The 230060-nt window shown below is 56.7% G+C and carries 217 protein-coding genes, 4 tRNA genes and 1 other annotated feature (1 of these 222 running past the window's edge); of the genes, 87 read left to right on the forward strand and 134 right to left on the reverse strand.

The genetic code is table 11. The features are described 5' to 3' along the window. The first annotated feature begins 360 nt into the window (after positions 1–360). The 7 genes from DWY95_RS09570 to DWY95_RS09600 all read left to right on the forward strand — a co-directional run bounded on the left by DWY95_RS09570 (position 361) and on the right by DWY95_RS09600 (position 3701). On the forward strand, positions 361–744 hold the full coding sequence (locus DWY95_RS09570; RefSeq protein ID WP_118553350.1) for a hypothetical protein: 384 nt from the start codon (positions 361–363) through the stop codon (positions 742–744). Positions 745–989: 245 nt separating this feature from the next. Continuing rightward, positions 990–1496, forward strand: a complete 507-nt coding sequence (locus DWY95_RS09575) for a hypothetical protein (RefSeq protein ID WP_147365964.1) — start codon at positions 990–992, stop codon at positions 1494–1496. A gap of 14 nt (positions 1497–1510) precedes the next feature. Continuing rightward, positions 1511–1756, forward strand: a complete 246-nt coding sequence (locus DWY95_RS09580) for a hypothetical protein (RefSeq protein ID WP_005943479.1) — start codon at positions 1511–1513, stop codon at positions 1754–1756. Between the two features lie 380 nt (positions 1757–2136). Next, complete coding sequence (locus tag DWY95_RS09585; protein WP_118553519.1) at positions 2137–2571, forward strand: cytidine deaminase; 435 nt, start codon at positions 2137–2139, stop codon at positions 2569–2571. 155 nt (positions 2572–2726) lie between these two features. Then, a complete protein-coding gene (locus DWY95_RS09590; RefSeq protein WP_118553351.1) occupies positions 2727–2930 on the forward strand; it encodes a hypothetical protein in 204 nt (67 codons plus the stop codon). 19 nt (positions 2931–2949) lie between these two features. Beyond that, positions 2950–3195: a hypothetical protein gene (locus DWY95_RS09595; protein ID WP_118553352.1), complete on the forward strand. Its 246-nt coding sequence runs from the start codon at positions 2950–2952 to the stop codon at positions 3193–3195. Between the two features lie 257 nt (positions 3196–3452). Then, on the forward strand, positions 3453–3701 hold the full coding sequence (locus DWY95_RS09600) for a hypothetical protein (RefSeq protein WP_097770686.1): 249 nt from the start codon (positions 3453–3455) through the stop codon (positions 3699–3701). Between the two features lie 160 nt (positions 3702–3861). On the opposite strand, the gene DWY95_RS09605 is transcribed toward DWY95_RS09600, so the two are convergent. Together DWY95_RS09605 and DWY95_RS09610 are read right to left on the reverse strand one after the other, a co-directional pair. Next, positions 3862–6297, reverse strand: a complete 2436-nt coding sequence (locus DWY95_RS09605; protein ID WP_243082698.1) for a homocysteine S-methyltransferase family protein — start codon at positions 6295–6297, stop codon at positions 3862–3864. Then, positions 6284–6973 carry a vitamin B12 dependent-methionine synthase activation domain-containing protein gene (locus DWY95_RS09610; RefSeq protein WP_118553353.1) on the reverse strand — a complete coding sequence of 230 codons (690 nt, stop codon included), beginning with the start codon at positions 6971–6973 and terminating at the stop codon, positions 6284–6286. The genes DWY95_RS09605 and DWY95_RS09610 overlap by 14 nt, the downstream gene beginning before the upstream one ends. A 451-nt stretch (positions 6974–7424) precedes the next feature. Between DWY95_RS09610 and DWY95_RS09615 the strand changes: the two genes are divergently transcribed. From DWY95_RS09615 to ilvA, 8 genes are all read left to right on the forward strand, one after another. Next, on the forward strand, positions 7425–8714 hold the full coding sequence (locus DWY95_RS09615) for an O-acetylhomoserine aminocarboxypropyltransferase/cysteine synthase family protein (RefSeq protein WP_118553354.1): 1290 nt from the start codon (positions 7425–7427) through the stop codon (positions 8712–8714). 240 nt (positions 8715–8954) lie between these two features. After that, entirely contained in the window at positions 8955–10775 is a 1821-nt protein-coding gene (gene ftsH / locus DWY95_RS09620; RefSeq protein ID WP_097791410.1) for an ATP-dependent zinc metalloprotease FtsH, read from the forward strand. Positions 10776–10870: 95 nt separating this feature from the next. Beyond that, positions 10871–11638 (forward strand): transcriptional regulator, IclR family protein, encoded by a 768-nt coding sequence (locus DWY95_RS09625; protein ID WP_243082700.1) that lies wholly within the window; start codon positions 10871–10873, stop codon positions 11636–11638. Positions 11639–11775: 137 nt separating this feature from the next. Beyond that, positions 11776–12034: a binding site (T-box leader), on the forward strand. A gap of 161 nt (positions 12035–12195) precedes the next feature. Further along, positions 12196–13848: a 2-isopropylmalate synthase gene (locus tag DWY95_RS09630; protein WP_118553355.1), complete on the forward strand. Its 1653-nt coding sequence runs from the start codon at positions 12196–12198 to the stop codon at positions 13846–13848. Positions 13849–13924: 76 nt separating this feature from the next. Continuing rightward, a complete protein-coding gene (leuC, locus tag DWY95_RS09635; protein ID WP_118553356.1) occupies positions 13925–15184 on the forward strand; it encodes a 3-isopropylmalate dehydratase large subunit in 1260 nt (419 codons plus the stop codon). A 15-nt stretch (positions 15185–15199) separates the two neighbouring features. Then, complete coding sequence (gene leuD / locus DWY95_RS09640) at positions 15200–15685, forward strand: 3-isopropylmalate dehydratase small subunit (protein WP_097791413.1); 486 nt, start codon at positions 15200–15202, stop codon at positions 15683–15685. A gap of 88 nt (positions 15686–15773) precedes the next feature. Beyond that, positions 15774–16847 (forward strand): 3-isopropylmalate dehydrogenase, encoded by a 1074-nt coding sequence (gene leuB, locus DWY95_RS09645; RefSeq protein WP_097791414.1) that lies wholly within the window; start codon positions 15774–15776, stop codon positions 16845–16847. Positions 16848–17008: 161 nt separating this feature from the next. Continuing rightward, complete coding sequence (gene ilvA / locus DWY95_RS09650) at positions 17009–18214, forward strand: threonine ammonia-lyase (protein WP_097791415.1); 1206 nt, start codon at positions 17009–17011, stop codon at positions 18212–18214. Between the two features lie 52 nt (positions 18215–18266). Here the strand turns inward: ilvA and DWY95_RS09655 are convergent, their stop codons facing one another. Continuing rightward, entirely contained in the window at positions 18267–19484 is a 1218-nt protein-coding gene (locus tag DWY95_RS09655; RefSeq protein ID WP_097791416.1) for an ATP-binding protein, read from the reverse strand. 251 nt (positions 19485–19735) lie between these two features. Between DWY95_RS09655 and ilvB the strand changes: the two genes are divergently transcribed. The 4 genes from ilvB (at position 19736) to ilvD (ending at position 25047) form a co-directional block, all read left to right on the forward strand. Then, on the forward strand, positions 19736–21400 hold the full coding sequence (gene ilvB / locus DWY95_RS09660; RefSeq protein ID WP_118553357.1) for a biosynthetic-type acetolactate synthase large subunit: 1665 nt from the start codon (positions 19736–19738) through the stop codon (positions 21398–21400). Positions 21401–21413: 13 nt separating this feature from the next. Next, positions 21414–21974 carry an acetolactate synthase small subunit gene (gene ilvN / locus DWY95_RS09665; protein ID WP_097791418.1) on the forward strand — a complete coding sequence of 187 codons (561 nt, stop codon included), beginning with the start codon at positions 21414–21416 and terminating at the stop codon, positions 21972–21974. A gap of 112 nt (positions 21975–22086) precedes the next feature. After that, on the forward strand, positions 22087–23106 hold the full coding sequence (ilvC, locus tag DWY95_RS09670) for a ketol-acid reductoisomerase (protein WP_097791419.1): 1020 nt from the start codon (positions 22087–22089) through the stop codon (positions 23104–23106). Between the two features lie 282 nt (positions 23107–23388). Further along, the gene (gene ilvD / locus DWY95_RS09675; protein ID WP_118553358.1) at positions 23389–25047 is read left to right on the forward strand and encodes a dihydroxy-acid dehydratase; all 1659 of its coding nucleotides are present in this window, start codon (positions 23389–23391) and stop codon (positions 25045–25047) included. A 115-nt stretch (positions 25048–25162) separates the two neighbouring features. Here the strand turns inward: ilvD and DWY95_RS09680 are convergent, their stop codons facing one another. Next, positions 25163–26305, reverse strand: coding sequence for a glycoside hydrolase family 88 protein (locus DWY95_RS09680; protein ID WP_118553359.1), 1143 nt, complete (start codon positions 26303–26305; stop codon positions 25163–25165). A 3-nt stretch (positions 26306–26308) separates the two neighbouring features. Next, entirely contained in the window at positions 26309–27865 is a 1557-nt protein-coding gene (locus DWY95_RS09685; RefSeq protein WP_118553360.1) for a glycoside hydrolase family 28 protein, read from the reverse strand. A gap of 92 nt (positions 27866–27957) precedes the next feature. Between DWY95_RS09685 and DWY95_RS09690 the strand changes: the two genes are divergently transcribed. Then, positions 27958–28773, forward strand: coding sequence for an AraC family transcriptional regulator (locus tag DWY95_RS09690; RefSeq protein ID WP_243082702.1), 816 nt, complete (start codon positions 27958–27960; stop codon positions 28771–28773). Between the two features lie 100 nt (positions 28774–28873). On the opposite strand, the gene DWY95_RS09695 is transcribed toward DWY95_RS09690, so the two are convergent. The 5 genes from DWY95_RS09695 to DWY95_RS09720 form a co-directional block, all read right to left on the reverse strand. Next, positions 28874–29731, reverse strand: coding sequence for a carbohydrate ABC transporter permease (locus tag DWY95_RS09695; protein ID WP_118553362.1), 858 nt, complete (start codon positions 29729–29731; stop codon positions 28874–28876). Between the two features lie 11 nt (positions 29732–29742). Further along, entirely contained in the window at positions 29743–30669 is a 927-nt protein-coding gene (locus DWY95_RS09700; protein WP_118553363.1) for a sugar ABC transporter permease, read from the reverse strand. A 166-nt stretch (positions 30670–30835) separates the two neighbouring features. Then, positions 30836–32212 (reverse strand): ABC transporter substrate-binding protein, encoded by a 1377-nt coding sequence (locus tag DWY95_RS09705; RefSeq protein ID WP_118553364.1) that lies wholly within the window; start codon positions 32210–32212, stop codon positions 30836–30838. 561 nt (positions 32213–32773) lie between these two features. Beyond that, on the reverse strand, positions 32774–33379 hold the full coding sequence (locus DWY95_RS09715) for a thymidine kinase (protein WP_118553521.1): 606 nt from the start codon (positions 33377–33379) through the stop codon (positions 32774–32776). A gap of 200 nt (positions 33380–33579) precedes the next feature. Next, positions 33580–34221 (reverse strand): redox-sensing transcriptional repressor Rex, encoded by a 642-nt coding sequence (locus DWY95_RS09720; protein ID WP_097791429.1) that lies wholly within the window; start codon positions 34219–34221, stop codon positions 33580–33582. 246 nt (positions 34222–34467) lie between these two features. On the opposite strand from DWY95_RS09720, the gene DWY95_RS09725 reads away from it, so the two are divergent. The 4 genes from DWY95_RS09725 to DWY95_RS09740 all read left to right on the forward strand — a co-directional run bounded on the left by DWY95_RS09725 (position 34468) and on the right by DWY95_RS09740 (position 41429). Further along, positions 34468–35154 (forward strand): ATP-dependent Clp protease proteolytic subunit, encoded by a 687-nt coding sequence (locus DWY95_RS09725; RefSeq protein WP_097791430.1) that lies wholly within the window; start codon positions 34468–34470, stop codon positions 35152–35154. An 87-nt stretch (positions 35155–35241) separates the two neighbouring features. After that, positions 35242–38166: a DNA translocase FtsK gene (locus DWY95_RS09730; RefSeq protein WP_118553366.1), complete on the forward strand. Its 2925-nt coding sequence runs from the start codon at positions 35242–35244 to the stop codon at positions 38164–38166. A gap of 93 nt (positions 38167–38259) precedes the next feature. Next, positions 38260–40323: a YgiQ family radical SAM protein gene (locus DWY95_RS09735; RefSeq protein WP_118553367.1), complete on the forward strand. Its 2064-nt coding sequence runs from the start codon at positions 38260–38262 to the stop codon at positions 40321–40323. Then, positions 40296–41429 carry an MBL fold metallo-hydrolase gene (locus DWY95_RS09740; RefSeq protein WP_118553368.1) on the forward strand — a complete coding sequence of 378 codons (1134 nt, stop codon included), beginning with the start codon at positions 40296–40298 and terminating at the stop codon, positions 41427–41429. Before DWY95_RS09735 ends, DWY95_RS09740 begins: the two co-directional genes overlap by 28 nt. A gap of 64 nt (positions 41430–41493) precedes the next feature. Here the strand turns inward: DWY95_RS09740 and DWY95_RS09745 are convergent, their stop codons facing one another. From DWY95_RS09745 to DWY95_RS09765, 5 genes are all read right to left on the reverse strand, one after another. Continuing rightward, positions 41494–42195: an ABC transporter ATP-binding protein gene (locus DWY95_RS09745; RefSeq protein ID WP_337995358.1), complete on the reverse strand. Its 702-nt coding sequence runs from the start codon at positions 42193–42195 to the stop codon at positions 41494–41496. 15 nt (positions 42196–42210) lie between these two features. Then, a complete protein-coding gene (locus DWY95_RS09750; protein WP_118553370.1) occupies positions 42211–43050 on the reverse strand; it encodes an ABC transporter ATP-binding protein in 840 nt (279 codons plus the stop codon). After that, the gene (locus DWY95_RS09755; protein ID WP_118553371.1) at positions 43043–44068 is read right to left on the reverse strand and encodes a branched-chain amino acid ABC transporter permease; all 1026 of its coding nucleotides are present in this window, start codon (positions 44066–44068) and stop codon (positions 43043–43045) included. Before DWY95_RS09755 ends, DWY95_RS09750 begins: the two co-directional genes overlap by 8 nt. Positions 44069–44081: 13 nt before the next feature. Next, positions 44082–44960, reverse strand: a complete 879-nt coding sequence (locus DWY95_RS09760; protein WP_118553372.1) for a branched-chain amino acid ABC transporter permease — start codon at positions 44958–44960, stop codon at positions 44082–44084. Between the two features lie 118 nt (positions 44961–45078). Continuing rightward, a complete protein-coding gene (locus tag DWY95_RS09765) occupies positions 45079–46302 on the reverse strand; it encodes an ABC transporter substrate-binding protein (RefSeq protein WP_118553373.1) in 1224 nt (407 codons plus the stop codon). A gap of 477 nt (positions 46303–46779) precedes the next feature. Here DWY95_RS09765 and eno point away from each other — a divergent pair, with 477 nt between their 5' ends. After that, a complete protein-coding gene (eno, locus tag DWY95_RS09770) occupies positions 46780–48078 on the forward strand; it encodes a phosphopyruvate hydratase (protein ID WP_097791441.1) in 1299 nt (432 codons plus the stop codon). A gap of 239 nt (positions 48079–48317) precedes the next feature. Here the strand turns inward: eno and DWY95_RS09775 are convergent, their stop codons facing one another. The 8 genes from DWY95_RS09775 to DWY95_RS09810 all read right to left on the reverse strand — a co-directional run bounded on the left by DWY95_RS09775 (position 48318) and on the right by DWY95_RS09810 (position 56724). Beyond that, the gene (locus DWY95_RS09775) at positions 48318–48818 is read right to left on the reverse strand and encodes a hypothetical protein (RefSeq protein WP_097791442.1); all 501 of its coding nucleotides are present in this window, start codon (positions 48816–48818) and stop codon (positions 48318–48320) included. A 7-nt stretch (positions 48819–48825) separates the two neighbouring features. Further along, complete coding sequence (locus DWY95_RS09780) at positions 48826–49296, reverse strand: DUF4430 domain-containing protein (protein ID WP_118553374.1); 471 nt, start codon at positions 49294–49296, stop codon at positions 48826–48828. A gap of 129 nt (positions 49297–49425) precedes the next feature. Continuing rightward, entirely contained in the window at positions 49426–49734 is a 309-nt protein-coding gene (locus DWY95_RS09785; protein WP_118553375.1) for a hypothetical protein, read from the reverse strand. 94 nt (positions 49735–49828) lie between these two features. After that, positions 49829–50827, reverse strand: a complete 999-nt coding sequence (locus tag DWY95_RS09790; RefSeq protein ID WP_118553376.1) for a beta-methylgalactoside transporter — start codon at positions 50825–50827, stop codon at positions 49829–49831. An 18-nt stretch (positions 50828–50845) separates the two neighbouring features. Further along, entirely contained in the window at positions 50846–52387 is a 1542-nt protein-coding gene (locus DWY95_RS09795) for a sugar ABC transporter ATP-binding protein (RefSeq protein WP_118553377.1), read from the reverse strand. Positions 52388–52542: 155 nt separating this feature from the next. Further along, positions 52543–53589, reverse strand: coding sequence for a substrate-binding domain-containing protein (locus DWY95_RS09800; RefSeq protein WP_243082705.1), 1047 nt, complete (start codon positions 53587–53589; stop codon positions 52543–52545). A gap of 388 nt (positions 53590–53977) precedes the next feature. Further along, positions 53978–55180 (reverse strand): AraC family transcriptional regulator, encoded by a 1203-nt coding sequence (locus tag DWY95_RS09805; RefSeq protein ID WP_118553379.1) that lies wholly within the window; start codon positions 55178–55180, stop codon positions 53978–53980. A gap of 152 nt (positions 55181–55332) precedes the next feature. After that, positions 55333–56724, reverse strand: a complete 1392-nt coding sequence (locus tag DWY95_RS09810) for a glycoside-pentoside-hexuronide (GPH):cation symporter (protein ID WP_118553380.1) — start codon at positions 56722–56724, stop codon at positions 55333–55335. Between the two features lie 585 nt (positions 56725–57309). Here DWY95_RS09810 and uidA point away from each other — a divergent pair. The 3 genes from uidA to argF all read left to right on the forward strand — a co-directional run bounded on the left by uidA (position 57310) and on the right by argF (position 60919). Further along, positions 57310–59136 (forward strand): beta-glucuronidase, encoded by a 1827-nt coding sequence (gene uidA / locus DWY95_RS09815; protein ID WP_118553381.1) that lies wholly within the window; start codon positions 57310–57312, stop codon positions 59134–59136. 208 nt (positions 59137–59344) lie between these two features. Next, positions 59345–59824 carry a dCMP deaminase family protein gene (locus tag DWY95_RS09820; RefSeq protein WP_097791451.1) on the forward strand — a complete coding sequence of 160 codons (480 nt, stop codon included), beginning with the start codon at positions 59345–59347 and terminating at the stop codon, positions 59822–59824. 99 nt (positions 59825–59923) lie between these two features. Then, on the forward strand, positions 59924–60919 hold the full coding sequence (gene argF, locus DWY95_RS09825; protein WP_118553382.1) for an ornithine carbamoyltransferase: 996 nt from the start codon (positions 59924–59926) through the stop codon (positions 60917–60919). A gap of 68 nt (positions 60920–60987) precedes the next feature. Here the strand turns inward: argF and DWY95_RS09830 are convergent, their stop codons facing one another. The 3 genes from DWY95_RS09830 to DWY95_RS09840 all read right to left on the reverse strand — a co-directional run bounded on the left by DWY95_RS09830 (position 60988) and on the right by DWY95_RS09840 (position 63568). Continuing rightward, entirely contained in the window at positions 60988–61587 is a 600-nt protein-coding gene (locus DWY95_RS09830) for a VTT domain-containing protein (RefSeq protein WP_118553383.1), read from the reverse strand. A gap of 143 nt (positions 61588–61730) precedes the next feature. Beyond that, positions 61731–62729: a 3'-5' exonuclease gene (locus DWY95_RS09835; protein ID WP_118553384.1), complete on the reverse strand. Its 999-nt coding sequence runs from the start codon at positions 62727–62729 to the stop codon at positions 61731–61733. A gap of 17 nt (positions 62730–62746) precedes the next feature. After that, positions 62747–63568, reverse strand: a complete 822-nt coding sequence (locus DWY95_RS09840) for a Cof-type HAD-IIB family hydrolase (RefSeq protein ID WP_097791455.1) — start codon at positions 63566–63568, stop codon at positions 62747–62749. A gap of 443 nt (positions 63569–64011) precedes the next feature. On the opposite strand from DWY95_RS09840, the gene DWY95_RS09845 reads away from it, so the two are divergent. Then, positions 64012–64353, forward strand: a complete 342-nt coding sequence (locus tag DWY95_RS09845; protein ID WP_255535661.1) for a CidA/LrgA family protein — start codon at positions 64012–64014, stop codon at positions 64351–64353. Beyond that, positions 64334–65041 carry an LrgB family protein gene (locus tag DWY95_RS09850; RefSeq protein WP_118553385.1) on the forward strand — a complete coding sequence of 236 codons (708 nt, stop codon included), beginning with the start codon at positions 64334–64336 and terminating at the stop codon, positions 65039–65041. Before DWY95_RS09845 ends, DWY95_RS09850 begins: the two co-directional genes overlap by 20 nt. A 59-nt stretch (positions 65042–65100) precedes the next feature. Here the strand turns inward: DWY95_RS09850 and DWY95_RS09855 are convergent, their stop codons facing one another. The 3 genes from DWY95_RS09855 to DWY95_RS09865 form a co-directional block, all read right to left on the reverse strand. Then, a complete protein-coding gene (locus DWY95_RS09855; protein WP_118553386.1) occupies positions 65101–66462 on the reverse strand; it encodes an MATE family efflux transporter in 1362 nt (453 codons plus the stop codon). 152 nt (positions 66463–66614) lie between these two features. Beyond that, positions 66615–67157: a chromate transporter gene (locus DWY95_RS09860; RefSeq protein WP_118553387.1), complete on the reverse strand. Its 543-nt coding sequence runs from the start codon at positions 67155–67157 to the stop codon at positions 66615–66617. Then, positions 67150–67758: a chromate transporter gene (locus DWY95_RS09865; RefSeq protein ID WP_118553388.1), complete on the reverse strand. Its 609-nt coding sequence runs from the start codon at positions 67756–67758 to the stop codon at positions 67150–67152. Before DWY95_RS09865 ends, DWY95_RS09860 begins: the two co-directional genes overlap by 8 nt. A gap of 106 nt (positions 67759–67864) precedes the next feature. Here DWY95_RS09865 and DWY95_RS09870 point away from each other — a divergent pair, with 106 nt between their 5' ends. Beyond that, positions 67865–68773 carry a LysR family transcriptional regulator gene (locus DWY95_RS09870; RefSeq protein ID WP_158577555.1) on the forward strand — a complete coding sequence of 303 codons (909 nt, stop codon included), beginning with the start codon at positions 67865–67867 and terminating at the stop codon, positions 68771–68773. Between the two features lie 56 nt (positions 68774–68829). On the opposite strand, the gene DWY95_RS09875 is transcribed toward DWY95_RS09870, so the two are convergent. The 4 genes from DWY95_RS09875 to DWY95_RS09890 all read right to left on the reverse strand — a co-directional run bounded on the left by DWY95_RS09875 (position 68830) and on the right by DWY95_RS09890 (position 74099). Continuing rightward, positions 68830–69882: a GGDEF domain-containing protein gene (locus tag DWY95_RS09875; protein ID WP_118553390.1), complete on the reverse strand. Its 1053-nt coding sequence runs from the start codon at positions 69880–69882 to the stop codon at positions 68830–68832. A gap of 102 nt (positions 69883–69984) precedes the next feature. Next, a complete protein-coding gene (locus DWY95_RS09880; RefSeq protein ID WP_118553391.1) occupies positions 69985–71823 on the reverse strand; it encodes an HD domain-containing protein in 1839 nt (612 codons plus the stop codon). Positions 71824–71994: 171 nt separating this feature from the next. Beyond that, the gene (locus DWY95_RS09885) at positions 71995–73308 is read right to left on the reverse strand and encodes an MATE family efflux transporter (RefSeq protein WP_118553522.1); all 1314 of its coding nucleotides are present in this window, start codon (positions 73306–73308) and stop codon (positions 71995–71997) included. A 239-nt stretch (positions 73309–73547) separates the two neighbouring features. Further along, the gene (locus DWY95_RS09890; RefSeq protein WP_097791460.1) at positions 73548–74099 is read right to left on the reverse strand and encodes a biotin transporter BioY; all 552 of its coding nucleotides are present in this window, start codon (positions 74097–74099) and stop codon (positions 73548–73550) included. Between the two features lie 182 nt (positions 74100–74281). Between DWY95_RS09890 and DWY95_RS09895 the strand changes: the two genes are divergently transcribed. The 4 genes from DWY95_RS09895 to DWY95_RS09910 all read left to right on the forward strand — a co-directional run bounded on the left by DWY95_RS09895 (position 74282) and on the right by DWY95_RS09910 (position 76827). Beyond that, complete coding sequence (locus DWY95_RS09895; RefSeq protein WP_118553392.1) at positions 74282–74857, forward strand: hypothetical protein; 576 nt, start codon at positions 74282–74284, stop codon at positions 74855–74857. A 136-nt stretch (positions 74858–74993) separates the two neighbouring features. After that, complete coding sequence (locus DWY95_RS09900; RefSeq protein ID WP_097791462.1) at positions 74994–75485, forward strand: sigma-70 family RNA polymerase sigma factor; 492 nt, start codon at positions 74994–74996, stop codon at positions 75483–75485. After that, the gene (locus tag DWY95_RS09905) at positions 75472–76644 is read left to right on the forward strand and encodes a DUF4349 domain-containing protein (protein ID WP_118553393.1); all 1173 of its coding nucleotides are present in this window, start codon (positions 75472–75474) and stop codon (positions 76642–76644) included. Before DWY95_RS09900 ends, DWY95_RS09905 begins: the two co-directional genes overlap by 14 nt. Before the next feature lie 106 nt (positions 76645–76750). Further along, positions 76751–76827: transfer RNA gene (locus DWY95_RS09910), tRNA-Met, on the forward strand. Positions 76828–76921: 94 nt separating this feature from the next. Here the strand turns inward: DWY95_RS09910 and DWY95_RS09915 are convergent. From DWY95_RS09915 to DWY95_RS09965, 11 genes are all read right to left on the reverse strand, one after another. After that, entirely contained in the window at positions 76922–77881 is a 960-nt protein-coding gene (locus DWY95_RS09915; RefSeq protein WP_337995351.1) for an AEC family transporter, read from the reverse strand. 3 nt (positions 77882–77884) lie between these two features. Then, complete coding sequence (locus DWY95_RS09920; RefSeq protein ID WP_118553394.1) at positions 77885–79423, reverse strand: AAA family ATPase; 1539 nt, start codon at positions 79421–79423, stop codon at positions 77885–77887. Positions 79424–79440: 17 nt separating this feature from the next. Further along, a complete protein-coding gene (locus tag DWY95_RS09925) occupies positions 79441–80871 on the reverse strand; it encodes a VWA-like domain-containing protein (RefSeq protein ID WP_118553395.1) in 1431 nt (476 codons plus the stop codon). A gap of 32 nt (positions 80872–80903) precedes the next feature. Beyond that, a complete protein-coding gene (locus DWY95_RS09930; protein WP_118553396.1) occupies positions 80904–81974 on the reverse strand; it encodes a leucine-rich repeat protein in 1071 nt (356 codons plus the stop codon). A gap of 240 nt (positions 81975–82214) precedes the next feature. Next, complete coding sequence (locus DWY95_RS09935) at positions 82215–82607, reverse strand: FMN-binding protein (RefSeq protein WP_118553397.1); 393 nt, start codon at positions 82605–82607, stop codon at positions 82215–82217. 31 nt (positions 82608–82638) lie between these two features. After that, a complete protein-coding gene (locus DWY95_RS09940; RefSeq protein WP_118553398.1) occupies positions 82639–84297 on the reverse strand; it encodes a glutamine--tRNA ligase/YqeY domain fusion protein in 1659 nt (552 codons plus the stop codon). A gap of 133 nt (positions 84298–84430) precedes the next feature. Continuing rightward, a complete protein-coding gene (locus DWY95_RS09945) occupies positions 84431–85363 on the reverse strand; it encodes an ROK family protein (protein WP_118553399.1) in 933 nt (310 codons plus the stop codon). 286 nt (positions 85364–85649) lie between these two features. Further along, positions 85650–87236, reverse strand: coding sequence for a mannitol dehydrogenase family protein (locus DWY95_RS09950; RefSeq protein WP_118553400.1), 1587 nt, complete (start codon positions 87234–87236; stop codon positions 85650–85652). Between the two features lie 8 nt (positions 87237–87244). Next, entirely contained in the window at positions 87245–88345 is a 1101-nt protein-coding gene (uxuA, locus tag DWY95_RS09955) for a mannonate dehydratase (RefSeq protein WP_118553401.1), read from the reverse strand. A gap of 249 nt (positions 88346–88594) precedes the next feature. Further along, complete coding sequence (locus DWY95_RS09960) at positions 88595–89269, reverse strand: GntR family transcriptional regulator (protein WP_118553402.1); 675 nt, start codon at positions 89267–89269, stop codon at positions 88595–88597. Positions 89270–89415: 146 nt separating this feature from the next. Continuing rightward, complete coding sequence (locus DWY95_RS09965; protein ID WP_118553403.1) at positions 89416–90060, reverse strand: phosphatase PAP2 family protein; 645 nt, start codon at positions 90058–90060, stop codon at positions 89416–89418. A gap of 411 nt (positions 90061–90471) precedes the next feature. Here DWY95_RS09965 and DWY95_RS09970 point away from each other — a divergent pair, with 411 nt between their 5' ends. From DWY95_RS09970 to DWY95_RS09990, 5 genes are all read left to right on the forward strand, one after another. Further along, the gene (locus DWY95_RS09970) at positions 90472–91377 is read left to right on the forward strand and encodes an HAD-IIB family hydrolase (protein ID WP_118553404.1); all 906 of its coding nucleotides are present in this window, start codon (positions 90472–90474) and stop codon (positions 91375–91377) included. A gap of 176 nt (positions 91378–91553) precedes the next feature. After that, a complete protein-coding gene (eda, locus tag DWY95_RS09975) occupies positions 91554–92516 on the forward strand; it encodes a bifunctional 4-hydroxy-2-oxoglutarate aldolase/2-dehydro-3-deoxy-phosphogluconate aldolase (RefSeq protein WP_118553405.1) in 963 nt (320 codons plus the stop codon). A gap of 84 nt (positions 92517–92600) precedes the next feature. Beyond that, positions 92601–93626: a sugar kinase gene (locus DWY95_RS09980; protein ID WP_118553406.1), complete on the forward strand. Its 1026-nt coding sequence runs from the start codon at positions 92601–92603 to the stop codon at positions 93624–93626. Between the two features lie 19 nt (positions 93627–93645). Next, the gene (gene kduI, locus DWY95_RS09985) at positions 93646–94494 is read left to right on the forward strand and encodes a 5-dehydro-4-deoxy-D-glucuronate isomerase (protein WP_097791477.1); all 849 of its coding nucleotides are present in this window, start codon (positions 93646–93648) and stop codon (positions 94492–94494) included. A gap of 70 nt (positions 94495–94564) precedes the next feature. Then, positions 94565–95365, forward strand: coding sequence for a gluconate 5-dehydrogenase (locus DWY95_RS09990; RefSeq protein ID WP_118553407.1), 801 nt, complete (start codon positions 94565–94567; stop codon positions 95363–95365). A 101-nt stretch (positions 95366–95466) separates the two neighbouring features. Here the strand turns inward: DWY95_RS09990 and DWY95_RS09995 are convergent, their stop codons facing one another. Continuing rightward, entirely contained in the window at positions 95467–95916 is a 450-nt protein-coding gene (locus DWY95_RS09995) for a hypothetical protein (RefSeq protein ID WP_158577556.1), read from the reverse strand. Between the two features lie 14 nt (positions 95917–95930). Then, complete coding sequence (locus DWY95_RS10000) at positions 95931–96551, reverse strand: hypothetical protein (protein ID WP_118553409.1); 621 nt, start codon at positions 96549–96551, stop codon at positions 95931–95933. A 260-nt stretch (positions 96552–96811) separates the two neighbouring features. Between DWY95_RS10000 and DWY95_RS10005 the strand changes: the two genes are divergently transcribed. Continuing rightward, on the forward strand, positions 96812–97285 hold the full coding sequence (locus DWY95_RS10005; protein ID WP_118553410.1) for a cytochrome C: 474 nt from the start codon (positions 96812–96814) through the stop codon (positions 97283–97285). 63 nt (positions 97286–97348) lie between these two features. On the opposite strand, the gene DWY95_RS10010 is transcribed toward DWY95_RS10005, so the two are convergent. The 4 genes from DWY95_RS10010 to DWY95_RS10020 all read right to left on the reverse strand — a co-directional run bounded on the left by DWY95_RS10010 (position 97349) and on the right by DWY95_RS10020 (position 101515). Further along, positions 97349–98230, reverse strand: a complete 882-nt coding sequence (locus tag DWY95_RS10010) for an aldose epimerase (RefSeq protein WP_118553411.1) — start codon at positions 98228–98230, stop codon at positions 97349–97351. Then, a complete protein-coding gene (locus DWY95_RS17210; protein ID WP_172678628.1) occupies positions 98227–98388 on the reverse strand; it encodes a hypothetical protein in 162 nt (53 codons plus the stop codon). Before DWY95_RS17210 ends, DWY95_RS10010 begins: the two co-directional genes overlap by 4 nt. A gap of 72 nt (positions 98389–98460) precedes the next feature. Further along, positions 98461–99951 carry an altronate dehydratase family protein gene (locus DWY95_RS10015; protein ID WP_118553412.1) on the reverse strand — a complete coding sequence of 497 codons (1491 nt, stop codon included), beginning with the start codon at positions 99949–99951 and terminating at the stop codon, positions 98461–98463. 49 nt (positions 99952–100000) lie between these two features. Beyond that, positions 100001–101515, reverse strand: a complete 1515-nt coding sequence (locus tag DWY95_RS10020) for a tagaturonate reductase (protein ID WP_118553413.1) — start codon at positions 101513–101515, stop codon at positions 100001–100003. A 323-nt stretch (positions 101516–101838) separates the two neighbouring features. Here DWY95_RS10020 and uxaC point away from each other — a divergent pair, with 323 nt between their 5' ends. Together uxaC and DWY95_RS10030 are read left to right on the forward strand one after the other, a co-directional pair. Beyond that, positions 101839–103272 carry a glucuronate isomerase gene (uxaC, locus tag DWY95_RS10025; RefSeq protein ID WP_118553414.1) on the forward strand — a complete coding sequence of 478 codons (1434 nt, stop codon included), beginning with the start codon at positions 101839–101841 and terminating at the stop codon, positions 103270–103272. A 273-nt stretch (positions 103273–103545) separates the two neighbouring features. Then, positions 103546–103621, forward strand: a tRNA-Val gene (locus DWY95_RS10030). 410 nt (positions 103622–104031) lie between these two features. Here DWY95_RS10030 and DWY95_RS16885 read toward each other — a convergent pair. Continuing rightward, on the reverse strand, positions 104032–104421 hold the full coding sequence (locus DWY95_RS16885) for a hypothetical protein (protein ID WP_147365966.1): 390 nt from the start codon (positions 104419–104421) through the stop codon (positions 104032–104034). Positions 104422–104508: 87 nt separating this feature from the next. Here DWY95_RS16885 and DWY95_RS10040 point away from each other — a divergent pair, with 87 nt between their 5' ends. From DWY95_RS10040 to DWY95_RS10050, 3 genes are all read left to right on the forward strand, one after another. Next, positions 104509–105990, forward strand: a complete 1482-nt coding sequence (locus tag DWY95_RS10040; RefSeq protein ID WP_118553415.1) for a recombinase family protein — start codon at positions 104509–104511, stop codon at positions 105988–105990. 304 nt (positions 105991–106294) lie between these two features. After that, on the forward strand, positions 106295–106912 hold the full coding sequence (locus DWY95_RS10045) for a Type 1 glutamine amidotransferase-like domain-containing protein (protein ID WP_005930833.1): 618 nt from the start codon (positions 106295–106297) through the stop codon (positions 106910–106912). Positions 106913–107089: 177 nt separating this feature from the next. Next, a complete protein-coding gene (locus DWY95_RS10050) occupies positions 107090–107854 on the forward strand; it encodes a nucleoside phosphorylase (RefSeq protein WP_118553416.1) in 765 nt (254 codons plus the stop codon). Between the two features lie 228 nt (positions 107855–108082). On the opposite strand, the gene DWY95_RS17085 is transcribed toward DWY95_RS10050, so the two are convergent. The 5 genes from DWY95_RS17085 to DWY95_RS10070 form a co-directional block, all read right to left on the reverse strand. Further along, a tRNA-OTHER gene (locus DWY95_RS17085) sits at positions 108083–108214 on the reverse strand. Positions 108215–108218: 4 nt separating this feature from the next. Next, positions 108219–108674 (reverse strand): hypothetical protein, encoded by a 456-nt coding sequence (locus DWY95_RS10055; protein ID WP_118553417.1) that lies wholly within the window; start codon positions 108672–108674, stop codon positions 108219–108221. 6 nt (positions 108675–108680) lie between these two features. Continuing rightward, on the reverse strand, positions 108681–109553 hold the full coding sequence (locus DWY95_RS10060) for a DUF3990 domain-containing protein (RefSeq protein WP_118553418.1): 873 nt from the start codon (positions 109551–109553) through the stop codon (positions 108681–108683). Positions 109554–109753: 200 nt separating this feature from the next. Next, entirely contained in the window at positions 109754–110299 is a 546-nt protein-coding gene (locus DWY95_RS10065) for a hypothetical protein (protein WP_118553419.1), read from the reverse strand. Positions 110300–110326: 27 nt separating this feature from the next. Then, entirely contained in the window at positions 110327–111202 is an 876-nt protein-coding gene (locus DWY95_RS10070) for a DUF6731 family protein (protein ID WP_118553420.1), read from the reverse strand. Between the two features lie 463 nt (positions 111203–111665). Here DWY95_RS10070 and DWY95_RS10075 point away from each other — a divergent pair, with 463 nt between their 5' ends. From DWY95_RS10075 to DWY95_RS10100, 6 genes are all read left to right on the forward strand, one after another. Continuing rightward, on the forward strand, positions 111666–113423 hold the full coding sequence (locus DWY95_RS10075; protein ID WP_118553421.1) for an N-6 DNA methylase: 1758 nt from the start codon (positions 111666–111668) through the stop codon (positions 113421–113423). Continuing rightward, positions 113416–113943, forward strand: a complete 528-nt coding sequence (locus DWY95_RS10080) for a hypothetical protein (RefSeq protein WP_187116975.1) — start codon at positions 113416–113418, stop codon at positions 113941–113943. The genes DWY95_RS10075 and DWY95_RS10080 overlap by 8 nt, the downstream gene beginning before the upstream one ends. 68 nt (positions 113944–114011) lie before the next feature. Then, positions 114012–115793, forward strand: coding sequence for a class I SAM-dependent DNA methyltransferase (locus DWY95_RS10085; protein WP_118553422.1), 1782 nt, complete (start codon positions 114012–114014; stop codon positions 115791–115793). Beyond that, a complete protein-coding gene (locus DWY95_RS10090) occupies positions 115786–117036 on the forward strand; it encodes a restriction endonuclease subunit S (RefSeq protein WP_118553423.1) in 1251 nt (416 codons plus the stop codon). The genes DWY95_RS10085 and DWY95_RS10090 overlap by 8 nt, the downstream gene beginning before the upstream one ends. Further along, entirely contained in the window at positions 117037–117372 is a 336-nt protein-coding gene (locus tag DWY95_RS10095) for a hypothetical protein (protein ID WP_118553424.1), read from the forward strand. 109 nt (positions 117373–117481) lie between these two features. Further along, positions 117482–120586 carry a DEAD/DEAH box helicase family protein gene (locus DWY95_RS10100; protein WP_118553425.1) on the forward strand — a complete coding sequence of 1035 codons (3105 nt, stop codon included), beginning with the start codon at positions 117482–117484 and terminating at the stop codon, positions 120584–120586. Between the two features lie 271 nt (positions 120587–120857). On the opposite strand, the gene DWY95_RS10105 is transcribed toward DWY95_RS10100, so the two are convergent. Next, positions 120858–121391: an AbrB/MazE/SpoVT family DNA-binding domain-containing protein gene (locus DWY95_RS10105; protein ID WP_118553426.1), complete on the reverse strand. Its 534-nt coding sequence runs from the start codon at positions 121389–121391 to the stop codon at positions 120858–120860. A 400-nt stretch (positions 121392–121791) separates the two neighbouring features. Here DWY95_RS10105 and DWY95_RS10110 point away from each other — a divergent pair, with 400 nt between their 5' ends. The 10 genes from DWY95_RS10110 to DWY95_RS17550 all read left to right on the forward strand — a co-directional run bounded on the left by DWY95_RS10110 (position 121792) and on the right by DWY95_RS17550 (position 129665). Then, complete coding sequence (locus tag DWY95_RS10110) at positions 121792–122727, forward strand: DUF932 domain-containing protein (RefSeq protein WP_118553427.1); 936 nt, start codon at positions 121792–121794, stop codon at positions 122725–122727. Positions 122728–122738: 11 nt separating this feature from the next. Then, complete coding sequence (locus tag DWY95_RS10115) at positions 122739–123077, forward strand: DUF3848 domain-containing protein (RefSeq protein ID WP_097782646.1); 339 nt, start codon at positions 122739–122741, stop codon at positions 123075–123077. Continuing rightward, positions 123074–124006, forward strand: coding sequence for a lambda-exonuclease family protein (locus tag DWY95_RS10120; protein ID WP_118553428.1), 933 nt, complete (start codon positions 123074–123076; stop codon positions 124004–124006). The genes DWY95_RS10115 and DWY95_RS10120 overlap by 4 nt, the downstream gene beginning before the upstream one ends. Positions 124007–124127: 121 nt before the next feature. Then, the gene (locus DWY95_RS10125; RefSeq protein WP_118553429.1) at positions 124128–125327 is read left to right on the forward strand and encodes an ATP-binding protein; all 1200 of its coding nucleotides are present in this window, start codon (positions 124128–124130) and stop codon (positions 125325–125327) included. A gap of 71 nt (positions 125328–125398) precedes the next feature. Further along, a complete protein-coding gene (locus DWY95_RS10130) occupies positions 125399–126109 on the forward strand; it encodes a DUF1071 domain-containing protein (RefSeq protein WP_118553430.1) in 711 nt (236 codons plus the stop codon). A 112-nt stretch (positions 126110–126221) separates the two neighbouring features. Beyond that, positions 126222–127895, forward strand: a complete 1674-nt coding sequence (locus DWY95_RS10135) for an AAA family ATPase (RefSeq protein ID WP_118553431.1) — start codon at positions 126222–126224, stop codon at positions 127893–127895. Positions 127896–127986: 91 nt separating this feature from the next. After that, positions 127987–128325, forward strand: a complete 339-nt coding sequence (locus tag DWY95_RS10140; protein ID WP_118553432.1) for a DUF3846 domain-containing protein — start codon at positions 127987–127989, stop codon at positions 128323–128325. A gap of 12 nt (positions 128326–128337) precedes the next feature. After that, a complete protein-coding gene (locus DWY95_RS10145) occupies positions 128338–128700 on the forward strand; it encodes an LPD28 domain-containing protein (protein ID WP_118553433.1) in 363 nt (120 codons plus the stop codon). 112 nt (positions 128701–128812) lie between these two features. Beyond that, the gene (locus tag DWY95_RS10150) at positions 128813–129553 is read left to right on the forward strand and encodes a recombinase family protein (RefSeq protein ID WP_187116976.1); all 741 of its coding nucleotides are present in this window, start codon (positions 128813–128815) and stop codon (positions 129551–129553) included. Next, on the forward strand, positions 129531–129665 hold the full coding sequence (locus DWY95_RS17550) for a hypothetical protein (protein WP_279220023.1): 135 nt from the start codon (positions 129531–129533) through the stop codon (positions 129663–129665). Before DWY95_RS10150 ends, DWY95_RS17550 begins: the two co-directional genes overlap by 23 nt. Positions 129666–129736: 71 nt before the next feature. Here the strand turns inward: DWY95_RS17550 and DWY95_RS10155 are convergent, their stop codons facing one another. From DWY95_RS10155 to DWY95_RS10175, 5 genes are read right to left on the reverse strand one after another with little or no spacing between them, the layout of a single operon-like run. Further along, on the reverse strand, positions 129737–131335 hold the full coding sequence (locus tag DWY95_RS10155) for a hypothetical protein (RefSeq protein ID WP_118553435.1): 1599 nt from the start codon (positions 131333–131335) through the stop codon (positions 129737–129739). A 20-nt stretch (positions 131336–131355) separates the two neighbouring features. Then, the gene (locus DWY95_RS10160; RefSeq protein WP_243082707.1) at positions 131356–133083 is read right to left on the reverse strand and encodes an AAA family ATPase; all 1728 of its coding nucleotides are present in this window, start codon (positions 133081–133083) and stop codon (positions 131356–131358) included. Between the two features lie 2 nt (positions 133084–133085). Then, entirely contained in the window at positions 133086–133988 is a 903-nt protein-coding gene (locus DWY95_RS10165; protein ID WP_118553436.1) for a hypothetical protein, read from the reverse strand. A 27-nt stretch (positions 133989–134015) separates the two neighbouring features. Beyond that, positions 134016–134267, reverse strand: coding sequence for a hypothetical protein (locus tag DWY95_RS10170; RefSeq protein ID WP_118553437.1), 252 nt, complete (start codon positions 134265–134267; stop codon positions 134016–134018). Positions 134268–134279: 12 nt separating this feature from the next. Then, on the reverse strand, positions 134280–135287 hold the full coding sequence (locus tag DWY95_RS10175; protein WP_118553438.1) for a WYL domain-containing protein: 1008 nt from the start codon (positions 135285–135287) through the stop codon (positions 134280–134282). Positions 135288–135526: 239 nt separating this feature from the next. Here DWY95_RS10175 and DWY95_RS10180 point away from each other — a divergent pair, with 239 nt between their 5' ends. Further along, complete coding sequence (locus DWY95_RS10180; RefSeq protein ID WP_118553439.1) at positions 135527–135868, forward strand: helix-turn-helix domain-containing protein; 342 nt, start codon at positions 135527–135529, stop codon at positions 135866–135868. Between the two features lie 78 nt (positions 135869–135946). Here the strand turns inward: DWY95_RS10180 and DWY95_RS10185 are convergent, their stop codons facing one another. The 5 genes from DWY95_RS10185 to DWY95_RS10200 form a co-directional block, all read right to left on the reverse strand. Continuing rightward, positions 135947–137203, reverse strand: a complete 1257-nt coding sequence (locus DWY95_RS10185; protein ID WP_118553440.1) for an AAA family ATPase — start codon at positions 137201–137203, stop codon at positions 135947–135949. 56 nt (positions 137204–137259) lie between these two features. Continuing rightward, positions 137260–137859, reverse strand: coding sequence for a hypothetical protein (locus DWY95_RS10190; protein WP_147365967.1), 600 nt, complete (start codon positions 137857–137859; stop codon positions 137260–137262). Beyond that, positions 137834–138085, reverse strand: coding sequence for a hypothetical protein (locus tag DWY95_RS16890; protein ID WP_147365968.1), 252 nt, complete (start codon positions 138083–138085; stop codon positions 137834–137836). The genes DWY95_RS10190 and DWY95_RS16890 overlap by 26 nt, the downstream gene beginning before the upstream one ends. Positions 138086–138557: 472 nt before the next feature. Next, complete coding sequence (locus tag DWY95_RS10195; protein WP_098924354.1) at positions 138558–138755, reverse strand: helix-turn-helix domain-containing protein; 198 nt, start codon at positions 138753–138755, stop codon at positions 138558–138560. A 273-nt stretch (positions 138756–139028) separates the two neighbouring features. Then, positions 139029–140888 carry a hypothetical protein gene (locus DWY95_RS10200; RefSeq protein ID WP_147365969.1) on the reverse strand — a complete coding sequence of 620 codons (1860 nt, stop codon included), beginning with the start codon at positions 140886–140888 and terminating at the stop codon, positions 139029–139031. Between the two features lie 66 nt (positions 140889–140954). Here DWY95_RS10200 and DWY95_RS10205 point away from each other — a divergent pair, with 66 nt between their 5' ends. After that, entirely contained in the window at positions 140955–141227 is a 273-nt protein-coding gene (locus DWY95_RS10205) for a hypothetical protein (protein ID WP_118553443.1), read from the forward strand. A 44-nt stretch (positions 141228–141271) separates the two neighbouring features. Here DWY95_RS10205 and DWY95_RS10210 read toward each other — a convergent pair whose 3' ends face one another. The 7 genes from DWY95_RS10210 to DWY95_RS10245 all read right to left on the reverse strand — a co-directional run bounded on the left by DWY95_RS10210 (position 141272) and on the right by DWY95_RS10245 (position 149844). After that, on the reverse strand, positions 141272–142954 hold the full coding sequence (locus DWY95_RS10210) for a recombinase family protein (RefSeq protein ID WP_118553444.1): 1683 nt from the start codon (positions 142952–142954) through the stop codon (positions 141272–141274). Positions 142955–143072: 118 nt separating this feature from the next. Next, positions 143073–143339, reverse strand: a complete 267-nt coding sequence (locus tag DWY95_RS10215; RefSeq protein WP_007884026.1) for a DUF6870 family protein — start codon at positions 143337–143339, stop codon at positions 143073–143075. A gap of 469 nt (positions 143340–143808) precedes the next feature. Continuing rightward, complete coding sequence (locus tag DWY95_RS10220; protein WP_014080198.1) at positions 143809–144219, reverse strand: sigma-70 family RNA polymerase sigma factor; 411 nt, start codon at positions 144217–144219, stop codon at positions 143809–143811. Positions 144220–144799: 580 nt separating this feature from the next. Beyond that, positions 144800–147310: an ABC transporter permease gene (locus DWY95_RS10230; RefSeq protein WP_118553445.1), complete on the reverse strand. Its 2511-nt coding sequence runs from the start codon at positions 147308–147310 to the stop codon at positions 144800–144802. 15 nt (positions 147311–147325) lie between these two features. After that, complete coding sequence (locus DWY95_RS10235; protein ID WP_005335790.1) at positions 147326–147991, reverse strand: ABC transporter ATP-binding protein; 666 nt, start codon at positions 147989–147991, stop codon at positions 147326–147328. Between the two features lie 141 nt (positions 147992–148132). Continuing rightward, positions 148133–149164, reverse strand: a complete 1032-nt coding sequence (locus DWY95_RS10240) for a HAMP domain-containing sensor histidine kinase (protein ID WP_117461331.1) — start codon at positions 149162–149164, stop codon at positions 148133–148135. Then, a complete protein-coding gene (locus DWY95_RS10245; protein WP_117461330.1) occupies positions 149161–149844 on the reverse strand; it encodes a response regulator transcription factor in 684 nt (227 codons plus the stop codon). Before DWY95_RS10245 ends, DWY95_RS10240 begins: the two co-directional genes overlap by 4 nt. 246 nt (positions 149845–150090) lie before the next feature. Here DWY95_RS10245 and DWY95_RS10250 point away from each other — a divergent pair, with 246 nt between their 5' ends. Further along, positions 150091–150450 carry a helix-turn-helix domain-containing protein gene (locus DWY95_RS10250; protein WP_054754179.1) on the forward strand — a complete coding sequence of 120 codons (360 nt, stop codon included), beginning with the start codon at positions 150091–150093 and terminating at the stop codon, positions 150448–150450. Positions 150451–150650: 200 nt separating this feature from the next. Here the strand turns inward: DWY95_RS10250 and DWY95_RS10255 are convergent, their stop codons facing one another. The 22 genes from DWY95_RS10255 to DWY95_RS10350 all read right to left on the reverse strand — a co-directional run bounded on the left by DWY95_RS10255 (position 150651) and on the right by DWY95_RS10350 (position 168780). After that, entirely contained in the window at positions 150651–151997 is a 1347-nt protein-coding gene (locus DWY95_RS10255) for a relaxase/mobilization nuclease domain-containing protein (RefSeq protein ID WP_187116977.1), read from the reverse strand. Between the two features lie 158 nt (positions 151998–152155). After that, positions 152156–152503 carry a plasmid mobilization relaxosome protein MobC gene (locus DWY95_RS10260; RefSeq protein WP_003020363.1) on the reverse strand — a complete coding sequence of 116 codons (348 nt, stop codon included), beginning with the start codon at positions 152501–152503 and terminating at the stop codon, positions 152156–152158. Then, positions 152500–152664 carry a hypothetical protein gene (locus DWY95_RS17215; RefSeq protein WP_014080207.1) on the reverse strand — a complete coding sequence of 55 codons (165 nt, stop codon included), beginning with the start codon at positions 152662–152664 and terminating at the stop codon, positions 152500–152502. The genes DWY95_RS10260 and DWY95_RS17215 overlap by 4 nt, the downstream gene beginning before the upstream one ends. Before the next feature lie 12 nt (positions 152665–152676). Then, on the reverse strand, positions 152677–153261 hold the full coding sequence (locus DWY95_RS10265; RefSeq protein WP_118553447.1) for a hypothetical protein: 585 nt from the start codon (positions 153259–153261) through the stop codon (positions 152677–152679). A gap of 13 nt (positions 153262–153274) precedes the next feature. Continuing rightward, complete coding sequence (locus DWY95_RS10270; RefSeq protein ID WP_117529983.1) at positions 153275–154234, reverse strand: hypothetical protein; 960 nt, start codon at positions 154232–154234, stop codon at positions 153275–153277. A gap of 179 nt (positions 154235–154413) precedes the next feature. After that, positions 154414–154767 (reverse strand): cysteine-rich VLP domain-containing protein, encoded by a 354-nt coding sequence (locus DWY95_RS10275; RefSeq protein ID WP_118553448.1) that lies wholly within the window; start codon positions 154765–154767, stop codon positions 154414–154416. Between the two features lie 4 nt (positions 154768–154771). Beyond that, positions 154772–154948, reverse strand: a complete 177-nt coding sequence (locus DWY95_RS17220; RefSeq protein WP_014080211.1) for a hypothetical protein — start codon at positions 154946–154948, stop codon at positions 154772–154774. Next, positions 154945–155694: a DUF4366 domain-containing protein gene (locus DWY95_RS10280; RefSeq protein WP_118553449.1), complete on the reverse strand. Its 750-nt coding sequence runs from the start codon at positions 155692–155694 to the stop codon at positions 154945–154947. The genes DWY95_RS17220 and DWY95_RS10280 overlap by 4 nt, the downstream gene beginning before the upstream one ends. Positions 155695–155696: 2 nt before the next feature. Continuing rightward, positions 155697–155951: a DUF4315 family protein gene (locus DWY95_RS10285; protein ID WP_014080213.1), complete on the reverse strand. Its 255-nt coding sequence runs from the start codon at positions 155949–155951 to the stop codon at positions 155697–155699. 14 nt (positions 155952–155965) lie between these two features. Beyond that, positions 155966–157684 carry a C40 family peptidase gene (locus DWY95_RS10290; protein WP_118553450.1) on the reverse strand — a complete coding sequence of 573 codons (1719 nt, stop codon included), beginning with the start codon at positions 157682–157684 and terminating at the stop codon, positions 155966–155968. After that, entirely contained in the window at positions 157665–159935 is a 2271-nt protein-coding gene (locus tag DWY95_RS10295) for a VirB4-like conjugal transfer ATPase, CD1110 family (protein ID WP_118553525.1), read from the reverse strand. The genes DWY95_RS10290 and DWY95_RS10295 overlap by 20 nt, the downstream gene beginning before the upstream one ends. 46 nt (positions 159936–159981) lie before the next feature. Then, positions 159982–160371 (reverse strand): PrgI family protein, encoded by a 390-nt coding sequence (locus DWY95_RS10300; RefSeq protein ID WP_015563852.1) that lies wholly within the window; start codon positions 160369–160371, stop codon positions 159982–159984. A gap of 3 nt (positions 160372–160374) precedes the next feature. After that, positions 160375–160929, reverse strand: coding sequence for an MT-A70 family methyltransferase (locus tag DWY95_RS10305; RefSeq protein WP_118553451.1), 555 nt, complete (start codon positions 160927–160929; stop codon positions 160375–160377). 17 nt (positions 160930–160946) lie between these two features. After that, positions 160947–161726: a site-specific DNA-methyltransferase gene (locus DWY95_RS10310; protein ID WP_118553452.1), complete on the reverse strand. Its 780-nt coding sequence runs from the start codon at positions 161724–161726 to the stop codon at positions 160947–160949. Next, positions 161716–162447 (reverse strand): septation protein SpoVG family protein, encoded by a 732-nt coding sequence (locus DWY95_RS10315; protein WP_003020333.1) that lies wholly within the window; start codon positions 162445–162447, stop codon positions 161716–161718. The genes DWY95_RS10310 and DWY95_RS10315 overlap by 11 nt, the downstream gene beginning before the upstream one ends. Positions 162448–162462: 15 nt before the next feature. Continuing rightward, positions 162463–163329, reverse strand: a complete 867-nt coding sequence (locus tag DWY95_RS10320; RefSeq protein ID WP_055228200.1) for a VirB6/TrbL-like conjugal transfer protein, CD1112 family — start codon at positions 163327–163329, stop codon at positions 162463–162465. An 11-nt stretch (positions 163330–163340) separates the two neighbouring features. Next, on the reverse strand, positions 163341–163553 hold the full coding sequence (locus tag DWY95_RS10325) for a Maff2 family mobile element protein (protein ID WP_044963257.1): 213 nt from the start codon (positions 163551–163553) through the stop codon (positions 163341–163343). Between the two features lie 95 nt (positions 163554–163648). Continuing rightward, positions 163649–165484 carry a VirD4-like conjugal transfer protein, CD1115 family gene (locus DWY95_RS10330; RefSeq protein WP_118553453.1) on the reverse strand — a complete coding sequence of 612 codons (1836 nt, stop codon included), beginning with the start codon at positions 165482–165484 and terminating at the stop codon, positions 163649–163651. Next, positions 165471–165869 (reverse strand): PcfB family protein, encoded by a 399-nt coding sequence (locus DWY95_RS10335; protein WP_081445593.1) that lies wholly within the window; start codon positions 165867–165869, stop codon positions 165471–165473. The genes DWY95_RS10330 and DWY95_RS10335 overlap by 14 nt, the downstream gene beginning before the upstream one ends. A 124-nt stretch (positions 165870–165993) precedes the next feature. Further along, positions 165994–166707 carry an antirestriction protein ArdA gene (locus tag DWY95_RS10340; protein WP_118553454.1) on the reverse strand — a complete coding sequence of 238 codons (714 nt, stop codon included), beginning with the start codon at positions 166705–166707 and terminating at the stop codon, positions 165994–165996. Continuing rightward, the gene (locus DWY95_RS10345) at positions 166707–167048 is read right to left on the reverse strand and encodes a hypothetical protein (RefSeq protein ID WP_003020223.1); all 342 of its coding nucleotides are present in this window, start codon (positions 167046–167048) and stop codon (positions 166707–166709) included. Before DWY95_RS10345 ends, DWY95_RS10340 begins: the two co-directional genes overlap by 1 nt. 283 nt (positions 167049–167331) lie before the next feature. Next, complete coding sequence (locus DWY95_RS10350; RefSeq protein WP_118553455.1) at positions 167332–168780, reverse strand: ParB/RepB/Spo0J family partition protein; 1449 nt, start codon at positions 168778–168780, stop codon at positions 167332–167334. Positions 168781–169138: 358 nt separating this feature from the next. Here DWY95_RS10350 and DWY95_RS10355 point away from each other — a divergent pair, with 358 nt between their 5' ends. The 4 genes from DWY95_RS10355 to DWY95_RS10370 all read left to right on the forward strand — a co-directional run bounded on the left by DWY95_RS10355 (position 169139) and on the right by DWY95_RS10370 (position 173639). After that, positions 169139–170476: a hypothetical protein gene (locus DWY95_RS10355; RefSeq protein WP_118553456.1), complete on the forward strand. Its 1338-nt coding sequence runs from the start codon at positions 169139–169141 to the stop codon at positions 170474–170476. Between the two features lie 18 nt (positions 170477–170494). Next, positions 170495–171958: a TraM recognition domain-containing protein gene (locus tag DWY95_RS10360; protein ID WP_118553457.1), complete on the forward strand. Its 1464-nt coding sequence runs from the start codon at positions 170495–170497 to the stop codon at positions 171956–171958. An 84-nt stretch (positions 171959–172042) separates the two neighbouring features. Further along, entirely contained in the window at positions 172043–172279 is a 237-nt protein-coding gene (locus DWY95_RS10365; RefSeq protein ID WP_118553458.1) for a hypothetical protein, read from the forward strand. Between the two features lie 79 nt (positions 172280–172358). Then, on the forward strand, positions 172359–173639 hold the full coding sequence (locus DWY95_RS10370) for a zinc-ribbon domain-containing protein (RefSeq protein ID WP_118553459.1): 1281 nt from the start codon (positions 172359–172361) through the stop codon (positions 173637–173639). A gap of 337 nt (positions 173640–173976) precedes the next feature. Here DWY95_RS10370 and DWY95_RS10375 read toward each other — a convergent pair. Beyond that, positions 173977–174053: transfer RNA gene (locus DWY95_RS10375), tRNA-Val, on the reverse strand. 157 nt (positions 174054–174210) lie between these two features. On the opposite strand from DWY95_RS10375, the gene DWY95_RS10380 reads away from it, so the two are divergent. Then, on the forward strand, positions 174211–174378 hold the full coding sequence (locus DWY95_RS10380; RefSeq protein ID WP_118553460.1) for a FeoB-associated Cys-rich membrane protein: 168 nt from the start codon (positions 174211–174213) through the stop codon (positions 174376–174378). 65 nt (positions 174379–174443) lie between these two features. Here the strand turns inward: DWY95_RS10380 and DWY95_RS10385 are convergent, their stop codons facing one another. Together DWY95_RS10385 and DWY95_RS10390 are read right to left on the reverse strand one after the other, a co-directional pair. After that, a complete protein-coding gene (locus tag DWY95_RS10385) occupies positions 174444–174737 on the reverse strand; it encodes a SqdX protein (protein ID WP_118553461.1) in 294 nt (97 codons plus the stop codon). Between the two features lie 6 nt (positions 174738–174743). Beyond that, positions 174744–174959, reverse strand: coding sequence for a helix-turn-helix transcriptional regulator (locus DWY95_RS10390; RefSeq protein ID WP_097793072.1), 216 nt, complete (start codon positions 174957–174959; stop codon positions 174744–174746). Positions 174960–175077: 118 nt separating this feature from the next. On the opposite strand from DWY95_RS10390, the gene tsaA reads away from it, so the two are divergent. Then, positions 175078–175779, forward strand: a complete 702-nt coding sequence (tsaA, locus tag DWY95_RS10395) for a tRNA (N6-threonylcarbamoyladenosine(37)-N6)-methyltransferase TrmO (RefSeq protein WP_118553462.1) — start codon at positions 175078–175080, stop codon at positions 175777–175779. 15 nt (positions 175780–175794) lie between these two features. After that, positions 175795–176679 (forward strand): LysR family transcriptional regulator, encoded by an 885-nt coding sequence (locus DWY95_RS10400; protein ID WP_118553463.1) that lies wholly within the window; start codon positions 175795–175797, stop codon positions 176677–176679. Positions 176680–176736: 57 nt separating this feature from the next. On the opposite strand, the gene DWY95_RS10405 is transcribed toward DWY95_RS10400, so the two are convergent. The 3 genes from DWY95_RS10405 to DWY95_RS10415 all read right to left on the reverse strand — a co-directional run bounded on the left by DWY95_RS10405 (position 176737) and on the right by DWY95_RS10415 (position 181974). Then, positions 176737–178053 carry a hemolysin family protein gene (locus DWY95_RS10405; protein WP_118553464.1) on the reverse strand — a complete coding sequence of 439 codons (1317 nt, stop codon included), beginning with the start codon at positions 178051–178053 and terminating at the stop codon, positions 176737–176739. Positions 178054–178263: 210 nt separating this feature from the next. After that, complete coding sequence (gene clpB, locus DWY95_RS10410) at positions 178264–180876, reverse strand: ATP-dependent chaperone ClpB (RefSeq protein ID WP_118553465.1); 2613 nt, start codon at positions 180874–180876, stop codon at positions 178264–178266. Between the two features lie 228 nt (positions 180877–181104). Next, complete coding sequence (locus DWY95_RS10415; protein WP_097793079.1) at positions 181105–181974, reverse strand: phosphoribosylaminoimidazolesuccinocarboxamide synthase; 870 nt, start codon at positions 181972–181974, stop codon at positions 181105–181107. 339 nt (positions 181975–182313) lie between these two features. On the opposite strand from DWY95_RS10415, the gene DWY95_RS10425 reads away from it, so the two are divergent. The 5 genes from DWY95_RS10425 to DWY95_RS10445 all read left to right on the forward strand — a co-directional run bounded on the left by DWY95_RS10425 (position 182314) and on the right by DWY95_RS10445 (position 189180). After that, positions 182314–183747 (forward strand): 6-phospho-beta-glucosidase, encoded by a 1434-nt coding sequence (locus DWY95_RS10425; RefSeq protein ID WP_118553467.1) that lies wholly within the window; start codon positions 182314–182316, stop codon positions 183745–183747. Next, positions 183728–184699 carry a glycerophosphodiester phosphodiesterase gene (locus DWY95_RS10430; RefSeq protein ID WP_118553468.1) on the forward strand — a complete coding sequence of 324 codons (972 nt, stop codon included), beginning with the start codon at positions 183728–183730 and terminating at the stop codon, positions 184697–184699. Before DWY95_RS10425 ends, DWY95_RS10430 begins: the two co-directional genes overlap by 20 nt. Positions 184700–184891: 192 nt before the next feature. Then, positions 184892–185371, forward strand: coding sequence for a MarR family winged helix-turn-helix transcriptional regulator (locus DWY95_RS10435; RefSeq protein WP_118553469.1), 480 nt, complete (start codon positions 184892–184894; stop codon positions 185369–185371). A gap of 135 nt (positions 185372–185506) precedes the next feature. Further along, positions 185507–187258 (forward strand): ABC transporter ATP-binding protein, encoded by a 1752-nt coding sequence (locus tag DWY95_RS10440; protein WP_118553470.1) that lies wholly within the window; start codon positions 185507–185509, stop codon positions 187256–187258. Continuing rightward, positions 187258–189180, forward strand: coding sequence for an ABC transporter ATP-binding protein (locus DWY95_RS10445; protein WP_118553471.1), 1923 nt, complete (start codon positions 187258–187260; stop codon positions 189178–189180). The genes DWY95_RS10440 and DWY95_RS10445 overlap by 1 nt, the downstream gene beginning before the upstream one ends. A 54-nt stretch (positions 189181–189234) precedes the next feature. On the opposite strand, the gene DWY95_RS10450 is transcribed toward DWY95_RS10445, so the two are convergent. The 11 genes from DWY95_RS10450 to rsmD form a co-directional block, all read right to left on the reverse strand. Further along, positions 189235–190713 (reverse strand): UDP-N-acetylmuramoyl-L-alanyl-D-glutamate--2,6-diaminopimelate ligase, encoded by a 1479-nt coding sequence (locus DWY95_RS10450; RefSeq protein ID WP_118553472.1) that lies wholly within the window; start codon positions 190711–190713, stop codon positions 189235–189237. 17 nt (positions 190714–190730) lie between these two features. Continuing rightward, the gene (locus DWY95_RS10455; RefSeq protein ID WP_118553473.1) at positions 190731–192296 is read right to left on the reverse strand and encodes an FtsQ-type POTRA domain-containing protein; all 1566 of its coding nucleotides are present in this window, start codon (positions 192294–192296) and stop codon (positions 190731–190733) included. A gap of 37 nt (positions 192297–192333) precedes the next feature. Beyond that, entirely contained in the window at positions 192334–193461 is a 1128-nt protein-coding gene (murG, locus tag DWY95_RS10460) for an undecaprenyldiphospho-muramoylpentapeptide beta-N-acetylglucosaminyltransferase (RefSeq protein ID WP_118553474.1), read from the reverse strand. A 12-nt stretch (positions 193462–193473) separates the two neighbouring features. Beyond that, the gene (locus DWY95_RS10465) at positions 193474–194766 is read right to left on the reverse strand and encodes an FtsW/RodA/SpoVE family cell cycle protein (protein ID WP_118553475.1); all 1293 of its coding nucleotides are present in this window, start codon (positions 194764–194766) and stop codon (positions 193474–193476) included. A gap of 12 nt (positions 194767–194778) precedes the next feature. After that, positions 194779–195831, reverse strand: coding sequence for a glycosyl transferase family 4 (locus DWY95_RS10470; protein WP_118553476.1), 1053 nt, complete (start codon positions 195829–195831; stop codon positions 194779–194781). A 1-nt stretch (position 195832) separates the two neighbouring features. Beyond that, positions 195833–197203: a UDP-N-acetylmuramoyl-tripeptide--D-alanyl-D-alanine ligase gene (gene murF, locus DWY95_RS10475; RefSeq protein WP_118553477.1), complete on the reverse strand. Its 1371-nt coding sequence runs from the start codon at positions 197201–197203 to the stop codon at positions 195833–195835. Between the two features lie 152 nt (positions 197204–197355). Further along, positions 197356–199851 (reverse strand): penicillin-binding protein 2, encoded by a 2496-nt coding sequence (locus DWY95_RS10480; protein ID WP_118553478.1) that lies wholly within the window; start codon positions 199849–199851, stop codon positions 197356–197358. A 62-nt stretch (positions 199852–199913) separates the two neighbouring features. After that, on the reverse strand, positions 199914–200402 hold the full coding sequence (locus DWY95_RS10485; protein ID WP_097793092.1) for a cell division protein FtsL: 489 nt from the start codon (positions 200400–200402) through the stop codon (positions 199914–199916). Positions 200403–200435: 33 nt separating this feature from the next. Further along, positions 200436–201404, reverse strand: coding sequence for a 16S rRNA (cytosine(1402)-N(4))-methyltransferase RsmH (gene rsmH, locus DWY95_RS10490; protein ID WP_118553479.1), 969 nt, complete (start codon positions 201402–201404; stop codon positions 200436–200438). A 263-nt stretch (positions 201405–201667) separates the two neighbouring features. After that, entirely contained in the window at positions 201668–202129 is a 462-nt protein-coding gene (locus DWY95_RS10495) for an ATPase (protein ID WP_118553480.1), read from the reverse strand. Next, positions 202126–202695 carry a 16S rRNA (guanine(966)-N(2))-methyltransferase RsmD gene (gene rsmD, locus DWY95_RS10500; protein ID WP_118553481.1) on the reverse strand — a complete coding sequence of 190 codons (570 nt, stop codon included), beginning with the start codon at positions 202693–202695 and terminating at the stop codon, positions 202126–202128. The genes DWY95_RS10495 and rsmD overlap by 4 nt, the downstream gene beginning before the upstream one ends. 161 nt (positions 202696–202856) lie before the next feature. Here rsmD and DWY95_RS10505 point away from each other — a divergent pair, with 161 nt between their 5' ends. The 5 genes from DWY95_RS10505 to DWY95_RS10525 all read left to right on the forward strand — a co-directional run bounded on the left by DWY95_RS10505 (position 202857) and on the right by DWY95_RS10525 (position 208285). Further along, complete coding sequence (locus tag DWY95_RS10505) at positions 202857–203477, forward strand: flavodoxin family protein (RefSeq protein WP_097793096.1); 621 nt, start codon at positions 202857–202859, stop codon at positions 203475–203477. A 179-nt stretch (positions 203478–203656) separates the two neighbouring features. Next, the gene (locus DWY95_RS10510; RefSeq protein WP_118553482.1) at positions 203657–206044 is read left to right on the forward strand and encodes a glycoside hydrolase family 2 TIM barrel-domain containing protein; all 2388 of its coding nucleotides are present in this window, start codon (positions 203657–203659) and stop codon (positions 206042–206044) included. A 139-nt stretch (positions 206045–206183) separates the two neighbouring features. Beyond that, on the forward strand, positions 206184–206579 hold the full coding sequence (locus DWY95_RS10515; RefSeq protein ID WP_097793098.1) for a hypothetical protein: 396 nt from the start codon (positions 206184–206186) through the stop codon (positions 206577–206579). A gap of 3 nt (positions 206580–206582) precedes the next feature. Further along, positions 206583–207425 carry a DUF5685 family protein gene (locus DWY95_RS10520; protein ID WP_118553483.1) on the forward strand — a complete coding sequence of 281 codons (843 nt, stop codon included), beginning with the start codon at positions 206583–206585 and terminating at the stop codon, positions 207423–207425. Between the two features lie 101 nt (positions 207426–207526). Beyond that, positions 207527–208285: a J domain-containing protein gene (locus tag DWY95_RS10525; protein ID WP_118553484.1), complete on the forward strand. Its 759-nt coding sequence runs from the start codon at positions 207527–207529 to the stop codon at positions 208283–208285. Between the two features lie 74 nt (positions 208286–208359). On the opposite strand, the gene DWY95_RS10530 is transcribed toward DWY95_RS10525, so the two are convergent. Together DWY95_RS10530 and cysS are read right to left on the reverse strand one after the other, a co-directional pair. After that, entirely contained in the window at positions 208360–209301 is a 942-nt protein-coding gene (locus DWY95_RS10530) for a hypothetical protein (RefSeq protein WP_118553485.1), read from the reverse strand. Between the two features lie 190 nt (positions 209302–209491). After that, the gene (cysS, locus tag DWY95_RS10535; protein ID WP_118553486.1) at positions 209492–210889 is read right to left on the reverse strand and encodes a cysteine--tRNA ligase; all 1398 of its coding nucleotides are present in this window, start codon (positions 210887–210889) and stop codon (positions 209492–209494) included. 543 nt (positions 210890–211432) lie between these two features. Here cysS and DWY95_RS17090 point away from each other — a divergent pair. From DWY95_RS17090 to DWY95_RS10555, 5 genes are all read left to right on the forward strand, one after another. Next, positions 211433–211576, forward strand: coding sequence for a hypothetical protein (locus DWY95_RS17090; RefSeq protein ID WP_158577557.1), 144 nt, complete (start codon positions 211433–211435; stop codon positions 211574–211576). A 140-nt stretch (positions 211577–211716) separates the two neighbouring features. Beyond that, on the forward strand, positions 211717–212184 hold the full coding sequence (locus DWY95_RS10540; protein WP_118553487.1) for a GNAT family N-acetyltransferase: 468 nt from the start codon (positions 211717–211719) through the stop codon (positions 212182–212184). Between the two features lie 127 nt (positions 212185–212311). Then, positions 212312–213325 (forward strand): aspartate--ammonia ligase, encoded by a 1014-nt coding sequence (asnA, locus tag DWY95_RS10545; RefSeq protein ID WP_118553488.1) that lies wholly within the window; start codon positions 212312–212314, stop codon positions 213323–213325. 154 nt (positions 213326–213479) lie between these two features. Continuing rightward, complete coding sequence (locus DWY95_RS10550; RefSeq protein ID WP_118553489.1) at positions 213480–214037, forward strand: TetR/AcrR family transcriptional regulator; 558 nt, start codon at positions 213480–213482, stop codon at positions 214035–214037. A gap of 144 nt (positions 214038–214181) precedes the next feature. Continuing rightward, positions 214182–214856 (forward strand): hypothetical protein, encoded by a 675-nt coding sequence (locus DWY95_RS10555; RefSeq protein ID WP_118553490.1) that lies wholly within the window; start codon positions 214182–214184, stop codon positions 214854–214856. Between the two features lie 82 nt (positions 214857–214938). Here the strand turns inward: DWY95_RS10555 and DWY95_RS10560 are convergent, their stop codons facing one another. The 19 genes from DWY95_RS10560 to DWY95_RS10650 all read right to left on the reverse strand — a co-directional run. Beyond that, the gene (locus DWY95_RS10560) at positions 214939–215592 is read right to left on the reverse strand and encodes a hypothetical protein (protein WP_118553491.1); all 654 of its coding nucleotides are present in this window, start codon (positions 215590–215592) and stop codon (positions 214939–214941) included. Between the two features lie 16 nt (positions 215593–215608). Then, complete coding sequence (gene pgsA, locus DWY95_RS10565; protein ID WP_118553492.1) at positions 215609–216199, reverse strand: CDP-diacylglycerol--glycerol-3-phosphate 3-phosphatidyltransferase; 591 nt, start codon at positions 216197–216199, stop codon at positions 215609–215611. 20 nt (positions 216200–216219) lie between these two features. Then, positions 216220–217545 carry a 30S ribosomal protein S12 methylthiotransferase RimO gene (gene rimO, locus DWY95_RS10570; RefSeq protein WP_118553493.1) on the reverse strand — a complete coding sequence of 442 codons (1326 nt, stop codon included), beginning with the start codon at positions 217543–217545 and terminating at the stop codon, positions 216220–216222. 99 nt (positions 217546–217644) lie between these two features. Then, positions 217645–218157, reverse strand: coding sequence for a RecX family transcriptional regulator (locus DWY95_RS10575; RefSeq protein WP_118553494.1), 513 nt, complete (start codon positions 218155–218157; stop codon positions 217645–217647). Further along, positions 218158–219339 carry a recombinase RecA gene (gene recA, locus DWY95_RS10580; protein WP_118553495.1) on the reverse strand — a complete coding sequence of 394 codons (1182 nt, stop codon included), beginning with the start codon at positions 219337–219339 and terminating at the stop codon, positions 218158–218160. A 193-nt stretch (positions 219340–219532) separates the two neighbouring features. Then, on the reverse strand, positions 219533–220390 hold the full coding sequence (gene prmC, locus DWY95_RS10585; protein WP_118553496.1) for a peptide chain release factor N(5)-glutamine methyltransferase: 858 nt from the start codon (positions 220388–220390) through the stop codon (positions 219533–219535). Continuing rightward, positions 220384–221331 (reverse strand): DUF1385 domain-containing protein, encoded by a 948-nt coding sequence (locus tag DWY95_RS10590; protein WP_118553497.1) that lies wholly within the window; start codon positions 221329–221331, stop codon positions 220384–220386. Before DWY95_RS10590 ends, prmC begins: the two co-directional genes overlap by 7 nt. 88 nt (positions 221332–221419) lie before the next feature. Then, entirely contained in the window at positions 221420–222841 is a 1422-nt protein-coding gene (locus DWY95_RS10595; RefSeq protein ID WP_118553498.1) for a HAMP domain-containing sensor histidine kinase, read from the reverse strand. 47 nt (positions 222842–222888) lie between these two features. After that, a complete protein-coding gene (locus DWY95_RS10600) occupies positions 222889–223593 on the reverse strand; it encodes a response regulator transcription factor (protein WP_118553499.1) in 705 nt (234 codons plus the stop codon). Positions 223594–223692: 99 nt separating this feature from the next. Beyond that, the gene (locus tag DWY95_RS10605; protein WP_243082710.1) at positions 223693–224997 is read right to left on the reverse strand and encodes a hypothetical protein; all 1305 of its coding nucleotides are present in this window, start codon (positions 224995–224997) and stop codon (positions 223693–223695) included. Positions 224998–225141: 144 nt separating this feature from the next. Further along, positions 225142–225483: a 50S ribosomal protein L17 gene (rplQ, locus tag DWY95_RS10610; protein WP_005921819.1), complete on the reverse strand. Its 342-nt coding sequence runs from the start codon at positions 225481–225483 to the stop codon at positions 225142–225144. A 26-nt stretch (positions 225484–225509) separates the two neighbouring features. Further along, positions 225510–226466 (reverse strand): DNA-directed RNA polymerase subunit alpha, encoded by a 957-nt coding sequence (locus DWY95_RS10615; protein ID WP_097793115.1) that lies wholly within the window; start codon positions 226464–226466, stop codon positions 225510–225512. Between the two features lie 113 nt (positions 226467–226579). After that, on the reverse strand, positions 226580–227182 hold the full coding sequence (gene rpsD, locus DWY95_RS10620) for a 30S ribosomal protein S4 (RefSeq protein WP_097793116.1): 603 nt from the start codon (positions 227180–227182) through the stop codon (positions 226580–226582). 20 nt (positions 227183–227202) lie between these two features. Beyond that, positions 227203–227613, reverse strand: coding sequence for a 30S ribosomal protein S11 (gene rpsK, locus DWY95_RS10625; protein ID WP_005934894.1), 411 nt, complete (start codon positions 227611–227613; stop codon positions 227203–227205). Between the two features lie 14 nt (positions 227614–227627). Continuing rightward, a complete protein-coding gene (gene rpsM, locus DWY95_RS10630) occupies positions 227628–227999 on the reverse strand; it encodes a 30S ribosomal protein S13 (RefSeq protein WP_005937976.1) in 372 nt (123 codons plus the stop codon). 81 nt (positions 228000–228080) lie between these two features. Continuing rightward, positions 228081–228194, reverse strand: coding sequence for a 50S ribosomal protein L36 (rpmJ, locus tag DWY95_RS10635; protein WP_005921832.1), 114 nt, complete (start codon positions 228192–228194; stop codon positions 228081–228083). 35 nt (positions 228195–228229) lie between these two features. After that, complete coding sequence (gene infA / locus DWY95_RS10640; RefSeq protein WP_005937979.1) at positions 228230–228481, reverse strand: translation initiation factor IF-1; 252 nt, start codon at positions 228479–228481, stop codon at positions 228230–228232. 374 nt (positions 228482–228855) lie between these two features. Further along, complete coding sequence (gene map / locus DWY95_RS10645) at positions 228856–229647, reverse strand: type I methionyl aminopeptidase (RefSeq protein ID WP_097793117.1); 792 nt, start codon at positions 229645–229647, stop codon at positions 228856–228858. A 2-nt stretch (positions 229648–229649) separates the two neighbouring features. Beyond that, positions 229650–230060 carry the 3' portion of an adenylate kinase gene (locus DWY95_RS10650; protein ID WP_118553500.1) on the reverse strand. Its footprint extends 222 nt past the window's final position, so 411 of the gene's 633 nt are visible here — the last part of the coding sequence; the start codon falls outside the window, past its right edge — the gene reads right to left on this strand; the stop codon is at positions 229650–229652.

Below are 230060 nucleotides of genomic sequence, written 5' to 3' on the forward strand. Positions count from 1 at the left end.
TTTGTTTACAGGAAGTTCTGAGAAGGCACTACTCGGAACAGTGGACAGGAACGAGTAAAAGCAGGGCATCACCATGAAGGTGGTGCCCTGCCTTTTGCTTTGCATCAAGTTCGCAGTCTGAGAACTTGATACTGTCTATCCCCCTATCCTGTGCGTTTCGGGTCAATCGCTGCGTACGTCCGTACACAGTCCGTACGCACGTACGCAGGAAAAAGGGCAGGGTCTGATATATAACAGTAGTCTTTTATTGTGTAATATGATATACTCAAGTCAACATGACAATTGTGAACGAGCGCAATTTCAAATGGACATCAATCGTATTTTAAGTGAACGAGCTATCTAAAAAAGGAGGTATTTGCTATGAAAAAAGCATCGAACATTTGGGTTCGCAGAGGTCTTTTGCTTCACCGTTTGCATGGACAGGAATTGGCATTAGCTCTCCTATTAAAGCAAAAACCGATGTCTGCTCCACAAATTTACTCGTCTCTTTTGGAAAAAGAAATACGCTTTGACCGCAAGAAGATTGGAAAACTTTTGGCAGACCTTGAATGGTGGGGAGTTGTCTCTAACGATAGTGGTGTATATAGCTGCCAATGTGCTGTGCTGGATAACTGTCAAGAGAGCTATAACGAGAGCCAGTTGATTGATTTGATTGGGTTGACTCAAAACACTGTGAATGGCAAATCTTTTTATAGTTCTATGCCTCCGATGAGCGTCAGTTCTCGTGGACCCAGTGGTGCATAATTGTGTGATTTCCAAATAGTAAGAAACAGGGTTTGGGGCAGGCACGCCCCAACAAGAGCACTTCAAAAACGCGGGAGCGTTGCAGAAGTGCAGTCCCGGATGGGCAAGAATTTTTCAAGAATTGAAAATTTGTGGCCACGGGACGATTCTTGCTCTCACACTTTCACTCTCTTTGCGATTTTCTTTCTTGAAAGTCTATCGTTCTTTCGTTATAATAAAACTGAAAGAAGGTGGGCATTATGACTTTGCAATATTTTGTCACAGCATCCGATACGGGCAATAGGATTCCGATTGAGGTTGACAAGTCAACTCCCGCTGACCTTGCTGCAACCAAAGAAAGCTGGCAAACCGACTGGACAAGTGAGTTCATCGGTGACCCCGCACTGGAAAAGTACACGGCTAAAACCGAAAACGGCGAAATCGTAGCATTGGGTGCTTACCGCGAAACAGAATCCAGCATGTTCGTTTATATTGAGTACATCGAAAGCCACCCGGAGAGCAACCCAACGCTGACCATTCAAAAAAAATATCTGGGCATCGGGCGTATGATGATCGCGTTCGGCATCCAGCTTTCCATTGATTCCGGTAAAAACGGCGTCGTCACTTTTGAAGCTAAGACGGATGAACTTGCAAAACATTATATCCGGGATTTTGGCGCGATCCGGGTCTTTGCCAAACAATCCGGCGGGCCGATCATGCTGATGCTTGCCGACAATGCGGCGCTTTCGCTCTTCAATACGTATCTTTCCTGAAAGGTGGTGCTCCCATGGATATTGAAGTCAAACGAATGTCCCCTACTGCTATTGAAATGCTTGACCAACTCAGCGCAGTCTGCAAACGGTTCGGCGTTGATTACTATGCAGCTTCCCAAAATCAGCGTGATCTGCTGGACAGCATTGCCCTGCACGAATATCAACTGAAAAAAGCACACGAGCAAGGGCTGAAGCGTTCCGAAGTGCCTCCGTTTCTCGGTTTGAAGCGCTCTGACCGCAGCAACGATATGCCTGCCTAAAGGTTCGACTGCTGCTGACAATGCTCCACCAAACGAAAGCCTCTAACGAAAGTTAGGGGCTTTTTTATTGCGTCTGCCACTGTCTCACGTCAGAGCAGGACGGTACAGGACTCGAACAGGGCGGCTCTGACGACGCCAGTCGGCAGAGTAAGCAATCAGCCCAGTTGGGCTGTTGCTTAGCCCGCGGTTTCTGGACCCCTAGGAACGTCTACCAAGAAAGCACCGCCTGCCGGAGTATCTTCCCCGCCAGCGCAAGTCCGAGCGGTCGCACAATAGTAAAGGAAGGGTATCACTATGGTAGTGGTATCCTGCCTTTTGCTATTCTTCATAGAGTATGGTATACTCAGCTCAACAATTCAGAAGTTGGCATGGTGATTTATATGAGAAACTATGAAATCGAAAACGAAATGTACCGCAGGGCGGTAGAACTGATTGAAACACGGTATCCTGTCGGTTGGGGTGGTGCTGGTGTCGTGCATACATCGAATGGAAGTTATTACACAAGTGTCAGCATTGAGACTGCTAACGCATCTGCTGTTTTGTGCATTGAGACAGGTGCAATGCTTGAAGCACATAAATTCAATGAAAAGGTAACGCATTGCATGTGTCTTGTCCGTAAAGATGAGAAATCCCCCTATCAGATATTGTCTCCGTGCGGTATTTGCCAGGAGAGATTAAGATACTGGGGTGAAGATGTGCAGGTAGCAGTTACCACAGAAGAAGAAAAAATCAAATTCGTACAGCTGAAAGAATTGCAGCCCTATCATTGGACAAAAGCATACCCCGCTGAAGAACTTGAACATTGGAACGAATAAGTTCGCCGCACATCCTCATCGCATCGGGGAACTGCCCATGAGCCTATCGTGTCCGGAAAGGAAGCGTTGCAGTCTACATCGCCTACATCGAGAGTCAGCCAGAAAGCAACCCGACTCTGACGGAACACAAGAAGTATTCGGGAATCGGCAAAGCTATGATTGCATTCGGCATACAGCTTTCGATTGACGCAAGCTGCAATGGCGTCGTGGTGTTTGAAGCAAAGACCGATGATCTGGAACAGCACTATATCCGTGATTTTGGTGCAAGGCCGGTCGCTTCTCTGTATCCGGATGGCCCGAAAACCTTTATGATTGCAGATGAAGCCGCGAAAAACATCTTTTCTTCTTACCTTTTCTGAAATTGAAGGAGGAAGCCGTATGAAAGAATATAGCAAAGATTTGGATATTGTCTTTTCCCCAATGTCCGATGAAACGATGTCGTGGCTGGACGAATTGTTTTCAACCTGCAAACGCTTCGGTGTGGATTATTACAATGCTTCCGAAAAAGACCGTGTCTTTGTGGAAGCTGTCGCTCGAAAGAACTATGGTTTGAAACAGGCATCTGCCACCGGAAAAGCCGCTTCTGCTGTAGAACCGTTCTTTGGGATTCACCGGGCTGTATAAGGCTTTCGGGTTCGAGTGCTATGGACACTATAAAACAGGCAGGGTATCACCAAGCGGTGGTATCCTGCCTTTTGCTTTGCATCCCCCTATATTGCGCTTTTCAGGTCAATCGCTGCGTACGTCCGTACATGACCGGTACGCACGTACGCAGGAAAATGGCAAAATTCCACTATATCGGGGTGTTCTTTCATGGGGGGGAGTGTGGTATACTCGGCTTAGTTCAACAAATCGGGAGTTATATGTGGAGGAGGATTATTATGAATACAGTTAGAATGATTTTATGTGGAAATGTTGAAGATAGCAGAATGAATCCAAGTGAAAAGGTAGGAGTAGTATCAGTGGTTTTTGTTTCTACAGAGGAGGAAAAAATTAGGAATAAACTTAAAAAATTGCAAGATAAAAATCCTGAAAAATTTTATATGGAATACGTTACTCCATTAGATGTTGACTTAACAAGTTTAGAGCACTATCCATCGATTGAAATATCAAAAAATGATTTACAATAACAACTTCCAGTTTGCCGTACTCGTTCCCAGCAGGGTTTGGGGCAGGCACGCCCCAACAAGAAGCATCCGCCTTGCGTCCGTAGTCATTTTGTGATACGGTAGTGAACACTATGAAAGGGACTGCTGCACTGGCTTTTCGCCTTGTGCAGCAGCCCCTTTTTTAGACCCCGAAAAATTCCTTGGCGATATCGGCGCTGCGTTTGGCGTCCTTCGCGTACCAGTCGGCGCCGATCTTTTCGGCGTATTCCGGCGTCAGGACGGCACCGCCGACCATGATCTTGCAGTCCAGTTTGGCTGCATGGAGGGCCGCAATGGTCTCTTCCATGCTCTTGAGGGTGGTCGTCATCAGGGCGGACAGGCCGACCAGATGCACGTTCTTCTCCCGGACGGTGTTCACGACCGTCTCCACCGGCACGTCGCGGCCCAAGTCGATGACCTCAAAGCCGTAGTTTTCGAGGATGACCTTCACGATGTTCTTGCCGATGTCGTGGACGTCCCCCTTGACCGTGGCGATGACGATGCGGCCCTTGCTCTCACTGGTGCCGCCCTTTTTGGCAATGGCCGTCTTGATCTCCTCAAAGGCGCTCTGGGCGGCGCTGGCCGCCTGCAGCAGCTGCGGCAGATAGAGGGTGCCCTTCTCGTACTTGTTGCCCACGATGTCCAGCGCCGGGATGAGGGCTTCGTCCACCAGTTCCAATGCTTCCTTCGTTTCCAGCAGGACGCGGGTCTGGGCGGCGGCTTCGCCCTTCAGGCCCTTTTCCACCGCCTTGATGAGAGGCGCATAGGGGCCGGAGACTTCCGCCGCATCGCCGGGCTGCGCGCCCTGCGCTGCCACGGCGTTCTGGTTCGCCTGCGCCAGCGCCGTGGAGGCAGGCACCCGGTTCGCATACCGCTCAATGTACCGGGTGCTCTGGGGGTCCCGGTTGGTTAGAACGTTGTAGGCGTAGACCGCCGCCATCATCTCCTCGCTGGACGGGTTCATGATGGCGAGGTCCAGCCCCGCATACATGGCCATCGTGAGAAAGGTCGTGTTCAGGTAGGTGCGGCAGGGCAGGCCGAAGCTGATGTTCGACACGCCCAGGATGGTCCGGACGCCGAGTTCCGTCTTGCAGGTGTGCAGGGCCTCCACCGTGGCGAGGACATCCTTCTGCTGGGCGCTGGCCGTCAGGGTCAGGCAGTCGATGTAAAGATCCTCCTGCGGGATGCCCGCTGCCAGCGCCGCTTCCTTGATGCGGCGGGCGATGGCCACACGGTCTTCCGCTCCGGGCTGGATGCCCTTTTTGTCAATGGCCAGACCGACGACGGCGGCACCGTACTTTTTGCAGAGGGGCAGCACCTTTTCCAGCACTTCCGGCTCGCCGTTCACCGAGTTGACGATGGGCTTGCCGTTGTAGACCCGCAGACCGCGTTCCAGTGCATCGGCGTGGGAGGAATCCAGCTGCAGCGGCAGGCTGACCACGCTTTGCAGGGCCTTGACCACCTGTTCCATCAACGCGGGCTCGTCCACACCGGGCGCACCCACATTGACGTCCAGGATCTGCGCCCCGGCCTCGGCCTGGCTGACCGCCTGTTCGAGGATGTAGTTCATATCCCGTTCGCGCAGGGCCTGCTGGAACCGCTTTTTGCCGGTGGGGTTGATCCGCTCGCCCACCACGGTGATGCCGTCCACGTTGACACAGCTGACCGGGGAGCAGATGACCGACTGCATGGGGTGGTCGGGCCGGCCGGGCTGGCAGTCTGCAAACACACCGTTCAGCAGCCGGATGAACTCCGGCGTCGTGCCGCAGCAGCCGCCTGCCGCAAAGAGGTGCAGTTCCCGGTAGGGCTTCATCTGCATGGCGTAGAGCTGCGGGGTGATGTCATAGCCGGAGCCGTCGGCGCGGGGCAGGCCCGCGTTGGGCTTGACGAAGACCGGGAAGCTGCCGGGCACGGCCTCGGCCAGCCGCTTTGCCATCGGGAAGATCTCCCTGGGGCCAAGCGAACAGTTGATGCCGATGGCATCCGCTCCCAGACCACGTGCCGTGGCCGCAAAGCTCTCGACCGTGCAGCCGGTGAAAGTGCGCCCGCCCGCCTCAAAACTCATGCTGGCGAGGATGGGCAGAGTGCTGTTCTCTTTGGCGGCCAGCAGAGCAGCCTTCAGCTCGTACAGGTCGGTGAAGGTCTCAAAGAAGATGAGGTCCGCCCCGGCGGCAGCGCCCGCCCGGACGATGCGGCCAAACTCGGCCACGGCATCTTCAAAGGTCAGTGTACCGTTGGGCTCCAGCAGTTCGCCCAGCGGGCCGACGTCCAGCGCCGCCAACGCGCCGTAGGGCGCACAGGCCCGCTTGCAGTTCGCAATGCCCGCCGCGATGACCTCTTCCAGCGTGTATGCGCTGCCCGCCAGCTTGTGGGCTGACGCGCCGAAGGTGTTTGCATTGATGATGCGGCTGCCTGCGGCGGCATACTGCGCATGGATGCCCTCGATGAGGGCCGGGTCGGTCAGGTTCAGCTCCTCCGGGCGGGCACCCAGCTTCAGGCCGGCCGCCTGCAGCATGGTGCCCATGCCGCCGTCCAGCAGGATGGTATTCGGTTGGGCAAACAGTTCATTCACTTGCACAGGTGATCCCCCTCTTTCGATATTCGCAGCGGGTGCGCAGCACACAGTGGCCGCACCCTGCCAGATGCCCCCGGACCGGATGGTCGCTGACGCCCAGCAGCGCCGTGACGCTCTTACGGGGCGTCATCAGGTTGCTGTCCGTCACGCAGAGGCCCGCCCGGCGGGCGGTGTCCAGTGCTGCGGCCACCAGCGGCTGCACCGTGATGGGCCAGTCGCCGTAGCCGGGCGAATAGCGGCCTGTCAGATACCTTCCCTGCCCTGCGGCCCACTGGCGCAGCTCCGCCTCAGCGGCATCTGCCATCTGCTCGGCCAATGCCGAGCCCAGCGCATCCGACGCCACCCCGGCCGCGATGTCCCCCACCCCGGCCCGGCGGATCTGCGCGTCCACACCGGGGCCGAGGGTCACGGCCAGCAAAACGGCATGGCTGCAGCCGGTCAGGTGGCGGAAGACGTCCTCCCCCAGCAGAAGCCCGGCCTCGGCAAGGCTCTGCACATCCCCTTCCAGCCAGACGGCGCGGGGTGTGGCCGCCGCCAGAATGGGCACGGCACATCGTTCTAATAAAGAAGCCGTCGCTTCATCCGCCGGGCCACGCTGGCCAAAATACCGCGCGGCCTGCTGCAGATCAATGGCGTCCGGCTTTTCCAGCACGAGCGGACAACTTGGCCCGATGGACATCCCGGCTCCCCTCCTTCATAAGACAAAAGAATAGATTCAGTATACAACACGAAGGGCAGACGGTCAACCAAAAATGCCGCTCTGCGCCGCTGCAAAAAATTTTGAAGATTCTTCCATAAACCTATTGACAATCTAGGTAAATGGGGATATAATGCAACCATCCAATCCACCAACTTGGTGGGAAATTCAGAGAAAGGAGGGCACCACGATGTCGCTGATTTGGAAAAACCTGCTTCATGCAAACTTCCGTTGTGGGCGAATGTACACAGACCGGGCAGAATTCTGGACGAACTGCTGTGCTTTGCCCTCCGCCGGACGAATGTGTCCGTGCCGGTAAAGCCCCAAAACACGTCAGGATCTTCTTGCCCGGTGCGCTGTCTTGAGACCGCAGCGACCGGGATTTTTTGTAGATAAAAATAATACTATCTGTACAAAGAGAGAGGCAATCAACATGTCTGACTATAAATTCGAGACCCTTCAGCTGCACGTTGGCCAGGAGCAGGCCGATCCCGCCACCGATTCCCGCGCCGTGCCCATCTACCAGACCACGTCCTATGTCTTCCGCAACAGCCAGCACGCCGCCGACCGCTTCGGTCTGGCTGACGCAGGCAACATCTATGGCCGCCTGACCAACTCCACCCAGGACGTCTTCGAGAAGCGCATCGCCGCGCTGGAAGGCGGCGTGGCTGCGCTGGCCACCGCTTCCGGTGCTGCCGCCATCAGCTACACCATCGAGGCTCTGGCACAGGCCGGTGACCACATCGTGGCCCAGAAGACCATCTACGGCGGCAGTTACAACCTGCTGGAGCACACCCTGACCCAGTTCGGCATCACCACCACCTTCGTGAACGCCCACGACCTGGCCGAGGTGGAGAACGCCATCCAGCCCAACACCAAGGCCGTCTATCTGGAGACCTTGGGCAACCCCAACAGCGACATCCCCGACATCGACGCCATCGCAGCCATCGCCCACAAGCATGGCCTGCCGCTGGTCATTGATAACACCTTTGGCACCCCGTATCTGATCCGCCCCATCGAGCACGGCGCAGACATCGTGGTCCACTCCGCCACCAAGTTCATCGGCGGCCACGGCACCACGCTGGGCGGCATCATCGTGGACAGCGGCAACTTCGACTGGAAAGCCAGCGGCCGTTATCCCAACATCGCCGCCCCCAACCCCAGCTACCACGGCGTCTCCTTTGCCGATGCCGCCGGCCCCGCCGCCTTCGTCACCTACATCCGCGCCATCCTGCTGCGCGATACCGGTGCCACCATCTCTCCGTTCAACGCATTCCTGCTGCTGCAGGGCACCGAGACTTTGAGCCTGCGCATCGAGCGCCACGTCGAGAACACCAAGAAGGTCGTTGCGTTCCTGGCCAACCATCCCCAGGTCGAGAAGGTCAACCATCCTTCCCTGCCCGATCACCCCGACCACGCGCTGTATCAGAAGTATTTTCCCAACGGCGGTGCCTCCATCTTTACCTTTCATATCAAGGGCGGCCGCGAGGAGGCCTTCCAGTTCATCGACAACCTGAAGATCTTCTCCCTGCTGGCCAACGTGGCCGACGTGAAGAGCCTGGTCATCCACCCGGCTTCCACCACCCACAGCCAGCTGAACGACGCCGAACTGGCCGAGCAGCAGATCTACCAGAACACCATCCGCCTGTCCATCGGCACCGAGCACATCGACGACATCCTCGCCGACCTCGAAGCCGGTTTTGCAGCCGTCCGCGGCGAGTGACTCGCCCCTGTTTGCCTGCTCGTGCGATCGAACTCCCCCATTCTCCGAATCCACTCTCCTTTTCTCCTAAAATGTGTGTGTGAACGAAAGGGCTTCTGCTCCCCGTGGGGCGGAGGCCTTTTGTTCTGCACCTTTTGTGAACAAACCGCGAAGTTTTTGCAAAAAGGCGCTGGAAACGCTGGAACTGAACTTCGGTTGTGGTATCATAACAGCAGAGACCCTGAAAAAAGGAGGATCATCATGAAAGAAGTCAAAACGCCGAAAAAGCCGCTGGCCATCTATTACACCGTCGTGCTGCTGGTGCTTCTGCTCCTCAACCTCGTTCTGGTGCCGTGGATGAGCGAGCGCCAGGTCAAAGAGGTGGATTACGGCACCTTTATGAGCATGACCGAAGAAAAGAACATTGGCCGTGTGGACATTGAGAGCAACCAGATCATCTTTACCGACAAAGACGAGACTCAGGTCTACCGGACCGGCCTGATGAACGACCCCAGCCTCACCGAGCGCCTGTATGACGCCGGGGCTGCGTTTTCCAGCGAGATCGTGGAGCAGACCTCGCCCATCCTCAGCTTTTTGCTCTGGTTCGTGCTGCCCATCGTCCTCTTCACCGCGCTGGGCAACTTTATGAACAAAAAGCTCATGGAAAAGATGGGCGGCCCCAACTCGATGATGTTCGGCGGCATGGGAAAATCCAATGCCAAGGTCTACGTCCAGTCCACCGAGGGCATCCATTTTGCGGATGTGGCCGGTGAGGACGAAGCCAAGGAGAACCTGCAGGAGGTCGTCAACTACCTGCACGACCCCAGCAAATACAAGGACATCGGCGCCCAGATGCCCAAGGGCATCCTGCTCGTCGGCCCTCCGGGCACCGGCAAGACCATGCTGGCCAAGGCGGTGGCCGGTGAATCCAACGTGCCCTTCTTCTCCATGTCCGGCTCCGAATTTGTGGAGATGTTCGTGGGCATGGGCGCTTCTAAGGTGCGCGACCTGTTCAAACAGGCCAAGGAGAAAGCCCCCTGCATCGTCTTCATTGACGAGATCGACGCCATCGGCCAGAAGCGCAACAGCGGCCAGTACGGCGGCAACGATGAGCGCGAACAGACCCTGAACCAGCTGCTCACCGAGATGGACGGCTTTGAGGGCAACAACGGCGTCATCATTCTGGCAGCCACCAACCGCCCGGAGTCTCTGGACCCGGCTCTGACCCGCCCCGGCCGCTTTGACCGCCGCGTTCCCGTCGAGCTGCCCGACCTGAAGGGCCGCGAGGAGATTTTGAAAGTCCACGCGAAAAAGATCGCGCTGGCTCCCGGCGTTGATTTCAGCGTCGTGGCCCGGATGGCCTCCGGTGCGTCCGGTGCCGAGCTGGCCAACATCGTCAACGAGGCTGCGCTGCGGGCCGTCCGCGCGGGCCGCAAGAGCGTGACCCAGGCCGACCTCGAAGAGAGCATCGAAGTGGTCATTGCAGGCTACCAGAAGAAGAATTCCATCCTCACCGACAAGGAAAAGTGCATCGTGGCCTACCACGAGATCGGCCACGCGCTGGTCGCCGCCAAGCAGACCCACTCCGCGCCGGTGCAGAAGATCACCATCATCCCCCGCACCTCCGGCGCACTGGGCTTTACCATGCAGGTGGAAGAGGGCAACCACTACCTGATGGATAAGACCGAGCTGGAAAACAAGATCGCCACCCTGACCGGCGGCCGCGCTGCCGAGGAGGTCGCATTCGGTTCCATCACCACCGGTGCTTCCAACGACATTGAACAGGCCACCAAGCTGGCCCGCGCCATGCTCACCCGCTACGGCATGAGCGACGAGTTCGACATGGTGGCGCTGGAGACCGTGAACAATCAGTATCTGGGCGGCGACACCTCGCTGGCCTGCTCGGCCCAGACCCAGCGCGAGATCGACCAGAAGGTCGTGGAGCTGGTCAGGGCCCAGCACCAGAAGGCCATCCAGATCCTGACCGACAACCGCCAGAAGCTGGACGAGCTGGCCAAGTACCTCTACCAGAAAGAGACCATCACCGGCGATGAATTCATGGAGATTCTGGAGCGGGAATAATATTTTTTCCAGCGATGCTGCAATAATCCGTTTCTCCGGTTCGTATACAAGGCAGAACGGGCCGAACGAGCCCCTGAATCAGGAGGATATGATCCATGAAGATTTTGAATACGAAATTTGGCCGTCAGGCCATCGCCGCCGCCCTCATCCTGTCCGCCATGGCGTCCATGAGCCTCGGTGCGTTTGCCGCTGAGCCTTCCGCCGAAACGGCCGCAGACGAGGCTGTTGTAGCAGGCTATCTGCCCCCGCAGGACGAGAGCATCATGACCCAGGGCGACATCGCCCTGCACAGCAGCGATGCACAGACTACTGCCGAGCGTGACCCGAACTACGGCGGCTACGCCGCCCCGGTGGAAGACCCCATTCAGGGCAACGTCATGATGATCGCCGAGACCGGTGATGCGCAGACTTCGGAGTCGACCATTGCCTCTAACCCGGCCTATTCGGCCAGATACACCGTCAAGGGCCTGCTGGGCAAGCAGGTGCTCTATACCGCCTCGGTGAAGGATCAGGTCCTGACCCTCTCCGTCCCGGAGGATGTCGCCACCTTCCGCGCCACCGTCGGTGAGATGCGCAAGCTGATGGACAACGGGGTGCGCACCGTGGTCCTGACGACCAACAAGGCCTCCACCACCCTGAACCTGTCCCTGCTGTGCGAGGGCCAGCGCGACACCACCAAGGTCACCCTGCGCCACATCGGCAGTTCTGCCGTCCTCCATGTCGGCCTGCGCTGCCGCCGCGACCTGCTCGTCGGCCGCGACTCGAACTACGGCGGCTACGCTTCCCCGGTGGAAAATCCCATCCAGGGCAACGTCATGATGATCGATGAGACCGGCGACGCACAGACTTCCGCTGGCCGCTGACCGGTTCCGGTGCATCGAAGAATGAAACCTGCCCGGAATTTTCCGTCGAAAGTTGAATTTTCTTCATTCTGCATCTGAATCAAACTGCTTGACAGAGGCAGACCGGTCTGGTAAAATAAGCTCACTTTGAAACAAGCGCAAATGCGTTGACGGGGAAAAAACGAAGTGTTTTCTGCTTGCAGAGAGCCGCTGGGTGGTGCAAGGCGGTGCGGGAAGCTTCGGTTACTGGCCCCTGAGCGGCAGGGCTGAAACCACAGTAGGCCCTGACGGATGCCCACCGTTACCGGGGCAGCGATTCGCCGCCAAAAGCCGATCGTGTGAGTGGCTGGTCTTGCCAGCAAAGAGAGTGGTACCACGGGTGCCCTGTGACAAAACTTACAGGCTCTCGTCTCTCAGAGGATTTCGTCCTTTGAGAGACGGGAGCCTTTTTTCGTTTGAGCAGACGCTCCGTTGTACAACCTCTCCGGTTTCGCCAACGAGATGGAGAGGTTGTACAACGACGAGCCAGAACGATTTTGAACAAGTGCAGGAAGGAAAAAGCCAGGAGGACAACGAATATGATGGACGCTACCAAGTACGCACCGGGGTATTACCCCGTACCGGCCGGTTACGACAGCTGGGTCAAAAAAGATCACATTGAACAGGCACCTGCATGGTGCAGCGTGGACCTGCGCGACGGCAACCAGGCACTGATCGTGCCCATGAGCCTGGAAGAGAAGCTGGAGTTCTTCCAGATGCTGGTCCGGATCGGCTTCAAGGAGATCGAGGTCGGCTTCCCTGCCGCCAGCGAGACCGAGTACGAGTTCCTGCGCACCCTCATCGAGAAGGATATGATCCCCGACGATGTCACCGTGCAGGTGCTGACCCAGTGCCGCGACCACATCATCCGCCGCACCTTCGAGGCCGTCAAGGGCGCGCCCCGCGCGGTCATCCACTTCTACAACTCCACCTCCGTGGCCCAGCGTGAGCAGGTGTTCCATAAGAGCAAGGAAGAGATCAAGAAGATCGCCACCGACGGTGCCCGGCTGGTCAAGCAGCTCAGTCAGGAGTACGAGGGCAATTTCCTGTTCGAGTACAGCCCGGAGAGCTTCACCGGCACCGAGGTCGATTATGCCGTCGAGGTCTGCAACGCCGTGCTGGACATCATGGAGCCGACGCCCGACCGTCCGATGATCATCAACCTGCCCGTCACCGTTGAGATGAGCATGCCGCACGTCTACGCAAACCAGATCGAATACTGCGACAAGCACCTCAAGCACCGCGACAGCGTCATCATCTCCACCCACCCCCACAACGACCGCGGCACCGGCGTAGCCTGCGCCGAGCTGGCCGTGCTGGCTGGTGCACAGCGCGTGGAGTGCTGCCTGTTCGGCAACGGCGAGCGCACCGGCAACGTCGATGCCGTCACTCTGGCCATGAACATGTACAGCCACGGCGTGGACCCCAAACTCGATTTCTCCAACATGCCGGACATCTGCGCCACCTATGAGCGTGTGACCCGGATGCACATCTACGAGCGCACCCCCTATGCGGGCCAGCTGGTCTTTGCGGCCTTCTCCGGCAGCCATCAGGACGCCATCGCCAAGGGCATGGCCTACCGCAAGGAGCACGGCGAACACCGCTGGACCTGCCCCTACATTCCCATCGACCCGCACGACATCGGCCGCACCTACGACGCCGACGTCATCCGCATCAACAGCCAGAGCGGCAAGGGCGGCATCGGCTTTGTGCTGGAGCAGAACTACGGCTACAACCTGCCCCCCAAGATGCGCGAAGACCTGGGCTACAAGGTCAAGAATGTCTCCGACCACAGCCACAAGGAGCTGAGCGCTTCCGAAGTGCTCCGCATCTTCGAGGAGAGCTTCCTCAATAAAAACAAGCCGCTCTCGGTCATCGAGGCACACTTCGCTCAGGTGGACGGCATCACCGCGACCGTCACGCTGGAGCGGAACGGCCAGCGCAAGGTCGTCACCTCGGTGGGCAACGGCCGCCTGGACGCCGTGGCCAACGCCATCCAGAGCGCGACCGGGATGGACTTCCACCTCGAAGCCTACTCCGAACACAGCCTGGACGAAGGCTCCACCTCCCGTGCCGCCTCCTATGTCGGCCTGGCCTGGGGCGATGGCAGCATGACCTGGGGTGCCGGCACTGACACCGACATCATCGTCGCCGGCATCAAGGCGCTGGTGAGTGCGATCAACAGTAAATAAAAGGCCTTGCCCTCTCAGTCTGCTTCGCAGACTGAGAGGGCAAACAGCAGATATCATATAAAAGGAGAGTACCACCATGGGAATGACCCTGACACAGAAGATTTTAGCCGCACATGCCGGTCTGGCCGAGGTCAAGGCAGGCCAGCTCATCAACGCAAAGCTGGATCTCGTGCTGGGCAACGACATCACCACCCCCGTTGCCATCAACGAGTTCGAGAAGGCAGGCTTTGACGGCGTATTCGACAAAGAGCACATTGCCATCGTGCTGGACCACTTCGTCCCCAACAAGGATATCAAGAGCGCCACCCAGTCCAAGCAGTGCCGTGAGTTCGCCAACAAATACGACATCCTCAATTTCTACGATGTCGGTCAGATGGGCATTGAACACGCCCTCCTGCCCGAAAAAGGCATCGTGACCGCCGGTGACTGCGTCATCGGTGCCGACAGCCACACCTGCACCTACGGTGCGCTGGGTGCCTTCTCCACCGGCGTTGGCTCCACCGACATGGCTGCGGGCATGGCCACCGGCATGGCATGGTTCAAGGTGCCTGCCGCCATCCGGTTCGTGCTCAAGGGCAAGTTCGGCCCCCGCGTCTCCGGCAAAGACCTCATCCTCCACATCATCGGTCAGATCGGCGTGGACGGCGCGCTGTACAAGTCCATGGAGTTCACCGGCCCCGGCGTGGCTTCCCTGACCATGGACGACCGCCTGTGCGTCTGCAACATGGCCATCGAGGCCGGTGCCAAGAACGGCATCTTCCCCGTGGACGAGACCACCAGAGCCTACCTCAAGGGCCGCAGCCAGCGCGAGCCGGTCTTCTACGAGGCCGACCCGGATGCCGTGTACGAGCAGACCATCGAGATCGACCTTTCCCAGCTCGAACCCACCGTCAGCTACCCCCATCTGCCGGAGAACACCCACCCCGCCGCCGAGGGCAAAACGATCAAAATTGACCAGGTCGTCATTGGCAGCTGCACCAACGGCCGTCTGGAAGACATGGAAGCCGCCTACAACATCCTCAAGGGCCGACACATCGCCAAGGGGGTGCGCGGCATCATCATCCCCGCCACCATGGCCGTTTACAAGGAGTGCATCCTGCGCGGCTGGACCACTGCCTTCATTGATGCGGGCTGCATCGTCTCCACCCCCACCTGCGGCCCCTGCCTGGGCGGCTACATGGGCATTCTGGCCGAGGGCGAACGCTGCATCTCCACCACCAACCGCAACTTCGTGGGCCGCATGGGCCATGTGAAGAGCGAGGTCTATCTGGCATCCCCGGCCACCGCCGCCGCCAGCGCCCTCACCGGCTATATCACCGACCCCCGCACGGTCTAAGAGAGGAGAAACACCATGAACAACGCAAACGGCTCCGTTTTCAAATACCCGGACAATGTGGATACCGACGTCATCATCCCGGCCCGCTACCTGAACACCCCCGACGCCAAAGAGCTGGCCGCCCACTGCATGGAGGACATCGACAAGGACTTCGTGCACAATGTCCACGCGGGCGACATCATGGTCGGCGGCTGGAATTTCGGCTGCGGCTCCTCCCGTGAGCACGCCCCGCTGGCCATCAAGACCGCCGGCATCTCGGTGGTCATCGCCAAGAGCTTTGCCCGCATCTTCTACCGCAACAGCATCAACATCGGCCTGCCTATCATGGAGTGCCCTGAAGCCGCCGACGCCATCGCCGCAGGCGACGAGGTCCATGTGGACTTCGACACCGGCGTCATCACCGACAAGACCACCGGCCAGACCTTCCAGGCCGAACCCTTCCCGCCCTTTATCCAGAAGATCATCGCCGACGGCGGCCTGATGAAATCGCTGACGAAGTGACCCTCTCAGGCACTTCGTGCCAGCTCCCCCTTCGGGAGAGCTGTCGAGCAAAGCGAGACTGAGAGGGATCAGCCGAAAGGAGAACTCAATGGAAAAAAACATTGCTGTCATCTGGGGCGACTGCTCCAGCCCGGAGATCGTGAAGCAGACGCTCCGCGTCCTCGATCAAGTGGCCGAGAAGTACGGCCACACCTTCCACTACACCGATGCTGCCATGGGCGGCGAGGCCATCGACAAATACGGCGACCCGCTCCCCCAGCACGAGCTGGACAAGTGCCTGGCTGCGGACAGCGTCCTGCTGGGTGCCGTGGGCGGCCCCAAGTGGGAGGGCCTGCCCGGTGAGCAGCGCCCCGAAAAGGGCCTGCTCCGCCTGCGCGCCGGGATGGGGCTGTACGCCAACAACCGCCCGGCCAAGATCTGGCCCCAGCTGGCCCCGGCCAGCCCCTTGAAGCCGGAGATCGTGGCCCAGGGCATCGACTTTCTCATCGTGCGGGAGCTCATCGGCGGCGTGTACTTCGGCGCACACGAGACCCACACCCTCGAAAACGGCGAGAAGCAGGCCATCGACTCCATGCCCTACGCAGAGCACGAGATCGAGCGCATCGGCCGCATCGGCTTCGAGACGGCCCGAAAGCGCCGCAAGAAGCTCTGCTGCGTGGACAAGGCCAACGTGCTGGACACCAGCCGCCTCTGGCGCTCGGTCATGCACCGGCTGCAGGCCGAATATCCGGACGTCGCGTACAGTGAGATGTTCGTGGACAACTGCGCCATGCAGATCGTCAAGAACCCCGCGCAGTTCGACGTCATCGTCACCGAGAACATGTTCGGCGACATCCTTTCCGACGAGGCTTCGATGATCACCGGCTCCATCGGCATGATCCCTTCCTCCTCGCTGGGCGACGGCACCCGCGGCCTGTATGAGCCCATCCACGGCTCCGCCCCCGATATTGCCGGCAAGGACATCGTCAACCCCACCGCCTGCATCCTCTCCGCCGCCATGATGCTGCGTTACTCCTTCGGTCTGGCCGAGGAAGCGGACGCCATCGAGAACGCGGTGAGCAAGGTGCTGGACAAGGGCATCCGCACCGCTGACAACATGAGCGACGGCTGCACCTGTGTCGGCTGCTCCGGCATGGGCGACGCCATTCTGGCCGAGATCTGAACCTCTGCAAAAAGCGCCGCCGCGCGGCGTCGCTTTTTGCAGTTCCTGGCGCTTCGTCACCCCAGCCGGTCAAATCGTGAAATCCTTTCATTTGACAAAAGACTTTTGGTATCCTATACTTTATTGCATCACATTTATGGAACAAAGGATAGGAACGAACGATGTTGACTCTGGATAAAGTTTACCATGCCGCTTTCGTACTCAAGGATGTTGCCCGCAAGACCGACCTCATCGAGGCCCCCAAGCTCTCCAAGGACTGCCAGCTCTACCTGAAGACCGAGAACCTGCAGGCCACCGGCAGCTTCAAGGTGCGCGGTGCCTATTATAAGATCAGCCAGCTCTCCAAAGAGGAGAGCGAAAAGGGCGTCATCGCCTGCTCGGCAGGCAACCACGCCCAGGGCGTGGCGCTGGCCGCGACCCGCCGGGGCATCAAAAGCATCGTCTGTATGCCGGACGGTGCGCCCATCATGAAGGTGGAGAACACCAAGAGCCTGGGCGCGGAGGTCTGCCTCGTGCCCGGCACCTACGACGACGCCCACGACAAGGCCGTCGAGCTGCAGGCCGAGACCGGCATGACCTTCATCCACCCCTACGACGACGAACAGGTTATCGCGGGTCAGGGCACCATCGGTCTGGAGATCTTGGACCAGCTGCCCGACGTGGATGCGGTCATCGTGCCTGTGGGCGGCGGCGGCCTCATCTCCGGCGTGGCCTTTGCCATCAAGAGCCTCAAGCCGGACGTCAAGGTCTACGGCGTTCAGGCCGAGGGTGCCCCCAGCATGTACCGCTCCCTCCACGAGCACAAATACCAGACCCTCTCCGCTGCCTCCACCTTCGCGGACGGCATCCAGGTCAAGACCCCCGGTGAGCTGACTTACCAGCTCTGTGAGGAGTATGTGGACGACATCGTGACCGTGACCGAGGATGAAACGGCAGCCGCCATCCTCTCCCTGATGGAGAACCAGAAGCTCGTCGCCGAGGGGGCCGGTGCAGTGCCCGTGGCAGCCGCCCTCTTCCACAAGCTGCCCATCGAGGGCAAAAAGGTCGTCTGCGTCATCTCCGGCGGCAACATCGACGTGAACATCCTCAACCGCGTCATCACCCGCGGTCTGGTTATGAGCGGCCGCAAAGCCAACCTGACCATCGCACTGGAGGACAAGCCCGGCCAGCTCAAGAAGGTGGCCGAGATCGTCTCCCGCTGCGGCAGCAACGTCGTCTCCGTCCTGCACGATGGCTCCGACCCCAACATGCCCATCTCCAGCTGCTTCCTCAAGCTGGCATTGGAGACCCGCGACCATGCGCAGATCGAGCAGATCCGCACGGAGCTGACCAAGGCCGGTTTCCAGCTCGTCGCCGAGCGCGTTTGATTTTATTGCAAAAAGGCAGTGCCCGCATGGGCACTGCCTTTCTTGCTTGTTCTTACTTCTGTACGCCGCTCTCGCACTGCTCGATGAACTGCTTGGCCACGCGGGGGCTGCGGCCACCGGCGCGGATGGCGAACGCCTCGGCCTTGACGAGGAGCTGGTCCATCGGCATCCGGATGTCGTGCTGTCTGGCCAGCTCGGTGAGGATGGCCTCAAAGCGGGCCTTTTCGGGCCGCTGGAAGGTCACGGTGAGGCCGAAGCGGGCCGACAGGCTCATCAGCTCCTGCCGGGTGTCGGCCTCGTGGATGTCATCACCGGTGCGGTCGGTCATGGTCTCCTTGATGAGGTGGCGGCGGTTGGAGGTCGCATAGACTGCAATGTTTCTGGCCCGGCCGCCCACGCTGCCTTCGAGGATGGCCTTGAGGGCTGCGAAGTTGTCGTCGTTAGCGGTGAAGCTCAGGTCGTCGATGAAGAAGATGAACTTGAGCGGGTTCGCCGCCAGCTTGTCCATCAGGTCTGGGATCTGATAGAGCTGGTTCTTCTTGACCTCCACCAGACGCAGGCCGTCGGGCGCGAACTCATTGGCGATGGCCTTGACCGCGCTCGATTTGCCGGTGCCCGCGTCACCGTACAGCAGGACGTTGTTGGCCGGCATCCCGGCCAGCAGAGCTTTGGTGTTGGCGATGACCTTTTCCCGCTCGCCCTCGTAACCGGGCAGTTCGGACAGGCGCTGGGGGTCCGGGTACTTGACCGGCACCAGACGCCCGTTCTCCACCGTGAAGACATGGTGTTTGGCAAACATGCCGTAACCCTTTTTCCCGGCCTCCTGCATCCGCTGGGCGTAAGCCGCTGCCAGGTCGATGTCCTTCGTCTCCCACCGGGGCAGGAAGGCCAGTTCTGGCCGCTGGGCCTGTTCGGAATAAGCCGTCTGGAACAGCTCATCCAGCGTCAGGCGGCAAAGCTCCTGCAAAAAGCTCAGTTCACTGTCCAGTGCCTTTTGCATCACCGGCGCGATGCCGCCCGCCGCAGCCTGCCGCACACAGACCGTCTCGGTCTCCAGCACCGCATTGGCAAGATACTCGCCCAGATTGGTGGTCTGCTCAAACAAAGCTGCCTCAAAGGCCGCCACGGCGTCGCACACCGGGCCCATGCTGCGGGTGCCCGCTTCCATCCGGTCGGTCAGGTCCAATAATTTGGCCACCACCGGGTCTTCCAGCAGGGCGCGGAAGATCACAAGCCCGTGCAGCCGGGCGTTCCATTCACGAAGTTTCATAGCCTTTTCCCTCTTACATTTAACGAATGTACCAAAATTATACCGCTGTTGCAGGCTCAGTGCAACCCTGTGTTTAATTATCTTCATCTTTCGAGTGATTCACTTTACAAAACATTGTTTGACATCTGACCGATTTATAGTATAATTGACCCAACGTTCCACTGAGGATGTAGGATGCGAAATTTGACGTATCTGAGGGAATTTTGAAAGTGTAGAGTTGGAAAAGAGACAGGAAACAGGAGAGACAAGACATGCAGTTGAATGGTTCGCAGATTTTTGTTGAGGTGCTCTGCGAGCAGGGGGTGGATACCATCTTCGGTTACCCCGGCGGCGCAGTGCTGAACCTTTACGATGAGCTGTACAAGAACGCCGACCGCATCACCCATGTGCTGACCGCCCACGAGCAGGGCGCCTCCCATGCGGCAGACGGTTATGCCCGCGCCACCGGCCGTACCGGCGTGGTGCTGGCCACCAGCGGGCCGGGTGCCACCAACCTCGTCACCGGCATTGCCACGGCCTACATGGACTCGGTGCCCATGGTCGCCTTCACCGGCAACGTCGCCACGGCGAGCCTTGGCACGGACAGCTTTCAGGAAGCCTACATCGAGGGCATCACGATGCCCATCACCAAGCACAATTTCACCGTACGCAGGGTCGAAGACCTGGCCGATACCATGCGGGCCGCGTTCCGCATTGCGCAGAGCGGCCGCAAAGGCCCCGTCCTCGTGGACATTCCCAAGGATGTGACCGCTGCGGTCTGCGAGTTCACCCCCAAGCAGCCGGAAAAGATCCGCACCGTGACCACGTACAACGAAGAACAGGTCAAGTGGGCCGCCGACCTCATCAATGCGGCCAAGCGGCCTCTGGTCTACTTTGGCGGCGGTGTGCGGAGCGCAGCCTCCTGCCAGCCCCTGCGGGACCTCATCCACAAAGCGGAGATCCCCGCCACCTACACCCTGATGGCGGCAGGCGTCGTGCCCTACGGCGACCCGATGAACATCGGCATGGTGGGAATGCACGGCTGCTACACCTCCAACCGGGCCGTGGCCGATTGTGATGTCCTCATCGCGCTGGGCACCCGCTTCTCGGACCGTGTGGCCCTGAACCCCAAGACCTTTGCGAAAAATGCCACCATCATCCAGATCGACATCGACCCCAGCGAGCTGGGCAAGAACGTGGATGTGGATCTGGCCATCTCCGGCGATGCCGCCTACGTGCTGGGCGGGATGCTCCCCCTCATCCAGGAGGCAAAGCACCCGGAGTGGATGGCCATGATCCGCGAGTGGCAGGCGCAGGATTATCATCCCGTGTCCGACGCGTCCCGCCTGATGCCCCATCAGGTCATCGGCGAGGTGTGCAGCCAGTGCGGCCCGGAGGCTGTCTACGTCACCGACGTGGGCCAGCACCAGATGTGGGCGGCACAGTACATCCGCCACACCAAGAGCCGCGGCTTCATCACCAGCGGCGGCCTGGGCACCATGGGCTTCGGCTACGGTGCAGCCATCGGCGCACAGATGGCGCTGGGCCGCGACCAGCGGGTGGTCATGTTCACGGGCGACGGCTCCTTCCACATGAACCTCAACGAGGCCTGCACGGCGGTCAGCTACGAGCTGCCCATCATCACGGTCATCTTCAATAATCAGGTGCTGGGCATGGTCCGCCAGTGGCAGAGCGCGTTCTACGGCAAGCGCTACTCCCAGACCGACCCCCACCGCCACACCGACTTCGTCAAGCTGGCCGAGGGCTTTGGCCTGAAGGGATACCGCTGCCAGAATCTCGCCGAGTTCCAGTCCGCCTTTGCCGAAGCGATGAAGCGCAAAGGCCCCACCTGGATCGAGTGCATCATCGACAAGGACGAAAAGGTCCTGCCCATGATCCCCGGCGGCGGCGACATCAACGATATCATCATGAAGTAAGGAGGAACGCACCATGGAATCCAAACGCAGAGTCATCAGTCTGCTGGTGGACAACCAGAGCGGCGTTCTGGCCCGTGTGTCCAACCTGTTCTGCCGCCGCGGCTTCAACATCGACAGCCTGACCGTTTCCGCCACCAACGATCCCACCGTCAGCCGTATCACGGTCGCGGTGTCCGGCACCGAAAAGGAGCTGAACCAGCTCATTCTCCAGACCGAGCGGCTGGAAGTCACCCGCCAGGTCTTCGTGCTCAACCACGAGAACGCGCTGGAGCGGGAGCTGTTGCTGCTCAAGGTCGCCGCCGATGTCCACAACCGCGCGGAGCTGCGGGAGGTGGGCAGCATCTACAAGGCCAAGATCATCGACCTGTCCCCGGACAGCATGGTCTTTGAACTGATCGGCAAGCCCGAAAAGATCGACGCCTTCCTGAAGATGTTCGCGGATTACACCATCCTCGAACTGTGCCGCACCGGCGTCACCGCGCTGGAACGCGGCGGGATGCACCAGCACATACAGAAACCCCCGCAGGAAGTGCGCGACGCACAGCTGCCCCTGCCGGGAACGACGTGCCATTGACCTCTCCGTCTCGCCTTCGCATGGACGCAGAGGTTGTACGAAGACAGACCCACGAATTAAGCTGTTTGATTGAAACTCAATTTTATAGAAAAGCAAAAGGAGAACAACTACCATGGCCATCAAGAAATATTACGATTCCGACTGCAACCTCGGTGTGCTGGACGGCAAGACCGTCGCTGTCATCGGCTTCGGCAGCCAGGGCCACGCCCATTCCGAGAACCTGGCCGAGAGCGGCGTCAACGTCGTCGTCGGCCTGCGCAAAGGCTCTGCACACTGGGAGAAGGCTTCCGAGTTCGCCGCCACCCACGACAACTTCAAGGTCATGGAAGTCGAAGAGGCTGCCAAGGCTGGCGACGTCGTCATGATGCTGGTGCCCGATGAGCTGTGCGCCGACATCTACAACAAGCAGGTTGCACCCTACATGACCGAGGGCAAGGCTCTGGCCTTTGCACACGGCTTCAACATCCACTTCAAGACCATCACCGCACCCAAGAATGTGGACGTCATCATGATCGCCCCCAAGGGCCCCGGCCACATCGTCCGCCGCCTGTACACCGAGGGCGAGGGCTGCCCCTCTCTGATCTGCGTGGAGCAGGACTACACCGGCAAGGCCAAGGACATCGCTCTGGCTTACGCTTCCGGCATCGGTGCCGGCCGTGCAGGCATCCTGCAGACCACCTTCAAGGAGGAGACCGAGACCGACCTGTTCGGCGAGCAGGCCGTTCTGTGCGGCGGTGTCTCCGAGCTGATCCACGCCGGTTTCGATACGCTGGTCGAGGCTGGCTACGAGCCGGAGATGGCTTACTTCGAGACCTGCCACGAGATGAAGCTGATCGTTGACCTGATCAACGAGGGCGGCTTCTCCAAGATGCGCTACTCCATCTCCAACACCGCAGAGTATGGCGACTACCGCACCGGCAAGCGCCTGATCACCGCTGAGACCCGCAAGGAGATGAAGAAAGTCCTGACCGAGATCCAGGACGGCACCTTCGCCTCCGAGTTCCTGACCGAGATGAGCCCCAACGGCGGCCGCAAGGTCCACTTCCTGGCAAAGCGCCGCATGGAAGCCGAGCTGCCCATCGAAAAGGTCGGCGCAGAGCTGCGCAGCATGATGAGCTGGCTGAAGAAGTAAACCCTCTCAGGCGCTTCGCGCCAGCTCTCCCGAAGGGCGAGCCGCTGGCGTATCGGCAAAGTTCCTGCTGAACGATTTGAATTTCATTTTCCTATAAAGCGCCGGGCGCTGTTCTCTCACCCAGTAGCATCAAGTCTGCTGTTGTTGATAAGGAGAGCGGGGCCCGGCATTTTGTGATAAACACCCCTGGCTTGCCCGGCGTGCCAATGGCTCCCCCTTTGGGGGAGCTGGCAACGCCGTCAGGCGTTGACTGAGAGGGTTTCAGAAAAGAGAGAGGATAACATGAGAAGTGACAACGTGACCAAAGGCTCGGAGCGCGCCCCGAACCGCAGCCTGTTTTACGCCCTAGGCTACACCCCCGAAGAGCTGGAGCGCCCCCTCATCGGCGTGGTCAGCGCCTACAGCGAGATCGTGCCCGGCCACATGAATCTGGATAAAATCGCCGATGCGGTCAAGGCCGGTGTCGAGATGGCAGGCGGTACGCCCATCCTCATCCCGGCCATCGGCGTCTGCGATGGCATCGCCATGGGCCATGTGGGCATGAAGTATTCCCTCGCCTCCCGCGAGCTCATCTGCGACAGCGTCGAGACCATGCTCATGGCCCACCAGCTGGACGGCCTGGTCCTCGTGCCCAACTGCGACAAGATCGTGCCCGGCATGGTCATGGCTGCCGTCCGCATGGATGTGCCCGCCGTGGTCTGCTCCGGCGGCCCGATGCTGGCCGGCACCTACGGCGGCGAAGAGGTCAGCCTCTCCAAGATGTTCGAGGCCGTGGGCGCTTACAAGGCCGGTATGATCACCGATGCGCAGCTGGAAGACTGCACCTGCAACTGCTGCCCCAGCTGTGGAAGCTGCTCCGGCATGTACACCGCCAACAGCATGAACTGCCTGTGCGAGGCCATCGGCATCGCCCTGCCCGGCAACGGCACCATCCCGGCGGTCTACTCCAAGCGTCTGCAATTGGCAAAACACGCCGGTATGGCCATCATGGAGATGGTCAACAAGGGCATCACCGCCCGCCAGATCATCAACGAGCGCTCCATCCGCAACGCGCTCACCTGTGATATGGCGCTGGGCTGCTCCACCAACACCGTGCTGCACCTGCTGGCCATCGCCTACGAGGCCGGGGTCCCCATCGACCTGAAGCTCTTCAACGAGATCAGCGCCAAGACCCCGAACCTCTGCCATCTGGCCCCCGCCGGCCCGACCCACATGCCCGACCTCTACGCCGCAGGCGGCATCCCCGCCGTGCAGGCCGAGCTGGCCAAGAAGGGCCTGCTGGATCTGGATGTTCCCACCGTCACCGGCAAAACGCTGGGCGAGAACATCCAGGGTGCCCACATCCTGAACGATAAGGCCATCCGCCCCATCGAGAACCCCTACTCCCCCACCGGCGGCCTGCAGATCCTGTGGGGCAACATCGCACCGGACGGCTGCGTGGTCAAGCGCAGCGCCGTCGCCCCGGAGATGCAGGAGCACTCCGGCCCGGCCCGCGTCTTCAACAGCGAGGAGACCGCCATTGCGGCCATCTACGCAGGCCAGATCGTGCCCGGCGATGTGGTGGTCATCCGCTACGAAGGCCCCAAGGGCGGCCCCGGTATGCGTGAGATGCTGAACCCGACTTCCGCACTGGCCGGCATGAAGCTGGACAAGACCGTCGCCCTCATCACCGATGGCCGCTTCTCCGGCGCTTCCCGCGGTGCCGCCATCGGCCATGTCAGCCCCGAAGCTGCTTCCGGCGGCCCCATCGGCCTCATCGAGGAGGGCGATACCATCCACATTGATATCCCCAACGCCAGCATCACGCTGGAGGTTTCCGACGACGTGCTGGCCGAACGCAAAGCCCGGTATGTCGCACCTGAACCCAACATCAAGACCGGCTGGCTCAGCCGCTATGCCCGCATGGTCACGAGTGCAAACCTCGGTGCGGTGCTCAAGTAAACAGCCTTTTCCCAGAGGAACTGCCCCGCGCAGTTCCTCTTTTTTGCGCCCGGAAAACGCATTGGGGCCGGGAAAAGCTCCCGGCCCCAATGCAGTTTCTATTTGGTTCGTGTGCTCAGCGGGCGATCATTTCGGTGTAGGCCAGCACGAGCGGGCCGACGCCCTTGGCATCGTTGCAGACGACAGGCTCACTGAAATAGTAAGCGAGGGAGCCGTCGCGGTGGTCCTTGCCGCCGAGACCGGCCACCAGGCAGATGCCATCCAGCTGCAGGCTGCCGTCCGGATTCTTGGACAGGTACTTGTCGCAGGTGCCGTAGAAGGCCTTCTCGGCCCAGGCAGCCATCCGCTTGGGCAGCAGGCCCAGACGGACGCCCTTGAGCACCGCGTAGGCGAACAGGGCCGTACCGCTGGTCTCCAGATAGTTGCCCTCGACGCCGGGGTGGTCCATGACCTGCCAGAACATGCCGGTCTCCTCATCCTGGAACTTGTGCACGTCCTCGATGGTCTGCTTCAGCATGGCCTGGATGCCACGGTACTCGTTGTACAGCTGCTCGTCCATCCGTTCCAGCACATCCACCATGGCCACCATGAACCAGCCCATGGCCCGCAGCCAGAAGTTGGGGCTGCAGCCGGTCTCCGGGTCGGCCCAGTACATCGCACGGCTCTCATCGTAGCCGTGGTAGTACAGACCGGTCTTCGGGTCGCGCATGTGCCTGCAGATGTTCATGAACTGCTTGTAGCTGTCGATGCAGCCCTGCATCTTGTTGAAGCGGGTCTCGTACTCCATGTAGAAGGGCTGGGCCATGTAGGTGCCGTCCAGCCAGACCTGCCAGGGGTAGATGTCCTTATGCCAGAAGTTGCCCTCTTTGGTGCGGGGCTGGGTCTCCAGCTGGCTCCGGATGAGGTCGATGGCCTTGCGGTATTTTTCCTCGCCGTAAAGATCGTACAGAACAAACAGGTTTTTGCCCTGGTTCACGTTGTCAAGGTTGTATTCCTTGGGGTCATAGGTCTGGATGGAGCCGTCCGGCTGGACGAAATAGTCGATGAACTGCTTGGAGAAGTCCAGATACTTCTTGTCGCCGGTGGTGTGGTAGAGGCTCAGGCAGGCCGTGATCATGCAGCCGTCGATGTAGTTCCACTTGTTGGGCTTGCCGCTGCGGACTTTCTCGATGTTCCACATCGGGGCTTCGGCGCTGGAATTGGCGATCAGGTAGTCCACGTAGTCGCCCAGCATGGACAGGATCTCTTCATGGGTCATGGTTCAGTCCTCCTCAAAATGACCGACGTTGGCAAAGTGCAGGCGCTCGCCCTCGTAGCCCTCGATCTTGACATTGTGCAGGTCGATCTCCTTGACGTTTTCGGCGTAGATGGCCAGCTTTTTGACATAGGGGCGGTTGTCGGCCATGGCAGCCTGCCCGGCCTCGGCGTTGGGGTCAAAGGTGATGATCACGTTCTTCATCGAGACGCGCTCGATGGGCTGCTCCGGCAGGCCGTCGAAGTAGCAGCCCGCGAACTGGGCGTCGGTGGCCACGATGTTCTCCATGGTCAGGGTGCCGAGTCTGGGGGTGTACTCATCCACCGGCAGCGCGTCGCGGCACTGGACGTAGGGGCCGTGGCCGTCCGGGTCGCAGAAGTAGAACATGTTGATGACGAAGGGTGCCTTGACGCCCCGCATCTCCACATTGCGGAAGACCAACCCGTCGATAACGGCCGTGTTGCCGCGGCCGCGGCGGGTCTTGACGCGGAGGCCGCGGTCGGTGTGGTCCATGAGGCACTGGGTGACCACCATGTCCTTGACGCCGCCGCTCATCTCGCTGCCGATGACGATGCCGCCGTGGCCCTTGTCCAGCAGGCAGTTGCGGATGACGGTGTGCTCGCAGCTCTTCTTCAGCTTCATGCCCAGGAAGACCTTGCTGGCCTTCATGGCGATGCAGTCGTCGCCGACATGGATGTTCACGCCGATGATGCGGGTATACTCGCAGCTTTCGGGGTCAATGCCGTCGGTGTTTGGGGCGTTGTAGGGGTTGTTGATGTTGAAGTTCAGCAGATCCAGATGCTTGACGAAGATGGGGTGGATGGTCCAGGAGTAGCTGTTCTGCACCGTGATGCCGTGCAGGCAGATGTTGTCGCTGTCCACCATGGCGACCGCACGGGGACGCCATGCGATCCGCTTGACCTTCGGGTCGATCCACCAGTCGCCGTTCTGGGCGTCGCAGTCCAGGGTGCCCTCGCCGGTGACGACGACGTCGTGCACCTGGGTGATGTTCAGTAAGCCCGCAAAGCTGCTCAGGGGGTTGCCCTCCCAGCCGGTCAGGTAGTATTCATCCACCTCGTTCTCGCTGGGCAGGACGCCGGGCAGGATGGGGTAATGGGTGCGGTCGTTGTCGCCCAGCAGCACGGCGCCCTTTTCCAGATACAGGGTCGTGCAGCTCTTCAGGAACAGGCTGGCGGTGCGGTAACGGCCGGCCGGAACATAGACGGTGCCGCCCTTGGGGCAGGTGGAAAGGGCCGCCTGCAGCTTGCCGGTGTTGTCGGTCTCGCCGTCAGCCACCAGACCGTAACGGGACGCATCCACAAAGAAGCTCTCGTCCTGGGTGCGGAAGTTCGCGGTCAGGGTCTCGCCCTCCGACTCAACGGTGACGGTGTAGTCGGTGGCCGGGGTCAGGGAGAAGAGGGAGAACACGTTGGTGTCCTGGGCCTCCCGGACCGGTTCGCCGTTCAGCAGCACCCGGAAGGGGTGGGCCGGACGAAAGCACAGGCCGTTTTCCAGCTCGAAAACGGCGCTGCGGGTCATGGAGCGGATGAGTGACAGTTTCATAAAACAAAACCTCCTTGGGGTTTCGGCTTGCCCGCGCGGGGCGGACGTGATACACTGGAGAAAACGAAAAAAGCGGGGAATCAATGATGCCAATGCGAGCGGAACGCGATAAACTGAATGCAAAGACGCTGGCGCTCCAGCTGCGGATGACCGAGAGCGAGTACCGCCTGCAGGAGGACGAGGAGACCTGCCGCATCCTGGTGGTGACCGGCGGCAGCTGCACGTTCCGGCGGGGAGATGCTTCGCTGCTGGTCAACCCCGGCTGCGTGCTGCTGCTGGGGCCGGGGGGCGGCGTGTTTCAGCAGGCTGGGCATCTGGCCCCGGAGCTGATCGGCTGCCGCTTCCCGGCGGCGGTGCTGACCGAGCTGAAGAGCGTGATGCAGCGGGATTTCAGCCCGCTGTTCGAGCCGGACGACCCGATCCTGCTGTACGGCCCGGTGCAGTGGGCCAGCCGCCTGCGCACCCTGCTGAACCTGATGCGGAGCGCCGCCGGGGAACCGGACTGCCCCGGCATCATCTACCTTTCGCTGCTGCTGCATTATGTGGACCAGGAGTGCAAAGCCGAGCGGCAGACCGCCCGCCCCCGGAACGAGACCGTGGAGCAGATCTGCGCCTACCTCGCCGCGAACTACCAGCAGAAATTCTCCCTCACCGATGTAGCGGCGCGGTTCTATCTGTCACCCTACTACCTCAGCCGTCTGTTCCGGCGGGTGACGGGGCAGTCCATCGTGGACTACATCAACGGCCGCCGCATCGAGGCCGCGCAGCATCTGCTGGAGACCACCGACCTGAACATCAGCGCGGTGGCCGAGCAGACCGGCTTTGCCTCGGCGGCTCACTTCCGCCGGGTCTTCCGGGAGATGATGGGCGTCGGCCCATTGCAATACCGCAAGAGCAGCCGCGGCTGAGCCTGCGCTGAACCTGCAAAGAGAAACGACCCCTATGCCGTGTGCACAGGGGTCGTTTTGATTGTTGCGTCAGGTTCCCGCAGAGCGGAGTGAAGAGCGATCAGCCCTTGACAGCACCGGCGGAGATACCTTCGACGAACTGATCCTGTGCACAGAAGAAGACGATCAGCTGCGGCAGGATGGAGATCAGGGACAGAGCCAGGATGCGGTTCCATGCAAAGCCGGTATCACCGTCCATGGACAGCTTGACGAACAGGGACATCGGGTACTTTGCCGGGGTCTGCACGTAAAGCAGCGGGCCCATGAAGTCGTTGCAGCTCCACATGAACTGGAACAGAGCGCAGGACACCAGAGCAGGCATCAGCATGGGGACGATGACCTTGTACAGCGTCTGGAAGGAGTTGCAGCCGTCAATGGCAGCAGCCTCGTCCAGGTCACGCGGGACATTGCGCATGAACTGCACCAGCTGATAGACGAAGTAGGTCTCGGTCGCAAATGCGCAGTGGACCCAGATGGCCAGATAGAACGGGCTGTTGACCCAGCCGAACTTGGTGTACAGCAGGAACTGCGGAACGTTCAGAACGACCTGGGGCAGGAACAGGGTGGCCAGCATGATGCTGAACAGGATCTTCCGGCCGGGGAAGTCGAAGCGGCCGAAGCCGTAAGCGGCAACGCAGGAGGAGATAACCGTGCAGATGACCTTGGGCAGAACATACGAATAGGTGTTCAGCATGGCCTGCAGGATGTTGATGGAACCGCCGAAGTTGTTCAGCGCGTTCTTATAGCCCTCCAGAGTAGGGTTCTTGACCCACAGGCCGATGCCTGCGAAGATCTCGCTGTTGTCCTTGAAGGTCGCGCTGATCATCCACAGCAGGGGATAGATCATGATGAGGCCGACCAGGATCAGGACGAGGTACTTGAAGAACGTCGCGATGACGTTGGATGCTTTCATTCCCATACTGTCACACCTTACCTTTCATCCGAGTAGTAGACCCACTTCTTCTGGCTGGTGAAGGCGATGATCGTGAGGATGCAGACGATCACGAACATGATCCATGCCAGTGCGGAGGCCATGCCCATCTGGTTGGACTTGAAGGCGTAGTTGTAAACCAGAATGGAGATCAGAGTGGTGGAGTTGCGCGGGCCGCCGTTGGTGATGATGAACGGGCCGTTGAACTCCTGGAATGCCTGGCAGATCTGCGTGACCAGGTTGTAGAAGATGATGGGGGTGATCATCGGGACGGTGATGGAGAAGAACTGCTTCCACTTGCCGGCACCGTCGATGGTGGCCGCCTCATACAGGTCTGCGGGCACGCCCTTCAGAGCGGCCAGGAACAGGACCATGGCGGAACCGAACTGCCAGATGCGCAGGAAGCAGATGATCCACAGCGCATAGTTGGGGTCGCTCAGCCAGGAGGGGCCCTGTGCGTGGCCGAAGGTGATGGCGCGGATGATGGTGTTGACCAGACCATCATCGCGGAAGACGGCCTTCCACAGAACGGCGATGGCAACGGAGCCGCCCAGGATGGACGGGATGTAGTAGACGGTACGGAACAGGTTCACGCAGGCGATCTTGAAGTTCAGGATGTATGCGATGAACAGAGCGAAGATCAGCTTCAGGGGCACGGTGATGAAGGCGTACTTGAAGGTAGTGATCAGGGCCTTGGTGATCTTGGCATCGGAGAAGGCGGTGACGTAGTTCATCACGCCGTACTCATGGATGCCGTTGAAGAAGTTCATATCGGTGAAGCTGTAGTACAGCGACTGACCAAACGGGATCGCCTTGAAGACGACGAAACCGATGATCCAGGGGATCAGATAGATCAGACCCTGCCACTTATCGAAGAACTTCTGGGCCGGGGTACGCCCCAGAGAGGGCGCATTACTTTCTTTCATCCGGGAATCCTCCTTTTGTGGGTGATTTTCCAACGCATGACATACCGCGTGTCACACTTTGGAAACAGACTTGTCAGAGATTTGTAACCTGTGCCTGAGAAAAAAGGGCATCGGCCGAGCGGTCGATGCCCCTCGTATGTAGAACTCAGGTCAAAGTCTGAAGCGATCAGACGGTGTAACCAACAGCGGACATGCCGTCCAGCAGGGTATCAACGACATCAGCGCCGGAAGCGTTGTCGTAGTCCACGGTGTCGAAGACTTCCTGATAGATACCGGTGCCGTTTGCCTTCAGGTCGTTTGCCTCGAACAGGGGGTCCAGCTGGAAGCCGACGAAGGCCATGACCTTGCCGTTTGCCTCAGCGACCAGCTCCTTGATCTTGCCAGCAGCCTGTGCAGCCTCCAGGCCAGCCTTGGAAGCGGGCAGACCGCACTCAGAGCCCATGATCTCAGCGCCTTCCTTCTCGTTCAGCAGGAAGTTGATCAGCGTAGCAGCCTCAGCGGGATGCTCGCAGGTCTTGGTGATGGCCAGACCCATGGAGACCTTGGAGAAGCCGCCGTTGTAATCGCCGAACTTGATCTCCTCGCCGACGGTGAAGCCGGGCTTGTTCTCCTCGTCCAGAGCGTCCTGATACTTGGTAGCGGAGGAATCCCACTCGAAGATACCAGCCATCTTGCCGGTGATCCACTCGTTGGACTGGTGTGCAGCGTTGTCGCCGTTGGAGCCGTAGTAGGTGGGCAGGCTCATGATGACGTGGCCATCGACCAGGCTCTTGATGAAGTCGATGCCCTCGGCGATCTCGTCAGCGGTGTAGTTCAGGGTAGAGGTGGTGGGGTCTGCCCAATCCTTGCCGTACTTGGACTCAAGGTAGAAGACCATCAGGATCATACGGTCGTATGCGCCCAGGTGCAGAGGATAGTAGTCATCGCCCAGCTTCTCCTGGAATGCCTTGCCTGCGTTCATCAGGTCGTCCAGAGTCTTGGGGACCTCGGTGATGCCAGCCTTATTAAAGGTGGTCATGTTCCAGTAGAAGATACGGCCGGTCATAGCGACAGGCACACACTGCTGGGCATTGGCAACGTTGCAGGCTGCCAGCTTGGCGTCATCCCACTGGGACATATCCAGGTAATCGGTGACGCTGTTCAGGTCGATGAAGGTCTGGCCGTTTGCAGAGTAGTTGTACAGCCAGTTCCAGTTGATCTGGCAGACATCCTCAGCCACGCCGCCGGCAAACTTGGTGGACATGGTGTCCTCCCAGCCGGACCATGCAGCGAAGGTGGGGTTGACGGTGATGTTGCTGTGCTCAGCAGAGAAAGCCTTCAGGGCCTCCTGGTAAGCGTTGTGACGAGACTCGCCGCCCCACCAGCTCATGGTCAGGGTGACGGGATCGCTGCTCAGGCCAGCCACGGAAGCTGCTGCTGCTGCGGAAGAAGCGGTGGAAGCTGCGGTGGAGTTGGAGCTGCCGCCACAGGCAGCCAGCAGGCCAGCTGCGCCCACAGCGCCGGTGACCTTCAGGAAATCGCGACGAGAAATTGCCTTGCTCATTGTTTGTTCTCCTCCTAATAAATAGAAAACATCTGCTCATCGGCCTTATCTGCAAAAGGCTCGTTGTATACAATTATGATAACAAAATATCCCGCAAAAAGAAAGATGTAAATTGAAGAGAAGCGCGCAAAAAACGAACAAATATTGCGCTCGTGTTTGGTGCGGTTTTGACGTCCTTGCCGAAATGAATAAACTTGAGCGAAAAAACTGTGCAACATGTATACTTCAACAGATTGCATAGAAATTGGAGCAAGGAGTCAGAGAAACCTCCTGAAATTGCAATATTTTTGTAACCAATCGGGAAATTTGCGTGGTTTTGTTGTATGCAATAAGTGAAATCGTTGACGATTCCACAGGTTTGTCAACTGATATATCAATAGTGCAATAAACGCGCGAAGTTGGATACAACTGATATATCACCCTGTCGGAAACGGTCTGTTCCGGACAGAAAAAAGCGCTGCCCCGCCGGGCAGCGCTGAAAAAATTTTTTCTGGTTTTTGGGGGAACACGGCTGCAAAATGAACGCAGTGCAATGCTTCTTCCGGGAAACGCTCCGCTTTTTTATTTCGCGGCCCGGCGGGCGTAGAAGGCGCGGCGCTCGCGGAAGTAGCATTGGGGGCACATGCTGACGTACTGCACGTCGTTTTCCAGGTCGATGGCGACCTGTTCGCCCTCAAAGACGAACACACCGTTGACTTTGCGGCAGTTGCAGGTGGCCTTGCGGCCGCAGGTGCAGATGGTCTTCATCTCCTCGATGGTGTGAGCCAGCTCCAGCAGGCGGGTGGAGCCGGGGAACCCCTTGAGCGAAAAGTCCGACCGCAGACCGTAGCAGATGACCGGGATATTCAGGTCTACCGTGACCATGAACAGCTGCTCGGCCTGTGCCGGGGTGAAGAACTGGCTCTCGTCGCAGAGGACGCAGGCCAGCTTCTGGGTCTGGCTGGCGGCGCGGACGGCCTCAAAGACGTCCGCCTCCGGCGGGATGAGCAGGTCGGCCTTGCGCCGCACCCCCAGGCGGCTGACCAGTTCGCCGCCGCCCTTGGTGTCCACCTGCGGCTTCAGGATGAGCACCTGCATCCCCTGCTCCTCGTAGTTGTGCGCCACCTGCATCAGGGCCGTGCTCTTGCCGCTGTTCATTGCGCCGTAACGGAAATATAGCTTTGCCATGAAGGTCACCTCATAAAAAGCAACCCTCTCAGCCATCGCTGCGCGATGCCAGCTCTCCCAAAGGGAGAGCCATTGGCAAGCCGGTCAACTTTCTACGGAATGAGCAAAGCCCAAACGATGGGAAGCGAGCGGGCTTCGCTGTGATGGGAGGGTTGCTTTATCATATTATACTATATAGTAACAACGATGAAACCGGAACATCAGTCCTGATTGCGCAGGCGGTAGCCCAGGCTCATCAGGCTGTCGCCCAGGTGGACGTTCTCGACCACGACTTCCGGATACGGGACGGACAGGTCGTAGTGGGAGAAGTTCCAGAAGCCTTTGATGCCCAGGCTGACCAGACGGCCGCTCAGCTCTTCGGCACCGCTGCGGGGCACACAGAGAACCGCCACTTCGGGCTTGTGCTCGGCGCAGAAGCTCTCCAGCTGGTCGATGTGGAGGATCTGGATGCCGTTGATCTCCCTGCCCACTTCGTCCGGCGAGTTGTCGAAGGCGGCAATGAGCTTATAGCCGTTGGTATCGGTGGTGATGAACCGGCTGACGGCCTTGCCCAGACGGCCGCAGCCGATGAGGATGGTGGGCAGGCGGTCGCCGTTGCCGAACAGCAGATTCTCCAGGATGGAGAGCAGGTTTTCGACCGAGTAGCCGATGCCCTGACGGCCGTTCACATCGCCGATGCAGTTGAAGTCCTGCCGGACCTGAGAGGCCGTGGTGCCCATCTGGGCGGCCAGTTCGCGGGAAGAGATGCTGGTGATGCCGTCGTTCTTCAAGGTCCGCAGAAAGCGGTAGTACTTGGGCAGGCGTTTGATCACCGGCAGAGATGCTTTACCAGGGGTGTTCATAGGTGGTTCTCCTTTCATCCATTCGATGCCGGTCCTCTGCGCCCACCGTGGCGCTCCGGCAGATTCAAAGAGTTTTGCACAATAATGATACATCTTTGTCAATCTTATTCATTATCTAAAGTATACAGCGGATGTGGAGAATGTCAAATAAAATGGAGCAATTTTTTCAAAAGTTAAGAAATCTTAGCCGCCGCATAATCATTTGACCCGCTGGGAACCCTGAAAAAAACAGAGCAGGAGGGGCTTATGGCAGAGCAGAACGAAAAAAACACCCCGGTGGAAGAGCAGCGGCTGGAAAAAGAACAGATCGAGGATCTGGGCAGCGTCTACCGCACCAAAGGCCCCCACGCCATCCACTGCCTGACCGTGGTGGGGCAGATCGAGGGCCATGTGGAAGCGCCCCAGGGGCAGAAGACCACCAAGTACGAGCATGTCATCCCGCAGCTAGTGGCCGTGCAGGAGGACCCGGCGGTGGAGGGCCTGCTGGTCATCCTGAACACCGTGGGCGGCGATGTAGAGGCCGGGCTGGCGCTGGCGGAGCTGATCGCCAGCATCTCCAAGCCCAGCGCCGCCGTGGTGCTGGGCGGCGGACACTCCATCGGCATCCCGCTGGCCGTCAGCGCCCGGCGGAGCTTCATCGTGCCCACAGCCACCATGACCGTCCACCCGGTGCGGCACTCCGGGATGATCCTGGGTGTGCCCCAGACGATGCGGTGGTTCGAACAGATGCAGGAGCGGATCACCGGCTTCGTGGCGGCGCACAGCGGCATCTCGGAAAAGCGCTACACCGAGCTGATGCTCCGCACCGGCGAGCTGGTCATGGATGTGGGCACCATGCTGGACGGCCGCCGGGCCGTGCGCGAAAAGCTCATCGACGAGCTGGGCGGCATCTCGGATGCGCTGGCGTGGCTGTATCGGGAGATCGAACGCTGAGCGGGTTTTCGTTGCTATTTTCCATAGGTCGTGATAAAATGAAAGAATCGAATACTATGGGAGAAAGAGACAGGGTTGCAACGAAAGATGGCAAAGAAAAAACGAAAAACGACCGCAAGACGCGCACCTGCGCGGAGAAAGAGCCGGGCACAGGAGCGGATGCCCGCAGGGCTGGGCACCCTGTTTGCGGGCCTGCTGCTCATCGTGCTGGCCTTTGTGGAGGGCAGCTCGGTCTGGAAGGCCCTGCACGAGGTATTGTTCGGCCTGTTCGGCTGCGGCAGCTTCGTGCTGGGCGCAGCGATCTGCTATCTGGCCATCCTCTACACACGGGGCGAAGACCTCATCGGCCAGATGTTCAAGCTGATGCTGGGGCTGGTGTTTGCCAGCGGTACCGTCATCGTCTTTTCCGAGATCCCAGCCGACATCCCGGCGGCCCGCATGGTAGCGGAGTGCTATCAGAACGGCGTCCATGCCTGGCTGGGCGGCGGTGCCATCGGTGCCCTGCTGGGCGGCAATCTGCTGCTGCTCTGCGGGCGTCCGGCGGCAAATCTCGTGATGGTGGTGCTGGCGCTCTGTGCCAGCCTGTACATTTTTGATATCACCCCCGCCGAACTGTGGCAGTGGATATGTGAACTGGGCGGCAGCGCCCACGAAAAGGGCGTGGCCGTCTACGAGCAGAATGCAGCCCGCCGCGCCGAGCGGCAGGCCGCCCGCCAGGCCGAGGAGGAAGCGGCCGCGCTGGAAGCCGGAGACGAGCCGGACCTTTGCGGCGAAGAGGACGAGGAAGGCGGCTTTGCAGCGCCGGGTTGGCTGTCCGGCATTTTCAGCTGGGGCCACAAGGTGACCAAAGAGCTGGAGGGCGAAGCCGTGCCCGAACCGGTGGACGACTCTCTCGGCTACGAAGCACCTGCCCCCTCCCCCGCGCCTGCCCCGGCAGAGCCGCAGGAGGCCCCGGCCTTTACGCCGGTGCAGGTGGGCACACCCCATCCCCGCGCCTCGTTTGACATCGACCTTGGGCCGGACAGCACCCCCGTGGTCGAGGGCGGCAGTGAGCCCATCGAGCCCTTCATCGTCGGGCCCGGCGGCACCTTCGGGCAGGACCCGCTCCACAAGCCCGCGCCCCGGCCCATCGTGAAGCCGGTGGTGCCCGATGCCATCGAGACAGCGGCTGAGGACTTCTTTGCAAAATCGGAAGCCCCGGCGGCCCCCGAAGCACCGGCCCCGGTGGTAACGCCCGGCATCCCGGCCCAGCCGGTGGACGAAGGCCCCGCCGAAGCTCCTGCGTTCGACGGCAGCGGAGCCTTCCAGACACCGACCCTGCCCACCACCGACGAGCCCTCCGTGCCGGTGCGGGTCATGGCCGACAACGTGATGGCCATGCGCTCTGCCCCGGACGAGGACGGCTGGATCAGCATCACCAGCGAGCCGGTGGAGGAAAAAGACATCAACACGCTGGTAGCCGCTGCCATGGAAAAGCCCGCCGTCGGCGAGCAACAGGCAGCCACCGCCCCGGCCGAGGAGCCGGAGCCTGAGGAGAGCTATCAGTACCAGTACCCCGGCATCGACCTGTTTGAAAAGGCCCCGGAGGAGAGTGACCCCAACGCACAGGACGAGCTGAAGGCCAACGCGCAGAAGCTCGTGGACACGCTGGAAAGTTTTGGCGTCCGCACCCGTGTGCTGGACATCTCCCGCGGCCCGTCGGTCACGCGGTATGAAGTCCAGCCCATGGCGGGCGTCAAGATCAGCCGCATCACCTCGCTGGCAGACGACATCGCACTGAACCTGGCCGTCGCTGACGTCCGCATGGAGGCCCCCATCCCCGGCAAGCCCGCCGTGGGCATCGAGGTGCCCAACCACAAAAAGACGCCGGTCTATATCCGCAGTGTCTTCGAGAGCCAGGCCTTCCTGCGGATGACCTCGCCCCTCGGCATCGCACTGGGCAAGGACATCGCCGGCGTGGCCCAGGTGGCCGACCTGTGCAAGATGCCCCACCTGCTCATTGCAGGCAGCACCGGCAGCGGCAAATCCGTCTGTGTCAACAGCATCATCATGAGCCTGCTGTTCCGGTCCAGCCCGGAGGACGTCAAGCTCATCCTCATCGACCCCAAGGTGGTCGAGCTGGCCGAGTACAACGGCATCCCTCACCTGCTGATGCCGGTCATCACCGAGCCGAAAAAGGCGGCGGGCGCTCTGAGCAGCGCCGTGCAGGAGATGGAGCGCCGGTATCACCTGTTTGCGGAGAACAACGTCCGCGACATCAAATCCTTCAACAAGCTGGCCGCCACCGACCCCATGCTGGAAAAGATGCCCTACATCGCCATCATCATTGACGAGCTGGCCGACCTGATGATGGTCGTGGGCAAGGACGTCGAGGACTCCATCTGCCGCATCGCCCAGAAGGCCCGTGCGGCCGGTATGCACCTCATCGTCGCGACCCAGCGCCCCAGCGTGGACGTCATCACCGGCCTGATCAAGGCCAACATCCCCAGCCGCATCGCATTCGCGGTGTCCAGCCAGGTGGACAGCCGCACCATCCTGGATGGTGCCGGTGCCGAAAAGCTGCTGGGCATGGGCGATATGCTCTTCATGCCGGTCGGTGCCCCCAAGCCCATCCGCATCCAGGGCACCTTCGTGCGGGATGAGGAGATCAGCCGTGTGCTGGACTTTATCAAGCAGAGCGCGACGGTCCAGTACGACGAGGCCATGATCGAGGCCATGGAAAAACACGCCATCCTGGACGGCAAAAAAGGCGCATCCTCTGCCGATGCCGACGAGGAGACCGGCAGCGACCCGATGCTCAAGCAGGCCGTCGAGGTGGTCATTGATGCCGGTCAGGCATCCACCAGCCTGCTCCAGCGCCGGTGCAAGCTGGGCTATGCCCGCGCCGCCCGCATCATGGACGAGATGGAACAAAAAGGCATCATTGGCCCCTACGAGGGCGCCAAGCCCCGCGCTGTCCTCATCAGCCGCCAGCAGTGGCTGGAAATGCAGATGAACCAGCCGGATGAATGATCCGCGCAGACACTGACGTGTCCGTTCTCCCCGGAGCGGGAAACCCGCGATCCAGAGGCGAAACGGAACGAACGATAAAATAAAAGGAGCATTATGGAAAACTCTTCCCAGATCTACACCGAATTTCTCCCCATCAGCCGCGCGGACATGGAGGCGCGGGGATGGGAGCAGCTGGACTTTGTGGTCGTGGGCGGCGACGCCTATGTGGACCACCCCAGCTTTGGCACCGCCATCATCAGCCGCCTGCTGGAAGCCGAGGGCTACAAGGTGGGCGTACTGGCCCAGCCCCGCTATACCGACTGCGAGGACTTCAAGCGGTTCGGGAAGCCGAAGTACGGCTTCTTCATCGGCGGCGGCAATGTGGACAGCATGGTCAGCCACTACTCCGTCGCCAAGATCCCCCGCGCCGAGGACGAATACTCCCCCGGCGGAAAGGGCGGTGCCCGGCCGGACCGCAGCGCCACCGTGTATACCAGGCTGGCCAAGCAGGCCTACCCTGACCTGCCCGTGATCCTGGGCGGTCTGGAAGCCTCGCTGCGGCGGTTCGCCCACTACGATTACTGGCTGGACACCGTCCTGCCCAGCATCGCGGAGGACTCCGGCGCAGACATCATCAGCTTCGGCATGGGCGAACACCAGACCGTTGCCATTGCCAGGCGGCTGGCGGCCGGTGAACCGGTAAGCTCCATCACCGATGTGGACGGCACCTGCTACCTGACCGACTTCGACCACCTGCCCGAAAAATATGTGGAGTGCGCGGGCTTCAAAAAGGTGGCGTCCGATAAGACCGCCTACGCCAAAGCCTGCCGCATCCAGATGGACAATCAGGATGTCGTCAGCGGCCAGATCATCGTCCAGAAGCAGAGCGAGAAGTACCTCGTCCAGAACATCCCGGCAAAGCCGCTGGTGCGCTGGGAGCTGGATCGGGTCTATGCCCTGCCCTACACCCGCCGATATCACCCCATCTACGAGGCCATGGGCGGTGTGCCCGCCATCCGGGAGGTGCAGTTCTCCATCATCCAGAACCGCGGCTGCTTCGGCGGCTGCAACTTCTGCGCCATCCAGCTGCATCAGGGCCGCCGCGTGACCAGCCGCAGTGCCGACAGCATCGTGGCCGAGGCCGAGCGGATGACCCATGAGCCGGATTTCAAGGGCTACATCCACGACATCGGCGGCCCCACGGCAAACTTCCGCTTCCCGTCCTGCCGCGAACAGATGCTGCGGGGCATGTGCAATGGCGGCAAGCACTGCCTGGCCCCCACGACCTGCTCCCACATGATCGTGGACCACAGCGACTATCTGAAGATCCTGCGCCGCGTCCGGGAGCTGCCGGGCGTCAAGAAGGTGTTCATCCGCAGCGGCATCCGGTTCGACTATCTGATGGCAGACCCGGACGATACCTTCTTCAAGGAGCTGGTGGAATACCACGTCTCCGGCCAGCTGAAAGTTGCCCCGGAGCACTGCGCCCCCAATACCCTCGCCTACATGGGCAAGCCGCCCATCCAGACCTTCAACAAGTTCAAGGATAAGTTCTACGAGCTGAGCAAAAAGGCGGGCAAAAAGCAGTACCTTGTGCCCTACCTGATGTCCAGCCATCCGGGCAGCACCCTGAGCGACGCGGTCTATCTGGCCGAGTACCTTTACAAGAACCACATGCGCCCGGAGCAGGTGCAGGACTTCTATCCCACACCCGGCACCGTGAGCACCTGCATGTTCTATACCGGTCTGGACCCCTACACCCTCAAGCCGGTGTTCGTGGAGAAGACCGCCGAGGGCAAGGCGCTGCAGCGCGCACTGCTCCAGTATTACGAGCCGCGCAACGCCGAAAAGGTCATCAAGGCGCTCAAAATGACCCACCGCGAGGACCTCATCCCGCTGCTGGTGCCCGCCGAGGGCCGCCGCGCCGTCCAGCGCTCGGCCCGCAGAGCCGAGGCCGCCGAGGTGACCATCCACAACGACGGCACCTACACCGTCCGCCCCAACGGCAAGGGCAAGGGCCGTCCGCAGGGCCATGCCGCCCCGGCGAACCGCAGTGCGGGCGGACGTCAGCCCAGCCCCGGCGCACGGTTCGCGCCCCGCTCTGCCCCCGGCCATAAGCCGAAAAACGATCAACAGAAAGAGAATACGACGTGGAAAAATACAAATCGGAAAAAGTAAGTTTCTGGCGAAAGCCTTTGCGGCGGCTGGCCGCACTGGCGTTGGCCGCTGCGCTGGCCCTGGGCCTTGCGGCCTGTGACGGGGCATCCGTCCTTCCGGGCGGCAGCGCCGATGTGATCCCGAACCCGGCATCCAGTGGGGTGCAGACCGCCGACAGCTTCCGGATGCACTTTCTCGACGTGGGGCAGGCGCTCAGCGTCCTGGTGGAGTGCGATGGCCAGTACATGCTGTACGACGGCGGCAACGTGGACGACGGCAGCATGGTGGTCAGCTATTTGCAGAAGCAGGGCGTGGAAGAGCTGCAATACGTCTTCTGCTCCCACGCGCATGAAGACCATGTGGGCGGGCTGGCCGCTGCGCTGGCCTTCTTCCCGGCGAACCATGTGTACAGCCCGGTGACGGAGGCCTCCACCAAGTGCTTTCAGGATTTTGTGAAGTACACCCAGCAGCAGGGCCTGCAGGTCGAGGTGCCCACCGTGGGCACCGTCTGGCAGCTGGGCGGTGCAACGGTGACGATGCTGGGTCCGGTGGCACAATACAGTGAGACGAATGACACCTCGATCGTCCTGCGGGTAGATTATGGTGCCACCAGCTTCCTCCTGACCGGCGACATGGAATCGGATGCAGAGCGCGACCTGGTGAACAGCGGAGCCAACCTGAAGGCCGATGTTTTGCAGGTGGGCCACCACGGTTCCAGCACCTCGACGAGCTACCTCTTTTTGAATGCCGTCCTGCCCGAAATGGGCGTCATCTCCTGCGGCGTGAACAACAAATACGGCCACCCGCATGAGGAGACCCTGAGCATCCTGCGGGATGCAGGCGTGGACGTCTACCGCACCGACCTGCTGGGCACGGTCGTCATCGGGTCGGACGGCCAGAACTACACCATCCGCACCGACAAGACCGCCACCGACGCCGAGCTGAACCCCACCGCCCCGGCGGCATCCAGCACGGCACAGCAGACCTACATCGGCAACGTGAACTCCAAAAAGTTCCATCTGCCCACCTGCCCGAACCTCCCGGCAGAGAAGAACCAGATCCTCTTCTCCAGCTACGACGAGGCCATTGCAGCAGGCTACACTCCCTGTTCCACCTGCATCAAGTGAGACACAACAAAAAAGGACTGTCGCGAACGCGACAGTCCTTTTTTCTTGCTCTATATACCGTGCCTCAGCCGCCCAGATAGGCGCTGCGGACACGCTCATTGGTCAGCAGCTCGGCACCGGTGCCATCCATGACAACACGGCCGGTCTCCAGAACATAGGCCCGGTCGGCCACGGAAAGCGCCATCTGCGCGTTCTGCTCGACCAGCAGGATGGTCATACCCTCCTTGTGGATGTTCCGGATGATGTCGAAGATCTCCTGCACCAGCAGAGGCGACAGGCCCATGGACGGTTCATCCAGCATCAGCATGGAGGCGTTGCTCATCAGCGCGCGGCCCATGGCCAGCATCTGCTGCTCACCGCCGGACATGGTGCCCGCCAGCTGTTTGCGGCGCTCCTTCAGGCGGGGGAACAGTTCAAAGACCTTTTCCTTGTTGGGGCCGATGGTGGAGGCAGGCTGGGTGTAGCCGCCCATTTCCAGATTTTCCTCCACGGTCATGTGCAGGAAGACGTGGCGTCCCTCCGGCACATGGGCCAGACCGGCCTCCACGATCTTGTGGGCACGGACGCCCTTGATGCTCTTGCCCTTGTACAGGACATCGCCCGTCTTCGGGTGGAGCAGGCCGGAAATGGTCTTCAGGGTAGTGGACTTACCGGCACCGTTGGCACCGATCAGGGTCACGATCTCCCCTTCGTGGACCTCAAACGAAACGTCCTTGACGGCGTGGATGTTGCCGTAATAGACGTTGATGTTCTCCACTTTCAGCATAGAATCTGCCATCGGTCAGCCCTCCTTCTTGCCCAGATAGGCCTCAACGACCTGCGGGTTGTTGCGGATCTCATCCGGGGTGCCCTTGGCGATGATGCGGCCAAAGTTCAGCACCGCGATGCCCTCGCAGATCCCCATGACCAGGCTCATGTCGTGCTCGATCAGCAGCACGGCAATGTCGAATTCGTCGCGGATGCGGCGGATGGTCTCGGTCAGCTCAGCGGTCTCGGAGGGGTTCATACCGGCAGCAGGCTCGTCCAGAAGCAGCAACTTCGGGCTGGTAGCCAGGGCGCGCATGATCTCCAACCGGCGCTGTGCACCATAGGGCAGGCTGCCCGCCGGGGTGTTGGCCAGGTCGGCCATGTGGAAGATATCCAGCAGCTCCAGTGCCCGCTCGGTGCACTTCTTTTCTTCCTTCCAGTAGTTGGGCAGACGGATCAGGGAGGAGGCCAGGTTGTACTTCATGGACTCATGCAGGCCGACCTTGATGTTGTCGATGACCGACAGCTCCTTGAACAGGCGGATGTTCTGGAAGGTGCGGGCTACGCCCATCCGGTTGACCTGATAGGTCTTCTTGCCTGCCGTGGGCATCCCGTCGATCAGGATGGAGCCGCGGGTGGGCTGGTACACGTTGGTCAGCAGGTTGAAAACGGTGGTCTTACCGGCACCGTTGGGGCCGATGAGGCCGGTGATCTCGTTGCGGCCGATCATCAGGTTGAAGCCGTCCACTGCGGTCAGGCCGCCGAAGTCGATGCCCAGCTCGCGCACGTCGAGGATGGGCTTTTTGTCCTTGTCGCGGTCGGTCAGGAAACCGCCGGAGGGGACGCTGTTCAGTCTCGTCTGGAACTCACTCATGGTCTGCACCCTCCTTGTTCTTCTTGCGGAACAGTTCCCCGTTCAGGACCTTCTCCACGATGCGGCTCATGGAGAAGTCGTAGCTGCCCAGCAGTCCGCCGGGGCGGAAGATCATCATCAGGATCAGCACCAGCGAGTAGATGACCATGCGGTAGCTGTCGAAGCTGCGGGTCGCTTCGGGCAGGATGGTCAGCACCGTTGCCGAGAGGATGGAGCCCAGCATGGAGCCCATGCCGCCCAGAACGACCATGACCAGGATCTCGATGGACTTCATGAAACCGAAGGTCGAGGGGTTCAGAACGCCGATGTAGCAGGCGTACAGACCACCGGCCAGACCGGCGAAGGCAGCAGAGAAGGCAAAGGCCATGACCTTATAGTAGGTGGTCTGGATGCCGCAGCTCTCGGCCGCGATCTCGTTGTCGCGGATGGCGAGGACGGCACGGCCGTGGCGGCTCTTCATCATGGCGTGGATCAGGAAGCAGGTGATGACCACGCACAGGAACACATTGCTGAAATGGGAATACTTGGGGATGTTCTTCAGGCCCTTGGAACCGTAGAACAGGCTGTAACCCAGCACATCGTCGATGTTGTTCAGCGTGATGCGGATGATCTCGCCAAAGCCAAGCGTCAGGATGGCCAGATAGTCACCGGTCAGGCGCAGAGCTGGGATGCCGATCAGCACACCGAACAGGCCCGCCATGATGCAGGCCAGCACCAGACCAATGGCAAAGGAGATGCCGCTGGGCAGGGGGCTGTACTTGGTGAACAGCGCGCAGGTGTAAGCACCCACGGCCATGAAACCGGCATGGCCCAGCGGCAGCTGGCCCAGATAGCCGGTGGCCACGTTCAAAGACACGGCCAGGATGATGTTGATGCCCACGGTCATCAGCACCTTGTTCTGGTAGGTGGAAAGCAGATTTCCGGTCAGGTAGGAAAGCCCCAGGAACAGCAGCGCCACCAGCACCGTATTCATCAGGTAGCGCACGGGCATTTTGAGCGTTTTGCGTTTGGTATTCATCTTCATGCCCTCCTTACACCTTTTCCTGCACCTTGCGGCCAAGGAAGCCGGTGGGCTTGAACAGCAGCACGATGATCAGGATCGCAAACGTAACAGCGTCCTTCCAGGCGGAAAGGCCGATGGCGGAAACGAAGCACTCGCACAGGCCGATGGCGATGCCGCCGATCATCGCGCCCGGAATGGAACCGATGCCGCCCAGAACTGCGGCAACGAAGGCTTTCAGGCCCAGCATGGAGCCCATGGTGGGCGTTGCCTGCGGGTAGGAGCAGCAGTACAGCACTGCGCCGATACCGGCCAGCGCAGAACCCACCGCAAAGGTGAAGGAGATGGTGCTGTTGACGTTGATGCCCATCAGGCGGGCCGCATCCATATCCTCGGAGACGGCGCGCATGGCCTTGCCGAGCTTGGTCTTCTGGACCAGGAAGGTCAGCACGAGCATGGACAGCACAGTGACCACCAGCGTGATCACGGAGGTCAGGCCCACCGGCACTTTGCCGAAGTAGAAGGTCCTGGCTTCAAAGTAGGACGGGATGACCTTTGCACCGGAGCCCATCAGCAGCTCCGCCGTATACTCCAGGAAGAAGGACACGCCGATGGCCGTGATCAGCAGCGAGATGCGGGGCGCACTGCGCAGCGGGGTGTAGGCGACCTTTTCGATCACCACGCCCAGCAGGGTGCAGGTAACGACGGTGGCGCAGACAGCCGTCACCGGGCCAAGGCCCAGCTGGTTCATCACGAACCAGGACATGTACGCGCCCACCATAATGACATCGCCGTGGGCAAAGTTCAGCAGCAGGATGATGCCGTACACCATGCTGTAGCCCAGTGCGATCAGTGCATAGATGCTGCCCAGGGAAAGACCGTTGATCAGCTGACTAAAAAACACTGTCATGGATGGATACTTCCTTTCTTTGCGGCGTTTTGCCACGCCTTTTGGGAGACACTTGTTTACCAAAAAAGCGGAGACAACCCGTTTCGGCGGTCTCCGCAAGTGGTTCTGATACGAGAGATTAGAACATTTCCTTCAGTTCGGGCTTGCCATCCACATAGGTCAGGATCGCAGTCTCCTTGACGGGGTTGTGGTGCTCGTCGAAGGTGAAGGTGCCGGTGATGCCGTCGATGGAGCCGGAAGCGATGGCGTCAATGACAGCCTGCTTGTACTCGTCGCTGCCTGCTTCCAGACCGGCGTCCTCCGCAGCCTGCAGGCCGTAGACCACGGTCTTGGCAGCGTCGTAGCCCAGAGGTGCGAAGCCGTTGGGGTACTCCTCGCCGTACTCTGCCTTGTAGGCCTCCTCGAACTCCGGAGAAGCGCCCTTTGCGTAGTTGGCGCAGAAGTAGCTGTCCTTCAGCTGGTCAGCGGTCGCATAGCCCTCCAGGCCGTCCCAGCCGTCGCCGCCCAGGAACGGAACGGTCAGGCCGATGCTCTCAGCCTGCGACAGGATCTGGCCCACTTCCTCATAGTAGTTGGGGCAGAAGACCGTCTCCGGAGCCTTGCCCAGGATGCTGGTCAGCTGGGTCTTGAAGTCCACGTCGCCGTCGGAGTAGCTCTCCTGATCGACGATGGTGCCGCCCAAGCTCTCGAACTCGTTGACGAAGTTCTCAGCCAGGCCCTCGTTGTAGTCTGCGCCCTTCTTAAAGATGACAGCAGCCTTGGTGTAGCCCAGCTTCTTGTAAGCGTAATCTGCCATCTTGATGCCCTGGAACGGGTCGGTGAAGGTGGCACGGAAGACGTTGGCGTTCACGGTGTCGGTCTCGGCATCGTAGGTAACGGCCTCTGCGGTCGCAGAAGCAGTGACCATGGGCATGTTGTAGTCGGCGCTCTCAGCAGCCACGGCCAGCGTGGGGGTGGTGGTGACATCGCCGACCAGTGCCGTGATGCCCTCGTCCACCATCTTGGTGAAGCAGTTGACGGCCTGGGTGGCGTCGCCCTGCTCATCCTCGGTCAGGATCTCGATCTGCTTGCCGTTGATGCCGCCATCGGCGTTGACCTGCTTCAGGTACAGGCTCGCACCGTTGACAACGGCCTGGCCGTAAACGGAAACATTGCCGCTCAGGGGGCCCATGACGCCCACCTTGATGGTCTCACCGGAAGCAGCGGAACCGGCTGCGGAACCAGCCGCAGAACCGGAAGCAGCCGTGCTGGAAGAAGAACCACCGCAGGCGGTCAGGACACCGGCAGCAGCCACGACACCGGCAGCCGCCAGAAAGTTACGACGGGTGATCATCTTTTTCATAATCGTTATCCTCCTGTTTGGAAGTATTTGCAAAATGCAGAAAGCAGAGCCCTTTCCCTCAAAGCGGCTCTGCTCTCGGTAGTTTCATTATAGCCCCCTTCGGGGCCGTTCGCAATTCACAAACCGTCCATACTTTTCCGGGCCTTTTCCGTCAAATCATGTTAAAATACACAAAATTTCCATATCACTTTTGGCTGTTTTTCTAAATCATTCACTTTGTTTCACCCTAAAATGAACGGTTTTCACGAATGTCAAAAAGGTTACACATTGCCGTCCGGTCGGTTCCGGGCAGGTGCGGCGGCGGCCGCCTTCCCACCTCCCGGCATATCCGCCCCCGCCTCCGGGCAGACTGATGATGTTTACAGCCGCAAACATCGCAATCCCCTCTTGCAACCAGGCACAGGACGTGGTAGGATAAAGGCAGTTAGTTAGTATTGACTATCCACTATCTCAAATCATTACCGGGAGGTCTTTCTTATGAATTATCTGGAAATCGAATCCGTTGTCGGCCGCGAGATCTTAGACTCCCGCGGGAACCCCACCGTCGAAGCTGAGATCACGCTCGCCGACGGCACTGTCGCCCGCGGCTGTGCCCCCTCCGGCGCATCCACCGGCGAGTTCGAGGCTCTGGAACTGCGCGACGGCGACAAGAGCCGTTATCTGGGCAAGGGCGTGACCAAAGCCGTTGAGAACATCAACACCGTCATCGCCGATGCTGTCGTGGGGCTGGATGCCTCCGACATCTATGCAGTCGATGCCGCCATGCGCAAAGCCGACGGCACCAAGGACAAGTCCAATCTGGGCGCAAACGCCATTCTGGCCGTGTCCATCGCCGCCTGCCGCGCAGCCGCCGCTTCGCTGGAGATGCCGCTGTATCGTTTTCTGGGCGGCGTGAACGGCAACCGCCTGCCCGTCCCGATGATGAACATCCTGAACGGCGGCGCACACGCCACCAACACCGTGGATACCCAGGAGTTCATGATCATGCCCGTGGGTGCCCCCTCCTTCAAAGAGGCGCTGCGCTGGTGCGCCGAGGTCTTCCACGCTCTGGCCTCCATCCTGAAGGCCAAAGGTCTGGCCACCTCCGTCGGCGACGAGGGCGGGTTTGCGCCCAACCTGTCCAGTGACGAGGAGACCATCGAGACCATTCTGGCCGCCATCGAGAAAGCCGGTTATCAGCCCGGCAAGGACTTCATGCTGGCCATGGATGCCGCTTCCTCCGAGTGGAAGAGCCCCAAGGGCAAGGGTTTCTACAAGCTGCCCAAGGCGGGCACAGAGTACACCTCCAGCGAGCTGATCGCCCACTGGAAGAGTCTGGTGGAGAAGTACCCCATCATTTCCATCGAGGACGGTCTGGACGAAGAGGACTGGGAGGGCTGGCAGGAGATGACCCGCGAGCTGGGCGGCAAGGTTCAGCTGGTGGGCGACGACCTGTTCGTCACCAACACCGAGCGCCTGGCCAAGGGCATCCAGCTGGGTGCCGGAAACGCCATCCTGATCAAGCTGAACCAGATCGGTTCGGTCTCCGAGACGCTGGAGGCCATCAAGATGGCCCACAAGGCCGGTTACACCGCCATCAGCTCGCACCGCTCCGGTGAGACCGAGGACACCACCATCGCCGACCTGGCCGTGGCCTTGAACACCTGCCAGATCAAGACCGGTGCGCCCAGCCGCACCGAGCGTGTGGCCAAGTACAACCAGCTGCTCCGCATCGAGGAGCACCTGGGTGCCAGCGCCGTCTATCCCGGCATGGAAGCGTTCAACGTGAAGCGCTAAAATTTTCCAGCAATCGCGGTCCTTTCTCCTTCGTATTTTTACTGGAGTGCCTGTTGCAATGCGCTCTCAGATCTGAAGGAAGGAGAACCGCTCATGCTTTCCACCTTTTCCCTTTCGTCCTCGATCCTGCTCTGGTTTCTGGAGCAGGCCGGTCTGCCCGGCATTCTGCTCTGGCTGCTGGAAAAGATCTTAGGATAACGAAAAAGACGTGCCGCACACGCTGTGCAGCACGTCTTTTTTCATCCATGGATCTGTTTTTTAGCGGTGCGCAGCGCCGTGCGCAGAGGCCGGTAGAGCAGCAGCATGAGGGCAAAGTTGCCCACGCCGTGCATCGCGTCGTAGGAAAGGCCGCTCAGCCACCAGCTCAGCGCGAAGGCGGGCGTCTTGGCCACAAGATACACCGCTGCGCACAGCCCGCCGAAGCACAGGCCGTACAGCCCGCTGAACACAGCCCAGCCGAGGGCATGGTCCATCCGGCGCAGCAGCCGGGCCAGAAAGGCCAGCAGATACCAGACATACAGATACATCGCCCACCACAGGCCGAAGCCATACAGCACACCCTGCAATACCAGAAACACCGTGATGGCCCCCGGCGTCTCGCGGGGCAGTTCCAGCGCGAACAGGATGATGAGGAGCGTCACCGGCTCGATGTTCGGGAGGCCGCTCATAGCCTGTTTGCTCACCACCAGAAGTGCGCCCATCAGCCCGCTGAGGACCAGCCGCAGCACTCTGGTGTGCATGGGTTCCTTACTTCGTGTAGGTAAAGGCATAGCTGTCGCCGTCGTGCAGCTCGATGTCCGCCACGCCCACGGCGGTCATCTCACCGGAAGCGTCGGTCAGGCACCACCAGGCGCTGTCCTTGTCCCAGTCGGCGGTCTCGCCGTTGACGGTGGTGACAAAGCCTGCAGCGGCCTCGTCCGCGCTGATGATGCCGGCCTCGGCCAGCGCATCGCTCAGCTTCTCACCGTCGGTCACTTCCAGGTCGAAGGTCTGGCTCTCGCCGTCGGCCCCGGTCACCGTGAACTGGGCCTTGACCTTGGCTTCCGAAGCCTCTGCCGATGCAGCCTCCGAGGAAGCGGCCTCCGAAGATGCCGCCACGCTGGACGCAGCGGAAGAAGCTGTGCTGCCTGCGGCAGAGGAAGCGCCGCAGCCTGCCAGCAGACCGGCAGCCAGCGCAGCAGCAGCGACAACAGAGAGGATACGATTCATGATCTTCATCAAAAGATTGCTCCTTGTGGTTCTAGTTTATATGCAGTGCCTATGATACCATCCGCCGGAGGAAATTGCAAGTGCGGCTCTGCCGGGCTACGCAGTCTCCCAAAGAGCGGCTGCTCCTGCTCCACGTTTTCAACCGCCAAACAGGCCGAAAAAGCTGGTGTGCGTCATGCCCAGCACCAGAAACAGAACGATGAGGGCAAACAGCACCCCGATGATGATGTCCATCTGGTGGACGCTCAGCGGGAACTTGTCGTAGAGCTTTTCCTTGGGGTTCACGAAATTGGGGTCGTTGTTGTTCAGCAGGCTCTTCTTCCCCGCTTCGCCCTGCGCCCTGCGCGCTTCCAGTTCGGCCTGCTCTTTTTCCAGCTGGGCCTCGCGCTCGGCCAGCAGTGCTTCGCGGCGGGCGAGTTCGGCTTCTTTTTCATTCCATTCTGCCATGGTCGTTCTCCTTGGTTTTTCTTCTATTATAACAAAGCGGGCCGCCCACTGCAACGAGTGGACGGCCCAGCAGGCGCTCTCTTTTCGGGGGAAATTACTTCTTGGCGAGGTACTTGCGGATATCAATGGCGACAGCCACGATGATGACAAGGCCCTGCACGATGTAGGTGTAGGAGGAGTTGACGTTCATGAACTGCAGAGCGACCTTCATCAACTCAAAGACCAGAACGCCGACCAGGATGCCGGGCACGGTGCCGACACCGCCGGTGGTGGAAACGCCGCCGATGGTAGAAGCTGCGATGGCGTCCAGCTCATAGCCCTGTGCAGTGTTGACGGATGCGCCGCCGGACTTTGCAGCCAGCAGGCAGCCTGCCAGACCGAACATGCAGGAAGCCAGGATGTAGATGCGGATCTTGGTGGCGTTGACGTTGACGCCAGCGACCTCAGCCGCAGCCTCGTTGCCGCCGATGGCGTACATGTACTTGCCGTGGCGGGTCTTGTTGTACAGGAACCAGAAGCAGGCAGCCACGATCAGGGCGAACCAGATCAGGACCGGGATGCCGATGATGGTGTTGGAGGCCAGAGAGGTGAAGTCCTTGTTCAGGGAGCCGATGGGGGTACCGCCGGTGTAGACCAGGCAGATGCCGTAGACGACCTGCTGCATACCCAGGGTAGCGATGAAGGGCTGGACCTTCAGGTAGCTGACGACCAGACCGTTGCACAGACCCACGATGGCGCAGATGGCGATGACCAGGATGAAGACCACCGGGGTGGGCAGAGTGGGCAGGTTGGGGTAGAACTTACCGGCTGCGCCTTCCGTCTGCGCAAAGATGCAGGCCAGGCAGGCCGCAAAGCCAGCCAGACGACCGGCAGACAGGTCGTTGCCGGTGGTGATCAGACAGCCGGAGATGCCCAGCGCGATGATGTAGCGGATGGACACGTTCTTGAACAGGTTGATCAGGTTTGCGACTGCGAAGAAGTTGGGGTGGATGATGCCGACGATCAGAGAGACCGCAAGCATCAGGACGATGATGGCATTTTCACTCAGCCATTTTTTCACGGACTTGCCGTTCAATTTCTTGGTAGCTTCCACAATAGACAGCCTCCTTGTTTACTGATTGGCCGCTGCCGTCGTCGGTGCGGTCTCAAACTGGGTCGCCAGCGCCATGATGTTCTCCTGGGTGGCGTCCTTGCCGTCGATGAAGCCGGTGATGCGGCCATCGCACATGACCATGACACGGTTGGACATACCGATGATCTCGCTCATTTCGGAGGAGATCATGATGATGCTCTTGCCCTGCTTGGCCAGGTCGGCAATGATGCAGTAAATTTCGTACTTTGCACCGACGTCGATGCCGCGGGTGGGCTCGTCGAGGATCAGCACATCGGGGTTATTGGCCAGCCAGCGGGCGATCAGCACCTTCTGCTGGTTACCGCCGGAAAGGCTCTTGATGGCGGTCTTGGGGCTGGGCACCTTGATGGCCATCTTTTCCTTGTTGGTGGCGACCAGATTGAGGATCTTCTTATCATCCAGCATGATGGGGCCCTTGCGCAGAGCGTCCAGCGATGCAATGGAGATGTTGTCGGCAACGCTCAGCACACCCATGATGCCGGTGGCGCGGCGGTCCTCCGTCAGCAGCGCCACGCTCTTGCGGATGGCGTCGCGGGGCTGTTTGATCTCGACTTCTTCGCCCTTGATCCACACTTTACCGGCGGTGTGGGCGCGCAGGCCGAAGATGCCCTCCATCAGCTCGGTACGCTGGGCACCGACCAGGCCGGCCACGCCCAGGATCTCGCCCTTCTTCAGCTCGAAGCTGCAATGGCGGAAGGAACGCGGGTGGATGGAGGTGAAGTCCTCCACCTTCATCATGACCTCGTCGGAGGGGTGGTTCTCCAGCGGCGGGAACAGATTGGACAGCTCACGGCCGACCATCTTGGCGATGATCTGCTCCTTGGTCATGTTGGCAACGTCCCACTTGCCGATGTAGTGGCCATCGCGCATGATGGTGACTTCGTCGGCGATGACCTTGATCTCGTCCATCTTATGGCTGATGTAGACCAGCGCAACGCCCTGCTCCTTCAGCTCGCGCATGATGCGGAACAGCGACTCGACCTCGTTCGCAGTCAGCGAGGAGGTGGGCTCGTCCAAAATCAGCACCTTGCAGTTTGCGGAGACGGCCTTTGCGATCTCCACCATCTGCATCTGTGCGATACTCAGGCTGCCCAGCTTTGCGTGGGAGTTGATGTCCAGCTTCAGCTTCTTCAGCAGGGCATCGGTATCGGCGTACATTTTGGCATGGTCCACTATGGTGATGATACCTGCCTTCTTGGTGGGGAAGCGGCCCAGCCAGATGTTCTCAGCCACGGTACGGGCCGGGATGGGCTGCAGCTCCTGGTGCACCATCGCGATGCCGCGGTTCAGTGCTTCCAGAGGGTTGGGGATGGTGACTTTTTGTCCTTCGTATTCGATCTCGCCTTCGTCCATCTTGTAAATGCCGAACATGCACTTCATCAAAGTGGACTTGCCAGCGCCGTTTTCGCCCATCAGGGCCATGACTTTGCCGGGGCGGAGCTCCAACTGCGCGTGGTCCAGCGCTTTGACGCCGGGGAAGGTCTTGACCACGCCTTTCATTACCAGACGGTATTCTGACATTCCGCAGAGCCTCCTTGTCGTTCAAAATAAGGCACGGTTCGTTCCGAAAGGAAAGCGCGTGCGCCGAGGAATCTCGCACGCACGCGCTTGTTAGCTTTTAGAAAGCTTCGGACTCACTGCGTACCTTGCAACCGTGAGTGGTTCTCAGCTCCGAATCAGAGATACTGAGAAGCGTTCTCGGTGGTGACCTTCACATAGTCGACCCAGTAGTACTCTTCGACATCCTTGCCCTCAACGAACAGCTTGGTGGCGTCGGCAGCGGCAGTAGCCTGGCCAACGTCATCGTTCAGGACGGTACCGGTCATCTTGCCGTCAACAACGTTCTGGACAGCTTCCTTCAGTGCGTCAACACCGACCAGATAGATGTCCTCGCCGACCTTGCGGCCAGCCTGCTCGATGGACTGCAGAGCGCCCAGAGCCATTGCGTCGTTGTTGCAGAAGACGACTTCGATCTTCTCGCCGTACTGTGCCAGAGCGTTTGCAACGTCCTGCTGTGCGGTGGTCTGGTCCCAGTTATCCAGGTACTCATACAGGCACTCGACTTCCTTGCCGGCGTCGGTCAGAGCCTTGATGGAGTACTCGGTACGATACTGTGCATCGATGTTTTCGGGGTCGCCCTTGCACATGATGTAGGTGATCTTGCCGTCGCCGTTGATATCGCCCTGGGTAGAGGTCTCCAGGATCAGCTCGCCCTGATAAGTACCGGACTGACGTGCGTCTGCACCAACGTAGCAGCACTTGCCAGCGTAGGAGTCCAGAACTGCCTTCTCCGGCTCACGGTTGATGAAGACGATGGGGGTGCCGGACGGAGAGATGGTGTCCACGATGGTCTGTGCAGAAGTGGTCTGGACGGGGTTGATGACCAGGACGTCCACGCCCTGCTGCAGGAAGGTGTTGATCTGCTCGGTCTGGGTGTTCTGGTCGTTCTTGCCATCGACGATGGTGACGGCGTAGCCCATATCCTTCAGGTACTCTTCCAGATCGGTGCGGTACAGGGTCATGAAGTTATCAGCGAACTGATAGATGCAGACGCCGATGTTTGCGCTGCCGGTGGTGGAAGCGGCTGCAGAAGATGCAGCGGTGGAAGCTGCAGTAGAGGATGCAGCAGTGGAGCTGGAGGAGCCGCCGCAGGCGGTCAGAACGCCAGCGGCACCCACAACAGCGGAAGCCTTCATGAAGTCACGACGCGAAATCATTTTCATAATAATGTTCTCCTTCATTCGCATATCACAGCAAAATCGAATCGTGCGCACATCGCACGTTTCGTGATTCTGTTTGTATTATAACCGTCCGCACGACCATTCGCAATAGAACAAGTTCACAAGAATCCAAGGAATCTTTTGTGCATCCCTCACAATTGCTTTTGTTGGATACAAGTTTCTTTTTGATATCAAGCACAATTTCTGTCGATTTTGCAACATGCGTCCAAATTCCATACAAAAGTCCATGAAATCTCTCAAAACAGTTACAGAGATCGTTCCGGTGTGCAACAATCCTATCCGATGCAAAAAAGCCCACTTTGTCCCGCTGCATAATCTGTACGCATCAAAAGGACAAAATGGGTCTTTTTTTCATTCTGCTGTTTCGCAGTTATTTTTCTTTGTGTTCCCGGCGGTAGCGGGTGGGGGTGACGCCGAGGGTCTTTTTGAAGATCTTGGTGAAGTAATTCACATCCAGAATGCCCACTTCTTCGGCTACGGCGGCGATGCTGTGGTTGTTCTGCTCCAGCAGCTGGGCCGCACGGTTCACACGCTGGGTGTTGATATAGTCGATGAGGGTGGTGCCGGTCTCCTGCTTGAACAGCGCCGACAGATACGACGGGCTGATGAAGCACATGGCCGCCAGACTCTTCAGTGTCAGCGGCTCGGAGACATTCAGGTTGACGTAGTTCATCACCTTCTGGACGGCGGGCGAGAACTCCTTCAGCGAGTAGCGGCGGACATAGGCGCAGTAGTCCCGCACCATCTGCCACATCATCTCACGGGGGATCTCGTCGGCCTCCTCAATGATGCGGGCGTACTTGCTGGAGATGGCATCAATATAATAGGGATGCACCTTGCTGGGCTCGATGGCCTTGCGCAGCAGGGTGTTGAAGACGATCATCATGTTCTTCTGCTGGTAGAGCGAGCCTTCGAACCGCCCACCGTAGGTGAAGCGGGAGTGATGGTGCATGGCCTCGGTGGCGGCTTCGTCGTCGCCGCGGCTCACGGCATCCAGGATGCGGTTCTCGGATTCGTACCGCTGTTCCAGCATGGAGATGGGGATATCCTTCTGGAACTTCGGCTCGTTGAAATACCGGACGTCCGGGTGGAAGCAGAAGGGCAGAAACTCCTTCAGCTCCTTCACGACCAGATCCTCCCCCATCATCATCCCGACCAGGACCCGGATGGCCATGTAAAAATCGTTCGCCTGCAGCAGCTTGACGCCGTTGTAGTATTCCTGCACGGCATTCTCTCCGTCCTCGCCCAGGTAGCGGCGGGCCCACTTGCGGGCCTTCTCGCTGCGGGGGCCAAAGGTCCATGGCCCGACGAGGAAGACGGTGTTCTCCTCGTCCGGGATGCGGAAGAGGGCAAAATGCAGCTCAAAGGTGCCCTCCACGAAGAGCAGCGTCTGCGCCGGGGTCTGTTCCAGCAGCAGCCGGCCGAACTCCTGCCAGTCGAACTGAGGGTCCAGCGAGCGGCGCAGGCCGTAGTCGAACTCTTCCAGTCCGTCGAACGGCGGCGTCACCCGCCGGGTGGGGATATTCTGTGCTGCCGCCAGTTTGGTGAGCACCTGTAATGGATCGACCCGCATGGCGTCTCCTTTCCTGTTTCATCGCATCTCTCACATCTCATTTGATATATCAGTATACAGCATTTTTCTGCAAGAAACAAGTGGCCGAGCGTAGAAAAAGTGCCCTGCCATCCCAAGACGGCAGAGCACTTTGTTCTATGTTTTACAAAGGATTACTTGCTGTTGCGGCGCGCAGCCAGAGCTGCCACGTTCTCCTCGACCTTCTTCTTATTCAGCGGGTAGAGGAAGACCAGCGCCAGAACGATGCACACAAAGCCAATGATGGGGGCGATGCAGGCCATGTTGAAGATGCCGCGGGTGACAGCGGGGTCAAACGCAGTCGCTTCGGTGTAGCCGATGATCCCCAGCAGGGCACCGACCAGACCGGAAGAGAAGGCCTGACCCAGCTTGCGGGCGAAGGAGTAGACCGAGTAGATGGTGCCGTCCTCGCGGATGCCGCTGCGGACCTCGGCGTCGTCGATGACGTCGGTGATCATGGCCCAGATGATGGTGTTGAAAAAGCCCATGCCGACATTGGCCAGGATGTAGCAGGCCACAAAGCCCCAGACGCTGGCCGGACGCCAGATCAGGCAGACCAGCCAGACCAGAGCGGAGCAGATGCTGGAGGCAACAGCCAGCTCCTTCTTGCCGAACTTTGCAGCCAGCTTGGAAGCAAAGGGTGCGCAGACGATCAGCATGATCACCGTGCCCAGCAGGCTGGCGGTGGATTGTGCGGCAGCGCTGCCGTACACGTTGGGGTAAACGTAACCGGCCAGGCTCATGACAGTCAGCTGGCTCAGCAGGACGAAGATGGCCGCCACGATGATGCCCAGCAGCGCCCGGTTGGTGAAGATGCTCTTGAAGATGGCGGAAGCACTCACCTTCTGGCTGCTTGCGGGGACCTCGACACGCTCACGAGTCAGCTTGAAGCAGACGATATAGCACAGGATGGCGCAGATGGAGAAGACGCCTGCGATGATGGTCATGCGGGAGCCGGACATCACCGTCTTGCCGTCCACGACGACATAGGCGACCATGGGCGTGGCCACGCCGATGACCATGTTGGCCAGTGTGGAACCGATGGTGCGCCAGGTGGACAGTTCTGCGCGGTCCTTGGGGTCTGCCGAGACGGCGGAAGCCATGGAGCCGTAAGGGATGTTGATGGAGGTATAGAAGATGGAGCCCCACAGGATGTAGGTGATGAACAGCCAGGCCACCTTGAAGCCATAGGGCATCCCGGCCAGGCCGGACTGATAGATCAGGAAGGAAGCGATGGCCACCGGGCCGCACATCCGCTTGATCCAGGGGCGGAACTTGCCGTCCTTGGTGGGCTTGGAGTGGTCCACGATCTGGCCCATGCCCACATCGGTGAACGCATCCACAAAACGGGCGATCATCATCACCACGCCAACGATGGCGGCGTTGACGCCCATGACGTCGGTGTAGAACTTCATCAGGAAGCTCGACGACAGCAGGAAGGTGAAATCGTTGCCGAAATCACCGAACATGTAGCCGACCTTGTCCTTCATGCCGAAGGGGGCGGCTTTCTTCATCTCATTTGCCATTGGTTTCTCCTTAGATAGATCGATTCTTGGATTCGGTTCTCCAAGTGCTGCTGCAAAACACATTGAAGTATGGTTCACTGCATTTCAGCTTGTATATCAGTATTATGACAAATCTTTAGCAATCATCGTTAGAAGAATTTTTAGGTGAAAACGTAAAATTTTACGATTATTGTTTGGGCACTTTGCCAGTTTTTTCATAAAATATGTGGAATCTCTTTCACTATATTTTCCTTGGCGTAGTTGATTTCAACAGTTTTCCCGGCATCGCCCGCATTATAATAGGTATTCTGCCCCGGAATCGTTCAAAATTCCCCAAAAAAGTCTGGATTTATAAAAAATTTGTTCTATTCCTTTTGTAAAAAATCTGTCATACTGATACCAGAAGATATGAGCTGCGGTATCAACCTCTCAGTCTCGCATTCGCTCGACAGCTCTCCGGATAGGAGAGCCTCTGGCGAAACCGTATCCTTTGCGGGGACTGCCAAGGCCTCCCCTATCAGGGGAGGTAGCATCGCGCAGCGATGACGGAGAGGTTTATTTCGTAGTTCAAAATGTTTTAGTATGATGAGAAATGAGGTTCCTGCAATGAACAACAAATCCCTGCTGTATCCTGTGGCTTCCACTTCCCGCCGCGTCGTCAGCCTGGACGGCATGTGGCGCTTCCGCTTCGACCCCAAGAGCGAGGGCGTCGATGCAGACTGGGCAAACGGCCTGCCGGAGTCCATCTCCATGCCCGTGCCCGCTTCCTTCTGCGACTTCTTCACCGATAAGGAGTCCCGCGAGTACTGCGGCGATTTCTGGTACGAGACCGATTTCTTCGTGCCCGGCGAGTGGAGCGGCAAGGACATCGCCATCCGCTTCGGCTCTGCCACCCACCACGCCCGCGTCTTTGTGAACGGCGTCGAGGTCGCACAGCACGAGGGCGGCTTCCTGCCCTTTGACGCAGTCGTCACCGACATCGTCCGCTACAACCAGTACAACAAGCTGAGCGTCCTGCTGAACAACGAGCTGAACGAGTACATGCTGCCCGCCGGCAACACCGCTACCCTGTCCAACGGCAAAAAGGTCGCTGCCCCCTACTTCGACTTCTACAACTATGCCGGCATCCATCGCCCCGTCAAGCTGATGGCCCTGCCCGCCGAGCGCGTTCTGGACTATTCCGTCAAGCACCGCCTGACTGCGGACGGCGCTGAGGTCGATTACACCGTCACCACCAACGGCAGCCACGACGTGACCGTGGAGCTGTACGACGGCACCACCAAGGTCGCTGAGGCTTCCGGCAAGGAAGGCACTCTGGTCGTCAAGAACGCCAAGCTCTGGAACGTCCATGCCGCCTACCTGTACAACATCGTCATCCGCATCCACGACGGCAGCGCCATCGTTGACGAGTACACCGAGAAGGTCGGCATCCGCACCTTCGAGATCCAGAACGGCCACTTCCTGCTGAACGGCAAGCCCGTCTACCTGCGCGGCTTCGGCAAGCACGAGGATGCAGACATCCGCGGCCGCGGCCTCGACCTGGCCACCGTCAAGCGCGATTACGAGCTGATGAAGTGGATCGGTGCCAACTGCTTCCGCACCAGCCACTACCCCTATGCGGAGGAGCTGTACCAGATGGCCGATGAGGAAGGCTTCCTCATCATCGACGAAGTCCCCGCCGTCGGCTTCATGGAGAGCACCATGAACTTCCTGGCAGCAAACCAGGGCAACGGCAAGAAGGTGGGCTGGTTCGAGAAGGACACCACGCCTCAGCTGCTGGAAAACCACAAGGACGCGCTGACCGACATGATCGACCGCGACAAGAACCACGCCTCCGTCATCGCATGGAGCATCCTGAACGAGCCCCAGTGCACCAGCGAGGGCACCGAAGCCTACTTCAAGACCCTGTTCGATCTGGCACACGAGCTTGACCCGCAGAAGCGCCCCCGCACCTACGCCATCGTCATGATGAGCCTGCCCCACAACAGCAAGGGCCAGCAGTTCGCTGACTTCATCAGCCTGAACCGCTACTACGGCTGGTACGTCATGGGCGGCATGGGCATCGTGGATGCCGAGGCCGCATTCCGCAAGGAGATGGACGGCTGGGCCAAGGTCCTGAACGGCCGCCCGATGATCTTCACCGAGTACGGTGCCGACACCATGCCCACCGAGCACAAGCTGCCCAGCGTCATGTGGAGCCAGGAGTACCAGAACGAGTACCTCGACATGAACCACAACGTCTTCGACAGCTACGACTTCGTGCAGGGCGAGCTGGTCTGGAACTTTGCAGACTTCCAGACCACCGAGGGCATCATGCGCGCCAACGGCAACAAGAAGGGCATCTTCACCCGTCAGCGTCAGCCGAAGGACGCCGCCTTCCACTTCCGCGCCCGCTGGACCAGCCTCCCGCTGGATTACAAGGGCAACAAGTAAGTTGAACCTCTCTCAAACCTTCTCATAACCATGCCAAAAGCACCCGCAGGCTCAGCGTCTGCGGGTGCTTTTGCGATTGCACTTCTTTTCTTTTTATGGTATCCTTACCTTGCGCTCCGGCCGCGAGCGTCTTTTCATTTGCAGCATAGTCGATTTTCAACGTTCTGTCAAATCGGAACAAGCCATACTTGCAAGGGAGGCTGTTTTTATGAAACGCACCGATTATATCAACTGGGATGAATATTTTATGGGCATTGCCCTGCTCACCGCCATGCGCTCCAAGGACCCCAGCAGCCAGGTGGGTGCCTGCATCGTCAGCCCGGAAAACAAGATCCTGTCACTGGGCTATAACGGTATGCCCATTGGCTGCGACGACGACGCCATGCCCTGGGACCGCGAGGGCGACCCACTGGACACCAAATATATGTACGTCTGCCATGCCGAGCTGAACGCCATCCTGAACAGCGCCCACAACAACCTGAAGGGCGCACGGGTCTATGTGACCCTCTTCCCCTGCAACGAGTGCGCCAAAGCCATCATCCAGTCCGGCATCTCGGAGGTGGTCTACTACGGCGACAAGTACCACGACTCCGATTCCAGCGTTGCAGCACGGTTCATGTTCAAAAAGGCCGGTATCCGGCTCACCTCCTACACCCCCAGCGGGCGGAAGATCGAACTGGAGCTGTGAGCCCGCAAAGCCCTTGACCGGCGGTTTCTTCTGCTATATAATAGAAGCACCATTTCGAATAAATATTCAAGCTTTTATGAATAGAGAGGGAAATATGCAATGAGCCTGAAAAATCGGAACTTTCTGAAGCTGCTGGATTACACCCCCGCCGAGATCGAAGCGCTGCTGGATCTGGCCGCTGACCTCAAGGCCAGGAAGAAGGCCGGCATCCGCCACGATGCCCTGCGCGGCAAAAACATCGCCCTGATCTTCGAGAAGACCTCCACCCGCACCCGGTGCAGCTTTGAAGTGGCCGCCCACGATCTGGGCATGGAAGTCACCTATCTGGACCCGTCGGGCAGCCAGATCGGCAAAAAAGAGTCCATTGCGGACACCGCCCGTGTGCTGGGCCGGATGTTCGACGGCATTGAGTACCGCGGCTATGGCCAGCAGATCGTCGAGGACCTGGCCCATTATGCAGGCGTTCCCGTCTGGAACGGTCTGACCAACGAGTTCCACCCCACTCAGATCCTGGCCGACTTCCTCACCATCCGGGAGCACTTCGGCCGCCTGAAGGGCATCCATTTCGTCTACTTCGGCGACGCCCGCTACAACATGGGCAACAGCCTGATGGTGGGCTGCGCCAAGATGGGCCTGCACTTCACGGCATGCGCCCCCAAGAAGTATCAGCCAGACCCGGCGCTCATCGCCCAGTGCCAGGCCATCGCCGCCGAGACCGGCGCGACCCTGACCTTTGAGGAAGACCCCGCCAAAGCCGCCCAGGGTGCCGATGTGCTGTACACCGACGTCTGGGTCTCGATGGGCGAGCCTGTCGAGGTCTGGGCCGAGCGCATCCACGACCTGGCCCCCTACCAGATCAACAACGCGCTGATGGCGCTGGCCGGGCCGCAGGCCGTCTTCATGCACTGCCTGCCCGCCTACCACGACCACAAGACCACCGTGGGCAAGGAGATGGGCGAAAAGTTCGGCCGCGATGCCATGGAAGTCACCGACGAGGTCTTCGAAGGCCCGCAGAGCATCGTCTTCGACGAGGCCGAGAACCGGATGCACACCATCAAGGCCGTTATGGCGGCGACCTTGGGATACGAAGGATAACGACCCATTTGCACAAAAAACGCTCTCTTGCCGTCGGCAAGGGAGCGTTTTTATCGTTTCATCGTTTCTTACAGATCGTGTTTTTTGCAGAACCGCTTGCTGCCCCAGTACATCGCGCCCCAGATGACAACGGCGAGGACAAGGTAGACCGGGTTCTTCATCGAGCGGACGAGGGACTGGCCGAAGAGGGCCATCATGGCCACCATCACACCCTTGCCCAGCAGCATAGTGATGAGGTAGCGTTTTTCGTCAAAATCCGAGATGCCGAAGGCAAAGTGCATGAAGGACGAAGGGGTGAACGGCAGCACCGACAGCATGAACAGGGACGAAACATCGAACCGGCTGACCCACCGCTCAGCTTTTTCCAGCTTCTGGGAACGGCTGGCGAACTTCCAGAAAAACTGTTTGAGCACCCGCCGCCAGAACAGGAACATCAGGGTGCCGCCCAGCATGACGCCCACCCAGCTGTACACAAAACCGAAAAGGCCGCCGTGGGCCGCCACATTCAGCGCCACGATGGCGATGAGGGGCAGCGGCGGAAAAAATGACTCCACCATTGCCAGAAAGATGGGCGCAAGGGGGCCGAGGTCTCCGAAGCTGTCCAGTAATGTCTGCCAGAATTCCAGCGTTCCCAGCTGGTGCACAAAGCTGATCAGGGTGCTTTCCATCGTGTGTTCCTTCCCTCTCGTTTCTCTTAGTATATCCAGAACTTATGAATGTGCGATGAAGAAATTCTGCATTTTCTTCGCTTTTTCGTCTGCGCTATACTTTGCTATACGAAATGGGGTGCGGTTTTCCTGCACGATCGGTCTCAGGCTTTTTCCCCGGCCTGTTTTTCGGCGCGGGCCTTCATCCGCTCGATCTGCTGGGCGCGCTGCTTGTCCCAGCGGGCCAGCGCCTCGGCATCCGGGACCTGCACACAGCGGGCAAAGCTCCAGTGCAGGCCATCCCGCCGGGCCAGCTTGTACCGCTGGAAGACGCCCTTGCCCGCCTCGCTGGCCGTTCCGGCACAGTGGGGGCACTGAGCCAGCGTGTACCAGCTGTTGCTGCCCTTTTTCAGCCAGATCTCGTCCGGCGCAAGGTCGGCTCCGCAGGCCGGGCACTGGGCCGTGCTGATGATGGGGTCGATCCGCCAGGTATACGGCTCCACATAGCCGCGGAAGACGCGGAAATCCCGGTAGTCGCCGGGCTTCGGGCAAAGGCTCTGGCGCAGGGCCTGCTCCTCGCTGGGGTAGGCGGCCAGTCCCTCCCGCAGGTCGAGCTTGCGGCAGACATCGGCGGTGTAGAGGGTATCGGACAATGCGTCGTGGAAGGGGCGGTCCATCGGGATGCCCATCCGGGTGACGACGCTTTCCAGCGTCATGCCCTCGCCCTCCTTGCGGGGATGTTCCCGCAGAAAGACCTGCTGCAGGTCGTACCACACCGTGGGGCGGCTCTCGTCCAGATTGCACAGGAACAGATTCTGCTTGAGCACCGGCACATCGTCCATGCCCCACTCGGCGAACTCGGCGTCCGGGCCGCACCACTGCATGAAACGGCGCAGGCCCTGCACGATGGGAGCGCCGTTGTCCAGGTCTTCCTGCGTCAGGCCGGTGACCTTGGCGATGTGGTGCTGCAATTTGCGGAAGATGCGGGGGCGCAGATGGATGGAGAAGGTATCGAGGACGTTGGCGTCTTCGTCGATCTTCACCGCGCCGATCTCGATGATCTCACCCCGGAAGGTCTGCTGCACCCCATGATAGTTGAACGTATACGGCTGGTAGCCGATGTTCCATTCCAAATCAAATAAAACCAGATTGCGCTGCGGCATTCGTGTGTCCTGTCCTCTCACTGTAAAATGAATTTCTCAATGGCCTCGGCGACGCCGTCGTGGTTGTTGTCGGCGGCGGTCACATAGTCGGCAACCTCCTTCACGGTGTCTTCGGCGTTCTGCATGGCGACGCCCACGCCCGCAAAGTCGATCATCGAGCGGTCGTTCAGACCGTCGCCGCAGGCCATCAGGTTCTCGCGGGTCAGGCCCATGCGTTCCAGCAGAGCGCCCAGGCTGACATCCTTCATCACGCCCAGCGGCACGGCCTCGATGAAGAAGGGGCTGGAGGGGTAGATGTCGATCTTGCCCTCAAACTGCTGCCGGCCTGCGGCGCAGACTGCGTCGCGGCGGGCGGGGTCCACGGTGAGGAGCATCTTGCAGATGGGGTAATCCACATAGGAAGCCAGATCGTCCACATGGTACATCTCCAGCTTGGTGGTCACACACTCCTTCCGGGCCCAGGGGTCCTGGTCGCGCTCGCAGACGATACCGCGGGAGTCGTAGGTCAGGAGCGCGACGTCCTGCTCTGCCGCAAACCGGCACAGCTGGGGCACGAACTCCGGGGCCAGCAGCTTCTGATACAGGGCCGCACCGGTGGCGCAGTCCACGATCTTTCCACCGTTGTAGGCCAGGATGCAGCCGCCCTTTTTGTCCAGCCCCAGTTCCTTTGCCAGCGGGGTGATGCCCGCCGTAGGCCGGCCGGAAGCCAGCACGATGGTCACGCCCTGCGCCGCTGCTGCGTCCAGCGCCGCGCGGGTGCGGGGGGTAACGATCTTTTCATCATTGGTCAGGGTGCCGTCCAGATCCAGCGCCAGCACCCGAATTTTCGATCCGTTCATTTCGATTCCTCACTTTGGGGCGCATCCGCCCGCTGTGTCGTATTTTTCGGTAACGTGTTTATTGTACAATGAACGCCCCACCCAGCGCAACCCTCCGGCGGGCATTTACACAAATTTTTTCGGAAAAAGGCGGTGTTCCATTCCCGGCCGGTTTTCTCATTTTCCGCCAAACCCTCAGAACATCCAGTTTTTTGTCGGTTCGACATAAATTCTTAGCAAGTATTGCCGTTGCGCCACCGGGACTTTTGGGCTATACTGTTACACTGACCGTCACAAATAAACGCGCGGCCCGGCGTCTTCCGGGCTTCGTTTGACCGGCCCGCCCTGCCAGAGGCTCATTCTCCGGCAGAGCTGCCCCGAAGGGGGGGCTGCGCGGGCGCGATGAAGGGGGATTTTTTACGAAGTATCTGTTTCAGTTCGCACGCATCCTTGCGTTCTGTTTTCTGGGCGAGTTCTGCCACGCTGTTCTGCCGCTGCCCATCCCGGCCAGCATCTACGGCCTGGTCCTGCTGCTGGCTGCCCTGCTGCTGGGCCTCGTCCAGCTGGACGATGTGAAGGAGGTCGGCCTGTTCCTGACCGGCATCTTCCCGCTGCTGTTCGTGCCCGCCGCGGCCGGTGTCATGGAGCTGTGGGCCGAGATGGGCAGCATGCTGCTGCCCATCGTCATCGCCATCATCCCGGTCACGGTGCTGGTGCTGGTAACATCCGGCCACACCACCCAGGCGCTCACCCGCCGCAAGCAGAGCAAAAAGGAGGCTGCCGCAAATGACACAGCTGCTGAATGAGTTTCTTTCCTCGTCCTCAGCGTGGGGCGTTCTGCTCACGCTGGCGGCCTTTGCACTGGGCACCCTCATCAACCGGGTGACGGGCAAGGCCGTCTTCAACCCGCTGCTGCTGGGCAGCATCTTCGTCATCATCCTGCTCAGTGTGCTGAACATCTCCTACGCGGATTACAAAGTCAGCGCCGCGCCGGTCAGCTATCTGCTGCTGCCCGCCACCATCAGCCTGGCCATCCCGCTGTATGAAAAGTGGGACCTGCTCAAGGAGAACGCCGCTGCCATCATCGCGGGCATCTCGGTGGGCACCCTGGTCAGTCTGGGCAGCGCGCTGGCTCTGACCGTGGCCATGGGCCTGACCCGTGAGCAGTATGTGACCCTGCTGCCCAAGTCCGTCACCACTGCCATCAGCATGGACGTCGCCGCTGAGCTGGGCGGCATCGCGGCCCTGACCGGTGCCATCGTCATCCTGACCGGCATCGCGGGCAACCTGCTGGCCGAGACGGTCTGCAAGGTGTTCCACATCACCGACCCCATCGCCAAGGGCGTGGGCATCGGCACCTCGGCCCATGCCGTCGGCACCAGCAAAGCCTTGCAGATGGGCGAAGTCGAGGGCGCGATGAGCGGCCTGTCCATCGCAGTGGCCGGTGTGCTCACCGCCGTGCTCTGCCCCGTCTTTGTGAATTTTATCAACTGAGTTTTCCACAAGAAAGCGCTTCGCAGTGCAAAACTGCGGAGCGCTTTTTTGATTTTGGTTTATACCGCCCGGCTCTCCTTTTTCAGCACCCGTGTGACCATGAACACGCAGTAGCACAGGGCAAAGCCCCAGGCGAGGGGGTTCGAGATGCAGATGCCGAGGTAGCCCAGCTGGTGCACGGCCAGCCAGCCGCCGAGGGCGCGGCCGATGAGCTCGCCCACGCCGGAGATGACGGCCTGTACGCTGTAGCCGAGGCCCTGCAGCGTGTAGCGGAAGATCATCAGGAAGCCCAGCAGAACGAACAGCACACTGATGACGGTCAGATACTCCACCGCACCGTTGAAGATGGCCGGTTCGGCATCGCCCAGCACCAGGCCCACGGCCCAGCGCTTGACCAGGAAGACCGCGGCCCATGCGATGGCACTGTAGCCTGCCTGGATGATGCAGCCGTCCCGGATGCCCTGTCGGACGCGGTCGGTGCGGCCCGCACCGTGGTTCTGGCCAACATAAGTCGCCATGGCCATGCCGACGCTCTCCATGGGCAGGGTGAACATCTGGCGGATCTTCTCACCGGCGGTCTGCGCGGCCACGGCCACGCTGCCCAGCTGGTTGATGGCGTCCTGCATGATGACGGCACCGATGGCCGAGACCGAATACTCAAAACCCATCGGGAAGCCGATGTAGGCCAGCCGCTTGCAGTGCCTGCCGGAAAGGACGCAGTTCTCTTTGGTGAAGTGGATGTCCTCCACTTTGGTGAAGAACCACCAGGTGCAGAGGATGCCGCTGACGAGCTGGCTGATCACCGTCGCGATGGCCGCACCCTCGACGCCCATGCCCAGCGGCACGATGAACAGCACGTCCAGCGCAATGTTCAGGAAGCTGGACACCAGCAGAAAGTAGAACGGATGCTTCGAGTCGCCCAGACTGCGCAGAACGGTGGACGAATAGTTGTACAGCACCGTCGCAGGGATGCCCAGGAAGATGATGCGGATGTAGTGCACGGCATTCTCCAGCAGCTCCGCCGGGGTGTGGATGAGCTGCAGCAGCGGGGCTGCAACGAGAGTCGTGCCCACCGCAAAGACCAGACTCATCCCCACGCAGAGCACGGCACCGTTGAACAGGTACTTGTGCAGGTCGTCCCGGTCCTTTGCGCCGAAGCTCTCGGCCACCGGGATGCCGAAGCCGTTGCAGGTGGCCAGCACGAAGCCCACGATCATAAAATTCAGCGAGTAGGTCGTGCCCACCGCGCCCAGCGCATCAGTGCCGATGCAGCGCCCCACGATGATCGTGTCCACAAAGCTGTACAGCTGCTGGAACAGCGTTCCCAGCACCAGCGGCAGGGCGAACTGCAAAATGCGGGTCAGCGGCCGGCCGACGGTCAGGTCGGTGGTGCCGGAACCCTTTTTCTTTGTTTCCTCCATAAAATGCTCCTCCAAGGTTTGTGATAGGGCCAGTATAGCGCATTCTGCCCAAAAAGCGTTAGGCTTTTTTTATGAAAAACCCAGACGAATTTTGGATGCGATGCAAAACGGGAGCCTTCCGCACCGCGCGCGAAAGGCTCCCGTCCTCTTTGTTACAATACGCCGAAACCGACCACGCCCAGCGCGGCCGCAATGCCGATGACCTTCGGCACACTCATCTTTTTCTTTTGCAGCAGCCAGAAGCAGAGCAGGCCGATGGCGATGCCGACGAAGCGGATGCCGCCCTCGCCTGCGTAGGTGCTCAGGCTCAGGCTGAGCAGCACTTCCAGGATCATGCCGATGCAGAGCGGCTTGACGACTCTCATGATCCACCCCATGACCTTGCTGGTGCGGAACTTCTGGAAGAAGACCGCCGCCGCCAGCGTCAGGGTGAAGGCCGGGCTCAGCACGCCCAGCACGGCCACCAGACCGCCAATGGTACCAGCCGTCTGGGTACCTGCGAAGGTGGCACAGTTCACGCCCAGGCTGCCGGGGGTCATCTCGGCAATGGCGATGAGGTTGGTCAGGTCGTCGGCGCTCATCCAGCCGTGGCTGGACATCTCATCGAGGATGAGCGGGATCATCGAGGTGCCGCCAAAGCTCGTGAAACCGATGCGGGCAAAGGCGAAGAACAGCTGCACCAGCGTCTCAAGCATGTTCCTTCCCCTCCATCCAGACCAGCGCGGCCACAACGCCCGCCAGGATCAGCACGATGTTGCTGATGCTCGTGAAGTGGCAGACGGCCAGCGCCGCCAGGCAGATGAAGACGCTCACCTTATCCTTCAGGGCCTCTTTGCCCAGCGAGATGGCCGCCCCGCCGATGATGGGCACCACCGCGCACTGTACGCCCTGCAGCGCGGCCCAGACCCAGTAATTCGATTTGATGGCATCGTACGCCAGCGTGACCAGGCTCAGCACCACCACGGCCGGCAGCGCGATGCCCAGCACAGCCAGAACACCGCCCAGCACCCCAGCCATCTGGTAGCCGAACAGCATCGTGATGTTGGTGATCATGATGCCGGGCAGCGATTTGCCCACGGCCACCAGCTCCAGCAGCTCCTGCTTGGTCAGCCAGCGGCGCTTGTCCACGAACTCCTGCTCCATTTGGGCCAGGATGCTCCATCCGCTGCCAAAGGTGAAGGAGCCGATCTTAATAAAGTATGCAAAGATCAGAAGCGCCATCTTCACGCGGGAGGTCTGCTCCGGGGCGGCTTCGGTCTTTTTTTGTGCGGTTCCATGAATTGCTTTTTCCAACATCCATTCCTCCTGTTTCTGACAATAGGGTATCACAGGGGGTTGCATTTTTCAAATATATGTTTTATGATAGAATCCATAGGTTTTTCTTATGCAACGGAGGTGCCGTATGAACTGGAACCAGCTGCGCTATGTTCTGACCATCGCGGAGGAAAAAAGCATCACCCGCGCGGCCCAGAGGCTTTACCTGACCCAGCCGTCCCTTTCGCTGAGCCTGAAGGCGCTGGAAGAGGAGCTGGGCACCCCGCTGTTCACCCGCGGGCCCGACGGGCTGGAGCCCACCTACGCGGGCAGCCTGTTCTGCGCCTGGGCTGCGGAGACTGACATCTCTTTCGGGCGGCTGAACGACAAGCTCAGCGACATCGCTTCCGGCCGGCGCCAGCTGCTGCGGCTGGGCGTCAGCCCCCACCGGGGCAATCTGCTGCTGCCCACCATCCTGTCGGCGTTTTACCGGCAGTTCCCCAGCTGCGAAGTCCACACGGTGGAGCTTTCCACCACCCTGCTGCGCCTTCAGCTGGACGCCAAACAGCTGGATTTCATCGTGGACGTGCCCAGCCCCGACACCGTGACCTACTGCAACGAGCTGCTGCTGAACGAGCCCATCCTGCTGGCCGTGCCCCGGTCGTTCCTGCCCCGCATCCAGCCGCAGAGCGGTGCGCTGGAGCTGAACGCCCTCAGCGGCGAGCCGTTCATCCTGCTGCCGCCGGAACAGATGCTGGGCGGCATCTGCCAGAAAATGTGCGAGCAGGCAGGCTTTCTGCCCGACCTGCGGCTCCAGTGCAGCAGCGTGGAGCGCGCGCTGAGCCTGGCCGCGCAGCAGCTCGGCATCACCTTTGCACCGCTGATCTTTGCCCAGCGGCAGTTCTACGGCGAGGAGCTGTGCTACTTCCACATTGCCAGAGTCGAGACCAGCCGCCCGCTGGCCCTCGTCTACCCCCGCAGCAGCTACCAGAGCGCCCCGCTCAAGGCCATGCTGGAGCTGTTTCGCATTCAGGTGCCGAAGCTCTATGGTTTATAAAAACAGAAACCCTCTCCGGTATTGCGAAGCAATGACGGAGAGGGTTTTATCCTTTTTTACCCGTGCGGGATACCGCGGCGGCGGTAGTGTTCTTCCTTGTCGTCGTACATGCGGCTCTCGGCCTGCTTGATGAGGGCTTCGAGCTGGATGCCGCCGGCGCTGCAGGTGGCACAGCCCACGGCGACCGAATAGCCGTTGGCCTCCACATTGGCCACGAGCTGGCTCATCCGTTCCCGCACCGTGCGGGGCGGCTCGTCCACCACAAAGGCTACGAATTCGTCGCCGCCGATGCGGTAGCTGTCCTTGATGCCGAACTGCCGGACCATCTCCTGGGCCACCGTCTTGAGCATGACGTCGCCCGCATTGTGGCCCTTGGTGTTGTTCAGCTCGTGCAGGCCGTTCACATCCACATAGACACAGCTCAGGGTGTTGGAACAGCGCAGCGGATATTCGTTCATGTGGTTCTCGTAGGCGTTGCGATTGGGGATCTGGGTGTTCAGGTCGGTCTCTGCGATGACCTTCAGCTTGCAGCGCGCGACGACATTGTCCGTCAGGACGCGGATATAGTACGTGGAAAGCACACAGCCCATCAGCCCGAACAGGACGGCATTGAATACATCCCTGGGCACGAGGGCCGGGTCTTTGAAGGTCACAGAACAGCCGATGAACAGCGCTTCGTAGATCACCGTGCGCAGGATGTTCCCGATGGCCGGGCGGGTGAACAGCATGGGCAGCACCACCGCAACGACATGGAAGCAGATGGCCGGTTCATCCGGGTAGGCAAAGCAGCCCAGATAGAGGCTCAGCAGATAGCAGATGCCCATAAAACTGTCCGCACAGATGGAAAGGACGATGTTGCTGTTCTGGCAGCTCTGCACCGTGCACAACAGCACCAGCGCACAGGCCAGCGCAATGATGTAGGCGATGAAGCCGCCTGCCAGCGATTTGACGGCGCAGCACACCGCCAGCGCTATGAGCAGGAATACGATCTCCACGGTGAGAAAGAAGAAGAGCTTTTCCAGGTTTTCCTTCCGGATCTCGTCCCGGCAGTTCCGGTAGACATCCGGCATCGCGCCGCCATAAAACAGGAGATTGCGCAGTTTTTCCATCGGCCTTTCCTCCTCAGCGTGCGGTTTCGCAGTTTTCTGTGCACTCTTACCAGTTATTGTATCACACAGAAGAAAGAAATGGAAGTTTTTATCTCATTTTTTTTATTCCGCAGCGTGGTATGCTTGCAGATAGACCTTTTTTCGCTCGGCATCCAGCTTTTGGGCCAGCACTTTGCAGAAGGTCTTATCCCGGAACAGCGCCACCACGTCCGGTGCATAGCGGGTGCCGCTCTGGGCCTGCAGCTCCCCCACCAGTGTGCGCAGGGGCTTGGCCCGGTTGTAGCAGCGCCCGATGTTGTCGGTGGCGGCATCCAGCGTGTCCGCCACGGTCAGCACATCCACGATGCCCTTGATGTCCTGCGGGCAGGGCGGCACATCTCTGGGGTAGCCGCCCTGTCCGTTGTAGAAGCAGTGGTGATAGAGCGCCGCCGGGGCCAGATGCTCTTCGTACCCGGCCTCCCGCAGCAGACTGCAGCCAATGACTGGGTGGCTCTGGATGCAGCAGAATTCTTCCTCCAGCAGGCTGCGGCTGTTGGTGTCGATGTACATGATGACCGCGCTCTTGCCCACATCGTGGTACAGGCCGCATTCATAGGCGGTCTGCAGCAGCTCCGGCTTCCGGGCCTGCACTTCGGCTGCGGTCTTGCAGCCCAGCAGGCCGATGAGGGCGGCGGGGTCGGTCTCGATCATCCGCCGGAGCAGCGCTCTGGTCAGGTGCGCCACCATCGTGGAGTGCACATAGGTCGGCTTGTGGCCGGAGAGGATGCTCTCCAGGATCTTGCGGTTGTCTATTTCCCTGGTATCCGACTGCGCCGTGATGAGTTCCCGGATGGCCATGCTGGCCACGCGGGGGTATTCATTGCCCGGCATCTCGTCCAGATACCGGTGGACCGCCGCCCGCTCCTTTGCAATGCGGTCAGCCAGCTCGGCGTGGTCCTGCTCGCTCAAAAATGCTTCATAATAAAAGAGATAGGCCGAGCCGGTCAGGTTGCGGTTGATGCCGTCCGGCGAATAATCCTGTTCGCCGGTCTGGTCGATCATCTCCAGCAGATCTTCCACGACGGCACGGGCTGTGCCTTTTCCGGCATGGTAGAGTGCCGCATGGTAAAAGTAGCTCACCCGCCAGTTCTGCTGGCGGGATTCCTCTCCTGCGTTCTTTTTCTGATGCTCGTAGACATAGGAGGCCGACCGCAGCACCCGCTCTGCGACCTCAGGGTCATTGCAATGGCGCAGATAGGCCATCAGAGTCATCTGGTCCATGTGCATGGAATAGGTGAACCGTGCCCAGGGGATGTCCGGGTCCAGCTCCTGGTAATAGGGCGATGTGATGATGCTCATAGCCAGGTCGAACAGCTCCATATACCGATGGCAATCCTCTTTTGTCTGGCGCGAGACCGCCAGCCGGATGTTACCCACGCACCGGATGATGTACTGCCGGGTCTCCTTGTCCAGCTCTTCATACCGGGCAATGTAGTTGGCCCCCTCCAGAAAGAAGGCATGGATGCGCGGCCACAGCAGGTTGACGTCGTGGTCCTCATCCCGCACATTGATATAGTGCAGGGTGATGCCGTTGTAGTACAGCTCCCGGACGATCATGGGGACATCGTCGCGGAAGCGGGCCGCCTTCAGCAGCAGCTCGTGGATCTTGTAGGCCACGCCGCAGTCCTCGCTGTTGGCATAGTTGAACAGCCTGCCCGCCGCCTCTTCCAGCTCGGCGATGTCGCTGTCGGACAACGTTTTCGCATCCCGCGTGTAGACCAGCTCTCCCAGCAGGGCGTTGTTCTCCTTCATCAGGTCGAAGCAGCGCACCGCGTTGCCCTGGATCGCCTCCAGCAGGAATTCCGGAGCCGTTTCCGGCGGGAACTGCGGGCGGGAGAGGGTCCGCACCCGGCGAAGATTCTGGATATAGCGCTCCCATTTCTGCCGATTCGATTCTTCCATCCGGACGCATCCCCTTTCCGCTCAAAACTGGAACTTTTTTGTAAACGTTTCAGGTTTTATTATACGGTACATTCGGGGAAAAAGCAATCAAATCCGACCAATTGTTACCCCCCCCCCCGACAAAAAATTTTACGTTTTTTGAGCGGAAGTGGAAGATTTTTCCTTATTATCTTAAGTTTCCAGCCAGTTTGCTTTCCATGCGTAACCCACCATCATCAACGCACCCAGCCCCCACGAGACGGGATACAGCAGGAAGATGCCGTCGATGCTGGAAAAGAAGGGCAGCACCCACTGGATCCACCCGATGCGGAACACACACAGCGAGACCAGCAGCACCACCATGGGCGGAATGGTCTTGCCAGTGCCGCGCACGGTGCCCGCCAGACCGTGCAGGATGCTCAGCTCCCAGTAGAAGGGGCAGAAGTAGTGCATGGCCGTGCAGCCAAAGGCGACGACGTCCTCTTCGTGGGTAAACAGGTGCATGATGGGGTCCTGGAAGGCCAGCAGCAGCACACCGGTGAGGATGGTGTAGACGACGCCCATGCCCAGCGTGACCCACAGGCTCTTCTTCACGCGGTCGAGCTTGCCCGCGCCGAAGTTCTGCCCCACGAAGGTGGTGGCCGCCATACTGAAGCTCATGATGGGCAGGATGTTGAAGCCGTCCACCTTCATATAGGCCGCGAACCCGGCCATGGCGGCGGCACCGTAGCCGTTGACGCCGGCCTGCACCAGAATGTTGGACAGCGAGATGACCATATTCTGGATGCCGGTGGGCAGGCCAACCTTGATGATGCGGACGGCCATTTTGCCATGCACCCGGATCTCTCTGGCCGTCACGCGGTAGTCGTCCTGGACCCGCATCAAAAAGCGCAGCGCCAGCGCACAGGAAACGAGCTGGCTGATGTCGGTGGCGATGGCCGCACCGGCCACACCCATCCGCAGCCCCGCGATGAGCACGAGGTCGAGGAGGATGTTCGTGCCCGATGCGATGCCCAGATAGAGCAGCGACCGCTGGGAGTTGCCCGCCGCATTCAGGATGCCCGCCGCCATGTTGTACACGACGCTGAACAGCACACCGCCGAAGTAGATCTGCATATAGGTCACAGCGTCCTCCAGCACCTCCGCCGGGGTATCCATGGCCGTAAGCAGGGCACGGCTGACAAGGATGCCGCCGATGGTCAGGATGAGGCCCAGAAGCACGGCCAGCGCCAGCGCGGTGTGCACGGCCCGCTGCGCATCCTCGCGGTCCTTCGCGCCAAGATACTGCGCCACCACGACGCCCGCACCCACTGCGATGCCCTGACTGAAGCCGATGAGCAGGAAGATGGGCGAGCCACTGGAGCCGACGGCTGCCAGCGCATTGCTGCCCACAAAGTTGCCGACGATGATGGAGTCGGCAGTGTTGTACAGCTGCTGAAGCAGGTTGCCCAGGATCAGCGGCACGGAAAACAGCAGGATGCTCTTCCAGATGCTGCCCTCCGTCATCAAACGGGTCTTTTTCTTCTGCGGTTCCAAAACGGTTGCTGCCACGATGTTCCTCCTGAAGTATCTTGCTTTATTCAATAAGTACCAAATGATTCAATCTTACAACCATTGGCCGCACTTGTCAAACAAAAGCAAAAAAACAGGAAGACCAGCCCTCCGCTGCTTGCAGAAGGCCGATCTTCCTCTCGTGCTTCGTTATTCTCCGGAGAACGCCGATGTTTTCTCGTTTCTTTTGACCATCAGGCCATCTTCAGGACGCCTGCCTGCACCAGACGCTTGCGCAGCAATGCGCCCACGACGCAGGAGACCACGATCTTGGCGAGGTCCAGCGCGATGAAGGGATAGACGCACACCGAGAGTGCGTAGCCCAGCTCACACTGCATCTGGAACACGAACCATGCCGTGCCCAGCACGTAGCAGGCCGCGTCGCCCAGCACCAGACCGATGCCGGAGACCACCGGATTGCCGTTGCTCTTCTCGATGAACAGGCCGCCGATGAGCGCCAGCAGCAGGTAGCCCACCAGATAACCGCCGGTGGGGCCGGCGAGCTTGGCCAGGCCTGCGCCGTAGCCGGAGAAGACCGGCACTCCGATCAGGCCGATGCACAGATACACTGCCACGCTCAGGGTGCCGAATTTGGGGCCCAGCAGCCAGGCGGTCAGGCAGATGACAAAGTTTGCCAGCGAGATGGGGACGGCTCCGATGGGCACCGTCAGCGGGCCAAGAACACACATCACAGCTGCCATCAGCGCCGTGACTGCCATTTGATACGTCGTCAGTTTCTTCTCCATGATTCCCCTCCGATATTCGGGTCGATATTGTCGTTGTTGTCGGTCACGCTCGCCAGTATACCCCGGCCCACCGCAAATGGTCAACACAAAAATTCAGCCAGGGTTTACAATCCGCGATTCCGCTTGCCAAACGGCCCGCCGCCCACTATACTGGAAGCAGAATCTCCAAGGAGGCGTATCACATGGGCGGAGGACATCTTTCCCGGCCGGATTTCGGGATGCCGCAGCCGGACCCGGCACACCCGCTGACCGAATTTTACCTGCTGCTCCAGCATGGGCTGGACCGCGAGGGCGTGTTTGCGCTGCCCGCACTCTGGGCAGACTTTCAGGCACCGGCCCGGCGCATCTACGCCGACGAGGCCGCAGCCTTCCTCACCCTGCGCGAAACGCCCGGCGCGGCCAGCACGCCCCTGCTGGCACCCCGGACTTTGCAACTGCTCTACAGCAGCCTTCATGTCCTGCCCGACGGCACCCCCGCCGCCCTGCTGCTGACGGAGGAATGCACCCGCACGGTGTATGCGGTGCAGCTGCTGCCGCCCTTCGTCTGGGAAGACCCGCTCCCGCCCCTGCCGGACTGCGCGGCGGCCCTCACGCTCACCCTCACGCTGCGGGATGTGGAGGCCATCGACGCCGACCCCCATGCGCTGGAGCAGCGGCTCTGCCGGGAGCCGGGCGGCAAGCACTGGCTTGCCCACCCCAAGGCCGAAGCCTTCCTCGCCGGGCGCATTGCGTTGCTTCAGCGATTGTACAAACGTTGAATTTTTGTTATACTCTTTTTATTCTGCGATGCAATAATCGGGACCTCTCAGCCGTGTATCCGGTAGAATGTCCCACTGGAACCAACGATTTCCAGCAAACCCCGGCCACCGGGGCTTCAAAGGAGTGTAAGACGATATGGGACAGTTGACCAAAGACGAAGTTTTTGCGCTGGCTGTGCAGCGATACAGCGACGCCGTCTACCGAGCAGCCTACCACAATTGCAGCTGCGCGGCGGACGCCGAAGATGTGGTGCAGGATGTTTTCGAAAAGCTCCTGAACTACGACGGCCGCTTTGAGAGTGAGGAGCACCTCAAGGCCTGGCTGCTGCGTGTCGCCATCAACCGCTGCCGGGACCTGACCCGTGCAGCGCGCCAGAAGGACACCGAACTGGATGAGAATATCCCCGCGCCCGACCAGATGGAAGACGGCAGTGTGCTCGATGCGGTGCGCACCCTGCCGGAGAACTACCGCAATGCCGTGTACCTGCACTACTACGAAGGATACACGGCTGCGGAAGTGGGCCGGATGATGGGGGCTCCCACCAATACGGTGCTCAGCTGGCTGCGGCGGGCCCGCGCACAGCTACATACGATGCTGAAGGAGGAGATCGAAGATGAGGTGGTATGAGTACAAGATGGAGGTCGATGACGTCCATGCCCCGGACGACCTGAAAGAAAAGCTGCTGGCCATGCAGAAGGCCCGGCAGGCCGAGCAGGCCGCATCCGGCACCACCCCCAAACCCCAGCTCACCCCGGCCCCTGCACTGGAAAAGAAGAAAAAGGCCCCCATCCGTTTCCCAGTCAAACGGGCGGCGGAACTGGCCGCCTGTGTGGCGCTGTGCGGTGTCTGCCTGTATGGTGCCGCGCTGAGCAAAAGCAGTTGGAACGGTGTCACCCTGTTCTCCGGCGGGTCTGCGCCCAGCACGGCAGCCGCCTACGATGCCGCACCGGAGCTTGCCACCTATTCTCTGGACGGCGGCGCAGACACCTACGGCACCGGCAGCGCCAAACACGCCGTGCGCAGTGCCGGCAGCGCCGACCTGCTGACCTCCGGCAATGTGGAGGGCGAGAACGCGGCTTCCGGCACGGTGGACAGCGCCAAGCTCATCTACACGGCCGATCTCTCCATCGAGACGCAGGACTTCGATTGGTCCCAGCAGCAGTTGAACGAAACGCTCAGCGATGTGGACGGCTATATGGAATCCAGCAACGAGTACACCGACAGCACCGACAACACCCGCACCCTCTCGCTGACCCTGCGGGTGCCGAAGGGGTACTACAGCGCCTTCCTCGGCGTTGCCGAAAATGTTCTTGGCAATGTGACCAGCAAAAGCGAGAGCGCCGACGATGTGACCACCCAGTATCTGGACATCGAGGCCCGGCTGGACAATCTGACCGCCCAGCGCACCCGTTTGCAGGAATTGCAGGCCAGCGCGGACGCGCTCTCAGACCTACTGCAGATCGAGTCCTCCCTGAGCGACGTGCAGTACCAGATCGAGAGCTACCAGAGCCAGCTGAACTGGTACGCCAATCAGGTGCAGTACTGCACCGTGAACATCACCCTCAACGAGGTCGAGACTCTGACCTCCACCGGCAGCAGCTTCGGTGCCCGGCTGGCCGACGCCTTCCGGAACGGCTGGTCGAACTTCACCGCCGGGGTCCAGACGGTTCTCGTCTTCCTCATCGGCGCATGGCCCGCCATCGGCATCGGTATCGTCTGCGGCGTGGTGTTCTACAAAGTTCGCCACCCCCGCAAAAAGCAGCCCCGCAATCCTGAAGCGAAGTGACGACCGGAAGGTTCGAAAAAACTTTCGAAAAACACTTGACATCTCCCCCGCTCTGTGGTATTATACTTGAGCAGTCAGCGAGAGGCCGACAGCAAAAAGTAAATAGCGCGGGGTGGAGCAGTCTGGTAGCTCGTCGGGCTCATAACCCGAAGGTCGTTGGTTCAAATCCGGCCCCCGCAACCACCAAGCATCTTGAAGTTTTTCAAGATGCTTTTTTGTTGTGTTTTTTTGCAGCAAAAACGCGGCATCCCTGCGGATGCCGCGTTCGTTGTCTGGCTTACAGGATATAACCCCGGCTCCTCGCCCAGAAGACCCAGAAGGTCAGGGTCAGGGCGCTGAAGAAGGTGGTGGTGACGCAGACGCTGCCGGTCAGGGTGCCTTCGTGGCCCATCTGTTTGGCCATGACGTAGCCCGCCGGGGTGGTCACACTGCCCAGCATGACCATCAGCGCCACAAGCTTCTGGTCCACAAAGCCCAGCCGCACCGCCACGGGCAGGAAGATGGCCGGCAGGAGGATGAGCTTGAGGACCGTTGCAACGGCCGTGGGCTTGAGGTAGCCCAGCGCCGCGCGGCCCTTGAAGCCCGCACCGATGGCAAGCAGGGCCAGCGGGCTGTTCATACCAGCCAGGCTGGAGAGCGTCTTGTTGGCCATGGCGGGCATGGGCAGGCGGAGCAGGCTCCACACAAAGCCCGCCGCGATGCCCAGCAGGATGGGGTTGGTCACGATGCCCTTGAGGCTCTTGACCAGCTTCTCCCCCATGCCGCTCCGGGCGTCCTGCGAAGGGCTTTCCAGCGTGAGGATGACGACCGCAAAGATGTTGTACAGCGGCACACTGCCCAGGATCATCAGGCCGGACAGGCCGGAGGTACCGTAGATGTTCTGGATGAAGGCCGCACCGAGAATGGCCGCTGAGGAGCGGTAGCTCGCCTGCACGAACTCCCCCACGATGTGCTTATCCTTCAACAAGAGCCGGGCCAGCCCCCAGATGACCAGAATGCTTGCCGTGGTGACCGCAGCGCAGAACAGCACATAGGGGCCGTCGAAGCTGGCGCGGACGTCCATGGTGGCAAGGTCCCGAAACAGCTGCACCGGCAGCGCCACATGAAAGACGAACTTGTTGGCCATGGCCACGAAGTCGTCGGTGAGGAACTGCCTGCGGTGGAGCAGGTAGCCCAGCAGCATGAGGAAAAACAACGGCATCGTGCTGTTCAGGCTGAAGATCAGACTTGCCAGCATGGCTCACATTCCCCCGTGGCGGCGCTCTTCTGCCGCCAGTTCCTGCTGCAATGCCGCCTTGCGGTGGTCGAGCAGCAGGTCCTTGTTGTACTGGAAGTACCGGGGGCAGCCGTTCTCGGTGATGAACGCATGGGCGGCAGGGGCCAGCGTCAGCTCGGTGACGAAGACCACCATCTCCTGGCTCTCAGCAAAGGCCTGCTCCATAAAATCAAAGGCCGCTTCCAGTGCGTTGGCTGCCGCCTCCTGTGCGGCATCCCGCTCGTCGGAGAGCGACTGGAACTGGGTGCGCAGCAGGTCGAAGGCTTCCTGTGTGCCCGCCGCCTTGGCGCGGCGCAGTTCCGCCTCCCACTGGCGCAGAACGGCATAGACCTTGAGCCGGGTGGCCAGCGCGTCGCGGCTGAGCAGACCCGCCTCGCGCTGGCGCTGGGTCTCGGCGTCGTAGTCGGTCATCATCTGGTTGAACAGAGTTGCCGGGCCATCCGGGATGTCGTCGGGCAGGGTCGCAAAGCCCTGTTTGGCCTCCCGCAGGAAGGCATAGCAGGCATCGGCCGCAGCATCGGCCCGGCGGGACGCCGTGAACCGGTTGTTCAGGCCGGACAGGAGCAGGCTGACAAGGCTCAGCCGCTCGTCGAAGGGCGCGTTGAGCAGGCGGGCGAAGACGGCGGGCCTGGCCTGCCCGGCCAGGATCTCTTCCACGCCGTAGTCGTCGCGGTATTTGTAGTAGAGGTCGAGGTAGGCGGAGAAATCCTCCGCGATCTTCTCATGCTGGATGTACTGGCGGATGAGTGCCTCGTCTGCCTTGAGGCCCAGCGCCTCGTAGGTATCCAGCAGATTGGAGAGGTCCTCCCAGCCGCGGGCGGTGACGAACTGGGTGCCGTCCACATCGGCATTGATCTGATAGAAGTTCTGCGGGTGGAGGTCGAGATAGCTCAGGATCGCGCTGTGCAGGTGGGCAGCGCGGGCGTAGTCCTTCCAGACCTGTAGATCCGGCTCGATGTCCATCCGGCGGACACGGTCCAGCGTGACGATGTCGAAATCACGGACCGATTTGTTATACTCCGGCGGATTGCCTGCCGCCACGATGACCCAGCCCGCCGGGACGGCCTGATTGCCGAAGGTCTTGCACTGCAAAAATTGCAGCATGGTGGGGGCCAGCGTCTCGGAGACGCAGTTGATCTCATCAATGAAGAGGATGCCTTCCTTCAGGCCGGTGGCCTCCATTCTGGCGTAGACGCTGGCGATGATCTCACTCATGGTGTATTCCGTCACCGAGACGTCTTTCCCGTCATAATGGCGCTGGCGGATGAAGGGCAGGCCCACCGCGCTCTGACGGGTGTGGTGGGTGATGGTGTAGGCCACCAGCGCCACGCCGCACTCCCGCGCCGCCTGTTCCATGATCTGGGTCTTGCCGATGCCCGGAGGGCCCATCAGCAGGATGGGGCGCTGTCGGATGGCCGGGATGGCGTATTCGCCCAGCGCATCCTTGGCCAGATACGCTTTGACGGTGTGTTCGATCTCTTCTTTGGCTCGTTTGATGTTCATAAACGTTCCTCACATCCTCAGGTGTTGTTCAGTTCGCGGCAGGGGTCGTCCTCGTCGTACAGCGCCTCGGCAAGGGCCGACGCGGCTCTGGCAGACGGGCCTGCAAATTCTTCCTCGTCCAGCACGACCTTCATGGCCCAGGGCGGGACATTGGCGTCGTCGAAACGGTCGCCCAGAAACAGGAACGCCGTATCGTAGGCCGGGCGGCGGGCCGGGTAGGTGCCCATGCCGTCGGTGAAGTAGAGCAGGCCCCGCAGGTTGGAGAACTTTTTCTCGGCGCAGAGCTGGCTGACGTATTCGAACGCCGGGCGGAAATCCGTTCCGCCGCCGCCCCGCAGCTGGAAGTGGTTCATCGCATGGATGAGCTCGTCCTCGTTCCGGACCAGAAGGTCCTGCCGGATGGCGTTGTCGGCCTGGATGAGGTGCAGATTCATCCGGTGGAAGAAGTTCTCCCGCCCTTTCAGCAGGGTGTAGGTCTCGGCCAGAAATGCCCGGACCAGCTCGCCGGAGGTGGAATAGCTCGTGTCGATGACGAGGGCCAGTTCCTCGATCTTTCTGCTCTCCCGCGTTTCCAGCGGCTCGATGAGGGGCAGGTTCCCATAGACGGACAGGCCGTAGGTGTAAAAGTTCAGGTCGAATTCGTCGGGGTCGAGGTGGACTTCCTCCCGCGTGACGCAGAACCGGCGGAGAAAATCCCGGTAGCTGCGGCGGCTGCGGTTGGCGGCTTTGACCTGTTCCTTCAGGTTGTCGGCCCCCTCGCCCGCCTCCTTGTCGCGCAGTTCCAGTTCGGTCTGCATCCGTTCGCCGATCTTCTGCCAGGTCTTCTGGGGCAGCGGGGTCGGCATCTGCTGGGGCTGTTCGGGGGCGTCTTTCGGCCAGAGGCGGTGGTCGTCGGTGCAGAACTCCCGCTCCAGCTGGCGCAGCACACCGGGCGTCTGCCGGACCAGCCAGCGGTACGCCGGGGCCGCTGCCACGACTTTGCCCTCTTCCGCGATGCACTGATAGGCGTTCTGCCGCACATAGGTCAGCGGCCGTTTGACGCTGCTGCGGTTCAGCCCGTCGATGACGTTTTCCACCGCGATATCACAGGCCAGGCTCCACAGACGCGGGTCGCGCTTCCCTTTCATCCAGAGATGTCGGAATACGCAGTGGAATATCGTATGAAGATACAACCGGTTGAGATACTTCGGATTCTGCTGATAGAGCCGCAACAGGGCGCTGGGCTGGTAGCAGAGGATGCGGCCATCGGTGGCCAGCACGCCGCACCGCTCATCCGGGGTGGGCGTCAGAGCCGAAAGCGCCAGGTCGAGAAAGCGGAAGTCCAGATACAGCCCGCTGCGCACCACAGCCAGCACCTCACCGCCCATCCGTACCTGCCACTCCTCGTGGGTCTCCGGGCGCTTCGATTCAAACGGCTTGCGGGGGTCGAAAAATGTTTCTTTGGGCATCGTTTCACCTCACTTCCCCTGCGGGAAAGGGTTCAAAAGTCAAAATCATAGCGTTTCCGGTTCGGCTTTGCGGCCTGTCTGCTGTGGGCGGCATCGGCCAGCAGGGCCGCAGCAGCGGCCTGTTCGGCCTGAACGGCCAGCGCTGCGGCCTCGGCAAACCCGGCCGCGTCCAGCACATCCAGCGCCAGCAGGGCTTTCAGGCTGTCAAGGTCCTGCGCCTTCAGCAGCCGGGCCACGACCCGGCCCGTGTTCGCCTTGAGGAACGCGGTGTAGGGGGCCTTTGCCTGTTCGGTCAGGCCCCAGGGCCAGCGCAGACGGTCGAAGCAGAGCATGGCCATGATATCCTTGTCCTCGGAGGCGTGGCCGTCCGGGAAAATGGCGTCGTATTCTGCGCAGAGGATTTTTCCATTCAGAAAACACTGTCGGTAATGGTATCCCTGTCCGGAAAAAGTGTGCAGCAGGATATGCGCCGGGGATTCCTCCACGTCCTCCCAGTAGGCCGGGTACCACAGGCCTGCGCGGGGGGCCGCCTCGCCGGGGCACCAGAACAGCGCCCGCACGGCCTCGGTGATATTGTTGACGAGCGCGAACAGGCCGGTGGCCTGCTCCGGGTCGGCCCGGACGATGAGGTCCGCCAGTGCGAAGCAGTTCAAAAAGACATCACTGCCCACGGTCAGCTCCCCTGCCCCAACGGACAGGGTGCGCAGCCTGCGGCAGTTGTAGAACGCGCAGCTCCCGATGACCCGCAGGCTGTCCGGCAGGACGGCTTCTTCGAGGAAGTTCCCGCAGACGGGGTGGAGGTCTTCTTCGGGCGCAGTGCCAAAGTCGAGGTCATAGCGGCGGTGCCGCCCGGTCCGGTCCCGGCCAAAGGCTCTGGTCAGGATGGCGCTGCCGTCTTCCCCCACCGCGTAGCGGCAGACCGCGTCCGAGGCGGGCAGGTTCCGGGGCGATTCGGAGAAGCAGTAGTCCCCCAGTTCGGTGACAGCCCAGCTGCCGCCCTCCGGGGCTGGCAGCGCCGACGGCAGGGCGATGCAGGGGGCCTCCCCATAGGCCCGGACAAGGCGGGCCGTGGTATCGGACAATGGTAAAACATCAATCAGCATAGAGATTCCTTACAAGAGAAAGCCCTCCCCGGTACAACCTCTCAGTCTCGCATCCGCTCGACAGCTCTCCTGGTAGGAGAGCCTCTGGCGAAACGGTGAACGTTGCAGGGAATGCCAAGGCCTCTCCTACCAGGAGAGGTGGCAATGCGAAGCATTGACGGAGAGGTTGTACAACGGAAAGCCTTCCAAACAAAAAACTGCTGCACGCGCAGTTGCCGTGCAGCAGTTGGGAGAGTGCGATCACTGTGCGGCCTGCGCCAGACAATCATCCATTGCGGCAAAGACCGCGTCACTGGTCATGGTGCTGCCGGTCACAGCATCCACACCGGCGGTACTGCCTGCCTCTTTCAGGCTGGCTGTCAGGCTTTCCGCCGCCTTGCCGCCCAGTTCCGGCGTCTCGCCCGAAGCATCAATGTCCACATTCGTCACTTTGCCGCCGGTGATGGTCACGGTGACCGCCACATCGCTCAGGCAGCCTTTGGCGCTGGCCGTGTAGGTGCCATCGGTGTAGGTGGCCGCGTTGTCTGCGGCAGGCATCGTGCCGGTGTTGGCGATATACAGCGACAGCACCACACCCAGAACGATATCCAGCAGCACCATCACGAGGGTGTTCCGGCTCATGTGTTTCTTCATCTTGTTGTATGCTCCTTTGGCAGGTCTTGGTTTATTTTGCAGGTTTGAAGCTGTCGCGCAGGGTCACGACACGGTTGTACACGCCGGGGTTCTTGGAATCCGGGGTGAAGAAACCGGTGCGGACGAACTGGAACTTTTCGCCGGGCTTGGCATCCTTCAGGCTCTCTTCCAGCTTGCAGTGGGTGCGCACGGTCACGCTCTCCGGGTTCAGGTAGTCCTTGTAGTCGCTGCCCTCCGGGATGGCGTTCATGTTGGCCTCGGTGAAGAGCTTGTCGTACAGGCGGACCTCGGCGTCCACGGCGTGGGCGGCGCTCACCCAGTGGATGGTGCCTTTGACCTTGCGGCCGTCGGCCGGGTTGCCATTGCCGGTCTCGATGTCAGCGGTGCAGTGGATGGCGGCAATGCTGCCGTCAGGGTTCTTCTCGATGCTCTCGCACTTGACGAGATATGCACCCATCAGGCGGACCTCGCCGCCGATGGTCAGGCGCTTGAACTTGGGAGGCGGCACCTCGGCGAAGTCCTCGTTCTCGATCCACAGCTCGCGGGTGAACGCCACCTTGCGGGTGGTGGCATCGTTGGCCTCGCGGTTGGGGTTGTTGGCGATGTCGAAGTACTCGGTCTTCTCTTCCGGGTAGTTGTCGATGATGAGCTTGACCGGGTCCAGCACGGCAATGCGGCGCTGCGCGGTCAGGTCCAGTTCACTGCGGATGCAGGCTTCCAGCTGGCGCATGTCGATGAGATTGTCCGACTTGGAGATACCGGCCTCGCGCACGAAGGTAAAGATGGAAGTCGGGGTGTAGCCGCGGCGGCGCAGACCGCACAGGGTCGGCATCCGGGGATCATCCCAGCCGTCCACGATGCCCATTTCCACCAGCTCACGCAGGTAGCGCTTGCTCATGACGGTGTTGGTCATGTTCAGGCGGGCGAACTCGCGCTGCTTGGGGAACTCGGTCCCGAAGATGTTCTCAATGACCCAGTTGTACAGCGGGCGATGGTTCTCGAACTCCAGGCTGCACATGCTGTGGGTGATGCCCTCGATGGCGTCCTGGATGGGGTGGGCGAAGTCGTACATCGGGTAGATGCACCACTTGCTGCCCTGGCGGTGGTGCTCCGCATACTTGATGCGGTAGATGGCCGGGTCGCGCAGGTTCATGTTGGGGCTGGCCAGGTCGATCTTGGCACGCAGGGTCTTTTCGCCCTCCTGGAACTCCCCGGCACGCATCCGGCGGAACAGGTCCAGATTCTCCTCCGGGGTACGGTCGCGCCACGGAGAAGGGCGGGAGGGCTTGCCCGCGTCATTGCCGCGGTACTCGCGCATCTCGTCGCGGGTCAGGTCGTCTACATAGGCCTTGCCTTCGAGGATGAGCTTCTCGGCGTACTCATAGCACTTGTCGAAGTAGTCGCTGCCGTAGAAGATGCCGCCGTTGGGGTCGGCACCCAGCCAGTGCAGGTCTTCGATGATGCTGTTGACATACTCCTCGCCTTCGCGGGCGGGGTTGGTGTCGTCCAGACGCAGATTGAATTTGCCGCCGTACTGGTTCGCGATGGACCAGTTGATATAGATCGCCTTGGCGCTGCCGATGTGCAGGTAGCCGTTGGGCTCCGGCGGGAAACGGGTATGGATCTCGCTGACCTTGCCCTCGGCGAGGTCGGCGTCGATGATCTCGGTCAAAAAGTTTTTATCAGCCATGGTGGAGTTCCCCCTTCATCCGGGCCAAACCGCCCGGTACTGCTCATGATTCAATACCCATTATAATACACCATTTTTCGCTTTGCTTCAAGCCAGAAATACAAACCATCGAAAAACAGCTGCTCTGGGCACTTTATTTCTGCGGGTAAAATGCGTTGAGGTAGCTGACCAGCGCACCGATCTGGTTGGCTTCGTTGTGGAACGCGCAGGGCACGATCTCCGGCCGGGGCAGGCTGCGGGCCTGCTCCTCGCTGAAGGGATGGCCCTTCAGGATCTTTTCCTCATATACCCGGTCGAGGGTCTCGATGAGGAGGGGCTGGCCGCTGATGCCGCCGCCGATGGCCACCTTTTCGAGGTCCAGCAGGACGCTGAGGTTGTAGATCTGCACATCCACCGCCCTGCAGAAGGCTTCCAGCACTTCCAGCGCCTCCGGCTCCCCTGCGTTGGCCGCATCAAAGAAGAGCCTGCCGTTCATCGGGGCATCGGCAGGCAGCTGCCTGCGCACCCGGTAGGCATCCAGCAGCGCGGAGGTGCTGCACTGGCCGGCCATCGTCTTTTTGCTGTCGCTCCAGGCGTCGGCGTTGGTGTTCATGAAGCTGTACTCGCCCGCGGTGAAGTCCCGGCCGCGCACCAGCTGGCCGTTGACGATCAGACCGCCGCCCACGCCGGTGCCGATGACGAACACCGCCGCGTTGCTGCACCCCTGCAGCGCACCACGCTGCAGCTCGGCAATGGCAGCTGCTTTGCCGTCGTTTTCGATCCAGACCTTGCAGCCGCAGAGCTCGGCCAGGCGCGGGCCCACCGGAGTGCCGATGTTATAGATGATGGAGGGCGCACCGCCGCCCAGGACCACACCGTGCTCGGCGTCGATGAAGCCGGGCAGGCTCAGTGCGATGCCGTCCACCTCGTCCCTGTGGGGGCGGTAGAGCTGCGCCAACGTTTCGAGAAAGTGCGGCTGGCTGTCGCTGGGCGTCGGGATGCTGCCGGACTCGTACCGGTTCATCGCATCGTCCATGACCGAGTATTTGATCTCGGTGCCGCCCACGTCAAAGATCATGACCTTCATGCTGGTCTCCTCCCGGTTCCGTTTTTTCTTATTATGGCAAAAAATCGGCTATAAGTAAAGGCATTTGCCGGAAATTCCACCCTCTCCGTCAGCGCTCACGCGCTGCCACCTCTCCCGAAGGGCGAGGTTTTGCCGCAGCGGCAACATATACAGCACAAAAGCTCCCCCATCGGGGGAGCTGGCGAGCGAAGCGAGACTGAGAGGGTATAAAAAATCCCACGCTGCGGCAAAGCAAAACGCAGCGTGGGGACGAAGATAGCTTAACTTAAAAAGAGGATGTCAGCGCTCAGCGGGCGACGACGTACTTGTGCAGAGTCTTGCGGACTGCGCCGTTGCCAGCGTACAGCTCCTTGACCATGCCCTCGATCTGCTCACCCAGACCGACCGCATACAGGTCCACACCGAAGATGTCGGCACGGCTGTACAGGTTCTTCAGGCAGCTGAAGTCCTGCTCGCCTTCCTTGACTTCCAGCGGAGCCACGATGGCCTGCAGCTCGGCCAGCATCGGATCGGGCGAGATCTCAAAGGCCTTGCCGTTGTCGTCGATGCCCTTCAGGTAGCGGGCATAGCCTGCCAGCACCAGCGGGATCAGGACCAGATTGCTCTTGTCCAGGCCGCGGGCCTCGTAAGCCTTGATGGTCTCGCCGAAGCGGATGGCCAGCTTCTGGGAGGTATCGGTAGCGATACGCTGAGGTGCGTCGGGCATGAAGGGGTTGGGCAGGCGGCGGTTGATGACCGCGCCGATGAACTCATAGGGGTTCAGGACGCCCGGATCGACGACGACGGGCATAGCCTCGATGTAGCCGATCTTCTGGATGAAGGGGCGCAGGTCCTCATCGGCCATTTCGGCAGAGATGAGGGTGTAGTCCAGCATGCAGCCATAGATGGACATGGCGGTGTGCAGCGGGTTCAGGCAGGTGCAGACCTTCATCTTCTCGATCTTATCGACGGTCTCGCGGTCGCAGTACAGAACACCGCCCAGCTCCAGCGGAGGACGGCCATTGGTGTAGTGGTCCTCGATGCAGAGATACTGGGTCTCCTCGGCGTTGACGAAGGGAGCGGTGAAGGTGTGCTTCTCGGTGACGATGGTGTAGTTGTCCTCAAAGCCGTCGTCGGCCAGCATCTTCTGGACCTTGGCGTCGGGGCGCGGGGTGATCTTGTCGATCATGCTCCAGGGGAAGGTGACCTTGGTCTCGTCCTGCACATAAGCGAGGAACTCGGCGGGCACCAGGCCCTGCTCGACCCACTTGGAAGCGTAGGTGAAGACGGCATTCCTGACCTTGTCGCCGTTGTGAGAGCAGTTGTCCATGCTCTGCACGGTCAGGGGCAGCTTGCCGGCCTTGAAGCGCTCATACAGCAGAGCGGTGACCTTGCCCATGGCCAACACGGGGGTCAGGCCGCGCTCCAGGTCCGCAGGAGCCACGCCGTAACCCTTCTCGGTGATGGTGAAGGAGATCATCTGCAGGCTGGGGTTCTGGAAGATCTCGACCAGACGTGCCCAGTCCTCGGTGAAGGAGGGGTCTGCCTTCAGGCTCTCGGTCACGGAGGCCACGACCTTCTTCTCGATCTCGCCGGTGGACTTCAGGCAGACCAGCAGGCTCAGGTTATCGTAGGGGCGGTAAGCCTTGTCGATGATCTCATAGTCGAAGCTCTCGGCCACGATGACGCCGCGGTCATACTTGCCGCTGTTCAGGGCGTCGTTCAGGACGGCTGCGGGGAAGGCGCGGAAGATGTTGCCTGCGCCGAAGTGCACCCAGGTCGGCTCTGCATGGGTCTTGGCCTTGACGGCCTCGACATCGAACTTGGGCAGCTCGTAGCCTTTTTCTGCCCACTCGGCGGACAGATTGCCGTTTTTGATATCAGACAGCTTCATATTGATGCTCAGCCTTTCTTTTTCTCTTCATCCAGACGGTCCAGCAGATCCCAGACGCCCAGCATATACTGGATGCCCAGCGCACGGTCATACTTGCCGTAGCCGGGGCGGCAGTTGCCGGGGCCTTCCTCCCACAGCTGACGGCCGTGGTCGGGGCGGATGTAGCCCTCGTAGCCGCCGTCATGGTAGGCGCGCAGGATCTCGATGATGCCGGTCTCGCCGCAGCAATCGCGGTGGGCAGCCTCGGAGAAGTCGCCGTTGGGGAAGTGATGGATGTTGCGGATGTGTGCGAATGCGATGCGGTCGCAGTGCTTGCGGACGATCTCAGCAACATTGTTGTTGGGGTTTGCGTTCAGGCTGCCGGAGCACAGGGTCAGGCAGTTGTACTCGTCATCCACCATGCTCAGGAAGCGGTCGATGCTCTCGGCATCCACCAGCAGGCGGGGCAGGCCGAAGATATCCCAAGGGGGATCGTCCATGTGAATGGCCATCTTGATGTCGCACTCGCGGCAGGTGGGCATGAGAGCTTCCAGGAAGTACTTCAGGTTCTCCCACAGTTTCTCCTTGGTGACGGGGGCATAGGCCTTGAACAGCTCGTCCAGCTTGGCCATACGCTCCGGCTCCCAGCCGGGGAAGGTCATGTTGTACTTCTCGGTAAAGCCCAGGATATAGTCGGCCATGGCCTTGTAGTCGTCCTGGATCATGTCCTTCTGATAGAACAGAGCGGTGGAACCATCGCCGACGGGGTGGAACAGGTCGGTACGGGTCCAGTCAAAGATGGGCATGAAGTTGTAGCAGATGACCTTGACACCGAACTTGGACAGGTTGCGGATGCACTGCTTATAGTTCTCGATATACTGGTCACGCGTCGGCAGGCCGATCTTGATGTCGTCATGAACGTTGACCGATTCCACAACGTCCATATCGAAGCCATAGGCGTGGATCTGGTCTGCGACCTTCTGGATCTCATCGACCTCCCAGATCTCGCCGGGCATCTTGTCGTGCAGTGCCCAGACGATGCTGGTCACGCCGGGGATCTGCTTGATGTCGTTCAGCGTGATGGGGTCGTTGCCCTCACCATACCAACGCCAACCCATTTTCATAGGCATAGGGGTTTCCTCCTTATGTTGCTTTGCTTTTTCGTCCGCAACAACCGCTGCGGCACGTCTCTGCATATATTCTAATATATCAGTTTCGACTTGGCAATTGGCGTTTTGACATTTTTCAGAGTTTTTTCTTGTATACTTTAGACAAAAAGACGACCACACAAAGGATTTTCCCCTTTTTGCGGCCGTCAAATACACGATTTTCTTGCTATTTTTTTGTCAATATCGGCAATTTCCAGTTTCTCTCACCGCTTACCCTTCAATGAAGTAATCCGGATGGATGGCTCTGGCCTGTTCCACCGAGAGCTTATAGCGGTTCAGGTGCTCGTGCAGGGTGCGGCCGACATCGTCCTCGCTGCCGTGGAGGACGGCCTCCAGAATGCGGGTATGGGCCCCGCAGACAGATTTGTTCTCGTCGGTCTGCAAGCTGAACTTGCGCAGCCGCTCGATGTGCTGGAAGGTGGACAGCATGTGGTCGAAGTGCGCTTCCATGCCGCACAGCTCGAACGCGCGGCGGTGGAAGGCGTTGTCAAGTTCCAGCATCCGGGTCTCGCGGTTCTCGGCGCCGGAGTCGCTCTCCAGCACACGGTACTGCTCAATGAGCAGGCGGTAAGCCCGCTCCTGCTCGCCGGTCAGCCGTCCGCGGATGTGGTTCAGGATCTCCTTTTCCAGCGTATAGCGCGCAAACTGCTCCATCTCCATGAGCGTCAGGTCGATGGGGGCAACATAGGTGCCGCTCTGCGGCTTGATGGTGACCATGTGAGCGATGTTGAGCATGATCAGTGCCTCCCGCATGGGGGTGCGGCTGATGCCCATCTCCTGCGCCAGTGCATGGTCATTGAGCTCATCGCCGGGCTTGAGTTCCATTGTAATGATACGGCTGCGGATGGTCTCGTATGCAGCCTCCCGTGCACTCCGTACTGCCATCGTAACGTTCTCCTTTTATCCACCAAAACAATTCCGGTCGCTCTCCGGTCGCTCTTTGATATATTAGTGAAAGAGCCAGTTTTATTTTACCCCCGAAGCGCACCATGCGTCAAGGGGATTTGGACATAAAATGCAATTTTTTCTTGTCAAGCCGTTTTCTTCGTCTTTTTGGTATAAAGGACCGGCACCCAGACGGCCACCAGCGCCAGACCGCAGACCACATCAAGGATGGAATGCTGTTTTGTGAAGACCGTGGAGGCACAGATAAGGGCAGCCCACACCCAGGCCAGCACCTTCAGGCCGGGGCGGCCTTTTGCCAACCTGCTCTGAGAGAACGCCAGCGCCATGCAGCCGGAACTCTGGCAGTGGATGGACGGGCAGACATTGACCGAGGCATCCGCCTTCCAGAGGAGCTGCATGATCTGCATCGCGACGTTGTCGCGGCCGACGGCCTCCGCCGTGGGGCGGATGTCCAAACCGTTGGGCAGTACCATATAGAGAATGAGGCAGAAGGTCATGCCGGAGAACATCATCAGGCAGAGCTTGTCGTAGCTTTCCGTGTCGTTCCACCAGAGCAGCGCTGTGACCACTGCCAGCAGCAAAAACCAGCTGCAATACGGGAAAACGAACCACTCATTGAAGGGGATGAAGTCGTCAATGGGGCTGTGGATGATGTACTTCGGGTCGGTGATGGTCAGGTCCAGCCAGAAAAACCAGACCAGATACACCACCCAATATGCCTGAAACCACAGATGCGGCTTCAGGCGGGAGCGCAGCGAGCGTGTATTCATGTATTTTCTCCTATAATTTTGATTCCGCAACGACTTATTTTATCATAATGCGCCGTATTGCGCAAATGGAATTTTTACGTTAAAATGAAAAAGATCATGTGATACCTGGTACAACCTCTCCGTCATTGCTGCGCAATGCCACCTCTCCTTGTAGGAGAGGCCTTGGCAGTCCTCGCAACGCGTTCGGTTTCGCCAGAGGCTCCCCTACCAGGGGAGCTGTCGAGCGTGAGCGAGACTGAGAGGTTGTACCACATCCTGCGTTTCCGTTTTGCACCACGTTTTCCGGAAGACTTTCCTTTGTGCAACCTCTCCGTCATTGCTGCGCAATGCCACCTCTCCTTGCAGGAGAGCGGTCGGGCGGATGCGAGACGGAGAGGTCGTACGAAGGAAAAGCGAACCAAAGGAGCCTTTATGTCAAACACCACTTCTCCCCGCCTCGTGGCCCTTGACCTCGACGGCACCCTTCTGAACCATCAGGGGCAGGTCACACCCCGCACCCGGCAGGCCATCGCGGAGGCAGTCGCCCGCGGCATCGTGGTCCTGCCCGCCACCGGGCGGCCGCTGTCCAATCTTCCGCCGGTCGTGGCCCAGCTGACCGGCATCCGCTACGCCATCACCTCCAACGGTGCCGCCGTCTGGGACCTGGGCACCGACCCCATGAGCGCCGTCTACAGCCGCTACTGCAATGCTACCGAACACCGCACCACCGAGCCGGTCTCCCTCATCGCGCGGCCCATGCCGGTGGAGCTGGCGCGGGAGGCCTTTGCACTTTATATGGAATACCCCGGCGCGATGAGCGTCTTCTGCGATGGCCGCACCTACCGTGACACCGTCGCCATGGAGCGGTTCGCCCGCCGGAACGCCCGGCGCGGCTCCACCGAGGCCCGCCAGCCCAACGACGGCCGGTTCACGGTCGTGCGGGACCTCACCGAGTGGATGAGCCGCCACGCCCACGAGGTGGAGAAGTTCTGCATGTTCTTCGATACAGTGGAGCAGGCGCAGGCCGCTCTCCCCCGCTTCCGTGCCCTTGCCGGGGCCGAGGTCGTGCAGGGTTCGCCGGACAACATCGAGCTCACGGCGCAGGGGGTGGACAAGGGCACGGCCCTGCTGGCGCTGGCCGACCTGCTGCACATCCCCCGCGAATCCACCGTGGCCGTGGGCGACAGCGAGAACGACCGCGCCATGCTGGAAAAGGCTGGCATTGCCGCTGTGATGGCCAACGGAATGCCCCACATCCAGGCTCTGGCCGACCTTGTGAGCACGAACGACTGCGACCACGACGGCGTGGCCGAGCTGTTTGAGCGGCTGGGGCTGTGAGCGTTCGGCATTTTTGTGCAATGTATACAAGCTCTTATGCAAAACATTGTGCTTGTTGAGCATTACCAAAACCCCCGCTGTCGTTTATACTAATATTACGAACGTATGGTGGGGCAGAGTGTGCCCAAACGGGCCAAAGCCCCGCCCCCAGAGTTAAATTAAAAGGAGAATGCGTTATGAATCCCATTGTCGAAAAGGTCTATCAGATCGGCATTATCCCTGTTATCGCTTTCAACAGCGTGGACGAGGCCCTGCCCCTGTGCAAGGCTCTGGCAGAGGGCGGCCTGCCCGCTGCTGAGGTCACCTTCCGCACCGCATGTGCTGAGGAGTGCATCCGCAAGATCCACGAAGAGATGCCCGAAATGCTGCTGGGCGCCGGCACTGTCCTGACCACCGAGCAGGCAGACCGCGCAATGGCAGCAGGTGCTTCCTTCATCGTGGCCCCCGGCTTCGACCCCGAAGTCTGCAAGCACGTCATCGACAAGGGCGGCATCATGATGCCCGGCACCGCTTCCGCAGGCGAGATGCAGCAGGCCATGAACCTGGGCTGCGAGGCTCTGAAGTTCTTCCCGGCTGAGGCCAACGGCGGCGTGAACATGCTGAAGAACATCGGCGCTGCCCTGAAGAGTGCCCGCTGGATGTGCACCGGCGGTGTCAACGCCAAGAACGTCAACGATTACCTGGGCTACGACCAGATCTTCGCCGTCGGCGGCACCTGGATGTGCAAGAGCGATGTCATCAAGGCTGGCGACTGGGCAAAGATCACCGCACAGAGCAAGGAAGCCGTTGACACCATGCTGGGCCTGAAGCTGATGCACGTCGGCATCAACACCGGCAACGAGGAAGAGGCCATGAAGGTCGCCAACCTCATCGGCGGTCTGCTGAACATGAAGGTCGCTCCCGGCAACTCCAGCATCTTCGTCGGCAACAAGGAGTTCGAGATCATGAAGAAGCCCGGCCGCGGCACCAATGGCCACATCGCCATCGGCTGCAACAACGTGGACCGCGCCATCTATCACCTGACCCAGCGCGGCGTGAAGTTCGATCTGGACTCCAAGAACGTCAAGAACGGCAAGACTGTCGCCTGCTACTTCGCAGACGAGATCGGCGGCTTCGCCTTCCACCTCGTTCAGGCCTGAGCCTTTCCTTCTGCCATGCTCCGCCGCACCGGTCTTCCCTGCGGCGGGCGGATATAAGAACCAACAAAAAAGGAGAATATCACAATGAAAGTCGTTACTTTTGGCGAACTGATGGTCCGTCTGCAGCCGTTCAACTATGAGCGTTTCGTTCAGGCTAACAGCCTGGAGTTCACCTTCGGCGGCGGCGAGGCCAACGTTGCAGTCTCTCTGGCAAACTACGGCCTGGACGCTGCTTTCGTCACCAAGCTCCCCGCACATGCCATCGGCCAGGCCGCTGTCAACAGCCTGCGCCGCTACGGCGTCGATACCAGCATGATCACCCGCGGCGGTGACCGTGTCGGCATCTACTACAACGAGAAGGGCGCTTCCCAGCGTGGTTCCGTCTGCATCTACGACCGTGCCAACAGCGCCATCCAGCTGGCTCAGCCCTCTGACTTCGACTGGGACAAGATCTTCGAGGGCGTGGACTGGTTCCACTTCACCGGCATCACCCCGGCTCTGGGCGAGAACGTCGTTGAGATCTGCCGCGAGGCCTGCAAGGCTGCAAAGGCACACGGCGTGAAGATCAGCTGCGACCTGAACTACCGCGGCAAGCTGTGGACCCGCGAGCAGGCCCGTGCTGCCATGACCGACCTGTGCCAGTATGTTGACGTCTGCATCTCCAACGAGGAGGATGCCAAGGACGTCTTCGGCATCGAGGCTGAGGCTACCGACATCTACGGCGGCAAGCTGAACGCTGAGGGCTACAAGAGCGTTGCCAAGCAGCTGGCTGACAAGTTCCACTTCGAGAAGGTCGCCATCACTCTGCGTGAGTCTCACAGCGCATTCGACAACGGCTGGAGCGCAATGCTGTACGATGTTGCTTCCAACGAGTACTGCTTCTCCAAGAAGTATGACCTGCACATCATCGACCGCGTTGGCGGCGGTGACTCCTTCGGCGGCGGCCTGATCTACGCTCTGCTGACCGGCAAGAGCACTCAGGAGGCTGTTGAGTTCGCAGTTGCTGCTTCTGCTTTGAAGCACTCCATCGAGGGCGACTACAACATGATGACCGTCTCCGAGGTCGAGAAGCTGGCTGGCGGCGACGGTTCCGGCCGTATCCAGCGCTGATCGCAGGAGGGAGTCCGATATGGATATCCGCTATTCCTGCAACCAGAAGGATTTCAAGCGCTATACCACCGAGGAGATGCGCGACGAGATGCTCATCACCGGCCTGTACAAGGCCGATGAGGTCGTAGCCGTGTACAGCCATGTGGACCGCATGGTCACGCTGGGCTGTATGCCGGTGCACGAGACCGTGTCCATCGACAAGGGCATTGATGTCTGGGCCAACTTTGGCACCCACTATTTCCTCGAACGCCGCGAGATCGGCATGTTCAACATCGGCAAGGATTCCACCGGCATCGTGGTGGCCGACGGTGTCGAGTACAAGCTGGGCTATAAGGACTGCCTGTACATCACCAAGGGCACCAAGGAAGTGACGTTTGCTTCCGCCGACCCGGAGCATCCGGCCAAGTTCTACATGGTCTCCGCTCCGGCGCACTGCTCGTACGAGACCCGCCTCATCAAGATGGCCGATGCGAACCATCGTCCTCTGGGCAGCGTCGAGACCTGCAACAAGCGCACCATCAACCAGTTCATCCACCCGGATGTGCTGAAGACCTGCCAGCTGAGCATGGGCATGACCGCGCTGGAGCCGGGTTCCAACTGGAACACGATGCCCAGCCACACCCATGAGCGGCGGATGGAGATCTACACCTACTTTGAACTGCCTGAGGGGCAGGTGGTGTTCCACATGTGCGGCGAGCCGACGCAGACCCGTCACATCGTGATGCACAACGAGGATGCTGTCATCAGCCCCTCCTGGAGCATCCACAGCGGTGTCGGCACCTCGAATTATACGTTCATCTGGGCAATGGGCGGCGAGAACATGGAGTTTGACGACATGGACAACATCGCCACCACCGACCTGCGCTAAAAAACACCAGCAAGCCCCGTACCGCTCAACCGGCACGGGGCTTTTTGCAAAAAACGGAGGTAATATATCAATGAATCTGTCTGCATTTGATCTGAAGGGCAAGGTCGCCCTCATCACCGGCGGCGCACACGGCATCGGCTTCTCCATTGCCGTTGGCATGGCACAGTGCGGCGCTACCGTCTGCTTCAACTGCTCCAACGAGGGCAGCCTGGAAAAGGGCATTGCCGCCTACAAGGAGGCCGGTGTTGAGGCACACGGCTATGTGGCCGATGTCACCGACGAGGCCGCCGTCAACGCCATGGTGGCCAAGATCAAGGAAGAGGTCGGCCCCGTGGACATTCTGGTCAACAACGCCGGTCTGATGAAGCGTGTGCCCATGATCGAGATGAGCCACACCGATTTCCTGCGCGTCATCGACGTGCACGTCGGCGGTGCGTTCAACTGCTCCAAGGCCGTCCTGCCCGACATGATCGCCAAGCGCGAGGGCAAGATCATCAACATCTGCTCCATGATGAGCGAGCTGGGCCGCGAGACCGTCTCCGCCTACGCTGCCGCCAAGGGTGCCCTGAAGATGCTGACCAAGAACATCGCCTCTGAGTACGGCGAGTACAACATCCAGTGCAACGGCATGGGCCCTGGCTACATTGCCACCGCCCAGACCGCTCCCCTGCGCGAGATCCAGCCGGACGGCAGCCGTCATCCCTTCGACACCTTCATCTGCGCCAAGACCCCCGCAGGCCGCTGGGGTGACCCCGAAGACATGGTCGGCCCCTGCGTCTTCCTGGCTTCCCACGCTTCTGACTTCGTGAACGGCCAGATTCTCTACGCCGACGGCGGCATCCTCGCCTACATCGGCAAGCAGCCTAAGTAAGTTCCGCGAACACTGCAAAGCCCCCTGCGTGGCCAGATCATTTGGTCACGCAGGGGGCTTGTTTTATGATTGCCTGTATCTTGTCTGGCCATGCCGGGCGATCATCCCAGCTTATAGATCAGCCGACGCCAGAACTCGTTGATGCTTCGGTTGGTGGGGTCCTGCAGCCATTCAATGCCGAGGGCCTGCAGTTCCTTGCTGTGGTCCGCAGCAGGAGTGTAGGAGATATCCAGCCCGCGCAGGTTGGGCGAACCGGCTGCGATGCGCTTGCACAGGTCGGCGGTGAGGTCCAGATGGTTCATCAGGTCCAGATACTTCAGGTCCGGCATCCGGGTCAACGGCTCGTAATCCAGACCCTTGCAGGTCTTCTCGTCGCCCACGCCAAGGCCCATGTCCAGGAACTCAATGTGCGTTCGGGTCAAGGGGTCCAGGCTGGGGTACGTGGTGCCGGTTCCGATGCTCAGATACCGCAGTTTGGGCAGTGTCGTCAGCGGCTCCAGCGAAGCCAGTTCATTCGACGAACTCAGGCCAAGCACCTCCAACTCCTGCAAGCCCTCCAAGGGGCTTAGATCAAGCGCTCCACAGTTGGAAAGGTCAGGCTTTCCAGCTTCGTCAGCGCCGCCAGAGGGGCCAGCGTTACGGGTTTGGCACCATAGAGCGAGAGCACTTTCAGCCCGGTGCAGGCTTCCAGTCCGGACAGGTCTGTCAGACTGTCGTAAGGCACTTTTGCCGTATAATAGAACACTTGCAGGCTGTCAAAATGCCGCAGATCGTTCAGGCTGGTCAGGTTCTCAAGATTTCCGCCCTCAGCCAGATATGACGCATTCTTTGCGCTGTCAGCCGTACTGAAAACGGCACCCTCGGTCGGCTCTGTCCATGCGGCATCCACGCCGTTTGCGCTGATCCGCAGCACCTGAATCTCCCACACGTCGCTGTGCAGGATGTCCCCTTCCGGCTGATTGAGCACGAAGCGGATGTGGGCTTCCATGGCGGGGTCTTCCCACTGGATGACATAATCTTCGCCGTGCTCGACCGTTTGGGATGGGATCTCGACCTGCCGCTCACTCACGACCCATTTCGTCAGGTCGCTGCGGCTGTGCGGAAGATTCTGGTTCGGCCTGCCCGTACAGGCACACAGCAGCAATGCCGCCGCAAGCACCCACACGAAAAGTTTTGTCCGCTTCATGGAAACACCTCCTATTCCATCTTTCGAGATTATAATATCATTTTGATATCAACAATGTCAATAGTTTTTTCAAATTTTTGTCAGTGTCTCTTGTCGTGATGCCCAGTTTGTTTCGAGAAACCCTGAGATTTCACATTTTTGTAAAGGATTTTTCCTTGCATTTTTCGTCGTTTTCGGTATAATAGTTACTCGTGAGCAACTTTCACACGAAGTTGTCCCATGAAGGAACTTTTCACATTCAACAAGGAGAATCTATCACTATGAAACTGAAAAATGCTGCTGTCGTCGCTGCTGCTCTGGCACTGGCCGTCGGCATGACCGCCTGCGGTTCTTCCTCTTCCTCTACCGCTGCTTCTTCCACCGCCTCTTCCGTGGCTTCCTCTGTTGCTGCTTCTTCCGAGGCTGCAAGCTCTGAGGCTGCTGTCGAGCCCGCTGAGTACACCGTGTACAACACCACCGGTTCCACCGTTTCCGAGCTGTACCTGTATGTTGCCGGCTCTGAGGACAAGGGCGAGAACCTGGCCGGTGAGGGCCTGGCAGACGGCGAGAACGTCGTTCTGACCCTGCCGGAGGATGCTGACCAGTCCGCAAAGTACGTCCTGGAGTTCACCACCGAGGACGGCACCACCCAGAGCTTCGACACTCTGAGCTACGAGGTCGCTCCCATCTCCCTGCTGAGCGCTGACGCCGCAGCAGGTGCTACCCCCATCAGCTTCACCGCTCCGGAGCAGTAAGATGTAAACAAAAAAGAAGCTCCACAGTGCAGTCGCACCGTGGAGCTTCTTTTTTGCTTTTTATCAGACTTTCTCGATGGTAATGGTCCACTCGCTGGTCAGGGCCTCATCCGGCTCCAGGACCTCGTGCTTTCCTTCTTCGTTGACGCTGTTGGCCCAGCCGTTCCAAGGCTCCATGCAGACGAAGCTCTCCGCGTCCTGCTGCCAGAGCACACCGTTGTTGAAGCTATCGTCGGCGTCCACCGTGACCTTGTGGCCGTTGCCCTTGTCGGTGAAGCTCATCGGGAACTCCACGCCCGTCATCAGGCGGATGGTATTGTCGGTGCCTTCCTTGCGGGTCAGGGTGATCTTCTCCGGAGCGGCGGGCTGCTCGCCCTTGGCGTTCTCGGAGCAGGTCTTGCACCGGATGTCAAAATCCACATTCTCCAGAGCGGAAGCCGTAAAATAGGGGTGATAGCCGAAGCTGAAGGGCATCGGGACGTCGCCCTCGTTGATGACGGTCATGCTGATGGAAGCGGTGGTGCCGTTCAGGTCGTAGTTCACCAGCAGGGTGAAATCAAACGGGTAGAGGAACTTGGTCAGCGGGGTGGACTCCAGGATCAGCGTCACGCCGTCGGGTCCGACACTCTCCACCTCCCAGGCGCACAGGTCGGCGAAGCCGTGGCACTCCATGGGGTAGGCTTTTCCGTCGAACAGATGGACGCCGCCGTCCGGGTTACCGCAGCTGGGGAAGAGCACCGGCACACCGAACCGGGGGCGGTTGCACTCGCTGAAGTTGGGGCGGCGGGTCCAGATGTACTCGTCGCCGTCCAGCGTGAAGCCGGTGATCATGCCGCCGCGCTCCGGGGTGATGGTCAGGGCCGTCTTGGCAGCGGGGTCGGTGATGACGTACTGCTCGTAGCAGGCACCGCCTTCGGTAACATACTGAGTCGTGATCTGATTCATTTTAAGTCCTCCCTATTTTTCTGGCTTTCTGCCAGTTTTTTGAAATAGTAATCAACGCCATACCGGATGAAGTATTTTACAAGCCAAACTGCGCCGTAGATGATCGCTGCATAAACCAGCAGTGTGATCAAGAGCATTCCGGTTGTATTTACTGCCATAACAACACATCCTTCCTGTATTTTACAAAAAGGCCGCCGTGCGCAAAACAAACGCACAGCAGCCTTTTGTATTTATAACACGACGCCGTCCTTAAAGATGGAGATCTCGCGGAAGCCGTGCTTCTCGGCCTTGGTCTGCTCGCCGCTTGCAACGCGGATGACCAGATCCAGCAGGCCCTGTGCGGTCTCGTCGATGGTCTTTTCGCCGTCTGCGATGACACCGGTGTTGTAGTCGATCCAGCCCGACTTCTTCTCTGCCAGCGGAGTGTTGGTGGAGATCTTCAGGGTGGGAGCCGGAGCCGAGAACGGCGTGCCGCGGCCGGTGGAGAACAGGATCAGGTGGGCACCTGCGGCCGTCATGGCCGTGGCAGACACCAGATCGTTGCCGGGGCCGTAGAGCATGTTCAGGCCCTTGGTGACCACCGGGTCGCCGTAGCCGATCACGTCCATGATGGGGGCCGTGCCGCCCTTCTGGACGCAGCCGCAGCTCTTGTCTTCCAGCGTGGTGATGCCGCCCTGCTTGTTGCCCGGAGAGGGGTTGTCGTAGACGACCTCATTGTGGCTGATGAAGTACTCCTTGAAGCCGTTGATCATCTTCTCCGCCTTGACGAAGACGTCGTGGTTGATGCAGCGGTCCATCAGGAAGCCCTCGGCACCGAACATTTCCGGCACCTCGGTCAGGACGGTGGAACCGCCGCGCTGGCCCAGCATATCGGAGAAGCGGCCGATGGTGGGGTTGGCGGTGATGCCGGACAGGCCGTCCGAACCGCCGCACTTCATGCCCACGACCAGCTCGCTCACCGGGATGGGCTCGCGCTGGAACTGACCGGCGTAAGCCGCCAGCTCCTTCAGGATGCTGCGGGCGGCGGCGAACTCGTCGTCCACGTCCTGGCAGGTCAGGAACTTGACGCGGTCGTGGTCATACTCGCCCAGCTCTTCGACGAACTGGTCGTGCTGCAGGTTCTCGCAGCCCAGATGGAGCACGAGGACCGCAGCGGCGTTCGGGTGGCGGACCAGCGCAGCCAGCAGCTTGCGGGTCTGGGCATGGTCGTGGCCGGTCTGGCTGCAGCCAAACGGATGGGTGAAGGTGTACAGACCCTCGATGCTGCCGGTGACGAGGTCCTGGTTATCGGCGACCATCTTCTTGGCGATGTCGTTGACACAGCCGACGGTGGGGATGATCCAGATCTCGTTGCGGATGGCAGCGCGGCCGTCCTTGCGGCGGAAGCCCATAAAGGTCTCCGGGGCCGTCTTGGGCAGCGGAGCCAGATCCGGTGCGGGGTTGTAGCTGTACTCCACCTCACCGGACAGGTTGGTGTGAACGTTGTGGGTGTGCATCCAGGTGCCCGGCTCGGCATCTGCAGTGGCATGGCCGATGGGGAAGCCGTACTTGATGACGTTCTCGCCGTTCCGGATGGGCTTCACGGCCATCTTATGGCCCTGCGGGATGTCTTCCAGCGCGGTGACGGACAGGCCGTCCACCTCCACCAGCGTGCCCTTGGCGATGGGGTGCAGCGCGACCACAACATTGTCGATGGGGCTGATATGAATTGCCTGCGGCATAATAACTCTCCTTATAGGCCTTCCCCCTTGGGGGAAGTTTTCCTTCAGCTTACAGGCAGCTCTTGTAAGCAGCCTCGGCACCCTGGGTGCGGATCAGCTCCAGATCTGCCAGAACAGCGGCCTCCAGACCCTCGATCTTGGTCAGGTCCTGATCCCACATCTGGGTGTTGGTCAGGACTGCATGCACCAGCTCAGCAGCGGTATCGTCCTTGTGTGCAAAGTAGAAGTCCAGCGCCCATGCGTCATCCTGGATCTTATAGGTGTTGCCGGCCGGGCGCTTGCAGATCAGACCGTCTGCGGTGCGCTCCTGGATGTCGTTGGAGTAGAAGGCGATGTAAGCGGCCAGGCTCATGGTCAGGCACTTGGGCAGCTGCTTCTGCTCCTCGATGTAGCTCAGGAAGGACGGCATGTTGCGGGCCTTCCACTTGGAGGTGGAGTTCAGGGAGATGCTCATCAGCTCGTGGTTGATGAACGGGTTGTTGAAGCGGTCCTGCACAGCGGATGCGAAGTCTTCCAGATCCTTCTTGTCCAGCGGCAGGGTGGGAATGACTTCCTCGTGCAGCATCTTGTTCATGAAGCCGCGGATGGTGTCGTTGTGCATGCAGTCACGCACGATGTCAAAGCCAGCCAGGTATGCGCCCAGGACGAAGCCGGTGTGGGCACCGTTCAGGATGCGGACCTTGCGCTTCTTGTACGGGGTGACATCGGGCACGACCATGACGTTGACGCCGGCCTTCTTGAACGGGAGCTTGTCCTCCAGACCTGCGGGGCCCTCGATGACCCAGACGCCGAAGACTTCGCCGACGTCCAGAACGGTATCGTGGTAGCCGTTGGCCTCTTCCAGAGCAGCCAGCTCCTTCTGGTCACGGATACGGCCCGGAACGATGCGGTCCACCAGAGTGGAGCAGAAGGTGTTGGCCTCGTTCATCCAGTCGATGAACTCTGCTTCCAGATTCCAGTCCTTGGCGTAGTTGTTGCAGCACTTCTTCAGCTCTTTGCCGTTGTTGTCGATCAGCTCGCAGCTCAGGATGACCAGGCCCTTGTCGGCAGCGCCCTGGAACGCCTTGTAGCGCTCATACAGCACACGGGTCAGCTTTGCGGGGAAGCTGTTGGGGGGCACCTGGTCGAATGCGCTGTCGCCCTGGGTGTAGGCGATGCCAGCCTCAGTGGTGTTGGATACAACAGTCTCCAGATCTGCCGAGCGGGCCAGAGCCAGCACTTCGTCCCACTTGTTGTCCACATAGGGGCAGACGCAGTCGGACACGCAGGAGATCACACGCTTGGCATCGACCTTCTGGCCCTTCTCACTGCCGCGCAGATACAGGGTGTACAGACCCTCCTGCTCGTTGATCCAGTCGGCCATCTGGGGGAAGTTGCCGATGGGCTGCACCAGCTTGACTTTGCCGTTGTAGCCTGCTTTTTCGTTCGCGATATCATAGAAGTAATCCACGAATGCGCGCAGGAAGTTGCCCTCGCCGAACTGCATGACCTTGACCGGTGCATCCTTCAGGATGTAGCCGTGATAGCCCGTCTGCTCAAGAACCTTGTAATTCAAAGTTTCCATGTCTGTGTTCTCCTTTTAAGTTTGCTTTGCGGTTGCTTTGCTTCGCCTGAGAGGGCCGTGTGCCCTCCCCTTCTCTTCTCTATTTTATGCTGTTGTATACAAATAAGTCAAGTACTTTTTGCTAGATTTTTGCCCAAAAACAGGTCATTTTTATAATTTCCAGCGGTTTTCACAAGGAAAAGTCTTAAAATTTGGCAGTTTTTCAGTTGTATACATCGGCATTTTTCGGTATACTAAAAGCAGGCGCAGCTTGCCCGCACAGGCAGGCGCAAACCCGACTGTTTTATCTATCCGATGAACGAATCAGAAAAGGAGTTCGACCCATGAAAGCATTTATGGATAAGGAATTCATGCTCCAGTCTGCCACGGCTCAGCATCTGTATCACGACTATGCAGAGGATATGCCCATCTGCGACTATCACTGCCACATCCCGCCCCGCGAGATCTATGAGAACCGCCGCTTCGACAACATCGCTCAGGTCTGGCTGGGCGGCCGCAACCCGGACGGCAGCTACTTCGGCGACCACTACAAGTGGCGCGTGATGCGCTCCAACGGTGTGCCGGAAGAGTACATCACCGGGGACAAGCCCGACCGCGAGCGCTTCCAGAAGTTCGCAGAAGCTCTGCCCATGGCCATCGGCAACCCGATGTACCACTGGACCAACCTGGAGCTGCACCACTTCTTCGGCTATGAGGGCGTCCTGAACGGCGACACCGCTGAGGAAGTCTGGAATCTGTGCAACGACAAGCTGCAGCACGACCCCAAGCTGACCGTCCGCGGCCTGATCGAGCAGTCCAACGTCGCTTTCATCGGCACCACCGATGACCCCATCGACGATCTGGAGTGGCACAAGAAGATCAAGGAAGACCCCACCATCAAGTTCACCGTGGCTCCTTCCTTCCGCCCCGACAAGGCCCTCAACATCCAGAAGCCCGGCTTCGTCGAGTACATGGGCAAGCTGGCTGAGGTCGTCGGCAAGGAGAAGCTGGCCTGCATCGACTGCGTCTGCGATGCTCTGACCAAGCGCATCGAGTTCTTCGTCGAGATGGGCTGCCGCGCTACCGACCACGGCCTGGACTATGTGCCTTATCGTGAGGCCACCAAGGAAGAGGTCAACGCCATCTACCAGAAGGCCATGGCCGGCGAGGCTGTGACTGCGGAAGAGGTTGAGAAGTATCAGACCTACATCCTGATCCACCTGGGCAAGCAGTATCACCGCCTGAACGTTGCCATGCAGATCCACTACAACTGCCTGCGCGGCGTCAACCGCAAGATGAACAGCCTGCTGGGCCCCGACACCGGTTTCGACATGATCAACACTGCCACCTGCGGCGGCGAGATCGCAAGCCTGCTGAGCGCTCTGAACGACACCGACGAGTGCCCCAAGACCATCATCTACAGCCTGAACCCCGGCGATGACGCCCAGATCGGCACCATTCTGGGCTGCTTCCAGAACAGCGAGGTTCCGGGCAAGATCCAGCACGGTTCCGCCTGGTGGTTCAACGACCACAAGATCGGCATGGAAGAGCAGATGACCCGTCTGGCCAGCCTGGGCCTGCTGGGCAACTTCGTCGGTATGCTGACCGACAGCCGCAGCTTCCTGAGCTACACCCGCCACGACTACTTCCGCCGCATCCTGTGCAACATCATCGGCCAGTGGGTCGAAGATGGCGAGTATCCCAACGACGAGAAGGCTCTGGAGAAGATCGTCAAGGGCATCTGCTTCGACAACGCAAAGCGTTACTTCGCCCTGTAAGCCTCTCCCCGCCTGATCTCTCATTTCCGTTTTCCGCCCGGCCGGAGCGCTGCCCGTACAGCCTCCGGCCGGGCTTTTTTTGCGCAGTCCCTCAGCACGTTTGGCAAAACGGCTCCCCTGCCGCCCTGCGTCGGCCAAGTTCCACGCCAGGCCGCAGAAATTTCGGCACCTCCCGCCCTGCCGCAAAAAAGTTTGCAGAAAATTTCAAAAAAGACTTGCTTTTTTGCGGAGAATATGATAACATAATCAAGCCGATTGCGGCACAGCCAATCTGGACGGTTAGCTCAGCTGGTAGAGCATCTGCTTGACGTGCAGGAGGTCACAGGTTCGAGTCCTGTACCGTCCACCATACAGTTCGTACTCGAACCCGATTCTCTATGAGAAAGGGTTCGGGTACGTTTTTTGTTTACAGGAAGTTCTGAGAAGGCACTACTCGGAACAGTGGACAGGAACGAGTAAAGGCAGGGTATCACTATGATAGTGGTATCCTGCCTTTTGCTTTGCGGAATCAAGTTCGCTTTGTGCGAACTTGGTCGTCCCCCTATATGGCACGTTTGGGGGTAGTCGCTGCGTACGTGCGTACCGGGAGCCTGTACACCTCTGACAAGGTGTAACACACTAGACTTTGTGCCAAAGTCTGTGTGCCAAGGGGCCAAGCCCCTTAGAATCCCTGCGGAGCGTGTACGCACGTACGCAGAAAAATGGCAAAATTTCACTATATCGGGGTGTTCTTTCATTGGAGAGTATGATATACTCGGCTTAGTTCAACAACTCGGAATTTGAAAGGAGAAAACTCATGTATCCGTTAATATCTGTTTTTATTATAGTAGTTGGTGCGCTACTATTGGTTTTTGCAAATAAAATTATAAAAAATAACAAGGTTAATCGAATTGGCATTAAAGTGGTTGGCGGTATTCTAATTATAGTTGGTTTACTTCTGCTGTATTTTTTATTATCAGGAAAATTGACATTGCCATTATCTAAGTAAGTGAAATTCCAGTTTGCTGTACTCGTTCCTAGCAGGGTTTGGGGCAGGCACGCCCCAACAAGAAGCTGTCCCAAAGGGGCAAGAATTTTCAAGAATAGATAATTTGCGGCCACGGGACGGTTCTTGCTCTCACCTTTTTCGCTGCGTTTCGCAATTTTCACATTTCAATCTGCTCGCAGATTGTTAACAAGCTGCGCTTGACCCGATACTATAAAGGCAAGTCGAATACACGCCAAGGAGGTGCAACCATGACCGCTGTGATCTACGCTCGCTATTCCAGCGACAACCAGCGCGAAGCGTCCATTGAAGGACAGCTGCGCGACTGCAAGGACTACGCCGAGAAGAACGGAATCACCGTGGTCGGCACCTACATTGACCGTGCCTACTCTGCCAAAACGGATGACCGCCCAGACTTCCAGAGGATGATCAAGGACAGCGCAAAGAAAATCTTCGATGTGGTTCTGGTCTGGAAACTCGACCGCTTTGCCCGGAACCGCTACGATGCCGTGAACTACAAGTACCAGCTGGAGAAGAACGGTGTCCATCTGGTGTCTGCCATGGAACCCATCTCGCAGGGGCCTGAAGGCATTATGGTGGAGAGTATGCTGATTGGCATGGCAGAATACTATTCCGCCGAACTCGCCCTGAAAGTGGCGCGCGGTGAGCGCGAAAACGCCCTCCAGTGCAAGTACAACGGCGGTATCGTTCCGCTGGGCTTCACCATTCGCAAGGAGGACCGACTGTACCATATCGACCCGGAAACGGCGCCCATTGTGCAGGAGATCTTTACCCGGTACGCCAACGGCGAGCCTGCCGAGAAAATCGCAGCCTCCCTGAATGAGCGAGGGCTGCGCACCCGCACCGGCAAGCCCTTTGTCAAGAACAGCTTCTTCCAGATTTTCCGGAACCGCCGTTACATCGGCGAATACCGATATAAGGACATCGTGACACCGGGCGGCATTCCGGCTATTGTTGACCAGGATTTGTTCGACCGGGTGCAGCAGCGTTTCGAGCAGAACAAGATTGCCCACGGTCGCCCCGCAAAAGAGGATGTGAGCTATCTGCTGACCACCAAGCTGTTCTGCGGCAAGTGCGGCACCCTGATGGGCGGCGAAAGCGGCACAAGCCACATGGGAAACACCTACTATTACTACAAGTGCGGCAAAGCCAAACGCCACGGCAAGGCGCACTGCGATCTGAAAGCCATCCGCAAAGAGCCGTTGGAACGGTTCGTGGTGGAGACTGCCATCAAGGTGATTTTCAGCGATGAAATCATCGAACGGCTGATAGATTTAATTATGGAAGCCCAGCAGCAGGAGAACACCCGGCTGCCTGTCCTGAAAGACCAGCTCCGGGATACAGAGAAGCGGCTGGCAAATCTTCTGGAAGCCATTGAACAGGGCATCCTGACCCCGACCACCAAGCAGCGGCTGGACGAACTGGAAGCCCGGAAAGAAGCCCTGAACACCAGCATTTTGGAAGAAGAGCTGAAAAAGCCCGTCCTGACCCGCGAATGGATGCGGTTCTGGTTTGAAAAATTCCGCAAGGGTGACGTGGGCAGTACGGAGCACCAGCGGCAGATCATTGATACCTTTGTCAACTCGGTCTACGTCTTTGATGACCGGGTCGTACTCAATTTCAACTTCATGGATGATGCCAAAACCATCTCCCGTGAAGAGGTTTTGGGTTCGAGTGCTGTGGAGAATGCTCCACCAAACGAAAGCCTCTAACGAAAGTTAGGGGCTTTTTTGTTGCGTCTGCCGCTGTCTCATGTCAGAGCAGGACGGTACAGGACTTGAACAGGGCGGCTCTGACGACGCCAGTCGGCAGAGTAAGCAATCAGCCCGTTGGGCTGTTGCTTAGCCCGCGGTTCCTGGACCCGTAGGAATGTCTACCAAAAAAGCACGGCCTGCCGGAGTATCTTCCCCCGCCAGTGCAGGCCTGAGCGATGGCACCCTGCCTTTTGCTATTTTTCACAGAGTATGATATACTCGGCTTAGTTCAACAAATCGGAGTTTGACGAGGTAAAAGAATATGAATGGAAAACATCTATTTCTTACATCTGCAGGGTTGACCGATAAGATGAAAGAGAAATTCTTTGATATTATTGGAAAGTGTCCGAAGGATGTGAAAGTGCTTTATATTCCAACAGCTGGCATTGAAACAGATGGTGCAAGAGAGTCGCTTGCAATATGTTTTCATGAACTCTTTCTAATGGGAATTCAGTACGAAAATATATTAGTGTACAATCTGGAATTAATTCTTTCAAAAGACTATCAAAGAACCTATTCTTCGTATGTTACAACCCCGTTTATGCTTACAAGGCTATTAACTTTTGAAGAATTAAACCAATTTGATGCTGTTTTTGTCAGTGGTGGTGATGTATCTGTGCTTTGTCGTGAAATGTCTAGAACTGGTTTTGATAGAATACTTAATAATGCAATTAAAAACGGACTTATATATGTCGGAATCAGTGCAGGAAGTATGTATGCGGCGGGAAATTTAACAGATGGATTACATATTATTGACAATCCTATTATCCCCCATTGGAATGGTTCTGAAACAACAGTATTACCGAACGGCAAAGATGAGATTAAGCTTGCTGATGGAAAAGCTGTTTATGTAGAGGATAATTACATGAGTGTAATATGATGCACATGTAGGATTAGTCAAATTCCAGTTTGCCGTACTCGTTCCCAGCAGGGTTTGCCCCCCACGCCCCAACAAGAAGCTGTCCCAAGGGGCAGAAAATTTTCAAGAATTGAAAATTTGTGGCCACGGGACGGTTCTTGTCCTCTACGTTTTCCTGAAAGGATTGAAAGAGCCAAGATGATTCAAAAACACGAACTGCCTATTTTAGAGTACGATTCCAACTCGGAAGAAGTCATAAGGCCAAATCATGGTGCAGAACAGCTGAAACTTCCCGAAAAATGCGTCTATGCCTTTCTTGGAGACGCGGTTGATGATTATGCTTTCGAGGCAGAAGCCACCGTTGCTGAAACTTTTGAAACCATAACCCGGAACTATCCTGTTTACATCGTAAAGCAGGATGGCATGAAATTTTGCCTTTGCGCTGCCCCGCTGGGCGCACCTGCGGCAGCACAACTGATGGACTTCCTCATCTCCTGCGGTTGTAAGAAAATCATTTCGACTGGTTCTTGCGGTGTTCTGACCGATTTGGCCGAAAACGAATTTCTCATTCCGGTAAAGGCGTTACGAGACGAGGGAACCTCTTATCATTATCTTCCGGCATCCCGCTATATAGAGCTTAACAAAAATATCCGGGATGCCATCGAGCATACTCTTCTTGTGCAGAACATTCCGTTCCAGGAGTGTGTTACATGGACAACGGACGGTTTTTTTCGAGAAACACGAGATATGGTAGAATATCGCAAATCCGAGGGCTGTTCCACAGTTGAAATGGAGTGTGCCGCATTGGCTGCCTGTGCCCAGAAACGTGGTGCCGTCTTTGGCCAGATTCTCTACACTGCCGACTCTCTTGCGAATATTTATGCGCATGATGAGAGAGATTGGGGAAAGGGTTCTTTGCGGAAAGCGCTGGAACTCTGTATTGCTGTGCTGCAAACGATTTGAAGGTTCGGCTGCCGTGGACGGTACAGGACTCGAAAGCACGGCCTGCCGGAGTATCTTCCCCCGCCAGTGCAAGTCCGAACGGTCGTACAACAACAAAGGCAGGGTATCACCATGATGGTGGTATCCTGCCTTTTACTATTGTATCGGATTGCTCGCGCGCCCTGTTCTCGTCCTGTGCCTCTCCCCCCACAAACAAAAAATCCCCAGACAAATGTCTGAGGATTTTTGTGGTGGAGAATTAGGGACTCGAACCCCAGACCCCCTGCGTGTGATGCATGATGACTTTTTATTTTTTAGAACGTCAATTCGTTAAATAGGTTCGATTTGCTACAGATCTGCTACAAACAGCAGTTTTTACCCGGCACTAAATCTGCTGTTCTGGTTTTCTCGATTTTTGTTTTTTAGATTGTTTCTTTTGTTGGTGCAGTTCTTTCAAATCTTCAATTGCCAGCTCTGGAGCCATGGTGTGGAACATCAGATAGTTTGTGTTCATGGTCTTCGCCGGAGCCTGCGCATAAATCTCCCTGCTGGGTTCGTTGGTCAGAATATGCCAATAACGGTAAAGGTAGCCTGTCCAATACATTACTTCTCTATCATACCGGGCATTGCCCTTTTGCGTCTGAGGGCACTCGTCTGCAAATTCCTCCAGAAGATATTCTTCTCCCGCCCACTGCATCCGGTTGTACTCTGAATCAAGATCACGGGCAACCTTAGAGCGCATGAACCGCTTCATGAAATCCTCGCTGTCATAGCCCGCTTGCAAAGAAAGCTCAAACAAGCGGCCCTGAATATCGCATAGTTTCAATTGAATCAGATCCATAACGATTCACCTTCTCTGCTTTGCACCATCAAGGATTTCATCAAAAAAGCTGCCTTCTCTACGATATTCTTTGCAGATTTGGTTTGCAAATGCAATGCCATTGCTACGGTTCTGCTCGCTGGCCTTCTTCAGTGCCTGCCGTTCCATCCAAAGCAATTGGACTTCACGCTCAATCTTGACCTCATCACAGGCTTTCTGCGTAATAGCAACATACTGACGTCCAAGTTTCAGAGCAGATAGACTTTTCACCAATGCCGTATCGGTAATCGTTCCTTCAAAAAAGCTATCCAGAACATAGAACATTCTATCATTTGCAATGCTGCCAATCACCATGTCGTAGCCTTTATCCAGCTCCTGATACTTCTGGAAGAACTTCGTTCCTCGTGCGGCTTCCATTCTACCACGATGATATGCTACCAGCATAGCCCATTCAATATCAGCCGGAACATCCAAAGTTTTTAAGCTATGAAGATCAACCGATAAAATATAAAAAACAGATTGCTCATAGTCACAAATCAGCGTAAGCGGCTGGAGCGGATCAGTTCCCATATAAAATCCAGCTCCGAAGTCACAGTGGTCACGACTGGCTGGTTTGATTTTCCCCTGAATGCCTGATTTGGAGCCATGGTATAAAACCATTTTATCCGGATGCATAGCAGAGATTTCTGTAGCATCTCCGATAATAGCATCGTGTATAATTTCAGCCAACGTGATATGATTTTCTTCGCAAATCGCAAGCATTTTCTCCTGTGCAAGACGATTCGGCGTAGATTTTTCATTTTCCCAGCGGTTTACGGTTGCAAAGGACACTCCGATTTCATCCGCCAATTTCGACTGGCTCCATTGTAAAGCTGAACGAATCTCAAAGACTGTGTTCATCGGACACCTCCCGCAAGTATAACATTTGTCATCAATTTTATTGTAGCAAACGTTATATCATACGTCAAGTATTTCCGGCTCGCATTCTTTAATACAATCGGAAAAGTATAGTGATAATTCAAAGAATAAAGCGGTCCTATATTTTATAGATAGTAATATCCATCGCCTACCTTACTGTCTTTGTCATAATATCACAACAGCTATTCTTGTTCCTTTGATTGTTTTCCTATTCTATATTCTCCCTTTGGTACTCCAGACTTTTTCTTAGTTCCATATTTTTCAGACTCTGGTCCATAATCAATGATGAACAACAATTGCTTACATGTTCTAACCGTACTAATCAAATAAAACCCGATGATACCCATATAAGGATAGAACCCGATTGCTAAAACAGCTTGTTCTTCTCCTGTGTTTGTCCCGATAATGATACTCACTATAATTAAAACAAGCCCTGCAACCAAATTTTCTTTATATCGATATTGCAATTCTTTTTTTGCATCTGTCGAATTTATCTTTTTCATCAGCGGTGTATTGCTCAGGCTAACTAAAATTGATACTGATGCGAGAATAAATCCAGAGCATGCAGTTGCGCTTGTTATAATGGCATTTAGTAGGAATTCAAGCCTGTCAATTTTTATATTCTGCCAGCGATATAGTATTCCGAAAGTTACTGAAACAGCACCTGCCATTAGAAAGCGCCTGATTATCCCCCAGAGAAGTGGATGGTCTTGCAATTTTTTACCCATTCACCTCATCTCCTTACCTATATAACGTTATTTTTCATCTTTTATAATTTCACTTTTCAGATTAAAGTACAATCTTTCATGCGTAATGGGATTAGACATTGAATAGTTGAATGGTAAAACATATTTTGCTACATTACTTAGCAAATCAATCGTTTCTACTTCGCAGTCTTCTTTATCCTCAATCACGACATCTAATTTTCTAATACCGGAATACCCTAGAGCTTCCTTTATAAACGAAACTGCCTCTTGAGCATCTAATGTATTGTTCTTTCCTCTGGAAACCCTTAATTCCACCCGACAAAATTGGCTTCTAGCCTTTCTTGTAGCATTCAAAAAATCTTTCATTAGAGATTCCTTCGGCAGTTCGTCAAACGGATTTATTTCTGCTGACATTATAACTTTTCTATAATTTGCTTCCTCTGTCAAGCGCAGCAAACCTGCTTTTGCTTCTTTTACGGCTAATATAACTACGGTATCTTTGGGCGAAAGTTCCGTTAGATATGCTTCCATATTGCGAATACTTATTCCAAATCGGTTTCTTTGCATGTATAACGTATGCGTTGCTGGAGCATATGCCAGTGTAGTCGATTCTGCCGTAACTTCATCATTTCCCAATTTAATCAGCTCATATGTTCCATCATCATGTAAAATTCCCGGTAATATTTTTTCCCGAATACGAAGCACACGTAGTTCCCAGAGATTATCTTCATCATGATATTTACAAACATGAAAAATATAGCTATCTCCGTCGATAATCTTCTTTGTATCCATCGGTTCTGCTCTTGCAATTTGCTTTAACATATCTTCCAAATCATAGGTTTGGATTTCCGACTGTGTACTATAACTAGTATACGTCGGCTCCAGATGATCAAAACGAACGGACTTCTTCTTAAATTCAGGCATCTTGCATTTTCCTCCTGCACCCATTTTTTCAGAAAGATGCCCCCTACCACTTTTGGAAGGACTTTTCAGATCATGGTTGTAGCCCACCATTATTTTGTGTTTGTATGCTACCACAACCGATGTCCAATAAGTTGTATCTATAGGTCATCTTCCCATTTTTTAAGCATCTTTCACCTATTACACAAATCCCCCTAAACCTCTTCTGCGCAAAATTCCTTTGTACAATTTTTTCCTTATTTGCTCTGTGCGCTTTAATTAGGAGGCATCTACTCTCCTTTACATTGTACCGTCTTTTTTGCTGCAATGCAAGATATGTTCATATTATCACCTATAATCTCTGCCTTTTATGCTTTTTGTGTTATGGTTATTAAAAACCACTTGACTTTTTGTGAAAACATGCTATACTGATGTCACAAAGAACACAGTGGTTTTTGAAAACCAAATTTCTTGTACGGAGGTCTGTATGTCGCTCATTGTAAAAAACTTTTTTGAAAACGTGAACATCGGGGGAAATGCAACGAAAATCAGCGAGGAGATTTCGCAGCATCTCCTCCAGTCTGGCCTCCAACCCGGCAGCAATGTGCCGCTGGCTGCTTACCTTCTTTATAAGGTTGCTCAGAACAACTCCAACTCTGATGTTACGATTCAGGATATTTTTGAGGGTCAGTTGGACATCAGCGAGGGCACTCGTTACTTTGCAAAAGAGCAGCTTCCGGAAGAAGCATGGGCACAGATTCTTCCCATGGTGGATAACTACACCGCCGAAGAATTTGCACTGGCTGCACTTCTGCCTGAACACGAAGACGAGATGAAGCTCGCAATGGCAACGCCCCATACCATTTTGACGTTGGTTCATCATCTTTTGGATGTGCAGCCTGATGAGTATGTCGGAGATCTTTGCTGCGGCAGCGGCTCCGGTTTTGTTTCATTTGCGATGAACCAGCCGGAGGCGCATTACTTTGGCTATGAGATTAACGAGGAGCGTGGCGGAATCGCACGGATTCGTGCAGAGCTTCTCGGCTCAAATGTTCAGGTACGGCTTGGCGATGTATTTCGGCTCGCAGACGATAAGAACACACCCAGATTCGACAAAATGTTTTCCAACTATCCCTTTGGCATGAGACTGCGTTATCTGGGCGAAGGTTCCGATTATATGGAACGTCTTGCAGAACAGTATCCGGGGCTGTCGAAGGCAACCTCTTCGGACTGGATTTTCAATGCGCTGCTCTGCGACCTTCTTGCAGAGAGCGGCAAAGCGATTGGCATTATGACCAATGGCAGCACATGGAACAGCATTGATACCCCGATGCGCAGATATTTTGTGGAACGCAAGATGATCGAGTGTGTCATCTCTCTGCCGGTCAAGATGTTCCCGTATACCAATATCGGAACGACGCTCATTGTTTTCAGCCACGGTAACGACACCATTCGCATGATTGATGCCACCGAAATTTATCACAAAGGACGGCGGCAGAATATGTTCCTTCAGGATGACATTGCTACCATTCTTACCGCCCTGCACACGGATTCGGAATACAGCAAGGATGTTACCTTGGACGAGCTTCGCGCCAATGAGTACAACCTCAGTCTGGAACGCTATATCCAAAAGGTGCCGACCTTTCAGAATGGTGTGTCGTTCGAGAGCATTATCAAGAGCATCACGCGCGGTGCGCCCTGCACGGCCAGCCAGTTGGACAAGATGGTGTCTAACGAAGTGACGAATATGCAGTACCTGATGTTGGCAAACATCCAGAACGGCATCATTGATAACAAGCTGCCGTATCTTTCCAGCATCGAACCGAAGTACGAAAAATACTGCCTGAAGAACAATGACCTGATCCTGTCCAAGAATGGCTATCCTTATAAAGTAGCCGTTGCGTCTGTGAAGGATGGGCAGCGTATTCTGGCAAACGGTAACCTGTATATCATCGAATTGGATGAAAGCAGGGCAAACCCTTATTATATCAAAGCTTTCTTCGACAGCGAGCAGGGCATTGCAGCCCTGAAAAGCATCACGGTGGGAGCAACCATTCCCAATATCGGAGTGGACAAGCTGAAGAACGTAATGATTCCGCTGCCTTCCATGGAGGAGCAGTCGCGGGTTGCGCAGAAGTATCAGGCAACGCTGGACGAAATTGCCATGCTCAAGCTGCGGCTGGAACGAGCCGTCAACAAGCTCCACCATGTGTTCGATGAGGAGAGTGAAGAAACCAATGCTTGATGTCGAAGAACTGCTCGAACTGGAGGATAACATCCGAAAGGAATTGGACGATCATCTACCTGCTGCGCTGTCCATACTGAACCGCACCGGCGAATTGGAAACTTTCCTTAAAATGCTTGGCATGGAAGACCTGCTTCAAAGTAAGCCGCTTTATCAGGTCTATAAAACCGGAAAAATCATTGTGATCGGGCGGTCGGACGTGAAAGCGGAAGTGCTGCTTTCCATTGCCAAGAGTCTGGGACTTTCCAAAGACCGTTTTGAGCTGTACCTTGATTATGAGGACGGCAAGACCTTCGACTTTGAAAAGACGTATTGGAAGCCCCAGTATGCTTTGATTATGGTAGGCCCGATGCCTCACAGCGGCACCGGCAAGGGTGACTCCGGCAGCATCATTGCAAAAATTGAAAGCACGGAAGGCTATCCTCCGGTGGTGCGGCTGGGCACGAACGGCTTGAAAATCACAAAGACGGATTTTCGAAACAAGCTGAAAGAAATGATTGATACCAAGAAAATTGCTTAAAGTCCAACTTCTGGGACTCAAAGTATGTTATTCTATGGATACGGAACAAAAACCAGGAGGAACTCCCTATGTCCATGAAGGAATTGCAGAAACAGACGGATGCCAACATCCGCGCAAAAGCTGACCTGATCTGGCAGATCGCCACCCATCTGGTGGGTCTGTTCAAGCCCCATGAGTACGGCAAGGTCATTCTGCCTATGACGGTGCTGAAGCGTTTTGACGATGCCCTGAAGCCCACCAAGGATGCCGTGGTCGCCATGGCAAAAAAGCTGGATTCGCAGCACATCGAGGGTGCCGCCCGTGATGGCATCCTCTGCCGCATTTCCGGCTATGACTTCTACAACACGAGCAATTTCGATTTTGCCAAGCTGGTGGCAGAGCCGGATGATGTGGAGAGCAACTTTGAAGCCTACCTTCAGGGCTTTTCTTCCAACGTCAAGGACATCATCGAAAACTTCGACTTTGCTAACACGGTCAAGCTGATGGTCAAGGGCGGTGTTCTCTATGTCACATTGCAGGAGTTCAACGCCGAAAAGGGCGAGATGTCCCCGGAGAAAGTCACCTCCACCGACATGGGCTACATTTTTGAAGAGCTGATCCGCAAGTTCTCCGAATCTTACGACGAGCAGGCCGGTGCTCACTTCACCAGCCGGGATATTATTTACCTGATGACCGAGTTGCTCATCGCACCCGAAAAGGAACAGATCACCGCTGAGGGCTGCACCAAGACCGCCTATGACATGGCAATGGGCACCTCGCAGATGCTGGGCTGCCTGACCGAGCGTCTGCAGGAGGTCAGCAGCGATGCCACCCTGACCTGCTTCGGGCAGGAGTTCAACCCCGAAACCTATGCCATCGCCAAGGCAGATATGCTCATCAAGGGCGGCAACGCTTCCGGCATGAAATACGGCGACACCCTGAGCGACGATGCGTTCAGCGGCTACGAGTTCGATTATGTCATCTCCAACCCGCCCTTCGGCATCGACTGGAAACGCGAGAAAACGCAGGTGGAAGCCGAAGCCAAACTCGGCTATGATGGACGGTTTGGCCCCGGCCTGCCCGCCATTTCCGACGGACAGATGCTGTTCATGCTCAACGGCGTGAAAAAGCTGAAGGAAGGCTCCGGCCGCATGGCAATCATTCAGAACGGTTCCTCCCTGTTCACCGGCGATGCCGGCAGCGGTGCCTCCGAGATTCGCCGCTATCTTATCCACGAAGATCTGGTGGAAGCCATTGTGCAGCTGCCCACCGACTTGTTCTACAATACTGGCATCTCCACTTACATCTGGGTGCTGACCAAGGGCAAGCCCATGCACCGCAGCGGACGGGTGCAGCTCATTGATGCCAGCAACTGCTTCGTCAAACGCCGCAAGAACATTGGCAGCAAGCGAGTTGACCTGAGCGACGACTGCATCGACCTCATTTTGCAGGCCTACGAGGGCTTTGACCAGAATGATGTCTATACCGCCGATGACCTTGTTGTGGAGTCCAAGGTATTTGCCAAGGACTTCTTCGGCTTTACCAAGGTGACGGTGGAGACCGCACAGGCCGATGAGAACGGCAAGCCCATCCTGAAACGGGGCAAAAAGCAGCCGGTCAAGGGGGCATCCGACAGCGAGATCATTCCGCTGAACGAAAACATTGACGCTTACATGGCAAAAAATGTCCTGCCCTACAACCCGCTGGCCTACATCGACCCGGCAAAGGATAAGATTGGCTACGAGATCCCGTTTACCCGGCTGTTCTATAAGTTTGAAGCCCCGGAATCCTCCGCATCCATCTTCGAGGACATCAAGGCGTTGGAGGCAAAGGAAACTGTGCTGATGAAGGAGCTGTTTGGAAATGCGTAAAATGAAGGATAGCGGTGTGGCGTGGCTGGGTGAAATTCCGGAAGATTGGGCGGTTGTTTTTAACAAGCATTTAATGAAGAAAGTAAAGTGCATCAGAGAAAAATATACCGGAGAAGATGTTTTATCGCTTACAATGAAGGGCGTCCTTATACGGGATTTGGATAATCCTTCCGGCAAAATGCCTGCAACTTTCGATGGTTACCAGTTTGTTGAGGCTGGAAATTTGCTGATGTGCTTGTTCGATATTGATGTCACACCGCGTTGCATCGGTCTGATAAAAAATGATGGCGTTTGCAGCCCCGCATACAGTCAGTTCAAGCTAAATGATTTGGCGGATGCTGGATACTATTACTATTATTATTTGAATCTTGACAACACAAAAGAACTCCTACATTTGGCAAAAAATTTAAGGCATTCTCTGACCGAAGAGCAGTTTGGTTCTATTCCAACAGCGCTTCCTCCCTTAGATGTGCAAAAGAAAATTTCTCACAAATTAGAGAGAAAAGTTTCTGAAGCAGATGCTTTAATCACCAACGTGCAAGCACAAATTGAAAAGCTGAAAGCCTATAAACAGAGCTTGATCACCGAGGTTGTCACCAAAGGGCTTGACCCCAATGTACCTATGAAGGATAGTAGCGTGGAGTGGATTGGGGAAATTCCTTCTTCTTGGAACACCATTCGAGTAAAGCAGCTTCTTCGTGAGCGAAAAGAACGTTCTGTTGACGGAAAAGAAGAGCCGTTGTCCATGAGTCAGAAAGTCGGTCTTGTTCCAACAAAAACACTGGATTCCATCCCGAATATGGCATCGTCTTTTGTTGGTGCAAAGTTAGCTTATGTGGACGACCTTGTATTTAATAAGCTAAAAGCACATCTTGGAGTTTTTTCGGTTTCCAAGTATGATGGATTGGTTAGCCCGGATTATGCAGTTTATTATTCTACTGGCGTTGCCGATTTGAAATATCTTGAATACTTGTTCAAAACACCGCAGTGTATCTCAGAGTTTAGAAAACGTTCAACAGGAATCGCAGCAGGTTTGACAAGATTGTACACAGATGGATTGTTTGCGATTGAATGTCCGTTTCCGTCAAAAGACAAGCAACACGAAATTGTGGCACATCTTAACAAAAAATGTGCTCAGATCGATGAGCTTACTGCCATCAAACAGACCAAAATCGAAAAACTGGAGCAGTACAAACGCTCACTCATTTACGAGTACGTTACCGGAAAGAAGGAGGTCTCCTGAGTGGAAACAAGCCTTACGGATATCAAAAAGCAGTATGAGAAGCTAAAGAATCTCATGGGGGACAAGGAAGCCTTTGATCTTTCAGACGAAGATGCGCTCCGCTGTCAGGACGCGTTGAGCCTGCTTAAGAGCCGCAACTACATTCTGGATGCCAGCACACTATGCGAAAAGCGGTACATTAAGGCGGCTGAATGGGACGGCTTCGAGGACTGGCTGGACGAGATGATAAAAGAATCCAAGCGTTTGAGCCGCCGGGAGTGTACGATTGCCATTGTCAGTGCCGTGATTGGCGCAGCTATCGGCCTGATTCCTACGATTATTGGCGCATTGTGTTGATTTATCTGTCTATGCAGTGTTATGATAGATGCAAGATACTCAGAGTCAAAAAGTTTTTAGCAAAAATGCGCTTAAAATTGCAGGTCAAATCAAAAAGTAAGGAGCCATCATGGACAAAAGTGAGAAACGGTTCGAGGGGGACATTGAAGCCTTTCTGATCTCTCCGCAGGGCGGGTATGTGCAGTTCAACGGGCAGGATGCGGACGGCAACTGGGTACATAGCCGTCAGCACGATGTAGAAAAGTGCATCTATATGGATGTGCTGTGCGAGTTTATCGCCAAGACTCAGCCGAAAGAATGGGCGAAATATACTCGGTACTACGGCGACAAGGCGGCAGAAAAGTTGTATCATCGGCTGGAGACCACCATCACCAACCAGGGGTTGCTCCATGTCCTGCGCAACGGCATCGAGGATATGGGCTGCAAACTGCGGGTGTGCTACTTCAAGCCGGAATCCCGGCTGAACCCCGAAGCAATGGAACGCTACGAGGCCAATATTCTGGGCTGCACCCGGCAGTTCCGCTATTCCACGGGCAACACGAACACCATTGATATGGTGCTTTCGGTCAACGGTATCCCGGTGGTTGCACTGGAACTGAAAAATCAGCTCACCGGGCAGGACTGCGCCTGTGCAATCAACCAATACAAGAATGACCGCAGCTCCAAGGAATTTGCATTTCGTCCCAACCACCGTTTTCTCGTTTATTTTGCCGTTGACCTCTATGAAGTGTGGATGACGACCCAGCTTGCGGACGGCAGCACGCGGTTTATGCCCTTCAATCAGGGTTCCAACGGCGCAGGTCAGAGCGGTGGTGCAGGCAACCCGGCAAACCCGAACGGCTATGTCACCAGTTATCTGTGGGAAGAAGTTTTGCAGCGGGACAGCCTGCTGGATCTGATCCAGCGGTTCATTTCCAATGTAAAGGAAAAAGAAACCGAGGAAAAGAACGGCGTGGTGAAAACCATCACCAAGGAAAAGATGCTTTTCCCGCGGTATCATCAATACGATGTTGTGCGGAAAGTGCTGGCCGATGTAAAGCAGAACGGCCCCAGCAAAAATTATCTCATCCAGCATTCGGCGGGTTCGGGCAAGTCCAACTCCATTGCATGGATCGCCTATCGGCTGGCATCCGTCCATGATGACAACGACAACAGCATTTTTGATTCGGTTATCGTTGTCACCAACCGTGTGGTGCTAGACAGCCAGTTGCAGGACACCATCAACAGCTTTGAGCATCAGGCAGGACTGGTGGAAGCCATTGACGATAAGAAGAACTCTCACACCCTTGCCGAAGCAATCAACGACAAAAAGCGCATTATCATCTGCACCATCCAGAAGTTCCTCTTTGCCAAGAAGGACATGGAAATATTCCGGGGGCGCAAGTTCGCCATCATCATTGATGAAGCCCATCAGGGACAGAACGGCGAGAGTGCAAAATCGCTTCGCCGCAGCCTGATCGACATGGATGTTGCCACAAAGGAATACGCTGCCGAGGCTGGGATTGCGGAGGAGGATGTAGACCTGACCGACGACTATATCAATGAAATCATCGGACAGGGTCGGCACGAAAACCAGTCTTTCTTTGCCTTTACCGCTACCCCGAAAGGGCAGACCATCGAAAACTTCGGTACGGAGGTCGGCGTAAAGCCGGATGGCGAACCCATCAAGGCACCGTTCCATGTCTATTCCATGCGGCAGGCCATTGAGGAGCATTACATTCTGGATGTGCTTTCCAACTACACCACTATCAAGGAAGCATTCAAGCTAATTCGTGTGTCGGAGGACAACCCGGAGCTGATCGAAGGGCAGACTTCCCGTGCGCTGTTCAAGTATTACAAGAAGCACGGCTACACCATCGCCCAGAAAACCGAGATGATCATGGCAAACTTTCTGGAGAACTGCCGCTATCAGATTGATCGCAAGGGTAAAGCCATGATCGTTGCAGACAGCCGTGCCAACGCCGTACGCTACTATCTCGCTGTCAAGCGTTATATCGAGGCGCACCCGAACGAATGCACCGGTTGTGATGCCATGATTGCCTTCTCTGGTGAGGTTACGCTGGAAGATTACCCCAGCGATAAGCCGTTTACTGAGGCAACTATGAACCTTGACGAAAAGGGGCGGTACATCACTACAGACAAAATGTTCCGTCAGGCGTTCCACAGCAACCAGTATAATATTCTGGTGGTTGCCAACAAGTATCAGACCGGCTTTGACGAACCGCTGCTGCATACCATGTATGTGGACAAGAAGCTGCGGGATGTGACCGCCGTGCAGACCCTCTCCCGGCTGAACCGTACCTGTCCAGGCAAGAGCAGCACCTTTGTCCTCGACTTTGAAAACACCGAGGAAGATATTCGGGATGCTTTCCTGCCCTACTACGAAACTACCATTCTGGAGGGAAGCGCCGATCTGAACAAGGTCTATGACCTGCGCAATAAGATCCGCGATTATATGCTCTACAACATGGACGATGTGGAGACCTTCAACGCATTCATGGCTGCACAAGCAGGCAAAAAGCAGGATGCCGCTGCCCTCGGACGGCTGACCGGGATGTTCCGCCCGGTGATCACACGGTATCAGCAGTTGACCGAAGAGGAACGCTATGTAGCACGGGATTATGTGCGCAAATTTAATGGAGCCTACTCCTACATCACGCAGCTGGTGCGGCTCCATGATAAAGACCTGTTCGATGAGTATCAGTACACGCTGCACCTTGCCCGCCTTCTGCCGCCTGCCGGAGAAAATGAGATCGTGGATGTGGAGGACAAGATCAAGCTGGAATATGCATCCCTGACCGAAACGTTCAAGGGTGCAATCGTTCTGGACGAAAAGCCGACGATCCTCACGCCCACCAGCGGCATGACACCAAAGGTGCCGAACAAGAAGAAGGACACCCTGCAAAGCATCATCAACAAAGTGAACGAGCGGTTCAACGGCAACTTTACGGACTCTGACCGTGTGATCATCGAGGGCATCTACCAGATGTTTATGAAGGATGCCGACGTGAAGAAGTTTAAGAAGTATGCCAAGGACAACAGCACGGAGATGTTTGTGCAGTCGCTGTTCCCGGACAAGTTCAAGGACATCGTGACCCAGTGCTTCCTTGATAACAACGATTCCTTCTCCAAGCTGTTCAATGACCCTGACTTCTACCAGAAAGTGCAGGATGCCATGGCGGCGGAACTGTATAAGGCTCTGCGGAAGGATTGAGGCTTCCATGTACCCCTTGTGAAGTTCTCCTGCGCCGCTATGATGCAACCATAAGCTTTCCCTTCCGGTTACACAGCCATAATAAAATGCCCAAAAGAAAACTGAGATAGACTTCCCATAAAAGGATGTCTATCTCAGTTTTGTTATACGGGGGATATATTCTATCCTGTATTCTTTTACCGGAACAGTTCTTTTTCTGCTCCAAAAGCACTGTCAGCACCCGTTCTTTCAACAAATAGCGGAACTGTGGTGGATAATACGGAAGATAAAATCAGACGATTTCCAGCCATTTATAATCCTCCGCCATTCTGCCCTGCGTTTTCTCAACCAGTTGCACCGGGTCATACTCTGACACGCCAACTTCCTTCAGATAATAGTCCAGCCCGCAGCGGGTCTTTGGAATGCAGCGGTCTGCCAGAAAATTCAAAAAATCTTCCCATGTAGGTGTTTTATTCATACCAAATGCCGTATCCAGAACCGACGCCACTCTGTTTTCCACACAAACCTGCTTCGCAGTGAAGTCTGCAAGAGCCACCGTGCAAAGTGTATTTTTATCGTAATAACGATATTCTTTCAGTTGATGTCCCTGCTGCTGCGCCTTGCTGCGGAATTGTTTCAGGTCCGTTGCCGCAGCAGCTTGTATCATGATTTTTTCTCCATCAAAAGAAAGTTCCAGCCGGTCATCTTTGGATACTCCGAGAGCACTAAGCCAGCCTGCCGGAAGATTGACAGAATACTTCTCAGCATTTTTGCTGGCAGTCCCTCCTGCCTTCCGGGTCATAATTTTCACGATACGCTGTTCCATTTTCTCACCTCATTCCTTTTTAAATATATCATATTGGCCGCCAATATACAGGTTATTGATTCAATTTTTCTTCGTATTCTGATGGATGCATCGCTCTTTTTATTTTCTGAATAACTCACCCAGATAATATAATCGTGATCCGAAACCTCTGAGCCGAAAGACTCAGGGGCTATTTTTATGTCTGGAGGTGATTTTCTATGCTGTTCCGTATCATCGTTGTCATCATCACCATTACGGTTTCATTTTAAGCTGCATCCGCACAGAAAGGAGATGTCCCCATGAACTTTTTACCTGAGCTCATTCAGAAACTTGGCACGGTTCTTGTTGAAGTCCTCGTGCTGATCGCTGAAGAAGTCGAAAAGAAAAACTAACGAAAACAAATCAAAAAGGAGATTTTACTATGTCCGCAAACGTTGAAACCATGTTCTCTGTCCGTGAGACCCCTTGGCACGGCCTTGGCCGTATCATCATGGATGCCCCTGCAAGCCGTGAAGCTTTGGAACTGGCTGGTCTGGATTGGCAGGTAGAGAGCCGTAATATCTATTCCGGCACGGGTGCTATGATTCCCGGCTATCGGGCGAATGTCCGCAGCACGGATGATTCCGTACTCGGTGTCGTATCTGACCGCTACCGCATTGTGCAGAACGAAGAAGCATTCCAGTTCACGGATGATCTGCTGGGTGAGGGCGTTACTTATGAAACTGCTGGTTCCTTGCAGGGCGGCAAGAAGGTCTGGATGCTGGCAAAGCTGCCGGAGAGGTATATCATCGCCGGAGACGAAGTAACCCCATATCTTGTGTTCTTCAACAGTCACGATGGCAGTTCTGGTGTCAAGGTCGCTATGACCCCGGTTCGCGTGGTCTGCCAGAACACCCTGAATCTGGCTCTGGGCACGGCAAAGCGCATCTGGACTGCTCGCCATACCGAAAATGTTCTGCTCCGTGTGCAGGATGCCCGTGAGACCTTGCAGCTTGCCAACAACTATATGGGGGAGCTGGGCAAGGGCATCCATGAGCTAACCACCATCAAGCTGTCTGACCGCAAGGTACAGGAGTTCATCAACGAGTTCTTCCCTATCACGGAAGACTTGACCGATGGCCAGCGGAAGAACAACCTGCGCTTGCAGGAAGATTTGAAGGCTCGCTATTATAATGCGCCGGATCTGGAATGGGTCGGCAAGAACGGTTGGCGCTTTATCAACGCAGTCTCCGATTTTGCTACCCACGCAGATCCTCTCCGCAAGACCAAAAACTACAACGAGAACCTGTTCCTGCGCACCGCAGAGGGTAACCCCATGATCGACAAGGCTTACAAGATGGTGCTGGCAGCAGCATAAAGGAGCAAGCCATGAATGATGTAAATAACCGCATTTTCAAGGAATTCACGGAATTTTTTGACAACGTTGAGAAGAGTGCTTCTGAAATCAGCGTTACCATGGCTTATGAGATCACGATGAAAAGTACCATCAGCACCGCCATTATTGTTTTGGAATCCGAGGGCAGACTGGAGGAGCGCTACTGGAACCATCTCAGGGTGCAAAATAATATTCTGGATTTTCTTTATGACCTGTGGGTTGGCTCTTGCCATTCGTTAGCTGCCGACTTTTCCACCATCATGAAAGACTTGGTGGAATATGACTTCATTCTTGCCGAATCTATTATGAAAGAAAGGATGCAAAGCGCATGAAAAGATTGATTTCAACTTTGAACCTGTCCAAAGAGGATTGGCTCCGCTACCGTAAGTGCGGTATTACCGGCACCGATGCAGGTGCCATTCTGGGTGTAAATCCCTATCGTTCTGCTTTTCAGGTTTACTGCGACAAAAACAGCGAAACTATTGAGAACATCGATAATGAGGCTATGCGCCAGGGACGCGATCTGGAAGATTATGTCGCACAACGCTTCACCGAAGCAACCGGTCTGAAGGTACGCCGTGCAAATGCCATCTACCAGAGCGAGGAACATCCGCTGCTTCTGGCAGACTTTGACCGCCTGATCGTTGGGCAGAAAGCAGGACTGGAATGCAAAACGGTCTCACCGTTCTCTGCGGATAAGTGGGCAGATGGCAAAATCCCTGCACATTACATGGCTCAGGTCAATCACTATCTGGCTGTCAGCGGTTTTGACTGCTGGTACATTGCTGCTCTGATTTTCGGGAAGGAACTGGTGATTCACAAGATCACAACCGACAAAGAAGTTCTGAACAACCTCATTGCCAAGGAAGAGCACTTCTGGAAATACAACGTGATGCCCGAAATTCCGCCTGTACCTACCGGAAGCGAGGGGGATACACAGCAGATCAATCAGCTGTACTCTGCAGATGATCGAAACAAAACTGCCGATCTTAATCCCATCCGCGACCTGTTGGATAAGCGGCAGGAGCTTTCTGATCAGATCGAACAGCTGGAGCAGGAAAAAGCCTCTATTGAACAGCAGGTGAAGTTGGAGATGCAGGACGCCGCCTATGGTACAGCACCGGGCTACAAGGTGTCCTGGGTATCCTCCGAAAGTAAACGGGTAGACTCCCAGCGTTTGAAGAAAGAACAGCCCGATATTTTCAATCGGTACAGCAAGAATGTAAGCAGCCGCATGTTTACCATTATCCATGCAGCATAATTTTTGTACGCCTATAGGCACACAAAATTCGCATTTCAGCTATTTTTGCTTAATAGAAAAGCACAATACTGTTTACACAACAATAATTGTATGCTAAGATAAGAATATGAGGTGATGCACGATGGTTCTGCGCAAAAGTTATTTGGATAAGATCATTCCTTTTATCGATCAGGATCTGATCAAAGTTCTGGTTGGAATCCGGCGCTGTGGAAAAACAGTCCTTCTCGGTCAGATCAAGGACGTGCTCCTTCGGCGCAACATTCCCGCACAGAACATTATTCAGGCCAATTTTGAGTCCATGCGCTTCCGCAACACCCGTACTGCAGAAACGCTTTACGACTACATCGCAGAAAAAGCGGAAGGCTGCACCGGCAAAATTTATATTCTTCTGGATGAGATTCAGGAGGTGGAGCGCTGGCAGATTGCAATCAATTCTCTTCGTGTCGATTTCGATTGTGATATTTACCTGACCGGCTCCAATTCCAAGCTGCTTTCCGGCGAACTGGCAACCTATCTTTCCGGACGATACATCCAGATTCAGGTTTTCCCCTTTTCGCTGGCCGAAGCAAAACAGCAATGCATTGAAAACGGAACCTATACTTCGGATGAAAAGCTCTTCGCAGACTATTTGAAGTACGGCGGTTTTCCGCAGCGTTTCTTCCTCCCTGACGATCATTCAATCACCACCTATCTGGACGATCTTTACGAGGCTATCATTGTCCGTGACATCATGCTGCGCCACAATATTCGCGAACAGACCGCATTACGTAATGTCCTTGCATTCCTGCTGGACAATATCGGCAATCCGTTTTCTGCCCGTAATATCAGTGGACGCATGGTTTCGGAAGGAATCAAGACAACCACTGCTACCGTACTGAACTACGTTGATTATTTCAAGGAAGCCTTTATCCTTCTGAATGCAAGCCGCTATGATATCAAAGGAAAAGCGCTCCTGTCCAGCACAGAAAAGTACTATGCAGTCGATCTTGGCCTGCGGAACGTTATCAAGAAAAGCGAAAAGCTTGACAGCAACAAGCTGTATGAGAACATCGTATATCTGGAAATGCGGAGCCGTGGCTATGAAGTTCAGGTCGGCAAGCTGGACGACACCGAAATTGATTTTATCTGCTACCGTGGAGATGAAAAGCTCTATATTCAGGTTGCTTACCTGATCACTCCCGCCGATGAAGAACGGGAGTTCGGTAATCTTGAGCGGCTGCACGACAACTATCCTAAGTATGTTATCAGTGGTGATTTGATGAATTTAAGCCGAAACGGAATCATTCATCGAAACATCATTGATTTTCTGCTCAATCCGTAATTTTCACATCATAGGGCACAACAGTTGACGCTGTTGTGCCCTTTTTCTTTATCAGAATTGGAGGCATTCTTATGGAAAATCCATTCGTAAAATTATTTGCTATCGACTTCAAAGATCATCTGGAAGTCAAAAAGTCCGGCAATACCGAGCTGAAATATGTAAGCTGGGCGTATGCCTGGGCAGAGGTGAAGAAGCTGTATCCCGCTGCCAGCTACGAGGTCAAGAAATTCAACGGCCTGCCCTATGTTTATGACCCCATAACCGGCTTCATGGTGTATACCTCGGTCACGATTGAGGGAGTTTCGCACGAAATGTGGCTGCCTGTACTGGATGGCGCAAACAAAGCCATGAAAGCTGTGCCTTACACCTATACCACCCCGAAATGGGACTACAATCCGCAGACCCGCCGCCGTGAAAAGGTCGGCATGGAAGAGCGCACCGTAGAAGCAGCCTCCATGTTCGATGTGAATAAGGCTATCATGCGGTGCTTGGTGAAAAACCTTGCTATGTTTGGCCTTGGTCTGTACGTTTATGCCGGAGAAGATTTGCCGGAGGATGCCGCACCGCAGCCGGAGGCAGAACCGCAAAAGCAGCCGAAACCGAAATCCACCAGCCAGAAGCAGGAACAGCCGCCGATGCCCTGCATCTGCGCTCGCTGCAATCAGCCCATCAAGAGGGTCAAGCTGAAGGATGGCTCCATCATGCAGGCGGCAGAGTTTGCCGCCACCCATGAGGGAATGTGCGCTGACTGCTATAAAGCCACCAGATTGAACGTAGCATAATAAAACTGCTCTATTTCGATGTCACTTGATTCTTGTATGATTCTATATTTCATGGTACACTTACAGTAGTAAGTTCTGAAAGCTCATCTCTATGAGCGGAAAGGAGCATTGCATGGCAGATTTGCAGTTTCCTGTTGGGATCTCAAATTTCTCAGAGATTCGTACCAAAGGATATTATTATATTGATAAGACCAATCTGATTGCAGAGATTCTGGATGGCGGCATTCCTAAAGTCAACTTGATTACTCGCCCTCGTCGTTTCGGAAAATCTCTCGGTATGAGCACTCTCGCAAATTTTCTGGACATCACCAAAGACAGCAAGCAGATGTTTGAGGGATTGGCGATCTCCAAAAATACGGAACTTTGCAAAAAGTGGATGAATCAGTGTCCTGTGGTCTTTTTCTCTTTCAAGGACACGGACGGTCTGACCTTTGAAAGTGCCTATGGAATGCTGTGCATGAAGCTGGCATTTGCATTTCAGGATTATCAGTTTCTTTTGGACGACGATGCTATTTCTGACGATGACAAAGGCATCTTTAAGCGGATTCTGGGACGCACTGCATCCATGGATGAAACAAAAAGCTGCTTTTTGCTATTGACTCGGATGCTGGAAATCCATTTCAAAAAGTCGGCGGTCGTCATTCTGGATGAGTATGATGTTCCCATTGCCAAAGCCAGCAGCAACGGATATTATTCGCAGATGCTGGACGTGATGCGGGCTATGATGAGCACCACGCTCAAAGACAACACCTCCCTCGACTTTGCTGTTGTTACTGGCTGCCTGAAAATTGCCAAAGAAAGCATTTTTACCGGGACGAACAATTTCGTTTCGGATACGATTCTTTCTCCCCGGTTGAGCGAATCCTTTGGTTTTACACAGGCAGATGTAGATCAAATGCTGAAAGATGCCGGTCTTGAATCGCAGTCTGCTGAAATCAAGGCATGGTACGACGGTTACCATTTTGGCGATGCAGACATTTATTGTCCGTGGGACGTAATCAGTTATCTGCGGGATTTCCAGTATGGTGTAGCACAGAAGCCGAAAAGCTATTGGAAAAACACCAGTGATAACGCCATCATCCGTTCTTTTATCGACTATGCAGGCGACAATATCACCACAAAGCTTGAAACTCTGATGGCTGGCGGCTCCATTGTTCAGCATATTGAAGAAAACCTGACCTACGATTATCTGCACTCCTCTGAGGAAAATCTTTGGAGTGTGCTGTACCTGACGGGCTATCTGACCAAAGTTCGGGATAAAGATCTGACGGATTCTCTGCCGGATGGCTGCTCTGCGTTGATGATTCCCAATGCAGAGATTCGGGAAATTTTTGAAACCACTGTAAGCAAATGGTTTGACGATAGTGCTAAGGCGTGGAACCGCAGCCCTTTGTTTGATGCAGTCTGGAGCGGAAACAGCGAAGCTCTGACAAAAGAAATGACCAAGCTGCTGCGCATGACCATCAGCTACCATGACTATCGGGAGGATTTTTACCACGCTTTCCTTGCAGGCATCTTTACTGGTGCTGGCTATGTGGTAGAATCCAACAAAGAGCATGGCGAGGGGCGCAGCGATGTCATTGTAAAGGATATCCGCAATGGCCGTGTGGCAATTTTTGAAGCCAAGTATGCCAAAACTCTGGATGCTCTGCCGGATGCCTGTGATACTGCCATTCAGCAGATCAATGACCGGATGTATGCAGCGGACTTCCGGGACGACTATGATGACATCCTCTGTTATGGCATCGCATTCTTCAAAAAACGTTGCATGGTAAGAAAAAAATAATTATCTACTGGGGGAGCATCTTCGGATGCTCCCCCTTTACTTTTGCAGGGTAGTCCGTGTGGATTGTCCTGTTTTTATTTGGAGGTACACAATGGAAGAACAAAAAATCAAAGTCCTTGCGCTCCTGCCAATGGAGTTGCCAAAGGAGATCAAGCTGGACAACACTCTTGAAGCTATGCAGAAATTTGTAGATGGCAACATCGACTGCCTGACCTTCTATGATTCCGGCTCAGAGGTCGTTCTGGTCTGCAACGATGAAGGCAAGTTGCTTGGCCTGCCGCTCAATCGTCCGCTGTGGGATGGAGCCGATGTTCTTGCCGGGCCGGGATTTCTGGCCGGATGTGACAACGAAGGGAATCTGACTTCCCTGCCGCAGAGTGCAATGGATTTCTACAAAGAGAGATTCAGAGCTTTTATCATTGAAATCTAAGGAGGACAGATTATGACCTTTCATGCAATGACCGAACACTACGAAGAGATCACGGTTTGTGGAAAGCCTGCACTGTTCACCAGCATCCGCATCAAGAGAGATACTGTCCCGGATGGTCTGTACGCCTACGATGTCCGGCACGACGATGAGTGCCGGGGCATCCCTTGTGAAATCGCACCCTTTGTGATGGTCAACCACTGGGGCACCATTATCCTTGCGGAACCGCTGGACCTGCCGGACGATGGGCGGCGATATATTGACGAAGAAACCGACTGGGACTATTCTCCTTTGGAGGGCGAGGGCACCACCGACCATAAGCCGTGTACCACCATTTCCGATTTTATGGCTGTCTACGGCCACCAAAAACTGTCTTAAAGATGCCGTGTGGACAGTTTTGTATCAAAATCAGCGATTTTCAGGCTATTTCGAGCTGCAAAATACAGTCTTAAAAATGTCGCTCGTTATCTTTGAGCCAGAAAGGAGACGCATGAACATCTATGGCTATTGCCGAATCTCTACGGCAAAGCAGAGCATTGACCGTCAGATTCGCAACATCAAGGCCGAGTACCCGACTGCCCATATCGTGCAGGAAGCCTATACTGGCACATCTATCTTTCGTCCAGAGTGGCTGAAGCTTTACCGGGTTCTGAAAGCAGGAGATACGGTGGTGTTCGATTCAGTGTCCCGGATGTCCAGAAATGCAGAAGAAGGTTTTGCTCTGTACGAAGACCTCTATCATAAGGGTATCCGGCTGGTGTTCTTGAAAGAACACCACATCGACACCGAGACTTATAAAAAAGCCCTGTCCGGCAGCATTGCCATGACAGGGACGAATGTGGACTTCATCTTGAAGGGCATCAACGAGTATCTGATGGCCTTGGCAAAAGAACAGATCAAGCTGGCCTTTGAGCAGTCCGAAAAAGAAGTTGCCGATCTGCACCAGCGCACCCGTGAGGGACTGTTGACCGCCCGGCTGAACGGTAAGCAGGTTGGTCGCAAAAAAGGTGTTGGCTTTGAAACGAAAAAAGCCAGAGAAGCCAAGCAGATCATCCGCACCCACTGCAAGACCTTTGGCGGCACACTTGATGATGCCGAGTGTATGAAGCACACAGGGCTTGCCCGGAATACGTATTATAAGTACAAGCGTCAGATTCGTGCCGAACGGATGGCAGAGCAGGATTTGCCGAAAGGAGCAAGTATCTTTTATGAACCGCCAAAATCATTCTGAGCCGGAGAACAGGCTCACCCCGGAGGAACAGCAGGAGTTTTTGAAACTTCTGGCCCAGCTTTCCCCGGAGCAGCGTGAAGCACTGAAAGAAGTGCTCAGGTCCTTTACTTAACAAAAATGTGCAGGGCGGCGTTGCTGCTACCCTGCACATTTTTATTTTTTCATTTCTAAACCAAATTTTTATTAAAAGCCGAAAACGCCAGCCACATCGTAGCAGAAATCACTGATTCGGTCTTTCATCGTTCGAGCTGCCTCAACTGTTCGTTTTGCAACTTTTTCAATTGCTGCTTTAGCGTGTTCACGAATTCTCTGCGCACCCTTTGCAACAAGCTCGCCTATTTTAGATCCGGCCATATATGCAACGGTACTACCGACAAAACCGCCAACGGCTGCTCCCATTGGACCAAACACTGCACCCATGGAGGCTCCTAGTGCAGCACCCTCCGCCATTGCCATAAGTCCCGCTGCCGTTGCAACCGAAGTCTGTTCAATCTTTTCAAATCCTTCCTTGAGAGAAAGGTCTCCCGTTGCAACCTTGCCAAGAATTTTTGCATCTTCGACTGCAATATAAACAATATTCGCAATCGTACCCGTAGGTGTTCCTTTCGGAATAATTGTAATGATTTCTTTTTCAGCTGCAACTTTTAATGCACCCGCTGCTGCCGCCTTGATGCCAAAATCCGCGCCGCTCAAAAGAGCTGTTTCGGCTACTTCTTCGCCTTTGATTTCTTCGCCGTTCCAAACTTTTTGAGCAATGTCCATTCCTGCGCCAATCACAACACCTTGCAACGCCGAGTAGCCCACCTGTTTTCCAATTCCAACAGCAAGGTCTTTAACCTGATATTCATTCCAATTCAGTTCATTCCACTGACCACTCTGGGCTTCTTCTTGCATCTGTTTTGCACGATCTTTTGTCAGCGGATTGCTACTGGTTCCATCTGGCGCTACGATAACATTTGTAGATTTGCTTTCAATTTCCTGCCCATCGGGAATCAATTTCTGCTGTCCACGGTAATCGCCTTTTTCAAACATTTCTGCCGTAGACTGCGCATCTTTTCCATACTTACATTGATACCGCCGAACAATTTTACCTTCGCCATCTACAATAACAACATCTACAGAGTTTTTGCCGTATGCCCCATCTGGTTCCAAAACTTTTGCACGGTACTCGCTTCCGGTTGCTTCTGCATTCAGATTAAAGGTTTGAGCATGATATTGCTCTGCAATGTACCCATCCAAATTTGGATTTTTGCTAACACTTCCTGCCTTTGTCGTAATGGTCTGGTAAAGTTTCTCATTTGCAGACCCCATAGCAGCGTCCAGTTCTACCAGATAGCCACATGCTTTCTGTGAGGACATCGCCGAAAGCGATTTTTGAGTCTGCGATGCAAACCAGCTTTCCTTGCTGCGGCCATTTGCAATAGCTTTGTCCAAAGAGTGCTTCATTTCATCGTTTTTGCGGAGGGTAGTAACGATTTCATCAGTGATTTCGTAAATCTTATCCGATGACTCATCCGGCAGATATTCCTGCAACTTTCCTCCAAGCCACTGCTCTACCGGTTTATCTGCATTCCGCTCACAACATTCGACAAAATCAGCATAAATAGGCTTGACTTTTCCCCATTCCTCTGGAGAAATTTCGCCGGGGGAATAAGAGTTTCTTGACTTCGGAATCGATTCTACTTCAGGTTCATTTCCAAGTCCCGGCTCTACGAGCAGAAATTCAATATCAGAATTTTTCTTTCCGAGTCTTTCATCCCATGGCTGTACAACATCTTTCATAAGAATTTCGCCTTTCCTACTTATTTACGCCTTGTTCCGGGTTCTTCCGCTTTCTGTGTAGATTTCATTGCTGAAAACAGTGATGAGTAAAGCCCAGCATATGCAGCATTTCTTGCCATTGGTTTCGTTGCCACAGCTGCTACTGCACCTGCCTCCAATTTCGTATCGGTCGTTACGGCTTTCTTAGCTTCTGTACTTGTTATTTTCTTTGTGCCTACTACCACACCATTGTCGATAACAGCACGATCATCCTTATCGTCACGGCTTGCAGGTTTAATATCGATTTTCTCTACTGTTTTCTGAATACTTGCAATTTTATCTTTTAATGTACAGGAAATAGACTTTGTATCCTTGATGGATCGCAGCAGATCTTCTGTTGTAATGACAGTTCGTCCATCGATAAAAGTACGCTCAATCGTATCTTTTACAACAGCTTCCAAATCTGCGCCATTATAGCCTGCCGTTTCTTTGATAAGTGCAATAGAATCAATATTCTCATTCCACTTCTTGCGCTTTTTCAAATGGATTTCCAGAATCTTTCGCCGCTCCATCCCATTTGGTAAATCCACAAAGAATAATTCGTCAAAACGACCTTTTCTTAAAAACTCTGGTGGAAGATGAGAAATATCATTTGCCGTTGCAACAATAAAGACGGTATTTTCTTTTTCTTGCATCCATGTCAAGAATTGTCCAAACAGTCGCGTGGTTACATCATTTCCACCGCCCTCACCACCAACACCAGCAAAGGCTTTTTCAATCTCATCAATCCAAAGCACACAGGGGCTGATGGCCTCCGAGAGTTTCAGGGCATTCCGCATATTTTCTTCGGACTCACCCACGTATTTGCCAAGAAGTCGGCCAACATCCAAACGTACCAGCGGAATTTCAAATAAACTTGCCGTAGCTTTCGCTGTCAGGCTTTTCCCACATCCCGGCATTCCGATGATCATAATACCTTTAGGTACATCTACACCGAATTTAATAGCTTTATCCAGTTCCTTAAAAATGTATGCTTTACGGTACAGCCATTCTTTGAGATTTTCCAGACCACCGATGTCATCAATCGTTTCGTTGAAGTTAACGATTTCCAGCATCCCAGATTTTTTGATAAACTGTTCCTTTTCTTTCAGAATCAGAGCTTTATCACTCTTTGTAATACAGCCTCCATCCTGATATGCCAAGGTCAAAATCTGCTTGATCTGAAATTCATTTAGTCCTTTGAGGGACAGTGCTATCTCATCAATTGTATCCGCGTCCACCTCAATTTCCATATCGTCAATAAAAGTGCGTATGATTCCTCGAATCTCACCAATAGTCGGCAGCGGAATATCAAAAATCGTAATATAATTTTCCAGCTCTCTCGGAATAACTGTCACTTCGGAAACAATAAAAACTGTTGCACTGTAATTTTCGTTATAAAGATTGTTTTCCGCAATACGTTTCAGATAGGCTATAATCTTGGGGTTGTCCAGTTCCTTATGTACATCCTTTAAGATGAGAAAAGTCTGCTGGTCAAAGCCATCGTCCATTGTTAGCTGTAAAAATTCTTCCAGCGAACACTCTTTCATTGGACTCTTTGTTTTGAAATCAATTAGTCCCAGCGCATTATTGAACTCTACACACTTTGCTCCTTGCCCAACATGCGCAATCGTCACATCAATTACTTTGAAATCAAAGTGTTTGATATAAATAATCGGATGTAAAGCATCGATATAGGAGGCCAGAACATTTTCTGCACTACGCTTCATTCTTAAACCTCCATATACCACAGTGTCCGTATATCCGAATTGCTCTTATAGTCGATACCATCAACGATTACAAACTGGTTGTTGACATTCGACGCACGCATATCGCCACCTACTACTCCTGCGGAACGGACAAAATCTCCATCTCCCAAATGGAGCAGCATATACTTTTTTCCCTTTGGCTTCAGGTCTTTCCAGTAGCCCTCTGTCGCGCCACAGTAAACAAGCAGATTATCTCCCAGTGAATCCATGCATTCTTTCTGGTTTAACATATCACAAATACTGATGTATAGAATCGAATTATCAGAATTTGCAGCAAAACAGAACTTTTTGGGGTCTGGTGCAAAACAGATTTCACGCGCCTGTTCATTCATCAGGAAACACATGACGGCTAGGGTCATCTTCTGGTCAACCAGTTTTTTTAATACCCTACGATAATCATATTTTAACACCCATTCATATCGAAGAACGATTTCTTGAATCGCTGCTTTAATTTTGGCTGCATCATTCGGATTAAAGAAAATTGTGCTCACCAGTTCTGTATAGCCCTGCCTATAATCATCGATGATGGTGTCCACCTGATAGCTTTCCTTGGCGTATACCTCATTCTGGAGTTGCCCTTCAACCTGATACTTCAGAATATAGATGTACTCTTCCACTTTTTTCATGTCACAAGAAATTTCAAAAATAGCAATCAGTTCTTTAATAATATCCATGGAATCTGTCGCCCTAATTGCTTTCACTTTCTTCAGCTGTTCGTCATAGCCTCGAACTTCCAGCCAACGACAAAGTAGCCCATTACGGTAGTAATTCAGAACATCCTCGATGGAAAAATTGTTTTGAAGGTCTTCAATTGTGCGGACTGGCGTATTATCGCAAATAAGATTAAACTTGATAGTTTTTGCCATTTTCTTTTGCCTCCTACTTTGGTTATGTCACAAAAATTTTCTTTCGATCACAAGTTTTCCTTTTGTATACGACTGGATCTTATACCACTGTAAGTATCGTGCGAGGCCTAATCTCAGAGGCCCTGCGACGAGTGCTGCCACCGCCGGGTTAATAAATGCCGTTAAGTCCGCTCCATAACGCTCCATTACCTTATCTGCATACGAAGTCACAATCGTGATTTCCTGTGCCTTTTCTTTCAGGGCATTACGCAGCTCAGTTTCATTTGCAACCATCTTCATAAAACAGCCTCCTTAATATTGGTTGTTCATCCGTTCGATTTCCTGCTTTATCTCCTGCACCAGCGTTTCCGGTGCAGTCACCTTGACTTTGCTACCTTGACTGAGCAGCCACATTTTCACGCCTGTGCCAAAGACTTCTGCTTCAATGGAGCAAACACCCTCTTTTTTATCTACGACTTTTGCCATCGGGAACTTGTCCAGCACAGCTTCCACCGATGGGCCATAGTAGTTGAAACTGATCTTCTGCGGCTCACCGCCGAACATGAACTGAGTGCGGTTCTTGTACTCGCCCTCTTTGAAGCGGTCTTTGTAGGGAACAGAGAACTTTTCTCCTGTTTCCTCGATGGAATGTATCCTATCAAGCCGGTAAATGGTGGGATAAGGATCGTTCTTTTTGTGGAAAGTCTCTCTGGTGGAGTGATCTGTGATAACACCCATGAGATAGAAATAATACTCTGAAAACATCAACCCAACCGGCTCAACAGTCCGTTTTACGATCTGACGGTCTTTCAACTTTTGATATTCGATTTCCAGCACCAACTGATTTCGGACGGCCTGTGCCACCATCCACAGATTATCCGGGTCAACGGTTGCATGAGCCGGGTCGTGATAGTGGAACAGTTCATTGCTGATAAACCACTCAATGTCGCTTTTTTCTTTCTGAGACACACAAAGGTTCAGGATGATTTGCAACTGCTTCTCAACCTGTTCTTTGGTAAAAGCTCGGCTTTCCAGCAGAATCTTGCATAGGGCCAACACTTCACCTTTGGAAAGCTGCTCGATCTCCTGTGTGACCAGACGGTAGCCATTTTCTTTCTTGTCGTACTCGATTTTTCGTACGATGCCTTCTTTGGCACACTGTTCCGAAAGAAAATCCCGGATGCTGTCAATGTCTCTCTGAATAGAGCGGACATTCACATGGTACTGCTCTGCGGCCTGTCGCTTATTGATGAGCTTACCAGAAAGAAAATCCTGATAAAGTTCTAAAACACGGGTCGTTTTTAAGGTGTCTGCTGTCATTGGTTTGCCCTCCTCTTCGGTTCAGCCCCATTATAGCAACCGTGGTGGACAGGCATTGTCTATCTTCTCTTTTGCTGACTAAAAAGTTTTTGTTTCTAAAATCTGTGCTTGATTTCTAAAAAAGACTTGCTTGCTACGATATATACTATTGAAAGTATACGACTAATGCAATTAACGGTCAAGCCTTGTCACAATAAAATCGTAAGTAAGCACTACGATTTGTACAAGGAGGCCGAACCATGGAACGAGAGAAGCCCACATTTGATATTCTGGGCCGCATAGAGAAAGAACGTGCTGCCCGCAACTGGTCTGAGTATGCCCTTGCAGAAAACTCTGGCCTGACCCAATCCACCATCTCAACATGGCGAAGAAGAAATCTCCAACCCAATGTTGCTTCTATCGAGAAAATTTGTTCCGGCTTCGGCATCACACTCTCTCAGTTCTTTCAAGAGGAAGATCCTGTTTACTTAACCAATGAGCAAAAGGAAATTCTTGATCTCTGGGCTAAGCTCTCTCCTGTTCAAAGAGAGGCAGTTACTAAAATGCTGTGTGCTTTCCTATATATAGAGGAAGAACCCTGAGTTTCAACTGCATATTGCCAGATAAAAGCGGCCAAGCCTCAAAAAGCTTGACCGCTTTATCCTTTTGAATAATAGGGTTTAGGTACAGGATTCCCGGATTTTTGCCAGATCACTGTTCAGCAGCGTTTCATGTTCCAGAAGTTCTTTCTGGACAGCAAGTAGGAAATCTCTGTTATCATAGAGGATTTTGTAAGCTCTGCGGTATAACTCTTCCATCTTAGCTGCTTTTATGGCTTCGCTACTGAAAAGTCTTGTCTCCGACATTCTATTATTCGCCGATTCGACCTCCGAGAAACCAGCACCTGCGAGGGATGTCATCCAAAGATCAAGCAGACGATTGGCATTCTGAATGTCACCACTTGCATTTACATCCATCACTCCATAAATTAAAGACACACCTGCTTTTCCTGCCAAAGTCTTCGTTATATCGTTCAGAAGTTTTTCTTCGTTTTTCAAGTAAGTAGAACAACCATTCTCGAAGCCACCAATGCAGCTCTGATTTCCGCGAATGGTAACGATGCCGATGCTGTCAGGATTCAGAATCTCTCCTACAACTGCGTGCGCTGCTTCATGTAATGCAATCTCCTGGCATTCGGTTAAATCAAGGCTCTTGTCTGTTTTGGAGAGCTTATAAACCACCTGAAGCAAGGCATCTGTTACATCATCCTTGTAAATATGCTCGTGTCCTTGGTAGGTGCTATTCAATGCAGCAAGGTTCATTACTGTTTCAAGGGTAGCACAACTCACCTTGGGCATAGCTTTGACAATATCTGAAATCAAAACATCCTCTGCTAAATCCTTGTCCCGGAGATAATAGCTGACGATCTTCTCAGCAGTCTTTCCCGTTGGAGGGTCAAGATAGAACGTATAGTCGAATCTTCCGGGTCTTAGCAGTGATGGTGGCATATATTTTGTGTCATTTGTCGTGGCGATCACAAAAAGGTCTGTGCTCTTTGCATCATCAATACAGGCTTGTAAGCAAGCCCATTCTGGTGCATAGGGAGAGTTGGATTCTACATAGAGGTTCAAATCCTCCAAGAGCAGTATACTAGGTGCGGCTTCCTTTGCAGCCGAGAAAGCAGCCCTCAATTCATCCAAAAAACTGTTTTCCTGACTGGTTTTCCGAAAGACGAGAGACTTGCGGCCTGATTCTTTTATAAAGACGGTTGCCAGCAAACTTTTACCAAGACCGGGGTCGGATTCCATCAGAAGCCCTCTGGGGATAGAAGCTCCTTTGCTTTTATAGAGTTCTGGCCTTTTCAGGGCATCCAGTATTTGACGTAGAATGTTTTTAGTGGATTCATACCCAATAACTTTTTCATCGAACTTGTCCATTGTAGACTTCCTTTCGCCTTTGTATAATTATGTGTCTGCTCAAACCGAAGCTGAGATTACTTTACGTCCTCAAAGAAATTCTCTATTTTACTCGGATCAATTGGAACAGCCTCAAAAGTGCGGTCTTTGAATGTTTTATATTTTGGTATCTTACTCACAAAATATTGTTGGAAGCGAACGTTCAAAATTGCATTAATATTACTTGCCTCATATCCTCTGCTCATATGAAACAGTGTCAAATCCTGATATGAAAGCATATCAACAATAACATGAATATGGTAGTTTTTGGTATTCCCATGAACTGCATAAGCTGCAACATACCCTCTGTCTGCATAAAAAGATATTATATCTTCAGCTACAGATTTCAGCGATCTTAAATACAAGCATTCCTGCTGTGTAAAAGAAATCACTCTATGTTTTGCAAATGGTCCTTGATATTTATACTGTCTCTTATGGTTGAACTCCATAAATTCATGTACCGCCAATGGATTTGTCATATACTCTTGTGGAAATCCAAACGGTTTACAGCCGACAAGTCTATGTCCCTGAAATTCTGTTTTTTCCGAATCAAAAGCGTAACAGAGAAGACTACATAAATCTTGCTCTTTTGCATATTCAATATTTTCATCCTCATTTACGAATTTGATAATCGGCATATTTTTTCACTTCCTTTTTAATTTTATCATAGTCCTTGCTATCAATCCAACATCCTATTTTCCAAATACTATCAGCAAATTGTGCATCCATTACCTTTCTTTCCTGATATAAAACTTCTTTTAAGAGCTCTGATTTTGATTTTCCAGTTTCACTTTGAAGATTTTCTAATCTTACAAACTCATCTTCTGTTAACCGAATGCAAACTCTGTGTTCATCTTGAGCCAATTTTAATCATTCCTTTCTCTTATATATTTTTCAACTGTTTTCAAGAAATATAATGAGAATCACATAAAAGAAGAAATATTATAATGAATCAAGATATTCATTACAATACTATCATTCAATATACTTTAGCTATGGTTTTATTAATCACTAAATATCATTTTATGTTTTAGTTTTTCATCCTTACTGATTCTCATTACACAATAAATAAAAGGGGAGCTACGCTCCCCAACAAGAATGGCCAAATGTATGTACAAGCCACACATTTAACGCTTTCTCTTTGCGATAGAAATATCTAATCGCTTATCTTAATGTTAGTGCCGTTAATAAAGATTGAATTTCACACTCTTCCCTCTTTATACATTATCCAGCATTAACACAAAGATTATTTTTATGTATAGCTCATTATCAAACATTATTTTCAAGCAACAGAAAACCCACATGGAGCAATCATTCCATGTGGGCATTTTTCCTATTACCATCCAGCAGCTTTTATATGAGCTTCCTGCACAATATATTCTTGTACCGCTCTCTTTGGAATTTTCCATACTCTTCCAATTCGCATTGCTTTGATCTTCCCGGTCTTCAGAAGTTTATAGGTGGTGTTCATACCGCAGTTCAGCATATCGGCAACTTCTTCCGGGGTTATCAGGGTGTCGTAATAATCAAACATAACGGCCAATCCTCCTTTGATGGGTTACTATACTGTTGCCGAATGTCAAATCATACCAGATACAAAGAAAGGGCAACCACTTGCGTGATTGCCCTTGGACTATGTCTTATACGCTCTCTTTCTATGCCATTTTCGACAGTTTTGAAAAAATCTGCTTTGAAATTCTGCTTTTGTCTGGAGTTTTGGCTCTTTTTAAGTTCAGTTTTTTCTGAAAGTGTCGAAACTGTCTCGGCACACATTGTCCCTTGTTTCTCATCCGACCTTACTCTCTACTTAGGTTTCATCTGAAACTTGGCTATTCGGAAACATTACGCTTTCAATATATGCGTGTTCTTCAGCGGTATAATAGTCACCGCATTTACTATTTATCATATTCATGTCTTCTGCCGTAAGAGCTACTCCAAATTTTTCTAGGTCTTTGCAAATTTCTTTCACTATATCACGACATATAATGATCTTATACATCCGCTCATGTTCAGGGTCTGTTCCAGCTTGAATCAAAGGTTGCTCTTCGTATATTTCTGTTGCAAGTTGGACTATCGTGTCAGCGGTAATTTCTTTCCATTCGCATTCTTCACCTTTTTTGTTTTTTCTTTTTATTTTCCTTGTCTTCAAATCATAACTTATTCCGTATCTTCTCTCTGTATATAGGTAAGACCTTCCGTCAATTTTAATATCACAATTTTTCCCTTTACTTCCTATATTTTTATATCCAAGATCTAGTCCAACCTGTTTAAGGCTGGCTTTATTCCAATAAATTGCTCCAAAAGATTCATTATATTTATACCTGTCTCTTATCGAATACAGCTCAATTATAAATTTAATTATTTTTACTTGCTCTGGCTGATATTTTCTTTTGAGATTTTCATACTGTACTTTTTTCCCTTCCACTGCATCATACGCTTCTTCAAAAAGCCTCTTAAAGCTGTTGTCCAAATAGTCACAGATTAGTTTATATGCATGCTCAATTTTCTTGTCAATCGGTTCAATCCAAACCACGCTCTCAACCATCAGAAGCATCACCACTCGCATATATTCACAGAACAAAATAATTTTATCCGTTGAATCCAGTAAATCCGTTTTTTCAAATTCGTGAATATAAAACACCACGGGTCTCTCTATTTTTTGAGTAATAAAATATTTTGTTCTTTGAAAGTCATCCTTGTTATTCAATGGCACCTCATTGATATAGCTTGCTATATTCAGAAAAGTTCCATATCGAAATATTGATTCTTTTGCGTAGTAAGTCATCACCTTTTCACTTACTGAATTTCCCATTGGCTTTTCTAATTTTTCCTTATGAGCTTCTTCAATGAGATTTTTATACTCTCCATTCACTTGCGTGCTCATTTTATTTTTATATGATTCCGTCCAATTTTCCCATCGCTTCAGTTTATTTCCAAGTAAAATTATTTCATCCCTTTTTTGATCATCTCTGTTTACCACATGATAAATTCCTATATTTTTAACTAACTGCCCAACGATTGGAAGCATAAAGTTCTTGATTTTCAGATTTTCGCTTGTCACTTCCGGGGCATACAAAATCGGCGGACAGAATTTTGAATCTTCTCCATTCGCTCTTACCATCGTCTTTCTGTTATCAATATAGCTTTTTATGCAATCCTCTACAGAGTTTCTGTCCCACTCATTAGAAACATCTTTTTTCAGTAAATCTAAAATCACACTAGAAAACTCAATTTCTGGTGCACATAGATATTTAATCGACATGGCAACGCACGCTAATGTATTGCTCATAATCATTTTTTCTGCGTCTTCTTGGTTCAGATGATTTCTTTCTCTGTCAACCGTTCGTTGCATTCCAATAATGAACCACGCCTCTGTTAGCGCATTTATTACAACTGCCCTCGCTTGATTTTCCAAACTATATTGTTCTAATCTAGGGTATTCCTGTTGAAGCCGCTTAACATATTTTTCTATCTTTACGTCACACCCGTTATATGTACTATACCGGTCTTCGAATACTTTCTTATACTCTACAAGCTTTTCTTTTGTTTCAAATAAAACAATATTGCTCATTCGGTCAGTCATATGACATTTTCCCTCCTTGCACATTGCGTATCCATTTTCAAGTGAAATCATATCCAAAATATTTTTATATTTTTCGATAGCCAAGCCCATGACTCCAAAGAACCGTTCTGGTAAGCTTATGCCATCGGAACGAAAGGAGTTCAAAGCCACATGAACAAGCACAATTATAGCGTATATACGCAGGTTCCTTCTTCAAGAGTTCAAAAAGAGCCTATTCCTGCCATCTACTTCCTAGATGATAATGGCAACCCACTTTATGACGAAGTAACTGTTCAAGGCCGCTTGAATGCAAAAGACAAAAATTACCAACAGATACTCGCTGCATCACGTCAGAAGCAGGATGAGCAGCTCAGACAAAAAGACAAGCTTCTTCATCAAGGAATCAGCCCTGCTGAAAAGGAAGAGCTAAAAGCATATGATTAGCGCCTATTAGGAAAACACACTGTCAAAGGGGTTTGTAGCGGGGGTTAGCCCGCTACTGCGGTATCTTCCGTAGTGTTGATTTCAATGTACTCGGCAATCTTGCGGAGCTCGTCAGCAAATTTGAATTTCACGCTGATATTGCCGTTTTCATAGACCTTGATATAGTCCACAAGTTCAACCAAGATTTCACGGTTGAGGGCTTCAATGTTCTGATACTTCATAAAGGCTACCAGTGCAGGATGCTCATTGTCCACACCGTTTGCCAGTTCTGCGCGTTCAGCGTTCAGCCGGGTAAGCACCGCGGAAATATCAGAAGTCTGCCGTTCATAGTCAGCCTTCATATCCCGGTATTCCTGCTGGGTGATTTCACCGTCTTTCCAGTCCTGATAAAGAGATTGCTTGTAGCGTGTTATCTTTATCAGTTCCCGCTCTTTTGCAGCTATCAGATCGTCCAGTCGGTAAGACTGGCTTTTTTTGATTGGAGCGGAATTGATCTGCGTTACGATTTCTGAGTAGGAAACAGCTAAATGTACCTGATGCTGTACGGCGAACAGAACAGCAGCCTCCAGCCGTTCATGCTTGATTGAGTGCATGGTGCAGGCTGCCCGGGAACGGTTCTTGTAGGTTGAGCAAGAATAATATACATTGTTGTTCTTGCTAACGCATCGGGTAATGGCCCGCCCGCAATCGGCACATTTCAGAAAGCCGCTGAATAAATGTACCTCACGGCCTTTCGGGGAAGTACGGGTATCACGCTGTAAGAGAGCCTGTACCTTATCGAAAGTTTCATAGTCGATAATGGCCTCATGTGTTCCAGCCACTTCCACCCATTCCTCGCGGGGAACAGCTTCAATCTGGTGTACCTTGTAGCTTTTCACCCGGCTCCGACCTTGGGCTAAGTCCCCGGTGTAGGTCGGATTGGTAAGAATGGAGTGGATCATGCGGGCTCCCCACATAGGATCGTCATACCCTCTTGTCGAAACAGGCAAGCCCTTTTGTACCTTGTAAGCCGAGGGGCTCGGTACGCCGTGTTCGTTCAGGTACAACGCGATAGCACGTTTTGATGACCCTTGAATAAGCATTGTGAAAATGAGTTTGACATTTTCAGCAGCATCGGGATCAACAATCAGCCTGTGCTTGTCCTTTGGGTGCTTTACATAGCCGTAAGGAGCAAATGCTCCGATATACTGGCCGTTGCGCCGTTTGTAATCAAATACCTGCCGGATCTTTTTGGAAGTCTGATAGCAGTAATTATCGTTCATCACGTTTGTAATGGGAACGATGATATTTGAAACGCTGTCGGGGTTCTTGTAGCTGTCCACATTCTCAGCAAGGCTGATAAAGCGAACACCCATTTGAACAAACAGGTTGTCGATCAAACTTCCGGCATCGCTATAATTTCGTGCGAAGCGGGACAGGTCTTTTACTATAACGCAGTTGATTTTACCACTCATGACATCCGCCAAGAGCCGTTGAAAATCTTCACGGTTAGCGTCCGTTCCAGTATGTCCGTCATCTACATATTCCGTGATACTTTCAAACTCGTCAATGTTGCGTCGGTAAAAATCGTTCAGTAGGTCACGCTGGTTCTTTACGCTGTTGCTATCGTCTTTTCCTTTTTTCAAATCTTCCTTTGAAAGCCGGATATAGATGCCCAGCCGCCAGCGGCGGATTGTGTAAGAGGGAGAGAAACTCTGCTGATACCCTCTGTTTTTTGCTCGTGCCATTGTTCCTCCTTCCCTATCACATTACACTTATATTATAACTCTGTCCGGGGAGGACAACAAGGATGCCTCCGCTTCGGGACACTTTGTCTCGAAGAAGCAAAACGAGCTGTAACCGAAGTTACAGCCCGCTTCTTTGCCGCAGCAGGAAATCCGTCAGCTTATCTTGGAGAGATGGCCCGCTTTCAGCAAATTCAATTTTCACGCCAACACCACCGATGCAAAAGCAGTATGGATTTTTGACAGTCTGCAAAAATCGAGAGATGCGCTCCTTTCGGGAAAGCGCATTGTCAAAGGTCATACCGCTCACATCAGGCAGGGACTCGGCAGCCACCGCGCCAATGTCAACGCTTCTCATTTGTTCAAGTTCCTGTGTAGTTAATTTCACGGTAAACCTCCTTCGCAGATTGATAGAACGCCTCCCGCTGTTTGGTGGGGAAACGCAACAGGCCAGCACCACCGGGATGCTGGCCTGTTGCCTTACTCCACCTTGGGACACTTTGTCTCGAGGTTTATTATAGTTTTTGAATATTAGAGAGCGCCGCACATATTTACTTGGCCTGTCCAAAGACAATCGTTATTTTCTGTGCGGCGCTCTCAACGCAAGTAAAGCGACAAGCCCGGAGGAACAGGCAGCCAACCTGTTCAGCGCCGGATCATGGCCTTGGGATGGCCGGGCCCATTTACAGTGTTGGTGTTGTTCGCTCAATCTCTTTTGGGAAATGTCACCGCGCACCCACCGTCTGGCTCCACGTACTTACTCAGGGTTGCCGTTATTCCCTCGCGTTAGGAAGAAAACCTCCTCTCATAAACCGAGACATTTTTTCATCAATTCCAAGTGGGTTAAGAAGAAAAAATCAAAAAGTTTTTTTCATGCGTTCAAGGCCACGCTTGATCGACTGGCGAATAGACTCCTCATGTACGCCCTCGGCCTCGGCAATTTCCTTAATCGACTTGCCAAGAATGATATGTGCGTCAATTCTGCGGCCCTGGATCTCCGGCAGAGAATTGAGAGCGTTCCACAGACGAAGAAAGGTTTCCATCCGTTCAAGGAGCTCCTGCGGGGTCGGCTCATGCAGGCAAGCGGAATATTCAATCCCGTCATCGCAGTCCAGAGAATACTGCGCCTTGTGCCGGGAGAGCCGCCGCTGGTAGGCCATTTCATAGCGGGCATCGGCCTTGAATACCTCGGCCACCTCGTCAGAAACTTCGATAAGCTGATCCTGCGTGTACCAATAATAAAAATCTTTCAAATTGATAGTAGTCATCGTAAAATCCTCCATTTCAGTTTGTTCGGGGTTGGTCGGAAACGAAATGGAGCAACGGCGGAGAACGGCACCGCACCTCGGGACACTTTGTCTCGAAGTCTGGAAAGCAAAATGCGCCTGTGCGACACAAGGCCGCACAAGCGCACGAAAAAGTATTATCGGTTATGTACTGTTTAATTTCATGTTCAAAACCGGACTGCTCCGACGGAGGGGCTACGCTTTTTTTAGCTGGTGCAGATCACGCGAACAATGAAATAATAAAATGAACACGGCAAAATAACCTCCCATCGGCTACCGTGTCCCTACAAGTCGTCATTGGTTTGTGTAGACGCAAAGAAACGGCGGCTCTGAAAATCAAAGCCGCCGTTTCAAATGGGCGTGTTGATAGGCTGCTGTACGACGGCTTTTTTTCTTTTGCCGTCGTGCGGCAGCTTGTTCCTTTTGCGCTTATCTTAACAAGCAATCCTCACAGAAATGTCACTGACACACGCTGTTTCGACAGAATAATGGGCTGAAATCTCACGAACCTGTGAGATTTGAAAAACCGGGAGAATAATCTCCCGGTTTTCATCGCAAATATTTAATTCTGCCGCAGTCTCTCTACAACGCTTTGCTTAACATTTTGCATGAAAGTTATGACGGGGGTTGCCAAGCAGACCAGCAAAACAATAGCTGCGACAACCAACAGAGAAATTATAGGATAGTGAAAAGCTGCATAAGGAACCATTCTTCTAAAGGCTGAGTATATTGGAATATATATCGCTGTTCCCAGTGTGGCAAGCAGTAGGAAAGAAATACTCCAATAATACCCGCCTTCCCAAAGCAATACATTTCTAATTTGCTTTTTCGTCATTCCTATACTTTCAAGTGTTGCAAATTCATGTTTCCGAGTATTTACACTAACAACCATTGTGTTAATGAAATTCATAATTCCTATCAGCAAAAATACAGCGGACAACCCTGCGGCTATAATCCTTGAGGTCAGCAAATATCCGGCCATTTCTTGCTGCTTTTCATATCGTGACAGAATCGTAATGCCCGGTGACGAAGCAGTAATGGATTGAAGCTGCTCCATAATCCCTTTGTCATAACTGCTATCAATCGTATCAAAAGCAATCCGAAAGATTTTGGTTTCTCCAGACAACTTCTCTATTGCCTGCTCACTGATATACAAATCAGGGGCAGTACCTCTCTCATTTCCTCGACCACTCTGAAAATCAGCGTCCAGAAAGCCAGTTGCCACTGTAAAGACCTGTTCCCCGGACTCACCGACAACGGTGATTGCTTGCCCTGGCTGAATCAATAGGTTTCCCTCATCATCCGTCATAGCGGACAAAACCACCAACTCTCCCTTTTCAAAGGCGGTTAAGTCAATAGGCTTATCAAGCGTTTTATTAAGTTCTTCGATATATCTGGAATCTATTCCGTAAACGCCGCTCCAAAAATTATCTGTATAGTTTTTTCGTGTTTCCGCATTTGAAAAATCAAGACCTGATACGCCATCCAAGGAATCAATATATTTCCCGAATACATTTTCGTCGTAAATGACATCCATAGTGGGCCACGGTGAAGCAGAATAAGTGACGCGCAGATTTTCAATTCCCTGCATTGTTTCAATTTGCTGCAACATTTCATCAGAGAGCAGGTTTCCTTCTTCGGAAATGCTGTAAGTCAATGCGAAATCACTTTCTCCCCATTGATTTACAAAATTGTCGGGACTTAGGCTTGATAGTAGACCAGCAGAAACCAAAAACAATATTAAGCCTAAAAATAAGGACGCAAAAGTAAGGAAAGCGCTTTTAGGGTTTCTAAAAATATTATCTCGTGCCATCCGAGATAATTTTGTTCTATGGCTCTTATGATCTCGGTAACTCCTTGTATTTGCCTCCGTATAGCGTGAAGCCGCAACAGGAGAAATACTTGCAGCTATTTTCGCTGGTTTCATGCTGCCGATGATTGCAGTAAAAAATGTGAAGATTGCGGCACCCGCAAAAATAATGGGGGAAAAGGACACTATCTCCCCAAGGTCTGTATCGCTTGAGTACATCATATTCATGGCAAACGGAACAAGTCCAAGCGAAACAATACCACCGACAATCAGGCCGCTGGGAATACCGATCACCGCCGTTCTGAATATTTGAGAACGCACGATCCGCTTGATTTGTCTTTTTGTCGTGCCTATCGTTTTAAGCTGTCCATAGAATTGTGTATCTCTTGAAATTGAGATATACAGAATGTTATAAATCAGCAAATAGCCGCTGATAATGATAAAGACGATAATAGCAGCCAGTGGAAGAACAATGGTGGTGGAATTGCTCTGAGCAATAGGTACAATTTCAAAGGACTGACTTTCTGTAAACGAAATCTTCCGTTTTAGTTTTTCACAGGATCGCAGGGCATTACTGTCATCAGAAAAAGAAATCATTGCGGTAGACACACTATCAAAGGGAAGCCCTGTTTGTGTTGCAAAAAGCTCCGAAACATAAGCGGCACCACGGTTGCCTGCACGTGAAGCCGAATAATCTGTGTAATAGCCCGACAAAACAAATTCATCGGAGATATATTGATAATCTGTTCCGAGTTGATAGGAAAGGGAAATATTCATCCCTATCTGTGGATCATCAATCCCCATTGCACGCAAAGCCCATGTAGGGAGCATAATTTCATTTTTTGCTTGCGGATAATCTCCGTGTATATCCGAAATTGTTGGTACACGGTGTTCTTGCCATTCTGTTTCGTCTATCCAAGTAATACTCAGCAGGGCATCGTCCATTCCAGATGTATCAATGCTGCCCAATCTCTGACTGACACCAACTACGGATACCAAGCTGGATCGGCTCAATTCTTCATATTGTTCTTCTGAGAGGCTTGTAATTGCCACATCCGCAGTCGTGCCCATCGCACGAATTTGCTGTATTTGATAGGTTTCAAAATAACTGCACCCCAAACTAAATACAGATGTAATCATAAAGGCGGTCAAGAATAATGCGATGGTAACGAAAACATTTCTCTGCTTATTAGCGCGGTAGCTTCTTTTGGCAAGACGATTGATTGTTGCCTGATTATTGTTCCCAAATAAAATATCATCCATCAATGTCACCCCCTGTCACTGTGCGATTTTTCCGTCCTCAATACGGATAATTCGGTCGGCAAGCTGGGCAATTTCATTGTTATGGGTAATCATTACAAGCGTTTGATGGAACTTCTGACTTGTAACTTTCAGCAAACCAAGAACATCACTACTTGTCCGGCTATCCAAATTGCCTGTCGGTTCATCTGCAAGTATAATAGCTGGTTTGGAAACAAGGGCGCGGGCAATCGCTACACGCTGCTGCTGGCCGCCGGACAGATTGTTAGGCATACTGTTCAGCTTCCCATCGAGAGCCAACATTTTCACGACTTCATCCATAAACCGCTTGTCCACGGTATCACCATCCAGCTCCACCGGCAGGACAATATTTTCATAGACATTCAGCACAGGAACAAGATTGTAATTCTGAAAGATAAACCCGATGTTACGTCTGCGGAAGATGGTAAGCTGTTCATCCTTGAGTTTCGATAATTCTTTCCCTTTTACTTTAATACTGCCGGAAGTTGGCGTATCTAACCCGCCCATCATGTTCAGCAAAGTAGACTTACCGCTGCCGGAAGTACCAACAATGGCAACAAATTCACCTTCCTCAATGGATAGGGTCACGCCATCCAATGCTTTTGTAATGTTCGGTTCGGTGCCGTAATATTTCTTCAAATCTGTCGTTTGTAATATGTTCATATAGAACACCACCCTTTCTTTTTGATGGCTCTATCATAAAAGGTAAACCTCACAGAAATGTCACGGGAAACAAAATACCTCTGTTTAATTAAATCTCAAATGTCATAGGCCTGTGACATTTTGTTTTTTAGCGTACTTATTTTATTGTCGAGGCAGAAAGACGGAAAAAGTTGAACCCCTCCCAACCTCGGATGTTACCCGGATATAACCGCCTTGCAAGGTTACGATCTCACGAGCCAGATATAGACCAATACCAATTCCATCTACATCATGTACGATGTCCTCTCGATAGAAACGCTTGAAAATTGCTCCCTGATGCTGTTCTGAAATGCCAATGCCTGTATCTGCAATGTCGATTTTCACATACATTTCCCAACTTTCAACCGAAACACGGATTTGACCGCCCTCCGGCGTATATTTCACTGCATTGTCCAAAATATTGAACAGTGCTTCGCTTGTCCATTTTCTGTCATGGGAAACGACCAAGTTCTCCGGGCAGTCCACTTGAACATTGATCTGTTTTTTCTCGGCGTTCAGAAGAATACCTCCCAATGCGGCGGCAAGCGTGTCATAAAGCGGCTGGCTTTTCTTTTCCAGAGAAATAACACCTGTTTCCAAACGAGAGGTTTTAATCATAGCCTGCATGAGAAAATCCAGTTTATCAAGCTGGCTGGCCTGTGCCGTTAGAAACTCTTTTTGTTTTTGCACAGGGACTTCATTTTCAAGCAGAGTGCTGTTAATCATTTTCAAGTTCGCAATCGGGGTCTTGACCTGATGGGAGATGTCGGAAATCAGTTCTTGCAGGTCAGCCCGTTCTTGTGCAATGCCGTTCTTGTTTTCCTGCATGACTTCATATAAACGGTTCAGCCGATATTCAATTTTATAGAAAAGACTTTCTTCTTCCACAGTCTGTTTCGGCTGCATATTCCCGGATAACATATCATCCATTAAACTGCAAAAAGCATCGGAGAACATTGCCAGTTTGCGGCGAACCAGCACCATAAAACAAACAGCGCAAACCAGCACAAAAATGCCGAACAATAATACATACCAGACAGCGGTTATATTTTGGGTCAGCCCATACAAAGCTGCTGAAACCGTCCCCATTGCCACCAGCAGGAGAACAGCAAAAAAGATACAGGCTTTGTTGACGGAAAGTTTTCGCACATTCATTTCAGCACTCCTCCGATCCACATATAGCCCATACCATATACCGTTTTGATATACTGACGGTCAGGTGTTTCGATTTTGTTTCGTACCCGGCTGATCGCCGCAGTCAGAGCGTGTTCATCCACAAAATTTCCGTCTGCGTCCCACAGCTTTTCCAACAAGACTTGCCGGGTCAAAACAATCTGCGGATTTTTCATCAGGATTTTCAAAAGTCGATATTCCAGTGGGGTGAATGTAAGTGGCTTTCCTGATAGAGTAGCACTCATTTCTGAAAAATTGATGGTCAGTGTGCCATCCTCATAAGTATCACCACCATATTGTTTTGTCAGCCTACCCAGCACTACCGCTAATTTCTTTTGAAAGACGCTCATAGGGAAAGGTTTTGTCACATAATCCTCTGCGCCCAGTTCATACCCTTTGAGCATATCGCTTTCCATATCATTTGCGGTCAGAAAAATAATAACGGTATCAGGGCGACGCTCTTTTATTTCCCGGCAGAAGTCAAAACCGTTCCCGTCCGGCAAATTTACATCCAGCACAATCAGGTCATAGTCCTGCTTTGTCAAGAAACTACTGGCCACTGATTTTGTCAGTGCAGAATCAACCGTATAGCCCGCAGTATTCAAGTTATAGCATAAAGTATTATTCAAAAGCCGATCATCCTCGACTACTAAAATTCGCATGGTATCACACTCCTTCATTTTCAGTATAGCACCCAAATGTCACAGAAACCTCACAATATTTCTGATTTTATTTTAGATACCAACCTCTGATCTTCGGGACAAATTGTCCCAAAGTTATAGGTATATTGTACCTCACATTTCCGCGATCATCAATTTTGCGTATGTGAAATTAAATAGTCAGTAGTATGAAATACACAGTCGTTCAAATAATATCACATGAAATGTAAAATCATATCAGGTGATGTTATGAAGATAGAACGAGATGAAAGACGCTTTGATTTTCACGATATAGGGCTCGCCATCAAGCGTGCAAGAGAAGCCAGCGGCATGACACAGGAGCAACTGGCCTATATTGTTGACCGCGCTCCGCGTACCATTATGTATAATGAAAATGATGGTCAGCATCCAAGCTTCAACACCTTTTATCAGATGGTTACAATGTTTGATATATCGGTGGATCAATACTTTTACCCGTCCCAGAATAGCGGGAGCGAGTGCAGGAAGCGGATTGATGCCATGTTGAACGCCTTGGACGAAAGAGAATTGAAAATCGTTGAAGCTACAATCCAAGCGATGAAAGCATCGAAAGAAACGGAGGAAACGTAAAAGAAAGCGTAACCTCCGTTTTTTGCGCCATGTTGCGGGTTGCGCGTTTTGGCAAGCAATTCGGGTGTGGCCACACTCCGAAATTTTTGCTGGCCGCAGGCCCGCAAAAATGCTTGTTGGGGAGCTCCCCAAACCCGCTGTACTTCGGGACAAATTGTCCCAAAGTCCCGGTGCGTTGCACCGTAGTCTGCGGCCCGTCACTATCGTTCCTGTGCCTTATTCTCACGCTCGTCCGTTATGCCGAGCAGATGATCAATGTTCGCTTTTATTGCCACGGCCTCCCGCATTTGCCGCTGGGCCTCCCGGTATTCTGCATAAAGCGCTTTCTTTTGTCCCGCCAGCTCACGGCGGGATTTTTTTAGTGCTTCAATCTTAGGGAGTTTTGCGCCGTTCAGTATGGTGTTCATAGTATCCTTTGCCGCCCGGTAAGTGGCAAGCTCCGCTTCGTGCTGGGCCAGATACTTTTTGCTGTACCGCGCAGCTTTGTATCCATCAAACACCGGGCGAGTCTTGGCATAGTCCACCGTGGCAGCCATCAGCTCCGAGGTTTTGGAAAGAGCCTCCTCCGTTGTGCGGAGCTCGTCAGACAGCTTGTGAAAGTGATCCACCGCAGCCTCGGTGCTGGCCGTCAGTGCCGCATAGTCTGTCAGATGATGCTCCTGCAAATACTGGAGCGCGGCGGCCATCTGTTTTAGGTTGTAGACCTTGGCCCATCGTTCATAGGCCGGGCCCTTGCCTTGGGCCATACGCTCTTGAATGTCGATGATGAGATTAACTCGCCGTGGCGGAACCGTGGGCTCCTCGGGCAGTTCGGGGAGTGGACGTTCCCCGGCAATTACCGCCTTGATGTCCTCCGGGTCAAATCCAACTCCAAGTGTAGAAGCCCGGAGCCGGGTCGGTTTTTCCTGCCCGGGTGCAAGGAATGAGATGACACCGCCCCGCCCATGTTTCACCGCAAAGCCGGACTCCTCCATGAGGCGAAGAAAGTCGGCAAAGTCCGTGGGCTTTTTCTCCAAAGCGGCGAGAACAGCCAGCTGCACCCGCTGCTTGGCAGAGGGCGGCTTTTCCCCGATCCACTGGCCATAGTGAAGAAAGCGGCCCTTGCTGTGCTGGCGCGGATTTTGAATGACAGACAATTCATGTTCGATGCACACGCGGTCAGAGAGCCGCCGCAGGGCAAAGGACGAACCAATAAAATTATGAAATTTCCGGGAGCGGTCAAAGGCCGTTGCATTAAAATAAATGTGATTGTGGATATGGGCCTTATCGGTATGCGTACAGACAAAGAATTGATGTTTTCCCTTTGTCCAGCGCATCGCCGTTTCATAACCGATACGGTTTGCTTCTTCCGCCGTAACCTCCCCGGGCAGAAACGCCTGCCGGATCTGAAAGAACAGTGCCCCGCGAGATACGGCCCGGCCTGTCTCTGCAAGGTATTGACTTTTTACCAGAAGAAACTCGGCGGGAGCCGTGTTCGGATCGCAGAGATAGGAAGATACGGCTCCCAGCTTTTCCGGGTTCAGGCCATAGGTGAAACGATCCTCCATCGTTTGAATTGCACTTTTTCCCTCCGCTGTTTTATAAGGGCGGATGTAGGTGGTCGCCGTAAAAATCCCTCCTTCCGGCAAACAGTATTTTTACTTTGGGACACTTTGTCCCGAAGTAGAAAAAGCCGGGGAGCGGTATCAACCACTCCCCGGATGGGTCAGAGCTCTACCAGCGCGGAGAGCTGTTTCAAGAGATCAGACAGAGGCCCCCACAAAGCGGCATAGTCCCGCTGCAAGGCCGCGAGTTCTTCGGGATAAATCGCGCCGTAGGTGTTGGCTTGAATTGCCACTTGGTTCAGATTGTTGGAGCAGCGCCGCTGGAGCGAAACCAGCTCACGAACAGGCGAAAGGTCAACATGAAGCACATACCCACTCAGGGCCATTTTCCGCATATAGGCTCCCATGTTACGGATGCCAGCCTCCGCCATACGTTCTTGAATCAGGGCCTGCTCCGCCTCCGACACCATCACATGAAGATGGATCGGACGGCGGCGCTTTTTTGTCATCGCTCCTCACGCTCCCGGCTGCGGCAGGCGCGTGGCGGCTCCTTTACCTTATCCAGCGGCTTTTCCTGTTCGTCTGCTGGAACAGGGTGCGGCAAATGAAATTCACGGTGCAGGCGCAGCACCTCCAGTACAGACAATTCCTGTTCACGTTTCTTTTCCATATACGCACCTCCTTATCTATCGCCACGGTCAGGCTGCCTCCGTTGGGGAGCCGGAGCCTCCGAGCCGCGATCTGCCTCCGCCAACTTTGCCGCATTTTTCATCTGCTCGGCAATCGGACGGGGCCTGTCGGGATTATCAGGCGCAGGACGCAGCTCATAGTCGGATGCCTGTTTTTCCGTTAGCGGGCGGGTATAGGTAAGATAGCCCCAAGCCAAGAACGAGCCATTTTCCACCGGGATGCGCTGATCGTAATTGAAGATTTCATCCGGCTTGTTATAAGGCGGCTTCGGGAATGTCCCGATGTCCACAGGCCGCTGGGTCGAATAATACTTGTAAAGGCCGGGAGCCTCGGTCTGCCTGATCCCGATGTTATAAATACGCTGATAGTCCTGCACCCGGTCTGTGAAATCCTGTTCCATCGCGGTGCGGTCATTTCCATAGTGACCCCATTCATACTGCCGCTGGCCGTCCTTGTCATCATAGCAGGCCCATGTGACATAGCGGGATGGCGCGGTGGGATGTTCGCCCAATGCAAATCCTCGCCCATTTTCCAGCATGACCGCCTTCAAAATAGCATAGCCTTGATTTTTGTCCATAGTACACCTCCCATCATCGAGACATTTCTTTATTTTCTCTTTTCACAAACGGCTGGAGCTGATAGGGGCTTGTACCGTCCTCGGGTCGCAGAAAGTCTATCCGGGCCGCAGCACGGATAGCGTTCTGGTTAAGCTGCCGCTGCCATGCCCCTTGGCTGGGAGCCCACTTAAAGCCGTTGCTTTTCAGTTCCTGCCGCTGATCGGCATCGGGCTTTTCCTCAAAAATAAGCTGCAAACGATTTTCAGCCTCGTTGATTTTTGCCTCACCTCCGGGGAATGTCCAGCCAGCAAACTCGGAGCGGCTGCTCAGTTCCTCAATGCGCTGGCGCACACGGCGGATGTTGGCGTTGTTGTTGGAAAGCAGATAGGCGGGGTATGGCTTGCTTTTGTCCAAGTGCCATGACTGCGCCATATCTGCTTTGAGCTTTTCTGCCTGCTCCGGCGTAAGCTCCGGGCAGCCGTCCAGCGTTTTGTGTTTCCGAAAATACGCATTGACCGCCTTCATGGTGGTCTGCTGGGACTCCAGCCCCTCCAGCTTTTTTGTCAGCTTTTCCACGGCCAGATCGTCATCCGCGCTGATCCCACCCATTCCAACAGAGCGGATTTTATCAAGCAGCTTTGAAATCTCCGCATACTCTCCATAGTTGCGATCCCGGGCGGCGTTCTGCTTGTGTTTTTTTGTCACAGGGAAATTGCCGCCCCCGGAGATCAGAATAGAGGGCACCCGGGCATCAATCACATTGCGTTCATTCAGATTTTCCGCAAGTTTCCGGGCATAGCGATCCACCAGCGCGTCAATCTTATCATGGTACATTGGATCGACACGGGCTTTCTGGCGTTCCGCCGCTGCATACGCTTCATCGACCATTGCCCGGTAGCCCGCCGTAGCGGAGCCCGGCTGATAGTCAGAAAAGCTGTTCATATCTTTTGCCCGCTTTGCGGCTTCTTCATTGATCGGATAATATTTCGGCATAGTACCTCCTTCCACAAAAGCCGGAACTTTGGGACAAATTGTCCCAAAGCCCCGGCAGCTAAAATGTTGACAGCATCTCACGGAAACAGGGGCGGACGTAGAAACATACGCCTTCCGCAGAAAAGGGCCTTAAAAAGCCTTGCTACAAGCGGATTTGTGATGGTCTAATTGTCAACACATCAGCTCCGTTTTTTCCGCATATATTCCCGCTGCTGTCTGCGGTGTGCCGCCTTTGCACAGGCCGCCGAACAATAGGTTTGCCGTCCATCAGGAGCCACGGCTCTGCCGCATACCGGGCAAGCCTTGAAATCCGGCCTTGGCCCCTCTGTCAGCAACGCAGCCTCCAGCGCCGGATCAAGGGGCAGAACTGCCCCGCGGAAGTAGCGGCAATAAGCCCCTGTCCAGCATTTCCCAAACATATAGCACTCGCAATCCAGCGGCAGGCAGCCGCAGTCCCGGTCATAGTTGGCACACCATTTTGACACCAGCCTGCGGATTGCCGCTTTTTCTGTCCGGGTCAGTTCTCGGCCCACAGTATCACCTCCCGTTGCCCGGTGGTTTGAGCTGCTCCCGGTAGCAGAACACGCAGCCGATCCCGCGCCAGTAAGGGCAGCCGTCACAACGGGAGCCCTTCGGCGGCAGGCTTGGCGGCACACCCTTAAAGTAGCTTTTTTCTTTCATAAATCCCTCATAGGGGTTGTTGGTAAATCTCATTCATTATCCTCGCTTTCGGTATCGTCCTCGTCCCAAGGCGGCCCATCGTCCTCGGGATCGTCATAATCGACCAGTTCCTCACTGTAATCCTCTTCGGGTACAGCGGCTTTTTCATGCTTCGGGCGGTAGATTTTGAAGTACCAGCCTGCACCGCTGCCCAGCACAGCCACAGCCAAAATCAGCAGAAGCGTCCCGGTATTGCTTTTCTGCTGGGGCTCGGGTTCCGGCTCCTCCGCAGGTTCTGTCACCGGGGCGGGTTCGGGAGCTGTGCCAGCACACTCGGTCATGTTGACCGCACAGACCGCGCAATCCGTATTGATGGCTCCGGGCGCACATTTTTCTGTGCAGGAGCAGGCCGGAAGCTCTCCGCCAGCGGCCTCCAGTGCAGCCAGCAGATCGGCTTCATCCACCATGTTCAAAAAGTAGGTGTGATACTGTTCGCCGTCCTCGTCCACGGGCTTGTCATAGTCAATGACAATGTAAAAGGTGCTGCCGCCGTTGGTTTCCACCGTGATGAACTGTTTATTGGTTGCAGCATCATAGAGCAGATCGCGGGTCACAAGGTTTCCATCCTCCGAAAAGCCCTCGCCCGGGGTAATGGTAGGTGCAGGTTCCGGGGCCGGAGTTTCTTCCACAACAGGCGGTTCCTCATTTCCGCTGTCCGAATAGGCGTAGGCCGGAATCGCAAAGCCGCATAAAAGAACGGCGGAGCAAAGCCCCGCCGCCAACGTACGAAAGTGTTTCATATTCAGTTTTCCTCCTTCTTTTCTTCTTCGGACTTCGGGACACTTTGTCCCAAAGTGCCACCGTCCTTCAGCTTTTCAAACAGCAGCGGGAGCTCCGTAAGGGAAATGCTCATGCCGCGCACAATGTCCACGATCTCGCTGTTTTCCGCCTCCAGCTTTTTCTGCTCCAGCTCCTTGAGCCGGGCCTGCTGTTCACTGATTTTAGCCTTGACCTTATCAATCTCGGCCTGAATTTTCATGCTTTTAGTAGTTGCCATTTCAAAACCTCCTGTCACGGTAAACGCCCGTAGGCATAAAAATGAGATTGCCAGTAGCTTGTATTCAAATTTGCGTAGCCGATGGGATCTCCGCAATGCAGCATTTTCCCGTCACCGACATAAATCCCGCAATGGCTCACGCCCGGCGTGTCATAGGTGCCTTTGAAGAACACCAGATCACCGGGTTTGGGAGAGCTGGTCGGCGTACAGATGTTATAGAGCCCCTGGGCTCCCAGCCTGCCCACATTCCAGCCGGAGTGATTGATGACCCACGAAACGTACCCCGAGCAATCAAAGGAAGTGGCAGGAGAACTGCCTCCCCACACATAGGGATAGCCGATGTATTTCTGCGCTTCGGCAAGCATTGCAGCAAAGGTTTCATCGTCCAGATATTCTCCGGGCACTTCGTAATCACCGGGTTTCCCGGTAATGTACTTGTTCACATAGGGAGAATCTGGGAACAGATCGGGGCGATTTCCCAGCGTTGCCATATAGATGGCATATCGGGAAAGCTGATCCTCGCCCATAACGTACACAGGTACATGGGACAAATCAAAATTTTCCAACGTGACCGTACAGATGTAATAATCGTAAGGCACCTGATAGGTGTCCGTATGGGAGTTGCCGTCCTCGTCCGTCCATGTGTCGGTTTCCGTGCGATACCGGGTTTCCACCACCACATCCTCGGTCAAAATGTACTGGCGGTCAAAGAGCATTTGCAGCGTTCCCTGTACCTCGCCTATTGTCCATTGTCCCTCATGGAGCGCACACAAAAGAGAAAGCAGCACATAGGGATCATGTTCGATTTCGTCCAGATCGAAGTGGTATTCGTCATAGTCATGGGTGCTTTCATAGGTGTCCAGATAATGCTGTAAATCATCTTCCAGCGCACAGTAGGCAACTTCGGCGGCCAGCATATCACGATCCTCGCAAGGATAGGTGCTGGCTCCTAATGCACCGGCCCCGGCGTTCCCCAGCATAAGCATGGTAGAGGAACAGGACTGCATAGCAAACAGGAGTAACACACAGAGCACCGCAATCACAGCACCTGCGGGATGACTTTTGACAAATTCCACTGCCCGGGCAGTCAGGCGTTCTGTGGCTGTGGCAGTTTTCCCAGCCGCAGCCGCGCTCTGCTTTGCAGCCTCCTTTGCCTGCTTGCGGTATTGCCTGCGGAGCCGTTGCTTCTGCCAGTAGCGGGTAAGGGCATTTTTCGTCAGCTCCGGGTGCTCCTGTGCGGCGGTGTGAAAATGGTAGTCTGCCGTGTATTTGGTATAGCGGGCCTCGGCCTTGCGTACCACTTTTGCCGGATGTTCCCGGACTTTACGGCGCACAAAGCGGGAGCCGTGCCGCAGCGCGGTTTCTCCCACAAGCTCAGAACGGTGTGCGCCTTCTGTGCCGACATTTTCCTGTTCCACTTCAAAAATCTTGCCATGCACGAAGCTGTGAACGGAACCGCTGGCAACACGGCCTATGCGTTTTACCGGGCCGGGCTTTTTCGGCGGCTTTTGTTTTGCCAGCTTCTCCCGGGCCTGTTCCAGCTTTTCGCCTTGGGACTCCATACGGAGCTTTGCCGCCGCAGCCTGTTCCTGCTGGCTCTTTTTGCGGAACTTGGACTTTGGGACACTTTGTCCCGAAGTGTCGGAAGCCTCCGGCCCGGGCTGCTCCCCGTCAGGGGCGTGGGCGGTCTGCGACCAAGCCTCCTCCTTGGCCTTATTCGTTTTTCGTTTCATTCTTCATATCCTCCGGGCGGGTAGTCAGCAGGTCATAGATTTCTCCGCGAGGGAACCGATCCACAAACGGGATGGTCACATTTCCATAGAACAGCAGGCCCTCGCCGGAATTGCTGTGTGTGATATAGGAAAGCTGGTGCTCGGAAATACCGAGCTGTTTTGCCAGAATGGTACGGTCACTCTGCGCCTGCGAAAGCAGGATCATAAAATCCGTGTTATCCAGAATGTTCTCGATTTCCCGGCTGGCCAAAAGGTCTTTGACGTTCTGCGTCAAAGCAGACGGCACACATCCTTTTTTACGCAGCATTTTCCAGACTGTCACAAAGTAGCTGGCTGTCAGCGGATCGCGGAGCAGAATATGAAACTCGTCAAAGTAGCACCAAGTCGCCGCACCCTCGTGGAAGTTCTGATCCACCGCCTGCGAAACAAACTCATTTGTGATGTGCATTGCAATCTTTCTAAGGTTTTCGCCCATGTTTTTCAGAACGATGCACACCACACGGCTGTCCGTCTTGACGTTGGTAGGATGGTTAAAGAGATTGAGGGAGCCTGTGCAATAAAGCTCTAAGGCAGTTGCCACGCGCCGGGCTTCGGGCTCCGGCTGGCGTAAGAGCTCTTCGTACAAATCCTGCAACAGCGGTGTTTTTGCAGTTTCCAGTCCGAGCGCCTGTTCCCGGTACACCAAACGCACACAGCGGTCAATGACCGTCTTTTCAATGGGCTGCAAGCCTTCCTTGCCGCCGACCACCAGCTCGCACAGGGACAAAAGAAAATCCGCCTTCATGGAAAGCGGGCTTTCTCCGGCGGCCATATTGAGCTCCACATCCATCGGATTGAGGTGGTGCGGGCTGTCCGGGGCAATCTCGATCACCTGGCCGCCCAGCCTTCGCACCAGCGGAGCGTATTCGCCCATCGGGTCAACCACGATGATCCGATCCTGCGGGATGGTGAGAAACACATTCAAGAGCTCACGCTTTGCAGCAAAGCTCTTGCCGGAGCCCGTAGAACCCAAATACATCCCGTTTGCCGACTTCAGCTTTTTGCGGTCAGCCATGATGACATTGTGAGAAAGTGCGTTCATGCCATAGTAGAGGGCCTGCCCCGCCATGCGGAGCTCCCTTGTCATAAAGGGGATAAAGATGGCTGTGGAGCTGGTTGTCATACCGCGCTGGATTTCTACCTCGTTGTAACCAAGGGCCAGCGAAGAAACAAATCCCTGTTCCTGTTGCCAGTCCAGACGGCGCAGAGCGCAGTTGTATTTCTGCGCGATGCCGCCCACGGTAAACACATCGTTTTCCAGCCGCTGGCGAGTAGGGGCAAGGTTTACCACCGTAAAGGTCAGCAGAAACATTCGCTCATTGCGGGATTGCAAATCAGCCAAAAGCTCCGCTGCGTCCTTGCTGAATGTGATCAGGTCAGGGGGAAGAATATCCGGGTCATAGCCGGAGCGCACAGCCTTTCTCTGTTCCTCTACTTTCATTTTTCCGATGTCCGAGATTTTCCCCTTGATGGTCTTGATTGCCTTGAGCTGATCCACGGTCTGAATGTGCATGGTCACAGTCATTTCTGCATCCAGCTCCAAGATTTCCGCCAGCAGCTTATCCGAAAGCTCTGATGCCATAATCTGCAAGTAGGACATCGCGCCCCAATACTGGCCGATACGGAATGTTCGGGACTGGCGGAAGTCGAGACTGTCCGGGGCAATAAAGTCTTTTGTGCCGAGCCCGGTCTGCGGGATGTCTTTCCACGAAAAGCGGAACGCCTCGCGGCTCCCCGGATGCATCTGGCTATGAAGCAGCGCAAGGCGGGCCCGCCCGTCCATCGGCTCCGAGGGAACGCCCAGCCGCTTAAAGTTTCCCATGACATCGGCCTCCACACGCTCCAGACGGGGCCGTGCCTCCGCAATCCCCTCGGCGGGTATGCCAAAGGTGATGTATTTTGAGCGTTCAATGCCGTTATTGCTTTTGGCAATCTGATTTTTCAGCATCCCGGTAAACTCGTCCCGGACGCTGTTATAGTTGTCATCCGCTTTCGGGATATTGACCTGATAGCGGCTGCGGGAATGAGAACGGCGGTTGATAAAGGAAAGCTGGAACGGCAGCGAACTGTCAAAGTAGTTGAGGAATGAGCTCCATCCGCTGAATATGGCGGTCTGATCCTCGGTGGATGCCACGGAGTAATTGATGTCCTCATATTCCACGGTTTTTGTATAGAGCCCGCCCGGGAGCTTGCACACACCGTCCGGGTGCATGGACAGATACGGGATTGTCTGCTGAGTAGACAGGGTCGCCCGGCCTTTACCCTTGGCGGCGGCTCCGTTTTTCTTCTTTGTGTTTTTCAATCACATCCTCCTTTCCAGCGCCCGGCCCGGCAAAGGGCGCATAAATGTTTTCGGTTCGGTAGGCCCTGATCCCCGGCCTTAGAAACTTGGCCCGGATGATGTTTCGCACAACCTTTTCAAAGGGCAAGCCGTCCTTTTCATACATCGCCAGCAGGAACGCCGGGAGCATAATTCCCAGCATGAGAAACATCGCCCCGGTATTGCCGAGGGTGCCACGGGTCAGCAAATAGGCCGGAATCCCCACCGCGCCCGCGCTGCCGAAGCAGACAAGCTGGCGTTTGGTGAGGTTGAAAGCCATCTTTGTTTTGATTTTGGATAAATCGTTTGGTACGTTTACATAGGGCATAGATCACACTCCTTTCTGTACTTCGGGACAATGTGTCCCAAAGTCCGGGATGGTTGGTGTTACTTCATTTCCCCATACAGCCCAGCCGGGCGGGGTCTGCCTGGCAAAGAGCTCCACGCGGGGCAGATCGCCCATCAGGGAAATGATTTTGGCGCGGGCCTCGTCCGGCTTTTTGCTATGGGCTTCAATCGGGGAAATGATGAATTGATGAATGTTGGCAGCCTGCCGCTTTGGATGTCCCTTGGTTGCCAGCAGGCAGATTTCCGCGTTGCCCCTTGTCCAGAAGCCAAGGCCGTAAAACCAGCTATCCGCCTTCTTGTTCTTTTTCAGCCAGACAAAAGCAACGGATTTATAGTTGAAGCCCCAAGCCTCGATCAGCCGGAGCGCCTCCGGGAGCTGCGGGAAAGTGGCCCATAAAAAGAGTGCGCTGTCCGGGGCTGCAAGATCAGCCACAGGCAACGCACATAACTCCTCAATGCTCATGGTGGGATAATGGTTTTCCGCCGCGCCCTGTACTTTCTTAGCCGAGTAGCGCCAAGGGGGATCGGCGTAAATGATAGAATACTGCTGGATAATTACACTCCTTTCTCGCCAGAACTTTTTACTGCCTGCGCCGCACGAATACGCTCACTGGCTGCGGCATAAAAGGCCGGGGCCGTTTCAAAGCATACAAAGCGACGTTCTGTGTTGATAGCTGCAATCGCGGTTGTGCCGGAGCCCGCGCAAATGTCCGCGACCAATTCGCCGGGGCGGGTATAGGTGCGGATCAGATACTCACAAAGCTCCACGGGCTTCTGTGTGGGATGGATGCCGCCGGACACCGTAGGCACAAAAAGCACATTTCCGGGATAGCGGCGGCCATCGTTGGACTCTGAGCCCTGCCGTTCAAATTTCCCATAGTTAGAGCTTGTACCGCTTCGGGAATGAACACGGGTATATGGCTTGCCGTAAGTAAACTGTGGATTGTAGACCGGGGACTTTTGGTAAAACACCAAGATGTTCTCGGACTTCTTCAGTGGAGCCCGGTTTGCATTGAGAAAGCCCGTTCCGCGCTCTTTGTACCAAATCCACTCATAGCGGAGCATGGCGAGGTTGGATGCGCCCAGCACCTTGTCAAAGGGGCACTGTGCGAAAAACAGCACTGCGCCATTCGGCTTGACCGCCCATTTCACCGCCTCCCACAGCTCCGGGAGCGGCAGGGGCACATCCCAATAATTCCGGGTTGTGCCGTAGGGCGGATCGGTCAGCAGCATATCCACGCTATGTTTGGGCAGGGAGCGCAGGCCCTTAATGCCATCCATGAGAAACAAGCCCTCCTTCGGGACACTTTGTCCCAAAGTGCGGCTATCGGTCATTACGGGCCTCCTTTGCCTTGGCAGGCGCAGGCCGGGCAGCGTTTTCTTTTCCCGCTTGCTTTGCAGCCTCGGCCATCTGCTCCTTGATCGGGGCAGGCCGTACCGCCTGGGCCCGTGCAACAAGCTGTTCCACCGCCGCATGATACGCCTCCACACCAGCCGCGTTAATCCGTTCCTGTGTGGCTCGGTCAGGAATCCGAACCGTAGCCCGGTATCCCGTCCGGCTGGCAGGATCGGGTTTAGAGGGAGCGCCGAGGAAAATCCCGTTTTTCCCGTCCACAACCTTAAAATCGTCGATGACCACACCGCCAAAATTGACGCTGGCGAAGCCGATCAGTTTTCCCTGCGGCTCAATCGGGCGGACAGATACCGTGATCGGAACAACCGCCTCCTGCAAGACAGCATCTGTCCGCATTTTTACTGCCTCATCAATGCTAACGCCCTTGACTTCTGCAAGCTCCGCGATGGGCGCATCAAACAGCCAGCGCCGTTCCTCCGCAGCAATCTGCTCCGGGGTCAGCAATACATCGTCTTTCTTACTCAGATAAAATTCCTCCTTTCCGCTTGCCGGAGCAGGCTGGGCGGGGTCGTCCATCAACTCTTTTCTTTGCAGGACGGCCTCTGTTTCCGCCATAAAGCGGTAAGCGTCTGCCTCAGTAAACTCCTCCGGCGTTTTTCCATTCCATAAGCGCGTTCCGTCTGCTCCGTATCTTCTCGGCATAAGCACCACCTCCTGTTAATGAGCGCCAAAGATACGCTGGGCAATGCTCCCGGTCTTAAAGAGCATGAAGCAAAGCAGAACCGTGTAGCCCACAGTTCCCCAAATCGCCCCAATGGGATCGCCGCCTGTTGCGATGCCTTGAATGAGCACTGCGTAAATTGCAACACATACAAGGATCAGCAGCCCTTGAAAGCCCACGGCAAACAGGGACTTGATGTAGTTTTGCCCGGTGCCGCCAAGCTCCCGGTTGGAAAGCGTAGCAACGGGGATGGGGGCCAGACTGGTCAGCAGATAGATTTCCAGCATCCTGCCATACACCAAAACGAAAATGATAATTCCCATCGCCTTCATCGTGAAGCCAATGAGCGCAGACTGCAGCCACAGCCCCAAAAGCGGCCCCAAGTCCATCGCCTCCAGCGAGGTTTCCAGTTCAGCAAGCATATCCGCCGAAACATCGGTAGAGCCTTGAATGAGCCCGCCTGCCTGCGCGATGACGCTCTGCGAGACATCGAACACGGCCATGACGATATTGAATGTGTTTGACAGGATTAAGATTGCACAGGCCGTTTTGAACATCCATTTATAGAGGTTCGCAACGTCAACCTCGTGCATATTGTTCTTTTCCAAAAGCATCTGTATGAGCTCATAAGTGGCAACAAAGGTCAGCACCATTCCGGCAATCGGCAGGATCACCGTTTCGGAAAGCTGTCGGATCAGGGAGAAAACCCCGGCGTGCCACGCCGCCGGAGTAGTCCCTACCTGTGCCGCAATCTCTCCGACTTGGGTATTGACGGTATCAAAAAGACCTTCGAGGTTCCCCATGATCCCGCCAATCAGAAGCTCTTTGAGCCAGTTTGTGAGCCAGTCGGTGAGAAAATCCATAAGCGCCTACCTTAAAACAGGCCAGACAGCAGAGGGATCAGTGTGGTGCCAATGACGATGATGCCGCCGCCCGCCATGAGCTGCTTCATGCCCTGGGACTTGGAGCCCGGGTTATCCGAGCCGTAGCCCTCCAGCAGATTGACCACGCCCCACACGCCAAGGCCAGCACCGAGAGCAATAACGAGGGTCTGTAAAGTGTCGATTGCAGATGAGAAAAATGCCATATAAGCCTCCATTTCTCCGAGATTTTCCCGGTAACAAAAAAGCCGCCCATACAGGCGGCAGGTTACAAACTTCGGGACACTTTGTCTCGAAGCGTTTATGCAAAGGCGTCTGGATCGTCGATGTCATCATAGTTGAGGATGTCCTCGTCCTCTTCCGTGAGTGCATCGTCCGGCACAGCCACCTCATACATCGTACACACCTCGTTCAGCCCGGGCCGCCTGCGGCGGTTAATGAGCCTGTCGAGGTCAAAAGCGTTTTTCTGTTTATCGGCCTCCGCTGTATAACGGTAGTTCGGATGCCGTTTCAGATCATACTTGGGAGAGAAGAACGGGGGCAGGCCCCGAAGCTGCAAAATACATTTATCTCCCGGCATGGTTGCAAGTTCGGCTGGGGTCATCAGTTCCCGGCCCAGCCGCTGGGTATTTTGACTGTAGCTTTCCGACTGACCACGGGAGCGGCTGTCAGTCTGCATACTGATTGTGGCTTTTCCCAGCCAGTTCTCGGATATTTCCTTGATGGTGCTGGCTTCGCGGCCACCGAGGAACACCACGCTGTCCATGTTGCCGAGGATTGTCTCGGCGTGTTTATCGTAAATGGCCTTGCACTGCGCCAACTGCTGATACAGCAGGCAAAGACTCACCTCACGGGAGCGGATAACCGCGACCAGCTTTTCGAGCTGGGGCACCTGTCCCGTGTTGGCTGCCTCATCCCACAACACCCGTACATGGTGCGGCAGGCGGCCACCGTGAACATTGTCCGCCCGTTCACACAGGAGGTTGAACATCTGCGAAAATGCAAGCGCCACTAAAAAGTTGTAGGTCTGCGTGGTATCGGAAATGATGAAGAATACCGCCGTTTTCCGATCTCCGATGCGGTCAAGCTCCAATTCGTCATAGGCCATGACTTCACGAAGCTGCGGGATGTCAAAGGGAGCCAGCCGCGCACCGCAGGAAATTAAAATGCTTTTTGCCGTCTTGCCGCTGGCCAATTTGTACTTTTTATACTGTTTGACCGCGAAGCAATCCGGCTTGCGCTTTTCAAGCCCGGCAAACATATAGTCCACCGCGTTCATAAAGTCCTCGTCATCCTCCTTGACCTCCATGCCGGAAATCATATCCACAAGAGTATTCATGTTCCGATCCTCGGCAGGCCCCTCGAAAATGATGTAGGCAATCAGGGCGCAGTATAAAAGCGTTTCCGATTTCGTCCAGAATGGATCGCCTTCCTTGCCTTCGCCCTTTGTGTTGGAAATCAGGGCATCCACGAATTTCAGAATATCGGCCTCGTTGCGGATATACGCCAGCGGGTTATAGTGCATGGATTTTGAAAAATCTATGCTGTTGAATACCTTGATTTTGTACCCGCGTTTTTGCAGGAAAGCTCCGACCTGTCCCAGCACACCGCCTTTGGGATCGACCACCACATAAGAGGAATGAGCCTGTAAAAGCTGGGGCGTGAGCCAGAAGCGGGTTTTGCCGGAGCCGGACGAGCCGATAATGCAGCAATTCAGGTTTCGGGCATTTGCGGGGATTTTCGGGCGGGTGTTCATCGTGAGAAACTCCGTCCCGGTCAAAATCACGTTGTTTTCAAACTTCGGATCGACAAACGGTTTGATGTCTTTTTCCGTTCCCCATCGAGCGCTGCCGTATTCTGCATCCCGCCGAAACTTCTTAGCGTTCTTGCTTTTGAAATAGATCAGCAGCCGGAAACCAACTGCGCCTACAATACCAACAAGCCAATCCAGCGGGGCAAGACCGGGTGCAAAGTCAGCAAAGGCCGGGCCAATCGTCTGGCCCAGTCCGATGAGCTTATGTGCAAAATCGTTACCCGCTGCCAGCCGGTAGGCCGTTCCCAGCTTGAGGAACGCCCACAGGATGAACAGATAGGGAATGTTCGGAATGAGATATTTTCTGATCTTATCTGTCCTCATGGGCCACCTCCTTTGCACGTTCTTTCTGCTTCGGCTTTTCTTTGGAAAGCTGATCTGCCGCCTGTTGCAGTTGTTCCCGGATGGGAACACGGTTCGATTTTGCTTTGCTTAACACCTTCCGGGAATACTCAGAAAAGCAGGCGGTCATTGCGTCTGCCTGTCCAGCCTTGAAAAACAGCAGGTATTTGTCCGGCCCGGTTTTATAGAACGCATAGTCCACATTCCATTTCCGGGCCACGCGGTCAAAGGACTTGGCATCCCCGGATAGCTCAATGCTGTTTGTGGCTGTGCCGTGGGCCATGAGCTTTCGCACACTTTGTTTTCCATGCGGTACTTGCCGCCCACGGTATGCCTTGCGGATCTTCCGGCCCACCATGCCCAGCACATACGCCAGTCCCCGCGCCGTCAGCTTGGTCGTTTTTACAGATATGGCTATCGTGCGCCGGGAAATATCTTCATCAATCAGTTACACCGCCTCCTTCCTTGGGACAATTTGTCTCGAAGTGCCATCACCGATCCCCACGGTCTTTTTTCTGCATTTGACGGTAGCCCTCCAAAGAAGAACCGTCTATGATTTCCTGATAAGCGGCCATTTGCTCCCGGATAGAGAGCTTCGGGAAAGAGAACACCTTATGCTCCTTGGGAATATCCTGCAAGCCGTGATACACTTCCACGAAATGATCACTTTCTTTGACAACATAGCCGCCCGGGGCAAAATGGCCGTTTTCGTGGATGCAGGCATCCCGGCCATACGCCTCATAATCGAAATACGGTTTTACCTGATCCGGCACATCCAACATTTCCAGATCGTCCACATAAATACGCCCCAGCGTTTCCTCATCGGATACGCCGGGGTAAAAGCCGTAACAGTCCAGATTTTGTGTCAGATTGATGATGTCCCGCACCGAAGAACAGTGATCGCCGCTGTCGAGGACGGCCTCCAATGTTTCCAGTTCCGATGGGGTAAGTTCGGAAAGCAGGCAGGCCAGATGATTAAGCTCGTCCAGATTTTCATACTCGCTCAAATGGTCATAGAGCCCCAGCACATCCCCATCGAAAGAGGTAATAAAAATTTCCTGATAGCGGACGCCATCCACGCCGATCCGTTTCAAGAGAGCCTCCACCTCCTGGGCGGTTGTGGGAAATTTCAGTGTTTCACCCACAAGCTGGCCCTCGCTGTACTTCCCCGCGTTGGTAACGTAGGCTTCAAACAGGGTCGCCATCAGCGGCGGCCCTGTCCCTTAACGGTCAGGATGCCCTCAAGGGTTGTTGCCGTAATTCCCAGCCGCTGGGCCACGGCGATGTCATTTTTCATGGCTTCGGTCATACTGTGCCCGCAGACAACCAGCACATGAGAACGGCGGAGCAGGTCACGGCTCATGTCGATGCCGCTTTTATGCTCCTCGGGAACAGCATCGTTGAGAAACAGGGGCAAGTACAAAGGCGGACAAATAGGAGAAAAGCCTGCCTCATACACGGTGCGGCAATACTGCGCCGCCAGTTCTGCGTTTTCGCTATCGCCGCCGAGCCATGCAGCGGTGATATAAGCAAGGGGTCGTTTCATCGTTCATACCTCCGATATTTTAATAAGAAAGTTCAACCCAAACCCCACGCCCTTTCCCAGTCTTGGGAAAGGGGGCGGCTCTGGAGGATATACCCCCGCCGCTTGCCGGGGAAATAGCACAGCCGGGGCAGACCGTCAAGGGCGAGCCGCTGAAAACGGCGGTGCGCTGCACCCTTGACGGCCCACTCCCGGCTGTACTAAAAAACAGGCGGCGACGGGGGATATATACCACCAGAGCCTCTGCGCGAGGGCGGGGCCCTCGGGACAAAGTGTCTCGAAGTTGTTACTTGTCAAGTTCCTGCTTTTTCGGGGCTTTTGCCAGCTCCGGCGGCTGTTTTTCTTTCCAGTCATCCAGCAGGGACATAATCTGTTCCTTCATTTTGGCGGGAGTGACCTCCTTGCCAAAATACTTTTCCAGTTCCGCAGTAGAAATAATCACGCCTCGATCCTCCTTTTTCTGTTCTGATAAGATACCGTCAATGACATCGCCGTTAAGCTTGCCTTCCTTATCCAGCTCCCGGAGCCGTTTAGCCTGGGCCAGCGAGGGCGAAGCCTGCTCCCCGTCAATGGAAACAGCAATAAGCCTCTGATTTTTCGGTTTGATGTAGGAAAGCTCCACGGCAGGCATGAAGCCCATCTTTTTATCGTCTACCTTGTCCAGAAGCTCCGGCACAAGGGAGTTGAGCCGCAAGTAGCGCATGACCTTTTTATAGTTCATTTCATGCGCCTCGCCCACAATCTCAACCGAGCGTTTCCCGACATCGCCTTCCGCAACGCCTTTCAGCCGCCCGCCCTGGTGCTTGATGTCCTCCACTTCCAGCTCCAGCAGGGCGGCCAGTTCGCTGGGGAGCGTCTGATCCCTCTGCTTGTTGCTGTCCTTCATGGCCTGAACCGCTTCGTGGTCGGTCATTTCACGGACGATAAAGGGCATTTCCTCCAGTCCAGCCAGCTCACTGCCGTGGGTACGGCGATGGCCCGCTACAATTTCATAGCCGTTTCCATCTTTCTCCGGGCGGGCAAGACCGGGAACCATTACACCGTTTACGCGGATAGAAGCAACGATTTCCTGCATCTTCGCATCGTCCCGTACCTTAAAGGGGTGCGGACGGAATGTGTGAAACGGATGAACCTCGGAAAGTTTCAGATAAACCAGCTTGCCTTCCTCAACCGGGCGGGGCGGTGTAGTCGGCTCGGGAGCCGTCTGTTCCACAGCAGCAGTTTCCTTCAGTGCCGTATCCTGTGCGGGCTTAATGGGCTCCTTGGCATCCGGGGCCTTTCCATCGCTTCGGGACACTTTGTCTCGTTTGGACGGCTTGGGCTTGTCAGGGGCCGCCTTATCCGCCTTGGGTGGGCGGCCCTTGCGAGCCCCAGCCGATTTCTCCGCTTTCTGATTTTCAGTCGCAGCCTTTTCCGCTTTCGGCGGACGGCCACGGCGCGGCTTTTTCGGTTCCTCCGTATTGGCGGGCTGCGGTGTTTCTCCGGGGGCTGCCGCCTCTGGCGTTTCGGGGGGTTCCGCCTTTTCGACTTCGGCGCGGGCGTTCTGTCTCTTTTCTGCCATAAGCTCATTGATTTTGTCAAAGGACACAACCACATCGCCGGACTCAGGTATGGCAGGCCCGGTCTGTTCCTGCTGGGGTTCAGATGCTGCGGCCTGTTCGGGTGTGGCGATAGGCTCGGCGGCCTCCGGGGAAATATTCTCCGCAGGGCCAGTATTCAATTTTTCATCGGCCATTTACGATCCTCCTTTTCGTTAAAGTTGCACAAATTTGAACGCTAAAATTTTGTAGTTATTTTTGTGCCTCCTTTCCGTCTATCCACGCAAAAAAGCCGCCCGTTTTTCATGCCGGACGGCTTTTTGCGTAATGTGATAGATCAAATATTATTTTTTCTGGTTTGTAGGCTCCGAAAAGCCTTGTATTTACAGTGTTCCTAATAGGAAGTAATCATACGGAAAAGCCATTAACCGCTTCGACACGGTTTTATACTTCGTTGACCAATACGGTTGTCCGGCAATCTGTAAGACACGGCATCCCGGTGACAAGTATGTTATACAAAGACGTCTCACTGCCTGTCGTGACTTTCATGCCGTTTTGGTCAAGCAGTATACCGTCGATGGCAAGGTAATACATCTCATCGGAATATCTTTCAAAACCTCTCGCGGCACCACAGTCCAGTTGCTATTTCAGAAAGAAAAGTTCACCGCTAAAGCATTCTATCAATCATTTACCGCTGCTGGCGGAAGCTGTTGTTATGGCGAGGGCAGTAAGATGCAAGCAGACTTACTTTTTGGATTTTTAGGCTCCATTTTGGATACCGAGCATACTGCTCTGCTACCGCCTGTCGGGTGGTTTCATTTGGATGATCGGTGGGTTTACACTCCTTATAAAGAGGATTGTTGCTCTGATTCGTTGCTTAGCACCCCCACTTCCTTAGTCCTAATAAGGATTGCGGCGGTTCTCAAGACGCGAATCCCGGACAAGTTCAATGGCAGCAAGTATCTTTTTGCAATATCCGAAAACGACGCCACTCTTCAGGTAAGGTTAACGGTTGACGACATACCAAAGCACTTCCATCAAATGCTCGATCAGTACAGTGCCTCAGCTCTGTTGCCCGTCTACGGTGATAACCCCGAAATCACAGCTACCATTGGCGACTACCGTTCAAAGACGAATTTTGTAACGCTGATTACGCGGACTAAAGCAGAGCCTCGTTTTCCGCTATGCCTTATCGTATCTACGAACGGCATTACTGAGTTGCAACAGAAGCACTGTCTGTTCTTGCCTCACGAGGAAAGCCATACAGCCGCGCTGCCTCTGGCCGAAATCTTTAGCAAGCTGTGTGCCCTTGTTGAGCACAACCCAGATGCCTTTGAGCGCATCGTTGAGCGGTCTTATATAACCGCTTTAGGTTCCTTGGATGAAGAGTGCGCCTTTCGGAATGAAATCGCACTTCTAAACGTTTCATCCGTTGTTCTTTGCTGGGCATTAAAGCTCCTTAAACAACCGGATTTAGCACAAACAGCACACGAGGTCTGTCAGGCATACATAAATAATTGTTTATCCGAGTGGGACAGCTCTCTGGATTGCAACGCCAAAGAGATTTTACGCAGGGTACTCTATTCCGCACAAGAAGCCGGGGGCATTCGTCTTCTTCGCTATGGAAAGGTCGATTCTAGCTATGATTCTGACCGGGATATCGTACAAAAAGGAGGTGACTTTCTGTTGAAAGGTTCCTTACTAAAATATCTGATTTGCGAATATGCACAGGGCTATAGTGCATCTGCCATTATTTCGCATTTGCAAAGTGAGCATTTGCTCTCTGAGTTCAGCATTGCCAAAAAGATTCGTATTGACAACGGAACCTATGTAGATGCTCGACTTCTGACCTTGAAGCGCAGTTGCTTGACCGAATATGAAGATTCTGATTAAAACAGGAGGGACGGAACCATGAGGTTAAAAATAGGCTCTACTTACCAAAAGGCTGTTACAATCATCGAAAAACTCAAGGAGGGGAACGCTTCCATTTTTATCTGTGGAAAAAGTGGAACAGGCAAGACCACCCTTTCCTCCAATATCACAAGGAACCTGCTAGAGGCAGGTGTTCGGATCGTAGTCATAGATCACCGTCACGCCGTGTCCCTGCCAGCAGACTTAGAGCCTTATGTACATCGTCAGGATGTGTCTCAAAAGCCAATCAAGTTGCATTTGTTTGGAACATCAGCAAATCCAGCAGATGCCGCTGCATCTTTCGTTGATACGGTTGCATCCGTTATCAGGCTATCAGATGGGCAAAAGCCGTTACTGATATCCCTACTAAAAAAGTCTCTCCGTGATTCACCTGCCTCGGATGAAGCATTGGAACGATTACACCTAGAAGTCCAGAATTCCCGGTCACTCGCTGCACCCGGTTTGGAAAAAGCCTTGACTCCTTTATGGGGACAGAAGTTTTTCGAGAATGGCGATTTCGAGATTTTCTCCGGCATCACCTTGCTGGAATTAGGTTCGTTTCCGCCATCCACGCAACACATCGTTGAAGAGGTAGTTTTTGCAGCACTGTTACGAGAAGCCACTCACGAGGATTTCCCACCCACTTTCCTGTACTTGGATGAATTGAGTAACTTTCCATTGCACCAAACAAGTGCACTGGGAAAAATTCTCAACGAGGGTCGCAAATATGGATTGTACTGCATGCTGGTTACTCAGAGCATCCGTAATTTCAAGGCTGGGCAACGGATTTTGCTTCAGCAGTGCAAATATGCTATGTATTTCCAACCTGCTGATGATGAGATTCGTATGTGTGCCCGTTTCATTAGTTCGTCAGGTGGAACCAAGTTGACTTCCATGCTAAAGAGTCTTCAGGTTGGCGAGTTCCTAGTCTCCGGCCCGGTTTATGTAGGCGATTCTGACACACCGACCACCAAGCCGCTGGTCGTCCATAGTAAGCCGCCAGAGGATGTCGTTCCTGCCAGTGATGCACTAACGATTCCGATGCCTTCTGACACCGAGCCACTTCTCCCACCAGCACAGATTGATTTTCTTCCACCACTGGATGAACTTGACGGTTGCGATGATGAAGATTCCACTCAAAACAATGAGTTTGAGCCAGTCACAGAGGATGTATGTCCTCCCCTGCTGAGCTTACCTCGTGAGCATCCTACCACGCCAGTGTCTCACAATGAGATGATCTCCGAGCCCCCAAAGCAAGATTTGCCCACAGCTGAGCAAATTATCGCATCTATCGCTTCATCGAACCAGTCTCGTTCTTGTTATAATTATTATAGTCCTGCATGGCCACAAACGCAACCCATTGATAGCTCCGGTGTGGAATTCGATTTTAGCCACGCAGATTTTAGCTCCCTTGTACGAAAAGACGACAAACGCTTCGTCTTCACTCCAAATATCAAGACATAAAAATTTTACGTCAATTCAAACAAGTATCATTACTATGAAGCGTTGAACGCTTCCAACTACAAATATTTTCAGGAGGAAACACCTATGAAAAACAACAACAGCGATTTTATCAGTCTGACCGCAGCCGTTCGCCGTGCCAAAAGTGAAGGGCTGAATCTGAGCTATGCCGGCCTGCGGAGGTTTGTCGCCGAAGGATTCATTCCACACGTGCCCAATGGTAGCCATATTTTAGTATACTATCCAAACGTAGCCAATCTGATAAAGAACGGTGTGACTGCCGAACAAAGTCGAGCATATCAGCTTTCCCGTAGTCGAAGCTAATCCAACAGTCCGCCCTCGGTATCCTAGATGCCGAGGGCATTTTTTGAAGCAAATTTAGATCAATTGGAGGTTCAAATCTATGTTCTGTGAAAATTGCGGTCATCAAATCTCCGATACCGCCAAATTCTGCTCTGCCTGCGGTCATCCTGTTGGCACAGCACCATCCCCCGGTGTAGGAGCACCGCCTACTGTTCCAGCCAAGCGAGAATCGCCCCGGCTGAAAGCATCGTCTGGTAATGGAAGCATCTCTAGAATGTCCGGGATACGCCGTAAGCCGTGGCTGCTCCGTATGCCAATCCCTGACCCTCACACAGGTATTACAGTTGTAAAAACTGTCGGCACTTATGTCACCCGTGAAGAAGCCGAAGCGGTTCGTGCTGAAATGATGAAACGCCCTGCTACACCATATCAAGATTCCACCTTAGCAAAAATTCACGAGGTTTTTCTGGAATCTCGCGAGTACAAAGGACGTTCTGATAAGGCTCGTGAGTTGTATGATCTGGCATGGAAGTATCTAAAACCGCTCTGGTATTATAAAATCGCCGCCCTTTATGCACAGGACTTCCAGAACATTCTTGATACGATGGCCGACGATGGCCTGTCTCAAAGCATGTTGGAAAAAGAGCGTACTCTTATCAGCAAGCTGTATCGTACAGCCATTGGCTGGCGTGTCGTAGATGCTAACCTTGCATCTGTTCTGAAAATCGAGGGGCGCAAATCCCCGGAACGTGAAATCTTCACGGACGAACAGGTAACGCTGATTCTGAGCCAGAAGAACACTCCCACGGGGCAGATGGTAATTGCTCTTCTGGCCTGTGGAGTTCGTATCTATGAGCTGCTGCACTTCAAACACGAAGATTTTCACCGCACGGAATCCGGCGCTTATCTGATTGGCGGCTGCAAGACCGAAGCTGGACGCAACCGCATCATTCCCATTCTTGACTTCGGCATCCCGATTTTTGAACATGCGTATGCCACCTCTGTGGAAAACAGCCCGCTTTTTCCAAATGGCAAAGGAGGTTTTTGGAACGAAAAGAACTGGCGCAACCGCAAGTTCTATCCATTCTTGGATGAAATTGGCATTCAGCCGAATCCTTATGACGAGAACGGCAAGCGTAAACCGGAGTTTTCCGGGAAGCTCGCCACTTATACGCCCTACACCACCCGGCATACATACGCCAGCCTCTGTGATCGCGCAGGCGTCAACAAGGATATCCTGAAACGTGCTGTCGGGCACACGCCCAAATCCAAAACGCTGGATGAAGTCTATCTCCATCCGAAAGCCAACCAGATGATTGAAGCCTTTGACTCGGCCAATCAACTGGTCAAAGATGAAGTTCTGGCTCTGCCAGAAGAATAATCCCCACAAACCAGAAAAACCGTCAACGCATGAGAGAGCAATCTCTCACGTTTGACGGTTTTCTTTTTTGTTTTGCCACCGTCATTCTGCACAAAATTCAAGGATAAAATTTTATACCAAAAAATCTGCAAAAATCGGGTTTACGGAGCCATTTTGCCGTTACTCTCCGAATTTTGCTACAGATCTGCTACAAACTTGCTACAAACGACTGAAAAGGGGGCCTCCTACACGTTTCATTATCAATATGCAAAAGTGAATCCGTTTCACTTTTGCATATCAAAAAGCACGTAGATACAAGAAAAAGCCGCTTACCCTTTCAGGTAAACGGCTTTACGTTTGGTGGAGAATTAGGGACTCGAACCCCAGACCCCCTGCGTGTGATGCAGGTGCTCTAACCAGCTGAGCTAATCCTCCGAATCGGAACAAGAAGATTATAGCACAGCCGTGGTGGATTTGCAAGCCCCAATTTTCGATTTCGGCAAACTTTTTTGCGCGGCTTCCCAGTTGCTCTTTTGCGGAAAAAGGTGTATACTAAAATTGTGCCTGTTGGCGCAAAAGAGAGGTCTTATTGATGCTGTTGTCCATTCGCGGAATCGTTACCGTCCTGGTGCTGGCGGCGTTGTTTACCCTCGCGGTCATCTGGATCTCCAGACATGACGGCTGGGAAGGCAAAGGCTGCGGCGGAAATTGCTCTGCCTGCCATGAGCGCTGTAACCATCCGGAAAAGAAGAATCAGTAAATGCAGGGCTCCCGGCGTTTCGCATGGGGAGCCTTTTTTCATCGTTTCATGACCAGCTGTCTGCCTTACAGGGCACCGAACCGGGCGGCATAGACTGCTACCGTGCTCAGAAGGTCGCTCTGCGCTTTCTGGTAGGTGCTGCGGCCGATGTGCAGCCGCTCGATGGTGTCGTCCTCGGTGCGGCGTTCCAGATAGCGCAGCCGCAGCAGGTCGGCGCGGAGCGGGTCTTCCTGCTGGTAATATTCGATCGTCCGCTCGATGGCCAGCCGCCAGCCTGCGTTGGCCGGGCAGGCCGCCCACTGGCGGGTGCCGTAGCGCCGCAGGGCGAGCTTGGTCTTTTCCCGCTGTTCCTTTGTCATCCGCGCTCACCTCCGGCCGCCGCAGAAAAAGCAGAGGTCCCGCTGGGGCGGCGTCAGCTCCAGCAGCGAGGAGAGGGTGTCCGCCTCGCTGACCTTGAAATCCGTTTTTCCGGTGAGCTTGTTCTTCAATGTGGAGGTACTGATGCCAAGCACCTGTGCCACATGGTTCATCTTCAGCTTCCGGTCCCAAATGTAGTATTCGATCTGTGCGCCATCTGTCATGCGTACTCTCCTTTCTGTTTTCCACAGGACTCGCGCTTTACAATCTTTAGTTGTATTATATAGCGAAATTCACTCATTGTCAACTACTCTTTTCCATTTTTATAAGGAGATGCCCCCTATGAACCAACCATCCAACGAGGCCATGACCCTGAAGGTCATCGCACACATCCACACGGCCTTCCCCACCAAATTCGGCATCCCGCGGCAGAGCGGGCTGGTGGACAGCCTGCGGGGCGAGATCGTTTTCACGCCCGAATACCGCAGCCCGGACGCGGTGCGCGGGCTGGAAGATTTCAGCCACATCTGGCTGGTGTGGCAGTTTTCGGGTGCCGTGCGGGACAGCTGGTCCCCCACCGTCCGGCCGCCGCGGCTGGGCGGCAACACCCGGATGGGCGTCTTCGCCACACGGTCGCCGTTCCGGCCCAATCCGCTGGGGCTGTCCAGCGTGAAGCTGGAAGCCATTGAGGTCCGGCCGGAGGTCGGCCCGGTGCTCATCGTGCGGGGAGCCGATCTGATGGACGGCACCCCCATCTACGACATCAAGCCCTACATTCCCTATGCCGACTGCCACCCGGACGCAGCTGCAGGCTTTACGGCGCAGACGCAGTTCCACCATCTCGACGTCGCCTGCCCGGAGACGCTCTGGGCCAGGGTCCCCGCAGACCAGCGGGACGGCCTGCGGGGTGTGCTCGAAAACGACCCCCGCCCCTCCTACCAGCACGACCCGGAGCGGGTGTACGGCATGGAGTTTGCCGGGCTGGAAGTCCACTTCCAGGTGGACGGCAGCACACTGACCGTCACCGGCATCGACCGCCGCTGAGCCAAAGGAGACGCCATGGAACTGCGAACCATCAACACCTTCCTGCACATTGCCGAGCTGCACAGCTTTTCCCGCGCGGCGCGGGAGCTGGGCTATTCGCAGTCGGCGGTATCGTCGCAGATCGCGCAGCTGGAAGCAGAGTTGGAGACCCCGCTGTTCGACCGGGTGGGCAAGACCGTCCGGCTGACCGATGCGGGCCAGACCTTTCTGTCCTACGCCCGCACCCTGCTGACCACCGCGCAGCAGGCCAGAGCCGCGCTCCAGCCCGCGCAGCAGGTCCGCGGCACCCTGCGGGTCGCACTGGCAGACTCGCTGTGCAGCGCATTCCTGCCCGGCCTGCTGCAGCGCTATCACGCGCTCTGCCCGCAGGTGGAGCTTGTGCTCTGCACGGCCACTTCGGACGAGATGCTGCAATGGCTGGGCACGAATCAGGTCGATCTGGCCTATACGCTGGATGAGCCGCTGGTCCAGCCCAACCTTGTGCTGGCGCTGGATGTGCCGGAAGCAATCTGCTTCGTGGCCCCCGCCGGGCACCCGCTGGCCGCGCAGAAGCGCGTGTCTCTGGAAGAGCTGGCCCACCAGGAATTTTTGCTGACCGAGCGGGGCATGAGCTACCGCGACGCGCTGGACCAGACCTTTGCCGCCCACCAGCTGGCCGTCAACCCCTACCTCGAACTGGGCAGCGCCGCCCTGCTCTGCCAGATGGTCGAGCGCGGCATGGGGCTTTCGTTTCTGCCGGAGTACATCGTCCGGGACGCCCTCGCCGCCGGGACGCTGGCCCGCCTGCTCGTGCCGGACTGCACCGTGACCATGCGGCGGCAGCTCTTCTACCACCGCGACAAATGGCTGACCCCGCAGATGAAAGCCTTCATTGAGCTGGCACAGGAAAAGAACCGATAACAAAGACCCCCGGCCCTGCAATTTCATGCAAGGCCGGGGGTCTTTTCTGCGGATGCGTCAGCGGTTCTCCCGCGCGGAAAGCCGGGGAAATCGTTTTTCCTTTTCGTCGTCCTTTTCCTCGGCGTCCACAGGTTCTGCGGGCGTGAGGCGGACCTCGGTAACGCGGCGGCGGGCCGTGCGGGTCACGACGCCGTCATACTCGCCGAGGGTGAAGTGGTCGCCCACCTTGGGCAGATGGCAGGTCTTCTCCTGCACAAGGCCGTTCACGGTGTTGGAGTCGATGTCCTCATCTTCGGGCAGCTCCAGCGTCTCGAACAGGTCATCCACGCTGGCGGAACCGGCCACCAGCCAGCTGCCGTCCGACTGCTTGCGGAAGTCCTCCGTCTCCTCGTCGTGCTCATCCCAGATCTCACCCACCAGCTCTTCGAGGATATCTTCCAGCGTGATGATGCCCTCGGTGCCGCCGTATTCATCCACGACGACCGCCATGTGGTGGTGCTGCTCCCGCAGGATGCGCAGCAGCTGCGAGATCTGCGTAGAACCGGTGGTATACAGAGTGGGGGCCACCAGATCGTCGATCTTCGTCTCCTTTTTCAGGCGGGCAATGTAGAAGTCCTTTTCATGGACGACACCGATGATGTTGTCGATGGTGCCATGATAGACCGGCAGGCGGGAGTAACCGGACTCCGCAAAGGTCTGCGCCAGTTCTTCCAGCGGGATATCATCCGCCACCGCCACCACATCCACACGGGGGGTCAGGATCTCTTCCACCTCCACGTCATCGAACTCGATGGCGCTGCGGATCAGCTCACTCTCGCGGTCGGTCAGCTCACCGTCGTTCTCAGCCTCGCTGACCATGGTCATCAGCTCACCCTCGGTGATGGTGTCGCTCTCGCTGCTGTGAACAAAACGGTTCAGCAGCCGTTTCCACTGGCTGAACAGCCATGTCAGCGGGGTAAACACCACCATCAGCAGGCTGAGCACCGGCGCAACTGCGGTGGCTACCGTTTCCGGCATCTCCTTGGCCAGGCTCTTGGGGCTCACCTCACCGAAGATCAGCACCACGATGGTCAACACGATGGTGGAGACCGTAGCACCCCGCTCTGCACCCAGCATCTGGGTGAAAATAATGGTGCCGATCGAGGCTGCGGCAATGTTCACGATGTTGTTGCCCACCAGAATGGTGGACAGGAGCTTATCGTATTTTTCTGCCATTGCCAGCACACGGGCGGCCGTGCGGTCGCCATCGTCGGCCCGGCTTTTCAGGCGGATCTGATTCAGAGAGGAAAATGCGGTCTCGGATGCGGAGAAAAAGGCGGAAAATGCCACCAATACTACCAGCGCTACCCAAAGCGTCATACTGCCATCGTCCATAATAAAGGAAAATCACACTCCTATGTTGTCGTGAATCTCTCAGGCATTGTTTCGCAATGCCTGAGAGATTCTGAATATTAAAAAATGCTTTTCACCGTTGCTCTCGACGATGAAAAGCACTTTGTTCAACGCTTATCATATCATATTCTGCACCCCCGCGCAAGTGTTACTGCTCACACGAAGGTACAGAACTGGTAAAATCAACGTGATTTATCGCAGGATCAGGGCGCTGCCGTCGTAATCCACCGTCAAAGTGGCACCCTCGGCGTAGTCGCCCCGGATGATGGCCTTGGCGATGAGAGTCTCGACCCGGCTCTGGATGAACCGCTTGATGGGCCGTGCACCATAGACGCTGTCGTAGGCAGAGTCGATGATGAAGTCCTTGGCGGCGGTGGTCACATCCAGTTTCAGATGCTTACCCTCGTCCATGCGGCGGCGCAGGTCGTCGAGCTGCAGGTCCACGATGCTGCGCATCTCATCCTTGGTCAGGCTCTTGTAGTAGACGATCTCGTCCAGACGGTTCAGGAACTCCGGACGGAACTTCGACTTGAGCAGCGCGTCGATCTGCTGGCGGGCCTCCGGGCTCAGCTCGTTGGAACCGCCGGCGCGGGCACGCTCCAGATCGTTCAGGATGATATCGCTGCCCAGGTTGGACGTCAGGATGATGACGGTGTTCTTGAAGTCCACGGTGCGGCCCTGGCTGTCGGTGATGCGGCCATCATCCAGCACCTGAAGCAGGATGTTGAAGACGTCCGGATGGGCCTTTTCCACCTCATCGAACAGCACAACGCTGTAGGGCTTGCGGCGGACGGCCTCGGTCAGCTGGCCGCCCTCTTCATAGCCGACGTATCCCGGAGGCGCGCCGATCAGGCGGCTGACGCTGAATTTCTCCATATACTCCGTCATGTCGATACGGACCATGTTCCGCTCATCGTCGAACAATGCCTGTGCCAGTGCCTTGGCCAGCTCGGTCTTGCCGACGCCGGTGGGGCCGAGGAAGAGGAAGCTGCCGATGGGGCGGTTCGGGTTGGCGATGCCGGCGCGGCTGCGCAGGATGGCTTCGCTGACCTTGGTGACGGCCTCATCCTGGCCGATGACCCGCTTATGGAGCACATCGTCCAGATGCAGCAGCTTCTCGCGCTCGCCTTCCACCAGCTTCTCGACCGGGATGCCGGTCCAGCGGGCCACGATGCGGGCGATCTCCTCGTCGGTCACGCGGTCGCGCAGGAGGCTGTCCTCCTTCTTCTCGTTGGCCAGCTTCTCTTCGGCTTCCAGCTGTTTCTGCAATTCGGGCAGTCTGCCATACTTCAGCTCCGCAGCCTTGTTCAGGTCATACTCGCGCTGCGCCTTCTCAATGGCGGCATTGGTCTGCTCGATCTGCTCACGCAGGGTCTGCACCTTGCCGATGGCGTTCTTCTCGTTCTCCCACTTTGCCTTCATGCTGCGGAATTTATCCTGCAATTCGGCCAGTTCTTTTTCCAGGTCGCGCAGACGGCTCTGGCTGAGCGCATCGGTCTCCTTTTTCAGGCTGACCTGCTCGATCTGCAGCTGGGTGATGCGGTGGGCCAGATCATCCATCTCGCTGGGCATACTGTCCATCTCGGTCTTGATCATGGCGCAGGCTTCATCCACCAGGTCGATGGCCTTATCCGGCAGGAACCGATCGGTGATATAGCGGTCGGACAGGGTGGCGGCGGCGATCAGGGCATTGTCGCTGATCTTGACGCCGTGGAAGACTTCGTACCGCTCCTTCAGGCCGCGCAGGATGGAGATGGTGTCCTCAACGGTCGGTTCGTCCACCTGCACCGGCTGGAACCGGCGTTCCAGCGCGGGGTCCTTCTCGATATACTGGCGGTACTCGTCCAGCGTCGTCGCACCGATGCAGTGCAGCTCGCCGCGGGCCAGCATGGGTTTGAGCAGGTTGCCCGCATCCATGGCACCGTCGGTCTTGCCTGCACCGACGATGGTGTGCAGCTCATCAATGAAGAGGATGATCTTGCCCTCGCTCTTCTTCACCTCGTTCAGAACGCTCTTCAGGCGCTCCTCGAACTCGCCGCGGTACTTTGCACCGGCCACCAGAGCGCCCATGTCCAGGCTGAACACGGTGCGGTCTTTCAGGTTTTCGGGCACATCGCCGCGCACGATTCGTTCGGCCAGACCCTCGGCGATGGCCGTCTTGCCGACGCCCGGCTCACCGATCAGGCAGGGGTTGTTCTTCGTCTTACGGGACAGGATGCGGATGACGTTGCGGATCTCCTGATCCCGCCCGATGACGGGGTCCAGCTTCTGCTTGCGGGCCAGGTCTACCAGATCCTGACCGTATTTTTGCAGGGCATTGTAGGTGTCCTCCGGGTTGTCATTGGTCACGCGCTGGTTGCCGCGCACGGCCGTCAGCTGCTGTAAGAAAGCATCCTTCCGGATGTTGAACGCGCGGAACAGGTCTGCGGTGTTCTGGGTCTGCTCGTCCAGCAGGCCAAGGAACACATGCTCGACACTGACGTATTCGTCCTTCATCGCCTTGGCCTCGCGGGCAGCGGCGTTCAGAACCTTATCGGTGGCCTGCGAGATATAGACCTTGTCAGGGTCACGGCCGGAGCCGGACACACGGGGCAGCGCCGAGAGCTTTTCGGCCACTGCGGCGGCAAAGCTGCCGGGGTCTACGTTCAGCTTCTGGAGCAGCTGCGGGATGAGCCCCTGCTCCTGCGATGCCAGTGCGTGCAGCAGGTGTTCCGGCTCCAGTGCATTGTGCTGGTACTCCACGGCCAGCTGCTGAGCAGCCTGCAGCGCTTCCAGCGTCTTCTGGGTATATTGATTGGTATTCATAGAATCGACCTCCATTCGTACCGGATGTTGATTTAGCAGTCGTTCATTGGATATGCTATTTCGTTTTTAGCACTCTATCTGTTTGACTGCTAAAATTATATTCCAAACCCCCTGTGATGTCAAGAGCGCAGTCCCCTGATCCACGGAAATTCACAAAAAGTTTGCAAATAGAAAGTGCCCTGCCGAAAAAGCAGGGCACCGTTTCCATATTCGATCGAATGTCAGCGATCAGAGCTTTTTGCCCGTCAGCATCTCATAGGCTTCGAGGTATTTCTCGATGGTCTTGTCGATGACGTCCTGGGGCAGGTCGTAGTTGCTGTCCGGGTTGGCCTTGAGCCAGTTGCGGACGAACTGCTTGTCAAAAGAGGGCTGGCCGTGGCCTGCCTCATAGCCTTCCAGCGGCCAGAAGCGAGAGGAATCGGGGGTCAGCATCTCGTCGCCCAGAACGACATTGCCGTTCTCGTCCAGACCGAACTCAAACTTGGTGTCGGCGATGATGATGCCGCGGCTCAGGGCGTATTCTGCGCACTTCTTGTACAGCGCGATGGTATAGTCCCGCAGCTTGGTGGCGTACTCTTCACCGTGGCCGGGGAACTGCTTTTCCAGCACGGTGATGCTCTGCTCGTAGGAGATGTTCTCGTCGTGGTCGCCGATCTCCGCCTTGGTGGAGGGGGTGTAGATGGGCTCCGGCAGCTTCTCAGACTCCTGCAGGCCCTCCGGCAGCTGGATGCCGCAGACCTTGCCGGTCTTCTGGTAGCTGGCCCAGCCGCTGCCGGTGATGTAGCCGCGCACGATGCACTCGATGGGCAGCATGGTCAGCTTGCGGCACTTCATGCACTTGCCCTCGAACTGGGGCTGCTGGAAGAACTCCGGCATATCCTTCGTGTCCACGCTCAGCATGTGGTTGGGCAGCACATCGCGGGTGTAGTCGAACCAGAACTTGCTCATCTGGGTCAGCACCTTGCCCTTGTTGGTCACTTTATTTTTCAGGATCACGTCGAATGCGGAAATGCGATCCGTTGCGACCATGATCAGGCTGTCGCCGTTGTCATAGATCTCGCGGACCTTTCCTTCTTTGATAGGCTGGAACTCCTTCATCGCAAAACACTCCATTTTCCTTATTTCGATGTTCTACTGTTTCCTTTGTGCGGCCGCTCCGGCCATGCGGCAGAGCGCGCACAAAGGAGCCATTCCCCTGTGCGGACAGGCCGAACGACTTTTTCTTACATATCCAGTCTATCATATTTTCTGTCCGTTGGGAAGAAACAGAATGGAAGGAAAATCTCCCGGTTTTTCAGATTTTCTCGTGAAAACTGCAAAAAATCACGCTCGATTTTCGTCAAAATGACGGAAATAGTCATACTTTCGTCCTTGAATGCCCTCACGGAACATGATAAAATGAAGGCAGCAGAATTTTTGTTCAGGAGGTATTTTTTCATGGGCAGATTTCCGAAAGACTTTTTATGGGGCGGTGCCACCGCCGCCAACCAGTGCGAGGGTGCCTACAACGAAGGCGGGCGCGGGCTGGCCAATGTGGATGTCGTTCCCTTTGGCGAGGACCGCTTCCCGGTGATGTTCGGCAAGCTGAAGATGCTGGAATGCGATGACCAGCACTACTACCCCTCGCACGAAGCCATCGACATGTACCACCACTTCAAGGAGGACATCGCCCTCTTCGCCGAGATGGGCTTCCGGTGCTACCGCCTGTCCATCGCGTGGACCCGCATCCTGCCCCACGGCGACGATGCCGAGCCCAACGAAGAGGGGCTGGCCTTCTACGATGCGCTGTTCGATGAGTGCCGCAAGTACGGCATCGAACCGCTGGTCACCATCTGCCACTTCGATGCGCCCATCGCGCTCATTCAGAAGTATGGCGGCTGGAAAGACCGCCGGATGGTAGATGCCTACGTCCACTACTGCGACATCATCTTCCGCCGCTATAAAGATAAGGTAAAATACTGGCTGACCTTCAACGAGATCAACATGCTGCTGCACATGCCCTTCATGGGGGCAGGCCTGCTGTTTGAGCCCGGCGAGAACGTCGAACAGGCCAAGTATCAGGCCGCTCATCACGAGCTGGTGGCCAGCGCCAAGGCCGTCCAGCTGGCGCACGAGATCATGCCCGGCTGCATGGTGGGCTGTATGCTGGCCGCAGGCGAGTTCTACCCCCGCACCTGCGCCCCGGCGGATGTGCAGGCCGCTGCCGAAGCCGACCGCAACAATTACTTCTTCATCGACGTCCAGTCCCGCGGTGCCTACCCGGTCTGGGCCAAAAAGCGGATGGAGCGGGCTGGCATCCAGCTGCGCACCGAGCCGGACGATGACCAGACCCTGCGCGAGGGCACCGTGGACTTCATCTCCTTCAGCTACTATTCCAGCCGCTGCATCACGGTGGACCCGGAGCTGTTGGAGCAGGCTGACGGCAACGCCCTCGGCGCGGCGACCAGAAACCCCTACCTCAAGGCCAGTGCGTGGGGCTGGGCCATCGACCCGGTGGGCCTGCGCATCACCATGAACACCCTCTACGACCGCTATCAGAAGCCGCTGTTCGTCGTGGAGAACGGTCTGGGCGCGGTGGACACGGTGGAACCGGACGGTTCCATCCACGACAGCTACCGCATCGACTATCTGCGCGCCCACATCGAGCAGATGGAAAAGGCCATCAACGAGGACGGCCTGCCCCTGCTGGGCTACACCACCTGGGGCCCCATCGACCTTGTCTCCGCCTCCACCGGTGAGATGAAGAAGCGCTACGGCTTCATTTATGTAGACAAGGACAACGCTGGAAACGGCACCCTGACCCGCAGCCGGAAGGACAGCTTCTACTGGTATAAAAAGGTCATTGCGACCGATGGTGAAGACCTTGCCTGAGATCATTGCACACCGCGGGGCGACCTATCTTGCCCCCGAAAACACCCTGTCCGCCTTTCGCAACGCCATCGACCTCGGTGCCGACGGCGTTGAGATGGACGTCCAGCAGACCCGCGACCATGGTCTTATCATCCACCACGACTACCTCATCGACATCGGCACCGAGCTCTCCGCCAAGATCTACGACCTGACCGTCGGTGAGCTGCGCTCCATCGACCTGACCAAATGGAACGGCGTCAGCCTCACCACCGAGAGACTGGCTACTCTGGACGAAGCGCTGGCCTGCTGCAAAGAAATGGAGGGCTGCACCGTCCAGCTGGAACTGAAGGCCCCCATCCTCCCCGACCCGGACTTCGTGCCCCATGTCGTGGACTGCATCCGCGCTTCCGGCATCGCAGACCGGCTGCTCCTCGTCTCGTTCCGTCACGACCTGCTTCAGCAGGCCAAGGCGCTGATGCCGGAACTGCGCATCGGCGTCCTGACCCTGGGCGACCTGCTCAGCATGATGCTCCCGCCGCCGGTGATCTGGCAGGACCTGGGCCTTGTCAACAGCATGGACGAGCCGCTGGACGAGGAGAACTGCCCCGCCCTGAAAAAACAGGTGGGCATGGTCTCCAGTGTTATTTCGGACAAGCTGACCCTCATCGCGGCTCTTTACCCGCAGATGTCGGTCCGGCAGATCCTCGCCACCCTGTCCGCGCAGGCAGACCCCGCTGCCTATGTCCGGACGCTGGGTTTCCCGGTGGAGCTGGTCAGTTGCGAGTACCACACCGCCTTCGCCAACCCGGAGGTGGTCAACCAGCTCCACGACGCCGGCTGCAAGGCCGCGTTCTGGACCGTCAACACCGAGGATGTCGTCCGCTCTCTGGTGCCTCTCGGCCCGGACTGCTTTGTCACCGACCGCCCCGACGTCATCCGCGAATGGATCGAAAAAGCACAGGCTGAAACGTAACGGAACCCCTCTCCGCTCTCGCCTTGCCATGCAGCTCCCCCTTTGGAAGCGCTGGCGCACGGCGAGACGGAGAGGGGTTTATTTTTTTATAAACGCTCTTGACATTCCGGGATGCGAGGGTTAAAATTGTATCGCATCAAACAGTTTTATTCAAAACAATCATTAACCCAACAATTCAAAGGATGGACCATCATGTGTGACGAAATCAACTCCAGCTGCCCGCCGGTGACGCCCCCCTGGGAGCCGCCGCAGGTCATCCCGGCGCAGATGCGCCGGGTCAACAACCTGATCTTCCGCAAGATCAACCAGTTCCACCGCGAAAATGAGGTCGAGGACGTGACCCCGATGCACGAGTGGATCCTGAGCTATCTGTTCTGGCACAGGGACGAACCCATCTACCAGCGGGACATCGAGCGGGAGTTCTCCATCACCCGCTCCACTGTGACCAACATTTTGCAGCTCATGGAGCGCAAAGGCTACATCGAGCGCCAGAGCGTACCGCAGGACGCCCGGCTCAAGCGCCTGGTGCTGACCGAAAAGGGAGCCTGCATCCGTGAAAAGACCATGCAGGCCCTGCACCAGACCGACGAATTTGTGGAGAGCCTGCTCACCCCGGAGGAGAACGCCGAGCTGCTCCGCCTGCTGAACAAGCTGCGCAAGGGCCTGCAGTGACCCCGCGAATCGTACGATTTTTGAGAGTTTCATGACTTTTTTCGGAACTTTGCAAAAACGCATTGACAATTAAATTGTTTTGTATAGAATTGTTCTTTGTCAAACAAAAAAAGCAAAAAACAGGAGGATTACCAGATGATCAAAAAATTAGTGTCACATCTGGGCGCGTACAAACGCGCCGCGATCCTGACACCGATCATTTCCGCATTGGAAGCGGTCATGGACGTTCTGCTGCCCACCATCATGGCCTTTATCATCGACCAGGGCATTGAAAAGGGCGACATGAACGCCGTCATCAAATACGGTCTGCTCACCTTCCTGGTGGCCGCCATTGCGCTGCTGCTGGGTGTGCTGGCCGGCAAATTTGCCGCCGAGGCTTCCACCGGCCTTGCCGGCAACCTGCGCGACGCGATGTATGAGAACATCCAGCATTTTTCCTTCTCCAACATCGACAAATACTCCACGGCCGGTCTGGTCACCCGCATGACCACCGACGTGACCAACGTGCAGAACGCCTTCCAGATGATCGAGCGCATGTGCGTGCGCGCCCCGGTGCATCTGGTCTTCGCGCTTCTCATGGCTTCCGCCATCAGCGGCACGTTGTCGCTGGTGTTCGTGGTGGCCATCGTCTTCCTGGTGGCGGTGCTGGCCTCCATCATGATCCCCACCTTCAAGATCTTTGACCGCGTGTTCAAGAACTACGACAACCTGAACGCCTCGGTGCAGGAGAACATCTCCGCCATCCGCGTGGTCAAGAGCTTCGTCCGCGAGCACTTCGAGAATGAGAAATACACCACCGCCTGCGAGAGCCTGTACAAGCAGTTCGTCAGCGCCGAGAGCCGCCTGAGCTTCAACAACCCCGCCATGCTGATCTCCGTCTACGGCTGCAACATCGCCCTGAGCTGGTTTGGTGCCCACTACGTGCTGAACGGTTCCATCACCACCGGCCAGCTGAACGCCCTGTTCGGCTACATCATGAACATCCTGATGGCCCTGATGATGCTGAGCATGGCCTTCGTCATGATCTCCATGTCCGCTTCCTCTGCCCGCCGCATCGTGGAAGTGCTGGACGAGACCACCGACCTGCCCGCCCCCAAGGCTCCGGTGGACACCGTGGCCGACGGCAGCATCTCCTTCGACCACGTCACCTTCAAGTACAAGCATGGTTCCGGCCAGCCTGTCCTGAACGACATCACCTTCACCATCCGGCCCGGCGAGACGCTGGGCATCATCGGCGGCACCGGCAGCGCAAAATCCAGCCTGGTGCAGCTCATCCCCCGCCTGTACGACCCGGAGACCGGCTCGGTCAAGGTCGGCGGCGTGGATGTCCGCGATTACAACCTCAACGTGCTCCGCCGCGAGGTCTCGATGGTGCTGCAAAAGAACGTCCTGTTCTCCGGCACCATCCTCGACAACCTGCGCTGGGGCGATGAGAACGCCAGCGAGGAAGAGTGCATCCGGGTGGCCAAGCTGGCCTGCGCCGATGAATTCATCGAGCGCTTCCCCGACAAGTACAATACCTGGATCGAGCAGGGCGGCTCGAACGTTTCCGGCGGCCAGAAGCAGCGCCTGACCATCGCCCGCGCCCTGCTGCGCAAGCCCAAGGTGCTGATCCTGGACGACTCCACCAGCGCCGTGGATACCGCCACCGACGCCAAGATCCGCAAGGCGTTCCGGGAAGAGATCCCCGGCACCACCAAGATCATCATCGCACAGCGCATCTCCTCCGTGCAGGATGCCGACCGCATCCTGGTGCTGGACAACGGCCAGATCAACGGCCTGGGCACCCACGAGGAGCTGCTAAAGACCAATACCATCTATCAGGAAGTCTACAACAGCCAGACCCAGAGCAGCGGCGACTTCGACAAACAGGGAGGTGAGCAGTAATGGCACAGGTGAAAGAAGTTCGCGGCCCCGGCCCGCGCGGCGCAGGCCAGCCCCGGCCCAAGGTCGAAAATCCGGGTCTGCTGCTCAAGCGGATCATGGACGAAGTATTCCAGCATTATCTGCTCCACTGCATCTTCGTTCTGGTGTGCATCGTGGTCAGCGCGCTGGCCAATGTGCAGGCCAGCCTCTTCCTCAAGACCCTCATTGATGATTACATCGTGCCCATGACCCAGCAGGCCACCCCCGATTTCGGCCCGCTGGCCGCAGCACTGGGCCGCATCGGCTGCGTTTACGCCGTCGGCGTTCTGGCTGCGTGGCTCAATTCCCGCATCATGGTCAACGTGACCCAGGGCACCCTGCGCAACCTGCGCACCAAGCTCTTCACCCACATGGAGAGCCTGCCCATCCGGTATTTTGACCAGCACCCCCACGGCGACATCATGTCCGTGTACACCAACGACGTCGATACCCTGCGCCAGATGCTCAGCCAGAGCATCCCGCAGCTGACGTCCAGCGCCATCACCATCGTTTCCGTCCTCACCAGCATGGTGCTGATGAGCTGGCAGCTCACGATCGTGACCCTGTGCATGGTGGCTCTGATGCTCTTCTGCACCAAGAAGATCACCTCCATGAGCGGCAAGTACTTCATCGCCCAGCAGAAAGACCTGGGCAAGGTGAACGGCTACATTGAAGAGATGATGGAGGGCCAGAAGGTCGTCAAGGTCTTCACCCACGAGCAGAAGACGCTGGACGGCTTCCGTGCGCTGAACGACAAGCTGAAGGACAGTGCCAAGCAGGCCAACGGCTACGCCAACATCATCATGCCCGTCACGGCGCAGCTGGGCAACATCAGCTACGCGGTCTGCGCTCTGGTGGGCGCTGCCATGGCCGTCGGCAATGTCGGCGGCATGACGCTGGGCACCGTCATGGCCTTCCTCTCCCTGAACAAGAGCTTCAACATGCCCATCAGCCAGGTGTCCATGCAGGCCAACAGCATCATCATGGCTCTGGCCGGTGCCGAGCGCATCTTCAAGATGATGGACGAGACCAGCGAGACCGATGAGGGCTATGTCACCCTCGTCAACGCCAAATACGATGCGAACGACCAGCTGGTCGAGACCACCGACCGCACCGGCCTCTGGGCCTGGAAGCACCCCCACCACGATGGCACCACCACCTACCACAAGCTGGCAGGCGACATCACCTTCACCGATGTCGATTTCGGCTATGTGCCGGAGAAGACCGTCCTCCACGACATCAACCTCTATGGCCGCCCCGGCCAGAAGATCGCTTTCGTCGGCTCCACCGGTGCCGGCAAGACGACCATCACCAACCTCATCAACCGCTTCTACGACATCTCGGATGGTAAGATCCGCTACGACGGCATCAACATCTCCAAGATCAAAAAAGACGACCTCCGCCGCTCTCTCGGCATCGTGCTGCAGGACACCCACCTGTTCACCGGCACGGTCATGGAGAACATCCGCTACGGCCGTCTGGAAGCCAGCGATGAAGAGTGCATCGCCGCTGCCCGTCTGGCCAACGCCGACAGCTTCATCAAGCGCCTGCCCGATGGCTACAACACCATGCTGACCAACGACGGCTCCAACCTCTCGCAGGGCCAGCGCCAGCTGCTGGCCATCGCCCGCGCGGCGGTCGCAGACCCGCCGGTGCTGATCCTGGATGAGGCCACCTCCTCCATCGACACCCGCACCGAGGCACTGGTCCAGCGCGGCATGGACGGCCTGATGTATGGCCGCACTTCCTTCGTCATCGCTCACCGCCTGTCCACCGTCCGCAATGCAGACTGCATCGTGGTTCTGGAGCAGGGCCGCATCATCGAGCGCGGCAGCCATGACGAGCTGATCGCCAAAAAGGGCAAGTATTACCAGCTCTACACCGGCAACCTGGCCGAGAACTGAGCATAAAAAATACGGAGCATCGCTGCGGCGATGCTCCGTATTTTTTATGTCTGTTTATTTCAGCCCGATCTGCTGGGCGTATTCTTCCAGCAGTTCCCGCTCCAGGAATGGGGTCTTGACGCCCATCCGGTCGCGGTAGGTCTCGTGGCCCTTGCCGATGACGGCGATCAGGTCGCCCTCCTGGGCGTGGTCCACGGCGTAATGCAGTGCATCCAGCCGGTCGGGGATCTCCACGAATTTGGCGTCCGGGTTGCCCTTGTTCATGCCCACCCGGATATCGGCGAGGATGTCCTCGACCTTCTCAAAACGATTGTTGTCCTCGGTGAGGATGGAGAAATCGGCCATTTTGGCGCAGGTCTCGCCCATGCCGTAGCGGCGCAGCTTGGAGCGGTTGCCGCCGCAGCCGAACACCACCACCAGCCGATGCGGCTTGTAGGCCCGCAGGGTGGTGAGCAGGCTCTCGGTGGAGACCTCATTGTGGGCGTAGTCCAGCAGGATGGTAAACTTTTTGCTGATGGGCACCAGCTCCACGCGGCCCTTGACGACGCACTTGCCCAGACCCTCGTGGATGGCGGCATCGGGCAGGCCCAGCACCTTGCCCACGGCCAGCGCGGCCAGCGCGTTGTATACGCTGAACTCACCGGGCATATTCACCCGGACGTCCATGTCGTCCTTGCCGGAGACGTGGAAGGCCACCCCCAGAAAATCGTGGGTGCGCAGCAGCTCGCAGCCCTCGGCGCGGTAGTCGGCCTTCTCGCTGCGGCCATAGGTCACCAGCTTACAGGTGTGGCCTTCCAGCAAAGCCTCGGTGTTCTCGTCGTCGATGTTCACGACGCCGACGTCGCACCGCTTGAACAGCTGGCCCTTCCAGCTGCGGTACTCCTCAAAGGTCTTGTGCTCGCCGGGGCCGATGTGGTCCGGCGAAAGGTTGGTGAAGACGCCGACGTTGTAGTGGATGCCCGCCACACGGTCCATCATCAGGCCCTGGCTGGACACTTCCATCAGCGCCACATCACAGCCTGCATCCACGAACTGGCGGAAGGTCTTTTGCAGCTCGTAGCTTTCGGGGGTGGTGTTTGCGGTCTCCTGATGGCGGCCCATGAAATAGATGCCGTTGGTGCCGATCATGCCCACCTTTTTGCCGGCGGCTTCCAGCACGCTCTTGATCATGTGGGTGGTGGTGGTCTTGCCCTTGGTGCCGGTGACGCCGATCACGGTCATCTGCCGGGCCGGGTTGCCGAAAAGGTTGCAGCTCATCAGCGCCATGGCATAGCGGCTGTTCTCCACCTTCACAACGGTCACGTCCGGCATGGCAGACAGGTCGATGTCATGCTGGATGACCAGTACGCTCACGCCTTTGGCGGCGCAGTCGGCCGCGAAGTCGTGGCTGTCGCGCTGGGTGCCCACGATGCAGACGAAGGCCATGCCCTCGGCTGCCTTGCGGCTGTCGTAGATGATATCGGTCACTTCGGTCTCCAGACTGCCCTGCACAAGGTCAAAGGGGACGCCTTCCATCAATTGTTCCAGTTTCATACATGAACCTCACTTTTTCAGTTTGCAGCCCCGGTGCCTGCCGTATCCTGCGCGGCGGGAGCCGGGTCTGTCTCTGTGGTCGGAGCCTGGGCATCGTCCGCAGGCTGTGCAGCGGCGTCCGCCGGGGACGCTGCCGCATCGGCGGCACCCTCTGCGGTGCTGTCCGCCGTTTCCTCTGCCGGGGCTTCCTCCGGTGTCGTCGGCTCCGGCACGACATAGCCGGACGGCAGCTCCGGCTCGCCCTGCGCAAAGGTGAATTTGCGGGTGCTGGACATGCTGATGTGGGTGAAGTCCAGCGTACCGGTGTCGGTGGCTGCGCAGCCCTTGCCGTCCTCATTGAGCAGCACATGCCGGGCCAGCTTGAGCTTGTAGTCCAGTTCGTTCAGGGTGCCCAGCCGGACGCTGATGCGGTCCTGATACAGGAACGCCATCTCCTCCGGGTCAGCGAACTCGATGCGGGTGACATCCCCGCGCATCCCGGCGGTATCCAGCGCCGTCAGCAGGGTGCTGAGAGCCTCCAGGCGCTTGTCGCCCGCCTCCTCTTCCACGGCAGCGGAGGCGCTGGCCGGGTCGGAGGCACTCTCCGAAGCGGTGCTGCTGTCTGCCGGTGTCTCCTCCTCGAAGCACAGCTGCTCGCCGGGGTCCGAGAAGACCGGCTCGCCGCCGTACAGCGTAGGCAGGCCGGTGGGCTGGGCGGAGTCCGCCGCCAGGATCTTCAGCCCGGCCGAGAGGGTCAGCCAGCCTTTTGCCGTCTGCATGGCGTAGGCGGGCTGGGCTTCCGCCACCCGCACGACCACGGTGCTGGGGTAGTCCCGCTCCACCCGGATGTCCTCCAGCATGGGGAAGACCTTTTCCAGCGCGGCGGCTTTGGCAGCGGGGTCAAAGCTGAAGATGTTCTCTTCTTTCTGGACGCCCAGCGCCTGCAGGATCTGCTCGCTGGAGTAGCCGCCCGCTTCGCTCACCACGCCGTCCGCCGTCCGCACCTCAATGGTGTTGATCTTGAACAGCATGGTGACCGTCAAATAGATGCCTGCCGCGATGACGCAGAGCAGCATGGCCAGCGCGGTCAGGCGCTGGATGGCTCTGCGGCGTCGGAGGGCCTTGCGGGTCATCTTCCGTTTCTTTTTTCCTTCCCGGCGGGCGGGGTCCCGCAGGTTCGCCTGCGTAGGGCGGAGCCGCTGGCCGCTGGCCGGGCGCCGGGCGTTCGGGTTCTGCGGCCGGGCCTTCCCATTGCGGGGCCGCTGGCTCTGCGGCGCGCTCGTTCTCCGCTGGTTCTGGCGCGGCGCATTGGGTGCCCGGTTCCGGGAGGGATTCTGCTTCTGGACGGGGCGGCCTCCGGTGGGAAACTGGATGCTGTTGTCCGGGTAGCTGCCGGAGCCGGTATCCCGCGCCGCATAGCGGCTGGGCCGGGGCGCATCGGGGTCATAGTTCGGGTTGGTTACCGGGTGTCTGCCGGGCGTCGTGGAGCTGGGGTATCCCACATTGCTCCGGTCCGCCGGGCGGCTGGGCCGGGCGTCCCGCGCCTGATCGTAGACCGGACGGCGCTTCCCATTTTTCTTCCGGTTCTGGGGTCGGTCTGCCATTGGGCCGCACCTCCTTTCCTTTGGATTTCACGTTCTGTTACGGGGTCTTGACCAGCTGGAGCAGGGCATTGGCGATGCGGTCCAGACTGTCGTCCACCGAGAGCTTCCGGGCGTTCTGGCCCATCTGCGCCAGCTTTCCCGGCTCGGCCAGCAGGTCGGCCACGGTGGCCACGAGTGCTTCGCCGGTCAGGTCTTTTTCCTCAATGACCACCGCAGCCCCGGCTTTTTGCAGCTCCATGGCGTTGTAATACTGGTGGTTCTCGGCCACATTGGGGCTGGGGATGAGGATTGCAGCGCGGCCCACAGCCTCCAGCTCGGCCAGCGTCAGGGCACCGGCGCGGCTGATGACGAGGTCTGCCGCGGCCAGCAGCTCCGGCATGTTGTTGATATATTCCTTCACGACAAGGCTGTCGCCGGGGGCAAAGCCCTTCTCTTTTTCGAGGTTCTGGAACAGCTCCACGCCGTACTGGCCGGTGGCATGCAGGTGCAGCACCGGCTTCTGATTTTTCTGCTCCCAGGCGCAGAGGTCGGCCACGACCTCATTGACCCGCCGTGCTCCCAGACTGCCGCCGAACGACAGGATGACCGTGCGGTCCCCTGCCCCCAGTTCGGCGCGGATGGCGTCGCGGTTTCTGGCCTGGGCGAACACCTCCGGCCGCACGGGGTTGCCCACCACGCGGGTCTTTTCGGGGGCACCCAGCTTTTCCACGGCAGCGGGCACAGCGGCGAACACGATGTCCACATCCGGGGCCAGCAGCTTGTTGGTCACGCCGGGGAAGGCGTTCTGCTCATGCAGGGCGGTCTTGATGCCCATTTTGGCGGCGCAGCGCACCACCGGGCCGGACACATAGCCGCCGCAGCCGATGACCAGATCGGGCTGTACCTCCCGCATCATCTTCCGGGCCGTGGGGCCGGAGAGGGCCAAGTTCCACAGCGTGATGAGGTTCCGCTTGATGTTGTGCAGCGAGAGCTTCCGCTGGAAGCCTGTGATCTCGATGTGGTGGAAGGGATAGCCCGCCTGGGTCACCAGACGGTACTCCATCCCCTCTTTGCGGCCGGCAAAATGGATCTCGGCCGTCGGGTCTGCTTTTTTCAGTGCACCGGCAATGGCCAGTGCGGGGTTGATATGGCCGGCCGTGCCGCCGGCAGCGATCAGAACACGCATCTTGGTTCCTCCTTATGATTCGGTCCGCGCTCTGCGCGCGGTATCCAGCACGATGGTCTTTTCCCTGCGGCGGGCCTCCCGCTCCTCGTGGGCGCGGCGGCGCTCCTGACGGATGCGCTCACCGTTGCGGCCAATGTTGACCATGACCCCCATCTCCGCCAGCAGCAAGATCAGGCTCGTGCCGCCGGAGGAGAAGAAAGGCAGCGAAATGCCGGTGTTGGGCAGCGTGTTGGTGACGACCGCGATGTTGCAGAACACCTGCCACGCGATCTGCGCCATGATGCCGATGCCCACCAGCGTGCAGAAGCGGTTCTCGGCGTGGAAGGCCAGCCAGAACCCCTGTACGAGGAAGACCACGAACAGCACGATGACCAGCACGGCCCCCATAAAGCCCAGCTCCTCACAGACGACGCTGAAGATGAAGTCGTTGGTGCTTTCGGGCAGCCAGAGCTGCTTTTCGATGCTGTTGCCCAGCCCCAGGCCCGTCACACCGCCGGAGCCGATGGCGTACAGACTTTGCAGGGTCTGGTCTGTCATCTTGGTCAGGTCCTGCGTCCAGCCGTCCAGACGGCTCTGTAAGTAGGGGATGGAGTCGATGTGCTGCAGGATCGTTTCCAGCAGAAAAATGCCGGTTGCACCCCCCACCCAGGTGATGACGCCGCCGTTGCCGCCCAGCAGCAGGATGGTGCCCACCATGGCGGTGGTCAGCACGATGCCGGACATGTGCGGCTCCATCACGAGCAGCAGGATGACCGGCAGCAGCGGGAGCAGCGGCAGGAGCAGCTCCCGCACCAGCCGCTGCTGCAGCCACGGCCCCACCGGCACCTGGCCGCTGCGGCTGGGGTCCAGTTTTTCCAGCCGGGGGGCCTTGGCCGCGATGTGGGCCGTGAGCAGGATCATCTCAAACTTTGCGATCTCCGAAACCTGCACCGTCATACCGGCCACGCGCAGCCAGCGCTTGCAGCCGTTCAGCGGGGTGCTGAACAGCACCAGCACCAGCAGCGCCAGCACAAGGAAATACCCCGGCCAGACCAGCCTGCGGAGCAGACGGTGGTCTACATAGGAGAACAAAAACATGGCCACAAGGCCCAGCCCCAGGCAGAGCACCTGGGATTTGATGTAGTGCAGGCTGTCGCCAAAGCGGAGATAGCCTGTGGTATAGCTGGCGCTGAACAGCATCACCAGCCCGAATACGATGATGATGCCCAGCGTTGCCAGCCAGTAGAGCAGAATGGGAGACCAGGGGCCGGGGTCCCGCTGCAGCAGCGCGAACGGCTCCGGCTTTTTTCGGCGGATGGTTGCCATCTGCACACCTCCTCAACTGATTTTTGCCCATTGCAGGGCCAGCGCCGCGCCCAGCAGGGCGAGCACGCAGAATGTATAAAAGATCTGCACCGCACTGCTGCCGCGCAGCTCCATCCAGCGGTGGAGCGGGGCCGTGCGGAAGAGCTGCTTTTTCCCATGCGTGGTTTGATAGACCACGATCTGCACCGCCACCATGCCGCCCTCCAGCCAGTAGGGCAGCCCCAGCGGGAGCGCAAGGTCCGGCCAGCCGATGCACAGCGGCGCACAGCCCAGTGCCCCGGCCAGAAACAGGCTGCCCACGCTGCCCAGCCGCAGCCGGGCGGGTGGGAAGTTCCAGAGCAGGAACGCCATCAGTGCCCCGGCCAGCGCCGCCGGGAAGACGGCCAGCGGGAACCAGCCGAGGATGGTCATGCAGAGCATCAGGCCCAGCTGGGCCGCAAATGCGGTGCCGCAGCACAGGCCGTCGATGCCGTCCGCGATGCGGACACTCTCGGCCAGCGCCACAAGGCCCGCTTCCCAGACCAGCGGAGCCAGAACGCCCAGCTCCACATAGCCCAGGCCCGGCAGGGCCAGCCCGGTGGCAAGGCAGCGGCTGGCCCCCAGCAGCAGGAGCACCACGGCACCGGCCCCCGCTTCCAGCAGCAGGCGGGTGCCCCGGCGCAGGCCCAGCGGGGCACGGCGGCGGATGCGGGCCAGGTCATCGGCCAGGCCGACGCCGCCGAACAGCAGCGCCCCGAACAGGGCGATGAGCAGCCGGGTGGAGAGCAGGCCCTCCGTGCCCAGCAGCTGCGGTTCGGCCACGCAGGCGGCGGTCCAGCCCACACCCACGGCGGCCAGCACCCCCACCATCAGGCAGAGCCCGCCCATCGTGGGCGGCTGGGCTGGGCGCTCCGGCGCTTCGTCCGAGTCCTGGCTTGGCGCAGCGTCCGGCCGTTCCGGCTCCGGCGGGCGGGTGGGCTGCTGGCGGCTCTGGAAGGCCCGCAGCAGCGGCACCATCAGATTCCCCATCGCCGCCGTGAGGACGAACCCCAGTGTCGATGCGACGATCAAGGCAAAACGGATCATATCACTGCTGCTCCTTGTAGAAGAGTTCCAGCACCTTTTCCAGCGCCATGCCGCGGCTGGCCTTGACCAGCAGCGCATCGCCCGGCTGCATCAGCCGGAGCAGGGCGTCGGCGGCTTCGCGGTAGGTGTTGGCGTGCAGGGTGGTCAGGCCCTTGGCCGCAGCCACCACGGCCGTGCGTCGGGCCTGCTCGCCGTAGGTGATGAGGGTGTCGATGCCGCTTTCCGCCGCCTGACGGCCCACTTCCTCGTGGGCCTCACGGCTCAGGTCTCCCAGCTCCAGCATATCGCCCAGCAGGGCAAAGCGGCGCTTGCAGGGGTACTCCCGGAACATGGCCAGCGCGGCCTTCATGCTGTCGGGGTTGGCGTTGTAGCAGTCCTCGATGACATCCACGCCGTTGCTGTGCACGATCTTCTGGCGCATCCCGGTCTGCTCAAAATTGCTGATGCCCCGCAGCACCTTCCGGGCATTGAGGCCCAGCCGGGTGGCGGCGCAATAGGCGGCCAGCGCATTGGCCACATTGTGGCGGCCCATCGCAGGGATGTGCACCATAAAGGTGCCCTCCTCGTGGTCTTCGAGCACAAAGCTCATGCCGTCGGCCTCCTGCTGGATGGACAGGGCGCAGACATCCGCCCCCTCGTCGCCCAGGCTGAACCAGACGGGCCGGACATGCTCCGGCAGCTCTGCCTTCCGCAGGAAGGGGTCGTCGCCGTTCAGCACCAGCGGAGCGCCCTCCGGCAGACCGGCGCAGATCTCCAACTTGGCCTTGCAGATGTTCTCCTGACTGCCCAGGTTGCCGATGTGGGACACGCCGATGCAGGTGATGATGCCCACATCCGGGCGGGCGCAGCGGCTCAGCCGCTCGATCTCGCCCAGGTGGCTCATGCCCATCTCGACGACGGCATATTCGGTCTCGTTCCCGATGCGGAACATCGTGCGGGGCAGGCCCAGCTCATTGTTCTGGTTGCCCTCGGTCTTGATGGTATTGCCGAAGCCCTCGATGGCAGCATAGCACATCTGCTTGGTGGTGGTCTTGCCCACGCTGCCCGTCACGCCCACGACTTTGGGGTGGAACTGGCTGCGGTAGTTGGCCCCCATCACCATCATGGCATGGTAGCTGTCCGCGCAGAGCACGGCCTTTTCCGCCGGGACGCCCTCGACCGGGTGGTTCAGCACCACACAGAAGGCCCCGGCTTCCAGTGCCTTGGCTGCAAAGTCGTGGCCGTCGAATCGTTCCCCCGGAAAGGCCACAAAGATGCAGCCGGGGCAGACCTCGCGGCTGTCGGTGGTCACAAGGGACACTTCGGCGTCCCCGGTGTCAAAGCCTTCCGGCGCAAGGCCGTTCAGCAGAATGCTTGCTCTGATCTTTTCCATACGATACTCTCCCTTTTCCTGATATCACTCGATCGTCTTCCATACGAGATGCCGTTCCTCTTACCAACAGCCCCCAGCAGATCGGAACCTCACGACCCGGCTGCCAATGGCTCTCCCTTGGGGGAGAGCTGGCGCGAAGCGCCTGAGAGGGTTTACCCGCAGGTGATGGTCACGAGGGTGCCGCGCTGGACGCTGGCCCCCGCCGCCTCGCTCTGCTCCTGGACCAGGCCGTTCGCATCGCCGGCCACAATGCAGTTGAGCCCGGCTGCTGCCAGCATCTGGCGGGCAAAATCCGCGCTCTTGCCCGTCACATCCGGCACCTCCGTGTGCCTGCCTTCGTATGTATCGGTATACAGATACACCGTGGTGCCGTAGGGCACCTCCGCGCCTGCGCGCGGGTACTGGTAGGTGACCACCGCGCCCGCCTGGCTGGCGTCGCTCTCGGCCAGCTGGTGCTTGAGGCCCTTGATGTTCAGCGAGACCTGCGCATTGCTCCACTCGTTGCCGATGAGGTTGGGCACTTTGACGATGGTGCCGCTGCGGTCAGTGCCGTCGGTGGCGATGCCAAGGTAGGGCGCGATCTCACTGATGATGTTGCCGACGACGGGCGCAGCCAGAATGGACGAGTAGTCCGTTTTGGCGTTGTTGGGGTCGTCGAGCATGACGTAGACGAGGATCTCCGGGTCGTCGGCGGGCAGGACCGCCACAAAGGAAGCGACCTTCTTGTAGTCGCCGTCGCTGCGGCGGTCCATGTTCAGCTGCTCGGACGTGCCGGACTTGCCGCCGATGCGGTAGCCTGCCACGTAGGCGCGGCCGCCGCCGCCCTGAGTGCCGTCCGCCACTTCATATTCCATGATCTGGCGGATGGCCTTGCTGGCACTCTCGCTGATGACCTGGCGGCGGACGTTTGCCCCCACCTCTTCGATGACGTTGCCGTTCTGGTCGGTGATCTTATCCACCACATGAGGGGTGACGAGATAGCCGCCGTTGACAGCAGCGGAGATGGCCGTGCAAACCTGCAGCGGCGTGACCGCCATGGCCTGACCGAAGGCCGACGAGGCCAGCTCGACTTCGCCCAGGCGGCTCTTGCTGTAATACTGCATGAAGTTCGTCTCGCTGGGCAGGTCCACGCCGGTGCGCTCGGTGAAGCCGAAGGCGTCAAAGTAATCATAGAACAGGCTGGAACCGATGCGCTGGCCCAGCTGGATGAGGTAGATGTTGCAGCTGTTCCGCAGCGCTTCGGCCAGATTCTGGACGCCGTGGGCCTTTTTGCCGGCGCAGTGATAGGTCTCCTTGGCGACGCCGTAGGCACCGGAACAGTTCAGCGTGGTGTTGATGGTCGCCTTGCCGGAGTCCACCCCCATGGCCGCCGTGATGACCTTGAAGACGCTTCCGGGGTAGTACAGCTCGGTGATGGTCTTGTTCTTCCACTGGATGTCGCGGTAATAGCCGGAATAATCGCCCTCCGGGTCCAGCACCTTGTTGCCGTTCGCATCCGTGACATAGCTGCCGTCCTCATTCTTGAGGTAGATGCCGTAAAGCTCCGGTTCGGCGTGGACCAGCTCGTTGAGATAGGCCTCGTTGGCGGTGTAATCCAGCGCGTTATTGGGGTCGAAGTCCGGCTTGGAGGCCATGGCCAGGATGGCACCTGTCTTGACGTTCATCACGATGGCCGCGCCGCGGTTCTCGACGTTGTTGGCCGAGATGGCTTCGTTCAGGTAGCGCTCCGCCACCTCCTGGATGTTCACATCCAGCGACAGCACCAGATTGGAGCCGTCCTTGGCGGCATAGGTGGTGGCGTTTTCGTCCGCGATGGCATTGCCGTAAGCGTTGCGCAGGGTGATGGTGCGGCCATTGACGCCCGCCAGCGTGGATTCGTAGGATTTTTCCAGGCCGTAGGTGCCGTAGCCGTCGGCATCGCAGAAGCCCAGCACCGCCGCCGCAAAGGCTCCATAGGGATAATCCCGCTGGAAGCTCTTGGTGGACGAGACAGAGATGCGGCCCTTGCGGATGCCCTTGTCGGCATCGGCCTTTTTGTGAGCCTTGTTATACGCGGTGACGTATTGTTCAATGGACAGCTTGATGGCGTTGTTCACCTTGGTGGCCAGCGTCTGGTAGGCCGAGTCGCTCTTGAACAGAGCATCGTACACCGCCTGATACTGGGTCTGGTAGGCCGCCGAGGAGGTGTCCACGCTGTCCAGGCTCTCACCATCGCCAGAGAGCAGCCGCAGGGTGATCTGGGTGCTGACCTCCTGCAATGCGGCAGGGTCAGCCGTCCTGGTCACCTCGCCGGTGTCGTCGTTCTTGCTGCTGGTGAACAGGGCCGTGCTGTAGCTGGGGTCGGCCCAGATGGTCCAGACCACGCTGGTGGAGGCCAGCGTGATGCCGGACGTGTCGTAGATCTCGCCGCGGGTCGCCTGGATGGTGCTGTCCAGCAGCTGCTGCTGGGCCGCATACTGGCGGAAGGTCGCGCCGTTCTTGATCTGGATATTGTACAGGCTGTGGATGACGATGCCTGCCGCCGCCACGACGAACACCACCGCCGCGCCAAAGCTGAAATGCCGCAGCCGTGCGCTCAGCCGCTCGTGCGGGTCAGCGCGGCGCAGCCGGTAAAGCCCTTTTTTGTTCTTGGAGGATGGTTCCTGCATGTTGGTTTGACTCCTGAGAAACCGAAAAAGCGTGCGCTGCCGCACGCTTTTCCTGTTTTATTTTAGTTTGCGCGGTTCACGCGGCCCATGACCATCATGGCACCGTCGTGCAGCAAGTCGGTCCACTGCCGCACAGCGGACTCCTTGCGGACGAGGACGCTGCCCTCGTCCAGGCGGATGTAGGTGATCTGGCTCTGGTCGATCTTCATCAGACCGAGGCGGGTGGCCGTCTCTTCCACGCTGGTGATGTTGGTGCGGTTGTTCAGTGCACTGTTGTAGTAGGTGTACTGGCTCTGCTCGCTGACGAGCTCCGCCTTGGCGTTCTGGATCTTGCTGTTCAGCTCCACCAGCTGGGACTCGCTCCACAGCAGGCTGACGGCAAAGCCCACCAGCAGCGCCGCCGAGAGCAGCTGCAATGCGTGCTGCATGGCAGCGCGCACCGGGTTCAGCCGGGGCTTGCCGCCTTTTTCCACCCGCAGCGGAACGTTCCGCTGCGTCTGGGGTGCTCTTCTGCGGCGCACCTCTGTCATATCATATGCTGCCTGGCCCATGGTACTCTCCTCCTCACTGATACTCCGCGGTGGTTAAATTTTTTCAAGAACGCGGAGATGTGCCGACCGGCTGCGCCGGTTCTCTTCCAGCTCCTGCGTATTTGCTTCGATGGGTCTGCGGGTGATGAGTTTTGCTTTGGCCCTGCCGCCGCAGACGCAGACCGGGAACTCTGGCGGGCAGGTGCAGGCGGTGGCCCAGCGGCGGAACTTGTTCTTCACCAGCCGGTCTTCCAGCGAGTGGAAGGTGATGATGCACAGCCGCCCGCCGGGGGCCAGATGCTCAAAGATGGTGTCCATACCCTCTTCCAGTGCGTCCAGCTCGTGGTTGACTGCAATGCGCAGCGCCTGGAAGGTGCGGCGGGACGGGTTCTTGTTCTTGCGCCGCTCGGCCGCCGGCATGGCGCTGGCCACGATGTCGGCCAGCTGCAATGTCGTCTCGATGGGGGAAGTCTCCCGTGCCTCGACGATCTTGCCCGCGATCTGCCAGGCGAAGGGTTCTTCGCCGTAATCCTTGAGGATGCGGGCCAGCTCCTCCCGGCTCTCGGTGTTCACGAGGTCGGCGGCGGTCTCACCCTCCTGGCTCATCCGCATGTCCAGCGGAGCGTCTGCCCGGTAGGAAAAGCCTCTGGCGGCATCGTCCAGCTGGTGGCTGGAAACGCCGAGGTCCAGCAGCGCTCCGTTGATCTTGTCGATGCCCAGCTGTTCCAGAGCTTGTCCCGCATAGCGGAAGTTGATCTGCACCACGGTGGCAGGCAGCCCGGCCAGCCGCGCCCGCGCGGTCTGCACCGCGTCCGGGTCCTGGTCCAATGAGATGAGCCTGCCGCCCTGTTCCGCGTCCAGCCGCAGCGCGATCTGGCGGGAATGTCCCGCACCGCCTGCAGTGCCGTCCAGATAGGTGCCTGCCGGGTCAATGGCAAGGCCGTCCAGGCACTCGTTCAAAAGCACAGGCACATGCTCAAACGAGGCCGGGTCAAAGGCTTGTCCGATCGTTTCACTGCCCATAGGGCCCAGCCTCCTTTCTGTCGTTTCAAGTTGCGTATCATCCGGCGATTTCACGCTGTTTTTTCCGTTTTTCGCCGTGTTTTTCTGCCCGCAGGCACACACTGCCCCAAGGCATCTCTCTGATACAGTTTTATTGTAACAAAACCGCCCTGCGAATGCAAGGCTTTTCGGGCTGGTTTTTCTCTCAAAATGTCACAAAAAAAGCCCCTGCAAGCCGTCGATTTTGCTGGCAGGGACGAATGGGTTTTTCCGACAAACTCCGCTCACTGGGGTTTCCGGGGCGTCTGGCGCAGATTGGCGCGGACGTTCCGGACCTGCGCAGCGTTCTCTGCCATGGTCTCCTCGGTGGTCTTGAGCATATTATCACAGTAGTCGGTCACGGTCTGGCGGACGGTGCGGGCCTCGGTCTGGGCGGCTGAGACGATCTCGGAGGCGCGCTGCTGGGCCGCCTTGACGATCTCCGCCTCGCTGACGAGGATGCGGGCGCGGTCCTCGGCCTTTTTCACGATGGCCTGGGCCTGGGCGTTGGCCGAATCAATGAGCTGGGCGCGGTCGCTGACGATGGACTGTGCCTGCCGCAGCTCCACGGGCAGATTCTGGCGGATCTCGTCCAGATAATCCCGGATCTGCTCCACGTCCACGATCCGCTTGCCGCCCGAAAGGGGCATCCCGGCGCTCTCTTCCAGCGTGTCCTCAATGGTATCCAAAAGCTCGTTCACGTTCATTCCGCATCTTCCTCTCCGGCAGGCTGCATGGGCTTCGTGTACTTCCACAGCAGCACCTTGCCATACTTATACTGTTTCTTCAGCGTCAGGCTGCCCACCTCGGCAGGCAGCACAAGGCCGGTCTCGCTCTCGCACAGGGCGATGCCGCCGGGCGCCAGCACCTTTTCCACGCTGGGAAGGATCTTTTCCAGCGTACCACCGTGGAACGGCGGGTCCAGCAGAACCAGGTCGAACTGCTCACGGCAGGCGGAAAGATACCGCGCCGCCTCGCCGATGTTGACGCGGCTGCGGTCGAACACGCCGCAGGCCTTGCAGTTCTTCATCACGATGTTGACGGCCTCGCGGTTCTCGTCCAGGAACACGCACCGTGCTGCCCCGCGCGAGAGGGCCTCGATGCCGAGCTGGCCGCTGCCTGCGTACAGGTCCAGCACCCGTGCGCCGGGCAGGTCGAACTGAACGATGCTGAACATCGCCTCCTTGACCTGGTCGAGGGTGGGGCGGGTGATATCGGTGCCGGGCAGGGCCTCCAGCCGTCTGCCCCGTGCGTCTCCTGCAATGACTCGCATGTGGTTGCCTCCTTTTGCATTCCGTTTTATGTATCTTTATATTATTGTCAAGACACCGTACTTTGTCAAGGCCCGCGTTGCACTGCGGCCGCAAGTGTGCTAAAATCAGGGCAGAGCGCCCCCTGTTCCGGGGCGCATGGTCAAAAGGAGAGATTCAACGTATGAAAGTCCTGCTCATCAACGGCAGCCCCCACGAAAAAGGCTGCACCTACACCGCTCTGTCCCTCATCGCGGAGGAGCTGAACCGCGCCCACATCGAGACCGAGATCTTCAACGTCGGCACCCGGCCCGTCGGCGGCTGCATCGGCTGCGGCGGCTGCGCTGCAGGCAGCGGCTGTGTCTTTGGCGGCGTAGTCAACGAGGCCATCGAAAAAGCCCGGACCGCCGACGCCTTCGTCTTCGGCAGCCCGGTGCACTATGCCTCGGCCTCCGGCAACATGACCAGTTTTATGGACCGCCTGAGCTACGCAGGCGGCAAGTATCTGGCCTACAAGCCCGCCGCCATCTGCTGTTCGGCCCGCCGCGGCGGCACCACCACCACGCTGGACCAGCTGGTCAAGTACCCGGAGTTCTTCCACATGCCGCTGGTCAACGGCTCCTATTGGGCCATGGTCCACGGCTCCAACCCCGCTCAGGTCCTGCAGGACGAAGAGGGCTGCGCCGTGATGCGGGAACTGGGCCGGAACATGGCCTGGCTGCTCCAGTGCATCGAGGCCGGCAAGGCCGCCGGCATCCGGCACCCGGAGAATCCCCGCCGCCCCATGACGAATTTCATCCGATAAGCAGCCACGCCCAAAAAGCCTGACCGGCACTGCCCGGCCGGGCTTTTCTGCTGCCATCCGCCGCTTTTGTTCCAGAAAAAGTGAGAAATCCCGCAGAAACAGCGCCTGCATCCTTTTTTCGTTCATAACTTTGTGGTAACATGAAGATAAGTATTTTTTACCATGACGGAGAGCAGGCTATGGAACACTACGATTGGAACGACGGCTGGACCTTCACCCCGGTATTCGACCCCGCCATCGTGCGGCCGGAATGTCCGGATCTGCCCCTGACCCCGGTGCGCATCCCGCACACGGTCAGGACGCTGCCCTACAATTACTGCAATGAGAACGATTACCAGCGGCTCTGCGGCTACCGGCGGGAGTTTTTTGCACCCAAAGAGTGGCAGGGCCGCACGGTCCTGCTGACCTTTGAGGCCGTGGCGCACGACGCCACCGTCTTCTGCAACGGCCGCCGGGTGTTTCACCATGGCTGCGGCTACATGGCCTTTACCGTGGACCTGACCGAATCCCTCCGCCTGGGGGAGCAGAACGTCGTGGCCGTCCGGTGCGACAGCCGGGAAGACCTGAACATCCCGCCCTTCGGCGGGCAGATCGATTTCCTGACCTACGGCGGCATCTACCGCGCCGTCTCACTGGACGTGAAGGAGCCTGCCTACCTGCGGGACATCTTCATCGAGGCGCAGGCCGAGGGCGATTTCCGCATCTACACCTCCACCGTGGGCGAGACGGTCGGCTGCACCTTGCAGGCCGAGATCCGCAGCCCCGCCGGGAGCCGGGCGCTCTACAGCGGCGAGCTGTCGCTGCCCATCGTGGGCACCCTGAACGGCGTCCACCCATGGAGCATCGGACACCCCTTCCTGTACACCCTCACCGTGCGGCTCATCCGCCCCGGCACCAGCGGCCTGCCCGACCGGGTGCTGGACGAAAAATCCACCCGGTTCGGCTTCCGGACCCTCCAGTTCGTGGCGGGCGGGCTGTACCTCAACGGCCAGCGGGTGGAGCTGCGCGGCCTGAACCGCCACCAGAGCTACCCTTATCAGGGCTACGCCATGCCGGACAGCATCCAGCAGCTGGATGCCCAGATTCTGAAAAAGCAGCTGGGCTGCAACGCAGTCCGCACCAGCCACTACCCCCAGAGCCAAGCCTTCCTCGACGCCTGCGACGAGCTGGGGCTTCTGGTCTTTGTGGAGATGCCGGGCTGGCAGCACATCGGCGACGAGAGCTGGCAGGCGCAGGCATTGCAGAACTGCCGCGAGATGGTCTGCCAGTGCCGCAACCATCCCAGCGTCTTTCTGTGGGGCGTACGGGTCAACGGCAGCCCCGACGATGAAGCGTTCTACAAGCGCACCAATGAGGCCGTCCGGCGGCTGGACCCCACCCGCCCCACCGGCGGTGCCCACATCCGCCGCAAAGACCAATTGCTGGAAGACGTCTACGCCTACAACGATTACTCCTACACCGGGCGGGGGGCTGGCTGCGAGAACCGCTCCGCCGTCACGCCCGACCTGCGCAAGGGCTACCTCATCAGCGAGTTCGGGGGCCAGCAGTTCCCGGCCAAGACCTTTGACGACGAGCCGCACCGGCTAGCCCAGGCCCTCCACCACGCGGCCGTCCTGAACGATGCCATCGCCCAGCCGGGCGTGGCGGGCAGCTTTGGCTGGTGCATGGCCGATTACAACACCCACCGGGAGTTCGGCAGCGGCGACCGCATCTGCTACCACGGTGTGCTCGACTCGTTCCGGAACCCGAAGCTCTCCGCCGCCGTCTATGCCAGCCAGAAGACGCCCCGCTCCCCCTCCGACATCGTGCTGGAAGTTTCGTCCAGCATGGCGCTGGGCGACCACCCCGGCGGGTTTGCCGGGGCCTGCTGGGTGTTCACCAACGCCGAGAGCGTCCGGCTCTACCGCGGCAACGATTTCATTGCCGAGTTCAGCCCGGACCGCCGGGGCCGGTTCGCGGCGCTGCCCCATCCGCCCATCGAGGTGCAGGATTTCGTCGGCTCCCTGCTCGAAAAGTATGAGGGGCTGGACCCCGTGGTCGCGCCGCAGGTGGCCGCCATCCTCAACGAGATGCGCCGGGACGCGCTGAGCCTTTCGCCCCTGAGCCGGGCGCGGCTGCTCTCGCTGCGGCTGAGCTGGAATGACCTGCTCCGGATGTACTACAAGTACATCGGCGTCCTCGGCTCGCCCTCCAGCGTCTACCGGTTCGAGGCCGTGTGGCATGGGCGCACCGTCCGCACCGTGGTGCGGGAGCCAGTGCAGAGCGTCCGGCTGGAGTGCACGGTCTACAATCCCCTGCTGACGGACGGCCCCACCTGGGACTGCGCTGCCGTCAGCCTGCGGGCCATCGACCAGAACGGCAACTTCCTGCCCTACTGCGGCGAGGCTGTTCAGCTGAGCGTGGAAGGCCCGGTCAGGATCCTCGGCCCCAGCGTCGTGCCGCTGCGGGGCGGCATGGCGGGCACCTACCTTGCCACCACCGGCCGGGCAGGCCGCGCCGTGCTCCACTGCAAAATGGAGGGCGCGCTGGACACCGAAGCCGTGCTCACGGTGCGCAAGCGTTCTTAAATCCCGTCCTTTCATGATAGATTTGCACTCCGTTCAAAGTTTTATCATGTTTGGCTGATATTCTATGGATGTAAAGAGTTTATGGGACGGCTTCGGCCGTCCCCTTTTGAAGAGTTTGAGGACAAAGGACTGTACGATTATGAGAGAAAAACTTCGCCGCTTTATGATCGGCCGCTACGGCACCGACGGCCTGAACCAGTTTCTGAGCATTGCCTCTCTGGTTCTGCTGCTCATCGCCATCGTCAGCCGCATCAGCCTGTTCACCTGGCTGGGTGTGGTGCTGCTGGGCTTCTGCTATTACCGCACCTTCAGCCGCAACATCTCGAAGCGGACCGAAGAGAATTACAAGTTCTACACCCTCAAAGACCGGGTGGACAACAAGTTCCGGGGTCTGAAAGAGCAGTGGGCCAACCGCAAGGTCTACCACTATTACCGCTGCCCCCAGTGCCGCCAGAAGCTCCGTGTGCCCCGCGGGCGCGGCCGCATCCAGATCTCCTGCCCCCGCTGCGGCACCCAGTTCATCAAGAAGAGCTGAGCCATGTTCGGATATGTGATCCCGAATCAGGCTGCGCTTTCGCCGGAAGCGCAGGCGCGGTACCGCTCAGCCTACTGCGGGCTCTGCCGCCGCATCGGTGCGCTGCACGGCCTGCGCGGGCGGCTGACCCTGAGCTATGACCTGACCTTTTTGGATCTGCTGCTCTCCAGCCTGTACGATGGCGAGACCGCGCTGCACACCGGCGCAGACCACTGCCCCATCCACCCCATCCGGAAGGTGGGCTGGCGTTCCAGCGGGCCAACCGATTACTGCGCCGACCTGAGCGTTGCGCTCCACTACTACAACGCACAGGACAAGTGGAACGATGACCGCAGCCTGCTGGGGCTGGGGTTCGAGGCGCTGCTCGCCGCCCCCACTGCGGCAGCCGCCGAACGCTGGCCACGGCAGTGCAGCGCCATCCGCGCCTGTCTGGACCGGCTGGCGCAGTACGAGGCCGAGGGCAGCGAAGATCTGGACGCCGTGTCCGGCTGCTTTGGCGACCTGATGGCGGAATTGTTCGACTACAAGCAGGACCACTGGTCCCCGGAGCTGCGCAGCATCGGCTTTCATCTGGGCAAATACATCTACCTGCTGGATGCCTACGACGACCTGGACCGCGACCTGAAAAAGGGAGCCTACAACCCGCTGCGCAGCCTGCACCAGCTGCCCGGCTATGAAGAAGAGATGCGGGAGATCTTCGAGCTGCTGCTCGCCAACTGTGCCTGCAGCTTTGAGCGCCTGCCCTGTGTGGAGGATGTGGACCTGCTGCGGAACATCCTCTACTCCGGCGTCTGGCTCAAATACAACTGCAAACATGCAAAAAATCCCCCCAGAACCGCCGAATGAGGCGGTTTCTCTTGATTTTTCAGGCGTTGTCCTGTACACTTAATTTTGTTCGTGCGGCAGCAAGGCCGCGCAAGTTCGTAGAGACGTGAGGAAGTTGATCCATGAAAGACCCCTATGAGGTGCTGGGCATCCAGCGCGGAGCCAGCGAGGAAGAAATCAAAAAAGCCTATCGTGCCAAGTGCAAGCGCTGGCACCCCGACCTGAACCCCAACGACCCCACGGCCGAAGAGCACTTCAAGGAAGTGCAGGCGGCCTATGACGCCATCACCAAGGGGGAGACCGGCCCCCAGAACGGCGGCTACGGCAACCCCTACGGCCAGCAGCAGAGCTATGGCGGCTTCTACAGCGGCGGCTATCAGCAGGGCTATGGCCAGCAGGGCTACAGCCAGCAGGGTGGCGACTGGGACTTCGGGTTCGACCCGTTCGGTTTTGGGTTTGGGTTCGGCGGCTACCAGCAGCAGAGCGGGCCGGGCTTCAGCAGCGCGGACACGCCCGAACTGCAGGCGGCGCGCAACTTCATCGTGAACCGCCGCTACGCCGAGGCCCGCCGTGTGCTGGACGGCATCGCGAACCGCACCGCCCGGTGGTATTATCTCTCGTCGCTGGCGAACCAGGGCCTGGGCAACAGCATCGACGCCCTGCAAGACGCCCGCCGCGCCGCCCAGATGGAGCCGGGCAACACCGAATACCAGGTGCATCTGCGCAATCTGCAAAGCTCCGGCCGCACCTACCGCACCCAGACGACCTATGCCCAGCCGGGCGGCCTGATGCGCTGGTGCTGGAGCATGATCCTGCTGAACCTCCTCTGCAACTGCTGCTGCGGCGGCTGGGGCTGGGGCTGGCGGTTCCGGGGCATCTGATCTCCACTGTTCCTGATACAAAAGACCCCTGCCGTGCAGCTGCACGGCAGGGGTCTTCTCATCGTCTGATCGTTTTACTGGATGATGATGGTGCGGGTGATCTTCTCGCAGGAGTAGTTGCCGCCCACGGTCGCGGTCTGGACATACTCGCCCGGCTGGGTGGGCAGGGTGTCGGACTTGCTGCCGAACCAGCCGCCCTTTTTATAGGTGTAGCTGATCTTGCCCTCCGGAACGGGCTGGCCGTCCACTTCCAGCACAGCGCTCAGGTCGTAGTTCTGTGCTTCCTCCACGGTCATCGTGTCGGGCACTTCCTGCGTCCAGTAGGTGCGGACGCCTTCCGTCTTCGGCTTGATGCGGAACATGGCCACACCGGCGGTGTTCACGTCGCCGGATTCCAGCGCCACTGCACCGGCCACATAGTTGCCGGACTCGGTCGGCTGTTCATCCACGTAGATGCGGCTGAAGGCGCCATCCGGCAGGAATTTTCGGATGAGTGCCAGCGCCAGCTTCAGGCCAGTGGAAACGTCCTTGATGGTGGGCATATAGAATTGCAGCACATCCATCACCGAAACGACCTCGTCGGCCACCCGCAGCAGTACACTCACGTCGTTGCCGTCAATGAGCTGCTTGATGTAGGCGTAGAGGTTGAACTCTTCCTGCTGATCCGGCGTAGCGGACATCTTGCGCGGCAGCGGGATCATCTTGAGCAGGGTGCGGATCTTGTCCGAGAGGACCAGCGTCACATAGCCCTTTGCCTCGCCCTTGGTGCCGATGACCACGCCGATATACTGGGTGTCGGCGGGTTTGGTCACGACGCTGAGGGTGAACGGCGAACCATAAACCAACTCACCCGAAGTGGTCAGGCGGATGGAGACGACATCATTGCTTTCCTCGACATCTGCACTTTCTGCGGCGGGCAGCAGATCCCCCGCCGACGCTGCAAACGCCGGGGTAACGGCCACGCTCAGCGTCAGAAGGACGGCGAGCAGCAGCGAGATCATCCTTTTGGTCTTCATAGAGCAGACCTCCTGTTTGCATTTCAAAGGTTGCGGTCGTGCGGCGGGAGACTTCCCGCCGGGCCAAAAATTGCTTTGGGCCAACTTTATTTTACCGCATCCTGCCCTTTGGGTCAATAACGGGATTCAAGTAACTCAAAATTTTGATATAAAAACTGCCGCGCAGACGCACGGCAGTTTCTTCCGCTCTTTACAGCTTGCTCAGCTGGGGGCCCTGGGCGGTATCCTTGACGGCCCAGCCCATCTCGGTCAGCTGGGCGCGGATGGCATCGGCGGTGGCCCAGTCTTTGGCTTTCTTTGCCGCAGCGCGCTTTTCGACCAGCTCGGTCACTTCGGCGGGCACCTCGTCCTTCTTGCGGTTGTACATCAGGCCCAGCACGTCGGTGATCTCGTCGAACGCCTTGGCGGCAGCTTCAAGCGCTTCTTTGGTGGAAGAAGCGGACAGGGTGTTGATCTCCTTGACCAGATCGAACACCGCAGCCAGCGCGTCGGGGGTGTTCAGGTCGTCGTCCATGGCCTTGCAGAACTTGGTGCGGGCCTCGTCGGCCTTGGCCTTCAGGCTCTCATCGGTGCCGAACTCGCTCTTGCTCAGGGCAAAATCGAGGTTTTCGCGGCAGGTGTACAGGCGCTCCAGGCTGTTCTTGCAGCTCTCGATGAGGTCTACGGTATAGTTCAGCGGCATCCGGTAGCCTGCGGTCAACATGAAGTAGCGGATGGGCTCATAGCCGTAGAGGTTGGCCACATCGCGGACGGTGAAGAAGTTGTGCAGGCTCTTGGACATCTTCTGATTGTCCACATTGATGAAGCCGTTGTGCATCCAGTAGCGGGCGAACGCACAGCCGTTGGCGCACTCGCTCTGGGCGATCTCGTTCTCGTGGTGGGGGAAGATGAGGTCCTGCCCGCCGCAGTGCAGGTCGATGGTCTTGCCCAGATGGGTGCGGCTCATGGCGCTGCACTCGATGTGCCAGCCAGGGCGGCCCATGCCGTAGGGGCTTTCCCAGGCAGGCTCGCCGGGCTTGGCGGCCTTCCAGACAGCGAAGTCGGCGGGGTCTTCCTTCAGGTCATCCTCCATCTGGCTGCGCAGCTCGCGGTTGCCGCTCTCCAGATCGTCCAGCTTGAGGTGGCTGAGCTTGCCGTACTCCGGGTCGCTCTTGACGCGGAAGTAGACGTCGCCGTTCTTGGCCACATAGGCGTGGCCGGAGTCGATCAGGTCCTTGACGATGTCCAAAATCTGCTGGATGTGCTCGGTGGCGCGGGGCTGGACGGTGGGCTTTTTGCAGTTCAGACCGGCGGCATCCTTGAGGTACTCGGCCTCAAAGCGCTGGGCGACTTCCTTCATGGAGGTGCCCTCTTCCTGGCCCTTCTTGATGAGCTTATCGTCGATGTCGGTGATGTTGGACACATAGATGACCTTGTTGCCTCGGTATTCCAGATAGCGGCGCAGGGTGTCGAACACGATCAGCGGGCGGGCGTTGCCGATGTGGATATAGTTGTAAACGGTCGGGCCGCAGACGTAGATGCGGTACTCGCCGGGCACCTGCGGCACGAACTCTTCCTTCTGGCGGGTCAGGGTGTTGAAAATCTGCATAAAAACCTCTCCTTTTGTGTGGCAGACAGAAGCCGCAAAAACAAAAAAGCCCTCCTCGCTGTACCCTGGTACAGCAACGAAGGCGGTTCTCATTCCAAATCGCGGTTCCACTTCTGTTTGTCGCTCAAAGCCGGTAACGGCGGCCGCCGCACTGCGATACTGTCCTTCCCGCAGTGTGCTCTCCGGGCGCACTTCCCGCAGTCTTCTGCAAACAGGCTCCCAGCCAACGGCCCGTTCTCTCTGTGCAGATACTCCCTGCGCTACTCTGCCCGGATCAACGCATTTGTTCTGATACAGATTTATTATATCTGTCCGGCCTGCGAAAGTCAAGGCGGCAAATCTTGATTTTATCTTGCGGATCGTCGAATTTTATGGTATTTTAATGTTGCATCTGGGTATTCCAGATTCCTTAAGGCGCTGTCCCAAAAACGCAGGCGGCTAGCCCATACCGATTCGTCCTTGACTCATTGAGTGAAGCAAGTGTCGGGAGGGCACTTTTTGGAGTTACCTCCCGACGCTTTCGGCGAAGGGAGGGATCGTTCTATGACGATTGTCGAGATTCTCACGTTGATGGCATTCTTTGTCAGTTTGCTGACCTTGATCGTCACCACAGTACATGTAACATTCGATATCACATTTCGGATGCTGGAATCGCGAAAAGATAAAAACGACAAAAAGAAAAAATGACCGCCCAACGTTCCCCAACGCACGGTCATTTTCTCTTTGACGTGTCAGTAAGGAGCTAGCCGTTTTGCCGGACAGCGCCTTTTGCATCTTTATTATAGAGTTTTTTTTATGATTTGTCAATCATTTTACGGAGGTCCTCCATGCAGCTTTTGACCGAACGCCTTTTTCTCATCCCGTTGCAGCCGGATGGGATGCGCGCCCTGCTCGCCCGCACCACCGACCCGGAGCTGGTCGGCCCCTATACCGAAATGCTGACCCTCTCCCTCCGGCACCCGGAGCAGTGGATCTGGTACACGGCCTGGGGCCTTTACCAGAACGATTCCGGTGACTTTGTCGGCGACCTCTGCTTCAAGGGTCTGCCCAAAAACGGCCAGCCGGAGATCGGCTACGGCATCTCACCCGAATTTCAGGGCCAGGGCTATGCCACCGAGGCCGTCCGCGCCGCCTGCCGCTGGGCGCTGGCCCAGCCCGGCGTGGCCGCCGTGGAGGCTGAGACCGAACCCGCCAATGCTGCCTCCCAGGCGGTTCTCCGCAAGGTCGGCTTCGTCCCCACCGGGACGGTGGGCAAGGAGGGGCCGCGGTTCATTCTGCGCACCCTGCCCGCCTGAGCGCAGCTTTTTCGGCGTCCCCCTTTACATCTCCCTCAACTTGTGCCATAATTTACGATATTAAAGGGAAGCGTCTCCAGCTCCGGCAATTCGGCCGGTCTGGAGCGCAAGAGAGGGGTAAACTGCCATGAGTAAAACGATCATCCCGGCAAACTACACGCCTGCGCTGAATCTGTACGACACCCAGCGCGCCATCGGCACCGTGAAGCGGCTGTTCGCAGACACGCTCTGCGCCACGCTGAACCTCTACCGTGTGTCCGCACCGCTGTTCCTGGAGGCCTCCACCGGCCTGAACGACGACCTGAACGGCGTCGAGCGGAAGGTCACCTTCGACATCAAGGACAGCGGCACCGAAGCGCAGGTGGTGCAGTCGCTGGCCAAGTGGAAGCGCAAAGCCCTGAAGGACTACGGCTTCCGGGTGGGCAAGGGTCTGTACTGCGACATGAACGCCATCCGCCGCGATGAGGAGCTGGACAACCTCCATTCCGTCTACGTGGACCAGTGGGACTGGGAGAAGGTCATCCGTGAAGAGGACCGCAACGAAGCCTATCTGAAGAATGTCGTGCGCTCCATCGTGTCGGCGGTCTGCGCCACCGAGATGAACCTCCACGCCATGTTCCCCCAGCTGCAGGACCTGCCCCTGCACACCCCGAACGTGACCTTTATCACCACCCAGGAACTGGAAGATCGGTACCCTGACCTGACCCCGAAGGAGCGCGAGAACGCTTTCGTCAAGGAAAACGGCACCACTTTCCTGATGAAGATCGGTGCCCCGCTGAAGAGCGGCAAGCCCCACGATGGCCGTGCGCCCGACTACGACGACTGGGACCTGAACGGCGATCTGTTGTTCTGGAACGAGCCGCTGCAGTGCAGCTATGAGCTGAGCAGCATGGGCATCCGCGTCAGCCCCGAAAGCATGGACCGGCAGCTGACCATGGCGGGCTGCGATGACCGCCGCGCCCTGCCGTTCCACAAGGCCGTTCTGTCCGGCGAGCTGCCCTACACCATCGGCGGCGGCATCGGCCAGAGCCGCCTGTGCATGCTGCTGCTGGGCAGTGCCCACATCGGCGAGGTCCAGGCCAGCGTCTGGGATCAGGCCACACACGAAGCCTGCGCCAAGGCCGGCATCCCGCTGCTGTAACGACCAGCGTTCTTTCCAAGGCTGCCCCATGGGTCTTCCCGTGGGGCAGCCTTTTTTGCGCCGTGCAAAAATTTCCAAAAACTTTTTTGTTTTTCCCCTTGACAGAACGCTGTGTTCTATCTATAATGAACACAGTTCATTTTGAGGTGATCGCATGAATCTTACCGCAACCTCCAAAGAGGATATCTTAAAAGCCAGTCGTGCCCTCATCCAGCAAAATGGATGGGCAGCGGTCAACATCCGCGCCGTGGCTGCGGCCTGCGGTGTGTCGGTGGGCTGCATCTACAACTACTTTGCATCCAAGACCGAGCTGGTGAGTGCCACGGTGGAAAGCATCTGGAACGATATCTTCCACCGCCCGGAGGACGAAGCCGTCTTCCGGGACACGCTGGCCTGTGTCCGCTGGATGTATCGGCAGCTGGAATACGGCTGCGCCCAGTATCCCGGCTTTTTCACCCATCACTCCCTTGGCTTTATGCACCAGGGCACGGCGGATGGAAAACAGCAGATGCAGCAGGCGTGGCAGCACATCCTGCGGCAGCTGTGTTTCGTCCTGCAGCAGGACCCCAACGTCCGGCCGGACGCCTTCAACAACCAGTTCACCGCCGAACGGTTTGCCGGGGTCCTGTTTTCCCAGATGCTTTCCGCGCTGGTCCAGCAGGATTTCGACCCGTCCATGGTGCTGGAGATCGTCCGGCGGGCCATCTATTAAAAAACTTCCCACGGTTTCGTGGGGATTTTTTATCCGTCAAAGTGAACATTGTTCAATTAAGGAGGTGATGTTCCGTTCTCTCCGGCAGGACCCCGCTGCATTCCCCCATTCCACCCATTTCAGACAACAAAGGAGATTTTTACGATGCGTGCGATCTTTGAAACGCTTTTTGACATTTTTTATCTGCTCACCGTCCTTTCCGTGGGCATCCGCATGATCCGGAACAGCAAAGGCTCCGCCCAGTTCCAGCTGTTTGGCTGGATGGCTGTGGTGCTGGGTGCCGGTGATTCCTTTCATCTGGTGCCCCGCGCACTGGCTCTGTGCACCACCGGCCTTGACAGCTACGCGTTCCAGCTGGGTCTGGGCAAGTGGATCACCTCGGTCACCATGACGGTATTCTATGTGCTGCTGTACTACGTCTGGCGTCAGCGCTACCACATCCAGGGCCAGAAGGCCGTGACCTGGGCCGTCTACGCTCTGTCGGCCGCCCGTGTGATCCTCTGCATGATGCCCCAGAACCAGTGGCTCACCAACCATTCTCCCCTGTCCTGGGGCATCTACCGCAACCTCCCCTTCGCGCTGCTGGGCCTGCTGGTCATCGTGCTGTTCTACCGCAGCGCCAAGGAGCACCACGACACTGCGTTCCGCTGGATGTGGCTCACCATCGTGCTGAGCTTCGGCTTCTATATCCCGGTGGTGCTGTGGGGCGATGTGATCCCGGTCATCGGCCTGCTGATGATTCCCAAGACCTGCGCCTATGTGTGGACCGTCCTCATCGGCTATTCTGCCATGAAGGCAGAATATAAGAAAGCGGACTGATCCGTTCCCCCCTGCTTCACGCAAAAAGAGCCTGTTTTCCGGCGGCAGCTGCCGTCAGAAAACAGGCTCTTTTGGTTGCAGTTTATCGGCGTTTCCGGCTGTTGCCCCCCAGCCACCAGACCAGCGCTGCGCAGATCAGGTTCCCGGCCAGGATGCCCGCGCACCACAGCACCGTTTGCCGGGGCGTCTGTTCATACACCAGCAAAAAGGGGTAAGGCCCCGTCCACAGACGCTGGTAGTTGGCCCACAGAGCGATGCTTCCGTAGATCGCCGTCGGCACCAGCGCCAGCGGGATGTTCCGGGCCGGGAGCCGCGGCTCCCGTTCCAGAAAGACGAAGGAGACAAAAACGAGGACCGGGTTCAGCAGGTGGTGGTACAGCATGGAGCTTTCCGTCAGCAGGAACACCACACCGCCCTCATCGGGGTAGCAGGGTGCCAGCACAAAGACCACCGTCAGGAAGGTCAGGGTCAGGCAGCAGGCCGCAATGAACTTCAGCCGCTTGACCCAGCGGGGCAGCGCACGGCCGGACAGCAGCGCCCACAGCTGGCAGACTGCCACCAGCAGGCAGACCGCCGCCGAGAAGAGGTTGGAGTTTTCGGTGTAGAAGGTCAGGGACTGCTCGCCCACCGCTTCCCAGCTCATCCGGATGGCGATGGGCTCCATCCGCACCACGGCCAGGTTCAGCAGGATGGACAACACCCGCCGAAGCTGATCCAAAAGCGAATTTTGTTTCATTTTATTCCAGAATGGATCATTTTGCCGTGTTGATGAAGCTGCGGTTGTCCCACAGATACTTGATGCCGGAGATGGCGGTGGCCGCTGCCACCAGCCAGCACAGCCAGTAGGAGATGAGCCAGACGTTCAGATTGCCGAGGACGGTATTGCCATAGGTCAGCGAGATGCCGAAGAAGTAGAAGATGATGGTCAGCATCTGCAGCACCGTCTTCACCTTGCCCCACATATTGGCCGCGATGACCTTGCCGTCCTTCGCACCGGCGGCGACCATCCGCAGGCCGGACACCGCGAACTCGCGGGCCAGGATGATGCAGAGCACCACGGGGCTGCACACGCCGTCCCGCATCATGTAGATGAGGGCCACCGTGGTCAGCAGCTTGTCGGCCAGCGGGTCGGCAAACTTGCCGAAGTCGGTGACCATGTGCCACTTGCGGGCCAGATGGCCGTCCAGATAATCGGTGAAGCTGGCAGCGGCAAAGACGATGCCTGCCACCAGATACCATGTGGCGTTGAAGGTCTCGGTGCCAAACTCGGTCAGCGAGACGAAGATCATGAAGACGGGCACCAGAATGATGCGGCACAGGGTCAGTTTATTGGGCAGATTCATACGTTTTACCCTCCAATTTGTTATTTTTCGACAGTACCATACAAATCGTAAAGGTCGCTGTCGTCTACCAGGATGTCATAGAACGCGCCGGGATACAGCGGCTCTTCGCTGGAAACGCAGACGTTGCCGTCCACTTCGGGGGCGTCGGCTGCGGTGCGGCAAAGGTACAGGCCGCTCTCGTCGTCGATGCCGTCGCAGATGACGCGGACGGTCTGGCCGACCTTGGCCGCCTGCTTCTGGGCCATGATGCCGGTCTGGATCTGCATCACCAGCTCGGCGCGCTTCTCCTTGACCTCCTGCTCGATCTGGCCGTCCATGCGGGCGGCCACGGTGTTCTCCTCAGCCGAGTAGGCAAAGCAGCCCAGGCGGTCGAACTGCACCTCCTTGACGAAGTTGCACAGGTCTTCGAACTGCTCCTCGGTCTCGCCGGGGAAGCCTGCGATCAGGGTGGTGCGCAGGGTGATGCCGGGGATCTCGCGGCGCAGCCTGCCGATGACGTCCAGCAGCTCCGCACGGTTGGAGCGGCGGTTCATGTTCTTGAGGATGACATCGTTGCAGTGCTGGATGGGCAGGTCGAGGTAAGGCAGGACCTTCTCGTTCCGCTTCATGGCGGCAATGAACGCATCGGTGATCCGCTCCGGGTAGGCGTACATGATGCGGATCCACTCGATGCCCTGGACCTTGTTCAGCTGATCCAGCAGCTCGCAGATGCTGCCGGGCTTGCCCCAGTCCTCGCCATAGGCGGTGGGATCCTGCGCCACGATGATAAGCTCCTTGACGCCCTCACCGGCCAGCCAGCGGGCCTCGGCCACGCAGTCGGCCATGTCACGGCTGCGCAGCGGGCCGCGGATGCCGGGGATGGCGCAGTAGTGGCAGCGGTTGTTGCAGCCTTCGGCGATCTTTAAGTACGCATAGTGGGCGGGGGTGCCGATGACACGCTTGCCGCCCAGCGGGAAGTCCTTCTTCAGGCCGTAGCTTTCGAGGTGGTCCTCGCCGTTGAACAAGCGGGCCACGATGGAGTCAATGGCCTTGTTGGAGGCGCAGCCGACCACGGCGTCCACTTCGGGGATCTCCTCCTCGATCTGGCTGCGGTAGCGCTCGGCCAGGCAGCCGGTGACGATGACCTTCAGATCGGGGTTCTGCTGCTTGTAGGAGCAGGCTTCCAGGATGTTTTCGATGGCCTCGGTCTTGGCGCTCTCGATGAAGCCGCAGGTGTTGACCAGAATGACGTCGGCCTCACCCAGCTCGGCCACGGTCTCGTGCCCGGCAGACAGCAGGATGTGGACCATGCCGTCCAGATCGACCTGGTTCTTCGGGCAGCCAAGGGAAATACATGCAATTTTCATAAGGGGATGCTACTCTCTTTCTTTTTTACGGTTCCGGTGTTCTTCCGAATGGCCGTTCCGGCACTGTGTGCGAGACGAAGCGGCCGTGCAAACAAGCCGTTATTCCTGTTCCACGCGCTGGATCGCGTCCCTGATGACCGGGTAGGCAAAGCCCCGGCGCATCAGAGCGGCCACCACGAGGTCGCGGCGTCCGGCTTCCAGTTTTTTGCGGTAGCGGCTGGCCACCAGTGCGGCGGCGGCTTCCAGCTCCGGGTCTTCCCCGGTCTCGTCGGCGGCATAGACCGTGTCCAGCGCCCGTTCGATCTGCGGGGCGCTCAGGCCCTTCTGCCGCAGGTTCTGTGCGGCAGCGCGGCGGCTTTTTTTCGCCGCCAGCAGGCCATGGGCGCGGGTCTCGGCATAGCGCGCATCGTTGACATACTCCCGCTCCACCATCTCAGCCACCACGGCGGCAGCCGTCTGCCCGGCAAAGCGGCGGTTCAGCCGCTCGTAGAGGCCGCCGGAGGACAGCTCCTGCCCAGCCAGCAGCTCCATCGCGCGGGCACGGGCCTTGGCCGCATCGGTGGATTTTTCCGCCTCGTCCAGCGGGCGGCGGGCTCCACGGTAAAATGCCATTTACTCTTCCACCATGATGTCCAGTTCGCTCTCGCTGCTGCGGGCGGGTGCCTTGACCACCGGCTCCTTGGCCGGGGCGGACTCGGCCTTGCTGCCGGTCTCCGGTGCAGCGGCGGCCGCCTTTGCGGTGCGGCGGGTGGCATAGAGCTTGTCGGCATTGGCGCGGATCTGGCCCTCGATGTCGTTGGCCAGCTCCGGGTTGTCCCGCAGGAACTGCTTGGCGTTGTCGCGGCCCTGACCCAGGCGGATATCGCCATAGTTGAACCATGCACCGCTCTTCTGGACGATGCCCAGCTTGACGCCCAGATCGATCAGCTCGCTCATCTTGGAAATACCCTCGCCGAACATGATATCGAACTCGGCCTCACGGAACGGAGGTGCCACCTTGTTCTTCACGATCTTGGCACGGGTGTGGTTGCCGATGAACTGGCCGGAGGAGTCCTTCAGGCCCTCCACACGGCGGATGTCGATGCGCACCGAGGAATAATACTTCAGCGCACGGCCGCCGGTGGTGACTTCGGGGTTGCCGTAGACGACGCCGACCTTCTCACGCAGCTGGTTGATGAAGACGCAGACCGTGTTGGTCTTGCCAATGACACTGGTCAGTTTGCGCATGGCCTGGCTCATCAGGCGGGCCTGCAGGCCGACGTGGCTGTCTCCCATCTCGCCCTCGATCTCGGCGCGGGGGACCATGGCGGCGACCGAGTCCACGACGATGGCGTCGATGGCACCGGAACGGACCAGCGCCTCGCAGATCTCCATGGCCTGCTCACCGGTGTCCGGCTGGCTGACCAGCAGGTTGTTGATGTCCACGCCCAGTGCCTCGGCATACACGGGGTCCAGCGCGTGCTCGACGTCAATGAAGGCGACCTCGCCGCCCTGCTTCTGGGCCTCGGCCAGAATGTGCAGGGCCAGCGTGGTCTTACCACTGGATTCCGGGCCATACACCTCGACGATGCGGCCGCGCGGCACACCGCCCACGCCCAATGCCATATCCAGACCCAGGCTGCCGGTGGAGATGGCTTCCACCTGCATGGCGGCATTGTCGCCCAGCTTCATGACGGCACCCTTGCCGAACTGCTTTTCGATCTGGGCCAGCGCGGTCGCCAGCGCGTCCTTCTTGGCACCCGGCTCGGTCTTCTGGGTCGCGGTGACGACCGTGTTCTGATTCTTTGCTGCCATAGTGTTCTCCTTTGCTGTCCTCTCCCGGCGCGGCTCGTTCCGCCGCCTGCGCGGGGCATTCCGATTCTTTCTCTAATAGTATATCACAAATCCAGAATATTACAACAGGAAGTTGTTTGCTTTTTCCGATTATTTTTCCGCTCAAGCTGACCCGCAAGTCGGCGCAAAACCTCGCATCTTGCGGCAGGCAGCTTCACTTACCGCTTCTTCGCGCCGTTATGGCCCGGTCGTTGCCGCCGTAGTCCTTCCGGCAGGCGATCCCGACCCAGCCGTTTGCTTCCAGCAGGGCCGTGACGGCTTCCCGCTGCTGCCAGCCGATCTCCAGCGCCAGTGCACCGCCGGGGCGGAGCGCTCTCTGGTAGTGTTCCGCGAGGGCGCGGTAAAATACAAGGCCATCCTCCCCCGCTGCCAGCGCCATGGCCGGTTCCTGCGCCACTTCGGGCTGCAGCTGCCCCATCTCGGCCGCGGTCAGGTAGGGCGGGTTGGACACGATGAGGTCCAGCTCCCCTTCCGGCAGAGTCTCCCAATAGGTGAACAGATCTCCCTGCACCGGGGTCAGATGCAGCCCATTGGGCAGGCGGGCATTCCGGGTCAGATACGCAAACGCCGCCGGGCTTTTTTCCAGGCTCGTCACCTCTGCCGCCGGGCAGAACCGCTGGACGCCCAGGCCCAGACAGCCGGTCCCGGCGCAGAGATCCAGCACCTTCGGGTGCTGGACGCCCCGCAGCAGTTCAGCGGCGGCCTCGGCCACCACTTCGGTATCGGCACGGGGGCAGAGCACACCGGGCCCAACCGCCAGCTCAAAGTCGAGGAACGGCCAGCTGCCGCAGAGGTATTGCAGCGGCTCACGGTCGGCACGGCGGGCGGTCAGGGCTTCCAGCTGCGCCGCCTGTGCGGCGGTCAGCGGAGCCGTGGCCAGCCGGGCGTCTGCGCCCACCGCCAGCCGGAAGAGTTCGGCGGCATCAAAATCGGCATCGGGGCAGCCCGCCTCGGTGAGCCGGGCCTCCACCTGCCGCAGCGCCGCGCGGGGCAGGATGCCTTCGTTCACCATCTGCCATCCTCCGGGTCTTCGGGCAGGACGGGCGTCACCGCCGCAATGGCCACTTCGATCATGCTGTCGTCCGGCTCGAACACGGTCAGATGCTGCACCCAGATGCCGGGCTGTCGGATGATGCGGGTGGCAAGGTTGTCAGACCGGCCGCACCACTTCAGCAGCTCGTAGCTGATGCCCATGACCACCGGCAGGAGCAGCAGTTTGAACACCACCCGCAGCCCGGTGCTGGACCAGGGCAGCACACTGTACAGGAAGACGCTGACGATAACGACCAGGATCAGAAAGCTGGTGCCGCAGCGGGGGTGGAAGCGGGTGTATTTGCGGACGTTCTCCACGGTGAGCGCATCCCCGGCCTCATAACAGGCGATGGTCTTGTGCTCGGCCCCGTGGTACTCGAACACGCGGTGGATCTCCTTCATTTTGGAGATGGCGACCATATAGCTCAGGAAGATGGCCACCTTCAGGACCGCTTCGAGGACGACCTTGCTCCACCGGCCCAGCGGGAGCAACCGGTTGACGCCGCCCACCAGAACGGTCGGCAGCACCGTGAACAGCAGGATGGCAAACAGCCCGCCCAGCACAGCGGCAACACCCAGCAGGACATCCTCGGCTTTTTTGCCCAGGTGGTCGCCCACCCATTTTTCAAAGGCGGTCTCCTCCTCTTCGGGGTCGTAGTCGTCGCCCATACTCACCTGTGCGGAATACATCATGTACCGGTAGCCCATGATGAGGCTCTCCACCATCGAGATGGCCCCCCGCACGAGGGGGATCTTCGTCCAGATGCCGTGGGTGGGGGTCGGCTCGATCTTTGTCTCAATGGTGCCGTCCGGCTTGCGCACCGCGCAGCAGATGTTCTTCGGGCCGCGCATCATGATGCCTTCCATCAGGGCCTGCCCGCCCACGCTCGTTTTGAAACGTTCCTGTTTTGGTTGATTCATCCATGTCTCCTGTCCCCGCGCACGGCTGAGTCGGGCGGGTGATTTTTTTGCAGTTCTCATTGTACCGCAAAATTGTGTCTAAATCTTCTCAGCGCTTATAAAGGGGCAGGCCCAGCGTGACCACGGTGCCCCGGCCCAGGGTGCTCTTGAGGTCGAGTGTGCCGTCCAGCGCCGTCATGATGGAATCCACCAGCGCCAGACCGATTCCGCTGCCGCGCACCGAGTTGCTGCCCTTGTAGAACTTGGTCTTCACGTTTTCCAGGTCTTCCGGCGGGATGCCCCGGCCCTGGTCGATGATCTCGATGAAGGCCTTATACTCACCCTGCCAGATCTTCACGGTGATGCGCCCGCCGGGGGCCGAATACTTGATGGCATTGTCCAGGATGTTGATGAACACCTGCCGCAGGCGGTCCGGGTCGGCATAGACGGGGATCATCTCCTCCGGCTCGTTGTAGGAGAGCAGCAGCCCCTCCCGCTGGATGCGGGCCTCGCAGAAGAGGACGGCGTCCGTCAGCTCGGCCACAAGGTCCAGCAGGCGGCAGTCCATCTTCAGGCGGCCGTTCTGCAGGCGGCTGAAATCCAGCAGCTCCTCCACCATGTTGTACAGGCGGGCCGTCTCGTTGTTGATGATCTCCAAGCCCTTGCGGTAATTCTCGTCCTCCGGGTCGTCGAGGGTGCGCAGCGTTTCCACCCAGCCCCGGATGGAGGTCAGCGGTGTGCGCAGCTCATGGGACACCGAGCTGATGAACTCATTCTTCATCTTCTCGGTCTCTTCCAGCCCCTCGGCCATCTGGTTGATGGTGCCGCGCAGGCGGTCCACCTCGTCGCGGCTGTCGCCGGTCACGGGCAGGCGGACGTCCAGTTCTCCCCGCGCGATGCTGGCGGCGGTGCGCTCCACCTGCCCCAGCGGGACCACGATGCTGCGCACGAAATACAGACCGGACGCCACCGTAAAGCCCAGAATGACCACCACCACCACGATGCTGATGAGGAAGACGCTCTTCAGCTGATTCTGGATGAGGGTCAGGCTCGTGACGAGCCGCATGGCCGCCACATCTTCGGCTGCATAAGGTACCAGACAGCAGACGGCCATGACCATCTCATTGCTGGCGGTGCGATAGATGGCCATTCCCATGCCGTCGGCGTTCTCCTGTGCCCGCTCAAAGTCAACACTGCTCAGGATGCCCTCGGCATCGGTGCCGCTGGATGATGCGATGACGCCGCCGTAGCTGTCCAGCAGCATAAATTCGTATTTGTCCTTATCGGAGAACTGCTCCACCATCCGGCGCAGGGCCACGCTGCGGTTGGCGGCGGCTTTCTGGGCTGTGTCGCCGGTGTACATCTTCAGCTGGCCGTTCACCGAGGAAAAGCGGCGGTACATCGTCTGCTGGACGCTGTTGTAGTAGTTGCGTGAGCAGCTGTACAGGAACATGCCTTCGACCAGTATCAACAGCAGCACCGTCAGCATCAGGCTGCCCCGCAGCCATCGCCTCGTGATTCCGCTTCTCACACTGCGCACCTCCCTTCCTCAGTCTGCCTTTTGTGAGCCGGAGCGGGTCATTCTTCCCACCGGTAGCCGTAGCCCCACACCGTCATGATGTGGGTCGGGTGGCTCGGCTCATCCTCCACCTTCATCCGCAGGCGGCGGATGTTCACATCTACGATCTTCACGTCGCCGAAGTAGTTCTCGCCCCAGACGCCCTTGAGGATCTTTTCCCGCACCAGCGCGATGCCGGGGTTGTGGAAGAACAGCTCCATGATCTGGAACTCCACCTGCGTCAGCTCGATGGGGCGGCCCGCCTTGAGCAGGACACGGCGGTTCTCGTCCAGCACGAAATCGCCGCTGACGAGGGCGGCGGGAGCTGCTTCCTTTCCGTTCTCCCCGCCCGTCGAGCGGTTCACACGGCGGCAGAGCGCCTCCACGCGGGCCAGCAGCTCGCTGACGCTGAACGGCTTGGTCATATAGTCGTCGGCACCGATGGACAGGCCGCGGATCTTATCCTGCTCCTGCCCTTTGGCGCTGAGAATGATGATGCCGATCTTCTGGTCGGTGCGGCGGATGGTCTCGCAGAGCGAGAAGCCGTTCATGCCGGGCAGCATCACATCCAGAATGGCCGCATCGCAGCCTGGTCTCTGCTCCAGCAGCGGGAGCGCAGCCTCGGCGCTGTCGGCCTCCACGGCCTCCATCCCGGCCCGCCGCAGGTTCAGCGCGATCATCTCGCGGATGCTGGCTTCGTCCTCCACAACAAGTACCTTGACCATCTACAACATGCCTCCGTTCTATTCCGCCCCGGTGTGACTGCGGGGCCGGTCTTTTTTCAACTGATTTCTTTTGGATTGCATCCAGCCGGTCGGACAGGCTCAGTTCAGCCGATACAACGAGCGGGACAGCCGATAGGTCTGGTCCTGGATGACGGCATCCCCGCCCAACTTTGCCTGCATCTGGCGGGATGCCACCACGCCCAGCCGGGTCCAGCCCGCCGCGCTGGCGCTGGACGGCACCAGCCGCAGGGTGAGCACCAGCTTGTTTTCGTCCACGGTGCGCAGCTCCACCGCATCGTCGATGTCGGCGCTGTCGGTGAGCAGCAGGTTGCCCTCCCACTCGGCGGGCAGCTCGATGTAACAGTTCGTCTCTTCGTCCAGCAGGCCGAAGCTCTTTTCCGGGTCGGGCCGGGTGTAGTCCATCCAGACGATGAAGTCCATCCGTCGGCTCTGGCTCATGTTCAGCAGACCGGCCTCGTCCGGCTGGGTGGGGATCTCCACCGTGCCGTCGCCGTCCAGGTCGCGGCTGACGAGGTTCGGCACGTTGCGCAGCGAGGCGCTGTAAAGCGCGCTGGCGCTGATCTGCTCGGCCGGGATCATCTGCTGGCTCTCTTCATCGAAGCGCAGGAGCACCGTGGCCAGATTGTTGCCGGAAATGCCGGTCCAGCCGTCCAGCACCAGATAATGCCGGCCATCCGCTCCCAGGCCCGACGCCACCGAGGCGCAGCCGGAGAACTTGTCTGCCGACAGGCCCATGACGGCCACCTGCTGGAAGCTGCCGTCCCGGTTCACGGTCAGCAGCTCGATCTGCACTCCGCCGTCCTCCAGCGTGGACATCAGGATCAGGTCCTCGTTGCCGCCGCCGGTGATGTCCTCCACGAGGTACTGCTCGTAGGACTGCTCCAGAATGGCGTTCACCTCGCCGTGTTCGTAGGAATAGACGGCCAGATAGCTGTCACCCTGCGCGGCCAGATAGCCCACCACCAGCTGCACGGCGTTTCCGTCCTGCAATTGTGCCAGCCGGACATTGTCCACCGTGTCAGCCAGACCCTCGATGGTCTGCTGCACCTTCCACGCGCCTGCGGCATCCCTCTGCAAAAAGGCGATGCAGACGTTGGAGGACTGGGCCGTCGTGTAGAGCACGGCGGCGTCCTGTTCGCCGTCGCCGTCCAGATCCTGCAGCAGGAAGGGCGAAAGCAGCTCCCCCTGCATGGGGTATTTGAGCTGCGCACTCTCGCCCAGCCAGTCGTTCAGGGCACTTTGCAGCGCACCGTAATCGCCCGAAAGGCGCGGAGCGCGCAGCAGATCCTCGACCTGCATGTTGTCCGTCATGGGGAAGCTGCACCCCGGCAGCAGCCCCAGCAGGCAGCAGGCCGCAAGCGACAGGAAGTGTCGTCGTTTCAACCGCAGTTCCTCCTCTCTGTGGAAAACTCCCGGCTGCGTATACAGTATTCAGTATAGCACGAATCGCGCCTCCGGGCAACAAAAAACGCCCTCTCCCCGAAGGGAAAGAGCGTTTCGTTACACTGTTTCTACAGTCAGAGTCGATCAGACGAGCTCCAGAACTGCCATCTCAGCAGCGTCGCCGCGGCGAGCGCCGATCTTGATGATGCGGGTGTAGCCGCCGTTGCGGTCAGCGTACTTGGGGCTGATCTCATCAAACAGCTTCTTTGCAACATCTTCCTTGGTGATGTAGGCATACACCTGACGCTTGGTGTGCAGGTCGCTTGCCTTGCCAAGGCTGATCATCTTCTCGGCCATGGAACGAACGTCCTTAGCGCGAGTGACAGTGGTCTCAATCTTGCCATTCTCCAACAGGTAGGTAACCATAGCGCGCATCATAGCGTTGCGGCTGTCGCTGGTTCTACCGAGCTTTCTGGTACCGGGCATCCCGTTTCACTCCTTAATTATTTTAGTTATTCATCGTCTGTGTTCAGCTTGAAGCCGAGGGAGTCCAGCTTCGCCATGACTTCCTCCAGGCTCTTGCGGCCGAGGTTGCGAACTTTCATCATTTCGTCCTCGCTCTTACTGACCAGATCCTCGACCGTGTTGATACCGGCACGCTTCAGGCAGTTGAAGGAACGGACGCTCAGATCCAGCTCTTCGATGGTCATCTCCAGAGCCTTCTCCTTGTCGTCGTTGGTCTTCTCCACCATGATCTCGGTGCCAGCGGCCTCATCGGACAGGTTGACGAACAGGTTCAGGTGCTCGGTCAGCACGCGGGCAGCCAGAGAAACGGCCTCCTGCGCATTGATCGTGCCATCGGTCCAAACCTCAATGGTCAGCTTGTCGTAATCGATCGCCTGGCCAACACGGGTGTTCTCAACATTGTAATTCACCTTGAGAACAGGGGTGTAAATGCTATCGACGGGAAGAGTGTTGATGTCGTTCTTCTCGACGATGGCCTGCTTATTGCGCTCTGCGGGCACATAGCCGCGGCCCTTATCGAAGGTGAGCTCCATGACGAGCTTGCCGCCCTCGCCCAGGGTCGCAATGTGCCATTCAGGGTTCAGGATCTCAATATCGTCGCCCTGCTTGATGTTGTCAGCGGTGACCTCACAGGGGCCCACTGCCTCAACACGCACTGTCTTCGGACCATCGGTGTACAGCTTTGCAGCAATACCCTTCAGGTTCAGGACAATTTCGGTAACGTCTTCCTTGACGCCCTCAATGGTGGAGAACTCGTGGACCACGCCGTCGATCTTGACGCTGGTCACGGCGACACCGGGCAGAGAGGAAAGAAGCACACGACGCAGGCTGTTGCCCAGTGTGATGCCAAAGCCACGTTCCAGGGGTTCCGCGACGAATCTGCCGTAGCGGCCGTCCGGGGACAGGCTTGCCGTTTCGATTTTGGGACGTTCAATCTCCATCATATCTATGCCCTCCTTGTCAAACCGACGTTGCCGTCGGCCCATTATTAAATTCTTTCAAAGAAAAGAATGCGAAAGACTGCCATCCATCCGGAAGGCATGTCCTTCTTAATGGATTACTTGGAGTACAGCTCGACGATGAGGTGCTCTGCAACTTCGTAGTCGATGTCGCTGCGCTCAGGGAGCTTGGTGACGACGCCCTTCAGGGTGCCGGCCTCGCGGTCCAGCCAGGAAGGCAGAGCCACGACGGGAGCCTCAGGGCCAGTCAGCTTTGCGAACTTTGCAGAAGAACGGCTGGACTCACGGACCTCGATCACGTCACCAGCCTTGATCTGGTAAGAGGGGATGTTGACCTTCTTGCCATTGACGGTGAAGTGAGCGTGGCTCACCAGCTGGCGGGCGTCGCGGCGGGTCTGAGCAAAGCCCAGGCGGAACACGACGTTGTCCAGGCGGCGCTCCATGAGCTGGAGCAGGTTCTCACCGGTCTTGCCGGGCATTGCCTCAGCACGCAGGTAAGCATTGTGGAACTGCTTTTCCAGAACGCCGTAGATGAACTTGACCTTCTGCTTTTCCTTCAGCTGAGAAGCGTACTCAGACTGCTTCTTGCGCATGTTGCCATTGGAGTTGCGGGTGGTATTCTTCTTTGCATAGCCCATGACCGCAGGAGAAATGCCCAGGGCCTTGCAACGCTTTGCGATAGGCTGCGTATTCTTTGCCATAATTCAATTTCCTCCTTCGATCAGACACGACGGCGCTTCGGGGGACGGCAGCCGTTGTGGGGGATGGGAGTCACGTCCTTGATCAGGGTGACTTCCAGGCCGGTAGCCTGAAGTGCACGGATAGCGGACTCACGGCCAGCGCCGGGGCCCTTGACGTAGACCTCAACGGTCTTCATGCCATGCTCGATTGCGACCTTTGCTGCAGTCTCAGCAGCAGACTGGGCTGCAAACGGAGTGCTCTTGCGGCTGCCACGGAAGTTCAGGGAGCCAGAGGAGCACCAGGACACTGCATTACCCTGCAGGTCGGTGATGGTAACAACGGTATTGTTGAAGGTAGACTGGATATGAGCCTGACCAGCAGCAATATTCTTGCGCTCTTTCCGCTTCATGCGGACATTTGCGCCCTTCTTGGCATTATTTGCACTTGCCATTTCTCAAATCCTCCTTACTTCTTCTTGTTAGCGACCGTGCGCTTCGGGCCCTTGCAGGTACGTGCATTGGTCTTGGTGCGCTGGCCACGGCAGGGCAGATTCTTGCGATGGCGGGTGCCACGGAAGGACTGGATCTCGACCAGGCGCTTGATGTCCAGAGCAACGTTGCGGCGCAGGTCGCCCTCAACGATGATGTTTGCCTGATCGATGTAGTCACGGATCTTAGCCTCTTCTTCCAGAGTCAGGTCCTTGACGCGGGTATCGGGGTTGATGCCAGTTGCTTCCAGGATCTTGTTAGCAGTGGTCTGACCGATACCGTAAACGTAGGTGAGACCCACCTGAACGCGCTTCTCGCGGGGCAGGTCAACGCCGGCAATACGTGCCATAGTAGTTTCCTCCAAAATCATCCCATGTCAGTGTCGGGGTCTGCGCCGGGACTCTACGCACTTGACCCCCAGGCGCCCGAATTAGCCCTGGCGCTGCTTATGCTTGGGGTTCTGGCAGATGACCATCACGCGGCCTTTGCGGCGGATGACCTTGCACTTTTCGCAGATGGGTTTCACGGAAGGCTTGACCTTCATGATGTTGAACCTCCTTTTGGTTGATACCCTGACGCTTATTTGGAGCGCCAGGTGATGCGGCCCTTCGAAAGATCGTAGGGCGACATTTCTACGGTGACCTTGTCCCCGGGCAGGATACGGATGAAATTGGTCCGGAGCTTGCCGGAGATGTGCGCTAAGAGGATGTGCCCGCTGGGAGTGAGCTTCCCGGTGTTCTTATCCTCGCTCAACATTTCCACCTTAAAGATGGCGTTGGGCATGGCTTCACGCACAATGCCTTCGATTTCGATAACGTCTTCTTTAGACAAGCTATTTGCCTCCTCATTGGATCTGCTCAGTTTGCCATGAATTGACGGACAGGCGGCGATAACCGCCACATACTTCTTCTCCTGCGGCACAAAATCCGCAAAGTGGGCAGAAAATCCCTGTCCACCGAGAAAGCATCTGGCTGTCACGGCCATTTATAGATTATACACCTTTTGCATCCATTTTGCAAGTGCTTTTTTCCGTATTTCCGATAAAAATTTCCTCTGATACAAAACCGGTCCTTTTCCGTGCCGTGTTTCGGGCGTCTCACCCTGTAGGATGAAACTTTTTCACAAAAACTTGTCGGAATTGCACAAATCACAGGTCTGACGACCAAAAAAGACCTCCCCGAAGGGAGGTCTCAGCGCGCTTGTGCTTACTGGAAGCGGAAGGTATCCGGGTCAAAATCGGGGTCATCCCAGCTGCGGGTCATGATCTCGGTGTGATCCTTGAGGATGGCGATGGAGTGCTCAAAGTGCGCTGCCAGGCCGCCGTCCTTGGTTTTGACGGTCCATCCGTCCTTGGACTGGGTGATCTTGCAGTCGTACTGGCAGATCATCGGCTCAATGGCGATGGTCATGCCGGGCACCAGACGCGGGCCGCGGCCTGCGTGGCCGTAGTTGGGCACTTCGGGGTCCTCGTGCAGCTCATGGCCGGTGCCATGGCCAACGAACTCGCGGACGACGGAAAAGCCTGCGTCCTCGCAGTAGCTCTGCACCGCACAGCCGATGTCGCCGATGCGGTTGCCTGCCTTGGCCTGCTCGATGCCCTTGTACAGCGCAGCCTTGGTCACGTCCAGCAGGCGCTGGGCTTCCAGGTCGATCTTGCCCACCGCATAAGTGCAGGCGTTGTCGCCATTGAAGCCGTCCACCTTGGCACCGGTGTCGATGCTGACGATGTCGCCGGGGCGGATGACGATATCATGCGACGGGATGCCGTGGATGATGGTATCATTCAGGCTGATGCAGGCGGTTCCCGGAAAACCGTACAGTCCCTTGAAGTTGGGGATGCCGCCGTGCTTCACGATGAACTCATAGATCAGCTTATCCAGCTCCCAGGTGGTCATGCCGGCCTCGATGTGCTCGCCACCGTACTTCAGGGCGGCTGCGCTCAGGGCATTTGCCCGGCGCATCCCGTCCAGTTCTTTCGCATTCTTGATCTGAATCACGTTTATGCCTCCAAAGCCTTCATGATCTCAGCCGTGGTCTCCTCGATGGAGGGGCAGAACGGGATGGCAGCCAGCTTGCCGCGGGTGCGGTAGAACTCCACCAGCGGCTCGGTCTGCTCATGGTAAGCATTCAGGCGGTCGAGCACCGTTGCGGGCTGATCGTCCTTGCGGATGACGAGCTTGCCGCCGCAGCAGTCGCAGACGCCTTCCACCTTGCTCTTCTTGTTGACGATGTGGTAGCTTGCGCCGCACTTCTCGCAGACGCGGCGGCCGCCCATGCGGTCCACGATCACATTGTCCTCGACCTGCAGCTCCAGCACCTTGTCGATGCGGATGCCCATGGTCTCAATGGCCTCGGCCTGCGCGATGGTGCGGGGCACACCGTCCAGGATGAAACCATTGGCACAGTCTGC

It is taken from the genome of Faecalibacterium sp. AF28-13AC, assembly GCF_003478405.1.
GTDB lineage: Bacteria > Bacillota > Clostridia > Oscillospirales > Ruminococcaceae > Faecalibacterium > Faecalibacterium prausnitzii_E.

Bases quoted from the DNA above. Each gene is read 5' to 3' on its own strand.
- DWY95_RS10130 (WP_118553430.1), top strand. From the start codon at position 125,399: ATGGAAAATCCATTCGTAAAATTATTTGCTATCGACTTCAAAGATCAT.
- DWY95_RS10170 (WP_118553437.1), bottom strand. From the start codon at position 134,267: ATGAAGATGGTTGCAAATGAAACTGAGCTGCGTAATGCCCTGAAAGAA.
- pgsA (WP_118553492.1), bottom strand. From the start codon at position 216,199: ATGAATCTGCCCAATAAACTGACCCTGTGCCGCATCATTCTGGTGCCC.
- DWY95_RS09795 (WP_118553377.1), bottom strand. From the start codon at position 52,387: ATGTCAGAATACCGTCTGGTAATGAAAGGCGTGGTCAAGACCTTCCCC.
- DWY95_RS10140 (WP_118553432.1), top strand. From the start codon at position 127,987: ATGGAAGAACAAAAAATCAAAGTCCTTGCGCTCCTGCCAATGGAGTTG.
- DWY95_RS10065 (WP_118553419.1), bottom strand. From the start codon at position 110,299: ATGGGTAAAAAATTGCAAGACCATCCACTTCTCTGGGGGATAATCAGG.
- DWY95_RS09950 (WP_118553400.1), bottom strand. From the start codon at position 87,236: ATGAAGCTGTCTGATATCAAAAACGGCAATCTGTCCGCCGAGTGGGCA.
- DWY95_RS10310 (WP_118553452.1), bottom strand. From the start codon at position 161,726: ATGACCGATAGCCGCACTTTGGGACAAAGTGTCCCGAAGGAGGGCTTG.
- DWY95_RS09830 (WP_118553383.1), bottom strand. From the start codon at position 61,587: ATGGAAAGCACCCTGATCAGCTTTGTGCACCAGCTGGGAACGCTGGAA.
- DWY95_RS09945 (WP_118553399.1), bottom strand. From the start codon at position 85,363: ATGAAGGTCATGATCTTTGACGTGGGCGGCACCGAGATCAAATACTCG.
- DWY95_RS10315 (WP_003020333.1), bottom strand. From the start codon at position 162,447: ATGCCGAGAAGATACGGAGCAGACGGAACGCGCTTATGGAATGGAAAA.
- murF (WP_118553477.1), bottom strand. From the start codon at position 197,203: ATGGAAAAGATCAGAGCAAGCATTCTGCTGAACGGCCTTGCGCCGGAA.
- DWY95_RS10370 (WP_118553459.1), top strand. From the start codon at position 172,359: ATGTTCTGTGAAAATTGCGGTCATCAAATCTCCGATACCGCCAAATTC.
- DWY95_RS10400 (WP_118553463.1), top strand. From the start codon at position 175,795: ATGGAACTGCGAACCATCAACACCTTCCTGCACATTGCCGAGCTGCAC.
- leuD (WP_097791413.1), top strand. From the start codon at position 15,200: ATGAACAACGCAAACGGCTCCGTTTTCAAATACCCGGACAATGTGGAT.
- leuC (WP_118553356.1), top strand. From the start codon at position 13,925: ATGGGAATGACCCTGACACAGAAGATTTTAGCCGCACATGCCGGTCTG.
- DWY95_RS09870 (WP_158577555.1), top strand. From the start codon at position 67,865: ATGAACTGGAACCAGCTGCGCTATGTTCTGACCATCGCGGAGGAAAAA.
- DWY95_RS10285 (WP_014080213.1), bottom strand. From the start codon at position 155,951: ATGGCAACTACTAAAAGCATGAAAATTCAGGCCGAGATTGATAAGGTC.
- DWY95_RS10220 (WP_014080198.1), bottom strand. From the start codon at position 144,219: ATGACTACTATCAATTTGAAAGATTTTTATTATTGGTACACGCAGGAT.
- DWY95_RS10045 (WP_005930833.1), top strand. From the start codon at position 106,295: ATGAATGGAAAACATCTATTTCTTACATCTGCAGGGTTGACCGATAAG.
- DWY95_RS09935 (WP_118553397.1), bottom strand. From the start codon at position 82,607: ATGAAGAAACACATGAGCCGGAACACCCTCGTGATGGTGCTGCTGGAT.
- DWY95_RS10405 (WP_118553464.1), bottom strand. From the start codon at position 178,053: ATGGACGATGGCAGTATGACGCTTTGGGTAGCGCTGGTAGTATTGGTG.
- DWY95_RS10575 (WP_118553494.1), bottom strand. From the start codon at position 218,157: ATGGCATTTTACCGTGGAGCCCGCCGCCCGCTGGACGAGGCGGAAAAA.
- DWY95_RS09820 (WP_097791451.1), top strand. From the start codon at position 59,345: ATGAAACGCACCGATTATATCAACTGGGATGAATATTTTATGGGCATT.
- DWY95_RS10040 (WP_118553415.1), top strand. From the start codon at position 104,509: ATGACCGCTGTGATCTACGCTCGCTATTCCAGCGACAACCAGCGCGAA.
- DWY95_RS09715 (WP_118553521.1), bottom strand. From the start codon at position 33,379: ATGGCAAAGCTATATTTCCGTTACGGCGCAATGAACAGCGGCAAGAGC.
- DWY95_RS10160 (WP_243082707.1), bottom strand. From the start codon at position 133,083: ATGAAGCGTAGTGCAGAAAATGTTCTGGCCTCCTATATCGATGCTTTA.
- uxuA (WP_118553401.1), bottom strand. From the start codon at position 88,345: ATGCCTATGAAAATGGGTTGGCGTTGGTATGGTGAGGGCAACGACCCC.
- DWY95_RS10240 (WP_117461331.1), bottom strand. From the start codon at position 149,164: ATGAATGTGCGAAAACTTTCCGTCAACAAAGCCTGTATCTTTTTTGCT.
- DWY95_RS10175 (WP_118553438.1), bottom strand. From the start codon at position 135,287: ATGACAGCAGACACCTTAAAAACGACCCGTGTTTTAGAACTTTATCAG.
- DWY95_RS10265 (WP_118553447.1), bottom strand. From the start codon at position 153,261: ATGGACAAAAATCAAGGCTATGCTATTTTGAAGGCGGTCATGCTGGAA.
- asnA (WP_118553488.1), top strand. From the start codon at position 212,312: ATGAGTAAAACGATCATCCCGGCAAACTACACGCCTGCGCTGAATCTG.
- eda (WP_118553405.1), top strand. From the start codon at position 91,554: ATGAATCCCATTGTCGAAAAGGTCTATCAGATCGGCATTATCCCTGTT.
- DWY95_RS10190 (WP_147365967.1), bottom strand. From the start codon at position 137,859: ATGCCGATTATCAAATTCGTAAATGAGGATGAAAATATTGAATATGCA.
- DWY95_RS10415 (WP_097793079.1), bottom strand. From the start codon at position 181,974: ATGAAGGAGTTCCAGCCTATCAAAGAAGGAAAGGTCCGCGAGATCTAT.
- eno (WP_097791441.1), top strand. From the start codon at position 46,780: ATGAATTATCTGGAAATCGAATCCGTTGTCGGCCGCGAGATCTTAGAC.
- DWY95_RS10135 (WP_118553431.1), top strand. From the start codon at position 126,222: ATGGCAGATTTGCAGTTTCCTGTTGGGATCTCAAATTTCTCAGAGATT.
- ftsH (WP_097791410.1), top strand. From the start codon at position 8,955: ATGAAAGAAGTCAAAACGCCGAAAAAGCCGCTGGCCATCTATTACACC.
- DWY95_RS10380 (WP_118553460.1), top strand. From the start codon at position 174,211: ATGCTGTTGTCCATTCGCGGAATCGTTACCGTCCTGGTGCTGGCGGCG.
- DWY95_RS09960 (WP_118553402.1), bottom strand. From the start codon at position 89,269: ATGGCAGTACGGAGTGCACGGGAGGCTGCATACGAGACCATCCGCAGC.
- DWY95_RS09765 (WP_118553373.1), bottom strand. From the start codon at position 46,302: ATGAAAAAGATGATCACCCGTCGTAACTTTCTGGCGGCTGCCGGTGTC.
- DWY95_RS10205 (WP_118553443.1), top strand. From the start codon at position 140,955: ATGAACAAGCACAATTATAGCGTATATACGCAGGTTCCTTCTTCAAGA.
- tsaA (WP_118553462.1), top strand. From the start codon at position 175,078: ATGAACCAACCATCCAACGAGGCCATGACCCTGAAGGTCATCGCACAC.
- DWY95_RS10100 (WP_118553425.1), top strand. From the start codon at position 117,482: ATGGACAAAAGTGAGAAACGGTTCGAGGGGGACATTGAAGCCTTTCTG.
- ilvC (WP_097791419.1), top strand. From the start codon at position 22,087: ATGGCCATCAAGAAATATTACGATTCCGACTGCAACCTCGGTGTGCTG.
- DWY95_RS10270 (WP_117529983.1), bottom strand. From the start codon at position 154,234: ATGCCGAAATATTATCCGATCAATGAAGAAGCCGCAAAGCGGGCAAAA.
- DWY95_RS09865 (WP_118553388.1), bottom strand. From the start codon at position 67,758: ATGTTGGAAAAAGCAATTCATGGAACCGCACAAAAAAAGACCGAAGCC.
- DWY95_RS10440 (WP_118553470.1), top strand. From the start codon at position 185,507: ATGATCAAAAAATTAGTGTCACATCTGGGCGCGTACAAACGCGCCGCG.
- DWY95_RS10520 (WP_118553483.1), top strand. From the start codon at position 206,583: ATGTTCGGATATGTGATCCCGAATCAGGCTGCGCTTTCGCCGGAAGCG.
- rpsK (WP_005934894.1), bottom strand. From the start codon at position 227,613: ATGGCAAGTGCAAATAATGCCAAGAAGGGCGCAAATGTCCGCATGAAG.
- rsmD (WP_118553481.1), bottom strand. From the start codon at position 202,695: ATGCGAGTCATTGCAGGAGACGCACGGGGCAGACGGCTGGAGGCCCTG.
- DWY95_RS09750 (WP_118553370.1), bottom strand. From the start codon at position 43,050: ATGAGTGAGTTCCAGACGAGACTGAACAGCGTCCCCTCCGGCGGTTTC.
- DWY95_RS09810 (WP_118553380.1), bottom strand. From the start codon at position 56,724: ATGGCAAATGAGATGAAGAAAGCCGCCCCCTTCGGCATGAAGGACAAG.
- prmC (WP_118553496.1), bottom strand. From the start codon at position 220,390: ATGGTGAACGAAGGCATCCTGCCCCGCGCGGCGCTGCGGCAGGTGGAG.
- argF (WP_118553382.1), top strand. From the start codon at position 59,924: ATGAGCCTGAAAAATCGGAACTTTCTGAAGCTGCTGGATTACACCCCC.
- DWY95_RS10600 (WP_118553499.1), bottom strand. From the start codon at position 223,593: ATGGTCAAGGTACTTGTTGTGGAGGACGAAGCCAGCATCCGCGAGATG.
- leuB (WP_097791414.1), top strand. From the start codon at position 15,774: ATGGAAAAAAACATTGCTGTCATCTGGGGCGACTGCTCCAGCCCGGAG.
- DWY95_RS10185 (WP_118553440.1), bottom strand. From the start codon at position 137,203: ATGGACAAGTTCGATGAAAAAGTTATTGGGTATGAATCCACTAAAAAC.
- DWY95_RS10470 (WP_118553476.1), bottom strand. From the start codon at position 195,831: ATGATCCGTTTTGCCTTGATCGTCGCATCGACACTGGGGTTCGTCCTC.
- rplQ (WP_005921819.1), bottom strand. From the start codon at position 225,483: ATGCCCGGTACCAGAAAGCTCGGTAGAACCAGCGACAGCCGCAACGCT.
- DWY95_RS10120 (WP_118553428.1), top strand. From the start codon at position 123,074: ATGAAAAGATTGATTTCAACTTTGAACCTGTCCAAAGAGGATTGGCTC.
- DWY95_RS10295 (WP_118553525.1), bottom strand. From the start codon at position 159,935: ATGCACCCGGACGGTGTGTGCAAGCTCCCGGGCGGGCTCTATACAAAA.
- DWY95_RS09680 (WP_118553359.1), bottom strand. From the start codon at position 26,305: ATGACCCATGAAGAGATCCTGTCCATGCTGGGCGACTACGTGGACTAC.
- DWY95_RS17550 (WP_279220023.1), top strand. From the start codon at position 129,531: ATGAACCGCCAAAATCATTCTGAGCCGGAGAACAGGCTCACCCCGGAG.
- DWY95_RS09970 (WP_118553404.1), top strand. From the start codon at position 90,472: ATGTCAAACACCACTTCTCCCCGCCTCGTGGCCCTTGACCTCGACGGC.
- DWY95_RS10385 (WP_118553461.1), bottom strand. From the start codon at position 174,737: ATGACAAAGGAACAGCGGGAAAAGACCAAGCTCGCCCTGCGGCGCTAC.
- DWY95_RS09755 (WP_118553371.1), bottom strand. From the start codon at position 44,068: ATGAATACCAAACGCAAAACGCTCAAAATGCCCGTGCGCTACCTGATG.
- DWY95_RS09990 (WP_118553407.1), top strand. From the start codon at position 94,565: ATGAATCTGTCTGCATTTGATCTGAAGGGCAAGGTCGCCCTCATCACC.
- DWY95_RS10495 (WP_118553480.1), bottom strand. From the start codon at position 202,129: ATGAACGTGAACGAGCTTTTGGATACCATTGAGGACACGCTGGAAGAG.
- DWY95_RS10555 (WP_118553490.1), top strand. From the start codon at position 214,182: ATGCGTGCGATCTTTGAAACGCTTTTTGACATTTTTTATCTGCTCACC.
- DWY95_RS09880 (WP_118553391.1), bottom strand. From the start codon at position 71,823: ATGGAAGAATCGAATCGGCAGAAATGGGAGCGCTATATCCAGAATCTT.
- DWY95_RS09690 (WP_243082702.1), top strand. From the start codon at position 27,958: ATGCGAGCGGAACGCGATAAACTGAATGCAAAGACGCTGGCGCTCCAG.
- DWY95_RS09930 (WP_118553396.1), bottom strand. From the start codon at position 81,974: ATGCTGATTGATGTTTTACCATTGTCCGATACCACGGCCCGCCTTGTC.
- DWY95_RS10365 (WP_118553458.1), top strand. From the start codon at position 172,043: ATGAAAAACAACAACAGCGATTTTATCAGTCTGACCGCAGCCGTTCGC.
- DWY95_RS10125 (WP_118553429.1), top strand. From the start codon at position 124,128: ATGGTTCTGCGCAAAAGTTATTTGGATAAGATCATTCCTTTTATCGAT.
- DWY95_RS09805 (WP_118553379.1), bottom strand. From the start codon at position 55,180: ATGCGGGTCGATCCATTACAGGTGCTCACCAAACTGGCGGCAGCACAG.
- DWY95_RS10485 (WP_097793092.1), bottom strand. From the start codon at position 200,402: ATGGGCCAGGCAGCATATGATATGACAGAGGTGCGCCGCAGAAGAGCA.
- DWY95_RS09600 (WP_097770686.1), top strand. From the start codon at position 3,453: ATGAATACAGTTAGAATGATTTTATGTGGAAATGTTGAAGATAGCAGA.
- ilvD (WP_118553358.1), top strand. From the start codon at position 23,389: ATGAGAAGTGACAACGTGACCAAAGGCTCGGAGCGCGCCCCGAACCGC.
- DWY95_RS10330 (WP_118553453.1), bottom strand. From the start codon at position 165,484: ATGAGGACAGATAAGATCAGAAAATATCTCATTCCGAACATTCCCTAT.
- DWY95_RS09625 (WP_243082700.1), top strand. From the start codon at position 10,871: ATGAAGATTTTGAATACGAAATTTGGCCGTCAGGCCATCGCCGCCGCC.
- DWY95_RS10235 (WP_005335790.1), bottom strand. From the start codon at position 147,991: ATGAACATATTACAAACGACAGATTTGAAGAAATATTACGGCACCGAA.
- DWY95_RS10450 (WP_118553472.1), bottom strand. From the start codon at position 190,713: ATGAAACTGGAACAATTGATGGAAGGCGTCCCCTTTGACCTTGTGCAG.
- DWY95_RS10515 (WP_097793098.1), top strand. From the start codon at position 206,184: ATGAGAGAAAAACTTCGCCGCTTTATGATCGGCCGCTACGGCACCGAC.
- DWY95_RS10230 (WP_118553445.1), bottom strand. From the start codon at position 147,310: ATGGATGATATTTTATTTGGGAACAATAATCAGGCAACAATCAATCGT.
- DWY95_RS09915 (WP_337995351.1), bottom strand. From the start codon at position 77,881: ATGCTGGCAAGTCTGATCTTCAGCCTGAACAGCACGATGCCGTTGTTT.
- DWY95_RS09695 (WP_118553362.1), bottom strand. From the start codon at position 29,731: ATGGGAATGAAAGCATCCAACGTCATCGCGACGTTCTTCAAGTACCTC.
- DWY95_RS10560 (WP_118553491.1), bottom strand. From the start codon at position 215,592: ATGAAACAAAATTCGCTTTTGGATCAGCTTCGGCGGGTGTTGTCCATC.
- DWY95_RS10075 (WP_118553421.1), top strand. From the start codon at position 111,666: ATGTCGCTCATTGTAAAAAACTTTTTTGAAAACGTGAACATCGGGGGA.
- DWY95_RS10360 (WP_118553457.1), top strand. From the start codon at position 170,495: ATGAGGTTAAAAATAGGCTCTACTTACCAAAAGGCTGTTACAATCATC.
- DWY95_RS09585 (WP_118553519.1), top strand. From the start codon at position 2,137: ATGAGAAACTATGAAATCGAAAACGAAATGTACCGCAGGGCGGTAGAA.
- DWY95_RS09890 (WP_097791460.1), bottom strand. From the start codon at position 74,099: ATGGAGAAGAAACTGACGACGTATCAAATGGCAGTCACGGCGCTGATG.
- DWY95_RS10255 (WP_187116977.1), bottom strand. From the start codon at position 151,997: ATGGAGGATCGTTTCACCTATGGCCTGAACCCGGAAAAGCTGGGAGCC.
- DWY95_RS10145 (WP_118553433.1), top strand. From the start codon at position 128,338: ATGACCTTTCATGCAATGACCGAACACTACGAAGAGATCACGGTTTGT.
- DWY95_RS09775 (WP_097791442.1), bottom strand. From the start codon at position 48,818: ATGCACACCAGAGTGCTGCGGCTGGTCCTCAGCGGGCTGATGGGCGCA.
- DWY95_RS10540 (WP_118553487.1), top strand. From the start codon at position 211,717: ATGCAGCTTTTGACCGAACGCCTTTTTCTCATCCCGTTGCAGCCGGAT.
- DWY95_RS10590 (WP_118553497.1), bottom strand. From the start codon at position 221,331: ATGAATCAACCAAAACAGGAACGTTTCAAAACGAGCGTGGGCGGGCAG.
- DWY95_RS10325 (WP_044963257.1), bottom strand. From the start codon at position 163,553: ATGGCATTTTTCTCATCTGCAATCGACACTTTACAGACCCTCGTTATT.
- DWY95_RS09785 (WP_118553375.1), bottom strand. From the start codon at position 49,734: ATGGCAGAATGGAATGAAAAAGAAGCCGAACTCGCCCGCCGCGAAGCA.
- DWY95_RS09595 (WP_118553352.1), top strand. From the start codon at position 2,950: ATGAAAGAATATAGCAAAGATTTGGATATTGTCTTTTCCCCAATGTCC.
- DWY95_RS09655 (WP_097791416.1), bottom strand. From the start codon at position 19,484: ATGAAACTTCGTGAATGGAACGCCCGGCTGCACGGGCTTGTGATCTTC.
- DWY95_RS10020 (WP_118553413.1), bottom strand. From the start codon at position 101,515: ATGGAAACTTTGAATTACAAGGTTCTTGAGCAGACGGGCTATCACGGC.
- DWY95_RS10005 (WP_118553410.1), top strand. From the start codon at position 96,812: ATGAAACTGAAAAATGCTGCTGTCGTCGCTGCTGCTCTGGCACTGGCC.
- DWY95_RS09885 (WP_118553522.1), bottom strand. From the start codon at position 73,308: ATGACGGAGGGCAGCATCTGGAAGAGCATCCTGCTGTTTTCCGTGCCG.
- DWY95_RS10615 (WP_097793115.1), bottom strand. From the start codon at position 226,466: ATGATGGAGATTGAACGTCCCAAAATCGAAACGGCAAGCCTGTCCCCG.
- DWY95_RS09705 (WP_118553364.1), bottom strand. From the start codon at position 32,212: ATGAGCAAGGCAATTTCTCGTCGCGATTTCCTGAAGGTCACCGGCGCT.
- DWY95_RS09580 (WP_005943479.1), top strand. From the start codon at position 1,511: ATGGATATTGAAGTCAAACGAATGTCCCCTACTGCTATTGAAATGCTT.
- DWY95_RS10260 (WP_003020363.1), bottom strand. From the start codon at position 152,503: ATGACAAAAAAGCGCCGCCGTCCGATCCATCTTCATGTGATGGTGTCG.
- DWY95_RS09730 (WP_118553366.1), top strand. From the start codon at position 35,242: ATGGCAAAGAAAAAACGAAAAACGACCGCAAGACGCGCACCTGCGCGG.
- DWY95_RS09800 (WP_243082705.1), bottom strand. From the start codon at position 53,589: ATGAAAATGATTTCGCGTCGTGACTTCATGAAGGCTTCCGCTGTTGTG.
- DWY95_RS17210 (WP_172678628.1), bottom strand. From the start codon at position 98,388: ATGGCAGTAAATACAACCGGAATGCTCTTGATCACACTGCTGGTTTAT.
- DWY95_RS10150 (WP_187116976.1), top strand. From the start codon at position 128,813: ATGAACATCTATGGCTATTGCCGAATCTCTACGGCAAAGCAGAGCATT.
- DWY95_RS09860 (WP_118553387.1), bottom strand. From the start codon at position 67,157: ATGCTTGAGACGCTGGTGCAGCTGTTCTTCGCCTTTGCCCGCATCGGT.
- DWY95_RS10085 (WP_118553422.1), top strand. From the start codon at position 114,012: ATGTCCATGAAGGAATTGCAGAAACAGACGGATGCCAACATCCGCGCA.
- DWY95_RS10155 (WP_118553435.1), bottom strand. From the start codon at position 131,335: ATGAAAGATGTTGTACAGCCATGGGATGAAAGACTCGGAAAGAAAAAT.
- DWY95_RS17215 (WP_014080207.1), bottom strand. From the start codon at position 152,664: ATGGAAAAGAAACGTGAACAGGAATTGTCTGTACTGGAGGTGCTGCGC.
- uidA (WP_118553381.1), top strand. From the start codon at position 57,310: ATGAACAACAAATCCCTGCTGTATCCTGTGGCTTCCACTTCCCGCCGC.
- DWY95_RS10015 (WP_118553412.1), bottom strand. From the start codon at position 99,951: ATGCCGCAGGCAATTCATATCAGCCCCATCGACAATGTTGTGGTCGCG.
- DWY95_RS10445 (WP_118553471.1), top strand. From the start codon at position 187,258: ATGGCACAGGTGAAAGAAGTTCGCGGCCCCGGCCCGCGCGGCGCAGGC.
- DWY95_RS10060 (WP_118553418.1), bottom strand. From the start codon at position 109,553: ATGAACACAGTCTTTGAGATTCGTTCAGCTTTACAATGGAGCCAGTCG.
- DWY95_RS10530 (WP_118553485.1), bottom strand. From the start codon at position 209,301: ATGAAGACCAAAAGGATGATCTCGCTGCTGCTCGCCGTCCTTCTGACG.
- rpsD (WP_097793116.1), bottom strand. From the start codon at position 227,182: ATGGCAAAGAATACGCAGCCTATCGCAAAGCGTTGCAAGGCCCTGGGC.
- DWY95_RS09720 (WP_097791429.1), bottom strand. From the start codon at position 34,221: ATGAACACCCCTGGTAAAGCATCTCTGCCGGTGATCAAACGCCTGCCC.
- DWY95_RS10525 (WP_118553484.1), top strand. From the start codon at position 207,527: ATGAAAGACCCCTATGAGGTGCTGGGCATCCAGCGCGGAGCCAGCGAG.
- DWY95_RS09590 (WP_118553351.1), top strand. From the start codon at position 2,727: ATGATTGCATTCGGCATACAGCTTTCGATTGACGCAAGCTGCAATGGC.
- DWY95_RS10050 (WP_118553416.1), top strand. From the start codon at position 107,090: ATGATTCAAAAACACGAACTGCCTATTTTAGAGTACGATTCCAACTCG.
- uxaC (WP_118553414.1), top strand. From the start codon at position 101,839: ATGAAAGCATTTATGGATAAGGAATTCATGCTCCAGTCTGCCACGGCT.
- DWY95_RS10010 (WP_118553411.1), bottom strand. From the start codon at position 98,230: ATGAATCAGATCACGACTCAGTATGTTACCGAAGGCGGTGCCTGCTAC.
- DWY95_RS09725 (WP_097791430.1), top strand. From the start codon at position 34,468: ATGGCAGAGCAGAACGAAAAAAACACCCCGGTGGAAGAGCAGCGGCTG.
- DWY95_RS10430 (WP_118553468.1), top strand. From the start codon at position 183,728: ATGGTGAAGACCTTGCCTGAGATCATTGCACACCGCGGGGCGACCTAT.
- DWY95_RS10070 (WP_118553420.1), bottom strand. From the start codon at position 111,202: ATGCCTGAATTTAAGAAGAAGTCCGTTCGTTTTGATCATCTGGAGCCG.
- DWY95_RS10350 (WP_118553455.1), bottom strand. From the start codon at position 168,780: ATGGCCGATGAAAAATTGAATACTGGCCCTGCGGAGAATATTTCCCCG.
- DWY95_RS09615 (WP_118553354.1), top strand. From the start codon at position 7,425: ATGTCTGACTATAAATTCGAGACCCTTCAGCTGCACGTTGGCCAGGAG.
- rsmH (WP_118553479.1), bottom strand. From the start codon at position 201,404: ATGGGCAGTGAAACGATCGGACAAGCCTTTGACCCGGCCTCGTTTGAG.
- DWY95_RS09965 (WP_118553403.1), bottom strand. From the start codon at position 90,060: ATGAATACACGCTCGCTGCGCTCCCGCCTGAAGCCGCATCTGTGGTTT.
- DWY95_RS10550 (WP_118553489.1), top strand. From the start codon at position 213,480: ATGAATCTTACCGCAACCTCCAAAGAGGATATCTTAAAAGCCAGTCGT.
- DWY95_RS09570 (WP_118553350.1), top strand. From the start codon at position 361: ATGAAAAAAGCATCGAACATTTGGGTTCGCAGAGGTCTTTTGCTTCAC.
- DWY95_RS17220 (WP_014080211.1), bottom strand. From the start codon at position 154,948: ATGAGATTTACCAACAACCCCTATGAGGGATTTATGAAAGAAAAAAGC.
- DWY95_RS10165 (WP_118553436.1), bottom strand. From the start codon at position 133,988: ATGGCAAAAACTATCAAGTTTAATCTTATTTGCGATAATACGCCAGTC.
- DWY95_RS10245 (WP_117461330.1), bottom strand. From the start codon at position 149,844: ATGCGAATTTTAGTAGTCGAGGATGATCGGCTTTTGAATAATACTTTA.
- DWY95_RS09980 (WP_118553406.1), top strand. From the start codon at position 92,601: ATGAAAGTCGTTACTTTTGGCGAACTGATGGTCCGTCTGCAGCCGTTC.
- DWY95_RS10280 (WP_118553449.1), bottom strand. From the start codon at position 155,694: ATGAAACACTTTCGTACGTTGGCGGCGGGGCTTTGCTCCGCCGTTCTT.
- ilvN (WP_097791418.1), top strand. From the start codon at position 21,414: ATGGAATCCAAACGCAGAGTCATCAGTCTGCTGGTGGACAACCAGAGC.
- rpsM (WP_005937976.1), bottom strand. From the start codon at position 227,999: ATGGCACGTATTGCCGGCGTTGACCTGCCCCGCGAGAAGCGCGTTCAG.
- DWY95_RS17090 (WP_158577557.1), top strand. From the start codon at position 211,433: ATGACGATTGTCGAGATTCTCACGTTGATGGCATTCTTTGTCAGTTTG.
- recA (WP_118553495.1), bottom strand. From the start codon at position 219,339: ATGGCAGCAAAGAATCAGAACACGGTCGTCACCGCGACCCAGAAGACC.
- rimO (WP_118553493.1), bottom strand. From the start codon at position 217,545: ATGAAAATTGCATGTATTTCCCTTGGCTGCCCGAAGAACCAGGTCGAT.
- DWY95_RS10390 (WP_097793072.1), bottom strand. From the start codon at position 174,959: ATGACAGATGGCGCACAGATCGAATACTACATTTGGGACCGGAAGCTG.
- DWY95_RS09835 (WP_118553384.1), bottom strand. From the start codon at position 62,729: ATGCCGCAGCGCAATCTGGTTTTATTTGATTTGGAATGGAACATCGGC.
- DWY95_RS09940 (WP_118553398.1), bottom strand. From the start codon at position 84,297: ATGGCTGATAAAAACTTTTTGACCGAGATCATCGACGCCGACCTCGCC.
- DWY95_RS09685 (WP_118553360.1), bottom strand. From the start codon at position 27,865: ATGAAACTGTCACTCATCCGCTCCATGACCCGCAGCGCCGTTTTCGAG.
- DWY95_RS09850 (WP_118553385.1), top strand. From the start codon at position 64,334: ATGACACAGCTGCTGAATGAGTTTCTTTCCTCGTCCTCAGCGTGGGGC.
- DWY95_RS10510 (WP_118553482.1), top strand. From the start codon at position 203,657: ATGGAACACTACGATTGGAACGACGGCTGGACCTTCACCCCGGTATTC.
- DWY95_RS09900 (WP_097791462.1), top strand. From the start codon at position 74,994: ATGGGACAGTTGACCAAAGACGAAGTTTTTGCGCTGGCTGTGCAGCGA.
- DWY95_RS10480 (WP_118553478.1), bottom strand. From the start codon at position 199,851: ATGCAGGAACCATCCTCCAAGAACAAAAAAGGGCTTTACCGGCTGCGC.
- DWY95_RS10345 (WP_003020223.1), bottom strand. From the start codon at position 167,048: ATGAAACGACCCCTTGCTTATATCACCGCTGCATGGCTCGGCGGCGAT.
- DWY95_RS09700 (WP_118553363.1), bottom strand. From the start codon at position 30,669: ATGAAAGAAAGTAATGCGCCCTCTCTGGGGCGTACCCCGGCCCAGAAG.
- ilvA (WP_097791415.1), top strand. From the start codon at position 17,009: ATGTTGACTCTGGATAAAGTTTACCATGCCGCTTTCGTACTCAAGGAT.
- DWY95_RS10320 (WP_055228200.1), bottom strand. From the start codon at position 163,329: ATGGATTTTCTCACCGACTGGCTCACAAACTGGCTCAAAGAGCTTCTG.
- DWY95_RS10425 (WP_118553467.1), top strand. From the start codon at position 182,314: ATGGGCAGATTTCCGAAAGACTTTTTATGGGGCGGTGCCACCGCCGCC.
- DWY95_RS10455 (WP_118553473.1), bottom strand. From the start codon at position 192,296: ATGGCAGACCGACCCCAGAACCGGAAGAAAAATGGGAAGCGCCGTCCG.
- DWY95_RS10435 (WP_118553469.1), top strand. From the start codon at position 184,892: ATGTGTGACGAAATCAACTCCAGCTGCCCGCCGGTGACGCCCCCCTGG.
- DWY95_RS09855 (WP_118553386.1), bottom strand. From the start codon at position 66,462: ATGGAGGAAACAAAGAAAAAGGGTTCCGGCACCACCGACCTGACCGTC.
- DWY95_RS09925 (WP_118553395.1), bottom strand. From the start codon at position 80,871: ATGCCCAAAGAAACATTTTTCGACCCCCGCAAGCCGTTTGAATCGAAG.
- DWY95_RS10110 (WP_118553427.1), top strand. From the start codon at position 121,792: ATGTCCGCAAACGTTGAAACCATGTTCTCTGTCCGTGAGACCCCTTGG.
- DWY95_RS10105 (WP_118553426.1), bottom strand. From the start codon at position 121,391: ATGGAACAGCGTATCGTGAAAATTATGACCCGGAAGGCAGGAGGGACT.
- DWY95_RS10340 (WP_118553454.1), bottom strand. From the start codon at position 166,707: ATGGCGACCCTGTTTGAAGCCTACGTTACCAACGCGGGGAAGTACAGC.
- DWY95_RS10000 (WP_118553409.1), bottom strand. From the start codon at position 96,551: ATGAAGCGGACAAAACTTTTCGTGTGGGTGCTTGCGGCGGCATTGCTG.
- DWY95_RS10300 (WP_015563852.1), bottom strand. From the start codon at position 160,371: ATGCCCTATGTAAACGTACCAAACGATTTATCCAAAATCAAAACAAAG.
- cysS (WP_118553486.1), bottom strand. From the start codon at position 210,889: ATGCAGATTTTCAACACCCTGACCCGCCAGAAGGAAGAGTTCGTGCCG.
- DWY95_RS09610 (WP_118553353.1), bottom strand. From the start codon at position 6,973: ATGTCCATCGGGCCAAGTTGTCCGCTCGTGCTGGAAAAGCCGGACGCC.
- clpB (WP_118553465.1), bottom strand. From the start codon at position 180,876: ATGAATACCAATCAATATACCCAGAAGACGCTGGAAGCGCTGCAGGCT.
- DWY95_RS10080 (WP_187116975.1), top strand. From the start codon at position 113,416: ATGCTTGATGTCGAAGAACTGCTCGAACTGGAGGATAACATCCGAAAG.
- DWY95_RS10505 (WP_097793096.1), top strand. From the start codon at position 202,857: ATGAAAGTCCTGCTCATCAACGGCAGCCCCCACGAAAAAGGCTGCACC.
- ilvB (WP_118553357.1), top strand. From the start codon at position 19,736: ATGCAGTTGAATGGTTCGCAGATTTTTGTTGAGGTGCTCTGCGAGCAG.
- DWY95_RS10250 (WP_054754179.1), top strand. From the start codon at position 150,091: ATGAAGATAGAACGAGATGAAAGACGCTTTGATTTTCACGATATAGGG.
- DWY95_RS10290 (WP_118553450.1), bottom strand. From the start codon at position 157,684: ATGAAACGAAAAACGAATAAGGCCAAGGAGGAGGCTTGGTCGCAGACC.
- DWY95_RS10090 (WP_118553423.1), top strand. From the start codon at position 115,786: ATGCGTAAAATGAAGGATAGCGGTGTGGCGTGGCTGGGTGAAATTCCG.
- DWY95_RS10115 (WP_097782646.1), top strand. From the start codon at position 122,739: ATGAATGATGTAAATAACCGCATTTTCAAGGAATTCACGGAATTTTTT.
- DWY95_RS09840 (WP_097791455.1), bottom strand. From the start codon at position 63,568: ATGAACGGATCGAAAATTCGGGTGCTGGCGCTGGATCTGGACGGCACC.
- DWY95_RS09895 (WP_118553392.1), top strand. From the start codon at position 74,282: ATGGGCGGAGGACATCTTTCCCGGCCGGATTTCGGGATGCCGCAGCCG.
- rpmJ (WP_005921832.1), bottom strand. From the start codon at position 228,194: ATGAAGGTCAAGCCTTCCGTGAAACCCATCTGCGAAAAGTGCAAGGTC.
- murG (WP_118553474.1), bottom strand. From the start codon at position 193,461: ATGCGTGTTCTGATCGCTGCCGGCGGCACGGCCGGCCATATCAACCCC.
- DWY95_RS09780 (WP_118553374.1), bottom strand. From the start codon at position 49,296: ATGAAGATCATGAATCGTATCCTCTCTGTTGTCGCTGCTGCTGCGCTG.
- DWY95_RS10180 (WP_118553439.1), top strand. From the start codon at position 135,527: ATGGAACGAGAGAAGCCCACATTTGATATTCTGGGCCGCATAGAGAAA.
- DWY95_RS10210 (WP_118553444.1), bottom strand. From the start codon at position 142,954: ATGGCACGAGCAAAAAACAGAGGGTATCAGCAGAGTTTCTCTCCCTCT.
- DWY95_RS09875 (WP_118553390.1), bottom strand. From the start codon at position 69,882: ATGGAAAAACTGCGCAATCTCCTGTTTTATGGCGGCGCGATGCCGGAT.
- DWY95_RS10055 (WP_118553417.1), bottom strand. From the start codon at position 108,674: ATGGATCTGATTCAATTGAAACTATGCGATATTCAGGGCCGCTTGTTT.
- DWY95_RS09735 (WP_118553367.1), top strand. From the start codon at position 38,260: ATGGAAAACTCTTCCCAGATCTACACCGAATTTCTCCCCATCAGCCGC.
- DWY95_RS09905 (WP_118553393.1), top strand. From the start codon at position 75,472: ATGAGGTGGTATGAGTACAAGATGGAGGTCGATGACGTCCATGCCCCG.
- DWY95_RS09760 (WP_118553372.1), bottom strand. From the start codon at position 44,960: ATGACAGTGTTTTTTAGTCAGCTGATCAACGGTCTTTCCCTGGGCAGC.
- DWY95_RS10465 (WP_118553475.1), bottom strand. From the start codon at position 194,766: ATGGCAACCATCCGCCGAAAAAAGCCGGAGCCGTTCGCGCTGCTGCAG.
- DWY95_RS10195 (WP_098924354.1), bottom strand. From the start codon at position 138,755: ATGTTTGATTATTACGACACCCTGATAACCCCGGAAGAAGTTGCCGAT.
- kduI (WP_097791477.1), top strand. From the start codon at position 93,646: ATGGATATCCGCTATTCCTGCAACCAGAAGGATTTCAAGCGCTATACC.
- DWY95_RS09745 (WP_337995358.1), bottom strand. From the start codon at position 42,195: ATGCTGAAAGTGGAGAACATCAACGTCTATTACGGCAACATCCACGCC.
- DWY95_RS09630 (WP_118553355.1), top strand. From the start codon at position 12,196: ATGATGGACGCTACCAAGTACGCACCGGGGTATTACCCCGTACCGGCC.
- DWY95_RS09920 (WP_118553394.1), bottom strand. From the start codon at position 79,423: ATGAACATCAAACGAGCCAAAGAAGAGATCGAACACACCGTCAAAGCG.